At 64.6% G+C, this 230,686-nt stretch carries 179 protein-coding genes, 1 tRNA gene, 22 pseudogenes and 1 riboswitch (2 of these 203 cut by a window edge); of the genes and pseudogenes, 89 read left to right on the forward strand and 113 right to left on the reverse strand.

The features are described from left to right. Positions 1-1,283, forward strand: the 3' portion of a protein-coding gene (locus tag SHTP_RS14205; protein ID WP_231991462.1) for a mannosyltransferase. It extends 334 nt beyond the left edge of the window; 1,283 of the gene's 1,617 nt are visible here — the last part of the coding sequence; its start codon lies off the left edge, out of view; its stop codon occupies positions 1,281-1,283. On the opposite strand, the gene SHTP_RS14210 is transcribed toward SHTP_RS14205, so the two are convergent. Together SHTP_RS14210 and uvrB are read right to left on the reverse strand one after the other, a co-directional pair. Continuing rightward, positions 1,272-2,684, reverse strand: coding sequence for an MFS transporter (locus tag SHTP_RS14210; RefSeq protein ID WP_096370938.1), 1,413 nt, complete (start codon positions 2,682-2,684; stop codon positions 1,272-1,274). The genes SHTP_RS14205 and SHTP_RS14210 overlap by 12 nt on opposite strands. A gap of 36 nt (positions 2,685-2,720) precedes the next feature. After that, positions 2,721-4,901: an excinuclease ABC subunit UvrB gene (gene uvrB, locus SHTP_RS14215; protein ID WP_096370939.1), complete on the reverse strand. Its 2,181-nt coding sequence runs from the start codon at positions 4,899-4,901 to the stop codon at positions 2,721-2,723. 185 nt (positions 4,902-5,086) lie between these two features. On the opposite strand from uvrB, the gene SHTP_RS14220 reads away from it, so the two are divergent. Beyond that, positions 5,087-5,527 carry a ribonuclease FAU-1 family protein gene (locus SHTP_RS14220; RefSeq protein WP_172900673.1) on the forward strand — a complete coding sequence of 147 codons (441 nt, stop codon included), beginning with the start codon at positions 5,087-5,089 and terminating at the stop codon, positions 5,525-5,527. 62 nt (positions 5,528-5,589) lie between these two features. Beyond that, positions 5,590-6,126, forward strand: coding sequence for a DNA polymerase ligase N-terminal domain-containing protein (locus tag SHTP_RS14225; RefSeq protein ID WP_020787675.1), 537 nt, complete (start codon positions 5,590-5,592; stop codon positions 6,124-6,126). A gap of 117 nt (positions 6,127-6,243) precedes the next feature. On the opposite strand, the gene coaE is transcribed toward SHTP_RS14225, so the two are convergent. The 3 genes from coaE to polA all read right to left on the reverse strand — a co-directional run bounded on the left by coaE (position 6,244) and on the right by polA (position 11,966). Next, entirely contained in the window at positions 6,244-7,467 is a 1,224-nt protein-coding gene (gene coaE, locus SHTP_RS14230; RefSeq protein ID WP_096370941.1) for a dephospho-CoA kinase, read from the reverse strand. A gap of 12 nt (positions 7,468-7,479) precedes the next feature. Next, positions 7,480-8,925, reverse strand: a complete 1,446-nt coding sequence (gene rpsA, locus SHTP_RS14235; RefSeq protein WP_096370942.1) for a 30S ribosomal protein S1 — start codon at positions 8,923-8,925, stop codon at positions 7,480-7,482. 380 nt (positions 8,926-9,305) lie between these two features. Beyond that, positions 9,306-11,966: a DNA polymerase I gene (gene polA / locus SHTP_RS14240; RefSeq protein WP_096372472.1), complete on the reverse strand. Its 2,661-nt coding sequence runs from the start codon at positions 11,964-11,966 to the stop codon at positions 9,306-9,308. Positions 11,967-12,108: 142 nt separating this feature from the next. Between polA and SHTP_RS14245 the strand changes: the two genes are divergently transcribed. After that, complete coding sequence (locus tag SHTP_RS14245; protein WP_011739731.1) at positions 12,109-12,549, forward strand: Zn-ribbon domain-containing OB-fold protein; 441 nt, start codon at positions 12,109-12,111, stop codon at positions 12,547-12,549. After that, a complete protein-coding gene (locus tag SHTP_RS14250) occupies positions 12,549-13,751 on the forward strand; it encodes a lipid-transfer protein (RefSeq protein ID WP_096370943.1) in 1,203 nt (400 codons plus the stop codon). The genes SHTP_RS14245 and SHTP_RS14250 overlap by 1 nt, the downstream gene beginning before the upstream one ends. Before the next feature lie 44 nt (positions 13,752-13,795). Here the strand turns inward: SHTP_RS14250 and SHTP_RS14255 are convergent, their stop codons facing one another. Further along, positions 13,796-14,413, reverse strand: coding sequence for an ANTAR domain-containing response regulator (locus SHTP_RS14255; RefSeq protein ID WP_012394174.1), 618 nt, complete (start codon positions 14,411-14,413; stop codon positions 13,796-13,798). A 126-nt stretch (positions 14,414-14,539) separates the two neighbouring features. On the opposite strand from SHTP_RS14255, the gene SHTP_RS14260 reads away from it, so the two are divergent. From SHTP_RS14260 to cydC, 8 genes and pseudogenes are all read left to right on the forward strand, one after another. Continuing rightward, positions 14,540-14,616: transfer RNA gene (locus tag SHTP_RS14260), tRNA-Leu, on the forward strand. A 98-nt stretch (positions 14,617-14,714) separates the two neighbouring features. After that, a pseudogene (locus SHTP_RS30705) lies at positions 14,715-15,310 on the forward strand (adenylate/guanylate cyclase domain-containing protein); the annotation flags it as partial. A gap of 87 nt (positions 15,311-15,397) precedes the next feature. After that, complete coding sequence (locus tag SHTP_RS30710; protein WP_477497736.1) at positions 15,398-16,060, forward strand: adenylate/guanylate cyclase domain-containing protein; 663 nt, start codon at positions 15,398-15,400, stop codon at positions 16,058-16,060. A 62-nt stretch (positions 16,061-16,122) separates the two neighbouring features. Beyond that, positions 16,123-16,701 carry an HdeD family acid-resistance protein gene (locus SHTP_RS14270; RefSeq protein WP_096370944.1) on the forward strand — a complete coding sequence of 193 codons (579 nt, stop codon included), beginning with the start codon at positions 16,123-16,125 and terminating at the stop codon, positions 16,699-16,701. A gap of 103 nt (positions 16,702-16,804) precedes the next feature. Continuing rightward, on the forward strand, positions 16,805-18,262 hold the full coding sequence (locus SHTP_RS14275; protein ID WP_096370945.1) for a cytochrome ubiquinol oxidase subunit I: 1,458 nt from the start codon (positions 16,805-16,807) through the stop codon (positions 18,260-18,262). 47 nt (positions 18,263-18,309) lie between these two features. Continuing rightward, complete coding sequence (cydB, locus tag SHTP_RS14280; RefSeq protein WP_096370946.1) at positions 18,310-19,350, forward strand: cytochrome d ubiquinol oxidase subunit II; 1,041 nt, start codon at positions 18,310-18,312, stop codon at positions 19,348-19,350. A gap of 62 nt (positions 19,351-19,412) precedes the next feature. Further along, entirely contained in the window at positions 19,413-21,035 is a 1,623-nt protein-coding gene (cydD, locus tag SHTP_RS14285; protein WP_096370947.1) for a thiol reductant ABC exporter subunit CydD, read from the forward strand. Continuing rightward, entirely contained in the window at positions 21,022-22,716 is a 1,695-nt protein-coding gene (gene cydC / locus SHTP_RS14290) for a thiol reductant ABC exporter subunit CydC (RefSeq protein ID WP_096370948.1), read from the forward strand. The genes cydD and cydC overlap by 14 nt, the downstream gene beginning before the upstream one ends. Here cydC and SHTP_RS14295 read toward each other — a convergent pair. From SHTP_RS14295 to pyk, 3 genes are all read right to left on the reverse strand, one after another. Next, complete coding sequence (locus SHTP_RS14295) at positions 22,678-24,078, reverse strand: bifunctional lysylphosphatidylglycerol flippase/synthetase MprF (RefSeq protein ID WP_096370949.1); 1,401 nt, start codon at positions 24,076-24,078, stop codon at positions 22,678-22,680. The genes cydC and SHTP_RS14295 overlap by 39 nt on opposite strands. A 56-nt stretch (positions 24,079-24,134) precedes the next feature. Continuing rightward, positions 24,135-25,115: an acyl-CoA thioesterase II gene (locus tag SHTP_RS14300; protein ID WP_231991464.1), complete on the reverse strand. Its 981-nt coding sequence runs from the start codon at positions 25,113-25,115 to the stop codon at positions 24,135-24,137. 99 nt (positions 25,116-25,214) lie between these two features. Beyond that, positions 25,215-26,633 carry a pyruvate kinase gene (gene pyk / locus SHTP_RS14305; RefSeq protein WP_096372473.1) on the reverse strand — a complete coding sequence of 473 codons (1,419 nt, stop codon included), beginning with the start codon at positions 26,631-26,633 and terminating at the stop codon, positions 25,215-25,217. 424 nt (positions 26,634-27,057) lie between these two features. Between pyk and SHTP_RS14310 the strand changes: the two genes are divergently transcribed. Next, positions 27,058-27,795: a cutinase family protein gene (locus SHTP_RS14310; protein WP_096370950.1), complete on the forward strand. Its 738-nt coding sequence runs from the start codon at positions 27,058-27,060 to the stop codon at positions 27,793-27,795. A 21-nt stretch (positions 27,796-27,816) separates the two neighbouring features. Here SHTP_RS14310 and SHTP_RS14315 read toward each other — a convergent pair whose 3' ends face one another. From SHTP_RS14315 to SHTP_RS14350, 8 genes and pseudogenes are all read right to left on the reverse strand, one after another. Further along, the gene (locus SHTP_RS14315) at positions 27,817-28,257 is read right to left on the reverse strand and encodes a DUF2752 domain-containing protein (protein WP_231991613.1); all 441 of its coding nucleotides are present in this window, start codon (positions 28,255-28,257) and stop codon (positions 27,817-27,819) included. Then, on the reverse strand, positions 28,247-28,642 hold the full coding sequence (locus SHTP_RS14320) for an NINE protein (RefSeq protein WP_012394163.1): 396 nt from the start codon (positions 28,640-28,642) through the stop codon (positions 28,247-28,249). The genes SHTP_RS14315 and SHTP_RS14320 overlap by 11 nt, the downstream gene beginning before the upstream one ends. A gap of 666 nt (positions 28,643-29,308) precedes the next feature. Beyond that, positions 29,309-30,649 (reverse strand): annotated as a pseudogene (locus tag SHTP_RS14325) (prolipoprotein diacylglyceryl transferase); the annotation flags it as partial. Beyond that, entirely contained in the window at positions 30,646-31,458 is an 813-nt protein-coding gene (gene trpA, locus SHTP_RS14330; protein WP_036427377.1) for a tryptophan synthase subunit alpha, read from the reverse strand. The gene trpA and the pseudogene SHTP_RS14325, both read right to left, overlap by 4 nt. After that, entirely contained in the window at positions 31,458-32,735 is a 1,278-nt protein-coding gene (gene trpB / locus SHTP_RS14335) for a tryptophan synthase subunit beta (protein WP_096370952.1), read from the reverse strand. Before trpB ends, trpA begins: the two co-directional genes overlap by 1 nt. Before the next feature lie 35 nt (positions 32,736-32,770). Continuing rightward, the gene (trpC, locus tag SHTP_RS14340) at positions 32,771-33,589 is read right to left on the reverse strand and encodes an indole-3-glycerol phosphate synthase TrpC (RefSeq protein ID WP_011739717.1); all 819 of its coding nucleotides are present in this window, start codon (positions 33,587-33,589) and stop codon (positions 32,771-32,773) included. 89 nt (positions 33,590-33,678) lie between these two features. Beyond that, positions 33,679-34,326: a TIGR02234 family membrane protein gene (locus SHTP_RS14345; RefSeq protein ID WP_096370953.1), complete on the reverse strand. Its 648-nt coding sequence runs from the start codon at positions 34,324-34,326 to the stop codon at positions 33,679-33,681. A gap of 40 nt (positions 34,327-34,366) precedes the next feature. Continuing rightward, complete coding sequence (locus SHTP_RS14350) at positions 34,367-35,905, reverse strand: anthranilate synthase component I (protein WP_096370954.1); 1,539 nt, start codon at positions 35,903-35,905, stop codon at positions 34,367-34,369. A 50-nt stretch (positions 35,906-35,955) separates the two neighbouring features. On the opposite strand from SHTP_RS14350, the gene SHTP_RS14355 reads away from it, so the two are divergent. Then, on the forward strand, positions 35,956-36,414 hold the full coding sequence (locus SHTP_RS14355) for a peroxiredoxin (protein WP_011739714.1): 459 nt from the start codon (positions 35,956-35,958) through the stop codon (positions 36,412-36,414). A gap of 24 nt (positions 36,415-36,438) precedes the next feature. Here SHTP_RS14355 and SHTP_RS14360 read toward each other — a convergent pair whose 3' ends face one another. Continuing rightward, positions 36,439-37,530 (reverse strand): calcium:cation antiporter, encoded by a 1,092-nt coding sequence (locus SHTP_RS14360; protein WP_096370955.1) that lies wholly within the window; start codon positions 37,528-37,530, stop codon positions 36,439-36,441. Positions 37,531-37,788: 258 nt separating this feature from the next. Here SHTP_RS14360 and SHTP_RS14365 point away from each other — a divergent pair, with 258 nt between their 5' ends. Then, entirely contained in the window at positions 37,789-39,303 is a 1,515-nt protein-coding gene (locus SHTP_RS14365; protein WP_096370956.1) for a serine/threonine-protein kinase, read from the forward strand. Between the two features lie 25 nt (positions 39,304-39,328). On the opposite strand, the pseudogene SHTP_RS14370 reads toward SHTP_RS14365, so the two are convergent. Both SHTP_RS14370 and SHTP_RS14375 read right to left on the reverse strand, forming a co-directional pair. Further along, positions 39,329-39,480 (reverse strand): annotated as a pseudogene (locus tag SHTP_RS14370) (IS30 family transposase); the annotation flags it as partial. A 26-nt stretch (positions 39,481-39,506) separates the two neighbouring features. After that, positions 39,507-41,000, reverse strand: coding sequence for an amino acid permease (locus tag SHTP_RS14375; RefSeq protein WP_096372475.1), 1,494 nt, complete (start codon positions 40,998-41,000; stop codon positions 39,507-39,509). A gap of 593 nt (positions 41,001-41,593) precedes the next feature. Between SHTP_RS14375 and SHTP_RS29020 the strand changes: the two genes are divergently transcribed. Genes SHTP_RS29020 through SHTP_RS14390 form a run of 3 tightly spaced genes read left to right on the forward strand, consistent with a single transcriptional unit; the run spans position 41,594 to position 45,860 of the window. Further along, a complete protein-coding gene (locus tag SHTP_RS29020) occupies positions 41,594-42,559 on the forward strand; it encodes an acetate--CoA ligase family protein (RefSeq protein ID WP_231991641.1) in 966 nt (321 codons plus the stop codon). Then, on the forward strand, positions 42,478-44,328 hold the full coding sequence (locus SHTP_RS14385; protein ID WP_231991466.1) for a glutamate ligase domain-containing protein: 1,851 nt from the start codon (positions 42,478-42,480) through the stop codon (positions 44,326-44,328). The genes SHTP_RS29020 and SHTP_RS14385 overlap by 82 nt, the downstream gene beginning before the upstream one ends. After that, positions 44,325-45,860 (forward strand): cyanophycinase, encoded by a 1,536-nt coding sequence (locus SHTP_RS14390; protein ID WP_231991467.1) that lies wholly within the window; start codon positions 44,325-44,327, stop codon positions 45,858-45,860. Before SHTP_RS14385 ends, SHTP_RS14390 begins: the two co-directional genes overlap by 4 nt. On the opposite strand, the gene SHTP_RS14395 is transcribed toward SHTP_RS14390, so the two are convergent. Together SHTP_RS14395 and SHTP_RS29025 are read right to left on the reverse strand one after the other, a co-directional pair. Continuing rightward, a complete protein-coding gene (locus SHTP_RS14395; RefSeq protein WP_420873009.1) occupies positions 45,861-47,063 on the reverse strand; it encodes an ISAs1-like element IS2404/ISMul1 family transposase in 1,203 nt (400 codons plus the stop codon). A 119-nt stretch (positions 47,064-47,182) separates the two neighbouring features. Further along, on the reverse strand, positions 47,183-47,635 hold the full coding sequence (locus SHTP_RS29025) for a hypothetical protein (protein WP_231991642.1): 453 nt from the start codon (positions 47,633-47,635) through the stop codon (positions 47,183-47,185). 52 nt (positions 47,636-47,687) lie between these two features. Here SHTP_RS29025 and SHTP_RS29030 point away from each other — a divergent pair, with 52 nt between their 5' ends. The 3 genes from SHTP_RS29030 to SHTP_RS14410 are packed head-to-tail and all read left to right on the forward strand — an operon-like array spanning position 47,688 to position 49,365. Then, positions 47,688-47,903 (forward strand): hypothetical protein, encoded by a 216-nt coding sequence (locus tag SHTP_RS29030; RefSeq protein WP_231991643.1) that lies wholly within the window; start codon positions 47,688-47,690, stop codon positions 47,901-47,903. 21 nt (positions 47,904-47,924) lie between these two features. Continuing rightward, positions 47,925-48,269 (forward strand): hypothetical protein, encoded by a 345-nt coding sequence (locus SHTP_RS14405; protein ID WP_015355997.1) that lies wholly within the window; start codon positions 47,925-47,927, stop codon positions 48,267-48,269. 4 nt (positions 48,270-48,273) lie between these two features. Then, positions 48,274-49,365, forward strand: a complete 1,092-nt coding sequence (locus SHTP_RS14410; protein ID WP_096372476.1) for a succinylglutamate desuccinylase/aspartoacylase family protein — start codon at positions 48,274-48,276, stop codon at positions 49,363-49,365. 122 nt (positions 49,366-49,487) lie between these two features. Here SHTP_RS14410 and hisI read toward each other — a convergent pair whose 3' ends face one another. The 8 genes from hisI to hisD are packed head-to-tail and all read right to left on the reverse strand — an operon-like array spanning position 49,488 to position 55,891. Then, positions 49,488-49,823, reverse strand: a complete 336-nt coding sequence (hisI, locus tag SHTP_RS14415) for a phosphoribosyl-AMP cyclohydrolase (RefSeq protein WP_011739710.1) — start codon at positions 49,821-49,823, stop codon at positions 49,488-49,490. After that, the gene (gene hisF / locus SHTP_RS14420) at positions 49,820-50,605 is read right to left on the reverse strand and encodes an imidazole glycerol phosphate synthase subunit HisF (RefSeq protein ID WP_096370959.1); all 786 of its coding nucleotides are present in this window, start codon (positions 50,603-50,605) and stop codon (positions 49,820-49,822) included. The genes hisI and hisF overlap by 4 nt, the downstream gene beginning before the upstream one ends. Position 50,606: 1 nt before the next feature. After that, positions 50,607-51,419: an inositol monophosphatase family protein gene (locus SHTP_RS14425; RefSeq protein ID WP_012394147.1), complete on the reverse strand. Its 813-nt coding sequence runs from the start codon at positions 51,417-51,419 to the stop codon at positions 50,607-50,609. Positions 51,420-51,425: 6 nt separating this feature from the next. Then, on the reverse strand, positions 51,426-52,160 hold the full coding sequence (gene priA, locus SHTP_RS14430) for a bifunctional 1-(5-phosphoribosyl)-5-((5-phosphoribosylamino)methylideneamino)imidazole-4-carboxamide isomerase/phosphoribosylanthranilate isomerase PriA (protein ID WP_096372477.1): 735 nt from the start codon (positions 52,158-52,160) through the stop codon (positions 51,426-51,428). Between the two features lie 11 nt (positions 52,161-52,171). Continuing rightward, positions 52,172-52,804 (reverse strand): imidazole glycerol phosphate synthase subunit HisH, encoded by a 633-nt coding sequence (gene hisH / locus SHTP_RS14435; RefSeq protein ID WP_071497763.1) that lies wholly within the window; start codon positions 52,802-52,804, stop codon positions 52,172-52,174. Further along, positions 52,801-53,433, reverse strand: coding sequence for an imidazoleglycerol-phosphate dehydratase HisB (gene hisB, locus SHTP_RS14440; RefSeq protein WP_096370960.1), 633 nt, complete (start codon positions 53,431-53,433; stop codon positions 52,801-52,803). The genes hisH and hisB overlap by 4 nt, the downstream gene beginning before the upstream one ends. After that, positions 53,430-54,578, reverse strand: a complete 1,149-nt coding sequence (locus SHTP_RS14445; RefSeq protein ID WP_012394144.1) for a histidinol-phosphate transaminase — start codon at positions 54,576-54,578, stop codon at positions 53,430-53,432. The genes hisB and SHTP_RS14445 overlap by 4 nt, the downstream gene beginning before the upstream one ends. Beyond that, positions 54,575-55,891 carry a histidinol dehydrogenase gene (hisD, locus tag SHTP_RS14450; RefSeq protein WP_096372478.1) on the reverse strand — a complete coding sequence of 439 codons (1,317 nt, stop codon included), beginning with the start codon at positions 55,889-55,891 and terminating at the stop codon, positions 54,575-54,577. The genes SHTP_RS14445 and hisD overlap by 4 nt, the downstream gene beginning before the upstream one ends. Before the next feature lie 111 nt (positions 55,892-56,002). Between hisD and SHTP_RS14455 the strand changes: the two genes are divergently transcribed. After that, the gene (locus SHTP_RS14455) at positions 56,003-56,413 is read left to right on the forward strand and encodes a nitroreductase family deazaflavin-dependent oxidoreductase (RefSeq protein ID WP_096370961.1); all 411 of its coding nucleotides are present in this window, start codon (positions 56,003-56,005) and stop codon (positions 56,411-56,413) included. Between the two features lie 61 nt (positions 56,414-56,474). Here SHTP_RS14455 and nadC read toward each other — a convergent pair whose 3' ends face one another. Genes nadC through nadA form a run of 3 tightly spaced genes read right to left on the reverse strand, consistent with a single transcriptional unit; the run spans position 56,475 to position 59,961 of the window. Continuing rightward, positions 56,475-57,332 carry a carboxylating nicotinate-nucleotide diphosphorylase gene (gene nadC / locus SHTP_RS14460; RefSeq protein WP_012394141.1) on the reverse strand — a complete coding sequence of 286 codons (858 nt, stop codon included), beginning with the start codon at positions 57,330-57,332 and terminating at the stop codon, positions 56,475-56,477. Further along, a complete protein-coding gene (locus tag SHTP_RS14465; protein WP_015356005.1) occupies positions 57,332-58,906 on the reverse strand; it encodes an L-aspartate oxidase in 1,575 nt (524 codons plus the stop codon). The genes nadC and SHTP_RS14465 overlap by 1 nt, the downstream gene beginning before the upstream one ends. Further along, positions 58,903-59,961 carry a quinolinate synthase NadA gene (gene nadA / locus SHTP_RS14470; RefSeq protein WP_096372479.1) on the reverse strand — a complete coding sequence of 353 codons (1,059 nt, stop codon included), beginning with the start codon at positions 59,959-59,961 and terminating at the stop codon, positions 58,903-58,905. The genes SHTP_RS14465 and nadA overlap by 4 nt, the downstream gene beginning before the upstream one ends. A gap of 47 nt (positions 59,962-60,008) precedes the next feature. Here nadA and SHTP_RS14475 point away from each other — a divergent pair, with 47 nt between their 5' ends. Both SHTP_RS14475 and SHTP_RS14480 read left to right on the forward strand, forming a co-directional pair. Next, positions 60,009-60,716: an NUDIX hydrolase gene (locus tag SHTP_RS14475; RefSeq protein ID WP_096370962.1), complete on the forward strand. Its 708-nt coding sequence runs from the start codon at positions 60,009-60,011 to the stop codon at positions 60,714-60,716. 356 nt (positions 60,717-61,072) lie between these two features. Next, on the forward strand, positions 61,073-62,413 hold the full coding sequence (locus tag SHTP_RS14480) for a lipase family protein (RefSeq protein ID WP_096372480.1): 1,341 nt from the start codon (positions 61,073-61,075) through the stop codon (positions 62,411-62,413). 45 nt (positions 62,414-62,458) lie between these two features. Here the strand turns inward: SHTP_RS14480 and SHTP_RS14485 are convergent, their stop codons facing one another. The 7 genes and pseudogenes from SHTP_RS14485 to SHTP_RS14515 all read right to left on the reverse strand — a co-directional run bounded on the left by SHTP_RS14485 (position 62,459) and on the right by SHTP_RS14515 (position 68,275). Next, complete coding sequence (locus SHTP_RS14485; RefSeq protein WP_231991614.1) at positions 62,459-63,031, reverse strand: DUF2567 domain-containing protein; 573 nt, start codon at positions 63,029-63,031, stop codon at positions 62,459-62,461. Positions 63,032-63,153: 122 nt separating this feature from the next. Continuing rightward, complete coding sequence (bsaP, locus tag SHTP_RS14490) at positions 63,154-63,393, reverse strand: biotin synthase auxiliary protein BsaP (RefSeq protein ID WP_096370964.1); 240 nt, start codon at positions 63,391-63,393, stop codon at positions 63,154-63,156. A 3-nt stretch (positions 63,394-63,396) separates the two neighbouring features. Continuing rightward, positions 63,397-64,446: a biotin synthase BioB gene (gene bioB, locus SHTP_RS14495; RefSeq protein WP_096370965.1), complete on the reverse strand. Its 1,050-nt coding sequence runs from the start codon at positions 64,444-64,446 to the stop codon at positions 63,397-63,399. Between the two features lie 152 nt (positions 64,447-64,598). Continuing rightward, positions 64,599-65,107: pseudogene (locus tag SHTP_RS14500) on the reverse strand (2'-5' RNA ligase family protein). A 1-nt stretch (position 65,108) separates the two neighbouring features. After that, positions 65,109-65,789, reverse strand: a complete 681-nt coding sequence (gene bioD, locus SHTP_RS14505; protein ID WP_096370966.1) for a dethiobiotin synthase — start codon at positions 65,787-65,789, stop codon at positions 65,109-65,111. Beyond that, the gene (locus SHTP_RS14510) at positions 65,786-66,955 is read right to left on the reverse strand and encodes an 8-amino-7-oxononanoate synthase (RefSeq protein WP_096370967.1); all 1,170 of its coding nucleotides are present in this window, start codon (positions 66,953-66,955) and stop codon (positions 65,786-65,788) included. Before SHTP_RS14510 ends, bioD begins: the two co-directional genes overlap by 4 nt. A 6-nt stretch (positions 66,956-66,961) precedes the next feature. Further along, positions 66,962-68,275, reverse strand: a complete 1,314-nt coding sequence (locus SHTP_RS14515) for an adenosylmethionine--8-amino-7-oxononanoate transaminase (protein WP_015356014.1) — start codon at positions 68,273-68,275, stop codon at positions 66,962-66,964. Positions 68,276-68,368: 93 nt separating this feature from the next. Between SHTP_RS14515 and SHTP_RS28175 the strand changes: the two genes are divergently transcribed. The 6 genes and pseudogenes from SHTP_RS28175 (at position 68,369) to treZ (ending at position 78,548) form a co-directional block, all read left to right on the forward strand. Then, positions 68,369-68,812, forward strand: coding sequence for a hypothetical protein (locus tag SHTP_RS28175; RefSeq protein ID WP_012394130.1), 444 nt, complete (start codon positions 68,369-68,371; stop codon positions 68,810-68,812). 345 nt (positions 68,813-69,157) lie between these two features. Then, on the forward strand, positions 69,158-69,937 hold the full coding sequence (gene ripD / locus SHTP_RS14525; protein WP_096370968.1) for an NlpC/P60 family peptidoglycan-binding protein RipD: 780 nt from the start codon (positions 69,158-69,160) through the stop codon (positions 69,935-69,937). A 107-nt stretch (positions 69,938-70,044) separates the two neighbouring features. Continuing rightward, complete coding sequence (locus tag SHTP_RS14530) at positions 70,045-72,210, forward strand: acetyltransferase SucT (RefSeq protein WP_020725057.1); 2,166 nt, start codon at positions 70,045-70,047, stop codon at positions 72,208-72,210. A 99-nt stretch (positions 72,211-72,309) separates the two neighbouring features. Next, positions 72,310-74,487 carry a glycogen debranching protein GlgX gene (gene glgX / locus SHTP_RS14535; RefSeq protein WP_096370969.1) on the forward strand — a complete coding sequence of 726 codons (2,178 nt, stop codon included), beginning with the start codon at positions 72,310-72,312 and terminating at the stop codon, positions 74,485-74,487. A gap of 3 nt (positions 74,488-74,490) precedes the next feature. Beyond that, on the forward strand, positions 74,491-76,788 hold the full coding sequence (gene treY, locus SHTP_RS14540) for a malto-oligosyltrehalose synthase (RefSeq protein WP_096370970.1): 2,298 nt from the start codon (positions 74,491-74,493) through the stop codon (positions 76,786-76,788). Then, positions 76,785-78,548, forward strand: a pseudogene (gene treZ / locus SHTP_RS14545) (malto-oligosyltrehalose trehalohydrolase). The gene treY and the pseudogene treZ overlap by 4 nt, the downstream one beginning before the upstream one ends. Before the next feature lie 12 nt (positions 78,549-78,560). Here treZ and SHTP_RS14550 read toward each other — a convergent pair. Continuing rightward, entirely contained in the window at positions 78,561-79,886 is a 1,326-nt protein-coding gene (locus SHTP_RS14550; RefSeq protein WP_096370971.1) for an aminotransferase class I/II-fold pyridoxal phosphate-dependent enzyme, read from the reverse strand. Between the two features lie 41 nt (positions 79,887-79,927). On the opposite strand from SHTP_RS14550, the gene SHTP_RS14555 reads away from it, so the two are divergent. Further along, positions 79,928-80,464, forward strand: a complete 537-nt coding sequence (locus SHTP_RS14555) for a pyridoxamine 5'-phosphate oxidase family protein (RefSeq protein WP_096370972.1) — start codon at positions 79,928-79,930, stop codon at positions 80,462-80,464. A 27-nt stretch (positions 80,465-80,491) separates the two neighbouring features. Here SHTP_RS14555 and ilvA read toward each other — a convergent pair whose 3' ends face one another. Continuing rightward, the gene (ilvA, locus tag SHTP_RS14560) at positions 80,492-81,772 is read right to left on the reverse strand and encodes a threonine ammonia-lyase (RefSeq protein WP_096370973.1); all 1,281 of its coding nucleotides are present in this window, start codon (positions 81,770-81,772) and stop codon (positions 80,492-80,494) included. Between the two features lie 33 nt (positions 81,773-81,805). Continuing rightward, positions 81,806-82,243, reverse strand: coding sequence for a nitroreductase family deazaflavin-dependent oxidoreductase (locus tag SHTP_RS14565; RefSeq protein ID WP_036449830.1), 438 nt, complete (start codon positions 82,241-82,243; stop codon positions 81,806-81,808). 102 nt (positions 82,244-82,345) lie between these two features. Here SHTP_RS14565 and SHTP_RS14570 point away from each other — a divergent pair, with 102 nt between their 5' ends. Continuing rightward, positions 82,346-82,576 carry a hypothetical protein gene (locus tag SHTP_RS14570; RefSeq protein ID WP_011739679.1) on the forward strand — a complete coding sequence of 77 codons (231 nt, stop codon included), beginning with the start codon at positions 82,346-82,348 and terminating at the stop codon, positions 82,574-82,576. 7 nt (positions 82,577-82,583) lie between these two features. Here the strand turns inward: SHTP_RS14570 and SHTP_RS14575 are convergent, their stop codons facing one another. The 6 genes and pseudogenes from SHTP_RS14575 to SHTP_RS14600 all read right to left on the reverse strand — a co-directional run bounded on the left by SHTP_RS14575 (position 82,584) and on the right by SHTP_RS14600 (position 92,411). Further along, complete coding sequence (locus SHTP_RS14575; RefSeq protein WP_096372481.1) at positions 82,584-84,458, reverse strand: lysophospholipid acyltransferase; 1,875 nt, start codon at positions 84,456-84,458, stop codon at positions 82,584-82,586. 14 nt (positions 84,459-84,472) lie between these two features. Beyond that, positions 84,473-86,299: a fatty acid--CoA ligase FadD11 gene (gene fadD11 / locus SHTP_RS14580; RefSeq protein WP_096370974.1), complete on the reverse strand. Its 1,827-nt coding sequence runs from the start codon at positions 86,297-86,299 to the stop codon at positions 84,473-84,475. A gap of 126 nt (positions 86,300-86,425) precedes the next feature. Then, positions 86,426-89,968, reverse strand: coding sequence for a DNA polymerase III subunit alpha (gene dnaE / locus SHTP_RS14585; protein WP_096370975.1), 3,543 nt, complete (start codon positions 89,966-89,968; stop codon positions 86,426-86,428). A gap of 66 nt (positions 89,969-90,034) precedes the next feature. Then, positions 90,035-90,466: a type II toxin-antitoxin system Rv0910 family toxin gene (locus tag SHTP_RS14590; RefSeq protein ID WP_096370976.1), complete on the reverse strand. Its 432-nt coding sequence runs from the start codon at positions 90,464-90,466 to the stop codon at positions 90,035-90,037. 119 nt (positions 90,467-90,585) lie between these two features. Further along, positions 90,586-91,389, reverse strand: a complete 804-nt coding sequence (locus SHTP_RS14595; protein ID WP_096370977.1) for an SDR family NAD(P)-dependent oxidoreductase — start codon at positions 91,387-91,389, stop codon at positions 90,586-90,588. 4 nt (positions 91,390-91,393) lie between these two features. Continuing rightward, a pseudogene (locus tag SHTP_RS14600) lies at positions 91,394-92,411 on the reverse strand (SDR family NAD(P)-dependent oxidoreductase). A 238-nt stretch (positions 92,412-92,649) separates the two neighbouring features. Between SHTP_RS14600 and SHTP_RS14605 the strand changes: the two are divergent. From SHTP_RS14605 to SHTP_RS14615, 3 genes and pseudogenes are all read left to right on the forward strand, one after another. Continuing rightward, positions 92,650-93,061: pseudogene (locus SHTP_RS14605) on the forward strand (group I truncated hemoglobin). Between the two features lie 83 nt (positions 93,062-93,144). Then, entirely contained in the window at positions 93,145-93,780 is a 636-nt protein-coding gene (locus tag SHTP_RS14610; RefSeq protein ID WP_096370978.1) for a lysozyme inhibitor LprI family protein, read from the forward strand. A gap of 338 nt (positions 93,781-94,118) precedes the next feature. Continuing rightward, positions 94,119-94,845: pseudogene (locus SHTP_RS14615) on the forward strand (class I SAM-dependent methyltransferase). A 7-nt stretch (positions 94,846-94,852) separates the two neighbouring features. Here SHTP_RS14615 and SHTP_RS14620 read toward each other — a convergent pair. After that, on the reverse strand, positions 94,853-95,764 hold the full coding sequence (locus SHTP_RS14620) for an RluA family pseudouridine synthase (protein WP_096370979.1): 912 nt from the start codon (positions 95,762-95,764) through the stop codon (positions 94,853-94,855). A gap of 14 nt (positions 95,765-95,778) precedes the next feature. Continuing rightward, positions 95,779-96,369: a signal peptidase II gene (lspA, locus tag SHTP_RS14625; protein ID WP_012394110.1), complete on the reverse strand. Its 591-nt coding sequence runs from the start codon at positions 96,367-96,369 to the stop codon at positions 95,779-95,781. A 75-nt stretch (positions 96,370-96,444) separates the two neighbouring features. Between lspA and SHTP_RS14630 the strand changes: the two genes are divergently transcribed. Then, on the forward strand, positions 96,445-97,401 hold the full coding sequence (locus SHTP_RS14630; protein ID WP_231991615.1) for an asparaginase: 957 nt from the start codon (positions 96,445-96,447) through the stop codon (positions 97,399-97,401). Here SHTP_RS14630 and SHTP_RS14635 read toward each other — a convergent pair. Next, positions 97,366-98,778, reverse strand: a complete 1,413-nt coding sequence (locus SHTP_RS14635) for a DNA polymerase IV (RefSeq protein WP_085981859.1) — start codon at positions 98,776-98,778, stop codon at positions 97,366-97,368. The genes SHTP_RS14630 and SHTP_RS14635 overlap by 36 nt on opposite strands. 66 nt (positions 98,779-98,844) lie before the next feature. On the opposite strand from SHTP_RS14635, the gene SHTP_RS14640 reads away from it, so the two are divergent. Next, positions 98,845-99,417 (forward strand): class I SAM-dependent methyltransferase, encoded by a 573-nt coding sequence (locus SHTP_RS14640; RefSeq protein ID WP_172900549.1) that lies wholly within the window; start codon positions 98,845-98,847, stop codon positions 99,415-99,417. Between the two features lie 55 nt (positions 99,418-99,472). Continuing rightward, a pseudogene (locus tag SHTP_RS14645) lies at positions 99,473-100,524 on the forward strand (hypothetical protein). 4 nt (positions 100,525-100,528) lie between these two features. On the opposite strand, the gene ileS reads toward SHTP_RS14645, so the two are convergent. After that, entirely contained in the window at positions 100,529-103,729 is a 3,201-nt protein-coding gene (gene ileS / locus SHTP_RS14650) for an isoleucine--tRNA ligase (RefSeq protein ID WP_096370981.1), read from the reverse strand. A gap of 698 nt (positions 103,730-104,427) precedes the next feature. On the opposite strand from ileS, the gene SHTP_RS14660 reads away from it, so the two are divergent. Next, positions 104,428-105,936 (forward strand): condensation domain-containing protein, encoded by a 1,509-nt coding sequence (locus tag SHTP_RS14660; protein WP_172900550.1) that lies wholly within the window; start codon positions 104,428-104,430, stop codon positions 105,934-105,936. A gap of 443 nt (positions 105,937-106,379) precedes the next feature. Then, entirely contained in the window at positions 106,380-107,324 is a 945-nt protein-coding gene (locus tag SHTP_RS14665; protein ID WP_231991644.1) for a hypothetical protein, read from the forward strand. Between the two features lie 149 nt (positions 107,325-107,473). Here SHTP_RS14665 and SHTP_RS14670 read toward each other — a convergent pair whose 3' ends face one another. Further along, entirely contained in the window at positions 107,474-108,676 is a 1,203-nt protein-coding gene (locus SHTP_RS14670; protein ID WP_420872986.1) for an ISAs1-like element IS2404/ISMul1 family transposase, read from the reverse strand. A 144-nt stretch (positions 108,677-108,820) separates the two neighbouring features. Between SHTP_RS14670 and SHTP_RS14675 the strand changes: the two are divergent. Together SHTP_RS14675 and SHTP_RS14680 are read left to right on the forward strand one after the other, a co-directional pair. Further along, a pseudogene (locus SHTP_RS14675) lies at positions 108,821-110,008 on the forward strand (glycosyltransferase); the annotation flags it as partial. 24 nt (positions 110,009-110,032) lie between these two features. After that, a complete protein-coding gene (locus SHTP_RS14680) occupies positions 110,033-110,767 on the forward strand; it encodes a GAP family protein (RefSeq protein WP_096370984.1) in 735 nt (244 codons plus the stop codon). A gap of 117 nt (positions 110,768-110,884) precedes the next feature. Here SHTP_RS14680 and SHTP_RS14685 read toward each other — a convergent pair whose 3' ends face one another. Then, positions 110,885-111,634: a glycosyltransferase family 2 protein gene (locus SHTP_RS14685; RefSeq protein WP_231991471.1), complete on the reverse strand. Its 750-nt coding sequence runs from the start codon at positions 111,632-111,634 to the stop codon at positions 110,885-110,887. Between the two features lie 101 nt (positions 111,635-111,735). On the opposite strand from SHTP_RS14685, the gene SHTP_RS14690 reads away from it, so the two are divergent. Then, positions 111,736-112,407 carry a class I SAM-dependent methyltransferase gene (locus tag SHTP_RS14690; RefSeq protein ID WP_096370986.1) on the forward strand — a complete coding sequence of 224 codons (672 nt, stop codon included), beginning with the start codon at positions 111,736-111,738 and terminating at the stop codon, positions 112,405-112,407. A gap of 45 nt (positions 112,408-112,452) precedes the next feature. Here SHTP_RS14690 and SHTP_RS14695 read toward each other — a convergent pair. From SHTP_RS14695 to SHTP_RS14710, 4 genes and pseudogenes are all read right to left on the reverse strand, one after another. Further along, positions 112,453-113,240 (reverse strand): annotated as a pseudogene (locus tag SHTP_RS14695) (glycosyltransferase family protein). Positions 113,241-113,482: 242 nt separating this feature from the next. Then, positions 113,483-113,716, reverse strand: a complete 234-nt coding sequence (locus tag SHTP_RS14700; protein WP_011739657.1) for an Rv1535 family protein — start codon at positions 113,714-113,716, stop codon at positions 113,483-113,485. A gap of 285 nt (positions 113,717-114,001) precedes the next feature. Beyond that, positions 114,002-114,171: riboswitch (M-box (ykoK) riboswitch) on the reverse strand. A gap of 177 nt (positions 114,172-114,348) precedes the next feature. Then, a complete protein-coding gene (locus tag SHTP_RS14705) occupies positions 114,349-115,482 on the reverse strand; it encodes a nitronate monooxygenase (protein ID WP_096370987.1) in 1,134 nt (377 codons plus the stop codon). A 132-nt stretch (positions 115,483-115,614) separates the two neighbouring features. Beyond that, on the reverse strand, positions 115,615-116,178 hold the full coding sequence (locus tag SHTP_RS14710; RefSeq protein WP_096370988.1) for a carboxymuconolactone decarboxylase family protein: 564 nt from the start codon (positions 116,176-116,178) through the stop codon (positions 115,615-115,617). A 265-nt stretch (positions 116,179-116,443) separates the two neighbouring features. Here SHTP_RS14710 and pks2 point away from each other — a divergent pair. The 3 genes and pseudogenes from pks2 to SHTP_RS14730 all read left to right on the forward strand — a co-directional run bounded on the left by pks2 (position 116,444) and on the right by SHTP_RS14730 (position 125,367). Beyond that, positions 116,444-122,698, forward strand: a pseudogene (pks2, locus tag SHTP_RS14715) (sulfolipid-1 biosynthesis phthioceranic/hydroxyphthioceranic acid synthase). Between the two features lie 53 nt (positions 122,699-122,751). Beyond that, positions 122,752-123,408 (forward strand): class I SAM-dependent methyltransferase, encoded by a 657-nt coding sequence (locus tag SHTP_RS14720; RefSeq protein WP_096370989.1) that lies wholly within the window; start codon positions 122,752-122,754, stop codon positions 123,406-123,408. Between the two features lie 339 nt (positions 123,409-123,747). Continuing rightward, complete coding sequence (locus SHTP_RS14730; protein ID WP_096370990.1) at positions 123,748-125,367, forward strand: hypothetical protein; 1,620 nt, start codon at positions 123,748-123,750, stop codon at positions 125,365-125,367. Here the strand turns inward: SHTP_RS14730 and SHTP_RS14735 are convergent. From SHTP_RS14735 to rfbH, 3 genes are read right to left on the reverse strand one after another with little or no spacing between them, the layout of a single operon-like run. Then, a complete protein-coding gene (locus tag SHTP_RS14735; RefSeq protein WP_096370991.1) occupies positions 125,334-125,834 on the reverse strand; it encodes a GtrA family protein in 501 nt (166 codons plus the stop codon). The genes SHTP_RS14730 and SHTP_RS14735 overlap by 34 nt on opposite strands. Beyond that, the gene (rfbG, locus tag SHTP_RS14740; RefSeq protein ID WP_096370992.1) at positions 125,831-126,847 is read right to left on the reverse strand and encodes a CDP-glucose 4,6-dehydratase; all 1,017 of its coding nucleotides are present in this window, start codon (positions 126,845-126,847) and stop codon (positions 125,831-125,833) included. Before rfbG ends, SHTP_RS14735 begins: the two co-directional genes overlap by 4 nt. A 2-nt stretch (positions 126,848-126,849) precedes the next feature. Further along, positions 126,850-128,193 carry a lipopolysaccharide biosynthesis protein RfbH gene (rfbH, locus tag SHTP_RS14745; protein ID WP_012394085.1) on the reverse strand — a complete coding sequence of 448 codons (1,344 nt, stop codon included), beginning with the start codon at positions 128,191-128,193 and terminating at the stop codon, positions 126,850-126,852. Positions 128,194-128,370: 177 nt separating this feature from the next. Between rfbH and rfbF the strand changes: the two genes are divergently transcribed. The 7 genes and pseudogenes from rfbF to SHTP_RS14780 all read left to right on the forward strand — a co-directional run bounded on the left by rfbF (position 128,371) and on the right by SHTP_RS14780 (position 136,040). Then, positions 128,371-129,147: a glucose-1-phosphate cytidylyltransferase gene (rfbF, locus tag SHTP_RS14750; protein WP_015356050.1), complete on the forward strand. Its 777-nt coding sequence runs from the start codon at positions 128,371-128,373 to the stop codon at positions 129,145-129,147. Between the two features lie 8 nt (positions 129,148-129,155). Then, positions 129,156-130,100, forward strand: coding sequence for a glycosyltransferase (locus SHTP_RS14755; protein ID WP_096372484.1), 945 nt, complete (start codon positions 129,156-129,158; stop codon positions 130,098-130,100). After that, positions 130,097-131,917: a thiamine pyrophosphate-binding protein gene (locus SHTP_RS14760; RefSeq protein WP_096370993.1), complete on the forward strand. Its 1,821-nt coding sequence runs from the start codon at positions 130,097-130,099 to the stop codon at positions 131,915-131,917. The genes SHTP_RS14755 and SHTP_RS14760 overlap by 4 nt, the downstream gene beginning before the upstream one ends. 278 nt (positions 131,918-132,195) lie before the next feature. After that, positions 132,196-132,885 (forward strand): aldolase/citrate lyase family protein, encoded by a 690-nt coding sequence (locus SHTP_RS14765; RefSeq protein WP_231991473.1) that lies wholly within the window; start codon positions 132,196-132,198, stop codon positions 132,883-132,885. A 137-nt stretch (positions 132,886-133,022) separates the two neighbouring features. Next, a pseudogene (locus SHTP_RS14770) lies at positions 133,023-133,712 on the forward strand (SDR family NAD(P)-dependent oxidoreductase). A gap of 11 nt (positions 133,713-133,723) precedes the next feature. Next, positions 133,724-134,791, forward strand: a complete 1,068-nt coding sequence (locus tag SHTP_RS14775; protein WP_231991646.1) for a 3-dehydroquinate synthase — start codon at positions 133,724-133,726, stop codon at positions 134,789-134,791. Beyond that, a complete protein-coding gene (locus tag SHTP_RS14780) occupies positions 134,763-136,040 on the forward strand; it encodes an FGGY family carbohydrate kinase (protein WP_096370995.1) in 1,278 nt (425 codons plus the stop codon). The genes SHTP_RS14775 and SHTP_RS14780 overlap by 29 nt, the downstream gene beginning before the upstream one ends. Before the next feature lie 52 nt (positions 136,041-136,092). Here SHTP_RS14780 and SHTP_RS29035 read toward each other — a convergent pair whose 3' ends face one another. Together SHTP_RS29035 and SHTP_RS14785 are read right to left on the reverse strand one after the other, a co-directional pair. Beyond that, positions 136,093-136,569, reverse strand: coding sequence for a hypothetical protein (locus SHTP_RS29035; RefSeq protein ID WP_231991647.1), 477 nt, complete (start codon positions 136,567-136,569; stop codon positions 136,093-136,095). A 17-nt stretch (positions 136,570-136,586) separates the two neighbouring features. Next, positions 136,587-137,660, reverse strand: a complete 1,074-nt coding sequence (locus tag SHTP_RS14785; RefSeq protein ID WP_231991476.1) for a glycosyltransferase family 87 protein — start codon at positions 137,658-137,660, stop codon at positions 136,587-136,589. A 521-nt stretch (positions 137,661-138,181) separates the two neighbouring features. Between SHTP_RS14785 and SHTP_RS14790 the strand changes: the two genes are divergently transcribed. Together SHTP_RS14790 and SHTP_RS14795 are read left to right on the forward strand one after the other, a co-directional pair. Next, the gene (locus SHTP_RS14790) at positions 138,182-138,877 is read left to right on the forward strand and encodes a WbqC family protein (protein WP_096370996.1); all 696 of its coding nucleotides are present in this window, start codon (positions 138,182-138,184) and stop codon (positions 138,875-138,877) included. Between the two features lie 176 nt (positions 138,878-139,053). Beyond that, a pseudogene (locus tag SHTP_RS14795) lies at positions 139,054-140,256 on the forward strand (ISAs1-like element IS2404/ISMul1 family transposase). Between the two features lie 102 nt (positions 140,257-140,358). On the opposite strand, the gene SHTP_RS14800 reads toward SHTP_RS14795, so the two are convergent. Next, a complete protein-coding gene (locus tag SHTP_RS14800; protein ID WP_096372485.1) occupies positions 140,359-140,652 on the reverse strand; it encodes an antibiotic biosynthesis monooxygenase family protein in 294 nt (97 codons plus the stop codon). A 219-nt stretch (positions 140,653-140,871) separates the two neighbouring features. On the opposite strand from SHTP_RS14800, the gene SHTP_RS29040 reads away from it, so the two are divergent. The 4 genes and pseudogenes from SHTP_RS29040 to SHTP_RS14815 all read left to right on the forward strand — a co-directional run. Further along, entirely contained in the window at positions 140,872-141,534 is a 663-nt protein-coding gene (locus SHTP_RS29040) for a hypothetical protein (RefSeq protein WP_231991477.1), read from the forward strand. Beyond that, on the forward strand, positions 141,531-142,757 hold the full coding sequence (locus SHTP_RS14805) for a DCC1-like thiol-disulfide oxidoreductase family protein (RefSeq protein WP_231991478.1): 1,227 nt from the start codon (positions 141,531-141,533) through the stop codon (positions 142,755-142,757). The genes SHTP_RS29040 and SHTP_RS14805 overlap by 4 nt, the downstream gene beginning before the upstream one ends. 331 nt (positions 142,758-143,088) lie before the next feature. Beyond that, complete coding sequence (locus tag SHTP_RS14810; protein ID WP_231991479.1) at positions 143,089-143,727, forward strand: class I SAM-dependent methyltransferase; 639 nt, start codon at positions 143,089-143,091, stop codon at positions 143,725-143,727. Further along, positions 143,724-144,293, forward strand: a pseudogene (locus tag SHTP_RS14815) (acetyltransferase); the annotation flags it as partial. The gene SHTP_RS14810 and the pseudogene SHTP_RS14815, both read left to right, overlap by 4 nt. A gap of 15 nt (positions 144,294-144,308) precedes the next feature. On the opposite strand, the gene SHTP_RS14820 reads toward SHTP_RS14815, so the two are convergent. The 3 genes and pseudogenes from SHTP_RS14820 to SHTP_RS14830 form a co-directional block, all read right to left on the reverse strand. Then, positions 144,309-145,511 (reverse strand): ISAs1-like element IS2404/ISMul1 family transposase, encoded by a 1,203-nt coding sequence (locus tag SHTP_RS14820; RefSeq protein WP_420872943.1) that lies wholly within the window; start codon positions 145,509-145,511, stop codon positions 144,309-144,311. 197 nt (positions 145,512-145,708) lie between these two features. Further along, positions 145,709-147,001, reverse strand: a pseudogene (gene tyrS, locus SHTP_RS14825) (tyrosine--tRNA ligase). Positions 147,002-147,012: 11 nt separating this feature from the next. Continuing rightward, positions 147,013-147,624: a DNA-3-methyladenine glycosylase gene (locus SHTP_RS14830; RefSeq protein ID WP_096370541.1), complete on the reverse strand. Its 612-nt coding sequence runs from the start codon at positions 147,622-147,624 to the stop codon at positions 147,013-147,015. 59 nt (positions 147,625-147,683) lie between these two features. Between SHTP_RS14830 and SHTP_RS14835 the strand changes: the two genes are divergently transcribed. Both SHTP_RS14835 and SHTP_RS14840 read left to right on the forward strand, forming a co-directional pair. After that, the gene (locus tag SHTP_RS14835; RefSeq protein WP_096370540.1) at positions 147,684-148,451 is read left to right on the forward strand and encodes an ABC transporter ATP-binding protein; all 768 of its coding nucleotides are present in this window, start codon (positions 147,684-147,686) and stop codon (positions 148,449-148,451) included. A 203-nt stretch (positions 148,452-148,654) separates the two neighbouring features. After that, positions 148,655-149,857 (forward strand): ISAs1-like element IS2404/ISMul1 family transposase, encoded by a 1,203-nt coding sequence (locus SHTP_RS14840; RefSeq protein ID WP_420873010.1) that lies wholly within the window; start codon positions 148,655-148,657, stop codon positions 149,855-149,857. A gap of 17 nt (positions 149,858-149,874) precedes the next feature. Here SHTP_RS14840 and SHTP_RS14845 read toward each other — a convergent pair. From SHTP_RS14845 to SHTP_RS14870, 7 genes and pseudogenes are all read right to left on the reverse strand, one after another. After that, positions 149,875-150,066 (reverse strand): annotated as a pseudogene (locus SHTP_RS14845) (phytanoyl-CoA dioxygenase family protein); the annotation flags it as partial. Positions 150,067-150,133: 67 nt separating this feature from the next. Beyond that, a pseudogene (losA, locus tag SHTP_RS14850) lies at positions 150,134-151,096 on the reverse strand (glycosyltransferase LosA); the annotation flags it as partial. A 293-nt stretch (positions 151,097-151,389) separates the two neighbouring features. After that, a complete protein-coding gene (locus SHTP_RS14855) occupies positions 151,390-152,217 on the reverse strand; it encodes an NAD-dependent epimerase/dehydratase family protein (protein ID WP_338101612.1) in 828 nt (275 codons plus the stop codon). A 190-nt stretch (positions 152,218-152,407) separates the two neighbouring features. Then, a complete protein-coding gene (locus SHTP_RS14860; RefSeq protein WP_231991482.1) occupies positions 152,408-153,490 on the reverse strand; it encodes a glycosyltransferase in 1,083 nt (360 codons plus the stop codon). Positions 153,491-153,492: 2 nt separating this feature from the next. After that, positions 153,493-153,900: a class I SAM-dependent methyltransferase gene (locus tag SHTP_RS29045; protein WP_231991483.1), complete on the reverse strand. Its 408-nt coding sequence runs from the start codon at positions 153,898-153,900 to the stop codon at positions 153,493-153,495. A gap of 29 nt (positions 153,901-153,929) precedes the next feature. Further along, on the reverse strand, positions 153,930-154,949 hold the full coding sequence (locus SHTP_RS14865; protein WP_096372487.1) for an NAD-dependent epimerase/dehydratase family protein: 1,020 nt from the start codon (positions 154,947-154,949) through the stop codon (positions 153,930-153,932). Further along, positions 154,946-156,202 (reverse strand): nucleotide sugar dehydrogenase, encoded by a 1,257-nt coding sequence (locus tag SHTP_RS14870; protein WP_096370998.1) that lies wholly within the window; start codon positions 156,200-156,202, stop codon positions 154,946-154,948. Before SHTP_RS14870 ends, SHTP_RS14865 begins: the two co-directional genes overlap by 4 nt. Positions 156,203-156,492: 290 nt before the next feature. Between SHTP_RS14870 and SHTP_RS14875 the strand changes: the two genes are divergently transcribed. From SHTP_RS14875 to SHTP_RS14885, 3 genes are all read left to right on the forward strand, one after another. Beyond that, a complete protein-coding gene (locus SHTP_RS14875; RefSeq protein ID WP_015356064.1) occupies positions 156,493-157,017 on the forward strand; it encodes a GtrA family protein in 525 nt (174 codons plus the stop codon). Positions 157,018-157,203: 186 nt separating this feature from the next. Next, positions 157,204-158,943, forward strand: coding sequence for a hypothetical protein (locus tag SHTP_RS14880; protein WP_231991484.1), 1,740 nt, complete (start codon positions 157,204-157,206; stop codon positions 158,941-158,943). A 127-nt stretch (positions 158,944-159,070) separates the two neighbouring features. Next, complete coding sequence (locus SHTP_RS14885) at positions 159,071-159,283, forward strand: dodecin (RefSeq protein ID WP_096370999.1); 213 nt, start codon at positions 159,071-159,073, stop codon at positions 159,281-159,283. A 19-nt stretch (positions 159,284-159,302) separates the two neighbouring features. Here SHTP_RS14885 and lipL read toward each other — a convergent pair. The 4 genes and pseudogenes from lipL to mutA all read right to left on the reverse strand — a co-directional run bounded on the left by lipL (position 159,303) and on the right by mutA (position 165,875). Then, positions 159,303-160,583, reverse strand: a pseudogene (gene lipL / locus SHTP_RS14890) (esterase/beta-lactamase LipL). A 69-nt stretch (positions 160,584-160,652) separates the two neighbouring features. After that, positions 160,653-161,642 carry a methylmalonyl Co-A mutase-associated GTPase MeaB gene (meaB, locus tag SHTP_RS14895; RefSeq protein WP_096372488.1) on the reverse strand — a complete coding sequence of 330 codons (990 nt, stop codon included), beginning with the start codon at positions 161,640-161,642 and terminating at the stop codon, positions 160,653-160,655. 88 nt (positions 161,643-161,730) lie between these two features. Next, a complete protein-coding gene (gene scpA / locus SHTP_RS14900) occupies positions 161,731-163,992 on the reverse strand; it encodes a methylmalonyl-CoA mutase (protein ID WP_011739647.1) in 2,262 nt (753 codons plus the stop codon). 5 nt (positions 163,993-163,997) lie between these two features. Then, complete coding sequence (mutA, locus tag SHTP_RS14905; protein WP_096371000.1) at positions 163,998-165,875, reverse strand: methylmalonyl-CoA mutase small subunit; 1,878 nt, start codon at positions 165,873-165,875, stop codon at positions 163,998-164,000. Positions 165,876-166,067: 192 nt separating this feature from the next. On the opposite strand from mutA, the gene SHTP_RS14910 reads away from it, so the two are divergent. Further along, positions 166,068-166,841: a TVP38/TMEM64 family protein gene (locus SHTP_RS14910; RefSeq protein WP_231991485.1), complete on the forward strand. Its 774-nt coding sequence runs from the start codon at positions 166,068-166,070 to the stop codon at positions 166,839-166,841. 64 nt (positions 166,842-166,905) lie between these two features. Then, positions 166,906-167,880 carry a S1 family peptidase gene (locus SHTP_RS14915; protein ID WP_096371002.1) on the forward strand — a complete coding sequence of 325 codons (975 nt, stop codon included), beginning with the start codon at positions 166,906-166,908 and terminating at the stop codon, positions 167,878-167,880. Between the two features lie 4 nt (positions 167,881-167,884). Here the strand turns inward: SHTP_RS14915 and SHTP_RS14920 are convergent, their stop codons facing one another. Beyond that, positions 167,885-169,405, reverse strand: a complete 1,521-nt coding sequence (locus SHTP_RS14920) for a sensor histidine kinase (protein ID WP_172900552.1) — start codon at positions 169,403-169,405, stop codon at positions 167,885-167,887. Next, on the reverse strand, positions 169,405-170,148 hold the full coding sequence (locus tag SHTP_RS14925; protein ID WP_096371004.1) for a response regulator transcription factor: 744 nt from the start codon (positions 170,146-170,148) through the stop codon (positions 169,405-169,407). The genes SHTP_RS14920 and SHTP_RS14925 overlap by 1 nt, the downstream gene beginning before the upstream one ends. A gap of 874 nt (positions 170,149-171,022) precedes the next feature. On the opposite strand from SHTP_RS14925, the gene SHTP_RS14935 reads away from it, so the two are divergent. Both SHTP_RS14935 and SHTP_RS14940 read left to right on the forward strand, forming a co-directional pair. Then, a complete protein-coding gene (locus SHTP_RS14935) occupies positions 171,023-171,637 on the forward strand; it encodes a TetR/AcrR family transcriptional regulator (protein WP_020725002.1) in 615 nt (204 codons plus the stop codon). Positions 171,638-171,669: 32 nt separating this feature from the next. Further along, positions 171,670-172,137, forward strand: a complete 468-nt coding sequence (locus tag SHTP_RS14940; RefSeq protein WP_096372489.1) for a nitroreductase family deazaflavin-dependent oxidoreductase — start codon at positions 171,670-171,672, stop codon at positions 172,135-172,137. On the opposite strand, the gene SHTP_RS14945 is transcribed toward SHTP_RS14940, so the two are convergent. Genes SHTP_RS14945 through SHTP_RS14955 form a run of 3 tightly spaced genes read right to left on the reverse strand, consistent with a single transcriptional unit; the run spans position 172,134 to position 174,097 of the window. Further along, positions 172,134-172,490 (reverse strand): DoxX family protein, encoded by a 357-nt coding sequence (locus tag SHTP_RS14945; protein WP_096371005.1) that lies wholly within the window; start codon positions 172,488-172,490, stop codon positions 172,134-172,136. The two genes, SHTP_RS14940 and SHTP_RS14945, sit on opposite strands and share 4 nt — an antisense overlap. Next, a complete protein-coding gene (locus SHTP_RS14950) occupies positions 172,487-173,641 on the reverse strand; it encodes an SPFH domain-containing protein (protein WP_096371006.1) in 1,155 nt (384 codons plus the stop codon). Before SHTP_RS14950 ends, SHTP_RS14945 begins: the two co-directional genes overlap by 4 nt. Positions 173,642-173,662: 21 nt before the next feature. Beyond that, positions 173,663-174,097 (reverse strand): NfeD family protein, encoded by a 435-nt coding sequence (locus SHTP_RS14955; protein ID WP_096372490.1) that lies wholly within the window; start codon positions 174,095-174,097, stop codon positions 173,663-173,665. Between the two features lie 57 nt (positions 174,098-174,154). Between SHTP_RS14955 and SHTP_RS14960 the strand changes: the two genes are divergently transcribed. Further along, a complete protein-coding gene (locus tag SHTP_RS14960) occupies positions 174,155-175,096 on the forward strand; it encodes an Rv1486c family protein (RefSeq protein WP_096372491.1) in 942 nt (313 codons plus the stop codon). A gap of 15 nt (positions 175,097-175,111) precedes the next feature. On the opposite strand, the gene SHTP_RS14965 is transcribed toward SHTP_RS14960, so the two are convergent. The 9 genes from SHTP_RS14965 to SHTP_RS15005 all read right to left on the reverse strand — a co-directional run bounded on the left by SHTP_RS14965 (position 175,112) and on the right by SHTP_RS15005 (position 184,175). Continuing rightward, entirely contained in the window at positions 175,112-176,134 is a 1,023-nt protein-coding gene (locus tag SHTP_RS14965; protein ID WP_020724996.1) for a ferrochelatase, read from the reverse strand. A gap of 6 nt (positions 176,135-176,140) precedes the next feature. After that, the gene (inhA, locus tag SHTP_RS14970; RefSeq protein WP_096371007.1) at positions 176,141-176,950 is read right to left on the reverse strand and encodes an NADH-dependent enoyl-ACP reductase InhA; all 810 of its coding nucleotides are present in this window, start codon (positions 176,948-176,950) and stop codon (positions 176,141-176,143) included. Between the two features lie 78 nt (positions 176,951-177,028). Beyond that, a complete protein-coding gene (fabG1, locus tag SHTP_RS14975) occupies positions 177,029-177,796 on the reverse strand; it encodes a 3-oxoacyl-ACP reductase FabG1 (protein ID WP_011739633.1) in 768 nt (255 codons plus the stop codon). A gap of 114 nt (positions 177,797-177,910) precedes the next feature. Continuing rightward, complete coding sequence (locus SHTP_RS14980) at positions 177,911-178,918, reverse strand: VWA domain-containing protein (RefSeq protein WP_096371008.1); 1,008 nt, start codon at positions 178,916-178,918, stop codon at positions 177,911-177,913. Positions 178,919-178,952: 34 nt separating this feature from the next. Further along, positions 178,953-179,864 (reverse strand): DUF58 domain-containing protein, encoded by a 912-nt coding sequence (locus tag SHTP_RS14985; RefSeq protein WP_096372492.1) that lies wholly within the window; start codon positions 179,862-179,864, stop codon positions 178,953-178,955. Between the two features lie 59 nt (positions 179,865-179,923). After that, complete coding sequence (moxR1, locus tag SHTP_RS14990) at positions 179,924-181,039, reverse strand: chaperone MoxR1 (RefSeq protein ID WP_096371009.1); 1,116 nt, start codon at positions 181,037-181,039, stop codon at positions 179,924-179,926. Between the two features lie 198 nt (positions 181,040-181,237). After that, entirely contained in the window at positions 181,238-181,957 is a 720-nt protein-coding gene (gene ripB / locus SHTP_RS14995) for an NlpC/P60 family peptidoglycan endopeptidase RipB (RefSeq protein WP_011739629.1), read from the reverse strand. Between the two features lie 25 nt (positions 181,958-181,982). Then, positions 181,983-183,392, reverse strand: coding sequence for an NlpC/P60 family peptidoglycan endopeptidase RipA (gene ripA, locus SHTP_RS15000; RefSeq protein ID WP_096371010.1), 1,410 nt, complete (start codon positions 183,390-183,392; stop codon positions 181,983-181,985). A 231-nt stretch (positions 183,393-183,623) separates the two neighbouring features. Next, positions 183,624-184,175: an Rv1476 family membrane protein gene (locus tag SHTP_RS15005; protein WP_020728612.1), complete on the reverse strand. Its 552-nt coding sequence runs from the start codon at positions 184,173-184,175 to the stop codon at positions 183,624-183,626. A gap of 302 nt (positions 184,176-184,477) precedes the next feature. Here SHTP_RS15005 and SHTP_RS15010 point away from each other — a divergent pair, with 302 nt between their 5' ends. Further along, positions 184,478-187,297, forward strand: coding sequence for an aconitate hydratase (locus tag SHTP_RS15010; RefSeq protein ID WP_096371011.1), 2,820 nt, complete (start codon positions 184,478-184,480; stop codon positions 187,295-187,297). A 9-nt stretch (positions 187,298-187,306) separates the two neighbouring features. After that, entirely contained in the window at positions 187,307-187,870 is a 564-nt protein-coding gene (locus SHTP_RS15015) for a TetR/AcrR family transcriptional regulator (protein WP_011739625.1), read from the forward strand. A 1-nt stretch (position 187,871) separates the two neighbouring features. Here SHTP_RS15015 and SHTP_RS15020 read toward each other — a convergent pair whose 3' ends face one another. The 6 genes and pseudogenes from SHTP_RS15020 to SHTP_RS15045 all read right to left on the reverse strand — a co-directional run bounded on the left by SHTP_RS15020 (position 187,872) and on the right by SHTP_RS15045 (position 193,520). Beyond that, positions 187,872-188,063, reverse strand: a complete 192-nt coding sequence (locus SHTP_RS15020) for a helix-turn-helix domain-containing protein (RefSeq protein ID WP_011739624.1) — start codon at positions 188,061-188,063, stop codon at positions 187,872-187,874. An 84-nt stretch (positions 188,064-188,147) separates the two neighbouring features. Continuing rightward, positions 188,148-189,776, reverse strand: coding sequence for an ABC-F family ATP-binding cassette domain-containing protein (locus SHTP_RS15025; RefSeq protein ID WP_096371012.1), 1,629 nt, complete (start codon positions 189,774-189,776; stop codon positions 188,148-188,150). 24 nt (positions 189,777-189,800) lie between these two features. After that, positions 189,801-190,622 (reverse strand): annotated as a pseudogene (locus SHTP_RS15030) (enoyl-CoA hydratase); the annotation flags it as partial. A 71-nt stretch (positions 190,623-190,693) separates the two neighbouring features. After that, entirely contained in the window at positions 190,694-191,023 is a 330-nt protein-coding gene (gene trxA, locus SHTP_RS15035; protein ID WP_096372493.1) for a thioredoxin, read from the reverse strand. A gap of 66 nt (positions 191,024-191,089) precedes the next feature. Next, on the reverse strand, positions 191,090-191,446 hold the full coding sequence (locus SHTP_RS15040) for a thioredoxin family protein (RefSeq protein WP_096371014.1): 357 nt from the start codon (positions 191,444-191,446) through the stop codon (positions 191,090-191,092). A 94-nt stretch (positions 191,447-191,540) separates the two neighbouring features. Beyond that, the gene (locus SHTP_RS15045; protein ID WP_096371015.1) at positions 191,541-193,520 is read right to left on the reverse strand and encodes a heavy metal translocating P-type ATPase; all 1,980 of its coding nucleotides are present in this window, start codon (positions 193,518-193,520) and stop codon (positions 191,541-191,543) included. 347 nt (positions 193,521-193,867) lie between these two features. On the opposite strand from SHTP_RS15045, the gene SHTP_RS15050 reads away from it, so the two are divergent. Further along, positions 193,868-194,965 carry a PE family protein gene (locus tag SHTP_RS15050; protein ID WP_096371016.1) on the forward strand — a complete coding sequence of 366 codons (1,098 nt, stop codon included), beginning with the start codon at positions 193,868-193,870 and terminating at the stop codon, positions 194,963-194,965. 105 nt (positions 194,966-195,070) lie between these two features. After that, complete coding sequence (locus tag SHTP_RS15055; protein WP_096371017.1) at positions 195,071-196,900, forward strand: acyl-CoA dehydrogenase; 1,830 nt, start codon at positions 195,071-195,073, stop codon at positions 196,898-196,900. Positions 196,901-196,911: 11 nt separating this feature from the next. Here the strand turns inward: SHTP_RS15055 and SHTP_RS29820 are convergent, their stop codons facing one another. From SHTP_RS29820 to SHTP_RS15095, 8 genes are all read right to left on the reverse strand, one after another. After that, entirely contained in the window at positions 196,912-198,381 is a 1,470-nt protein-coding gene (locus SHTP_RS29820) for a PecA family PE domain-processing aspartic protease (RefSeq protein ID WP_096372494.1), read from the reverse strand. A 183-nt stretch (positions 198,382-198,564) separates the two neighbouring features. Next, on the reverse strand, positions 198,565-198,912 hold the full coding sequence (locus SHTP_RS15065; RefSeq protein WP_011739953.1) for a metal-sulfur cluster assembly factor: 348 nt from the start codon (positions 198,910-198,912) through the stop codon (positions 198,565-198,567). Then, a complete protein-coding gene (sufU, locus tag SHTP_RS15070; RefSeq protein ID WP_096371018.1) occupies positions 198,905-199,402 on the reverse strand; it encodes a Fe-S cluster assembly sulfur transfer protein SufU in 498 nt (165 codons plus the stop codon). The genes SHTP_RS15065 and sufU overlap by 8 nt, the downstream gene beginning before the upstream one ends. After that, positions 199,399-200,652: a cysteine desulfurase gene (locus SHTP_RS15075; protein ID WP_012394025.1), complete on the reverse strand. Its 1,254-nt coding sequence runs from the start codon at positions 200,650-200,652 to the stop codon at positions 199,399-199,401. The genes sufU and SHTP_RS15075 overlap by 4 nt, the downstream gene beginning before the upstream one ends. Positions 200,653-200,654: 2 nt before the next feature. Then, on the reverse strand, positions 200,655-201,437 hold the full coding sequence (gene sufC / locus SHTP_RS15080; RefSeq protein ID WP_011739950.1) for a Fe-S cluster assembly ATPase SufC: 783 nt from the start codon (positions 201,435-201,437) through the stop codon (positions 200,655-200,657). Further along, entirely contained in the window at positions 201,434-202,633 is a 1,200-nt protein-coding gene (gene sufD / locus SHTP_RS15085; RefSeq protein ID WP_096371019.1) for a Fe-S cluster assembly protein SufD, read from the reverse strand. Before sufD ends, sufC begins: the two co-directional genes overlap by 4 nt. Then, positions 202,630-204,075, reverse strand: a complete 1,446-nt coding sequence (sufB, locus tag SHTP_RS15090; RefSeq protein ID WP_012394022.1) for a Fe-S cluster assembly protein SufB — start codon at positions 204,073-204,075, stop codon at positions 202,630-202,632. Before sufB ends, sufD begins: the two co-directional genes overlap by 4 nt. Continuing rightward, complete coding sequence (locus SHTP_RS15095; RefSeq protein WP_012394021.1) at positions 204,072-204,857, reverse strand: helix-turn-helix transcriptional regulator; 786 nt, start codon at positions 204,855-204,857, stop codon at positions 204,072-204,074. Before SHTP_RS15095 ends, sufB begins: the two co-directional genes overlap by 4 nt. A gap of 80 nt (positions 204,858-204,937) precedes the next feature. On the opposite strand from SHTP_RS15095, the gene mptB reads away from it, so the two are divergent. The 4 genes from mptB to SHTP_RS15115 all read left to right on the forward strand — a co-directional run bounded on the left by mptB (position 204,938) and on the right by SHTP_RS15115 (position 209,496). Further along, entirely contained in the window at positions 204,938-206,755 is a 1,818-nt protein-coding gene (mptB, locus tag SHTP_RS15100) for a polyprenol phosphomannose-dependent alpha 1,6 mannosyltransferase MptB (protein ID WP_096372495.1), read from the forward strand. Continuing rightward, on the forward strand, positions 206,752-207,711 hold the full coding sequence (locus tag SHTP_RS15105) for an ABC transporter ATP-binding protein (protein ID WP_096371020.1): 960 nt from the start codon (positions 206,752-206,754) through the stop codon (positions 207,709-207,711). The genes mptB and SHTP_RS15105 overlap by 4 nt, the downstream gene beginning before the upstream one ends. Next, on the forward strand, positions 207,708-208,496 hold the full coding sequence (locus SHTP_RS15110) for an ABC transporter permease (RefSeq protein WP_096371021.1): 789 nt from the start codon (positions 207,708-207,710) through the stop codon (positions 208,494-208,496). The genes SHTP_RS15105 and SHTP_RS15110 overlap by 4 nt, the downstream gene beginning before the upstream one ends. 70 nt (positions 208,497-208,566) lie before the next feature. Further along, positions 208,567-209,496, forward strand: coding sequence for a COX15/CtaA family protein (locus SHTP_RS15115; protein WP_011739943.1), 930 nt, complete (start codon positions 208,567-208,569; stop codon positions 209,494-209,496). Here the strand turns inward: SHTP_RS15115 and SHTP_RS15120 are convergent. Then, complete coding sequence (locus SHTP_RS15120) at positions 209,446-210,300, reverse strand: DcsG N-terminal domain-containing protein (protein WP_096371022.1); 855 nt, start codon at positions 210,298-210,300, stop codon at positions 209,446-209,448. The two genes, SHTP_RS15115 and SHTP_RS15120, sit on opposite strands and share 51 nt — an antisense overlap. 19 nt (positions 210,301-210,319) lie before the next feature. Between SHTP_RS15120 and SHTP_RS15125 the strand changes: the two genes are divergently transcribed. Next, the gene (locus SHTP_RS15125) at positions 210,320-211,309 is read left to right on the forward strand and encodes a quinone oxidoreductase family protein (RefSeq protein WP_096372496.1); all 990 of its coding nucleotides are present in this window, start codon (positions 210,320-210,322) and stop codon (positions 211,307-211,309) included. A 53-nt stretch (positions 211,310-211,362) separates the two neighbouring features. Here SHTP_RS15125 and SHTP_RS15130 read toward each other — a convergent pair whose 3' ends face one another. From SHTP_RS15130 to SHTP_RS15145, 4 genes are all read right to left on the reverse strand, one after another. After that, positions 211,363-212,646, reverse strand: coding sequence for an Rv1453 family transcriptional regulator (locus tag SHTP_RS15130; protein ID WP_096371023.1), 1,284 nt, complete (start codon positions 212,644-212,646; stop codon positions 211,363-211,365). Between the two features lie 127 nt (positions 212,647-212,773). Beyond that, on the reverse strand, positions 212,774-216,430 hold the full coding sequence (gene otsB / locus SHTP_RS15135) for a trehalose-phosphatase (RefSeq protein WP_096371024.1): 3,657 nt from the start codon (positions 216,428-216,430) through the stop codon (positions 212,774-212,776). Between the two features lie 179 nt (positions 216,431-216,609). Beyond that, entirely contained in the window at positions 216,610-217,812 is a 1,203-nt protein-coding gene (locus tag SHTP_RS15140; RefSeq protein WP_420873011.1) for an ISAs1-like element IS2404/ISMul1 family transposase, read from the reverse strand. A gap of 61 nt (positions 217,813-217,873) precedes the next feature. Further along, positions 217,874-218,578 carry an FAD-dependent oxidoreductase gene (locus tag SHTP_RS15145; RefSeq protein ID WP_231991648.1) on the reverse strand — a complete coding sequence of 235 codons (705 nt, stop codon included), beginning with the start codon at positions 218,576-218,578 and terminating at the stop codon, positions 217,874-217,876. Between the two features lie 152 nt (positions 218,579-218,730). Between SHTP_RS15145 and SHTP_RS15150 the strand changes: the two genes are divergently transcribed. Both SHTP_RS15150 and SHTP_RS15155 read left to right on the forward strand, forming a co-directional pair. Further along, on the forward strand, positions 218,731-219,933 hold the full coding sequence (locus SHTP_RS15150; protein ID WP_420872987.1) for an ISAs1-like element IS2404/ISMul1 family transposase: 1,203 nt from the start codon (positions 218,731-218,733) through the stop codon (positions 219,931-219,933). 22 nt (positions 219,934-219,955) lie between these two features. Continuing rightward, positions 219,956-220,183, forward strand: coding sequence for a hypothetical protein (locus SHTP_RS15155; RefSeq protein WP_231991649.1), 228 nt, complete (start codon positions 219,956-219,958; stop codon positions 220,181-220,183). Positions 220,184-220,262: 79 nt separating this feature from the next. Here the strand turns inward: SHTP_RS15155 and SHTP_RS15160 are convergent, their stop codons facing one another. Next, entirely contained in the window at positions 220,263-221,237 is a 975-nt protein-coding gene (locus tag SHTP_RS15160; RefSeq protein ID WP_096371027.1) for a heme o synthase, read from the reverse strand. 287 nt (positions 221,238-221,524) lie between these two features. Between SHTP_RS15160 and tkt the strand changes: the two genes are divergently transcribed. The 8 genes and pseudogenes from tkt to SHTP_RS29830 form a co-directional block, all read left to right on the forward strand. Further along, a complete protein-coding gene (gene tkt, locus SHTP_RS15165; protein WP_096371028.1) occupies positions 221,525-223,627 on the forward strand; it encodes a transketolase in 2,103 nt (700 codons plus the stop codon). Positions 223,628-223,642: 15 nt separating this feature from the next. Next, on the forward strand, positions 223,643-224,764 hold the full coding sequence (gene tal / locus SHTP_RS15170) for a transaldolase (RefSeq protein WP_096371029.1): 1,122 nt from the start codon (positions 223,643-223,645) through the stop codon (positions 224,762-224,764). Beyond that, positions 224,761-226,314 (forward strand): annotated as a pseudogene (gene zwf / locus SHTP_RS15175) (glucose-6-phosphate dehydrogenase). The gene tal and the pseudogene zwf overlap by 4 nt, the downstream one beginning before the upstream one ends. 49 nt (positions 226,315-226,363) lie before the next feature. Further along, positions 226,364-227,275 carry a glucose-6-phosphate dehydrogenase assembly protein OpcA gene (gene opcA / locus SHTP_RS15180; RefSeq protein WP_096371030.1) on the forward strand — a complete coding sequence of 304 codons (912 nt, stop codon included), beginning with the start codon at positions 226,364-226,366 and terminating at the stop codon, positions 227,273-227,275. After that, positions 227,272-228,015: a 6-phosphogluconolactonase gene (gene pgl / locus SHTP_RS15185; protein ID WP_096371031.1), complete on the forward strand. Its 744-nt coding sequence runs from the start codon at positions 227,272-227,274 to the stop codon at positions 228,013-228,015. Before opcA ends, pgl begins: the two co-directional genes overlap by 4 nt. Positions 228,016-228,064: 49 nt before the next feature. Continuing rightward, on the forward strand, positions 228,065-228,463 hold the full coding sequence (locus SHTP_RS15190) for an ATPase (RefSeq protein WP_096371032.1): 399 nt from the start codon (positions 228,065-228,067) through the stop codon (positions 228,461-228,463). Positions 228,464-228,558: 95 nt separating this feature from the next. Further along, positions 228,559-229,908 carry a PE family protein gene (locus SHTP_RS29825; protein WP_096371033.1) on the forward strand — a complete coding sequence of 450 codons (1,350 nt, stop codon included), beginning with the start codon at positions 228,559-228,561 and terminating at the stop codon, positions 229,906-229,908. Continuing rightward, positions 229,909-230,686: pseudogene (locus tag SHTP_RS29830) on the forward strand (PE family protein) (it continues 530 nt past the right edge of the window).

The raw sequence follows: 230,686 nt of genomic DNA on the forward strand, positions 1-230,686 counted from the left end.
AATTCTGGTCGCGGGTGCCCAGCAGCTTGGCCATCGGCGGTGCCGCCGCGGGTGTAGTCGTGTTCACCAAGCAGTTCTCCGGACGCTCCACCGCGTTGTGCGCGGGTGCCGTCTTTGCCATCCTGCCGCGGGTGACGTGGGCGGGAATCGAGGCCCGCTCCTCGGCCTTGTCGGTGGCGGCCGCGGTCTGGCTGACCGTGCTGCTGGTCGCCGCGGTGCGGCGTAACCGGCCATGGCTATGGCTGCTCTACGCGCTGGTGTTGATGGTGTCGATCCTGATCAACATCAACCTGGGGTTGTTGGTGCCCGTCTATGGCGCGCTGCTACCGCTGCTGGCCCCCAAGAAATCTCGAAAATCTCCCGGCATCTGGTGGGCCGTCACCTCGGTGGTCGCGATTGGGGCAATGACGCCGTTCGTGCTGTTCGCGCACGGGCAGGTTTGGCAGGTCGGATGGATCTCGGGGCTGAACCGCAATCTGTTCCTGGACGTGGTGCATCGCCAATACTTCGACCACAGTGTCGCGTTCGCCATCCTGGCCGGCGTGCTTGTCGTCGCCGCCATCGCCGTGCGGCTGACCGGCATAGCGAGGCCGGGCGAGGGGACGCGCCCGCTACTGCTGGCCAGCATCGCTTGGGTTGTCATACCCACTGGCATCGTTCTGCTGTACTCGGCGATCGTTGAACCGATCTACTACCCCCGCTATCTGATCCTCACCGCCCCGGCGGCCGCCGTCATCCTGGCGGTGTGCATCGTCACGCTTGCCCGCAAACCCTGGCTCATCACCGGTGTCGTGGTGCTGCTGGCCGTCGCGGCGTTCCCGAACTATTTCTTCACTCAACGCGGCCCGTACGCCAAGGAGGGTTGGGACTACAGCCAAGTGGCCGATGTCATCAGCGCCCATGCCGCACCGGGAGACTGTCTGCTGGTGGACAACACCGTGCCCTGGAAGCCGGGGCCGGTCCGCGCGCTACTGGCCACCCGGCCGGCCGCGTTCCGGTCGCTGATCGACGTGGAGCGCGGCGCCTACGGGCCCAAGGTCGGCACCTTGTGGGACGGCCATGTTGCCGTGTGGCTGACCACGGAGAAGATCAACAAGTGCTCGACGTTGTGGACGATCTCCAATCGCGACAACGCACTTCCTGACCATGAAGTCGGGCCGGCGTTGTCGCCGGGGACGGCGTTCGGCAAAACCCCGGTCTACCTATTCCCCCACTACCTGGGATTCCACATCGTCGAGCGATGGCAGTTCCACTACTCGCAGGTCATCAAGTCAACCCGGTGAGCGACGATCGTGGTGGGTCGCCTGGTAGGACGCGATGAAGCCGACCGCGGCCAGCACAGTGAAGACGGTATAGAGCCACCGGGCAGCGGCCACCTCTCCACCGGTCGCGGTATTGACCACCACCCCGGCCAGTCCGGCGCCAAACGCCGCCGAGACCAACTGCACAATGTTGATCGCCGCGGCCGCCGAGCTGCTCTCGGCCGGGTCGTCGACGCAATCCATTGCGCGCACCGTGAGATGCGGCCACGCGATACCGATACCGGCCCCGGTGATCGACAGCGCAAGCGCCCAAAGCGCCACGGTCGGCAGCGACGCATCCGCGCGCTGCGTGACGGCACCCAGCGCCAGACCCGACGCCATCACCAGCGGCGCTACCGCAATGATGTAGCCAATGAGTCTGGGGTTGGTCAGTGAAGCGCTGACGATCTCGCCGGCCGTCCAACCGAATGCCAAAGCCGCACCGAGGAATCCGGCAGCCACCGGCGTCAGGTGCCCTAACCCCTGACCAAACAGCGGCACATACGTCGTGACCATCGCGGCAACCATCTGCACCGACATGGTCAGATAGATCCATCTCAATGGTCCGCTACCAAACACGCTGTGCGGCAGGACCGCGACATGCATGCGCCAGTCGACAATCACGAAGATGCCGACTAGCAAGGCGCCAGCGACAAGCAGCCCGGCGGTCGCCACCAGATACTGCGGGATTTCGGCGACGCTGACGGCCAGCGCGGCCGCGCCCATCAGCAACAGCGACCACACCGGCACCTTGTGCGCCGGGGCCACCGGTTTCTCGCCGCCCACTGCCACCCCGTTGGACAGCACGACCAGGACCAAGAGCGTCATCAACCCGGCCATCGTCGCCATCACGCCAAACGCCCACCGCCACAATCCGAACTGCGCGAACAATCCGCCCGTGGCGGGCCCGATCAAGGTCGCGACGCCCCACATCGCCGAGACCAGCGCCGACCCGCGGGTCCATAGGTTGTGCGGCAAAGCCGCATTGATGAGCGCATAACCCAGCCCTGCCAGCAATCCACCGGCCACCCCCTGCAGGGTCCGCCCGGCGACCAGCATTTCCATGTTCTGCGCGGCCGCACAGACCAGGCTGGCGAAGCCGAACACGGTCAGCCCCATCAGATACGACATGCGAGCGCCGACCTTCAGCAGCATCGCGTTGACCGTGGTGGCCGAGACGACCGAGCCAACCAGATACAGGGTCGTCACCCAGGCATAAAGCCGGCTGCCCCCGATTTCGGCGATGGTGCTTGGCAGCAGGCTGACGGTGAGAAACTCGTTGGTCGCGTACATCGCGACACCGCCGGCCAGCAGGGTGGCTGTCCCCAGATGCCCGCAAAGTAGCTCTCGCCAGCTACCGGTCTCCCTCGCGGTCTCGGTCACCTCTACACCGTAGGAGGTGAGGAATCGCCGCCTGCGCTATTTCAACCCGGCGGCATCCATACCGCGCAATTCCTTCTTGAGATCGGCGATCTCGTCGCGGAACCGGGCGGCCAACTCGAATTGGAGGTCGCGCGCCGCGACCATCATCTGCGAGGTCAGGTCTTTGATCAGGTCGGCCAGCTCGGCGCGGGGCATAGCCGAGGTATCGCGACCCTCGAATACCCCGGCGCTGACGGCCCGGCCGGGTTCACCCTGGGCCCGCCGGCCCCGGGATGAGTTGCGACCCGACCCACCGATCGGAACTGACGCCGCGGCTTCGGTGTCGTCCGCCTCCCGGTAGACCTGGTCGAGGATGTCGGCGATCTTCTTGCGCAGTGGCTGGGGGTCGATCCCGTTGGCCTCGTTGTAGGCGACCTGTTTTGCCCGCCGCCGCTCGGTTTCGTCGATCGCTTCCTTCATCGAGTCGGTGATCTTGTCGGCGTACATGTGCACTTCACCGGATACGTTGCGGGCGGCGCGGCCGATCGTCTGGATCAGGCTGCGCGCCGACCGCAGGAAGCCCTCCTTGTCGGCGTCCAAGATGGCCACCAGCGACACTTCCGGCAGGTCCAGGCCCTCACGAAGCAGGTTGATGCCGACCAGCACGTCATACTCACCAAGGCGCAGCTGGCGCAGCAGCTCGACCCGGCGCAACGTGTCGACCTCGGAGTGCAGGTAGCGAACCCGGATACCCATCTCGAGCAGGTAATCGGTGAGGTCTTCGGCCATCTTCTTGGTCAGCGTCGTCACCAGCACCCGCTGGTCGGCCTCGGCCCGCTGCCGGATCTCGCCGATGAGATCGTCAATCTGTCCCTTGGTCGGTTTGACCACCACCTTGGGATCCACCAAGCCGGTCGGACGAATCACCTGCTCGACAAATTCACCGCCGGACTGGCTCAGTTCGTAGGGCCCCGGCGTGGCCGACAGGTACACCGTCTGCCCAATCCGATCGGCGAACTCCTCCCACTGCAACGGACGATTGTCCACCGCCGAGGGCAACCGGAATCCGAACTCCACCAAGTTACGCTTGCGCGAAATGTCGCCCTCATACATGCCGCCGATCTGCGGAACGGTGACGTGTGACTCGTCGATGACCAGCAGGAAATCCTCCGGGAAGTAGTCCAACAGCGTTGCAGGAGCTGAGCCGGCGGGCCGTCCGTCGATGTGGCGCGAGTAGTTCTCGATGCCCGAGCAGAACCCGACCTGCCGCATCATCTCGATGTCGTAGTTGGTGCGCATCCGCAGCCGCTGCGCCTCCAGCAGCTTGCCGTGGCCCTCCAGTTCGGCGAGGCGCTCGGCAAGCTCCTCCTCGATCGTGGAGATCGCCTGTGCCATCCGCTCCGGCCCGGCCACATAGTGGGTGGCCGGGAAGATGCGTAGCGAATCGACCTGCCGGACCACGTCGCCGGTCAGCGGGTGAAGGTAATAGAGCGCCTCGATTTCGTCGCCGAAGAACTCGATGCGGACCGCCAGCTCCTCATAGGACGGGATGATTTCCACGGTGTCACCCCGCACCCGGAAGGAACCGCGAGTGAAAGACAGGTCGTTGCGGGTGTACTGCACGTCCACCAACAGCCGCAGCAGGCCGTCGCGTGGGACGTCGGTGCCGACCTGCAGTTCGACCGAACGATCCAGGTAGGACTGTGGGGTGCCCAGACCATAGATACAGGACACCGAGGCCACCACCACCACGTCACGCCGCGACAGCAGCGCGGAGGTCGCGGAGTGCCGCAGCCGCTCCACGTCATCGTTGATGGAACTGTCCTTTTCGATGTAGGTGTCGGTCTGGGCGATATACGCCTCGGGCTGGTAGTAGTCGTAGTACGACACGAAGTACTCGACAGCGTTGTGCGGCAGCATCTCTCGCAGCTCATTGGCCAGCTGCGCAGCCAGGGTCTTGTTCGGCGCCATCACCAGGGTGGGCCGCTGCAATCGTTCGATCAGCCACGCCGTGGTAGCCGACTTTCCGGTTCCGGTGGCGCCGAGCAGCACCACGTCACGCTCGCCGGCTCGGATTCTGCGTTCCAGTTCGTTGATCGCGGCCGGCTGATCGCCGGCTGGATCGTGCGGGCTGATTACCTCGAAACTGGCGCCGGTACGCACCACGTCATCGACGGCACGGTATTCCGAATGCGCGACCGGCACGTGGTCGGCAGGATGCTCAGTGGCAAAAGCCATGCCACCAGGGTAAAGGCAGACACCGACAAGAAGCCCGGCGAGCGTACCCGCAATGCCCGCCGGCACCCTGATGCCGGAGGGAGACAACCACGGGTCTGAGCGGTCGGTAGGGTGTCATCATTCATCCGCCCAAGCACGAATCCTTCGACGTGGCCTCCCGCACCAATACCGATCCCAAAGGCATCGTGCGGGCGGTCGATGAGTATGCGGTGCACCCGTGGGGGCTCTACCTGGCCCGGCCCACTCCGGGCCGCGCCCAGTTCCACTACCTCGAGTCGTGGCTGTTGCCGTCGTTGGGGTTGCGCGCCACGGTCTTCCACTTCAATCCGGGGCATGAGCGCGATTTCGACTATTACCTCGACGTGGGCGAATACACCGCGGGTCCCGCGAAATGGCACTCCGAGGACCACTACATCGACATCGAAGTTCGCACTGGTCAGGGGGCGAAACTGGCTGACGTCGACGAGTTGCTGGGCGCCTTCCACCACGGCCTGCTGACCCCCGAGGCGGCCGAGCAAGCGGTGCACAGGGCGGTGTCCGCTGTCGATAGGCTGGCCCACCACGATTACGACCTGGTGCGGTGGCTGGCATCCAAGGGCATGGCGCTCACATGGCGGCCCACGTGAGCGCATCACCCGACGCCCTTTCTGGGTCGTCTCCAGAATTGGCTAGTGGGTAATCCTGTCGTATGCCCCTCCGCGACAACCGCCACAACTGGCAATCCGACCAAGGCGTCCGACATCGGGGACGGCGCCGCTGGAAGAAGCGCAAACCCGACGAAGGGCCGCGTTTTGTCGTCCAGCATCACGCGGCAGGCAGCGATCACTATGACTTCCGCCTCGAGATCGGCGGTGTCCTCGTATCCTGGGCGATCCCCAGCGGTCCGTCGACCAACCCCGAGTACAAGCGGATGGCCCGTCGCACCGAGAATCACCCCGTCAAATGGGCCTCATCCAAGGGAGTGATTCCCGACGCCGCATGCGGTGCCGGCGCTGTCGTCGTCTGGGACCAGGGCACCTACGCCAACAGAACCCAACATGAAATGACCAAAGGGCTCGATCGAGGTCATCTGTCGTTTCACTTGCACGGCCAGAAGTTGAGGGGCGGCTACGCCCTCACCCGGATTCGGGAGGGCAGCGAAGAGGCCTGGCTACTGGTCAAACGCAGCGACGATCATGCCGTTGCACCCAGCCAAGCGATGGGAAACGAACCCGAATCGCCGTGACGTTACTCGCGCCCACCGACCGATCGGCACCACATGGGGCTGGGCCGCCAACCGGTGGCATGGAATCGCAACAGCGCATCCCAAACTGCGAAACCGCGCGGCGCACCACCGGACCGGCTACGGCCGCCATCCGGTCGAGTCGGCCCACTCCCATGCCCGCCGGTAGGCGTCGAGAAACCAGGGCTCCTTTGTGGTGACGTAATGCTCCACGCCGCCGCCAGCGAGCGCCGCCTGCTTTTCTGCGTCGCGCTTGATGGCCAGATAATCGGCGCGGGCCCCGGGATTGGCCCGCAGCCAGTCCACGAACAACAGGGCGAACTGCTGATTGGGCCAGCCATCCACCCGAATGTGCACATTCGTCGGTCGGCCTGGGTCCGCGCAGGCATGAAAACGCTTATGCCACAACGCAGGGTCACGACCGTGGTCGTAGTGGTCGATGAGGCTGCGCGGGTCTTCTTTGGGGTTGTCCTGGGTGATGTGCTCAAGGCGCGGATAACCGGCCGAGCGCAGCCCCTCGGCCAGTTCGTCTGCTACCGCAAGTGATTCGACGGTGACCTGGATGTCGATGACGTCCTTGGCATCGAATCCCGCGACAGCGGTCGAGCCGATGTGGTCGACCCGCGACGCCTTGTGACCGCATGTGGTCTTGAGGCGCGCAACGATGCGCTGCGCCTGCTCTGGCCAACTTGGGTCTGCCGGCACCACACGGGCAGGAAACCGCGCAATCTGACCCACGCTCAGGTTGTGGGCGAAAGGCAGGATCCTGTTGTTCCACACGTCCCGCGCACGCTCGACCAACGCATCGAGGCTGCCGGAATTGTCTAGCCAGACATCGGCGACGGCACGACGCTGCTCATCGCTAGCCTGTGCGGCAATCCTGGCGCGGGCATCGTCTTCGGACATGCCGCGCTGGTGGACCAGTCGTCGAAGCCGTACCTCCATGTCGGCATGCACGACAACCACGAGCGGGAACAGCGGAGCCATCCCCGATTCCACCAGCAGCGGAATGTCCTCTACGACAACCGCGTCATCGGATACTGCCGCGATGATCTCGGCGCGACGGCGGGCCACCAGCGGGTGCACGATGCCGTTGAGCTTCGAGCGTGACGCCTCATCCCGAAACGCCTTGGCAGCCAGCCCCGGCCGATCCAGTGCCCCATCGGGCAGCAGGATGCCAGGGCCGAAGGCATCGACCAGCGCGGCCAGTCCTTCGGTACCCGGCTCAACTACTTCGCGAGCCAGCACATCGCCGTCGACGATGATGCCGCCACATTGTGCGAATGTCGCAGACAGCGCCGACTTTCCGGCACCGATGCCACCGGTAAGCCCGATGCGCAGCATCCGTGAACGCGACTACCCGTTACCTGCGAGCTTTTCGCGCAGCGCGGCCAGTTGGGCATCACTAGCCAGCGATCCACCCGCCGACTTCTCCGAGGAGCTGCTGCTCGACGAGCCACCACCGTTGTCGCCATGTCCGGCCGCCTCCGCAGCAGCGAACTTCTCCATCTGCGTGGTGTGCATCTTGTGCCGGCGCTCGGCCTCGGCGTAGCGGGCTTCCCATTCGGCACGCTGGGTGTCGAATCCTTCCATCCATTCGTTGGTTTCGGGATCGAAGCCCTCGGGGAAGATGTAGTTGCCCTGGTCGTCGTAGCTGTCGGCCATGCCGTACTTGGCCGGGTCGAACTCGTCGGTGTAGTCCTCGTTGGCCTGCTTGAGCGACAACGAGATCCGGCGACGCTCCAGGTCGATGTCGATGACCTTGACCATCGCGTCGTCGCAGACGGCGACCACCTGGTCGGGCACCTCGACGTGGCGCTCAGCCAGCTCGGAGATGTGCACCAGACCCTCGATGCCCTCCTCGACGCGGACGAACGCACCGAAGGGCACCAGCTTGGTGACCTTGCCCGGCACGATCTGGCCGATGGCGTGGGTGCGGGCGAAGTGGCGCCACGGGTCTTCCTGAGTCGCCTTCAGCGACAACGAAACCCGCTCGCGGTCCATGTCGACGTCGAGCACCTCGACGGTGACCTCGTCGCCCACCTGAACCACCTCGGACGGGTGGTCGATGTGCTTCCAGGACAGCTCGGAGACGTGCACCAGACCGTCAACACCGCCGAGATCGACGAACGCGCCGAAGTTGACGATGGAGGAAACCACACCCTTGCGGATGGTGCCCTTCTGCAGCTGGTTGAGGAATTCGCTGCGCACCTCGGACTGGGTCTGCTCCAGCCAGGCCCGCCGCGACAAGACAACGTTGTTGCGGTTCTTGTCCAGCTCGATGATCTTGGCTTCGATCTCCTTGCCGATGTACGGCTGCAGATCACGAACCCGGCGCATCTCGACCAGCGAGGCAGGCAGGAAGCCACGAAGCCCGATGTCGAGGATCAGACCACCCTTGACCACCTCGATGACGGTGCCCTTGACGGCCTCGTCCTTCTCCTTGAGCGCCTCGACGGTGCCCCAGGCGCGCTCGTACTGTGCGCGCTTCTTGGAGAGGATGAGCCGGCCGTCTTTGTCCTCTTTGGTGAGAACCAGGGCCTCGACCTCGTCGCCCACGGTAACGACCTCATTGGGGTCGACGTCGTGTTTGATCGAGAGCTCGCGGGCGGGGATTACCCCTTCGGTCTTGTAGCCGATGTCGAGGAGCACCTCGTCCCGGTCCACTTTGACGATGGTGCCTTCGACGATGTCACCATCGTTGAAGTACTTGATCGTTTGGTCTATTGCGGCGAGAAAGTCCTCGGCGGAGCCAATGTCGTTGACGGCTACTTGCGGCGAGGTGACGGTGGGACTCGGCATATTGTTGGGTTGCTCCGGACAGGGTCGATCGTAGGGACTTAGGACAATTGTTTTTGGTGTAACCCGCCATCGAGCACCAGCGGGTATGCGTCGAGGCTACTCGACGGCGTGCATGCTGGACAAACTCGGCCTGCCCAGCCGGTGAATCGGGATCAGCCTACCCTGCGGCGCCCCGCCGGCCCAGGGCGGGTGTCCACCAAAGCAGCGCGACCGTTTCAGCAGCATCAGCGGCACCTGTACCAGCGGCGCAACCGGGTAGCCAGGCCCCGAGCATCGGTTGAAATGAACACATCATTGGCGATGACGATGCTCGACAGCGGGGCCGAACGGGCGACAAGCAGTGCGGCGTTGCAGAGCCAGCTCGGGCCGCGCGGCACCGATCAGTGCGCGGCCGAGTCCCAGCTGCGGCCGAAGCCGACCGACACCTCCAGGGGCACATCGAGCGGATAAGCGCTGCCCATCTTGTCGCGTACCAGCGCCTCGATCTGTTCGCGCTCACCGGCCGCTACTTCGAATAGCAATTCGTCGTGTACCTGCAACAACATGCGCGACTTGAGGGCGTGTTCTTTCAACGCCTTGTCGACCTCGATCATCGCCACCTTGATGATGTCGGCGGCGCTGCCCTGGATCGGTGCGTTGAGCGCGGCGCGCTCCGCCGCCTCCCGTACCTGTCGATTACTGCTGTCCAGCTCGGGAAGGTAGCGCCGACGCCCCAACACCGTGGAGGTGTAGCCGTCTTTGCGAGCCTGCTCGACGACGGCCATCAGGTAGTCACGCACCCCACCGAATCGAGAGAAGTACTGATCCATCTGGACCTTGGCGTCCTCGGTGGAGATCTTGAGCTGGCTGGACAGCCCGTAGGCGCTCAGCCCGTATGCCAACCCGTAGGACATCGCCTTCACCCGGCGGCGCAACTCACCGGTTACTTCGTCGATGGGCACACCGAAGGCCCTCGAGGCCACAAACGAGTGCAGATCCTCGCCGGTGTTGAAGGCTTCGATAAGACCCTCATCGCGCGACAGGTGAGCCATGATCCGCATCTCGATCTGGCTGTAGTCGGCGGTCATCAGCTCGCTATATCCGTCGCCGACCACGAAAGCGTCGCGGATCTGGCGGCCGGCGTCGGTACGGATCGGGATGTTCTGCAGGTTGGGCTCCGTCGACGACAACCGGCCCGTTGCGGCGATGGCCTGATTGAAGGTGGTGTGAATCCGGCCGCCGTCGGCGACCGAGTTCAACAACCCGTCCACGGTCACCTTCAGGCGGGTGACATCGCGGTGCGCCAACAAATGCTGCAGAAAAGGATGTCCGGTCTTGTCGAACAACGACTGCAGCGCGTCCGCGTCGGTGGTGTAACCCGTCTTGGTCCTCTTGGTCTTCGGCATTCCCAGCTCGTCGAACAGCACGACCTGCAGTTGCTTGGGTGAGCCCAGGTTGATCTGCTTGCCGATCACGGCGTAGGCGGCTTCAGCGGCATCGCGGATCTGGTCGGCGAAGTGGCTTTGCAGCCCGCCGAGCATCGTCAGATCGACCGCGATGCCGGCCGTTTCCATTTCCGCGAGCACGTGTTGCACCGGCAACTCCATGTCGGCCAGCAACCCGGTGGAGTCGATCCTGTCCAGCTCGGCGTCCAGCGCATCGGCGAGGTCTATGACGGCGCGCGCCCGCAGGATTGCGGTCTGGGCGGCCGCGACGTCGGTGTCGTAATCATCGAGCAGCGAAAGTTGCTGCTGCTCAGGTGTTTCTGCCCGCAATTCGCGGCGCAGGTAGCGCAGTGAGAGATCGTCGAGAGTGAAGCTGCGCTGGCCCGGACGAACCAGATAGGCGGCCAGCGCGGTGTCGGAAGTGACACCGTTGAGCGTCCAGCCTCGGCCCCGCAGATCGTGGATAGCCAGCTTCGCCTCATGCAGTGCCTTGGGTTTGGCGGGGTCGGCCAGCCACTCACCCAGCGCCGCGTCGTCATCGGGGGTCAGCGTCGCGGTGTCGATGTAGCCGCCCTCGCCGTCGGCGGCGGCGATGGCCAGTGCGGTGGCGTCGCCACCATGGGGCAGATGGGTACCCACGACCGTCAGGCCGCAGCGACGCCCGTCCACGACATGCTCGGCCAGCCACTGCGCCACTGCGCCGGGCGACACCGCACCTCCGCGAACGTCAAACCCCTGGTCGACCTCGGGTTCGACGGCGGCCAGCGTATCGAAGAGCCGGTCGCGCAACACCCGGAACTCGAGGTCGTCGAACAGCCGGTGAATCTGGTCGCGGTCCCAGGGCTGCAGCCGCAAGGCCTCTGGGGTCTGCGCCAACGGCACGTCGCGCACCAGATCGGTGAGTTCCCGGTTGCGCACCACGCTGGCCAGATTCGCCCGCAGCGAGTCGCCAACCTTGCCGCGCACCGAGTCAACCTGGTCGACCAGCCCCTGCAACGAACCGTATTCGACAATCCACTTGGACGCGGTCTTCTCCCCCACTCCGGGAATGCCGGGCAGGTTGTCGCTGGGATCACCGCGCAAGGCGGCGAAGTCGGGATACTGCACTGGGGTGAGCCCGTACTTCTCCACGACGGCCTCCGGGGTGAAGCGGGTGAGTTCGCTGACGCCCTTGCGCGGGTAGAGCACGGTCACGTCATCGCTGACCAGTTGCAGGGAGTCTCGGTCGCCGGTGACGACCAGCACCCGGTACCCCTCCCCTTCAGCCTGGGTGGCCAACGTCGCGATGATGTCGTCGGCCTCAAATCCCGGTGCGGCCAGCACCGTGATCCCCAGCGCGTTGAGAACTTCCTTGGTGATGTCGATCTGACCGTGGAACTCGTCGGGGGTCGAGCTTCGATTGGCCTTGTACTCCGGATAGCGCTCGGAGCGGAAAGTCTGCCGTGACACGTCAAATGCCGCCGCGATATGCGTGGGTGCTTCGTCGCGCAGGAGATTGATCAACATGGCGGTGAAGCCGTAGACGGCATTGGTGGTTAACCCGCCGCGGGTCTTGAAGTTCTCCGCGGGCAGCGCATAGAACGCGCGAAAGGCTAGCGAATTGCCGTCTAGCAACATCAGCGTCGGCTTTGTGGATTGCTCGGTCGCGACACTCACGGCTCACACTCTAGGCATCCGGTGCGACGCGCCGACCGAGCCCAACCACCGGCAGAACTGCAACACGTTTCAGTTTTGTGCTCGTGCTGGGTAGGCTGGCCCGGTGCCAGAGGTCACCAGTCAACAACCGGCGGTCGCGGGTTGGTTCACCACCGATGAAGCCGGAAGCCCCCATCTGATCGGCAGTAAGTGCCCCCCGTGCGGCACTTATGTTTTCCCCCCTCGCGAGAACAACTGCCCCAATCCGGCTTGCGCCAACGACAAACTAGAGTCCGTTGCTTTATCCCGTCGGGGAAAGCTGTGGAGCTACACCGAGAACCGTTACGCTCCGCCCCCGCCCTACCCGTCCCCCGACCCCTTTGAGCCGTTCGCCGTCGCCGCGGTGGAGCTCGCCGACGAGGGGCTGATCGTGCTAGGCAAAGTTGTCGAAGGCACGCTGGCCGCCGACTTGAAGATCGGCATGGAGATGGAGCTGACGACCATGCCGCTGTTCACCGACGAGGACGGCGTCGAACGCATCGTGTACGCCTGGAGGATCGCCTGATGAGTGCCCCCGAACCCCTTTACATCCTTGGCGCCGGAATGCACCCGTGGGGCAAGTGGGGCAACGACTTCACCGAATACGGGGTCGCTGCCGCCCGCGCCGCCCTGCGCGAAGCCGGTTTGGAATGGCGCCAGATCCAGCTGGTGGCCGGCGCGGACACCATCCGCAACGGGTACCCGGGCTTTGTGGCCGGCGCCACCTTCGCGCAGAAGCTCGGCTGGAACGGCGTGCCGGTCAGTTCGAGCTACGCCGCGTGCGCCAGCGGCTCCCAGGCGCTGCAAAGCGCGCGGGCCCAGATTCTGGCCGGATTCTGCGATGTTGCGTTGGTGGTCGGCGCCGACACCACCCCGAAAGGGTTTTTCGCCCCGGTCGGCGGTGAGCGCAAAAACGATCCCGATTGGCAGCGATTCCACCTGATCGGGGCTACCAACCCGGTCTACTTCGCCTTGCTCGCGCGGCGCCGGATGGACCTGTACGGGGCCACCCTCGAGGATTTCGCCCAGGTGAAAGTCAAGAACTCCCGGCACGGCCTGCAAAACCCCAACGCCCGCTACCGCAAGGAAGTCTCGGTCGAGGACGTGCTGGCCAGCCAGGTAGTGGCTGAACCGTTGCGGTTGCTGGATATCTGCGCCACCTCCGACGGCGCGGCGGCCTTGATCGTGGCCAGCGCAAAGTTCGCTCGCGAACACCTGGGCTCGCTCGACGGGGTGCCATCGGTGCGCGCGGTCAGCACCGTGACCCCGCGTTACCCACAACATCTGCCCGAATTGCCGGACATCGCAACGGATTCCACGGCGGTAGTCCCCGCATCGGAGCGAGTGTTCAAGGATCAGATCCTCGATGCGGCCTATACCGAAGCCTGCATAGGCCCCGAGGACCTGAGCCTGGCTGAGGTGTACGACCTGTCCACCGCGCTAGAACTTGACTGGTACGAGCACCTGGGTCTGTGCCCGAAAGGTGAAGCCGAGGCGCTGCTGCGCAGCGGAGCGACGACCATCGGCGGCAGGGTGCCGGTCAACCCGTCCGGTGGGCTGGCCTGCTTCGGCGAGGCAATCCCCGCTCAGGCCATTGCCCAAGTCTGCGAGTTGAACTGGCAGCTGCGCGGTCAGGCCACCGGCCGGCAAGTGGAGAACGCCAGGGTGGGCGTGACGGCGAACCAGGGCCTGTTCGGGCACGGTTCCTCGGTGATCGTGGCGCGCTAGCGGCGACGCGCTGTGTCTGGCGTGACGGGTCGGCGCGCCCGGGACTAGGCCTCGTCGGGGGTATCCAGGGTTTCCAGGACCACCTCAGCCACCCGCTTCATGGTGGTCCGCCGGTCCATGGCGGCCCGCTGGATCCACTTGAAGGCCTCTGGCTCGGTCATCCCTTGTTTGGCCTGCAGCAAGCCTTTGGCACGCTCAACGAGCTTGCGCGTTTCCAGACGGTCCGACAGTGTGGCGACTTCGTTTTCCAGCGCACTGATCTCGCTGAACCGGCTCACCGCCAGTTCAATCGCCGGAACCAGGTCACTGACGGTGAAAGGCTTCACCAGGTACGCCATCGCCCCGGCATCGCGAGCGCGTTCGACCAGATCGCGCTGACTGAACGCGGTCAGCACCACGATCGGCGCAATGCGCTTAGTGGCGATCTCCGACGCGGCGTCGATGCCGTCGCGGCGCGGCATCTTCACATCCATGATCACCAGATCGGGCTTGTGCAGCTCGGCAAGCTCCACGGCCTCCTGGCCGTCGCCGGCCTCGCCGACGATGTCGTACCCCTCCTCTCGCAGCATTTCGGCCAAGTCCATGCGGATGAGCGCTTCATCTTCCGCGATCAGGACTCGGCGTGTCTTCGCGGCATCGGCATCGGTGGTGGGGCCGGTCATGACGGACATTGTGACGTGAGCGGCTGGAATCAGGAACCTTGGGGGGCGGTGAGTCGGGACGAGGAGTCAAATCCACTATGGTTTGAGGCTCATCTAAGGTAGTAAGCCGCAACGGACAAGCGACAGGCCCTCGTATCCCAACTGGCAGAGGAAACGGATTCAAAACCCGTCCAGTGTGAGTTCGAATCTCACCGAGGGCACCAGCTCAGCAGCGAACTACCGGCGCAGCAATCAGCCAAAACGCGCCGGGACGTGGTCGTTCGACTGGATAGACAACGGGCGCACCGGTAGGCTTTGAGCCGTGCCGGCCAAGAAATCGGCTAAGAAGTGTCGTACCGCACGGCGATCGTCTGACGGCTCGCCCCGCCCGGACTCGGTCGCGGCCGTCCGCGAGCAAACCCGTGACCTCAATCAGCACTACGCCCACAGTGCGGCGCGCCGTGCCCGGGTCCTGAGCATCGCCGCCTTGTTGGCGGTGCTGATCAGCAGCAGCTTCATCCTGGTGCAATTCCTCACACAGGCGTGGATCTGGCAGATCACCCTGATCAACATCGCCGCAACGTTGGTCTTTGCGACCGTCCCGATGCTGCACCGCTTCGGGGAGCTGGTGGCGCCGCTGACGTTTGCCGGCGCAGCCTATGTCTCGGTTTCGCCAGCTGCTGGAATGTGGGCACCGGGTCGGGAGCTCAGATGTTCTTCCTGGTGGATGCCTGCCTGGTCGTGCTGGTGCTGGGCATTGAACACGTGGTGCTTGCGAGCGGCCTCGCGGCGCTCGCCGCCGCCCTGATCATCACCGTGGAATTCGTGGTTCCGCGTAACACCGGCGCCCAGTCGGCATGGCTCCAATCCCTCGGCTTCATCATCACCACCGTCTCCGCGTGCCTCCTGGTGTTCGTCACGGTGTGGTTTGCCATTCGAGACACCGCGCGTGCCGAGGCCGTCATGGAGGCGCAGTACGACCGTTCAGAGGCGCTGCTGGCCAACATGCTGCCGGTGAGTGTGGCGGACCGGCTCAAGGAGCCCGAGCGAAACATCATCGCCGACAAATACGAAGAGGCCTCCGTGCTGTTCGGCGACATCGTCGGCTTCACCGAGCGCGCGAGCTCGACCGCGCCGGCCGATCTGGTTCGATTCCTAGACCGTCTCTACAGCGCTTTCGACGCCCTGGTGGACAAATACGGGCTGGAAAAGATCAAGGTCAGCGGCGACTCCTACATGGTGGTCAGCGGAGTGCCACGGCCACGGCCACGGCCCGATCATGTGCAGGCGTTGGCAGATTTTGCGCTCGACATGGTTGATGTCGCCGCCGGCATGAAAGATCCGCACAACCACTCAGTGCCGCTACGGGTCGGCCTGGCCACCGGCCCCGTCGTCGCGGGTGTGGTGGGCTCACGCAGGTTCTTCTATGACGTTTGGGGCGACGCCGTCAACGTTGCGTCCCGGATGGAATCCACCGACTCGGTAGGCAAGATCCAGGTGCCGGATGAGGTCTACGAGCGGCTCAACAAAGACTTTGTGCTCCAGGAGCGCGGACACATCAATGTCAAAGGAAAAGGTGTGATGCGCACCTGGTATCTGATCGGCCGCAGCCCGATCGACGAACCCACCGCCGTGCCCGCCGATGAGCCGAACGCCGCGCGCGTCTAGTTTTCGGCACGTCCGGTCGGCCCACTAGACACAACCCTTTGCCCCTTTGCCAGGACCGTCACATGTGTCACACTGCGGCCATGGAAACCTCACCTGTCCCAAGCTTGTTACCGCATCTGTGGAAGTCAACGCTGACATCGGGAATCCTGTCGCTGATCCTTGGCGCGTTAATCCTGGCCTGGCCAGGAATTTCGGTCTTGGTTGCTGCCGTCGCCTTCGGCGTCTACCTCATCCTGACCGGGATCGCGCAGGTCATGTTCGCGTTCAGCCTGCATGTGTCGGCGGGCAGTCGAATCCTGCTGTTCATCAGCGGCGCGGCTTCGCTGATCCTGGCCGTGCTGGCCTTCCGCCACTTCGGCAATGCGGTCTTGCTGCTGGCCATCTGGATCGGCATCGGATTCATCTTCCGCGGCGTCGCCACCACGGTGTCGGCAATCAGCGACCCCACCCTGCCGGGTCGCGGATGGTCGATTTTCATCGGTGTCATCAGCCTGATCGCCGGCGTGGTGGTGATGGGCGCGCCGTTCGAGTCGATCATCACCCTGGCCATCGTCGTGGGCGTGTGGCTGGTGGTCATCGGCGCGTTCGAAGTCGTGTCGTCCTTCGGTATCCGCAAGGCATCTAAGTCGCCAGGGCTCTGACCCTCGGGCCGGGTGGCTCAATTGACGCTAGCGTCGGAGCCGCCCGGCCTACTACACTTCGTCGTAGCACGGTAAGACCACCCGCAGGCCCGGGAGATGGCACATGAATGTCGTCGATGTTTCGCGTTGGCAGTTCGGTATCACCACCGTCTACCACTTTATTTTCGTACCGCTCACGATCGGCCTTGCTCCCCTGCTGGCCATCATGCAGACGGCCTGGGTGATCACCGACAACCCCGCGTGGTACCGACTGACCAAGTTCTTCGGGAAGTTGTTCCTGATCAACTTCGCCATCGGCGTGGCGACGGGGATCGTCCAAGAATTCCAGTTCGGAATGAACTGGAGCGAGTACTCACGGTTCGTCGGCGACATCTTCGGCGCCCCCCTGGCCATGGAGGGCCTGATGGCCTTCTTCTTCGAATCCACCTTCATCGGATTGTGGATCTTCGGCTGGAGCAGGTTGACCCGCCTTGTCCACCTGGCCTGCATCTGGATAGTCGCGATCAGCGTGAACGTGTCCGCGTTCTTCATCATCACGGCCAATTCGTTCATGCAACACCCGGTCGGTGCGCACTACAACCCCGAAACCCACCGTGCCGAACTGAACAGCATCGTGGCCTTGCTCACCAACAACACCGGGCGAACCGCATTTGCCCACACGGTCACGGGCGCATTCCTCACCGCCGGGACGTTCGTCGCCGCCGTGAGCGCCTGGTGGCTGGTGCGTTCCAAGAATTCCCCCGTACCGCCGGGTACCCGGGCCATGTACCGTCCGGCGACCATCCTGGGGTGTTGGGTGGCGTTGATCGCCACGCTCGGCCTGTTCTTCAGCGGCGACTACCAAGGCAAGCTGATGTTTCAGCAGCAGCCGATGAAGATGGCTTCGGCAGAGTCATTGTGCGACACCCAAACCGATCCGAACTTCTCCATCCTCACGGTGGGCCGGCAGAACAACTGCGATGGCCTCACCCGAGTCATCGAGGTGCCCTACGCATTACCGATCCTGGCGCAGGGCAGGCCGACCAACGTCACCCTGCAAGGCGTGCGTGACCTGCAACGGGACTACCAACAGCGATTCGGTCCAAATGACTACCGCCCCAATCTCTTCGTCACCTACTGGTCGTTTCGCGCCATGATCGGATTCCTGGCAATCCCAGTCCTGTTCGCGTTGCTTGCGCTGTGGCTGACTCGCGGTGGACGCATCCCGGACAAGCGTTGGTTCGGATGGTTTGCGCTGCTGACGATTCCGACTCCGTTCCTGGCCAACATCTCCGGGTGGGTGTTCACCGAGATGGGCCGCCAGCCCTGGATCGTGGCCCCGAACCCAACCGGTGACCCCAACGTTCGGCTCACCGTCGCAACCGCGGTGTCCAACCTGACCACCGCCACGGTCGTCACCTCCCTGGTGACATTCACGCTTGTCTACGCGGTGCTCGCGGTCATCTGGTTTTGGCTGCTCAAACGCTACATAGTCGAGGGCCCGCTGGAACACGACGCCGAGCCTGCTCCACCACGCGCACCCGACGACGACGAGGTAGCACCTCTGTCGTTCGCCTATTGAGACCGGGCAAGGCCCAAGCCACCAACTCAAGAGAAGGGAGCTGACCGTTGGGACTCCAAGAGTTGTGGTTCGCTGTCATCGCGGTGCTGTTCCTTGGATTCTTCATCCTCGAGGGATTCGACTTCGGCGTAGGCATGCTGATGGCACCCTTCGCACATTTCGGCACGGGTGATCCGGAGATCCACCGGCGCACCGCTCTCAACACCATTGGACCGGTTTGGGACGGCAACGAGGTGTGGCTGATCACCAGCGGCGCGGCCATGTTCGCCGCATTTCCCGGCTGGTACGCCACGGTGTTCTCCACGCTGTACTTGCCGCTGCTGGCCATCTTGTTCGGCATGATCGTGCGCTCGGTGGCCATCGAGTGGCGCGGCAAGGTCGATGACCCAAAGTGGCGGGCGCTGGCCGACTTCGGCATTGCAGCCGGGTCCTGGTTGCCGGCCATACTCTGGGGCGTCGCATTCGCCATCCTGGTGCGAGGCCTGCCCGCCGATGCCAACGATCGCGTGGCCCTGTCGATCGGCGATGTGCTCAACGCGTACACCCTGTTGGGCGGATTGGCCACCGCCGGCCTGTTTCTGTTCTACGGGGCGGTGTTTGTCGCCTTGAAGACGGCGGGCCCGATTCGCGACGACGCATACCGGTTTGCCGTCGTGTTGTCGCTTCCCGTCACGGTCCTGGTCGCCGGATTTGGGGTTTGGACCCAGTTGGCTTATGGCAAGCAGTGGACCTGGGCCTTGCTGGGGGTGGCCGTGGTTGCGCAGCTGGCGGCGGTGCTGCTGGTCTGGCGACGCGTATCCGATGGCTGGGCGTTCCTCTGCATCGCGGTGGTAGTGGCGGCCGTGGTGCTCCTGCTGTTCGGTGCCCTATACCCGAATCTGGTGCCGTCGACGCTCAACGAGCGATGGAACGTAACGATCTACAACGCCTCCTCGACGCCCTACACGCTCAAGATCATGACCTGGGTTACCGCGTTGTTCGCCCCGCTGACGGTGGTCTACCAGGCCTGGACGTACTGGGTCTTCCGGCAGCGGATTTCGGCCGAGCGGATACCGCCGTCGATAGGTCTGGCTAGGCGCCCCTCCTGACCGCAAGGGCCTCGACCACCCGCGCGCCGCTGGACCCGCGGCTGTGGCGGGCGTCGGCCGCGTTGCGGTGCTATCTGATCGCCCCGGTGACCTGCGGAGTGGTCATCTCGGGCTGTGCCATTGCGTCGGCGATCGTGCTGGCGAGCATGGTCGCGCGCGTCGCCAGCGACCCCTCGGCGCGGTGTCTACGCTGCTGGCTGGGCTCGCTGTTGATGTTGTCGGCGCTGTGGGCGTTGCGCGCGGTGACGCACTGGCTGCAGGCGCGCCTGGGCCAGCGCGGGGCCAGCGCGGTGATCGCCGAGCTCAGTGGGCAGGTGCTGGAGTCGGTGACGGCCCGCCAGCCCAACGAATTGGCGGCACAACGCGATGCCGCCGCGGTGGTGGTAACCCGCGGACTGGACGGCTTGCGACCCTATTTCACCGGTTACCTGCCCACGCTGTTTCTTGCGGCGATCCTGACCCCGGCCACCGTGGTGACGATCGCGGTCTACGACGTGAAGTCGGCGCTGATCGCGGTGATCACCCTTCCGCTGATCCCGGTCTTCATGGTCTTGATCGGGTTGGCTACCGCTGAGCGGTCAGCGGCGGCTCTGGCCGCAATGGCCACCTTGCAGGCCCGATTGCTGGATCTGATCGCCGGAATCCCCACCCTGCGGGCGCTGGACCGAGCCTCCGGCCCTGAACAACGCATCGCCGAGCTCAGCGCCGCGCATCGGCGCTCGGCCCTGGCGACACTGCGAATTGCCTTCTTGTCAGCTCTGGTGCTCGAACTGCTGGCGACTCTGGGCGTGGCTGTGATTGCCGTCAGCATCGGACTGCGCTTGGTGTTCGGTGAAATGACACTGACCGCCGGTCTCACGGTGTTACTGCTGGCCCCGGACGTGTACTGGCCGCTGCGCCGCATTGGCGTGGAGTTTCACGCCGCCCAGGACGGGAAATCCGCGGCCGACCAGGCATTCACGCTCATCGGCGAAACGGCTTGCACCCCACCGGCTCGACGAGCGGTAACCGCCCGTGGGGCGACGATCCACCTCCAAAATCTCAGCGTCACCGGACGCGACGGCCGATCACCACACAACTTGACCGCCACCATCGAACCCGGCCAGGTGACGGTGCTGACCGGACAAAACGGCGCGGGCAAGAGCACCACATTGCAGCTGATCGCGGGGCTCACCACGCCGTCAAACGGGCGGTTTACCGTCGCTGGAATCGACATCAGCGAGCTGGATCCCGTCGACTGGTGGCGCCAGTTGTCCTGGTTGCCGCAGCGTTCGGTGCTGATCCCCGGAACGGTCCGTGACAACCTGGTGCTACTTGGTGAGCCGGCCGATTTGGACAGCGCCTGCGCAGCATCGGGCTTCGACGCGGTCCTGGCTGAGCTCCCGGACGGATTGGACACGGTGCTGGGCCGAGACGGCGTCGGTTTGTCGCTGGGGCAGCGACAACGTTTGGCCCTGGCCCGCGTCCTGGGATCGCCTTCCCCGGTGCTGCTACTCGACGAGCCCACCGCACACCTGGACTCGCGCACCGAGGAGCAAGTGCTGCAGGCCATCGCCGCACGGGCCCGCACCGGTGCGACCGTGGTGGTGGTCGGACATCGCGAACCGGTGGTTGCCATCGGCGACCAGGTAGTCGAGGTAACCCGCGACGGACTCGATACACAGGCCGGCTATGTCCCGGTCTGATTCCCTATCGGCCGCATACGACCTGTTGCGTCCGAGGCTGCCCCGGGTGCTCGCCGCGATCGCCCTAGGGGTGTTGTCCCTGGGCAGCGCCCTGGCACTGGCCGGCGTGTCGGCCTGGCTGATAACCCGGGCATCGCAGATGCCGCCGGTGCTTGACCTATCGATCGCCGTCGTCGCGGTGCGGACGTTCGCGATCTCGCGGGGCGTTCTGCACTATTGCGAACGACTGGCCACCCACGACATCGCGCTACGCGCGGCAGGCACCGCGCGTGCCCGGATCTATCAGCGACTAGCCGAAGGACCGGTAGCAGCGGCATTCCGGTTATCCAGCGGCGACCTGGTGGCGCGCGTCGGTAGCGACGTTGACACCTTGGCTGACGTGCTGGTGCGCGCCCTGGTTCCGGTGGGCGTGGCGGCGGTGCTGGTACCGGCTGCGATCGGGGTGGTCGCGGTCATATCACTGCCGGCAGCTGCCGTGTTGACGATGTGCTTCATCGTGGCCGGGATAATTGCGCCGTCGCTTGCCCGCAGAGCGGCGCAATCACAGGAAGCGCTGGCCCGCCAGCATCATGCCGGCCGGGATGAGTCGGCGATGGTCGCCCTCGAACATGCCCCCGAGCTCCGGGTCGGCGGCGTGCTACCTGCAGTGATCGCGAAATCACAACGGCAACAACATGCCTGGGGCGAGGCCATGGATGCGGCGGCGCGTCCCGCCGCGATCGCCGAAGCCGTACCGACAGCGGCAATCGGAACAAGCGTGCTCGGAGCGGTGGTGGCCGGAATCCTCATGGCCCCCACCGTCGCGCCCACCACCCTGGCCGTCCTGATGTTGTTGCCTCTGTCTGCCTTGGAGGCCACGAACGCTCTCCCGGCCGCTGCGGTTCAGCTGACCCGGTCCCGAATCGCGTTGCACCGGTTGATCGAACTCGCTGGGCGCGACGTCAACCCGCCGACCGATACCGCGATCGCAACGCTGGAATCCCCCACGCTCGGCCAGCTGTCAGCGGATATCTATTCCGGCCATTCACGGGCCCACGCCACCCGGACCACGATCGAGCTGTCACCGGGGGCTCGGCTGGCCGTCACGGGCCCCAGCGGCTCCGGAAAGACGACCCTACTAATGACCCTGGCCGGGCTGCTATCGCCGCTACAGGGGCAGGTGCTATTGAACGGAATCAGTCTGACCCGGTTCGATGACGCCGAATTACGCAGCACCATTGGGTTTTTCGCTGAAGACGCGCACATCTTCGCGACTACCGTGCGCGACAACTTGCTGGTTGTCCGCGGAGATTGCACCGATGACGAGCTGGTGACCACCCTGGATAAGGTCGGCCTCGGCGCGTGGCTCGCCGGTCTTCCCCACGGCCTGTCGACGGTCTTGATCGGTGGCGCGCAGGCGGTCTCCGCGGGCCAGCGCCGACGGCTCCTGCTCGCCCGCGCAGCGCTTTCGCCTGCCCAGATCGTGCTCCTCGACGAACCCACCGAGCACCTCGACGCAATCGACGCCGATCGCATTCTTCGTGACCTCCTATCCTCGGAGACCGGTCTGCTACCCGTCGCCAAGACCATCGTGGTGGCCACCCACCACGTCTCCGAAAACATTCGGTGTGACCGAATGAACATCCCTTCCCGGCAAGAGGTTTCACCGAAGGTGACGCCGGCGCGGCATGAACTCCAGTGAGAGCAGTACGACCAGCAGCGGAATGACCTGAGTCACGGTGATCAACGCATACCGCCGCTGGTCGAGCGCGTAGAACTTGCACAGGTAGCGGTACAGCGACTCGAGGGAGATCAAGGGGTCAAGCAAGTGGATCAACAGGTAGAACAGGCGCTGCGGCCGGCTACGGTGACACTCGTAGAAGATTTCCGGAAACGCCGCGAATGCCAGTGACAGTCGCTGCGCCCCCGCGTCTTTGGCAGCAATGATCATGTCGACGCTGAGCCGTTCGTCGATCCCGTTCGGGGCCCCACTCCGACGCCACGGCACATCCAGGGAGTAGTCGCTACCGCGCCCGGCCGTCGTGAACCGGTCAAATCCCTGTACCCGCCCGGAAACATCGCGAGCAATGATCAGCTGCACCCCGCGGTATGTACCTTCGAGCACGCCGTCCAGACTCATGCAGAAGCCACGGTCGTTTCGGGCCCCTTTGGGTGATGCCAGCAGCATCTCGGCCAGCTCTGCCCGCCGTGTGTCGTCGAGCTCCTGCTCGGCCACGATTTCGGTGGTGATGCCCGCGTTGCGGGTGCGCTTGACGGCCTGACGCAGGTTGCGGAACTTTCGGCCCACCATGGCGAAGCTCCGCACGTCGATGACGACATCGCAACCGATGGGAACCGCGCGCAGGGATTGGCCGACCACCGCACGGTCGGCCCATAGGTCAAGCCGCCGCTCGCTGCAAGCCAAGACCGCGATCCGCCAGCCGTGGGTGTGACACATGGCGGCGAAGTCGGCGATCAGTTGCGGAAACTGCGATTCCGCACCAATGGGGTCGCCGGCGACGACCGCAAAACCCATCCGCGTCCGATATGCCAGCGCCGCGGTGCCGGCCGCGTTGAAGTGATAACACTTGCCCGCCTGCATCGCGAACGGCGCCAACGGATCCGCACTGGTGGCGTTGATCAAGGCCCACACTCGCGGTAGTTCCTCGGGCCGCGGATGCGCCGACGTTGGCCACATCAGCACCAGTCCCGATCCGGCGATCAATAGTTCACCGGCCAGACTAAAAGACAACACATGCGCGCCCAAGCCAAGGACCAGGATCAAGGCGGCCACAATCGCATGCATCGCAGTCACCGGGCGCCCCAGGAAGATGCCTCGCGCGATCAGCGCCACCGCGGCCAGCACCGTCAACGACCAGCTCAGCCGGCCAGCGGCCTGCCAATCCTCGTGCCGGTAGTTTCGGGCCAGCAACGCAATGAGCCAGCAGACCGCGCAGAACACCGCCAGTGCCCCAACGCAGCGGGCGGTGACAGAGTCGACGTTGACGACAACGCGTTCGCGTGCCCGAACGCGCGGCACAACCTCGACCGACGATCCGTCCACACTCACCTCCCGACAGCGCGATTCTCAGCTGGGCGGTGCGCCTACTACCAGGAACGTTACGTCTGAGCAGAGCCGGACCGGCCCAAGTTCAGGTGCTTGTCGTCGCCGCTGCGCGCATCCTCGCGCGGGGTCTGTCGTCGTGCGGCGGGGAAATACTTCAGCACGCCTTCCTGCACCACCGTCGCCACCGGCTGGCCGGTGCGATTGAAGAAGTGCCCAGTGCCCAGGCCGCGTGAGTCTGCCGCCACCGGTGACGATGTGGAATACAGCACCCAATCGTTGAAGTCGACCTGCCGGTGAAACCACACCGAATGGTTGGCCGAGGCGGCGAAAATGCGGTCAAACCCCCAGGACAGGCCGTGGGTGGTGATCACCGAGTCCAGCACGGTGGTATCCGAGGAATACAGCATCGTCGCGGTGTGCAGGATCGGATCGTCGGGCAGTTTACCCAAAGCCTTTACCCAGACCCGATTGTAGTGCAGCCGCTCCCCTTTGTCACGCATCACCCAGGACGGATCGTTGGTGTAGCGCCATTCGATCGGCTGCAGCGCGTTGACGAAGTGCGGAACGGTCTCCTCGTAGCCGCGCAGCAGCTCGCCAATGGGCGGGCGAGTTTCTGGATCGGCCACCGGCGGCGGCTCGACACCATGCTCGAGCCCACGCCCGCCCGACATGTAGGAGATCATCGCCGAGGACAGCAGCGTCCCATTCTGCACCGCGTCGATCCGTCGATTGGCGAAACGACGCTCGTCGCGCAGCCGCACCACCTGGAATTCGATGTCTTTCGTCGTGTCGCCACCGTTGATGAAGTGCACCGAAAGCGCGCTGGGCGGTAGATCGTCTCGAAGCAACGTGCGGCTGTTGGCAACAAATGACTGAGCCATCAGCAGCCCACCAAATGTTCGCATCGGGTTCTTGCTGGGATGGGCCCCGATGAACCGATCATCCGCGACGCGTTTGAGGTCTAGGACCGCGAGCAGTTCCTCGAAGTCCGACTTGGCTTCGTCTCGCACGTTGGGCTCATCGCCGGCCGGCATGGGCTCGCTCTCCTCCAGATTCGGTGGCCCAGCTCAGGCGGCGCTTCGCGGTCGCGCGGATTCCTGGGTGGGACTCAATTCCCCGGCTCCTGGACCAGGTTAGACGTCGTCCTCACCGATCCGGTGCACGTGAATCAGATTGGTCGAACCCACGGTCCCCGGCGGTGCACCCGCGACGATGACCACGAGATCACCACGCTTGTAGCGGCCGAGTTCTAGCAGCGATTTGTCGACCTGCCGAATCATGCCGTCAGTCGAGTCCATCTCCGGGACGATGAAAGTCTCGGTGCCCCAGGTCATCGCGAGCTGACTGCGCACCTCGGGCCAAGCGGTGAAGGCCAGCAGCGGCAATGGGGTATGCAGCCGAGCAAGCCGTCGCACGGTATCGCCGGACTGAGTGAAGGCGACCAACGCCTTGGCGTCGAGTCGTTCACCGATGTCGCGGGCCGCATAGGAGATCACTCCCCGCTTGGTGCGCGGCACATGGGTCAACGGCGGGGCCGCCGTCGAGTTCTCTTCAACCGCGCAGACGATGCGCGACATCGTCCGGACCGCAGCAAGTGGGTACTTGCCCACCGAGGTCTCACCGGACAGCATCAGGGCATCGGCGCCGTCAAGCACGGCGTTGGCGACGTCAGAGGCCTCGGCACGGGTGGGCCGCGAGTTCTCGATCATCGAGTCGAGCATCTGGGTCGCCACGATCACCGGTTTGGCGTTCTCCCGGGCGATCTGGATGGCCCGCTTCTGTACCAGCGGGACCTCTTCCAGCGGCAGCTCTACCCCCAGGTCGCCGCGGGCCACCATGACGGCGTCGAATGCCAACACGATGGCTTCGAGATTGTCGATCGCTTCGGGCTTTTCCAGCTTCGCGATCACCGGAACTCGCCGGCCGATCCGGTCCATCACCTCATGCACGAGTTCCACGTCCGAAGGCGACCGCACGAAGGACAGCGCGACCATGTCGACACCCAGGTTGAGCGCGAACGTGAGGTCGTCGATGTCCTTCTCCGATAGCGCCGGCGCAGATACATTCATCCCCGGCAGGGAGATTCCCTTGTTGTTGCTGACCGGGCCGCCTTCTACGACTGTGCAGACCACGTCGTTGCCGTTGATGTGATCGACGATCAACCCGACCTTGCCGTCATCAACGAGCACTCGGTCACCGGCTACCGCATCCTGGGCCAGCCTCTTGTAGGTGGTGGATACCCGGTCACGGCACCCTTCACACTCCTCGACCGTGATCCGGACCGTGTCCCCGTCAGCCCAATAGGTCGGCCCATCAGCGAAGCGGCCCAACCTGATCTTCGGGCCTTGCAGATCGGCGAGCACGCCGACCGCACGCCCCGTGGCGTCAGAGGCAACACGCACGCGTTCATATGCGGCTTCGTGATCCGCGTAGTCGCCGTGGCTGAAGTTCATTCGGGCGACGTCCATTCCGGCTTCGACCAGCTCTTTGACCAAGTCGTCCTGTTGCGTAGCCGGCCCGAGGGTGCAGACGATCTTTCCGCGTCTAGTCACGCCGTCAAAGCATAGTCGTGGTTGTGAGTCGCCGGTGTTTCGCACTGATATCGGCCCGGATTGGATCCGCGGATCATCAACCGCGGCTTCGCTCACCGTTAGTGCAACGGAGTCCTCTGGCGGGGCACCAAAACCCGCGGTGACCAAGGCACATCGTCACCCGCGTCCACCGCCGCCAACCTCGGATGCGGGGCTGGATCCGGCGCTGGAAGTCTGCGCTGCCCGGGCAACTTTGGGATCCGGGCCAGCGCGGCGCGGGTCGACGCACGCGCGGGCCCGCCGCCAGCCGAACGCGAGTTTCAGCTCAACAGCCCCGCGGGCAAGGGCGTGCGCGGGTCCGGCGGAGATGCCGGACACGCCTCTTGCAAAAGGTGCCGAACAATTCCCAGTTTGAGAAACTGGTCACACGGGCAACTACAGCGGCATGAATGCATCTCACGTCGTCCGTTTCCTAGGGCCGGCGGTGATAACGGCTTGCGGCCTCAGCGCTTCCGTGTTTTCTGCCGTCGCCATTCCGTCTGCATCCGCCGAGCCATGCCCCGATGTCGAGGTGGTGTTTGCCCGCGGCACCGGCGAACCGCCCGGCCTTGGCCCCACCGGCCAGGCATTCGTCAACTCTCTGCGTTCGCACATCGGCGGGCGATCACTCGACGTGTACCCGGTCAACTATCCGGCCAGCGACAACTGGGACACCGGCCTGGACGGCATCAGAGATGCGGGCACTCATGTCGTTTCGATGGCGGGACAATGCCCCCAGACCAAGATGGTGCTGGGCGGCTACTCACAGGGCGCAGCGGTGATGGGCTTTGTCACCTCTGCTGCGGTGCCAGCCGGAGTCGATCCCGCGACCGTCCCCAAGCCGCTGCAACCGGATGTGGCTGAGCACGTCGCTGCGGTGGTCCTGTTCGGCATGCCGAATGTGCGGGCCATGGACTTTCTGGGTGAACCCGCCGTTGAAATCGGCCCTGCCTACCAGGCGAAGACCATCAAGGTCTGCGTCCCCGAGGATCCGGTTTGTTCCGACGGCCTCAATTTCGCCGCGCATAATGCCTACGCCGACGACGGGGCCGTGGTCGATCAGGGGGTGGCGTTTGCCGCCAGCCGACTCGGTGGAGACCCAGGCGGGCCGGTGCCGGCTCCGTCGTCCGGTTTCGGCAACTGAGGACAGTGCCCTCGACCGCGGTCAAAGACCATAGACGGCGGGCACCAGCGGAAATCCGGGCAGGTTGCGCAGCACCGTCCATACGATCATCGCTACCCCGACCACGATCATCGCCGCTAGCGGCAGCGATGTGCGGCCCCGGCGTCGGCGCAGCAGGGCCCACGCTCCCAGCACAGGGATCCCGACAAGCAGGAAGATGTTGTCGTTGATGCTGGCCACCAGGTCACCGTGCAACAGGTCATGCACCATCCGTAGGCCGCCGCAGGCGGGACAATCCCAACCGGTGAGCCACTTGAACGGACACGCTGGGCAGGCCGAATTCGCGCCGTGCGGGTCGACCAAACCGATGTAGCCAAGGGCCGCGGCCAACAATCCGGCCGACGCTACGGCGCCATAGCGGCCGGGGCGCTGGCTATGTACATCGCGCCGCCCCGGCTCGGCGCAGCCCTGACTAGGTTCCATCACGCAACGGGCGACCCCACGGGTCGCTGACTTTGTCGGTCAAGATCAGCACCGCGTCAATGACACCCCAGACCAAGGCGCCTAGGCCACACGTCAACCAGCCCACAAGTAATTGCGCGATACCCATCCCGGTGTGACCCATGTAGATCCGGCCGATGCCCGCGATTCCGAACAGCCCCAGTAGCTGCAGCAACCCCGCAACCGTCTTCGACTTATCTGAAAACGGCTGGCCGGTAACGGGATGCCGGCCAAAAGGCGCCGCTGGGTCGTAGTAACTGCGGGGCGCCGAGTAGTCCGGATAGTACGGCGGCGGAAATGGCGGCGGGTATCCCGGTTGCTGTCCGGGACCAGCGCCGCCGCCGGCCCACGACTGGTCAGTCACCATTTCAGCATGCCAGATCCGATGAGCTGGTGCCCGAGCCGCTCGCCGAACTTGGCGGCCTGACGGCTACCGGCCCGAACGACGCATCCGGTTCCTCAGCCGGCCACGCCAACCTTGCCGGGTTGGGCCGGTATCGCCGTCCACCGCCGCGCCCGGAGGCGGGCCCTCGCCGTCGCCAGCCGAGGTTTGGTCGGAGCCCTGCTCGATAGTTTGGCTCTGCTCCAACTCACTTTGGGTGTCGGATTCACCGGACGAAGTGTCCTCGGCCGAGTCCTCCGGTGCGGACTCGTCGGCTTCGGGCTCCTCGGAGTCTGCGGCGGGCTCGGGCGACTCATCGCCGGATTCTTCGGCTTCGGTTGCCGTGGCGTCAACGTCAGCGTCCTCGGCCGCGACAGCGTCGAGATCGTCGCTCGCCGGCTCGGCGGGCTCGCCATCACCCTCGTCGGCGTCCGTCGCTTCAGCGGCCGCCACCGCCTCCGCTTCGGGCTCTTGGGGTTCGATCTCTTCGATATCTGCTTGCTCGACCACGACCTCGGGTTCTGCCGCGGTGGAGTCGTCGTCTGGCTCAGCATCGGCCTCGCCTGCCTCGTCAACCCCCGTTTGGCCACCATCTATGGCCTGCGCTGTCTTGTCCTCGGCCTCAGACCCCTCGGCCTCAGCGACCTCTTCTGCCTCTTTTGGCTCGTCCTCGCCCGCCTCAGCCTCTTCGGCCTCAGCGGCCACTTCGACCTCACCCTCGACCGCCTCGGCAGCCTCTATCTCACCCACCTCGGGTGCCTCAGCCTCAGCCGCCTCGTCAACCGCCTCTACCTCACCCACCTCAGCCTCTTCAGCCTCAGCAGCCGCCTCAACCTCACCCTCGACCGCCTCAGCAACCTCTACCTCACCCACCTCAGCCTCAGGCGCCTCAGCCTCAGCAGCCTCGCCAACCTCACCCTCGACCGCGTCGGACGCTTCGGTATCGGCTGTCGACTCATCTCCGGCGACCGCCGAACCAACGGTTTCTGGTTCGGCGACTTCGGCCGCCTTGGCCGTTTCTGCCAGTCCGGTTGGCTCGTCGCCTTCCGTATCGTCAGCTGGCGCTGCGGCGGTCGCGACCTCGCCGGCAGGTTCGGGTTCGGGCACTTCGTCAGCAGCGGCGGCCGTACCACGCACGCTTGCCGGATCCTCGCGGCCTTTGGGCGCCAAGATGATGTAGACAACTGCGCCAATGAACACGAACGTCGACGTGAAAGAGTTGATTCGGATGCCAGCGATGTGTGTAGCGGTGTCGTCGCGCAACAACTCGACGCAGAACCGCCCGACGCAATACAAGGCCACATAGGACGCGAACAATCGACCGTGACCGATTGTGAAGCGGCGGTCCAGATAGATCAACGCGGCGAATACCAGCAGGTTCCAAATCAACTCGTAGAGGAACGTCGGTTGCACCACGACCGCGACCTGCCCGGTCGAGACGCCGTCGAGCGAATGAACGTCGACGAATCCGGAGGGATCCCGACGATAGAAAATCTCCAGGCCCCACGGCACCGTGGTCTCGCGGCCGTACAGCTCCTGGTTGAAGTAATTCCCGAGCCGACCGATCGCTTGGCCCATCACCACGCCTGGTGCGACCGCGTCCAAGAAGGCAGGTAGTGGAATTCCGCGACGACGACAGCCGATCCAGGCTCCAACGGTGCCCAGCGTCACTGCACCCCAGATACCGAGGCCGCCATCCCAGATGCGCAGCGCCGCGCCCAACCCGGCGCCGCCTTCGCCAAAGTATGTCTGCCAGTCGGTGCTCAGGTGGTACAGACGCCCGCCGATCAAACCAAACGGGACCATCCACAAAGCGATGTCGTAGATCACCCCGCGCTCACCGCCGCGTGCGGCGAAACGCCGGTCACCGATCATCAGGCCCATAACGATCCCGATGATGATGAAGAATGCGTACGCGCGAATCGGCAGTGGCCCGAGATGCCAGACGCCACGCGGCGGACTGGGGAAATACGCAAGTACGGTCGCCGTCATGGCGAGTTCCTCTGGCGAACGCCAGCGGCAAGTTCCTCCGTCAGTGAGCGCAAACTCGGCAATCCGTCGCCCAACGCCGATACCAACGCCGATCCCACGATGACACCGTCGGCGTAGCGGCCGATCTCGGCGGCCTGTTCCCGCGACCGCACCCCCAAACCAACACCGACGGGTATGTCAGACACCGCCTTGACCCTCGCCACCAGATCGGGCGCAGCGTTCGACACAGCGTCGCGCGCGCCGGTCACCCCCATGGTCGACGCGGCATATACAAACCCGCGTGACGCCGCGACGGTGTTGGCCAGGCGTTCGGGTGTTGACGACGGCGCCACCAGAAAGATGCGGTCCAGCCCGTGTTCATCGGAGGCGGCAAGCCACTGTTGGGCCTCGTCGGGGATGAGGTCGGGAGTGATCAGCCCGTGCCCGCCGGCGGCCGCCAGATCCCGTGCGAATGCATCGACCCCGTACCGCAGCACCGGGTTCCAGTACGTCATCACAACGGCACGCCCGCCGGCCTTGCTTATCGATTCGACCGCGGTCAACGCGTCCCGGACTCGCACTCCCCCGCTCAGCGCCGCCTCGGTAGCCCGCTGGATAGTCGGGCCATCCATGCCCGGATCCGAGTAGGGAACGCCGACTTCGACTATGTCGCAACCTGATTCGACGAGCTCAGTCATCGCTCGCACCGATGTGTTCACGTCGGGGTAACCGGTGGGCAGATATCCGATCAACGCCGCGCGATTTTCTGCGCGGCACGAATCGAAAAGCGGTCCCAGCCTGCTGGCTTCGCGTTGTTCAACAGTCATGATCAAACCGACTTGTTCGCGCTGCCGCCAGGCGTCAGCAGACCGAACCATTTGGCGGCCGTTTCGACATCCTTGTCGCCCCGCCCCGACAAATTCACCACAATCACCGCACCCTTTCCCAGCTCACGACCCAGCTTGAGAGCACCGGCCACCGCATGGGCGGATTCGATGGCGGGGATGATGCCTTCCATCCGGCATAGCAGGCCGAATGCCTCCATCGCCTCGGAGTCGGTAATCGGCTGGTAAGTGACGCGCCCGATGTCCTTGAGCCAGGCATGTTCGGGGCCGACCCCGGGATAGTCCAGACCCGCTGAGATCGAATGGGATTCGATGGTTTGACCGTCTTCGTCCTGCAGCAAGTAGGAGCAGGAGCCCTGGAACGCTCCGGGCGAACCGCCGGCAAACGTCGCCGCGTGCCGACCCGTCTCGACGCCGTCGCCTGCCGCCTCAAATCCCACCAATCGAACATCGGGATCGTCGAGAAATGCATGAAAGATCCCGATTGCATTGGATCCTCCACCGACGCATGCCACGACCGCATCAGGCAGCTTGCCCGCCTGACCTTGGATCTGCACACGAGCCTCCATGCCGATGATCCGCTGAAAATCGCGAACCATGGTCGGGAAGGGATGGGGCCCAGCCGCGGTACCAAAGCAGTAGTAGGTGCGATCGGCGTTGGTGACCCAATCCCGGAATGCCTCATTGATGGCGTCTTTGAGGGTTTTTGAACCGGTTTCCACGGCGACGACCTCAGCGCCGAGCAACCGCATCCTGGCTACGTTGAGCGCCTGACGCGCGGTGTCAACGGCCCCCATGTAGATGACACATTCCAGGCCCAGCAGCGCACACGCGGTGGCCGTAGCCACACCATGCTGTCCGGCGCCGGTCTCGGCGATCACCCGGGTCTTCCCCATCCGGCGGGCCAGCAATGCCTGACCGAGCACATTGTTGATTTTGTGAGAGCCGGTGTGGTTTAGGTCTTCTCGCTTCAGGAAGATTCGAGCTGAGCCAGCGTGCTCGCTGAGCCTGGTGGCTTCGTACAGCGGCGACGGCCGACCGGCGTAGTGCGTTTGCAGCCGATCGAGCGTGTCCAGGAAGTCCTGGTTTACCCGCTCTTTCTCGTACGCGACGGTGACCTCTTCGATCACCGCCATGAGCGCCTCTGGGACGTAACGGCCACCGTAGGCGCCGAAATGCCCGCCTGAATCGGGATCGTGGGAGGTCCGTTCTGCAATCGCGGAACTGGTCCGCGGCAGGTCTGGGCGAGATAGGTCAGCCATCACCGAAGCTCAACGGGCACGGTTGTCATCCCCGGTTAGCGGGCTGGTTTTGGGCAGGACGGATGGGTGCCTGCGGTGACCAGATCAGCAACCGCCGCCCGTGGGTCACCACTCTTGACCAGCCCTTCGCCGACCAACACGGCGTCTGCGCCAGCACCGGCATACGCCAGCAGATCATTGGTGCCGCGCACGCCGGACTCGGCAATCCTGATCACGTTGCTGGGTAATCCCGAAGCGATTCGCGCGAAGCAGTCCCGGTCCACCTCCAAGGTGGTGAGATCGCGCGCATTGACGCCGATGACCTTGGCCCCAGCCTTCAATGCCCGGTCCGCCTCCTGCTCGGTGTGCACCTCGACAAGCGCGGTCATCCCCAGCGATTCGGTCCGGTCCAGCATGGACACCAGCGCTGACTGGTCCAATGCGGCGACAATGAGCAGCAACATGTCCGCACCGTGCGCCCGCGCCTCATGGATCTGATAGGGCTGAACCACAAAGTCTTTGCGCAATAGCGGAATAGAGACTGCCGCGCGCACCGCATCGAGATCGTCGAGCGAACCCTGAAAACGTCGGCCCTCGGTCAACACACTGATGATGCGCGCGCCGCCATCCTCATAGGCACGCGCCAGCTTGGCGGGGTCGGTGATGGGCGCCAACGAGCCAGCAGATGGGCTGGCACGCTTCACCTCGGCGATGACACCAATACCCGGCTGACGCAGGGCGGCCATCACGTCCAGTGGCGGCGGCGCCGCCGCGGCGGCGGCCTTGATCTCGGTCATGCCGACAAGCGCCTCGCGCGCGGCAACGTCGGCCCGGACTCCCTCGAGAATGGAGTCAAGCACTGTTGCCGGACTCATGCCTGTCGTTTCCTTCCGATTTAAACCAGGCTCTACAGCCGATTTACGACGACGTCCATGAAGGGTAGCGACCGTCGGCGCACCCTTGTTCACCGACCCTCGGTGTCTGGCTCAGGCGGCCGATCGGTAGGGTCCCGGCCCTCGTCCAGAGCATCCCAGATCGTGCGCTCCGACATGTCCAATTCCGCGCTCTTCGACGCCTTTTCCGTGGCTATAGCCGCGTCCTGGGCACGCGCCACGGAACGACGGGAAGCGGGCGACGCGTACTTTGTGGCGTTGTCGCCGAGTGATTCGACGATCGATGCCAAGCGCATCAACAACGCCGCGGCGGCCAGCGTGCACACGACAGCGCCCACCGCGAGTCCCGCCCCCACGTAGTGCCTCCCGCTACCCACCAACGTGATCACCGAGACTTGAGCGAGCTCGGCCCCACGCAGTGCGACATCGGGAATCACCCACAGACTGACACCGAGATATCCGACCGCGAGGCTCACCATCGCCAGCAAGGCCGCTAGCCCCCGCAGTGGCCAGCCACGCACTGCCAGCGCCGCGACCGCGGCGGCCAACATCAGAAGCGCCATGGGCAGCAGCGCGGTGGACCACGTCGCGCCCGACAGGGTCACCTCCTTGGGCGGGCCGAGTCCGTCGAATGACCGGATGACAACCCACCCCAACCGCGAAGCAATCCACAGCACGCCGGCCGAGATCACCAGCAACAACTGGGCGATCCCGATCATTAGTCGACTGTTCCGCCGCGCCCGGCGGTCATTCCCGGTATCAGTCACTGCACGCCGCATCCGGACGGGCCAGGGTCTCAGCGGCCGCAATCGCATTCAGTACCGCCCGCGCTTTGTTTCGCGCTTCGTTGTATTCGTAGGGCCCGTTGGAGTCGGCTACGACACCACCACCGGCTTGGACGTACGCCGTGCCGTTACGCATCAGCGCGGTGCGGATAGCGATTGCGAAATCAGCATTCCCGGCGAAATCGAGGTAGCCGACCACACCGCCGTACAAACCACGGCGAGTTTTCTCCATCTCTTCGATCAGCTCCATGGCCCGGACTTTGGGAGCACCAGACAGCGTCCCGGCCGGGAAGCACGCGGTCACCGCATCCAAAGCGCTGTGGCCCGCGTCGAGCAGACCTGTCACGGTGGAGACCAGGTGCATGACGTGGCTATAACGCTCGATGTGGCTGTAGTCCTCAACGCGAACCGTGCCCGGTATACACACCCGTCCAAGGTCGTTGCGCCCCAGATCGACCAGCATCAGGTGCTCAGCCAGTTCTTTCTGGTCGGCCAGCAACTCCTTCTCCAGGAGCTGATCCTCTTCGTCGGTCTCACCACGCCAGCGGGTTCCGGCGATCGGGTGAGTCGTTGCGCAGCCGTCATGAACGGTGACCAACGCCTCCGGGCTTGACCCAACAATCGAAAACTCAACCGAGCCATGGTCATTCGGAACCTGAATCAAGTACATGTAGGGACTCGGATTGGTGACCCGCAGGATTCGGTAGACGTCGATCGGGTCCACCATGGTGTCCATCTCAAAACGCTGCGACGGCACCACCTGAAAAGCTTCGCCGGCAGCAATCTCTTCCACCAGGTGCTCGACGATCGCGCCGTACTCCTCGACGGTGCGCTGAGCACGGTAGTGGGGCTCCGGTCGGCTAAAAGTGGCCACCGACGACGGCAAAGGCTGACTCAGGGCAGCGGTCATCACATCCAGCCGGGCGATGGCATCGTCATAGGCCCAATCGACTCGCTCGTCGGTGCCATCCCAATTCACCGCATTGGCGATCAGGGTGATCGTGCCTTCGTGGTGGTCGACCGCCGCCAAATCTGTGGCCAGCAACAACAGCATCTCGGGAAGATGCAAATCGTCCACGGCCAGGTTCGGCAGACGCTCGAGCCGGCGCACCATGTCGTAGGCGAAGAAGCCGACCATGCCGCCGGACAGCGGCGGAAGCCCCGGCATCACGCCCGTGGCAAGCACCTCCAAGGTGGACTGCAAGGCGCGCAGCGGGTCCCCACCGGTCGGAGCGCCCTCGGGCGCGGTACCCAGCCACACCGCTTCGCCGTCCCGCACGGTCAATGCTGTTGGCGCCCCGGCACCGATGAACGACCACCGCGACCACGACCGGCCATTCTCCGCCGACTCGAGTAAGAAAGTTCCCGGCCGGCCGTCAGCCAGCTTCCGGTACGCCGACAGCGGAGTTTCACTGTCGGCCAACACCTTGCGCGTGACGGGAACCACCCGATGTTCCGCGGCCAATGAGCGGAAATTTTCACGAGTAATCGTGGTTGCAAGGTCTGCGCGCATCGGCCTATCCAATCAGACGCGCAGTCCGGCCCGAGCGTAGCCTGACGGCCATGAAAATTGGTGACACCGTGGCCGACTTCGAGCTTCCCGATCAGACGGGAAAACAACGCAAGCTCAGCGCTCTACTTTCCGACGGGCCGGTGGTTCTATTCTTCTACCCCGCGGCGATGACCCCGGGGTGCACTAAGGAAGCCTGTCATTTCCGCGATTTGGCCGCCGAATTCACCGCAGTCGGCGCGAGCCGCGTCGGTATCAGCGCTGACTCCGTGCAAAAGCAGGCCAAGTTCGCCGACATGCAGCATTTCGACTATCCCCTGCTGTCAGATGCCGAAGGCACCGTCGCCGGCCAGTTCGGCGTCAAGCGCGGACTGCTCGGCAAATTGATGCCGGTCAAACGCACGACGTTTGTCATCGACACCGATCGCAAAGTTCTCAACGTGATCTCCAGCGAATTCAGCATGGACACCCACGCGGACAAGGCTCTAGAGACCCTCCGCGCCCGCGCATAACGCCCCGGCGACGCGCCCACGCTCTCAGGGGCTGACCGCAAGAAAGATGTATGCGACCAACACCACCAGATGCAGTTCGCCCTGTAGCCGCGCCGCCCGACCAGGCAAGACGGTGAGCGCACTGACGACAACGGTCAGCACCAACAGCACCAGCTGCAGAGCTCCCAGGCCCAGCAAGAGCGGGCCGCTAAGCCAGATGGAAGCCAGCGCGATGGTCGGAATGGTGAGACCGATGCTGGCCATTGCAGAGCCGTACGCCAGGTTCAGGCTGGACTGGAGCCTCCCCTGCCGCGCCGCGCGCCCGGCGGCAAGCGTCTCCGGCAGCAGCACCAGCGTTGCGATGATCACGCCGACGAAGGACTGCGGAAAACCAGCCGCCACCACCATCCGCTCGATGATGGGCGACTCCATTTTGGCCAGTCCGACCACGGCGACCAAGGCAACCAACAAAAGCGCAAGACTCGTCATCGCCGCCCGGGTACTCGGCGGATCGGCGTGCCGGTCATCGTCGACGGTGCCTTTTTGCGCCACCGGCAGGAAGAAGTCCCTATGGCGGACGGTTTGGGTGAAAACAAACAGCAGATAAAGGGCCAGCGAGGCGACCGCGGCAAAACCGAGCTGGCCAGGTGAAAACTCGGGACCCGGCTGACTAGTGGTGAACGTGGGCAGCACCAGGCTCAGGGTCGCCAAGGTAGTCACCGTGGCGAGCGCGGTGCCGCTGCCATGGGCGTTGAACGACGTCACGCCGTACCGCTGCGAACCAAGCAGCAATGACAGCCCAGCAATCCCATTAGTAGTGATCATCACCGCAGCAAACACGGTGTCGCGTGCCAGCGTGGCCGCCTGGTGCCCGCCAGAAGCCATCAGGGTGACAATCAGAGCCACTTCAATGACCGTTACCGCGACCGCGAGCACCAGTGAACCGAATGGCTCACCGACCCGGTGCGCGACAACCTCGGCGTGATGCACGGCGGCCAGCACCGCCCCTGCGAGCAGCACTGCTTCCAGCAGACCCACCACGGGGCCGATGTGCTGGCCCCAGGAAAGTACCAACGCGACAAGCGCAAGCAGCGGGGCCACCACGGTCCACGACAGGCGTTCCACATCAACTGCCATTGTCGCTGAGGGCTCCAAACAGCCGAGCCCCCCCCCCCCCCCCCCCCCCCCGCCGCCCCCAAGGCCGCTGGTCAACTCCGCAGCCTGTGTATTGTGCTGCGACGCGACACCCCCCGAGCATCGGGGCACCAACGTGATTGGTGAACTTCGAGATTGCTATCCGGCTTCTGTCCGGCAGCCACAGCCCCGGCCTGGGAGTCACCACTGCTCTGGGTAGTTTCCCGATGGCCCCCTCGGCGCGATCAGTAGCATGCTCACATGCCGACAAGCGCTGGCCACAGCGAAGGCCTCCAAGAAGGTGAGCTGTTCGCCGGGTACACCATCGTGCGCCGGTTAGGTGCGGGCGGAATGGGTGAGGTGTACCTGGCGCAGCACCCCCGACTGCCCCGGCGCGACGCACTCAAGATCCTGCCCGCCGAGTTCACCTCCAGCCAGGAGTTCCGTCAGCGCTTAAACCGTGAGGCCGACCTCGCCGCAACCTTGTACAACCAGCACATAGTCGGCATCCACGATCGCGGCGAATTCCACGGACAACTCTGGATCTCCATGGACTACGTGGAGGGAACCGACGCCGCTCGACTACTGAACACCCAGTACCCGACCGGAATGCCATATGCCGAGGTGGTGGAAATCATCGCGGCGGTGGCCGACGCGCTTGATTACGCCCATTCACAGGGCTTGCTCCACCGCGACGTAAAGCCGGCCAACATTCTGCTGGGCGAAGCCAATCACCGACGCCGAATCGTGCTTGCCGATTTTGGGATCGCTCGCGAAGTCGGCGCGATCAGTGGGCTGACCGCGACCAATATGTTGATGGGAACCACCGCATACTGCGCCCCCGAACAATTGCAGGGCGCGCCTCTGGATGGACGCGCCGATCAGTATGCACTCGGCTGCACCGCGTTTCACCTGCTGGCCGGTTCTGCCCCATTCCAACACACCAATCCGGCGGTGATCATCACCCAGCATCTGTCCGCACCACCGCCACTAATCAGTGCGCGCCGCCCCGAATTGGCGCATCTCGATGGCGTCATTGCCAGAGCTCTGGCCAAGAACCCCGCAGAGCGTTATCCCACGTGCTCGGATTTCGCGGCCGCGCTGGCGGGTCAGCACCCTTTAGCCCCACCAATCGCGCCGAACCCCGTCGCATTCGGGTCCGCGCCGACACAGGTGATCGCGACACCATCTGCAGCGGCACCGACCGCACACGGGAGGCGAATCAAGCCCGCGACCCTGATTGCCGGGCTGGTCGCCGTCGCATTGGTCGCGGTCGCGGCGGTACTCGGTATTCAGCTGTTGAGCGACCGATCCAGCAGTGCGGATCGCGGTGCCGCATCCTCATCGGCACCCCCGGGCGTCGGCGCGACACCGCCGTCAAAGCCAACCCTTCAGTTGTCTGACCACGTCACCGACCAGTCGGCGGTATTGACTCCGGCCGAGCGCGTGGTCATCGCGCGAGCGGTCACCAAGCTCTACAACCAGCGCGGCATCGGCCTCTGGGTGGTCTACGTCAAGGATTTCGGCGGCCTCACGCCGGCGAAGTGGGTCGAGAACACCATGCGCGCCAACGGCTTTGCCGACACTGAGGCGATGCTCGCGGTGGCCACCGAGACGCCGGAATTCTCCTTCCGGGTCCCGGCCGCGGTCAGTTCCGGACGGGTGGTTGCTATCGAGGTGATCCGCCGTCAGCGCATCGAACCGGCCGTGTCCCAGCGCGAATGGACTCGCGCGGCGCTGGCCGCAGCCGAAGGCCACGCCAACCTTTCCCCCTAGCTACTTCAGCCGAAAAAGCGCGCGCGTGTGGGTTGCGGGCTTCGGCCGACGTTTTCCAGCCGAGTGTCTTTCTGGGCCTGATGTTGTGGGCGTGAGCGACTGCTTCGATGTCTTCAGCGGACCATCGGGATAGATCGGAGCCTTCGGGAAGTACTGGCGCAGTGCGCCATTGGTGTTCGGTTAGCGCCACACCCTCACCGTCGTCAGTGATCCCGCTGCGCCAGAACGTCACTGTCGCCGGCATCGGCTGGCATGGCACCGATCACGCCGTCACCGCCATCGTTCAACGCACTTTGATGGCGGCCCCACACGAAGTAGAACACCAGCACCACCGAGACCCATATGGAGAACGCCAACCAGGTGTACCAGGGCAGGTTGAACAGGATGTACCCACACGCCAGGACCGACAACACCGGTGTCACGGGGTAGAGGGGCACCTTGAATCCACGCGGGAGATCGGGTTCACGCACCCGCAGGATGACGACGCCGACGGACACGACGATGAACGCGACCAGGGTGCCGATGGACACCACGTCCGCCAGATAGCTCAGCGGGACGAAGCCGGCAAGAATGCAGATCACCACCGCGACGATGATGGTGTTGTACACCGGTGTCATGTTGGGTGGGCGAACCTTGGCGAACACTGAGGGCAGAAGACCGTCTCGGCCCATGGCGAACAGGATTCGAGTCTGGCCGTACAGGACCACAAGTGTGACCGAGAATATGGAGATCACTGCGCCGGCCGCCAAGACCGAGCCCCAGTAGTGGCCTGAGACGACTCTGTCGAGGACGGTGGCCAGGCCAGCTTGCTGGCCCTCGAAATCCCGCCAGGGCTGCGCGCCCAGTGCGGCCACGGTAACCACCACGTAGACCGTTGTCACGGTCACCAACGCGGCCATGATCGCCAAAGGCATGGTCTTCTGCGGATTCTTGACTTCGTCACCGGCGGTGGACACCGCATCCAGGCCGATGTACGAGAAGAAGATCGTGCCTGCCGCCGCGCCGATTCCGGCGACACCGAAGGGCGCGAACTCAGCGAACCGATCGGCGTCGAAGGCCGTTAAGGCGATGACGGCGAACATCACCAGAACGCTCAGCTTGATCAGTACCATGATGGTGTTGACCTTCGCCGACTCGCTGGCTCCGCGGATGAGAAGGACGGCGCACAACCCGACCAATACGACAGCGGGAAGGTTGATGATTCCCGGGGATGCGTCACCCCACGGCGCAGCGGAAAGCGCCTGGGGCAGATGATGGCCGAAGAAATTGTCAAGCAGCTTGTTGACGTACTGGCTCCAACCCGCCGCAACCGCGGCGGTGGACACGCCGTATTCGAACAGCAGGCAGGCCGCCACACCCATTGCGACCAGCTCGCCGAGAGTGGTGTCGGCGTAGGAGTAGGTTGACCCCGAAACCGTTACGGCTGAGGCGAGTTCGGCATAACAGACCGCGGCAAGTCCTGCCGCGATTCCGGCGATCACAAATGAGGCAACAACCCCAGGACCGGCTTCTGGAACCGCCTCGGACAGCACGAAGAAGATGCCTGTGCCGACGGTGGCACCTACCCCGAACAGCGTGAGTTGGAACGTGCCGATACTGCGTTTCAGTTGATCGGAGGCGCCGTGAGCCACGGGCGCCCCGATCACGGGCCGTCGGCGCAGCATCTGCTGGATCAGGCCGATTGTCGGGGCCGCCATGCGCTCCTCCTTGATTGGGTCCAAGCTGATTGTCGGCCCTAACCGCTACGCTTGCCTGTCGAACGATTGCGCTCAACCCACCCGCGAAGGCCCGACTAATTGAAACAGTCGAATGGAATGGTTCGTGGGCTAACCCAGTTAAGCCGCGCAGCAGGACCGGCGGTTCCTGCGATGAAATCTGCCGCCGCCATGCCGATGGCAAGACTCGCGCAGGCAATACACAAGAATGCGCGGGGGCCACGATGTCGGGATTTCCGAGCGAAAACTAGCGAGCACGTTTGATCGGCGTTATCGATCCAGATACCGCAATAATCGCTGTAGCGGCCTGCCAGTGGTAGCGCGGGAATACCGCCACACTGTGCCCCAGACTCTCCGGGCGGCGACCACCGGGCCAACACTCGGCCCCGGTGCGGTCGGGTTGCCGGCGTTGGCCGGTCACCCTCTCCCCTCACCCATAAGGAGCCAGGTTCCTCGTGATGCTCCGGTTCTGCGGATGAGCGTTCCGCATGTTGGACTATGCTCCACTGCGTTGCGCGGCTCTGTCTGACCGCGTTCTCGTGTGCAGACACCCGACGCTTGATGAGGATGCCCCATTGAATATCGATTCCATTTCGGTCTATGTCGGTCCGAACGTTCATGCGCTGGAGGCGGTAATCCGGCTTCAAGTGGACGTCAAGCCGAGCTATGCGGAGACCCTCAGGGGCCTGGGGGCGGGCGTGATCGACAGACTGGCAGCGGTGTTGCCGGGGCTTGCGCTCGAACATGCCGAGTGGGTTGCCGCATTGCACGCCGGCGCGGGGCTTTCCATCGGCGATCTGGTCGCAAGGCTGGCTTTGGCGCTCGAGCATGCCGCTGGCATTGACGGCACACTGGCGTGGTCGAGATCGACGGACGATCCCGATATCGTCGAGGTGTTCTACAGCTATGGCAATGAAGACATCGGTATCGAGGCCGGCGAGGTTGCCTGCGACATGCTCGCGGCCATTGCCCGCGCCGACTCCGATGATCAAGAGGCTCCCGACCTCGACAAGAACGTCGAGGATTTCCTGACCTATGCCGACAGGCGTTCGCTGGGGCCCTCGGCCATGGAATTGGTGCGTACGGCCCAGGCCCGCGACATTCCGGTCTACCGGCTCAACGACGCCAGCCTGATCCAGATCGGCCAGGGCAAGTACCAGCAGCGGATTGAGGCGGCGCTGACGTCGAAAACCTCGCATATCGCCGTCGAAATCGCCTCTGACAAGAATCTCGCCAATAACCTCCTTGCCGATCTCGGTCTGCCCGCCCCGAGGCAGAAGCTGGTCTACAGCGTGGACGAGGCAGTGGGGGCGGCCGAACGCATCGGCTATCCCGTGGTTATCAAGCCGCTCGACGGCAATCATGGCCGGGGCGTCACCGTCAACATCACGTCCGAGGACGGCATCGCCGAGGCCTTCGAGACCGCCGATGCCGAGGGATCGGCGGTGTTGGTGGGACCATGCTGCGCGGCGACGACCACCGGCTTCTGGTGGTCAATGGCCAGCTCGCCGCCGCCGCGCGCCGGGTGCCGGGTCATGTGAAGGGCGACGGGCGCCACACCATTGCCGAGCTGGTGAATATCGTCAATCAGGACCCTCGCCGTGGCGTCGGGCATGAAAACGTGCTGACCCGGCTCGAACTCGATGACCAGGCGACGCGCTTGCTCGAGGAAAAGGGCTACACCGCAGAGACGGTCCCCGCCGAGGGCGAGGAAGTGTATCTGCGCAAGACCGCAAATATTTCGACGGGCGGCACGGCGGTGGATGTCACCGACACGATCCATCCCGACAACAAGCTGATGGCCGAGCGGGCGATCCGGGCGATCGGGCTCGATGTCGGCGCCGTAGATTTCCTGACCACCGATATCACTAAGAGCTATCGCGAGACCGGCGGCGGCATCTGCGAGATCAATGCGGGACCAGGCCTGCGCATGCACATCGCGCCCTCCGAGGGCACGCCGCGCGACGTGGGCGGAGCGATCATGGACATGCTCTTCCCGCCCGGAACCCAGGCGCGCGTTCCCATCGCCGCCTTGACCGGAACGAACGGCAAGACCACGTGCTCGCGCATGCTGGCGCACATCCTGAAAATGGCGGGTCATGTCGTGGGGCAGACCTCGACCGACGCCGTGCTGATCGACGGCAACGTGACCGTCAAAGGCGACATGACCGGGCCCGTCTCCGCCAAGATGGTGCTGCGGGATCCCTCGGTCGACATCGCAGTCCTGGAGACGGCGCGCGGCGGCATCGTCCGCTCCGGCCTGGGCTACAACTTTTGCGATGTAGGCGCGGTGCTGAACGTCGCGTCCGATCATCTGGGGCTTGGCGGCGTCGACACGCTGGATGACCTTGCCCGGGTGAAACGCGTCGTCGCCGAAGTCACGCGCGGCACGGTGGTGCGGAACGCCGACGACGAGCAGACACTGAAAATGGCGGCCTTCTCGCCCGCCAGGCAGGTCATGTATGTGACGCGCAACCCGGAACATGAACTGGTGCGCGAACATATCCGGCTCGGCAAGCTTGCGGTCGTACTCGAGCAGGGCGTGAACGGCGACCAGATCGTGATCTACGACAACGGCACCCAAATGCCACTGATGTGGACCCAGCTCATCCCGGCGACTCTGGAGGGCAAGGCACTACACAACGTCGAAAACGCCATGTTCGCCACCGGCATGGCCTATGCGCTCGGCAAGACACTGGATCAGATCAGCGCCGGATTGCGCACCTTCGACAACAGCTTCTTCCAGAGTCCAGGCCGGATGAATGTCTTCGATGAACACGGATTCCGGGTGATCCTCGACTACGGGCACAACGAGGCGGCGGTGGGGGCCATGGTCGACCTGGTCGACCGGCTCAAGCCGCGCGGGCGCCGGATCGTCGGCCTCACCTGCCCGGGCGACCGGCGCGACGAGGACGCGACGGCGATTGCGGCGAAGGTCGCCGGCCATTTCGACACCTATATCTGCCACCGCGACGACAATCTGCGCGATCGCGAGCCAGACGAAGTGCCCGAGCTGTTGCGCGACGCCCTGATCGCCGAGGGCGTCGCGCCCGACGCGATCAGCATCATCGGAGAGGAAGAAAAGGCCCTCGACGCGGCGCTCGAGCAGGCGCAGCCCGACGATTTGGTGCTGTACTTCTGCGAGGCGATAACGCGCTGTTGGAAGCAGATCATCCACTTCACCCCGAAATTCACCGCGCCCGAACCGGAGTCCGTCGCAAAGCGTCTGGCAACGTCCATATTCGACGTTCCCGATGGCTTCGCTCTCACGTCGGATGATCGAGGTGTGCTGATCGTTCCGGCGAAATGACACGGCAGCTCAGCAGAATCTCACTCACTGACCGTGGGAGCGCCACCCCGAAACTGGCGATCATCGGCGGCCGACTGGAGGACGACAATGCCGCCGTCTATCACGAGATGCACCGTCTGGCAGGCGGAAGGATCGTCGTCTTCCCGACGGCTTCGTCGGTGCCTGATGAGGTCGGAGCCGAAGCGGTCGGTGTGTTTCGCGCCTATGGTTTCGATGCCGCCCTGGCCGGGGTTTACGGCGCCGGGGCGGCGGCGGCCGCGCAGGACACGGCGATCACCGATCTCGTCGAGGACTATGGCAGCGTCTATTTCACCGGCGGCGACCAGGCCCTGATCACCGGGGCGCTGGCGCCGAAGGGCACGGAAAGCCGGGTGCTGAAGGCGATCCGCACAGCGCAGCTCAACGGTGCGATGGTCGCCGGGTCGAGTGCTGGGGCCGCCATGATGTCCGATGTGATGATTTCCGGCGGCACATCGCTGGAAGCTGCGACCTACGGTGTCGTCGATGACCCGGACGAGCCCGGAATGCTGCTGGAGCCGGGGCTCGGCTTCTTTCCCTGGGGCATGGTCGACCAGCATTTCATCAAACGCGGCCGATTCGGCCGGTTGGTCGTCGGCATGCAGGCGTCCGGCGCCAAGCGCGGCTTCGGCATAGACGAAAACACCGCGTTGTTCATCGAGGGCACGAGTGCGCGGGTGATCGGCGAATATGGCGTCTTCGTGCTCCATCTCCAGGAGGCGAAAGTCGATCGCCGCCGCAAGCTGATCGAAAACATCGGTTTCAGCTATGCCGACGACGGTGACAGCTATGACCTGGAAACGGGTGAGGTCCTCCCCGGTCCGAGCAAGCGGCCGGTGCCCCAGCGCGACATCACCTACCGGGCCCCCGCCCGCTCGCTTCGCAACGTCTTCGCCACCTATACCCTCTACGACCTCACGGCGCGGCTGGTGTTGGGGGACCCCGAGGCCTATCCGGCGGATCGGGCGCGCGCGATAGAGCCCAAGGCGGGTGCCGCCACCAGCGTCGAAATATCCCGCCAGGGCGGCCGTGCGGCCGCCTACATTCCCGGAGCCGGGCGTGATTTCCGCATGACGGCGGTGGATTTTCGGGCCAGCATGCGCACCCGCCAGCTCAATGCGGCGCAACTGGCGGAGAACCGGTGGGCGGCGCTGTCCCGCGACTACGGTATGAAGTCGGGGCAGCAGGCGCGCATGATGATGCTGGGCTCGGCGCCACTCGACCGCGGCAGTCCGCTGCTTGCGGAACTGGCGGCGCAGTGTGAGGGGCCGGTCGGTGTGCTTGCCGCCGCGTCCGCCGAGCCCAACGCGGCCGCGCGCGAGTACATCGGCGCCTTGCGCGGCCACGGCGTCGAGGCCACCGATCTGCGCGTCACCATCGACAATGTTGATCGCCGGATGCGCGAGGAAGCGTTGGTCGAGCAGATCGCCGCCCTGCGCACCATCATCCTGACCGGCGGTAACCAGATCAGGCTGGTGGAATCCTTGCTCTACCCAGGGCTCCGGCGTTGTTGATTAGCAGGCTTGTGAGCTGGGGAATTGTGGATTGAGGAGGTCTAGGCGGCGGTTGGCGGTCAAAGCGGTGATCCGGCAGGCTTCGGCGATGTTGTCGGCGCCGTTGAGGCGGTGCAGATTGATCGCGGTGTTGCGTAGCGTTGCTAGGACCTGTGCGCCGTTTCCGGTATGTGCCCTTTGACGGTCTTCGTCGAAGGTGACGTCGCGTATCCAGTGCAGGCTGTTCTCGATTCCCCAGTGTTGACGCATCCAGGTCATGATCGCGGTAGGGCGGGCGTGCTCGAACGGCAGGCTGCAGATGGCATAGACCACCTCCACGCTGCGCTGGTCGGTGGCGGTGATCAAGCGTTCACGAGTGATCCGGATGATTTGTTTTGCGTAGGGGAAGCCGATTCCTCGTGCAGCGGTGATGATTTGCAGGGTGCGGGTCTCGACACGGCCGTGGCCGCGGGAGTCGTCGGTAGCGGCTGCGGGCACCTCGGCCCAGGGCAGCGCGGTGATACGCGCAAGTATTTTGGCTTGGTTGGACTTGACGATCAACAGGTAGTGCGACTTCAAGGTGGCGCAGATCAACTTCGCGGTGACGACCTGGGTATGCATCGCATCCACGGTGACCAGCCACCGCAAGCTACCCGGCAGCAGCGTGAGCAGGGCACGTACGCAGGGAATTTCATTGCTTTTCTCGGCGACAGCGAGTTGACCGAGCACCAATCGGGCACGGTGGGCGAACACCGACACGAGATGCGTGGCTGTCGCTTTGGCGCGTAAAGCACCACGCAGCATCTTGCCGTCCAACGCGATCGGCACCAATCCGCTGGGGTCGCTGCTGGCCACGTGTGCAGTGAAGTAACTGCCCATCCTGGCGTTGAGGTCGGCGGGGTCTAGCCGAGACAAAACAGCGCGGAAGGTCTTCTCACTGGGCCGCCGGAACCGGACCCCTAATTGGGCCAACACATCATCGGGAGCGGTGGCCGCCCATGTGGCAAAACCAGCATAGCCGCGCATCCCCGCGGCAGTGGCCAGAACCGCGATCGCCAACAAAGCCATCAGCGAATACCTCCGACCGCGTGGGTCCCTCGGGTCTGGCACCGAGGCCAACACATCGAAAAACTCCGATCCGATGAGCTCGCTGCGCTCACCAGGACTCCAGCGGTCGAACACCTCTGGAACCGACGACACAGGCAATACTGAAACGGTAGGCACGGGCAACTCCAGACCAACGACGAACAGTAACCAACTCGATCGTTCTCCAGATAGCCCGTGCCTACACTCCGGCCCCAATAGCGCGGCACCAAAGATCATCAACCCAGCTCACAAGCCTGCTAATCAACAACGCCGGAGCCCTGTTGCTCTACCGTGGCGATGTCACGCCGCTGCTGACCGCCATTGCGCGGGCGCGGGCCGCCGGCGCCATGATCGTCGGGGTCGGCGGTGCCGCCTCGGCGCTGTCCGGTTTCCTGATCGGAGGCGGCACGTCCTACGAGGCGCTGCGCTTCGGCATCGCCTCGGATATGGGACGGCACGGATTGGTGATCCAGGAAGGGTTGGGGTTTTTCGGCGCCGCCATCGTCGACCAGAAACTGTCGTCCTCGCTTCGTCTCGGCCGCCTCGCCGTCGCCTGCGCCGAGGAAAGCGTGCGCTTCGGACTCGGTCTTCTCGAAGACAGCGGGGTCATCGCCAACCACGACAACACCCAACTCACCGCGATCGGCGCGCGGCGCCGTCCTGGTCGAGCTCGATCCGCTCAAGACCGAGCTGGCTGGGGACGATTTCATCGCACCCGACACCAAGCTGTGTTTTGCCGGTCCAGGGGATGTCATCGATATGGTGACCGGGACCGTCACCCGGGCGGCGCCGGCCACCGCGTCCGCCGCCGCGCTGGACACGCTGGTGGACGCACTGATCAAGGATTGCGTTGGCGATGCCGGCCCGGTAACCGCGCCCGGTGCCACACACGAAGCGCATATTGCCTTGCGCTATCGCTCACACGATGATGGCACCGGCCATCTCGATATCGAAAGCATCCGTGATCGGCACGGATGAAAATCAATAGAAAGGACAGACATGTATTTCGATGGGACCACCCTGACCACACTGCTTTCCGATACGGAGAAAGCGGCTGCAAACGCCCCCGTCATTGCCGCCGCAGGGCCGCGCTACACCTCGGCGCTCGCCGTCATCGAGGCCGCCATGGAGCTGCCGGAATTGGGTGAGGCCGGCGTGACGAACTTTCTCGATGTGCAGGGAATCGAACTGCGCGACATGCCCCCCGGTCATCGTTTGATCGCAGGGGCGCTGGCGACGGAAGGCAAGCTGAACGATCGCCTGCATGCCGCCTGCGCGGCCTATTTCGAGACAGAGGTGTTCGTGCTTCCGACCGGTGAGCCGGCTGCTCCGCCGACGGAGTGAGAACGTGCTGCGCCAGACCCACGAACTGCCGGGCTCGCCACATCGACTCACTGTGCTCAGCTTCGGTGCGGCGGGTACGGGCAGGAAAGCCTATTTGCAGGCCGGCCTGCATGCCGACGAGTTGCCCGGCATGCTGGTCTTGCGCATTCTGGCCGGGCATCTGGCCGAAGCGGAAGCTCGCGGCGCGGTCCATGGTGAAATCCTGCTGGTGCCGCAGGCAAACCCGATCGGCCTGACACAGACCGAAACCAGCTTCCTGTTCGGTCGGCTCGAAAGCGGCACCGGGGAAAACTTCAACCGGAACTATGCCGATCTGTCAGACCTTCCAAGCCTGTCGCTGGGACCGGACGCGGCGGCGAACGTCGAAACGATCCGGGCCGCGATGTCCGCGCGGCTTGCGGCGATGCCCCCGGATGGAGCCTTGGCGCAGCTGCGCCACAGATTGCTGACGCTCGCCCATGACGCCGACCTCGTGCTCGATCTTCACGCCGACAACGAGGCTGAGCCGCACATGTATGTCGGCCCGGCGCTATGGCCGGCGGCCAAGGACATCGCCGCCGCGATCGATGCGCGAGCAGTGCTTCTGGCAGAGGTGTCGGGCGGTCGCCCCTTCGATGAGGCCTGCGCCGGTCCGTGGTGGGCGCTGGCCGCGAACCATCCCGGTCTGCCCATTCCGCCGGCCTGCCTGGCCGCCACGCTGGAAATGGGCCGCAATGACGATGTCGATCCCGAACGTGCCGCCGATCAAGCCATGGCGCTGCTGCGCATGTTGGCCGGACGCGGCTTTGTCGATGGGCCGGGCGGGCAGCCGGCTTTGTCCTGCCGCGCCACGGCGTTGACGGCCATGGCGCAGCTGCGCTCGCCGGTCACGGGGCTCGTCGCCTATCGCCGCCGGCTGGGAGATCTGGTCCGCAAGGGCGATCTCGTCGCCACGGTGATCGATCCGCTTGGCGAGGAGACGGAATTGCGGGCCGAGACCGACGGGCGGCTCTTTGCTCGCCATAGCCAGCCTTATGCCTGGCCGGGACGGGTGATCGGCAAGATCGCGGGCGAGATTCCGCTGGAGGGTAGAAAGGGCAATTTACTTTCGGATTGATGCAGGTCGCGCGGAATGTGTCGCGGCAGCCCGATCCGGCGGGCCTTCACTTCCCGTGCGTCACTTCACTGTTCGTCGGAAGGCTGGCCGCTGCTGTTTCGGCTCGGCGGCACCTTCCCCGTTCAAAGCAGCACGGTGGCGTCGAAGCAGGTGTGGTCACCCGTGTGGCAGGCCCCACCCACCTGATCGACGGTGAGCAGCACCGTGTCACCGTCGCAGTCCAGCCGCACGGAGTGCACATACTGGGTGTGTCCAGAGGTCGCTCCCTTGACCCACTGTTCGCCGCGAGATCTCGAATAGTAGGTTGCTTCACGGGTTTTCAAGGTTCGATCCAAAGCATCGTCATCCATCCAGGCGACCATCAACACGTCCCCGCTGCCACGCTCCTGGACCACGGCGGTGAACAATCCGTCGGCGTTGCGCTTCAGGCGGGCGGCGACGTTTGGGTCAAGAGTCATCGCACGGTGATCCCTTCTGCGGCCATCGCGGCCTTGACCTGGCCGATCGTCAGCTCCCGGAAGTGAAAGACACTGGCCGCCAATACCGCGTCAGCGCCGGCGGCAACAGCGGGAGCAAAATGGTCCACGTTCCCGGCGCCGCCGCTGGCGATCACCGGAACCGTGACCGCCGCGCGAACCGCGCGCAACATTGCCAGGTCGAATCCCGCCTTGGTGCCGTCAGCATCCATGGAATTCAACAAGATCTCCCCTACTCCAAGGTCGGCGCCGCGGGCGGCCCATTCCACGGCATCCATACCGGTGCCGCGGCGGCCGCCGTGAGTAGTGACCTCCCAGCCCGAAGGTGTCGGGGCTGAGCCAACCGGCACCTTGCGCGCATCCACGGACAACACGATGCATTGGGACCCGAATTGCGTTGCCATGTCGGCCAGCAGGTCAGGGCGAGCGATCGCGGCCGTGTTCACCGAAACCTTGTCGGCCCCCGCACGTAGCAATAGATCGACATCAGCCACGGTACGCACCCCGCCGCCAACCGTGAGCGGAATGAACACTTGCTCCGCGGTGTGGCGCACCACTTCCAACATGGTGGCCCTGCCCGACGACGACGCGGTGACGTCGAGAAAGGTAAGTTCGTCGGCTCCCTCGGCGTCATATGCGGCCGCAAGCTCCACAGGATCGCCCGCATCCCGCAGATTCTCGAAATTGACCCCCTTGACCACCCGTCCGGCGTCAACATCCAGGCACGGGATGACGCGCACCGCAAGGCCGGTATCCGTGTACATATCAGTAGTCCTCCGGGTCGCCTGTCTTACGCACGATCTCAAGGATCTCTTCGTGGACTCCCGGCGCCGCGGCCAGCACCGAACGCGAGGTTGGGGTCCACGGATCACCGGTCAAGGTCGTGACGGTGCCTCCCGCGGCCCGCACCTGCGCGACTCCCGCAGCATGATCCCAAACCTGACCACCGAAACTAATTGCACCGCCTAGGATCCCGTCGGCTACATAAACAAGGTCGATGCCGGTGGACCCATGGATACGCAACCGCGACGACACCCGGCTGAGGTTCTCCAGCACCGCAAGCCGATAACGCCCCGGAAAACGGCCCCGGGAGTCGGCGCTGAATGTGCCTACACCCATGAGGCTCTCCGACAACTTCGCGGGAGCCAGCGATGCCTGCGGGAGGCCATTTCTCAGCAACGGGCCACCTGCCACCGCGGTGTAGCGCTCGCCGATGAACGGTAACCAGGTCAGGCCGGCCACCGGTTCACCCTCGTGCAGCAGGCCCAGCAATATGGCGGCCATCGGCGAGCCGGCGGCATAGTTGAAAGTGCCGTCGACCGGGTCGAGCACCCAAACCCAGGGCGAATCCACATCGGTACCACCGAATTCTTCGCCGTGTACCCCGATTCCGGTAGCAGCTTCCAGCGCCGCAACGACTTGTCGCTCAATCGCGAGATCCACCTCTGTGGCAAAGTCGTTGCCCTTCTTGGGAACTGCCGAATCGGCACGGTGGCCGCCGAGGAACCTCGGCACCGCGGCATCCAAAATTGCCGACGCCTGCTCAACCAAGGTGACCAACCGTGCAGCCAAATCCATTGCGGTCTACTCCCGTACCGCGGTCAGCGCCTGCGGCAAGGTGAACCTTCCGGCGTAGAGCGCTTTACCCACGATGGCACCCTCGACCCCCTGGCCCGTCAGGGTTGCGATCGCACGTAAGTCATCCAGGCTGGAAACACCGCCGGATGCGATCACCGGCGCCTCGGTACGACCGGCCACACCTGCCAGCAGTTCGAGATTGGGGCCTGCCAACGTGCCATCTTTGGTCACGTCGGTGACGACGTAGCGTGAACATCCTTCGCTATTCAGGCGCTGCAGCACCTCCCACAGATCACCGCCGTCGGTTTCCCACCCCCGGCCGCGCAGTCGATGCTTGCCGTCCACGATTTGGACGTCGAGTCCGACCGCCACCTTCTCACCATGCTCGGCGATCATCCGGGCGCACCATTGTGGGTTTTCCAGCGCCGCGGTACCCAGGTTCACCCTGGCGCAACCGGTTGCCAGTGCCGCGGCCAGCGAGTCGTCGTCGCGAATACCCCCGGATAGCTCTACCGCAACGTCGAGTTTGCCCACCACCTCCGCGAGTAGTTCGCGGTTGCTCCCTCTGCCGAATGCGGCGTCGAGGTCGACCAGGTGAATCCACTCCGCACCGTCGCGCTGCCAACCCAGCGCGGCATCCAGCGCCGAACCGTATTCCGTTTCACTGCCGGCCTTGCCTTGGACCAATCGCACGGCGCGACCCTCGACCACGTCGACAGCGGGCAACAATATCAATGGCACAGTCTCTTCCTTCACAAGTTTTCTACCCAGTTGCTCAGTACGGCCGCACCGGCGTCCCCGCTCTTCTCCGGGTGGAACTGGGTTGCGGCCAGCGGGCCATCCTCGACCGCGGCAAGGAAAGACACCTGATGGGTGGCCCATGTCAATCGGGCTCCGGACGACCCTTCCCAGCGCTGCGCGGCATAGGAGTGCACGAAATAAAACCGGGCCTTGGGCTCCAGGCCTTTGAACAGCACACTGTCCGCGGGAGCGGTCACGACGTTCCAGCCCATGTGCGGGATCACCGGGGCGTCCAGCCGGGTAACGGCACCCGGCCACAGGCCACACCCCTGAGTTTCCACCCCGAACTCCACCCCGCGGGCGAACAGAATCTGCATGCCGACGCAGACTCCGAGCACCGGGCGCCCCGCGGCAACCCGCGCGGCGATGATGCGTTCACCGCCGATCTTGCGCAGACCGGTCATACAAGCCTCGAACGCGCCAACCCCCGGCACCACCAGTCCGTCCGCGGCCATCGCAGCCTTCTCGTCGGCGGTCACGACGGTGTCGGCACCAACCCGCTGCAAGGCGCGCTGCGCCGACCGCAGATTGCCGGAACCGTAGTCGAGCACGACCACCGATTTTGGCCGCGGCGTGCCACTCATAGAACGCCTTTGGTGGACGGCACGCCCGATACCCGAGGATCCGGCTCGACGGCTTGGCGCAACGCCCGGGCAACAGCCTTGTACTGCGCTTCAGTGATGTGGTGTGGATCGCGACCGTAGAGCACCCGAACGTGCAGCGCGATCCGGGCATTCATGGCCAGCGACTCGAACACGTGCCGGTTGATCACGGTGTGGTAAGGCACCGAATTCCCGGCAATAGTGGTGTGCTGCAGGTGATCCGGCTCTCCGGTGTGCACACAGTACGGGCGCCCGGACACGTCCACCGCGGCGTGGGCCAGTGTCTCGTCCATCGGAATGAAGGCGTCTCCGAACCGCCGGATGCCTTTCTTGTCACCCAGGGCCTGCCCGAGCGCCTGGCCCAGCGCAATCGCGGTGTCCTCGACGGTGTGATGCGCCTCGATCTCAACATCGCCCTTGGTACGCACCGTCAGATCAAAGCTGGCGTGACTGCCCAGCGCCGTGAGCATGTGGTCGAAGAACGGCACACCGGTGTCGACGTCGACTTGTCCGGTGCCATCCAGATCCAGGTCGATGACGATGTCGGATTCGCGGGTGCGCCGCTCGATGCGCGCCCGACGGACGGCGGTGCCTGTTTCGGTGGCTATCATGGTGCTCCTACGGGGCTTGCTGCAGCTGGGGCCAGGTCGGTGGCAGCGATCCGCGCACTCGCCCGCAGAAACGCATCGTTTTCGTCGGCCAGCCCGGTAGTTGCCCGCAAGTAGCCGGGTATCCCAACGTCACGGATCAAGACACCCTGGTCGAGGTATCGCTGCCAGGCGGCCGGCGCATCGGCGAATTCGCCGAACAACACAAAGTTGGCATCGCTTGGTATCACCCTAAAGCCCATGCCGGCCAACTTTTTTGACACACGCTCACGCTCGGCGATCAACGTCGCGACACTGCCCAGGGTGTCCTGGGCGTGCCGTAGCGCGGCTCGCGCTGCCACCTGAGTTACCGACGACAAGTGGTAAGGCAGCCTCACCAGTAGTAAGGCATCAATCAATGCCGGCGTAGCCACCAGGTAGCCGAGCCGCCCGCCGGCGAACGCGAACGCCTTGCTCATGGTGCGGGTGACGACCAGCCGGGTCGGGTACTCCTCGATCAATCCCACCGCGCTGGGCTGCGAGGAAAACTCGCCGTAGGCCTCGTCGACAATCAGAATGCCCGGGACCACGTCGAGCAGCCTGCGCAGTTCCGTCAGCGAAACGCTCTGTCCAGTGGGGTTGTTGGGACTGGTAATGAATACGACATCCGGTCTGCGGTCGGACACGACGGCGATGGCAGCGTCGATGTCAAGGCCAAAGCCATCGGCCCTGGCTGTCTCGACCCATTCCGTGTGAGTGCCGTCGGAGATGATCGGGTGCATCGAGTACGAGGGGACGAAACCGATGGCGGTGCGGCCCGGCCCGCCGAATGCCTGCAGAAGTTGCTGCAGAATCTCGTTGGAACCGTTTGCGGCCCAGACGTTCTCGAAGCCGATGCGGGTACCGGTCTGGGCGGTCAGGTAATTAGCGAGGTCGGTACGCAGGGCCACGGCGTCGCGGTCGGGATAACGGTGCAAGTCGACCGCCGCCTCCCCCACCGAACGCACCACATCGTCAACGAGCGCCTGAGTGGGCGGGTGCGGGTTCTCGTTGGTGTTCAGACGTACCGGAACCGCCAGTTGTGGCGCTCCGTAAGGCGATTTGCCACGCAGATCCTCACGCAAGGGCAGATCGTCCAGGGTGGGCCGTGGCCGGGGCGCGCTGGTCATCGTTCGAACCTCCGCCTTACCGCTTCCCCGTGCGCCGGCAGATCTTCGGCCTTGGCGAGGGTAAGCACATGCCCCGACACGTCTTTGAGAGCCGCCTCGGTGTAGTCGACAACGTGGATGCCGCGCAGGAAGGTCTGCACCGACAGGCCGCTGGAATGCCGCGCAAATCCCGCGGTCGGCAACACATGGTTGGACCCCGCGCAGTAGTCACCGAGGCTCACCGGCGTCCACGGCCCAACGAAGATGGCGCCAGCCGAACGTATCCTGCTGGCGACTTGTGGCGCGTCTGCGGTCTGGATCTCGAGGTGCTCAGCCGCATAGGCATTCACCACCTTGACGCCGGCATCGAGATCGTCGACCAAGATGATCGCCGACTGGCGACCCCCCAACGCGGTTGTCACTCGCTCGTGATGCACCGTCGTCGCCAACTGAGCAGCCAGTTCGGCATCGGTGGCATCGGCGAGGTGCTCACTCGGGGTAACCAGCACACTGGCAGCCATCTCATCGTGCTCGGCCTGACTGATCAGATCCGCGGCAACGTGTGCGGGGTCGGCTGTGTGGTCGGCCAGGATCACGATTTCGGTCGGCCCCGCTTCGGCGTCAATGCCTACCTGCGAACGGCACAGCCGCTTTGCGGCCGTGACGTAGATGTTGCCCGGCCCGGTGATCATGTCGACCGGCGCCAACTCGTGACCGTCGACGTCGGTGCCGCCATAGGCCAGCAAGGCAACCGCCTGTGCCCCTCCGACCGCCCATACCTCGTCGACTCCCAACAGGCGGGCCGCGGCCAGAATGGTCGGATGCGGCAGCCCGCCATGGCTGGCCTGGGGCGGGCTGGCGACCACGAGCGAATCCACCCCCGCCGCCTGCGCGGGCACCACGTTCATCACCACACTGGACGGGTAGACCGCGTTGCCCCCCGGCACGTACAAACCGACTCGCTCGACGGGGATCCAACGCTCGGTCACGGTAGCTCCCGGGCCGAGCGTCGTGACGACATCGGTTCGGCGCTGATCGGCGTGCACCGCCCGGGTCCGCTCGATCATCACCTGCAGCGCGTCGCGAACGTCTGGGCTGAGCTCGTCCAGCGCCGCTGCCAGCGCGGCCTGGGGCACCCGGACGGCCGCGGGCCGCACCCCGTCGAACGACTCACAGAATTCCAGCGCGGCCTGCGCCCCGCGTTCGGCCACCGCCGCCACAATCGGCCGGACCTTCGGCAAGACCGCCTCCACGTCGGCTCCGCCACGCGGTAGAGCGGCCCGCAACCCGGCGGCAGTCAACTCTGCTCCCCGTAGGTCAACACGGGCCAACAGTGAACGCGGTGTACTCACGCCAACCATTGTCCCAGAGCAACTCAAGTCGAATTCCGACCGGTACAGTGCCGGTAGAGCCGCCCAGGTACGCACTTGCGAAAGGGAGCCAACATGTCGGCAAAGGACCACCCGAATAACGCTCCCGGCGTGCCGATGGTGTTCCCGCCCTGGTTCGAGCGTTTCCAGATCAAATACATCAATCCCGCACTCAAACCCATTGCGCGCTGCCTTCTGGGTACGGCCACCATCACCCACCAGGGCCGCAAATCCGGCAAACCGTACAAGACAATCGTGGCGGTGTACCGCAAGGGCAATGTGTTGGCCATTGCGCTGGGTCACGGAAAAACCGACTGGGTGAAAAACGTTCTGGCCGCGGGCGAAGCCGATGTTTTCTTTGCCCGCCGTCAGGTGCACATCGTCAATCCGCGAATTCTGCCGGCCGGCTCCCAAAGCGATGAGCTGCCGATGATGGCGCGTGTGCAATTGCGCCGCATCGGAGTATTCGTCGCGGATATCGCCTGAGGCCCGCACGCTGCCACAGCAACGGCAGCGTCGGCGCGCGGATGATCCCGTCAGCCAGGGCTCACATGTCCAAACCGATGTCGAGCACCCGCACCGAATGGGTCAGCGCACCGACTGCGAGGTAGTCCACACCTGTCGCCGCATAGGTCGCCGCGGTGTCAAGGCTGAGCCCGCCCGAGGACTCGAGCAAGACGGTGGGTGCTCGCGAATCCCGCCGCTGCACCGCCGTCTGGGTCTGCCAAACCGGGAAATTGTCCAGCAGGATCAGTTCGGGCTTCTCGGGCAGTACCTCGTCAAGCTGTTCGAGGGAGTCAACCTCGACTTCACAGGGCAGATCGGGCGCCGCAGCCCGCACGGCCCGCAATGCTTCAAGCACCGATCCGGCGGCGGCGACATGATTGTCTTTGATCAGCGCGGCATCGCCGAGACCGAGCCGGTGGTTGACTCCGCCGCCAACACGAACCGCGTACTTCTGCAAGGCCCGTAGGCCGGGCAGGGTTTTGCGGGTGTCGCGAATCTTGGCCTTCGTTCCGTGCACCGCCTCTACCCAGGCTGCCGTTGCCGTCGCGATCCCCGACAAGTGGCAGACCAGGTTCAACATGGTGCGTTCGGCGGTCAGCAGACCTCGCGTTTGCGCCCGGATCGTCAGCACCGGCTCGCCGGTCTGCAACCGGGCGCCATCGTCGACACGGCCGAGCACCTGATAGCCGTCTTTACCGATGACCTCATCGAGTACCATCAGCGCGACGTCCACCCCGGCGATCACTCCGGCCTCCCGGGGAACCATTGACGCCGTCGCGGTCGCATCAGCCGGCACCGTCGCGATCGTGGTGACATCGGGCCCGTAGCGGAGGTCCTCGTCGAGGCCGCGCCGAATGGTCTCGCGCGCCGCGTCGCGTTCTTGATCGGTAAGCGTCATCAACCCACCGCCGCCAACGCCTCCACACAAACCGTGTCCTGGTCGCCAGCCAATCGGACCACGATGCCGCGTCCCTGCTCGGGCACCACGTCCGGGTACTCGGCGCGGTGGTGGCAACCGCGACTTTCGTTGCGCGCCAGGGCGCCAGCACCCACGACGCGGGCGGCGAGCGCCAGGGCCACGTCTTCGAAATCATTGCGGTCGGCAATGCCACGAGTCGGCCCGTCCAGCATCTCGGCCAGCCGGTGCAACCCCGCCGCATCGCGAACCACCGACGCGTCGCGACTCATCGCCCGCTGCAGGTCATCACGGCGGGGCGCGGTATGCGCAATCGGCTCGGGCATCGTCGCGTGCGCAAGCCCGGCGGCCGCCGCATGCGCGGCCGCGCCCTTGCCGGCCCGGCCACCGACCACCAGCCCTTCGAGCAAGCTGTTGGACGCCAGCCGGTTGGCACCGTGCATGCCGGTGCGGGCCACCTCACCTGCCGCGAACAAGCCTGGCAGCTCGGTGTTTCCGTACACATCGGTAATGACGCCGCCGCAGCTGTAATGGGCTCCCGGGACCACCGGTATCGGCTGCCGAACGGGATCGATGCCAGCCGCCCGACACGATGCGGTGACGGTCGGGAACCGCGACTCGAAACCCTTGATGCTGCGCGCGTCCAGGTAGGCGCATGGATCTCCGTTGGCCTTCATCCGCGCGTCAATGGCCGCCGCCACCACATCACGAGGCGCCAAGTCTCCCAGCGGGTGAACACCGGCGGTAATCGACCGGCCCTGCCGGTCAAGCAATATCGCGCCTTCGCCTCGAATTGCCTCGGTGATCAGCGGACGACGGCCACCACTGCTCCCGTCGAACAGCATGGTCGGGTGGAATTGGATGAATTCGAGATCGCTGACCGTGACGCCGGCCCATAGCGCCAGCGCGATTCCGTCACCGGTGGCGCCATCGGGGTTGGTGGTCGCGCTGTACAACTGCCCCAGCCCACCGGTGGCCAAGATCACCGACGGCGCGCTGATGATGCCCACACCGTTCGGGTTGAGCACCAACACTCCCGTTACCGCGGTGTCGTCGTGCAGTATTCGCAGCGCCACGTGGCTGGCGCGGATGTCCAGCAAACCAGCGGCTTGATCGAGTGCGCGCTGGACTTCGGCGCCGGTCGCGTCGCCTCCGGCATGCACGATGCGTCGCCGCGAGTGCCCACCTTCACGCGTGAGAGCCCAACGACCGGTTGATGTTTCGTCGAACTTCGCACCATCGCCGACCAGGTCGGTCACCGCGCGGAACCCGTCAGCGACGATCGAGTACACGGCTTCGAGATCGCACAGCCCGGCACCCGCGGTCACGGTGTCGGCCACGTGCGCATCGACCGAATCGTCGCCGCCCGGCAGTACCACCGCTATGCCGCCCTGCGCGTAGTGGGTTGCGGTGGCTCCAACGGTGTCGGCGGCCTTGTTGAGCAGGACGACGCTGCGGCCAGCACGATGAGCGGACAGTGCGGCGGCCAGACCGGCCACACCGGTGCCGATTACGACGACGTCGGCCGCATCCCGCCAAGTGGGACTCGTCCTCATTCGCCACCACCGGGCTGGCCGATTTCGATCATCCGCTGGACACTGAGCCGGCCCGCTGCCGCCACGTCAGGATCGACATGAACTTCGTCGGCCCCTTCGACCAGGCAACGCAGCAGGGCTGCGGGAGTGATCATCTTCATGTACTTGCATGACGCCCGGTCGTTAACCGCTTGGAAGTCGACCTGCGGTGCGGCCCGGCGCAGTTGATGGAGCATCCCGACCTCGGTGGCCACCAGCACCTTGCGCGCGCGGGTCTCGTGCGCCGCGTCGAGCATCCCGCCGGTGGACAGGATCTTTACCCGCTCCGCGGGGACGGCACCTTCTCCGGCCAGGTAGAGCGCAGAGGTGGCGCACCCACACTCGGGGTGCACAAAGAGTTCAGCATCGGGGTTGGCGCGAGCTTGCTCACTGAGTTCATCGCCGTTGATCCCGACGTGCACATGACATTCACCGGCCCAGACGTGCAGGTTTTCGCGGCCGGTCTCGCGACGCACGTGGGCGCCCAGGAACTGGTCGGGGCAGAACAGCACCTCGCGGTCCGGATCGATAGACGCGACCACGTCGACGGCGTTCGACGAGGTGCAGCAAATGTCGGTGAGCGCTTTCACTTCCGCGGTGGTATTGACGTAAGAGACAACGACAGCACCCGGGTGCTCGGCTTTCCAGGCCCGCAATTCGTCGGGACTAATGGAGTCGGCCAATGAACAGCCGGCTCGTTGATCGGGAATCAATACCGTCTTGTTCGGGCTCAGGATTTTCGCGGTCTCGGCCATGAAGTGCACCCCGCAGAACACGATGGTGCCTTCGGGCACCTCGGCGGCGATGCGCGACAGCGCCAGCGAGTCCCCCACATGGTCGGCTACGTCTTGGATGGCCGGCAGCTGGTAGTTGTGCGCCAGCAGCGTAGCTCCTCGTAACCGCGCCAACCGGCGAACTTCTGCGGCCCACTGTTGGTCACCGTCGACCCCGACGTAGCCCAGCGGCGAATCGCTGATGCGGTCGGTCATACCACTCGCGTCACAAGCGAGCGTGTCCATGCGATTCAAGACCGTCACGGCGGCTCCTTTCACGCCCAGGAGGTTTTCGACTTACAATCGAAAACATGCCCAATAGTAACACCGCTCATGAAGTTCTGGCTGCGGTCTTTCAGGTTCGCCAGATCACAGCGGCATCTCGAGGGGGGAAACCGCAGCTTAACGTGCTGCTATGGCAACGTGCGCAAGATCCACAGAAAGGCGCCTGGTCACTACCTGGCGGGCGGTTGCGCAGCGACGAGGACTTGACCACCTCGGTGCGTCGCCAGCTCGCGGAGAAAGTTGACCTGCGCGAATTGTCCCACCTAGAGCAACTCGCGGTGTTCTCGGATCCGCACCGGGTGCCGGGCGACACCCGCGTCATCGCGTCGACATTCCTCGGCCTGGTCCCCTCCCCGGCCGCCCCCGAGCTGCCGGCCGACACGCGCTGGCATCCGGTGAATGCACTGCCCCCGATGGCATTCGACCACGGCCCGATGGTGACCCACGCCCACGCTCGACTGGTGGCGAAAATGTCGTATACCAATATCGGATTTGCCTTGACACCTAAAGAATTCGCACTCTCCACGTTGCGCGACATCTACGGCGCGACACTGGGCTATCAGGTCGATACGACGAATCTGCAACGAGTCTTGGCCCGCCGAAAGGTGATCACCCAGACCGGTACCTTCGCGCAGTCCGGCCGCAACGGCGGCCGCCCCGCAGCGATGTACAGGTTTACCGATTCCCAGCTCAGAGTCACCGACGAGTTCGCGGCGCTGCGCCCTCCAGGCTGAGGCCGGCCGGCTTGAGACCGCGATCAACAACCATTTTTTCGCCACCGCCAAATACCCGAGCCCGATTCCAAATACCCAGCCTGTAGTGGCATTTTGGCGGGCCCCAGGGTGCCGTTACGAAACAACCGACATTGCCGATCCAAGCCCGGTGCAAATTGTGACCGGGACCACGCCATGTCAATGTCAATTTCGCGGTTGAATCCTGTAGCTTGTATGAGACTACTAAGAGCTCGTTAAGAGATGCTGGCGCCGTTCGGCTGCCGGCACAGAACCGTAACTGGCTTACTGCGCTGCCATCCCATCTGGTTCGGGATGGATCGTGCGCGAGAATGCCGAAGGCCATGAAGGGAGCCTTAATGGTGAAGCTCGGCAGTCTGGCAGACGCGCGCGCCGCCGAATGGATCGGCCGGCCGCCGCATGAGGAACTGCAGCGCAAGGTACGTCCCCTGCTGCCGAGTGACGATCCGTTTTATGACCCGCCCGCCGGCTACCACCATGCCGAACCGGGTACCGTGCTGCGCTCGCGCGAGGTCGAGCTGGCGTTTCTGGGCTTGATCCCGCAGTCCATCACCGCCACTCAACTGCTGTACCGGACCACGGACATGTACGGCAATCCCGAGGCCACCGTGACCACGGTGATTCTTCCCGCCGAAGTTGCGCCCGGACAGACCTACCCGCTGCTCTCCTACCAGTGCGCGATCGACGCCATGTCCTCGCGCTGCTTTCCCTCCTACGCGCTGCGCCGCGGAGCCAAAGCGATCGGCTCATTGACCCAGTTGGAGCTGCTGCTGATCACCGCCGCCGTTGCCGAGGGGTGGGCGGTCTCAGTACCTGACCACGAGGGTGTCCGGGGGCTTTGGGGAACGCCCTACGAGCCGGGCTACCGGGTCCTGGACGGTATCCGGGCGGCCCTGAGCGCCGAACGTCTGGCGCTGCCGCAATCGGCGCCGATCGGATTGTGGGGCTACTCGGGCGGGGGCCTGGCCAGCGCATGGGCTGCCGAAATGTGCGGCGAGTACGCGCCTGATCTCAACATCGTCGGAGCCGTGCTGGGTTCGCCGGTCGGCGACCTGGGTAATACCTTCCGTCGGCTCAACGGAACCCTGCTTGCGGGCCTGCCCGCAATGGTGGTGGCCGCCCTCGGACACGCCTACCCGGGGCTGGACCGGGTGATCAAACAACATGCCAACGAAGATGGGATCGAGTTGCTCGAGCGGCTCGAGCAGATGACCACCGCCGAAGCGGTCATCCGGATGGCCAACAACGACTTGGGCCACTACCTGGACGAGCCGCTCGAAGATGTTCTGTCCACACCAGAAGTTGTGCACGTCTTCGACGACATCAAACTGGGCGCCGCCGTGCCGGCACCCCCGGTGTTGATCGTGCAGGCCGTCCACGACTATCTCATCTCGGTCGATGACATCGACACGCTGGCCGAGTCCTATTCGACGGGTGGTGCCAGGGTTACCTACCACCGGGATGCCTTCAACGAGCACATGATGTTGCACCCGCTGTCCGCCCCGATGACGCTGCGCTGGCTCACCGACCGATTCGCAGGCCTGCCGCTGACCGAACACGTCATTCGAACCACGTGGCCGACGATGTTCAACCCGATGTCCTATGCGGGCATGGCACGATTGGCCGTCATCGCCGCCAAGATGATCACCGGACGCAAGATTCATCGCCGCCCGCTGTAAGGCCGCCCACCGTGGATTGTCCACTTTGAGCGGCACCGAAATCCGTTACGACACGGGCGCTTCGGGGGCTTTTGCGGGTGCGGCCGGCCGGGGCTCGACCGGCGGGTAACCGCCCAGATCATCACGCACGGTTCCGGCCGCCATCAGTGCGTACACCAGTGACCCGACGGCCGCGGGCAACAACAGGGTGGCCGCTACCAAAGACGCGTGGCGGGCGAAAAACACCGGCGGCGCCTCGATCACGTATGTCAACGAGTGATCGCCGCTGGCCAGCGGCACCGTGTCGAAATCCAACGCGCCATAGCGCCAGTACACCAGCAACGCACCGACGGCGGTTGCCGCCGCCGCGGCGCCCACCAGCCCGGCCGCAAAGGCGGCCACCATCGCGGGCCCTCTGTGTTCACGCCACTGCCAGATCAGCACCGCCGCCACCACGGCCACCACACCCAACAGGCCGAGCATCAAGAACGGTGCGACAAAGAAATTCTCTGACTCGCTACCCAAGTAATCGTGCACACGCTCGCCCGTCCGGGTGACGGCGACCACGGCATGAACGGCCGGCGCCACCCAGGCCCAAAGTCCGCCAACCAAGAGGCCAACCGCGGTAAGACCGAGCATCACGGTGGTGATTGCGCGGGTTCGCGACGTTCGAGGGCCACCGGAATCCGGCAGCCCCACCGCGTCGACGGGCGGCTGCGGCTCGTGGGACGTGGTGGGAACAGCAGGCACCGATTCCTCGGTCACCGACGCGTCTCCAACTCCGAAGAGTCCACCTGCCCGTGCCGCGAGCATCGTGCCCACCAACCATCGGGACGAATCTGCACGATCATCCGCCGTCCGCATTCGGCACAGAACCGCGGCAGCTCCAGACCTAACTGGGCCGCTGTGGGCGTGGTCGTACCCGCCAGTTCGCCGGTGTAGACGTTGTAGACGCCGGCAGTGACCGGAGCACCGAGACTTCCCACCACAATGTCCTTGATTTCCTACAAACTTGCGTTGAGCGCCTTCAACGGCATCTGTAAGTCTTCCAACAGTTCCAGGTCAGCTTCGGCCGGACGGCCGAGCGTGGTCAGGTAGTTTCCGACGATCACCGCGTTGATGCCGCCCAGGATCCCACGCTTGGCGCCCACGTCGCCGAGGGTGATCTCGCGGCCACCGGCAAAGCGCAGCATCGTGCGCGGTAGCGCCAATCGGAACGCACCAACCGCCTTGAGCGCTTCGCCGGCCGGCAGCACCTCGAGGTGACCGAAGGGGGTGCCGGGGCGGGGGTTGAGGAAGTTCAACGGGACCTCGTCGGGGTCCAGCTCGGCCAGGTTGGCGGCGAATTCGGCGCGCTGCTCCAGCGTCTCCCCCATACCGAGGATGCCGCCGCAGCACACCTCCATGCCGGCGTCGCGCACCATCGTGAGCGTCTGCCAGCGCTCCTCCCACGTGTGCGTCGTAACGACGTTGGTGAAGTACGAGCGAGCGGTCTCCAGGTTGTGGTTGTAGCGATGCACACCCATCGCCGCGAGCTGTTCCACCTGCTCGGCGGTCAGCATGCCCAGCGAGCAGGCGACGTTGATTTCGACTTCGTTTCGAATCGCCTCGATGCCCGCGGCGACCTGGGACAGCAGCCTGGCATCGGGACCGCGGACCGCCGCCACGATGCAAAATTCGGTAGCGCCGGACTTGGCCGTCTGCTTGGCCGCCTCGACCAGGCTGGGGATGTCCAACCAGGCGCTGCGTACCGGCGAGCTGAACAGGCCCGATTGCGAACAGAAGTGGCAATCCTCCGGGCAGCCACCGGTCTTTAGGCTGATGATGCCCTCGACCTCGACCTCGGGGCCGCACCAGCGCATCCGGACGTCATGGGCCAGCACCAGCAGTTCTTCCAGGCGGTCCTCCGATAGCTGCAGGACCTGCAGGACCTGCTCCTGATTCAAGCCCTCCCCACGCTCCAGCACCTGCTGCCGCGCCACGGCCAGAATGTCTGGTTCGGTCACGCCATCCTGGCCGGCGTCATTGCTGGGTCGAGTAGCCGCCTGAGTCACCAAGTACTCCCCTGGTCTTCGTCAAAATCTGTGGTCTGGCCCGAGCCTGTCGAGCACAGAACTGCCAACTTAGGGTAGCCGTGCACGGCTGCACAAACCTGACGCGGTAGCCCACCGCGCGCTGTGCTGTGATTTCACCGTGCTGAGCACCGTCATGTGATCGGTTGCTCAGCGCGTTTGTTCCCGTCCCAGCGGCGCAGGCCGGCGAAACTGCCATTGATTTGTGCGGGGCGGCCGGCAATCCGCAATGCCCGCCCCAGCTGGGCCCCACCGACCCGCCGGGCCAGGGTGACATGGCCGGTCCAATGCCCGGGCAGGCTATTCGGCATCGGCGCCGGGTCCAGATAGGGCGCACACAACCGGTGTACCTCGGAGTGCAGTGCCAACAGCTCGACTGTTGGCACTGCAGGCGTGCGAAGACCACACTTGCCCGGCCGAACAAGACCGGCGCACCGATCGCACAACTCAGGGGAAGTGTTGCGGCAACCGGGCTCAGCAGCTCGTCCACCTCGGAGCTGATCCGATCGGCGACGGCCATTGTCACGTGCGGACGGCTCGCCGGCGCCTGGCTGGGGATCCCGGCACCGGCCAGCTCCTCCCAGATGCGGCGGACCGCGGCCTCGGTGTCGCGGTCAAAGACCAGCTCGATCGAATGCACCATCTCAACCGACCAACGTGGCTACCCATTCGCGGTCGAACGCGCCCGCACTCATGACCGCGAAGTCCGCAACGCTGAGCTGCGCGGCTCCGGCGGAAAGCACGGCCCGCATGGGAGCCAAGCGAGCCAGGGCGTCCCGATTCGAGGATTCCACCAATCCGGGATGCGCCGGCCAACTGCCGAGCACCAGACCGGAGCATGAAACCTTCTGCGCCGCAAGCGCTTCCAGGGTCAATGCAGTGTGATTGAGCGTGCCCAGTCCCGCGGCGACCACCACCAACATGGCGGCACCCAGATCGACGGCGAGGTCCCGCAGCGTGCCGCCGGAGTCGGCGAGCTCGACGAGCAATCCGCCTGCACCTTCGACGAGCGTCAACCGGCCCGGACGGTCCAGACCCCGAATGTGCTGCACCAACTGATCGCGGCTGGGCAGCGGCTGCCCGGACTGCTCCGCCGCCGCGACAGGCGCCATCGGCAACGGGTAACGCGCCAAGCCGACCAGCTCGGTTACCCCGGATAGCCGACCTATCTCGGCCAGATCGTCGTCGCCGTTGCCGGTGCCAGTCTGAACGGGTTTGCACACAACCACGTCGATACCCGCTTGGTTCGCCTGGGACGCCAGCGCCGCGGTGACGACCGTCTTGCCGACCCCGGTGCAGGTGCCGGTGACGCACAGGACGGTCAACGGCGTGCCGCGGCAGGGCCGAGAAGAACGTCGGTCAGCACCCGCCGGGCCAGCTCCATCTCGTCAGGACTCAACGACGCGCGCGCCGTCAGTCTCAGCCGTGATGTCCCGGCGGGCACCGTCGGGGGCCGGAAGCACCCCACCTTGACACCGGCGTCCAGACAGGCCGCCGCGGCGGCCAGCGCCACCTCCGGGTCGCCCAGCAACACCGACACCACCGCGGACTGCGGCGTCTCGGGCACGTCGCAGATGTCGGCGAGTTCACGGGCGTTCTGCAACACCGCGCCGGGCCGCCACTGCTCGGACTTGAGCACACCCAGCGCGGCCCGCGCCGCGCCCACTGCGGCCGGCGCCAAACCGGTGTCGAAGATGAACGGCCGGGCCGCATCGATGAGGTGCGCACGCACCGCGGCCGGCCCCAGAACGGCACCGCCCTGGCTGCCGAGAGCTTTCGACAGCGTCGTGGTCAGCACCACATCGGGCGCACCCGCCAGCCCCAGCTCGTGCAACAGCCCGCGCCCGCCACCGCGAACGCCCAGTCCGTGCGCCTCGTCGATGACGAGCAGGGCCCGGTGCCGGCGGCAGGCGGCGAGCAACTCACGAAGCGGGGCCAAGGTGCCGTCGGCGCTGAACACCGAGTCGGTGATGACCATGGCCCGTTGCTCGTCGCGCGAGGCCAGCGCCGCGTCCACCGCAGCAACGTCGCGGTGCGGCGTCACGACCACCCGAGCGCGCGAAAGGCGGCAGGCGTCCACCAGGGACGCGTGCGAGTACGCATCGGAGACCAAAAGCGAACCCGGCCCGGACAGACCGACGACGGCTCCCAAGTTCGCCGTGTAGCCCGACGAAAACAACAGGCCCGCGGCAGCGCCGACGTATTCGGCGAGTTCGGCTTCCAACTGCTGGTGCAGCTCGGTGTCGCCGGTGACCAGGCGCGAACCGGTGGCGCCTGCGCCCCAGATGCGCAGTGCCTGGACACCGCCTTCAATCACGTCGGGGTGCTGGGACAGCCCCAGGTAATCGTTGGACGCAAGGTCCAACTCGGTACCGACGGGAGGACGCGGGCGCAGCGAGCGACGCAGCCCAGCATCGCGGCGCTGCCGTTCGACAGCGTCCAGCCAGGCCAGTGGCGACGTCTCAATCGGAATCTGTGTGGGGGCGCCCATGAGCCTTCAGCCTACGAGACGCGCGACCTCGACCATCGCGGAGCTGATCTGCGCGATCTCATCCGGGGCGCAGATGTATGGCGGCATCGCGTAGACCAGGTTGCGAAACGGACGCAGCCAGACACCGTGCTCTAGGGCAACTGGGGTGGCGACAGACAAATTGACCGGTCGGTCGCATTCGATCACGCCGATCGCGCCGCGTACCCGCACGTCGGTCACCCCTGGCAATGCCCGAGCGGGTTCGAGTCCGGTGGTCAAACCGGAAGCGATCCCGGCGACCGTGCCTCGCCAGTCCTGTTCGAGCAGCAGCTCGACGCTGGCCACCGACACCGCGCAGGCCAGCGGATTCGCCATGAAGGTCGGTCCGTGCATCAGCGCGCCGGCCGCACCGGCGCTGATGGTGTGCGCGATGTCCGTCGTGCACAACGTGGCGGCCAGACTGAGATAACCACCGGTGAGCGCCTTGCCGACGCACATGATGTCCGGGCTCACCCCGGCATGGTCGGCAGCGAAGAGTTCGCCGGTGCGGCCGAAGCCGGTGGCGATCTCGTCGAAGATCAAGAGCACCTCATGGCGCCGACAGAAATCTCGCAGGTCAGCCAGATAGCGCGGGTCGTGGAAGCGCATCCCGCCCGCTCCTTGCACCACCGGTTCGACGACGACGGCCGCCAATTCGGCGGCATGCTGTGCCAGTTGCGCTTCGAACGCCGCGCTGTAGGCGGGGTCGTAATCGTGAGGCACGTGCGGCGCGAACACTTGCCGGGCCAGGATGTCGGTCCATAGCGAGTGCATCCCGCCCTCGGGGTCGCAGACGCTCATCGGCGTGAAAGTGTCGCCGTGGTAGCCGCCGCGCCAGGTCATCAGGCGGTGCTTTCCCGGCCGGCCACGACTGCGCCAATACTGCAACGCCATCTTCACCGCGACTTCTACCGCCACCGATCCGGAGTCACTGAAAAAGACCGTTTCCAAACCGGCCGGGGTGATATCGACGAGCAGTTTGGCCAGCCTGGCCGCCGGTTCGTGGGTCAACCCACCGAACATGACGTGGCTCATCGTGCCCACCTGGGCGCTCACGGCCGCGTCCAGCACTGGGTGCCCATGCCCGTGGACCGAGGTCCACCAGGAGCTCATCGCGTCGAGCACCTCGATCGGCTGGCCGTCGTGGATCAAGGTCAGCCAGGCGCCGCGAGCCGAGACCACTACCAGGTTGGGTGCGGCCGTGGTGCCAATGGTGCTGTAGGGGTGCCACACGTTGGCGGCATCGATCGCACCGATTTGCTCGGGCGTCAAACCGCCCCTCGATGTGTCGGCGGCAGACATGGAATCCGAGGGTAACCGAGCCGAACGCGGCCGCACCTGGGCCCACGCGGCTGCGGGTCGCACAAAGCCCGGACATCGGGAAGCATGCATGACATGGCTTTGCCGAACCAGCACGACCACACGACCGGTTCAGATACCGACGCAACGCCGATCCCCGACCACACCGAGGATCGGCCACCGCAGATCCTCACGCTGCGCATTGCTCCACTGGATGTGATCCTCACGGTCGCGTTCTTGGGCGCGCTACTGGTTGTGGTGACCACGACCAGTTGGCCGTCGCAGCTATTCGCCTTCTCCCAGAACGTGTGCATTTCCGAGGACTGCCCCCCTGTGCCATTCGCCGTCAACTACTACATCTATCCGGTCATGTGGGGCGGCATCGGCGCGGCCGTGGCCGCAGCCGTGATCGGCCCGCTGGTTTCCATGGTGAAGGGCTGGTACATGTCCTTCTGGCCGATCATCGCCATCGCCGTCATCACGGTCACTTCGGTGATCGGGTACGCGCTGACCGGCTTCAGTGAAACCTACTGGCACTGACCGACACGGTTCCCCGAGCGCGGCCAGCAAGGCTGCTGAGACCGAAATCACAACCGCCGATAGGCCGCTGACCAGCACAGTCACCGTCCGGTCACGTTAAGACAAAAAATGACCTGGGGACCTGGCGAGCGAACACATCCGTTGTCAAAGTGGCTGTAGTGACTGATGTGAATACAGCGACCTAACCGACTGGTTCACGTTTCCAACTGTCATGCAACGGCGTTAGGTCTCGACGTAGCGGCCATCGCGTGAGTCATGGAACAGCGGCGGACGCGCGAAGTCACCGCGCTGAGGCACAGGAGGCCCACCAGAGGGCCTGGGAGAGCCTAGGAGATTGGAATCCCGATGAAACGCATCTACGCCTTCGCGATCGGTTTGGTGATGATGGCGGCCCCGATGGCGGCCGCCCCGGGCATCGCGGCCGCCGACCCCAGTGTCCGGCCGGTGGACTACCAGCAGGCAACCGACGTCGTGGTCGCGCGCGGACTTTCGCAGCGCGGCGTGCCGTTCTCCTGGGCCGGCGGCGGTATCACGGGTCCGTCCCGCGGCAAGGGGACGGGCATCTACACCGTCGGATTCGACGCATCGGGGTTGATCCAATACGCCTACGCCGGCGCTGGGATCAAGCTGCCGCGCTCCTCCGGTGAGATGTACAAAGTCGGCCAGAAGGTCCTGCCGCAGCAGGCCCGCAAGGCCGACCTGCTCTTCTACGGCCCCGAGGGCACCCAGAGCGTGGCGATGTACCTCGGAAACGGGCAGATGTTGGAGGTGGGCGACGTCGTGCAGGTCTCGCCGGTACGCACCACCGACATGATGCCTTACCTAGTCCGGATCATCGGCGCTTCGCAAGCGCCGATGCAGCAGACACCGCTGCCGCAGACCCCGCTTCGACAGGCACCGCTGCAGCAGGTGCCGACTCAGCAGGTGCCGACTCAGCAGGCACCACTGCAACAGGCACCCGCCCAACAGTTGCCGACTCAGCAGGCACCGCTGCAGGCACCGACCCGCCAGGCGCCGACCCAACAAGTCCCCCTGCAACAGCTGCCGACCCAGCAATCCCCAGTTCAGCAGGCACCGACACAGTTGGTGCCGCTGCAGCCGGCTCCGGCCACCACCGCGCGGTAACCGACCGTCAACCTGAGTAGTTCCCAACCCACGCCACCTGCATCTCTCGCTGACATCGCTGCTCAGCGAGGGAAGCAGGTGGCTTTTCGGTAAATTGTCAGTCGACCATGCAGACGCTGACACCGCCCACATCACCGACCGCCGCCGCGGCGCCGGTCGCTATGGGGACCCGAAAAACCGGCTTTTACCGCCATGATCTGGACGGTTTGCGCGGTATCGCGATCGCCCTCGTAGCCATATTCCACGTTTGGTTCGGCCGGGTTTCCGGCGGAGTGGACGTCTTCTTGGCGCTATCGGGGTTCTTTTTCGGCGGCAAGATTCTGCGCACCGCCCTGAATCCGAGTCTGAAGCTCTCACCGATAACTGAGCTGATCCGGCTGATCCGCCGGCTGCTGCCGGCCATGGTCGTGGTCCTAGCCGCCTGTGCGTTGCTCACCATCCTGGTTCAACCGCAGACCCGATGGGAAGCGTTCGCCGACCAGAGCCTGGCCAGTCTGGGCTACTACCAGAACTGGGAACTGGCCAACTCTGCCGCGGACTACCTGCGCGCCGGCGAAGCGGTCAGCCCGCTACAGCACATCTGGTCGATGTCGGTGCAGGGCCAGTTCTATCTGGCCTTCCTGCTTTTGATCGCCGGGTGCACCTTTTTGTTCCGGCGTCTGCTCGGCACCCATCTGCGGACCATGTTCGTGGTGCTGCTCAGCGCGCTCACGATCGCGTCCTTTGTTTATGCGATCATCGCCCACCAGGCCTACCAGCCGACCGCGTACTACAACAGCTTTGCGCGGGCCTGGGAGCTGCTCCTGGGGGCGCTGGTGGGTGCGCTGGTGCCCTACATTCGCTGGCCGATGTGGCTGCGCACCATCGCGGCCACCGTGGGGTTGGCGATAGTCCTGTCGTGCGGCGCCCTGATCAACGGCGTCAAAGAATTTCCTGGCCCATGGGCGTTGGTACCAGTCGGCGCCGCGATGCTGATGATCATGGCTGGGGCCAACCGGCAGGCCCATCCGAGCACCCGCGACCGTCTTCCGCTACCCAATCGACTGCTGGCCGCCGGGCCACTGGTGACGCTCGGCGCGATGGCCTACTCGCTGTACCTATGGCACTGGCCGCTGCTGATCTTCTGGCTCTCCTACACCGGCCACCGGCACGCAAATTTCATCGAGGGTGCAGCGATACTGCTGGTATCGGGAGTATTGGCATTTCTGACCACTCGCCACGTCGAAGACCCATTGCGGTATCGCGCGCCGTCGGGCACCGCCGCCGCAGTCAAGACGCAAGCGATTCCCTGGCAGCTCCGGTTGCGCCGGCCGACCATCGCGATGGGGTCGGTCGTGGTGTTGCTGGGCGTCACCCTGACCGCTACGTCGTTCACCTGGCGAGAGCACGTGATCGTCGAACGCGCCTCCGGCAAAGAGCTCCGGGGACTCAGCGCCAACGACTATCCCGGAGCACGTGCCCTGACCGACCATGTCCGGGTGCCCAAACTGCGGATGCGCCCCACCGTGTTCGAAGCCAAAGGCGACTTTCCCGCTTCCACTCGAGACGGCTGCATCAGTGACTTCGTCAATCCGGCGCTGGTTAATTGCACCTACGGCGATGTGGACGCTTCCCGGACCATCGCGCTCGCCGGAGGTTCGCACGCCGAACATTGGCTTCCGGCACTGGATCTACTCGGGCGTCTGCATCACTTCAAGGTGGTGACGTACCTCAAGATGGGCTGCCCGCTGTCCACCGAAGAAGTCCCGCTGATCATGGGCAACAACGCCCCGTACCCGCAGTGCCGCGAGTGGGTGCAGAAGACGATGGAGAAACTGGTCACCGACCGTCCCGACTATGTGTTCACCACGTCGACACGGCCGTGGAACATCAAGCCGGGCGACGTCATGCCGGCCACCTACATCGGTATCTGGCAAACATTTGCCGACAACAACATTCCCGTCCTCGCGGTTCGGGACACCCCCTGGATGGTCAAGGACGGCCAGCCGTTCAAACCGGCGGACTGCCTGGCCAAGGGGGGCGATGCGCAGTCCTGCGGAATCAAGCGCTCTGAACTGCTGTCGGACTACAACACCACGTTGGATTTCGTAGACCGGTTCCCGAACCTCAAACCGATCGACATGTCAGACGCGATATGTCGGCCCGACTACTGTCGCGCGGTCGAGGGAAATGTGCTGATCTACCGTGACGCTCACCACATGACACCCACCTATGCCCGCACCATGGCCCCCGAACTCGGGCGGCAGATCGCAGCAATCACCGGCTGGTGGTGAGATCCGCCCTCGCCTGTCCGGCCGCGCCGGCCCGACAGGGCGCCGGGCTTGTCAGCGCGAAATACGCGGACCAACCCCCAACGCGGATAAGGTCATACGATGTCGCCGAACAACGCCGTGGACTCTGGCGTAACGCCACCTCCGCTGCCCACCGTATGGCCGGGCAGCGCGTATCCACTGGGAGCCACCTATGACGGCGCCGGCACCAACTTTTCGCTCTTTTCCGAAATCGCCGACCGGGTCGAGCTCTGCCTGATCGCCGACGACGATAGCGAATCGCGGATCTCTCTCGAGGAGGTCGACGGATACGTCTGGCACGCCTATCTCCCCAACATCAGCCCCGGCCAGCGCTACGGCTTTCGGGTCTACGGGCCATTCGACCCCGCGGCCGGGCACCGCTGTGACCCGAGCAAGCTGCTGCTCGACCCGTACGGGAAGGCGTTCGACGGCGATTTCACCTTCGGGCAGGCGCTGTTCTCCTATGACATGAAGACTGTCGACCTGGGCTCGGCCGACCCCGGTATCCCTCCCATGGTCGACTCCCTGGGCTCCACCATGACAAGTGTGGTGATCAACCCGTTCTTCGACTGGGGTTATGACCGGGCTCCGATGATTCCCTACCACGAGACCGTCATCTACGAAGCCCACGTCAAAGGCATGAACCAGACCCATCCGGACATCCCCGAGGAACTTCGCGGCACCTACGCTGGGCTGGCCCACCCGGCGATCATCGACCACCTGAAGTCCCTCAATGTCACCACCATCGAACTGATGCCGGTGCACCAATTCATGCACGACTCGCGACTGCTGGACCTAGGCCTACGGAACTACTGGGGCTACAACACCTTTGGATTCTTCGCCCCGCACAACCAATACGCAGCCAACCGCCAAGCCGGCAGCGCGGTGGGAGAGTTCAAGTCCATGGTGCGCAGCCTGCACGAAGCAGGCATCGAGGTCATCCTCGACGTCGTGTACAACCACACCGCCGAAGGCAATCGCCTCGGCCCAACGATCAACTTCCGCGGTATCGACAACTCCGCGTACTACCGGCTGGTTGACTCCGACCTGCGCTGGTACAAGGACTACACCGGCACCGGCAACAGCCTCAACGCCCGCCACCCCCACGTGCTGCAGCTGATCATGGACTCGCTGCGCTACTGGGTAATCGAGATGCACGTCGACGGATTCCGTTTCGACCTGGCCGCGACTTTGGCCCGCGAGTTGCACGACGTGGACCGACTGAGCGCGTTTTTCGACCTGGTGCAGCAGGATCCGGTGGTCAGCCAGGTCAAGTTGATCGCCGAGCCGTGGGACGTCGGCGAAGGTGGCTACCAGGTCGGCAACTTTCCCGGTTTGTGGACGGAGTGGAACGGGAAATACCGCGATACTGTGCGTGACTACTGGCGGGGCGAGCCCGCAACCCTTGGCGAATTCGCTTCCCGGCTGACCGGGTCGTCGGATCTCTATGAGGCGACCGGTCGACGGCCGAGCGCCAGCATCAACTTCGTCACCGCTCATGATGGGTTCACCCTCAACGACCTGGTCTCTTACAACGAAAAGCACAACAGCGCCAACGGCGAAGACAATCGTGACGGGGAAAGTCACAACCGCTCCTGGAACTGCGGCATCGAGGGCCCCACCGACGATCCCGACATCGTGGCGCTGCGCTACCGCCAAATGCGCAACTTCTGGGCCACCTTGATGGTCAGCCAGGGCACACCGATGATTGCCCATGGCGACGAAATCGGGCGCACCCAACAGGGCAACAACAATGTCTACTGCCAGGACTCCGAAATATCGTGGATGGACTGGTCATTGGTTGAAGCGAATGCCGACCTGCTGGCATTCGCCCGAAAGGTGACCACGTTGCGCAGAAACCATCCGGTCTTTCGTCGGCGACGGTTTTTCGAGGGTGAGCCGATCCGAACCGGCGACGAGGTGCGAGACATCGCCTGGCTGACCCCGAGCGGCCAGGAGATGTTGCACGACGATTGGAACCGCAGCTTCCACAAGTGCGTTGCGGTGTTCCTCAACGGTGAGGCGATCACCGCACCCAACGCCCGCGGTGAACGAGTCGTTGACGACTCATTTCTGTTGTGCTTCAACGCCCATGACGAAACGGTGGAGTTCGTCATGCCGCACGATGACTATGCCAACGAATGGACGGTGGAGCTGGACACCAACCATCCAGCCGGCGATGCCGACGCGGTGGTGAAGGCCGAAGACACCGTATCTGTGCCCGGCCGTTCGCTGATCTTGCTGCGTAAGACCGCGTAGCCCATGGGCTTTCCCGTCCTGTCCACCTACCGACTACAGCTGCGCGGCCCATCAAGCGGATTCGGATTTACTTTCGCAGACGCCGAGAATGTGCTGGATTACCTCAGCGAGCTTGGTGTTTCCCATCTTTACCTGTCCCCTATCCTGACCGCCGTAGCGGGGTCCTCCCACGGCTATGACGTCACCGACCCGACCACGGTGTCAGCCGAGCTCGGCGGCCTCGACGGCTTGGCGCGGCTATCCGCGGCGGCGCGGGCTCGCGGCATGGGCCTGATTGTGGACATCGTGCCCAACCACGTGGGTGTCGATCGGCCGCAACAGAACATGTGGTGGTGGGATGTGCTGCGCCACGGCCGCAACTCCGAGTATGCGGGGTATTTCGACATCGACTGGGATCTCGACGAGCACGGTCGAATCGTGCTGCCGGTGCTGGGTTCTGACGCAGACGTGGCCGACCTGTTGGTCGACGGGGACCTGCTGCGGCTGGGCTCGCTGGCATTCCCCATCGCTGCGGGTACCGGTACCGGCACCGGAGCCGAGGTGCATGAGCGCCAGCACTACCGATTGGTGGGCTGGCGACGCGGCCTGTGCGGTTATCGCCGGTTTTTCTCGATCACCTCGTTGGCCGGGCTACGCCAAGAGGATCGCGCGGTTTTCGATGCCAGCCATGTCGAGATCGCACGTTGGTTCGCCGACGAACTCGTCGATGGTCTTCGTATCGACCACCCCGATGGGCTGTCCGATCCCTGCGGCTATCTGCAATGGCTGCGCGAACTGGTCGGCCAGCAGGCCTGGATTGTGATCGAGAAGATCCTGGCCGCCGACGAGGCGTTGGAGCCCACGCTGCCGGTGGACGGCACAACGGGCTATGACGCGCTACGAGAACTCGGCGGACTCTTCGCCGACCCGGCCGGAGCGGCAGAGCTCACCGCGCTGGTCGAGTCCGCCGACGTGGACTACCAGGCCATGGCGGCACTGTTGGCCGATCTCAAGATCCGGGCGACAACCGACACCCTGTCCAGCGAATTGAGCCGGTTGAGACGAAGCATTGCCGCAACGGCCGGCCGGGATCATCCGCTGCTGGGTGAGGCGGTGGCCGCGTTGCTTACCCATATCGGCGTCTACCGCTGCGACTACCCCGGGCTGGCCTCGATCATGCCGACCGCGATCGCCGAAACCTGTATTGCGGCACCCGAATTAGGCCCGCCGCTGCAGCTGGTGGCGATGGCTTTGGCCCACGGCGGCGAACCCGCCAACCGGCTGCAGCAACTGTGCGGCGCGGTGACCGCCAAGGCCGTCGAGGACTGCTTGTTCTACCGAGACGCCCGGCTGGTGTCACTCAACGAGGTGGGTGGCGAGCCGCACCGGTTTGGAGTCAGCGCCGCAGAGTTTCATCACAATGCGGCCACCCGCACCCGGATGTGGCCGCAGACCATGACGACGTTGACCACCCACGACACCAAACGCGGCGAAGACGTGCGAGCGAGAATCAGCGTGTTGTCCCAGGTTCCGTCACTATGGGCCGAATTCGTCGCCCGCGCCGAAAGCCAAGCCCCCTCCCCTGACCGAGCAACGGGACAGTTCCTGTGGCAGAACATCTTCGGCGTCTGGCCGGTCACCGGGGAAGTCAGCGAGCAGCTGCGCGACCGGCTGCACAGCTACGCGGAGAAAGCGATTCGGGAAGCGGCTTGGCACACCAGCTGGAACGACCCGGACTCCACTTTCGAAGACGCGGTACACCGGTGGCTGGACGCTGTCCTGGATGGTCCGGTGGCCGGGCAGCTGACCCAACTCGTGAATCACCTCAATCCCCATGCCGCCAGTGACGCGCTGGGCCAGAAGCTGCTCGCACTGACCGTGCCCGGGATACCCGACGTTTATCAAGGCACCGAGCTGTGGGAGGACAGCCTGGTCGATCCGGACAACCGGCGCCCCGTCGACTACGCCGCCCGCCGAGCCGCGCTGCGAGAGTTGCGGCATCCCAAGATCCGGGTCGTAAGCACGGCCCTTCGAATGCGGCGTTCCCACCCGGAGTGCTTCCTGCGCGGCGCCTACATTCCGGTGCTTGCCAGTGGCACCGCCGAAGATCACATCGTGGCGTTTCGCCGTGGCGAGGACATCCTGGTCGCGGTGACCCGCTGGACGGTAGGACTGCAAGAAAATGGCTGGGATGACACGGTATTGCCGTTGCCCGAGGGGTCCTGGACCGACACTCTCACCGGCGCCTTGGCAAGCGGGCCGGCACCTGCCGCCGAACTGTTCTCTGAGCTGCCCGTCGTCCTGTTGGAGCGCCAAGCATGACTGAATTCCGGGTGTGGGCGCCCAAGCCCGAATTGGTGCGGCTAGATGTCGAGGGCGGCGTGTACCCGATGAGGCGCACCGACGACGGCTGGTGGCACACCGCGATCGAGACTGCGCCAGCTGCCCGCTACGGATTTCTGCTCGACGATGACCCCAAGGTGCTGCCCGACCCCAGATCTGCCCGCCAGCCCGATGGGGTGCACGCCCGCTCCCAGCTGTGGAACCCCGCCGCGGCCACCTGGACCGACGGCGCCTGGGCCGGTCGCTCCGTGACCGGCGCGGTGATCTACGAGCTGCATGTCGGCACCTTCACCGCCGCGGGCACATTTGACTCCGCCATCGAGAAGCTGGACTACCTAGTCGATCTCGGGATCGACTTCGTCGAGCTGATGCCGGTGAACTCCTTTGCCGGCACTCACGGCTGGGGATATGACGGTGTGCTCTGGTACAGCGTCCACGAGCCCTACGGCGGCCCCGCCGGACTGGTCCGGTTCGTCGACGCTTGCCATGCGCGCGGTCTGGGAGTGCTGATCGATGCGGTGTTCAACCATCTCGGGCCTTCGGGAAACTATCTGCCCCGATTCGGGCCTTACCTGTCCTCGGCGAGCAACCCGTGGGGGGGAAGGCATCAATATCGCCGACGCCGACTCGGACGAGGTTCGCCGCTACATCATCGGCGTCGCGCTGCGCTGGATGCGCGAATTCCATGCCGACGGTCTGCGGCTGGACGCCGTCCACGCGTTGGTGGACACCACCGCAGTACCCATCCTCGAAGAACTGCCACCGAGACCGACTGGCTGTCAAAGCAAGTCGGTCGCCCGCTGTCGCTGGTCGCCGAGAGCGACCTCAACGATCCGCGGCTGATCACCCCGCGCGATGGTGGTGGCTACGGGATCACCGCGCAATGGGACGACGACATCCATCACGCGATTCACACAGCGGTTTCCGGGGAACGCCAGGGTTACTATGCGGACTTCGGCGCCAATTCCGATTCGATGGCCACGCTGGCACACACACTTCGTCGGGGCTTCTTCCACGCCGGTACCTATTCGTCGTTCCGGCGCCGCCGCCACGGACGTCCGCTGGACACGGCCACGATTCCGGCCACCCGTCTGCTCGCCTACACCTGCACCCATGATCAGATCGGCAATCGTGCGCTTGGCGACCGCCCTTCACAAAACCTGACCAGCGGCCAGCTGGCCATCAAAGCCGCATTGGTACTCGGTTCGCCCTACACGGCGATGCTGTTCATGGGCGAGGAATGGGGGGCCAGCAGTCCTTTTCAGTTCTTCAGCTCGCACCCCGAGCCCGAGTTGGCGGTTGCCACCGCGCAGGGACGCAACGCGGAGTTCGCCGAGCACGGATGGGATGCCGACGAAATCCCCGATCCCCAAGATCCGCAGACTTTTCTGCGCTCCAAACTGGTTTGGGGCGAAGGCGATTCAGGCGAGCATGCCCAGCTACTGCGCTTCTACCGCGATCTGATCGCGTTGCGACACCACGAGACCGACCTGGCCGATCCGTGGCTGGACCACCCGGTGATCGACTATGACGACCAGCAGAGCTGGATCATCATGCGCCGCGGCCGGTTTGGCATTGCGCGCAATCTCGGTACCGAGGCGACGACGGTGCCGCTATCCGGTGCGCTGGTGCTGGGTTGGGGTGAGCCGAACACCAGCGACTCCGGCACCGAACTAGCCGGGCATTCGGTTGCGGTGCTGCGCTGTGACCAATCGACGGCGCCCGCCGAGCCCGCCTGAGCGTCGTCGCCGCTAGACGGTGGGGCGCCCGGTGCGCTGTATCGCCTCGGCAATCGCATCGGCAAGAGGCTCGATCTCTTCGGCGCTTAGACCCGCAATGGTGACCCGTATCCCCGGCGCGCTACGGATCCGGAACCGCGCGCCCGGCGCAGCGGCCCAACCCCGGTTCAGCAGGCGGGTAATCGCCGCGGTTTCGTCGGGGACGGGAATCCAGACATTGAGCCCAGACCGGCCATGTGCGGCGACACCGCGGACGGACAGCGCGGCGCACAACCGGCCGCGGGCGTCTGCGTAGCGCTCCTGCGCCTGGCGAACCAGCCCGGTAGCGGCATCGTCAGCGAAGAGCCGCACGGCGAGATCCTGCAGAATGTGGCTCACCCAGCCCGGCCCTAGGCGCAGCCGCCCGTGCACCCGCTCGACCGTGCGCTGGTCCCCGGCCAACACGGCAAGCCGTAGATCCGGCCCATAGGCCTTGGCCGCCGACCGGACGAAGGCCCAGTGCTGCGTCGCCCCGGCCAGGGTGTGCAGGGGTACGCCGGCGATGCCGGCGCAATGATCGTCCTCAACCAGCAGCACCTCCTCAGCACCCTGGCTCAACACCTCACGCAGCTCCTCGGCCCGGGCCGCCGACAGCGCCGCTCCGGTTGGGTTTTGCGCGCGACTGGTGACCACGACCGCCCTCACCCCGCGGCCCAGCGCCCGCTGCAGGTCAGCAACCAGCGGACCGTCGTCGTCGACGCCCATCGGCTCAACGGGAAGCCCAAGTGCGGCAAGGAGATCCAGGAGGTTTGCCCAGCCCGGGTCCTCGACGGCAACCCGGTCCCCCGGGCGCAGATTCGCGCTCAGCGCTCGCTCGATACCGTCCAGCGCACCGTTGGTCACCGCGAGATGGTCGGCCGCTACACCGTCGGCCGCCAAAGCGGCTCGAGCGTAGTCGACCAGCTCCGCTGACATTGCCGGAGCACCGTAGAGCAACGGCAGCACCGAACCGTCCGGCCATCCGACGGCGGCCAGCGGCAATAGCTCGGGGGCCGGGTTGCCGGTCGAGAGATCTCGCGCGCCGGCAGGCACCCCAAGGTCAAGCGAGGACCGGGGCGTGGATGCCGGCCGGTCGCGCACCCTGGTCCCGCGCCGTCCCGCGGTTTCGACCGTCCCGCGATCACGCAACAGGCGGTAGGCCGCGGCCACGGTGTTGGGATTCACACCCAGCTGACCGGCGACTTCGCGGATCGACGGCAGAGCGTCGCCGGGCGCCAAGCCGCCCTGGGAGATGGCCGATTCAATGCTGGCCGCTATGGACTCGGCGCCACCACCCGCTATCCTATATTGTACTGGCATAGTTACTAGTATGCACTAGTACATATTGAACGGGCAACCACATGACCACTTCCTACGGCCCGACGGCACGCACCACTCCCACCCGCTACCGGGAGCGAGCACGCTACGACAGCGAGACCGTCCATCGAATCCTCGATGAGGCCTTGATCTGCCACTTGGGATACATCCGGGACGGCGAGCCGGTGGTCTTGCCAACCACCCACACACGCCGCGGCGAAACGCTCTACATCCATGGGTCCACCGGCAGCGGCCCAATGCTCGCGGCAAGGGTCGCCGAACTGCCCCTCTGCATCACCGTCACCCTCGTGGACGGGCTGGTGCTGGCCCGCTCGGCAATGCACCATTCCCTGAACTACCGCTCGGTGATGGTGTTGGGCACCGCGCGTGTGGTGAAAGACCCGGACGAGAAGCTGCTGGCCTTGCATGCGCTACTCGACCACATCCAAGCCGGGCGCGCCGCGGACTGCCGGGGCCCGAACCCGCGTGAACTAGCCGCCACCACAGCGCTCAGGGCCGGAACCCCGGAGCCCGCCGCGGATCTAGACCCCGCTACCCCACTGCCGGCCTATCTGCGGTGACCGCGCCGCCCCCGCGCCGGGCTGCGGTTACAGGAGGTACCGGTATGCCGGCGAACCCGGGGCAAGGGGTTCCACGTGAACTTCGGTCTCACGCATCCGAGCCAGCAGGCCATCGAGATTCGCCGCAGACCCCAGCTCGACACCGACCAGCGCCTCACCGGTTTCCCGGTTGTTGCGCTTGACGTACTCGAACAAGGTGATGTCGTCGTTGGGACCAAGCACCTCGTCGAGGAATCGTCGCAACGCGCCGGGTTCTTGTGGGAAGTCCACCAAGAAGTAGTGCTTGAGGCCCAGGTGCACCAGCGAACGCTCCAGGATCTCCCCGTAGCGGGAGACGTCGTTGTTGCCCCCCGAGATCAGGCACACCACGGTCGATCCGGGTTCGATATCGGCTTCCAGCAATCCCGCGACCGACAATGCTCCCGCGGGTTCGGCGATGATGCCCTCGTGCTGATAGAGGTCAAGCATCGCCGTGCAGACCGCACCTTCGTCAACGGTGGTGATCGACACCATGTCGCCGGCCGCGGACAATGCCGCATAGGGCAGCGCCCCCGCCCGATTCACCGCCGCGCCGTCGACGAATTGGTCAACATGGTCCAGCGTGACCGGTTCACCCGCTGCCAGCGCAGCCATCATTGCGGCGGCCCCAGCGGGCTCGATGCCCAGCACCGCCGTCTTGGTCGTCCGCTCCGCCAGGTAGGAGGTGATGCCGGCGATGCAGCCGCCACCACCGACCGGGACCACCACCAGGTCGGGCTCCGCATCGAGTTCGGCGAGCAGTTCGACGGCGATGGTGCCCTGTCCGGCCATCGTGCGCAGGTCATCGTAGGGCGGCACGAGAGTCGCACCGGTACGTTCGACATCCTCACGAGCCGCGACGGCGGCAAGATCGTAGGTCTCCCCACCAACGATCAGGTCGATGAACTCTCCACCGTGGTAGCGGATGCGATCCCGCTTCTGTTTGGGCGTCTTGGCCGGTACATAAACCCGACCGCGCACACCCAGGGTTTTGCAGGCGAAAGCGAAGCCTTGTGCGTGGTTGCCCGCCGAAGAGCACACCACGCCCGCGGCCAGCTCCTCGGCCGTTAGCTGAACCAGCAGGTTATAGGCGCCGCGCAACTTGTAGGACCGTACGATCTGCAAGTCCTCGCGCTTGAGGTAGACCGTCGCGCCGGTGATGTCGGACAACCGCTCGCACAGCTGCAGCGGGGTGGGGGTAATGACGGGGGCGATCCGCTCAGCAGCGTTGTCGATATCAGCCGCAGACAGCGGCGACCTGCTTGGAGTCTGACTCAGTTCGGCGGACACCGGTCAATGGTGCCATGCCGACCAATAAGCAACTCAGCTCACCGGCGTCAGCACAAAAACTGGAATCTGACGGTCGGTCTTTTTCTGGTATTCGGCGTAGTCCGGCCACACCCCTACAGCCCGTTCCCACCAAATCGACTTCTCGTGATCGAACACCTCACGAGCGTCATAGTCGCGGATGACAGTGCCGTCCTGAAGCTCGACTCGAGGATTCTGCACGACGTTGTAGTACCAAACCGGGTTTTTGGGGGCCCCACCCAGCGATGCGACGATCGCATACTCCCCGTTGTGCTCGACGCGCATCAGCGGGGTCTTGCGCAGTTTGCCGCTCTTGGCCCCGACGGTGGTCAGTAGCACTACCGGTTTCCCTTGTAACTGTGTGCCCTCGGTACCACCCGATTCCAAGTATTTGTCGGCCTGTTCACGAGACCAGTCGAGTGGGCTGGGTGCGTATTCACCTTCTAGCGGCATACGCACCACTCTAGGCCGTGCGCCCCCGCACCCCGCCGCGATCAGCGCCGCCGACACCAAATCTTCGGTGACCCGAAAATCAGAGTGGGGTAGGCTGAATCCATGACCACGGCAGAACGATTCTCGACGTTCGCCGCCGCGAACCGAGGCGATGTGCTGATCGCGGGCGTGCCCTGGCCTCGGCACAAGCTGTTTGCCGTGATAGCCGGGCTGGTCACCGTCGTGCTTGTCGGCGCGATCACCAGCAGCGCGGCACCGTCCGTTCTGGGTGCGACCGCCGTCGGGGTCGTCGTTGCGGTGGCGCTCAAGATGATCGCCAAGAACATCGACTAGTCGCGGTTCAGCGCGTCCTGGCCAACTCGGCGATCGTGTTAACCCGTCGTGTCGCCGTAGCGACCTCGTCCGCGAACTGTCGCCGGCGCCGAGAAATGTCCGCAAAATCGGCCCCATCCACCAGCTCGCGATGGCGAGCAAGCCGCAGCGCGGTCTTGAAAAGTTCCATCGACCTCGACTCGGCGTTGGCGATGCGGCGCTGCAACTCCCACTGCTTACCGACATCCAGACATTCGGCCAGGAAGGCCTCTTCGTCGAACGACTCATCCTCGAGGGCGGCCAGTCGATCGGCGACGATGTGATAGGCGTCCAGGAACGGACGCAACACCAAATGCGCCAGCAGCAAGTCGGCCGATTCCAGCAGTTCGCGGACATCGGCCGTGTTGACGGCCTTGGTGATGTCTTCCACCGGCCCGATCAGGCGCACCTCGTCGGCCAGGTCCTTCTCGAACTGCGCGCGCGCCGAGAATAAGAACTCGAACTTCAGCAACTCACGCAGCCGCAACGCCTCGTCGCGCACCGTCGCCGGTGCAACCGAGCTATCCGCCGACATCACCGATATCTCGGCGGCGGCAAGCAACGCCATCTCAGCGATGGCGCGATCAACCAGAATGTGGATCGCGGTGTTGCGATAGAACGCGGCGACGAGGTGTTGATCTTCGCCGATACCCCACACGGCTTCGGTACCAGCGTCATAAACCCGCACGACCCCGGAGGCCACCATCTGGTGCAAGGTCCATCGGATCGTCGAACGGTTGGTCAGGTCGGCCGCACCGGCCACCGCCCAGTTGCGGGCGGCGATGTAGCTCGCCAGCGGGCGCACCGTGGCCAGCACTTCGCTGATCGACAATGACCGATCCGCGCCCAACAGCGCGAGACTTACCACCGCGGTGGGTGTCACCGGGGTGGCCCGGTTGATCCGGTGCTCCACATCCAGGGCAATGCGTTCTATTTCGGTCCCGGTCCCCGATTCGTCGGTACGCAGTTCTTCCAGCCGCTTGCGCAGCGGCAATGGCTCACCGAAGTCCAGGTACGCACGTCCGAGGCGCTCCCCCTGCTGGCGAGCCAACCGGACCAGGAATCGCAGGTCTTCGGGCCGCTTCACCGCACCGTAGGCCTCGGTCGTCATGGCCTCAACCTCGTGCAACTGGTCGTACACGATGGACGTGGGCACCAAATACACCTCGGGACCGTCGATTTCATCGACCGCGTCGGCGATGTAGCGCAGGATGCCGCATACCGGCGGCCGCAACTTGCCCGTCCTGGTCCGCCCACCCTCGATCGACCAGGTCAGATTCGCATGGTTCTGCACCAACTGTGCGGCGTAGGCCCGCAGCACAAAGCGATAAACCGGAATGTCTTTGGTCTGGCGCCGGATGAAAATCGCACCGGTCCGCTTGGCCCAGGCACCCATTGGAAAGAAGTTCAGATTCGCACCACCGAACGTCAGCGCCGGCGAGAGCCGATTGGCCTGAATCACTTCCGGAAGCAGCATGCCGTCCAGGTAGGAGCGATGCGAGAAGGCGAACGCCAACGTCGCCTTGCGGTCCAGCTTGCGCAGCTGGGCGATCTGATCTTCGTCGACCAGCACGTCGTAGGCCCGCATCAGCCAACGACTGAAACCGCGCCAGGCCTGCACTGCGCGCTCATCGAGCGTGGCCGCCATCTCGCGGAGATACCCCGCGGCCTCCGCACGCACCCCGTCGGGATCGCGCCCGAGTTCGGCGGCCAGCTTGGCAAGCCGCTCGTCATACCATGGGGCACTCATCAGCTCAGCGACCTCGGCCGCGTCAGTCGACAGCGGCGATATCGATTCATCGATAATCCCACTGCGCTGCAACAGCTTTCGCGCTCCGACCCGACCAACCTCGCGCGCAGTCATCAGTGGCCCCTTCATCACGCCGGTTGTACCGTTGCCGCGGACGCGGGTTCGTGGACGTGAGGTCCCGGCTTGGCCGCATAGAGTTCTTCGATCTCGGCCGCGTATTTCGTCACGATCGGCCGGCGCTTGAGCTTCATGGTCAGCGTTATCTCGTCTCCCCCGGGTTCCCACAGTGTCGGCAATATGCGGAAGCGCTTGATCTGTTCCACCCGCGATAGTTTGGCGTTGCCTTCGACCACGCCCGCGGCGATCCGGGCAATCACTGCTGGGTCAGCGGCAAGCGCGGCCGGCGACGCATCCGAAATCCCGTGCTGGGCCGCGTAGGGCCCCACCGAGTCGGCATCGAAGACCAGCAGCGCAGTGTTGTACGGACGACCGTCACCGATCGCGATCAGCACGCCCACCATCGGACAGGCCGCCAAGATGGTGTTCTCAATGTTTGCCGGCGACATGTAGTTTCCGGCCGCGTTGATGATCAGCTCCTTCTTGCGATCCACCACCCGCAGGTAGCCGTCCGCATCGACATCGAAGATGTCACCGGTGTGCAACCAGCCATCCTCGTCGATGGCCTCCGCGGTCTTGGCGGCTTCTTTGCGGTAGCCCTTCATCACTAGCGGACCGCGAACCAGGTACTCGCCGTCATCGGCGATCTTGCCTTCCAATCCGGGCAGCAGCTTGCCGACGCTACCCAGTCGCGCATCGCGCGGATGGCTGGCGGTGGCAACGCAACTCAGCTCGGACATTCCCCAGATCTCCGTTATCGGAATGCCGATACCGCAGAAGAATCCCAAAGTCTCCTTGGGGATCGGCGCCGCTCCTGAGACCGCCCACCGGAGTTCGCCGAATCCCAGCCGTTCGCGCAACTTCGACAGCACCAACTCGTCGGCCTTGGTCCATTCGTCGACCACCTCGGCTGACATCGGTTCATCCGCAAGCATGGCCTCTGCGCGCTTGGCGGCCACTGACATCGCCCAGATCAGGGCCTGTTTCTTCATCTCATCGGTCTCGTGGCTGATCGTGAATTCGATGCCGGCCTTGAGCTTCTCCCAGACCCGCGGCACCGCGCCCCACACGGTGGGTCGCACATCGGGCAGGGCGAAGACGATCGCCCGTCCGTCGGCCACCGCGGTGACCTGGGTGCCGAACATCTCCTGCAGATACAGGCCGGTCATCCGGTCGGCGATGTGCGCGGTCGGGAGGAAGGAGGTAACCCGGTCACCGAACTGAATGCCGAACACCTCCTCGATGGCGAACCCCTCGAACAGCAGGTTGACGTGGGTCATCTCGACCCCTTTGGGGTTCCCGGTGGTACCGGACGTGTAGATCAGGGTCACCACGTCATCGGGCTGCACTGCTGCCCATGTCGCCTCGAAATCGAAGTCGTCCGGTGCGGCCGCGTACAGCTCCTGCACCGACATGGTGCCCTCCGGCGCGCCGTCGATGCAGACGATGTGCTCGATGGGTGCGCCGCTAGCACGGATGCGGTCGACGTATTGCTCCTCGCAGATCACGACCTTGGTGCCAGCGTTGTCGAACACATAGGTCAACTGTTCGGCGGGCAACGTGTTGTACACCGAGAACGAAGTGGCGCCAACGTGTTGCGCGCCGACTTCGAGTGGGTAGAACTCGACCCGGTTGGCCATCATCAGCGAAACGGTGTCCCCGCGTCCCACCCCCAGCCCCGCGAGGCCGCCGGCTACCTGCCGCACCTGGTCGGCATACTCTCTCCAGGTCAGCGTCTGGGCGCCCCCCGGCGTCCGGAGTGCGATGGCATCCGGATCGATCGCGGCGCTGCGCTGGAACGCCTCGCACATGGTGGTCGGACGCTCGGTTGGGGTCATTCCCGTCCTCCTTGATCGACCGGCGCTCCATCGCTGAGCCTACGTCCGCGACACACCAAGCGTCACGCTGGTGTTGCGCCCAAAAACGAGCGTCACGCTAGCCTGACGCTGGGCGCCAGCCCGCCGTCAGCTGCCCAGGCAGCCGGGACCGAGCAGCTCTTTCAGATCGCCCATCAACGCCGGCGATGGCGTGACCCGTAGTGACTGGTCGAGCTCCAGCGTGGTGATCCGATCCCCACTGATCAGCCGCAGATGCACCTGAGACGTACCCGGGTGCCGAGCCAGCACCTGTTTGAGTGCGGTGACCTTGTCGATGGTGCACTGCCGGGTGGGCAGGCTCACGGCCAGCGGCCGATCCGCCTCGGCATTGGAAAAGTCGGGCACCACGAGCTCGTTGGCGATCAAGCTGATGCGGTCGTCGCGAATCGCGACCTTGGCGTTGACCAGCACCACGGCGTCGTCGGCGATATCGGCGCCATAGTTGGAGTAGGTGTGCGGGAAGAACATCACCTCGATACCACCGGTGAGATCTTCCAATTGAGCTGATGCCCAAGGCATCCCGTTCTTGTTGACCCGCCGGTTCACGGCCGCCAGGATGCCACCCACCCGCACCTGGGCATCGTTGGAGACATCACCATCCAGGATTGCCGGGATCGCGGTATCAACCTGGGCGGCCAACAGATGTGCCACCCCGTTGAGTGGATGCCCCGACACGTACAGGCCCAGCATCTCGCGTTCCAGTGCGAGTTTCTGTTTGTCTTCCCACTCGTCCTCGGGAACCTTGATGGTGAACACCGCGTCGGCACCCGAGTCGCTGCCGCCGAAGAGATCGAACTGTCCCATCGCCTCGGCCTTCTTGGTACCCAGCACCGAGTCCACGGCGTCGGTGTGCACCAGGAAGAGGCCTTTGCGCGGGTGCCCGAGCGAGTCGAACGCCCCCGCCTTGATCAGCGACTCGGTGACTTTCTTGTTACAGGCCGAGATGTCGATCTTGTTCAGGTAGTCGGAGAAGTCGGTGAATTTGCCTTTGCCGCTGCGGGTACCGATCAACGAACCGACGACGTTGGCCCCGACATTGCGCACCGCACCCAACCCGAAGCGGATGTCCTGCCCGACCGAGGCGAAGTTCACCAATGACTCGTTGACATCGGGCGGTAGCACGGTGATGCCGAGCTTGCGGCAATCGGCCAGGTAGACCGCGGCCTTGTCCTTGTCGTCACCGACCGAGGTCAGCAACCCTGCCATGTACTCGGCCGGGTAGTTGGCCTTCAGATAGGCGGTCCAATACGAGACCAGACCGTAGCCCGCGGCGTGCGACTTGTTGAAGGCGTATCCGGCGAACGGCAGGATGGTGTCCCACAGCGCCTTGACCGCTTTTTCGGAGAATCCGTTGGCGGTCATGCCTTCGTAAAAGCCCTTGTATTCCGCCTCGAGCACCTCGAGCTTCTTCTTGCCCATCGCCTTGCGCAGCGCGTCGGCCTTACCCATCGTGTAGGAGGCGACCTTTTGGGCGATGAACATGATCTGCTCTTGATAGACGATCAGACCGTAGGTCTCCGAGAGGATTTCGCGCAGCGGCTCCTCCAGCTCGGGGTGGATCGGCTTGACCGCCTGGCGATTGTTCTTCCGGTCGGCATAGTCGTTGTGGGCGTTCATGCCCATCGGGCCTGGCCGGTACAGCGCCAGGACAGCGACGATGTCATTGAACTCGGTGGGTTGCATGCGACGCAGCAGGTCGCGCATCGGCCCGCCGTCGAGCTGGAAAACGCCCAGCGTCTCACCGCGTCCCAACAGCTCGTAGGTGGGCTTGTCGTCGAGCGGCAGCGATTCCAGGTCGAGGTCGATTCCCCGGTTGGCCTTGATGTTCTCGATCGCGTCGCCGATGATCGTCAGGTTTCGCAGGCCCAAGAAGTCCATCTTCAACAGGCCGATCGCCTCACACGACGGGTAGTCCCAGCCGGTGATGATGGCCCCGTCTTGAGGCCGCTTCCACAGCGGAATGGCCTCCGTCAGGGGTTCGCTGCTCATGATCACCGCACACGCGTGCACGCCCGCATTACGGATCAGGCCTTCCAGCCCGCGCGCGGTCTGGTAGATGGTGCGGACGTCGGGGTCGGTCTCGATGAGGCCGCGAACCTCCGCGGCCTCCTTGAACCGCTCGTGGGCCGGGTCGGTGATGCCGGACAGCGGAATGTCCTTGGCCATGATCGGCGGCGGCAACGATTTGGTGATTCGGTCGGCGATCGCGAACCCGGGCTGGCCATAGTGGATACGCGCGGAATCCTTCAGCGCCGCCTTGGTCTTAATGGTGCCGAAGGTGATGACCTGGGCGACTCGATCCTGGCCCCACTTGTCGGCGGCGTAGCGCACCATCTCGCCGCGACGGCGGTCGTCGAAGTCGATATCGATATCGGGCGCTGACGGGCGCTCCGGGTTGAGGAACCGCTCAAACAGCAGACCGTGCGGTATCGGGTCGATGTTGGTGATGCCCATCGCGTAGGCCACCAGAGAGCCGGCCGCCGAACCACGCCCCGGTCCCACTCGAATGTCGACCGACCGCGCATAGTTGATCAGGTCGGCCACGATCAGGAAGTACGACGGGAAACCCTTGTCGCAGATCACCTTGATCTCGTACTCAGCCCGGTCGATGTAGTCCTGGCCGAGACCGGACGGGAAACGTCGCCGCAGGCCCGCCATCACCTCGTGATGCAGCCACGACGCCGGATCGTGCCCCTCGGGCACCGGGAAGATCGGCATCCGGTCACGCGGGGTCCATACGTCGGCATAGGACTGCACTCGCTCCGCGATCAGCAGGGTGGAGTCGCAGGCGCCCGGGATGTCGTCGTCCCAGAGTTGGCGCATCTCGGCGGCGGACTTGAGGTAGTACCCGTCACCGTCGAACTTGAACCGGTTGGGGTCCGAGAGCGTCTTGCCGGTCTGAACACACAGCAGCGCCTCGTGGTTGTGCGCGGCGTCGCGAGTGACGTAATGGCAGTCGTTGGTGGCCAGCGGCGGAATGTCGAGCTTGCGGCCTATCTCGATCAGACCCTCACGGACGCGGCGTTCGATGGACAGTCCGTGATCCATCAACTCGAGGAAGTAGTTGTCGGCGCCGAAAATCTCCCGCCACTTGGCGGCCGATTCCAGCGCTTCGCGGTCATGGCCCAGCCGCAGCCGGGTCTGCACCTCACCGGAGGGGCAGCCGGTGGTGGCGATGATGCCCTCGGCGTGCTCGGCGACAAGTTCGGCATCCATGCGCGACCACTTACCGAGCTGACCCTCGAACGAGGCCAGTGACGACAGCTTGAACAGGTTGCGCAGGCCGGTCGCGTTCTCGGCCACCATCGTCAGGTGGGTGTAAGAGCCGCTACCGGATACGTCGTCGCCCTTCTGGCTGGGATCACCCCAGGTGATGCGACGGGTATCGAAACGAGAGCCGGGAGCTACATACGCCTCGACGCCGATGATCGGCTTCACCCCGGCCTTGGTTGCCGAGTTGTAGAACTCGCTGGCGCCGAACATGTTTCCGTGGTCGGTCATCCCGATCGCAGGCATGTCCAGCCGTTCCACTTCGGCCAGCATGGGGGTGATCTTCGCCGCACCATCCAGCATCGAGTACTCGGTGTGGTTGTGCAGGTGCACAAAGGACCGCGAAGAAGAACCGCTCATAGGCACGCCAGTCTAGGACCGACCACCGACAGCGTTCGGGCGTGTCGCCAACGTGTCGTGTGGCAGCTATCCATACAGCTCGACAAACTGCTTCAGCGACTGCTCGACATCCCCCTTGACGGCGCGCGCCGCAGCCGACCCGAGCGGACCGAACAACGCGCCCCCGCCCAGCTCGAGGCGCAACCCGAGGGTGGACCCGTCTGCGTTTGGCTCGACGGTGAGGCTTACGCCGTACTTGGCTCCGCCCTTGCCCGATCCTGACATCGTGACCTCGCGCGGCGGATCCCACTTCGTCACCGTCCACGTCACCCGGTTGCGCATGCCCTTGGCACGGGCCACACCCTCGATCTCGACGCCCTCACTGAGCTGCTCGGGTAGCTCGCTGCGCCACCCCTCGTGGATCACGAGCCATTCGCCCAACTCCGACAGATCCGAAACATGGTCCCAGGTGTCCTGCGGAGGGATCGGGACATCGGCGGTCATCTCAACGGAAGCCATCGCATGAGCCTAGCCGTGCGGCAAGGCACGGCCGCGCGAAGCACCACCCGCGCAAAGCACGCCGGCGCCCCGGGCATTGGCGTGCCGCAACCAACACCGCGGGGCGGTCGACACGGCGGTCAGTGGCTGGGACCGCCGCGCAGTTTGTTCCCGATCCGGATCGCGGGCAGCAGCACGCTGCGTGGTAGGTACCTGCCGCTGGTGCTGACGAACTTGGGCACCACGCCGGGCACGACGGTGCGCTTGCCGGTCAGCATCCCCTCGATCGCGGCTTCGGCGACGTCGTGCGGAGACACCTGCGCCAAGGGAATGCTGAACCGCTCGGCACTGGCGATCTCGGCCCACTCGGTGGGCACCGGTCCCGGGCACAGCGCGGTGACCGAAACTCCCGTACCGTGCAACTCCTCCTGAACGGCTTCGGAGAAGGTGAGCACGAAGGCCTTGGAGGCCGAGTACACCGCCATGAAGGGAATGGGCTGGAAGCCGGCAATGGATGCGATGTTGAGCACCGCACCGGCACCGCGCTCCACCATGCCGGGTAACGCCGCGCGGGTGAACTCCATGAGGGCCAGCGCGTTGAGCGTGACCTGCTCGCTTTCGCGTTCGGGTGGCAGCTCGCAGAAACGGCCGCTGGTGCCGAAGCCGGCGCTGTTACACAAACCGGCGATCGAATCGCTGCGGAGCCGGTCAGCGAGCTGAGTTCTGGCTTGCGCATCGGACAGATCGAGGGGCAACACCTCAACGGCGATCGAGAACTTGTCCCGTAGATCGTCGGCCAGTTCCTCGAGGCGCTCACGGCGCCGCGCGACCAGCATTAGCGGAGGGCCCCGGCCGGCAAGGCCGCGGGCCAACTCGACACCGATGCCGGATGAGGCGCCGGTTATTACGACAGTGGCCTGTTTGTTTGGTTTCGGAAGGCTCATAGTCTCACCAATGTATCCCTCGGGTCGCCTGGACGAATGTTTCGCTTCTCTTATCGAGTTCTGTTGTACCAGACTGCGATTCACTGCCCTTGGCGGCAGAGGAGTCACTGAACATGCCGAACGCGCGGTTGCGCACCCGGTCCATGACGGCCGGGTTGACGGCGTCTGCCACGGCCGCGAATTGCCCGAACGGCGAGCTGGCCCGCCGCGGCCGATGCACGATCGCGTCGGTGATGACCCCGGCGGCCTGCTCGGGCGTCAGGGTCGGGAATTTGTCGTAGATCGTCGTCGGGCTGATCATCGGCGTCCGCACCAGCGCCATGTGCACGGTGGTGAGGCGAACCCCTTCATTGATGGTCTCGGCCTGCAGCGCGGTCGCAGAGGCTGTCCAATGCCGCCTTGCTCGCGATGTAGGCGCCAAAGCGCGGTGCGCGGGTCTGCACACCGATCGAGAAGACGTTGATGATGTGCCCAAACCCGCGTTCCCGCATCCCGGGGATGAACTTGAGGATGAGCTGCACCGCACCGAGGTAGTTCAGCTGCATGGTCCGCTGATAGTCGTGAATCCGGTCGTAGGACAGCTCCAGCGAGCGTCGAATCGAGCGGCCCGCGTTGTTGATCAGGATGTCTACACCGCCCAGATCGGCCAGCACCTGATCGGCCATCGCCGCGATGGCGTCCATGTCGGACAGATCGCACCGGTAGACATGCGCCGCACCGCCACCGGCCCGAACGTCATCGGCCACCTTTTCCAGGTTTTCCCTGGTGCGCGCGACCAGCACCACCGTGCCGCCCGCTTCGGCGATCTTGTGCGCGGCCGCCTCGCCGATCCCCGATGACCCACCGGTGATGAGCACGACCTTGCCCTCTACCGCGTCGCTGAGTTTGCGGCCCTGGACGACGTCGAGCAAATTCCTTAAATAGAAGGGCCGATAGCGCCCCGCCGAGTTGGGCGTGTTGACGATGTTCGACATCGCCGCGAACGGCTTCTCGACCAGGTTGGTGAGGTCACCTAGCTTCATGTGAAGTTGCTCCTGAGGGCGGTGTGGATAGTGTGACGTGGGTCATAAAGCAAACCTAGGACATCCATCCTCGAATAGATACGACTTGCCGTGACGCGAGCGCCGCCACGGGCCGGCCGGCCGAGACCCAGCAAACGCCTGGATCCGCGGTCGATGAGCAATCTGCTTGTTACCCGAAGCAATGCGCGCGTGACGGCACTCTAATCGATGCGCAACTGCCCCATGCTGCCCTTGCAACATGGGACTACTGTCACGCTTTCGTAAACGTGCGCCGGTCAGCATCTACGACAAGATCGGCGGGTATGAGGCGATCGAAGCCGTCGTCGAAGACTTCTATGTACGTGTGCTCGCCGACGATCAACTCGGCGGCTTCTTCACCGGAACGAATATGAACCGCCTCAAAGACAAACAGGCCGAGTTCTTTGTGGCAGCCCTCGGCGGACCCGAGCCCTACACCGGCGCACCGATGAAACAGGTCCACCAGGGCCGGCGGAATCACCATGGCGCACTTCAGCTTGGTAGCCGGGCATCTGGGCGACTCACTGACCGCAGCAGGGGTCCCTTCTGAGACCGTCACCAACATTCTCAAGCTCGTGGCACCGTTGGCCACAGACATCGCCTCGGGCGAGACCACGACCGCGGGAGTCTGATCCCCCGCCGGAGCCCGCAGGAATTGCGCCCGGTCTGGCGTGTCGCGCTTTGCACGCCCTCCGCAAGCCGGTAGTCAGCACATATGAGACTTATCGCCCTCATCGGGGCCGCCTTGGCGTTGAGCGCCTGCAGTTCAGCAACAACGCATTCGACTCCCGATTCGCCGGCCGGCACCACGAGCGGCTCGCAGCCGACATCGACGGCCGCACCGCTGCTCGACTGCACCAACCCCGAAGATGACACCCAGCGACTGGTCTGCAACGACCCCCAGTTGACCGAACTCGATCGCCGGCTCGACACCGCCTACCAGCAGGCGCTGGACCGTCCCTGCACCGACAAAGCGGCGCTGACGCTGGCCCAAGGTCACTGGGCGGAGACGCGTGACCAATGTGCGCAGAACCCTGACATGCGCACCTGTCTGCAGGAGTCCTACCAGACCCGGTTGGCGCAGTTGGCCATCGCGGACCCGGCCACCGCGGCTCCGCCCGTGATCAGCTACCGGTGCCCCGCGGAGGACGGCCCATTGACTGCACAGTTCTACAACGAACTCGATCCCAAGACGGCGGTGCTGACCTGGCGAGGCGACCAGTACATCCTGTTCGTGCAGCTATCGGGCAGTGGTGCCCGGTACGGCCGTCAAGGCGTCGAGTACTGGGAGCACCAGGGCGAAGTGCAGCTCGATTTCCACGGCACCAAATTTGTCTGCACCACGACCTGAGGCCCCTCACGCCCGGCGCTAGGCCGCGGGCGGGCCGGGCGCCCGATCCGGATCACCGCTCGTGGTCGACGGCACGGGTTGCTTGCGGCGAAAATGCCGAGCATGCGCCGTGCATTCAAAGTCCCGGCGGCAGAGGCCGGGCGGGCCCCCGTGCCCGAGCGGGATTTCTCCCGCCCGCACGGACGCCCGTGCGCCGCCGTCGAATCGTGGCCACCGCATGCCGCGCTGGCATCCAGACGCTGGCATCCGCGCGGCACGCTCGTCGAGGCCCGCATGCCGCAACGGCGGCCCCGGTGACGGCCGCCCAACGCTCATTTGAGGAACTCGTGGCCGAAGCCATGGCGGCGCCGGTCGTGGGATGGGATTTCTCCTGGCTAGAAGGCCGAACGACAGAAGAACGACCGTCGTGGGGGTACCAGCCGGCTGATGAGCCAGCGATTGGCCCGCGCGTCGGCCGCCCTGGACATCCATACCGGTGGCGGCGAGGTGCTGTCCGGCGCGCCGAAGTTTCCACCGACCATGGCCGCGACCGAATCGTGGCCGCCGAATGCGGCGCTAGCCACCCAGCGGTTGCGCCCGCGCGGCGTGGTGGTGGTCGCAACGCGCGATGAGCCGCCGCTGCCGTTCGCCGATAAAGCGTTCGACCTGGTGATCAGTCGCCATCCCATCACCGTGTGGTGGAGTGAGATTGCCCGGGTGTTGCGTCCCGGCGGCACCTACCTCGCGCAGCACCCCGGGCCGGCGACGGTAGCCGAACTCGTGGGACACGTCATCGGACCGCAGCCCCAGCTGTGGGAGCGGCTAGAGCCCGCGGCTCAGCGTGCCCAGGCCCAGGCGGCCGGGTTACAGATCGTGGAGCTGCGCATGGAGCGGCTCAGGGCTGAATTCTTCGACATCGGCGCGGTGGTGTACTTCCTGCGCAAGCTGATTTGGGCGGTGCCGGATTTCACGGCAGAGCCGTACTTTCAGCGACTGGTCGAGTTGCATGAACGCATCCAGGTCGACGGACGCTTCGTCACCCACCCGACGCGGGTGTTGGTGGAAGCGCGAAAGCCGACCGAGTGAGCATCGCTCACCCCTCGTCGCGGAGCACATCCAGGGCGTGCTGCAGATCTGGCGGATACGGACTGACAATCTCCACGCGCCGGCCATCGGCGGGATGCGCGAAGGCCAGCGATCTCGCATGCAGCCATTGACGTTGCAGACCCAACCGTTTGGCCAGTTTCGGGTCGGCCCCATAAACGAGGTCACCACAGCACGGATGATGCAATGCCGCGAAATGCACCCGGATCTGATGAGTGCGCCCGGTTTCCAAATGCACGTCAAGCAGGCTGGCCGCCACGAAGGCCTCGACGGTGTCGTAGTGGGTGAGGCTATGCCGGCCGTTCTTGGTGACCGCAAACTTCCACTCGCCGCCGGGATGCCGACCGATCGGTGCGTCGATGGTTCCGCTGGATGGATCTGGATGTCCTTGCACCAGAGCGTGATAGCGCTTGTCGACGGTGCGTTGTTTGAAGGCCCGCTTGAGAACCGTGTAGGCGCGTTCGGACAGCGCGACCACCATCACCCCGGACGTCCCGACGTCGAGGCGATGGACAATGCCCTGCCGCTCATGTACGCCGGACGTGCTGATCCGGTAGCCGGCCGCCGCCAGGCCACCGAGCACCGTGGGCCCCGTCCAGCCCACCGACGCATGTGCTGCCACCGCGGCCGGCTTGTCGACGGCGACAACGTCGTCGTCGGAGTACAGGATCGTCATGCCCTCGATCTCGACGGGGGTGTTCTCCGGCGGCGGCGGCGCCTCCGGCAGCTGGACGTGCAGCCAGGCCCCCGCGGTCAGCCGATCGGATTTGCCCGCCGGCACACCGTCGAGTTCGACACCACCGTTCTCGGCGATGACGGCCACCGCACTGCGGGACAGACCCAGCAGACGGGCCAGCCCCGCATCAACACGCATTCCTGCCAATCCCTCCGGAACCGGCATCGAGCGATCGCCCGTCAACGCTCATCGGCCTTTCGCCGGCCCACGGTGTCGAAGTCGAAGCCGAAGATCGACAGGATTACCAGCAGGATGGCGCCACCGACCACCGACGGATCAGCGACGTTGAACACCGGCCACCAACCGACCGAAAAGAAATCGACGACGTGCCCGCGCAGCGGCCCGGGTGCCCGGAAGAAGCGGTCGACCAGGTTGCCCATTGCGCCGCCCAGGATCATCCCGAGCCCCACGGCCCACCAGGGCGACACCAGCCGCCGGCCCATCCAGAAGATTCCGACCACCACGCCCGTCGCGATCAAGGTCAAAACCCAGGTGTAGCCGGTCGCCATCGAGAAAGCGGCACCCGAATTGCGCACCAATGTCCAGGTCACCGTGTCACCGATGATCGATACCGGTTGGCCGGGAGGCAGCAGCTTGACGGCCAGCACCTTCGTCACAACGTCCAGCGCCAGCACCACCGCCGCGACCGACAGCAATAGCCGCAGCCGCCGTGGCGGCGGCTCCGGCGCGGAAACCTTGGGTTCCTCAGTCACCCCGGTCTCTCCCGCTGTCGTCAGTGGATCGGCTGATCCGGTTGGTTCGTCAGACACTCCCCCATCATCCCTCAGCTTTGTACCGGTACCCACATGCGGATGCCGATGACATGGGTGCGAGATGATCCCACCATGGCTCGCCTCACCGTTATCACCACCGGAGGAACGATCTCGACCAGCACGGGCACCGACGGAGTGCGCCGACCGTCTCGTAACGGTGCGCAGCTCACCGCTGCCGTGAGCGGCGATCTGGATGTCGAAATCGTCGACTTGATGGCGCTGGACAGCTCGCAGCTGGTGCCGGCGGACTGGGATCGCATCCGCGCCGCCCTGCACGCCATCACCGGGCGCGGCGCCGACCGCCCCAATGGGCCCGATGGGGTGGTTATCACCCACGGCACAGACACGCTTGAAGAGACCGCGCTGTGGTTGGACCTCACCTATTCCGGCAGCACCCCGGTGGTGTTGACCGGGGCCATGCGCAGCTCCGATGCCGCCGATGCCGATGGTCCAGCCAACCTGCGTGACGCGCTTATCGTGGCCGGCGATCCCGCGGTACGCGACTGTGGGGTATTGGTGTGTTTTGCACGTCGGGTGCTCGAGCCGCTAGGACTTCGCAAGGCGGCAACCGATGACCTGAGCGGATTCGCCGGCGAACTTCTGGGCACCGTCACCGACGAGGTGGCGCTGCGGCGCGCGAAATCGCGGCCATATCTCGGCGACGTTCTGGCCGCCGATGCACCCCGGGTCGATATCGTCGCGGTCTACCCCGGAAGCGACGCTGTAGCACTGGACGCATGTGTGGCCGCCGGCGCGCGCGCCATCGTGCTGGAGGCCCTGGGGTCGGGCAATGCCGGCGCGGCCGTGATCGACGGGGTGCGGCGGCATTGCGGCAACGGGGTGGTGATAGCGGTCTCCACCCGTGTTGCCGGCGCTCGGGTCGGCGCCGGCTACGGCCCTGGCCATGATCTGGTGGCCGCGGGCGCGGTGATGGTGCCACGGCTGCCGCCGTCGCAGGCGCGGGTGCTGCTGATGGCAGCGCTGACAGCCGAGCTACCCATCGTCGAGGTCATCGACCGCTGGGGTTGAGGTGTCAGCGGCATTCTCGACCCGCAACTGGCCGACAAAATCCGGCCAATCCAGGCTGTCCACCGGGTTGGCGGCGGTGATGTCGCTGGTCTCGATGGGAAAGGTCCGCGCTGGCCCGGGGCCTGAACCACGAGTCTCGAACCTCACGGTGACCACTCCGTGACCCGCTCCTTGTACCCAGCCGTGACCAAGCTCCCGGTGGGTGACGTCGTCGCCGATTCGCCACACGGCACCGGCTGGGGTGCTCGACAACGCACCATGCGAGGGGTGAAAGTCCTGATGGGCTTCTTCTGACGTCTCCGCCGCCAGGTCCAGATCCGGGAACAGCGATTCCTGGCGTACCTCGCTCAGCCCCGAGAAACCCACGCCCAGCAGGCGAATGGGCCCGATCTGGACCGGATCCAGCAGCAGCCGGCGGGCCAGCGCCAACAGTGCTCCCACATCGGTTGTCGCATAGGGCAAGGTCGCCGAGCGAGTCAACGTGCTCATGTCGGCCTTCTTCAGCTTCACCGTGACGGTGCGAGACCCGCGACCGTCGCGCAGCAACCGCTGATGAGCGTGCTCGGCAATCGGATCAAGCGCGTCGCGGAGCTGATCGAGGGTGGTCAGATCGATGGCAAAGGTCGACTCCGCGCTGATCTGCTTGGCTTCCGCGCGCTCGGCAACCGGCCGGTCGTCGATGCCGCGCGCCAGCCGGTGCAGCGCGGGCCCGACGGTCGCGCCAAGGATGTTGGCCACTTCAGCGTCGGCCAGCGCCGCCAACTGTCCGACCGTCTCGATCCCGAGGCGATGCAGCTTCTCCTCGGCAACTGGACCGATGCCCCACAACCGGCGCACCGGCAAGCCGCCCAGCAGCAGCTGTTCTTCCTTACGGGCGACGACCCGGATGCCGTCGGGCTTGGCCAGTCCAGAGGCGATCTTGGCAATTTGCTTACCCGAGCCGGCACCCACCGAGGCGATCAGGCCGGTTTCGTCGCGCACCCGTCGCCGCAGGTCTTCGCAGAACTGTTCCACCTCCGCCGTAGCGGCCCCACCGAGTTGTGGTGGTTCCCCGAAGGCCTCGTCGAACGACAGCTGCTCGACGACGGGAACCAGGCCTCGCACGGTGTCGAACACCCGGCGACTGGCCACCCCGTACACGGCGCCGCGCGGCGGCAACACCACTGCGGTCACACCGATCAACCGCCGAGCCTGGTGCATCGGCATGGCCGAACGGGCCCCGAAAACGCGCGCCTCATAGCTGGCGCCGGCGACCACACCGCGCCCACCCATACCACCCACCAGCACCGGCCGGCCCATCAAGGTTGGTCGGGTGAGCTGCTCAACCGAGGCGAAGAACGCGTCCATGTCCAGGTGCAGCACCCAACGGGACTCCACAACCGGCAATACTATTCGGGACTAGTCGGGGCCCGCCGGAGGCGATCTCGACTAACGTCGGTCAGTATGGCAATGAACCTTGTGCATAGGTTGTGCTGCGACTCTGACCGCTGGGCAAATGAGGTCAAGGGCCAGGTATTGCCCTGGGTTCTCGCCGATGTGGACCTCGGTGACAACGCCCTCGAGATCGGGCCGGGCTACGGAGCCTTTCTTCGGGTGCTGGTGGACAAGACGCCAAAGCTCACAGCGGTCGAAATCGACCCAGCCATGGCGCGGCGTCTACAAGAGCGCTATGGGGAGCAGGCACGCATCATCAACGGCGACGGCACCGACACCGGGCTGCCCGCCGAAGAGTTCAGCTCGGTGGTGTCTTTCACCATGCTCCATCACGTCCCTACCACTGAACTGCAGGATGAACTGTTCGCCGAGGCCTATCGTGTGCTGCGCCCCGGTGGTGTCTTCGCCGGGAGCGACGGGATTCCTTCATTACTGTTCAGCATCTTGCACTTTCGCGACACCTGCAATCCGATTCCACCGACGGACCTCCCGAATCGCCTGCGCGCAGCGGGATTTCACGATGTCGAAGTTGAGGTTCAGGCCGGCAGGCAACGCTGGCGTGCACAGAAACCCAAAGCCTGACTTATATCGAAAAGCTATGTCAAATAAGGGTATTGAGAAACGGTAAGGAACCACGGTGTGTCCGTCCGATAGCGAGTCAACTACCTTCGGCCGGTCCGGCGATGACTTCGTGGCAGGAATCTGTCAGCAGGTCCAGGCCTGGAGCACTCAGCCCGCTCTGACGGAATTGGTCGAAATGTTCGGCGGCTCCCCACCCGCCGGCGACCTCCCGACTCGACTTGCGCTGCTCGACGAATTCAGCAAGGTGTGGGACTACCGGGGGCGGGCCCGGGCCTCCGCCACCGGCCGGTTACACAGTCAGGACGCGGCCGGCGCGGTCAGATGGCTGATCCCGCGCCTGGACCTGCCCGCCACCCAACTGGCACAGATCACGGCGTTGGCCAGCGAACTGGGTCTGGTCACAGCCACCACGCCCGAGGGCGCGGACTTCGATCACCTCTTGGTGATCGGCGGTGGACGCTATACCAACCAGCTGCGGGTGGGCTACGCACGAGAGATGGCTACCGGCCGGCGCATCGGCCAGGTGTGCTGGCGGCAGCATCACGCAAGCTACTGGAATCCGAACTGGATGCCGTAGCCGTCTGCGCGCCGGGGGCACGCACGGAGTTCGAGCTCCTGGTGGCAGCAGCAAAGGACGTACTGGGGCTGGACACCGGTGAGGTGACCGCGCACATACGACAACGGGTGGATAACCCGCAACGCGACCGGGCGGTGTGGAGTTTTCCACCGGAGGGCAACGGCCTCGGCGTGCCGGTCATGTTGTTGGAAACCCCGTCGCCCGACCCGGACAACCGTCGAGCCAACTCCGCCGATACCTACACCTTCGCCGCCCAGACGGCGCGCATGCACCAGTCGACCTGCCTGCTGGTGACCGGCCAGCCGGTGGTGCCCTACCTGCACTTCGAGGGGCTCCGCACGCTGGGTCTACCGTTGCGGATTCACCTGGAGTCAGCGGGGTTCGGCATCGACCGCTACAACCGGCTCAGCAACCTGGACCAACAGCATCCGGCCAAACTGCTGCAGGAGGTCCGCTCGACGATCCGGTCCGCCCGCGCCCTGATGGATCGGGTAGCGATCACAGGGCGCGACCCAACCAGCGCCGGCTGACGTCTTAGGCCTGCTCGCGCCCGGACACCCCTGCTCCGCCAGATTTCGCGATTGCCACCCGCACCCCGTCTCCGATCTCGACGCCATCGTCGGGTTCACCGAATTCGAAAGTGGTGGCCAGGATTTCGCCGGCAATCAGATCGCGGTGAGTGCGCGCCCACTCGGCGCGCTCCCCCGGTACCGAGATCAGCACCTGGATGCGGTCGGAAACGTCGAGCCCGGTGGACTTGCGCAGCTCCTGCAATTCCCGGATGCGGTCCTTGGCCCAGCCCTCGGCCTCGAGTTCGGGTGTGACGGTTCCGTCCAGCACCACTAGGCCCGCACCGCCCGGCAAGGCCGCCGTGAATTCCGGGTCGGCGGCCACCAGCCGGGAGCTGTACTCCTCGGGCCGCAACACCGCCGGACCCGCCGTCAGGATGCCGTCGGAGTTGACAACCCCTTCGCCGGCTTTGACCGCCTTGATGGCAGCTTGCACGTCCTTGCCCAGCCGGGGACCGGCAACCCGAGCGTTGACGGTCAGTTCGAACCGGCCGTAGGTGCCGATCGCATCTGTCAACTCGATCTGCTTGACGTTGAGTTCGTCGGCGATCAGGTCGGTGAACGGCTTTAGCGCTTGTGGACTCTCGACTGCCACGGTCAATTTCGGCAGCGGCAAACGTACCCGCAGCTTCTTGGCCTTGCGCAGCGAAGACGCGGCCGAGCACACTTCACGGACCTGGTCCATCGCGGCCACCAGTTCTGCGTCCGCGGGGACCTCGCCAGCCTGCGGCCAGTCCGTCAAATGCACTGAGCGCTCGCCGGTTAGCCCACGCCAGATCACCTCGGTGACCAGCGGCAGCAGTGGTGCCGCCAACCTCGCGGTGATCTCCAGCACGGTGTGCAGTGTGTCGATGGCATCGACATCTTCCTGCCAGAACCGCGAACGCGACCTTCGGACATACCAATTCGTCAAAGCCTCGGTGAACTGGCGCAGCTGTTCACAAGCCCCCGAAATATCGCAGACCTCCATGGCCTGGGTGAGGTCATCGCGCAGCACCGCGAGCTTGGCCAGGATGTAGCGATCCAGCACATGATCCGAATCGGTGCGCCAGGTACCGACTTTCGGTGCGTACAGAGCCAAGAAGCTATAGGCATTCCAGAATGGCAGCAGCACTTGCCGTACGCCCTCGCGGATGCCCTGTTCGGTGACGATCAGATTGCCGCCGCGCAGAATCGGCGATGCCATCAGGAACCACCGCATGGCGTCGGAACCATCCCGGTGGAACACTTCGGCGACGTCCGGGTAGTTGCGCAACGACTTGCTCATCTTTTGGCCGTCAGAACCCAGCACAATGCCATGCGCTACACAGGTTTTGAACGCCGGTCGATCAAACAACGCGGTGGCCAGCACGTGCAGGGTGTAGAACCAGCCGCGCGTCTGTCCGATGTACTCGACGATGAAATCGCCCGGGTAGTGGGCGCCGGCGTCGCCGGCCGCCCCGCCCAAGAACCAGTCCCCATTCTCGAACGGGTAGTGCACCTGTGCGTACGGCATCGATCCCGAGTCGAACCACACGTCGAGCACGTCAGGAATGCGTCGCATCGTGCTCTGCCCGGTGGGATCGTCGGGATTGGGACGGGTGAGTTCGTCGATGTAGGGCCGGTGCAAGTTGGTGGGCCGGACGCCGAAGTCGCGCTCCAACTCATCCAAGCTGCCGTATATATCGATCCTTGGATACGCGGGATCATCGGACTTCCAGACCGGGATCGGAGTGCCCCAATACCGGTTTCGTGAAATGGACCAGTCCCGGGCACCCTGCAACCACTTACCGAACTGACCGTCTTTGACGTGCTCGGGGTACCAGGTGATCTGCTGGTTGAGTTCAACCATCCGCTCCCGGAATTTAGTCACTGTGACGAACCACGAGGACACGGCGCGATAGATCAGCGGGTTGCGACACCGCCAGCAATGCGGATACGGGTGCTCGTAGGTCTCATGGCGGATCAGCACCGCACCGTTGACCGCCGCCGGACCGCTCTGATTCTTCAGGTCACGGATGATCTGGGCGTTGGCATCAAAAACGTGTTGCCCTTGGTAGTCGGGCACTGAGGAGTCGAAGCGGCCCTTGGCATCCACAGGTGTCACCGGCTCGATGCCGACCGGGCTGGTAACCGCCATGTCGTCCTCACCATAGGCGGGTGCCATGTGCACGATGCCCGTACCGTCTTCGATGGTCACGAATTCGCCCGCCAACACCGCAAACGCGTTTGGCGAATCCATGAAATACGCAAACGGCGGCAGATAGCGTATGCCCAAGAGGTCGGCGCCACGATAGCTGCCAATCACCTCCGGCTCTTCGCCGAGTTCGCGCGTGTAGGCCGCTAGACGCGCCTCGGCCAGCACAAGGCGGCGATCCCCCACGCGTACCTGCACATACGTCACATCCGGGTGCACGGCCACGGCGAGGTTCGACGGCAGAGTCCACGGCGTGGTCGTCCACACCAGCAGGTAGGCCCCGGCCAGCTCCCCCTGCGGTTCGCCGTCAACCACCTTGAATCCAACCGTAAGCGCCGGATCCTGGCGGCTTTGGTAGACGTCGTCATCCATCCGGAGCTCGTGATTGGACAACGGGGTTTCGTCACGCCAGCAGTAGGGCAACACCCGGTAGCCCTCGTAGGCCAGCCCCTTGTCCCAAAGTTGCCGGAACGCCCAGATCACCGACTCCATGTAGCCGAGATCGAGCGTTTTGTAGTCGTTGTCGAAGTCGACCCACCGAGCCTGGCGAGTAACGTACTGCTGCCATTCGTCGGTATAGCGCAAAACCGACGCGCGGCAGGCACCGTTGAACGCGGCAATCCCCATCGCGTCGATCTGGGATTTGTCGGTAATTCCCAGCTGACGCTCGACCTCGAGTTCGGCCGGCAGCCCGTGGGTGTCCCAGCCGAAACGGCGCTCCACTTTGAATCCACGCATGGTTCGGTACCTCGGAACGATGTCCTTGACGTAACCGGTGAGCAGGTGACCGTAATGGGGCAGGCCGTTAGCAAATGGGGGCCCGTCGTAGAAGACATACTCGGGCGCGCCGTCGCGGCGCTCGATACTGGCCCGGAAAGTTTCGTCACGTGCCCAGTAATCAAGCACCTGGGTTTCCAGTTCCGGAAAGTCCGGAGAGCCGCCACGGTGGTCGGCGCCCAGGTTGCTGCGCGGATAAGTGCTGTCAGTCATCGGTCTCCTGTGCCAGAAATCACACGGCACGGGGACGACGACGCGCTCAGTGCGCGAGCGCCGCGGTACCACCCCGCTTGCCGCACCTGAGTGCGGCCGCTCAATTTGGGCTGTAACGGACCCAACCGTTCGGTTCTACTGGGCTTTTAGGCTGTTCTTCCGAAAGCTAACCGGTGATAGCCGGATCAACACTGTTGCGGCAATACTACCTGGTCGCAGGCGCGCCGATGCTGGGCCCGACGCATAAATCCCCGCACTTAGCACCCAGTTCAATCCCAATGCAGCGAAAACCGAAATCTAACGCCCGCCTATCAACTAGGCTCTGCTCTACCAGCGTTTAACAAGTAAATACCCAGATGAAGGGTCCTCACAGCGTCGGCGTAGTTATACCGACGGCAGAGTGGTCGTGCCTTTGCAAAGGCGCAGCCAACTAAGAGGGGGCATGTGAACACCACATTACCTGGCACGTCGAGTGCCGTCACCACCCCAGTCGGTTGGCCGGTATTGGGGGCCGGCCAAACCGACACGTCGCGGGTGATGTTGCAGCGTGGCAACACCGACTCGAGCCCAAGCGACCAAAGCCGCTATCTGAAGCCCGGCTCAACGGGGCCCCTGCAAACATCACAACCGTTTCAGGTTTTGTGGACCACCTGCAGCTCTCCGGTGCACCGCAACCTGCTGGGCGACTTGGAGGAGAAATGGTCAGAGTAGGGAAGGTCGAAGCTGGGACAATCAGCGACTGGCATCCTGAGCCGGGCACGTTGGTGTCGTGGCAGCCATCGCGTGGCTCGCTCGCCAAGGCCGCCAAAGCGCCGATAAGCCCGGTGCCGCCCAGCTACATGCAGGCCCATCACCTTCGCAACTTCCGGTCCTACCGCGAGCGCGGACTGGAAATGTCGCGGTTGCTCATTTCCTCCTGGGACATCCCCGGAATTTGCGACATCCGCACCATGACGCACGTCGTCAACGCACACATGCGCCGTCACGACACCTTCCGCAGCTGGTTCGAGCACACCGAGGGCGATCACTTCGTGCGCCGGACCCTCGAGCGGCCCAACGACATTCAGTTCGTCGCCGTCGAACACGGTGAGCTGACCACCCAGAGTCAATGGCGCGAGCATCTGTTGGCCACCCCGAGTCCGCTGGAGTGGGGGTGCGTGCGCTTCTCGATCATTCAGCGTGCGGACCACTTCACCTTCTGCGTGGCCATTGACCACCTTCACTGTGACGCGATGTTCGTCGGCGTGGTGTTTGCCGAGATTCACCTGATGTACCTGGCCCTCGTCAGCGGCGGAGCTCCGCTGCGGTTGGCCAAACCGGGCAGCTACGACAACTACTGCAACCGGCAGCGTGAGCACATCTCCGGTCTCACCCTGGATTCCCCGGTCATGAGCAAGTGGACCGAATTCTTCGACAACAACGACGGCTCCCTTCCCAAATTCCCACTGCCGCTTGGCGATACCTCCGCGCAGTGCGAAATGATGGGCGTCCGTCTAATGGACGAGCGCCAGACCCTGGCTTTCGAAGCCGTCTGCATGTCGGCGGGGGCCCGGTTCTGCGGGGGCGTGTTCGCAATCTCGGCCGTGGTCCAACACGAATTGACCGGAGCCGACGAGTACTACGCGATTGTCCCAATCGACATCCGCCGCACCGAAGAAGACTTCATGACGACCGGATGGTTCACCGGCTTCGTGCCGATCACCGTTCCGACCGTGGGATCGTCGTTCGGCGAGATTGTCAAGGCAGCCCAGGGATCCTTCGACTCCGGTCGCGACCTGGCGGAGGTGCCCTTGGACTGCGTGATGGAGCTGGTGCCGTGGCTGCGTGAGGGGCAGTGGGGAGCACCCTTGCTGTTCTACTTGGACGCCGGCATTCCGCCGCTGTCCGCTATGGCGAACTCCCATGTGGAAGGTTTGCGCGCCCGCCTCTGCCACGATGGCGGCATGATGGGTCAGATTGACATCCGGGTGAACCGGCTCGAGAAAGAGACCCAGCTGACGGTGTTGTTCCCGAACAACCCGGTGGCCCGTGAATCGGTTACCCGCTACGTCGAGGCGCTGAAGTCCGCGTTTGTTCGGGTGGCCGAAGGACGCGACGTGATGCCGGCGCCCTCGCGCACCGGCAGTCAGCTGCACCTCGCCTACAGCCGGCATACCTACGAACCCCCTGCGACGGTGTCTCCTTTGACGTCATGGCGTACCGGCTAGGCGGAAAACAAGGGGTGCTCAACGAGTCTCGGACCCGCAGCTCGTCGGCCATGACGGATAACAGGATCGCCTTTCTCGACCAGGCGGCTTTCCTGAGGCTGCGGGCTACCGGTTTCGAAACGGTCGGTCAGACTTTGTGGATTTATGACCGCGAAGCGGACATGGACGGGTTGCGGCGGTTCAACGAGAACCTTGGCTATGGGCTACTGGGGCGCCGGATCGAGCGCTCTCCGTTGCCTTTCGGTCGTCCTCGATGGGTCGCCTACCACGAAGCGCCTGACATCGACGTCGCCGCGACGCCCCGGCCGCGAAGCGAAATTACGGCGTGGTTGGACGAACGCGCACAGATTCCAGTTGACCCCGCGTATGGGCCCTGCTGGCATTTGGGGGTCCTTCCGCTGCAGGACGGCGGCACGGCGGTCAGCGTGGTCATCACCCACTCGGTGGTGGACGGTGTCGCCGGTGGCCTCGCCGTCTTCGAGGCCATCAACGGCATCACCCGGGACTTCGGATATCCGCCGCCGGGATCGCGCGGCCGGATGGAAGGCCTGCTCGTCGATCTATGGGATGCCCTTCGTGGATTGCCAGAGGTCTTCCGGGCCCTGCTCGCGTTGATCCTCATCGTGCTCAGACGCGATACCGGAGCAGCAGGCCAAACCGGCAAGCCGCCGACCGTGTCGGACGGCGCCGATGAACCGATCGTGACTCCATCGGTGACGGCGTTCTGCGATCTGGAGACCTGGGATTCCTGTGCTCTCGATCTGAGCGGGTCCAGTGGTTCGCTGTTCGTGTCCTTTGCTACCCGACTTGCCCAACTCATGGGCCGGGTGCGGGCGACAGATGGCGCCGTCACGATAATCATGCCGGTCAGCGAACGCACCAACGATGACACTCGGGCGAATGCTGTCACGGCGATCACCTTCGATCTCGACCTCGATCGCGCGCGAACCGATTTGCAGTTCATCCGCAACGAGACGAAACAAAGCCTGTCCGCGCTGAAAGACACCCCTAACGAGCTGCTCAAGCCTCTTCCACTGGTGCCCTACACACCGAAATGGTTGGCCCGGAAAATGGAAGTGCTGGCCATGGGAACGTCGGATCTGCCGGTGGGTTGTTCCAATCTTGGCGAGCTCAGTCAGGCTCTGACCCGGGTCGACGGAACCGGGGCCCGGTATTCCTCCGCGCGCATGTTCAACCGGGGAGCCACCAGACAACGCTTTGAACGGGAAAGCGGCGAGCTATATCTGTTTTCCGGGCGGCTCGAAAACTCGGTATTCATCAGCGTATCGGCTTACCAACCCGGCGCCGAGAACTCGAACCAGTACCTCAGAGGACTGGTGGAGCAAACACTTGCCGACTATTCGCTCAAGGCGGAGTTACTCGGATGACTGGGGCCGGGTAGCTGGGTCGATTGGGGTTTTAAGGACGGAAGAAGTGGTTGGGGGCCGCTGATGAAATTTGCACTGGCGATAAACGGCACGCGAGGCGATGTCGAACCGTGCACTGCACTCGGGCGGCAGGGCTCCGGCGTTGTTGATTAGCAGGCTTGTGAGCTGGGGAATTGTGGATTGAGGAGGTCTAGGCGGCGGTTGGCGGTCAAAGCGGTGATCCGGCAGGCTTCGGCGATGTTGTCGGCGCCGTTGAGGCGGTGCAGATTGATCGCGGTGTTGCGTAGCGTTGCTAGGACCTGTGCGCCGTTTCCGGTATGTGCCCTTTGACGGTCTTCGTCGAAGGTGACGTCGCGTATCCAGTGCAGGCTGTTCTCGATTCCCCAGTGTTGACGCATCCAGGTCATGATCGCGGTAGGGCGGGCGTGCTCGAACGGCAGGCTGCAGATGGCATAGACCACCTCCACGCTGCGCTGGTCGGTGGCGGTGATCAAGCGTTCACGAGTGATCCGAATGATTTGTTTTGCGTAGGGGAAGCCGATTCCTCGTGCAGCGGTGATGATTTGCAGGGTGCGGGTCTCGACACGGCCGTGGCCGCGGGAGTCGTCGGTAGCGGCTGCGGGCACCTCGGCCCAGGGCAGCGCGGTGATACGCGCAAGTATTTTGGCTTGGTTGGACTTGACGATCATCAGGTAGTGCGACTTCAAGGTGGCGCAGATCAACTTCGCGGTGACGACCTGGGTATGCATCGCATCCACGGTGACCAGCCACCGCAAGCTACCCGGCAGCAGCGTGAGCAGGGCACGTACGCAGGGAATTTCATTGCTTTTCTCGGCGACAGCGAGTTGACCGAGCACCAATCGGGCACGGTGGGCGAACACCGACACGAGATGCGTGGCTGTCGCTTTGGCGCGTAAAGCACCACGCAGCATCTTGCCGTCCAACGCGATCGGCACCAATCCACTGGGGTCGCTGCTGGCCACGTGTGCAGTGAAGTAACTGCCCATCCTGGCGTTGAGGTCGGCGGGGTCTAGCCGAGACAAAACAGCACGGAAGGTCTTCTCACTGGGCCGCCGGAACCGGACCCCTAATTGGGCCAACACATCATCGGGAGCGGTGGCCGCCCATGTGGCAAAACCAGCATAGCCGCGCATCCCCGCGGCAGTGGCCAGAACCGCGATCGCCAACAAAGCCATCAGCGAATACCTCCGACCGCGTGGGTCCCTCGGGTCTGGCACCGAGGCCAACACATCGAAAAACTCCGATCCGATGAGCTCGCTGCGCCCACCAGGACTCCAGCGGTCGAACACCTCTGGAACCGACGACACAGGCAATACTGAAACGGTAGGCACGGGCAACTCCAGACCAACGACGAACAGTAACCAACTCGATCGTTCTCCAGATAGCCCGTGCCTACACTCCGGCCCCAATAGCGCGGCACCAAAGATCATCAACCCAGCTCACAAGCCTGCTAATCAACAACGCCGGAGCCCTGACTCGGGCGGGAACTATCGCGCCGAGGCCACGAAGTACGCGTCGCAGTACCCCCCAACCTGACCGGCGTGGCCGCGGCAGCGGGCTTGGAGGCGGTGCCCTACGGCCCCGACACCGACGAGCTGCTCAACGACGAGGACAACCTCCAGGAATTCTGGAAGCCGCAAACTTCGATCAAGTTGGTGCGCGAGGGCATATCGGATCTGCGCCAGGCCTGGTCCGACATGGCGGGAACCCTGAAAACGCTGGCAGACGGCGCCGACCTGGTCCTGACCGGCATGATCCACCAGGGCATCGCCTTGAACGCCGCGGAGTATTACGGGATTCCGCTAGCAACGATGCCCTTCCTCCCGTCGCGGGTGAACAGCCGGGTCATTCCGATCTTGTCGCCGCGCTTGAACCGCTCGGTCATCTCAGCGCTGTGGTGGGTGCATTGGCGCGTAACCAAAAATCCCGAGGAAGCGCAACGACGCGAGCTTGGTATGGCCAAGGCGTCCTCATCCTCGACTTCGCGAATTCTGAAAGGCCGCTCACTCGAGATCCAAGCCTATGACGAGCTTTGCTTTCCCGGGCTGGCCGCCGAGTGGGCGGAATGGGGCGATCGCCGACCGTTTGTCGGTGCCCTGACCCTGGAAATGCCGACAGAATCCGACAACGAGGTGCTGTCGTGGATCGCTTCCGGAACGCCGCCGATCTACTTCGGCTTCGGCAGCATGCCGGTGGAATCGCCCGCCGCAATAATCGCCATGATCAGCGCGGCGTGTGCGGAGTTGGGCGAACGTGCATTGATTTGCACCGGTTCGAATGATCTGGGCGGCTTGCAGGCCCCCGAAAACGTGAAGTTGGTCTCCGGGGTATCGCACGCCGCGGTATTTCAGGCGTGTCGCGCAGTCGTGCACCACGGCGGGGCCGGAACAACCGCCGCGGGTATGCGGGCTGGCCTCCCGACCCTGATCCTTTGGATCTGGATAGAACAACCGATCTGGTTGGCGCAGATCAAACGGCTAAAAATTGGCTCTGGACGTCGTTTGGTGTCGACCACAAAAGAGACATTGGTCAGCGATCTCCGCTGCATTTTGGGTCCCGATTACGTCGCCCGCGCCCGCACGATTGCAAATGAGATGAGCAAACCTGGCGAAAGCGCCACGCGGGCAGCAGATCTTCTGGAAAATGAGGTGTCGGTTAGCTGAGTCGGCGAGGGGAAGGAGGGGAAGATGTGGACCACGGTACTGATCCTGGCGGTGATGACGGCGACCGAGCCGGTGCGTCTCGGGGTTGCCATCTTCCTGGTCTCCAAGCCGCGCCCGATGGTGAACCTGCTCGCATTCTGGTTCGGCGGTATGGCGACCGGGATCGGCGTCGCGCTGGCCGTTCTACTGCTGCTGGGTGACCTCGCCAACGCCATTGTCGACAACGTCTCGTCGCTGGCGGCAACGTCGGTTGTCGGGCACCTACAAGTCGGCTTGGGCGTCGTCGCGCTGCTGGTCGCTGCCCTGGTCGCGACGGGGTTCTCGGTGCGCTCACCGGCGCTGGTCGCTTCCGGCGCCGGAGACTCGTCGACGCTGATGGTCGCGGAGACCCCGACCCGCTTCTCCCGGTTGATGGCGAGCGCTCAGGGCGCTCTCGAAGGTGGGTTTCCCTGGGCCGCCTTCGTGGTTGGCCTCAGCTCGGCCGGCCCACCGCCGGTCGAATACCTGGTGGCGCTCACGGCCATCGGGGCCTCAGGGGCCGCAATGGGCACGCAGCTCAGCGCGATCTTCGTCTATCTGCTGGTAATGCTTGCGATCATCGAGATCCCGCTGATCAGCTACCTGGTGCACCCCGGCCGCACCGAGGCAACCATGCTGTGGCTGCGCAACTGGTTGCGAGCCCACCGGCGCCAGATCATCGCCGTTGCTGTCGGCTTGGCAGGTATTGCCCTGGTCACAAACGGTATGGGCACCATCTGAGCACGGCCCGCACGGCGTGGTTCCATTCAGGATGCTTTCGGACCCGATGGTCGACTAACAGTCCAAGACTGTGCCGCCGGCGTCCGGGCGGCCAATACTCCCCGGTAGGAAAGCGATCTATCGGATGACTTTGTAGCCAGGGCGCTTTTGTAGCCGCCGCGGCAATATTTCGAACGAGGCCCACTGGAAATAGAGCCGCCAGTACCCGACGGTGTCGAACCGGCGGGTCGAGGTATAGACCGTGTCCGTTGGCACATAGAAGAACTTGCCGAGCTTGCGGGCCTGCTTGATCAGCAGCAGGTCCTCCCCCATGATGAGATGCTCGTCGAATCTGAGCTCCGGAAACAGCGAACGCTTGGCTATCTGGATGGCATATGAGCCACCCAACCGGTGCAGTAGGTCATAACAGGCGAACCAGGCGCGCGCGTGCCGGCCGCCACCGAGCGGCAGAATCTTCGTGGTACCCACGGAGAGCGTCTTGCGTGATGCCCGCAACTGCGCATCGAGATCGAGGAGGAAATTGGGCTTCAGGATCGTGTCCGCATCCAAGAAGACCACCCAGTCGCTGTGCGGTGACAGCCGGTCGATACCGAAGTTCTTTGCTGCCGATACTCCGGCCGTGTCGCTGGTGAAGACGCGGACGTTGCGGCCCTCGAACTGTCTTGCGACATCGAGGGTGCGGTCCGAGGAGCCGTTCTCCACCACGATTACTTCAAAGGACTCGGTGGGATATGAAAGGCTACTGGCGTGTTCGAGGGTGGAAGCGATGTATTCCTCTTCATTGTGTGCGGGAATGACGATAGAGAAACGCAGCTCCCGAGAGCTGGCCATATCGGTATTCCCCCCGGTTGAGGCCTCACCCAACACGAAGCGATCCTAGCAGGATCTGGTTGCTGGAACCCCGATAACGACCGGCGCGACGGGGCTATGCTCGGGGGCGCTTCGCTTTACAGGACGGAATAGCAGCCATGCACATCGCCAGAGAATCGAAAAGTGTTACTGAGTATTACCGCCCGACGCAGACGGAGATATTGCGGTTCGTTCCAACAACCGCACAACGGATCCTTGACCTCCACTGCGGGCAGGGCACGCTCGGGGCAACGCTCAAGGAGCGTACTGGCGCAGAGGTCTGGGGCATCGAGTCCGACTCACAAGCGGCCCAACAGGCCAGCGCGGCTATCGACCGGGTACTCGTCGGCGCCGTAGCCGAGCGGATCGCGGAGCTGCCGGACAACCACTATGACGTGATCGTCTGTAACGACGTCTTGGAGCGCCTGGTCGACCCGACTGCGACGCTGAAACAGCTTCGGTGCAAGCTCACGTCCGATGGCGTCGTCGTCGCGGCGGTCCCTAACATCCGTTTCCTACCGGCTCTGAGCAAGGTGCTGTTTCGAAAGGATTTCCCGCAGGAGGATTTTGGCACCTTCGACCGCACCTACATTCGCTTCTTTACCCGCAGGAGCCTGGTGCGGTTGTTCAAGACGTCAGGCTTCGGGGTACGCCGGATCGCGGGAATCAACGCCTGGAACGGGACCATTGGCGTAGCGCTGGCCGTACTGACCCTCGGATACTTCGCCGATGGCCGATACCTGCAATACGCCTGCATCGCGTCACCATCAGCTTCAAAGCCCACCTCCTGAGAGTTATCCCGAGAGGTTGTCGTCAGATTGAGGAAGCGGCCGAAGTCACTGCTCGAGCTGGTGGGTCGTGTACGCGATCGGGCTTCCCGGCGCCGCTTGCGGCAGCGTCCCGGGGGGAAATAGCTTGCGCCACTTCCGGCCATGAACACGCCGCATTGCCCGCTCCATGGCGGAGTTGGCGCCGATCAAGTACCGAAACTTCCCGAAATGCTTGTTGGCCGTTCCGCGGCCGAAATGGTTGATGTACGCCATCTCGGTTGTGTACAAACCGAACTCAGCATCGCGAGCACGCAGGGCTAGATCAAGGTCCACGCCCCACCCGTAGCGGCCGAAGGTGCGCAGGTCCATGCCTCCGACCGACCGCCAGCATTCTCGAGACAACGCATGTGCGGTTCCCTCGACCGCACTTACCGCCCGATATCGCGGTCGGGGAATGTAGTTCGCGGCCTCGGGTTTCTGGTCATCTTCCGCGCACGGGAACCCGTGATCGATCATCGGCCCAACGATTCCGGTATCGGCGGGCAGGCGCGGATCGAGCAGGCCGGCGACGAATCCCTTTGAGATCCGGGTGTCGTTGTTGAGTGTCATCGCGTAGGAGTGCCCTTCCGAGAACGCAATTCGGAATCCGAGATCACTCCCCCCCTCCCCGCCCAGCCCAGGTTTTCACGCGGCGTGACAACGCGTTCATTGCCGATCTTGGGGTAGTCGCCCCGGTTGTCGACGATCAGATACTCCGCGCTCTCGCGCTCCAAGTCACCGACCAATGCATGCGTGTACTCATGCTGCCCAAACACCGGGACAATAATCAGTACGGACATGAGTTGACCGTACACTGACCGGGTCGGCGCCCAAGTCCATTCCGGAACCAACGCCGCAGTCGACGCCAAGGGCGGGGCCGCCGCCCAACGCCGACTGCATCAACCCGGCGCGCGGACGCGGTTGTTGCGCGCCAATAGTTCCAAGGGGTTGCCAAGCCACAGAACACAGACGCCTACGTCTGTGGCGTGGCAACCCCTTGGAACCGTGCGTCAGCTACGGACTCGCTCGTAAGGCTGCGATGCTCGCAATCCATGGCTCACGCCTGGACTTCGAGCAATCCAACGCGCCAGAGTGCGGCGTAGACGTGGCGCACCGGAACGCTCAGCAACCGAGCCGCGCCGGCGACCAGCGGGTCGCCCCCGACGAAGTCGCTGCGGTTGGCCGACTTCTTCTTGGCAGCCGGAGCCGGAGGTGGCGTTCCATCGCGTACTACCGTCAGCCGCGGCGCGGGCGATACGGTTACCACTTCGTCGAAAACAGCTACGGTCATGATGCCCTCCCGGACAGGTTCGAAACGAGAATGAATTGGACTGATATGTCCCGTCCCTTAGCGATTCCGATCCAAGAGCGTTTGGTCCGCAGACCATCTGCGTGGGCAGATTCAGCTGAGGACGTCGCGCTTGGGGCCGGATCGGGACGAAACATAGCCCGGATATCGATCCGGACTGCCACTGGAACTCATGCGTCCCTCACCTCCTCACAACCACGACGCGTGCGGATAACCGCACGATTTCCATGCGCAAAGGAGTACAGATGCCCGACGAACGTCGGAGAATCCGCACCCCACTCGTCAAAGCTTTGGCACCACACGACGTGTCCGGTAAACCGGAAGCCACCTGGGCTCAACCCTTAAGCCGGGAGGAGCTGTCCTGACCCGGGGCGTCTTTCGACGTTCGGGGTCAGTGGCCTATGTTCGTGTAGCCGCCTCACCTAACGAGGTGCTTGCCTGACCGATCATGCATGACCGGGCTGCGCGGGTCAACGTGAACCGGTGCCCGTGTCCGATTCTTTACGTTTTCCCCCGGCACGCTGACAGCTTTTCGCCAGGTTAGACGCTTCTGACCTGGGCTTTTGATACCGAAGTCGATGTATTTGAGATGGCTTTGAATCAGGTGTCGACGATCAATCGGCGAGTCGCTCCAGCCGCCCGATGGTGTCGATGAACTCCTCGACCATCTCCAGCACCACCGACCGAGTCGGCCGCACACGGTCAAGCGAACCGACAACCTGACCCACGAAATAGGTGGCCAGTTCTCGTGCCTTGGCTCCGGGTTGGACAGCAGCCTGGTTGATTCGGATCTGCGAATCGGTGATCAGCGCGGTCTGCAGCGGCATACCAAGGGGTTCGGGGGTATCGGGGCGGGCCCATTCGTCGGTCCAGGCAGTGCGCAGCATCCGTGCCGGTTTGCCCGTCATCGACCGCGAACGCACGGTATCCGAGGAGGTCGCCGCCAAGAACTTGTCCTTGACCGCCGGGACCGTCTCGGCTTCCTCGGTGGTCAACCAAACCGACCCGCACCACACGCCTTCGGCTCCAAGGGCCAGTGCGGCGGCGATCTGGCGGCCGCGGGCGATGCCGCCGGCGGCCAGTACGGGTGTCGGCGCAACCGCATCCACCACCTCGGGAACCAGCACCATCGTGGCCACCTCGCCGGTATGACCGCCGGCCTCGGTGCCCTGCGCGACGATCAGGTCGACACCGGCCGCCGCGTGTCGTCGCGCGTGTTGGGTGGTCCCGGCCAGGGCCGCTACCAGCACTTCCTTCTTGTGAGCCCGCTCGACGAGATCGCTCGGCGGCGGCCCCAGCGCACTGGCAATCAGGCGGATGTCGTGGCTGAAGACCACGTCCAACAGCGGCTCGTAGCCTTTCGGCGAGATGTTGAGCCCTCCCCCGGATCGCGAAATCCGCTCCGCTCCGGCTTCCGGAGACGGTGCGATGCCGTAGCGGGCCAGCAGTTCCTCGACGAACGCCCGATGCGCTTCGGGCACCAACTCGCGAGCCTGCACCGGGTCGATTCCTCCCTGCTCCGCCCCGACGTATTTGGGCGGCAACAACAGGTCAACTCCGTAGGGCTTTCCGCGCGTTTGCTCCTCGATCCAGGTCAGCTCGCTCTCCAGCCGTTTCGGGCTGTGAGCGGTGGCACCCAGAATCCCGAAACCGCCCGCGTTGGTCACCGCGGCGACCACGTCTCGGCAGTGGCTAAAAGCGCAGATGGGAAACTCGACGCCGAGCATTTCGGCCACTCTGGTTCGCATTTCCCGACGCTAAGAATCCCAGACCGATATGTCAATCGAATCGCATGACACTCAACGCGTTACGTGTTCAGCCTTCGCGAACTCGGCCGAAGAATTCACCCGTGCTGTTCCGCAACTGCGGCGACGTTGCCGCTAGGGCGAACAGCCATCGGGCGGCCAGTTCGCCACGCCATCCTCCAACGGAACCTTGAGGCTGTGCAGGATCGAAGCAACCATGCGCCACGCACTGATCGCGGTGACGAGTTCGGTAAGAACCGTTACGTCCCCATGCAATTCGCGCTCACACTCCGCCCAGCTCGAGGCACTCACCGCGCCGTCGCGCACGATGTCGTCGGTCGCTGCCAACACAGCACGCTCGGCCGGACCGAATCCGTTGTATTGGCGCCAATCACGCACCCCGAGTAGGTCCTGGGCGGAGACCCCCAGGCCGGAGGCAACGCGCCAGTGCTGGGTCCATTCGTAGTCGCACGCGGTAAGCCACCCGATCCGCATGACAACCAATTCGCGCAGCCGAGGGTCGAGGGCGCCATGCCAGAGCATGGTCGCGAGCAGGTCGTTGAAGGTCCGGGCCAGCCGCGGATGGTTCAGTAACGCCTGAAAGATGCTGAGCTCAGCCATGTAGTTGGGCACGCCCGCTTCGTCGGCGGCGGCCTTGGCCTCGTTGACCGGCAGTAGTGGCACGCGGGGAATAGCCATAGTCTGTCACTCCGTTGGGCTCGCCGACTACCAGCACACTATGAACTATCAACTCGCGAGTCAATTGCAGACTCGTTGCGGCGCAGCACAAAACGGCCATCACATGACAAACTGCGCGCTGCCGCGGCATTGGACAGGTCCCGCGACACGCATTTCCCAAGACGCTCGCTTTGCGTGGCTGGGCGGCCGAACCGGCTACGCTGCGAATGCTGCCAACTCCAATAGACGTCAAGAGACTTACTTCAATAGATGTAGAGATCGGTCTGTGGCTAAATCACATGTCACCCCCGTAGCGGTGATCGGAATGGGGTGCCGGCCCCCCAAGGGCATCGACTCTCCGGAGAAGTTCTGGACGGCGTTGCTGCGCGGGGACGACCTGATCACCGAGATTCCCGCCGACCGCTGGGACGCCGATGAGTACTACGACCCCGAACCGGGCGTGCCGGACCACTCGGTGTCGCGCTGGGGCGGATTCCTCGACGATGTGGCCGGTTTTGATCCGGAGTTCTTCGGGATCAGCGAGCGTGAAGCCATCGCGATAGATCCCCAGCACCGCTTGCTGTTGCAGACGTCATGGGAAGCCGTCGAGCATGCCGGCATGCCACCGATGTCGCTGAGCGGCTCGCTGACCGGGGTGTTCGTCGGGATGTGTCATGACGACTACGCATTTGTCACCGACGATGCCGGCGCGCTGGGTGATGCCTACGCGTTCACGGGAACCGCGTTCAGCATGGCTTCCGGTCGGGTGTCCTATGCCCTGGGCCTGCGCGGTCCAGCCATGACGGTGGATACGGCCTGTTCGTCGAGTTTGCTTGCGGTGCATATGGCCTGTCGCAGTCTGGACGGGGGTGAGAGTGACCTTGCTCTGGCGGGTGGCTGCATGCTCATGCTCGAACCGGATGTGTTCAGCTCGGCATCCGCGCAAGGCATGCTCTCTCCGACCGGCCGTTGCCGCACCTTCGATGCCTCCGCCGATGGGTTTGTCCGCTCCGAGGGCTGCGCAGTGTTGGTGCTCAAGCGGCTTCCCGATGCCGTGCGCGACGGCGATCGAGTCCTTGCCGTGCTGCGCGGCACGGCAACCAACCAAGACGGACGCACCGACAACATCTCGACCCCCTCGCCCGACGCCCAGGTCGCGGCCTACCGAGCGGCGCTGGCTGTCGCCGGCGTCGACGCCGATACCGTTGGCATGGTCGAGGCGCATGGCACCGGAACGCCGGTTGGTGATCCGATCGAATTCAGCAGCCTGGCACAGGTCTACGGCAGCAACGGGAACCCGTGCGCGGTCGGATCGGCCAAGAGCAGTGTGGGCCACACCGAGGCCGCCGCCGGGGCGGTGGGGATCATCAAGGCCGTCCTTTCCCTCCAACATGGCCTGGTACCGCCGATGGTGCATCACACCCGGCTCCCCGATGAGCTAGCCGAAATCGACAGCGCACTGTTTGTGCCACAAGCGATTACGCCTTGGCCGGAAGGCAACGGCCGGACCCCTCGGCGGGCGGCGGTGTCGTCGTATGGCATGTCGGGCAGCAACGTTCATGTCATCCTCGAGCAAGCCCCCGAGCCGGCCGTTTACCGCAACGGCGCAGCCGGGTTGGGCGATGCGTTGCTGTTCACGGTGTCCGCCAGCTCGACAGAGGCGTTGCGGCAGACCGCCGACCGGCTCGCCGACTGGATCGACAATCACGAAATATCGCCGTCGGATTTGGCCTACACCCTGGCACACCGACGGTCCCATCAACCGGTGCGAGCCGGACTCATCGCCGGCGACCGAACCGAGTTGGCCCACCGATTACGCGAGGCAGCCGCCGGCGATACCCCCTATCCGGCCGTCGTCGGCCGCGACGATCTCGGCCCGGTGTGGGTGTTCTCCGGGCAGGGTTCGCAGTGGGCGACCATGGGTGCGAACTTGCTGGCCAATGAACCGGTTTTCGCCGCTACCGTGGCCGAGCTCGAGCCGCTGATCGCCGCCGAGTCCGGCTTTTCGGTGACCGAGGCGATGACGGCGATGGAGACGGTGACCGGCATCGACCGGGTGCAACCAACGCTATTTGCCATACAGGTAGCGCTGGCACAGGCAATGAGGTCATACGGGGTCCATCCCGGGGCGGCCATCGGCCACTCCCTCGGCGAGGTGGCGGCTGCCGTCGTGGCCGGGGCGTTATCGCTGGCAGATGGGGTGAAGGTCATTTGTCGCCGCTCCCGGCTGTGCACCCGGCTCGCGGGTAGCGGCGCGATGGCGTCGGTGGAGCTGCCCGCCGCACGAGTACGCGAAGACCTGGTCCGTCATCGGGCCAAGGACGTTGTGGTTGCGGTGGTGGCTTCGCCGCAGTCCACCGTGATCGGCGGGGCCACCGACACCGTGCGCGAGCTGGTCGCAGCCTGGGAAGAGCGCGAGGTGATGGCTCGTGAGGTGGCCGTCGACGTGGCATCTCACACCCCGCAGGTCGAGCCGATCCTCGGCGAACTTTCCGAACTACTGGCGGATGTCGAGCCGCTGGCGCCGCAGGTCCCGTACTACTCGGCGACCTCCTTCGACCCGCGCGAACGGCCGCGCTGCGACGCCCGCTACTGGGTCGACAACCTGCGTCATGCGGTGCGTTTTTCGGCAGCGGTGCGCGCGGCACTTGACGACGGCTACCGGGTTTTCGGCGAGTTGTCACCGCACCCGCTGCTGACCCGCGCTGTCGAGCAGACCGCGGCAAGCCTGGATATCCCCGCCGCAGCCCTGCCGGCGATGCGACGCAACCAGCCGCTGCCCCACGGGTTGCGTGGCTTGGTGGCCGACCTGCACAGCGCGGGCGCCGCGGTGGACTTCGCAACGCTATGCCCCGACGGGCAATTGGTGGATGCTCCGCTACCCGTGTGGGCGAATCGTCGTCTCCTGCTCACAGCGGCGGATACCAGGCGACACGGATGCGCCAACAGCGTTGCAGCGCACCCTCTTTTAGGGGCGCACGTCGATCTGCTGGAGGAACCGGAGCGGCACGCGTGGCAGTCCGAAATCGGCACCGCCACGCTCCCCTGGTTGGGCGATCACCAGGTGAACAGTGTGGCCGCGCTGCCGGGGGCCGCATACTGCGAAATGGCGCTCACGGCTGCCAATACGGCATTCGGCGATCTGTCGGAGGTCGGCGACATCGGCTTCCACGAGATGCTGCTACTCGACGATGAAACCGCGGCAGGCGCTGTCGCTTTGCTCGAGGCACCCGGGATCGCCAGCTTCGCTGTGGACACAGTTCGCGGCGGCGAAAAGGTGCGCCGCAGTACCGCACTACTGCGTGCGGTCGAGCGCGACTCGCAACCGGCGGGCTATGACATCGAGGCGCTGCTAGCCGCCCATGCCTGCCGTCTGGACGGAGACGAACTGCGGGAATGGTTCGGCAAGACCGGAATTCACTATGGCCCCGCGTTCACGGGCCTGGTCACGGCGCATGTCTGTGAACGCGGCAGCGATGCGGTGCTCGCCGAGATCAGCTTGCCGGGTTCGATGCGCACCCAACAGGCCGGCTATCTGGTCCACCCGGCATTGTTGGACGCCTGCTTCCAGTCGGTTCTCGCGCACCCGGTTGTGCGGGAAATGGGCAACGGCGGCTTGCTGTTGCCGTTGGGTGTGCGTCGGCTGCGTTCCCATGCATCGACCCGCGACGCACGCTTCTGCTACACGCGAGTGACCGCCTGCGGCCATGACGCCGAAGCCGACATCGACGTCTTGGACGAGCATGGGACCGTGCTACTGGCGGTGCGCGGCCTGCTGATGGGTACCGGGCTATCGGAGCTGGCCGACCAGGATCGCTTGATGAGTCGGCACCTGCTGGGCACGGAATGGCAGCAGCGCGAGCTGCCCCAGCCCCAAGCGCCAAACCCCGAAAGCTGGCTGCTGGTCGGGATTTCAGAAACCGCCGATCGACTCACGACGCGGCTCGCCGAGGCGCTGAAGTCGCTTGGCACCGACTGCATCACGACGAGCTGGCACCTGCAGGCCGACCACATCACCGACGCTGAGCGGTTCCGCGATCAGCTGCGCGACCACCGGTTCGCGGGCGTGGTCGTCATGACCGGGACGGGCTGCAGCAGCCCCGTGACCAGCGATTACGTTCGGCATGTGGTGCGTGTTGTTCGGGAGTTGCCCGAGATTATGGGTGAGGCGCCGCGGTTGTTTGTGGTGACGCGGGGTGCGCAGACGGTGTTGGGTGGTGAAAGTGCCAATTTGGAGCAGGCTGGGTTGCGTGGTTTGTTGCGGGTGATTGGTGCTGAGTATCCGCATTTGCATACCACTCATGTTGATGTTGATGAGCACAGTGGTTCTGAGGTGGTTGCGCGTCAGTTGTTGTCGAGCTCTGAGGAAGACGAGACGGCGTGGCGTTGTGGCCAGTGGTATACGGCGCGGTTGTCGCCGATGCCGTTGCGTCCCGAAGAGCGCAAGACCACGGTGGTGGAGCATGACACTGAGGGGATGCGGTTGCAGATCCGCACGCCTGGGGATTTGCAGACGATGGAGTTTGTGGCTTTTGATCGGGTCGCGCCGGGGCCGGGTCAGATCGAGGTCGCGGTCAGCACCTCCAATATCAACTTCGCGGATGTGTTGGTCAGTTTCGGTCGGTATAACTCCCCCGATGGGCAGATGCCGCAGTTGGGTACCGATTTCGCCGGTGTGGTCACCGCGGTGGGTCCCGATGTCACCGATCATCAGGTTGGTGATCGAGTCGGTGGGATGTCCCCGCATGGTTGTTGGGCCACTTTTGTCACCTGTGATGGCGCGCTGGCTACCCCGATCCCGGCGGGTCTGACCGACGCGCAAGCGGCCGCGGTGACCACCGCGCACGCGACCGCCTGGTATGGCTTGCATGATCTGGGCCGTATCCGTGCTGGTGACAAGGTGCTCATCCATTCCGGAACCGGTGGGGTGGGCCAGGCCGCGATCGCGATCGCGCGCGCGGCCGGAGCCGAAATCTATGCCACCGCGGGCAGCCCCAAGCGTCGCCAAGTGTTACGCGACATGGGCATTGAGCATGTCTATGACTCACGCAGTATCGAGTTCGCCGAGGCCATCCGCGCCGACACCGACGGCTACGGGGTCGATATCGTGCTCAACTCGCTGACCGGCGTCGCCCAGCGCGCCGGGCTGGAGTTGCTGGCCTGGGGCGGGCGGTTCGTCGAGATCGGCAAACGCGACATCTACGGCGACACCAAGATGGGCCTGTTCCCGTTCCGGCGCAACCTGTCGTTTTACGGTGTCGATCTGGGGATGCTCTCGATCACCCATCCCCGACTGATCCGCGAGCTGTTGACCACGGTCTAGCAGCACACCGCCGAGGGCGTGTTACCCATGCCCCAAGACACCCACTACCCGCTGGCCGAGGCGGCCACCGCGATCCGGGTGATGGGCGCCGCCGACCACACCGGCAAACTGCTGCTCGACATCCCCAGCAGCGGACGCAGTGCGGTGGTCCTGCCTCCCGAACAGGTACCGGTCTTGCGCGCCGATGGCTCCTACATCATCACCGGCGGCCTGGGCGGGCTGGGACTGTTCCTGGCCGAAAAAATGGCCACCGCCGGGGCCGGACGCATCGTGCTCAGTTCCCGCTCAGCACCGAGCCAAAAAGCCCTCAAAACCATCGAACTGATCCGCTCGATCGGCTCCGATGTCGTGGTCGAATGCGGCGACATCGCCCAACCCGCCACCGCAGCACGGCTGGTCGCCAACGCCACCGCCACCAACCTGCCCCTACGCGGAGTGCTCCACGCCGCCGCGGTCGTCGAAGACGCCACCTTGTCCAACATCACCGACGAACTCCTCGACCGCGACTGGGCCCCCAAGGTCTACGGCGCCTGGCACCTCCACCAAGCCACCACCGACCAACCCCTGGACTGGTTCTGCTCCTTCTCCTCCGCAGCAGCCATGCTCGGCTCACCAGGCCAAGGCGCCTACGCCGCCGCCAACAGCTGGCTCGACGCCTTCACCCACTGGCGCCACAACCAAAACCAGCCCGCCACCGCCATCGCCTGGGGCCCCTGGGCCGAAATCGGCCGCGCCATCGCCCTGGCCGAAAGCAGCGACGCCGCCATCGCCCCCGACGAAGGCGCCTACGCCTTCCAAACCCTGCTCCGCCACAACCGCACCTACACCGGATACGCTCCGATCATTGGTGCACCGTGGGTGACCGCCTTTGCCGAACGCAGCAAGTTCGCCGAAGCGTTCAAGGCCTTGGAGCAAGGCCGTTCGGGGTCCAGCAAATTCCGTAGCGAGTTGGACGCGCTGCCGTTGGATGAGTGGCCCGGGCAGCTGCGGCGAATGGTGGCTGAGCAGGTCAGCCTGATCCTGCGCCGCACCATCGATCCGGACCGTCAGCTCTCCGAGTACGGGCTCGACTCCCTGGGCAACCTCGAGCTGCGCACCCGCATCGAAACCGAGACCGGGATACAAATCAGCTCCACCGACATCACCACCGTACGAGGCCTAGCGGACCACCTGTTTGCCCAGTTGGCGCCGGAAGAAGCCGCAGCATCGTCACAATGAGCACTGAAAGTAGATGCGAATCAGGGCTATTCGCCCTTCGGGACGGATAAGTCATGCGTATCTTGCCGGAGACAACGAGCGTCACCGAGTACTACGGTCACAAGCGGCCGGAGATGTTGCGATTCCTACCGGCCGACGCGCAATGCGTGCTCGAACTCGGTTGTGGTGAGGGCGTGTTCGGTGCCATCGTGAAGCAGAGCACCGGCGCGGAAGTATGGGGCCTCGAGTACAACGAAGGGGCAGCCCAGCGTGCCGGCGAACTGCTCGACCATGTCCTTGCCGGCGACGCCAGCACCCGAATTGCCGAGCTACCCGACAACTACTTTGACGCGGTCGTCTGTAACGACGTGTTGGAGCACCTGGTGGATCCGCTGGACACGCTCAAGCGGCTCAGACCCAAACTCAAGCCCGATGGCGTCGTTGTCGCCTCGATCCCGAACATCCGCTACTTGCCCGCGCTGGGCAAAGTAGTTTTCCGAAGGGACTTCCCGCAGAAGGATTTTGGCATCTTCGACCGCACGCACCTGCGCTTCTTCACCCGCAGCAGCATGGTGCGAATGTTTGAGGACGCTGGGTTTTCGATGCAACGCATCAAAGGCATCAATCCTTTCCTGGGGCCTTTTGGTGCATTGTTCGTCGCTTTGAGTCTGGGGCACTTCGCCGATGGGGTCTTTCTGCAGTACGCGTGTGTGGCTACTCCAGCCTCTTGAGTGTGGATGAGATTTTCGACTGGGCCGATGTGTACGCGCCGGACGTTGTTGTCCGGGAGATGGTTTGCTCCAAGCACAGCAAGGTCGCATCCGACTCCGCGCTCAAAAACGTATGCTCGGACCATGAATCACGCTGTGCCGCCCAGCGACGACACAGATGAACCGATGAACTCGTTCGGTACGCACGTCATCGGGCCGGCGTAGCGGCATGACCAGCTCCCGGTTCAGGCGCACCGAATCCGTCGGTGTCGAGCCGGTTTTGCCGGCGCTGTCAGAGTTCCTAGCGAAGCATTTCGCGTGACCGTGGTCTAGGCGCAACGTCGCTGCGGATCCGACGCCATGGCAGGCACCGACGACCACATCCCGAAGGAGCAGATCATCAGCAGCGTCCGCGTACGGTCAGCCCTCTTGTACATCACCATTGCGGTGGGGTTCGTACTAGCCACAGCGGTCCTGCGTGGCCAGCAGATCAGCGAATGGAATTACCTCAACCCCGATGAGGCCGAGCTGTTGGTTCAGGCGCGCGCAGCACGTCACTCACCAGTTCCGTTCAGTACCTGGATAACCGGGACCACCGGCCCGTATTGGACGTTGTTCCTCACCGGTCTTGCTGTCTTCGGTGCACCGTTGACCCTCACCTTCGCCCATTTCTTGGCCGCAGCATTGCTGGGGCTCACCGCCGCCGCCCTTCTCGTCGCCGCTTCCCGCGTCATCGGATTCGGTCCCGCGTGGGTGGTCACTGCCTTGTGGTGGTTTCCCTTCGCCGTGATTTTCCCGGTGGGCGACCCATTGGACTTCGGCGCGCTCGCCACCGAATACCTACCGACATCGCTCGTCGTGACATCGGCACTGGTGAGACGCGAACAATTAGCGGCGCGGCCCTGGCTGTTCGCCGTTGTCGGCGCGCTAGCCGGCGTCGCGGTCGGCTCAAAGTTCCAGGTCGCGCCCTTAGCCGTCGCATTCGCCGCGGCACAAATGATGGTGCTGCACACCCACACCAAGCGCACGGTCGTATCGATGGTTTGGTGGGCGGCGGGCGCGGTGTTGCCACTTGCGGCGATCGTACTGACGATCGTGGTTTCTCCCGCGACCAATTGGGTCCTCGTCGATCAGACCCTGTCCTTTTTGGGGTCCTATGCGGGCGGCCCCACCGCGATGCAGAAACTTCTGCACACCTGGGACACGTTCACCTGGCCGGCGGGCTACATGCTGGTGCTGCTCGCCGTAGTGATCTGGCTGGGCCGGCACAGCGACAGGCGGTCGAAACTGGCCCGCGTCGTCGTGATCGGGGGCGGACTGGTGTGCACTCTGATCGGCGGCATGGGCTTCCCCCACTACCTGATTCTGCTTTTCGGAGCCCTCGGCCTGGCCACAACAATGCCAATCAAGCCTGGCGCACAACTGGTTCCCCAGCGTTTGTCACCAGCTCTAGTGGCCAGCGCGGTGGCCGTGGTCACGATCGTCATGCTCGTGGTCGGCTATGCCATGAATCGGTGGCGACCGCTGTCGCCGCAACAGGCGGCCGCCGCGTTCTCCGCGAATTCGGTCCACCGCAATTCCAGCATGGCCCGTGCCTGCCCGCCCGGCTCGTCCGCCCTGGTTTGGGGCTGGGCGCCCGAGATTTTCGTCGAACAGGACTGGCAGAACACCGTCCCCTATCCCAACGTGCTCGGGATGGCGATCAACCCCGCCATTCGCGAGTCCGCCGAGCCGATCATGCGCGCCGGAATCGACCAGGCAAGTTGCGTCGTCGACGCCACCAACGTCAAACGCGCCCAATGCCCACCCCTGCGCTCCGAGCACCCGCTGGGTTACTGCCTTCCGCCGACGGTGACGCTGGCGCGAATCTATCCGCAACTATCCGAACTGGTGCGCCAACAGTTTCACACCGTCCCCATCATCGATGGCTGTGACGGGTGCACGTTCTATGTGCGCTCCGCATTCGAGGCGTCGTCCTGAGTGTCGGCGACACTGCGGCGAAACGAGAAGTGCCGGTGGCCGAAATAGCTGAGGAAGGTGCTCACCGCGATGATGACTGCCTGCGCCGTGATGCGTGGGATGCCCATCTCGACCAGCACCGGTAGGGCCACAGCGTTCATGCCCAGCGACGTGAGATACACGCTTTCGAAACGCGCCAGATCGCGCAGCACATGTCCGCGCACGTGGAACACGAATCGCCGATGCATCACGAAGGCGAACAGCACGCTCAAGACATGCGTAATGCCAAGTGTCACCAACGAGCCCGCGACCTTGCCGAACCTGTGGTCGACGAATTGGCCCACGCTCTCCGAGCAGGCGACGAAGATCGCAAATCCGACGACCGTGTTGATTCCGCCCACCACCAGGAAGGCCACTCGCTGGTCGCGGAAGAGCCGGATCAGCGGCCCGGGCGGCGCCGGTTCCGGTGGCAGGTCGAATTCGGTCATTCCAGGCTTTCGAATGCGGCGATCTGGTCTCGGGTGACGGCGAGCGGATCGGCACCGCCATGCACCTGGCGCTCCCAATCGATTGTCCAGGCCACCGCATCGCGGAAACCTAGCCGATTGCGCCAGCCCAGCTCCGCCTGCGCCTTGGCGGCATCGAGGGCCAGCAGATTCGCCTCGTGTGGGTGACCTCCGTCGTCGAGATCCCAGTGTGCGCCGCCGCCCCATAGTTCGACAGCCAACGAGGCCACCTGGCCTACCTCTACGAAGCTGTCGCGGCCCGGCCCAAAATTCCATTGGCCCAGACCGGATCCGGCCAGCAGCGCGTCGGCGAGGGTCAGGTAGCCATTGAGGCAGTCGAGTACGTGCTGCCATGGCCGCACGGCGCGGGGGAATCTCAGGCGCGGAGCCTGGCCCCGCGCGTAAGCGTCCACCAGGTCTGGGAACAGGCGGTCGCGACTGATGTCGCCCCCACCGATCACATTGCCGGCACGCGCAATGGCTGTGGGGCAATTGGGGAAACTACGAACCCAAGACTGGGTCAGCAGATCCGCCATGGCTTTCGACGCGCTGTAGGGATCGTCTCCACCCAGAGGGTCGGTTTCGCCATAGCCGGCCTCCTGGTTGACGTTGCGGTAGACCTTGTCGGTGGTGATGACGACATGCGCACGCACCGAAGGGGTGGCGCCCACGGCCTCGAGCACGTTGAGAGTGCCCATGGCGTTGGTCTCATAGGTGTAGCGCGGGTTGCGGTAGGACTCACGGACCAGCGACTGGGCAGCCAGGTGGATCACGACGTCCGGCGCGACCGCCTGCAACGCTGCCGTGGTGGCCTCCGACTCGCGAATGTCCACCCGCAAATCGGAGACAAGCTGGTCGGCAAGGCCCGCGCGCTTGAACAGGCCGGCCTGCTCGGAATCGAGTGCCAGACCGGACACCTGGTGGCCGCGACTCAGAAGGAGCAACGCCAGCCAGGGTCCCTTGAACCCGGTATGGCCAGTAATCAGGTAATGCACGGCTATCGCGCGGCCTCGGCCATGTACTCGCGGATCGAGTCCGCCACAAAATCCAGCATCGGCTTGGTCAGACCCGGGAAAGTGCCCACCCAGAAGGTCCGATTCATCACGATGTCGGTGTTGGTCAGGTCGCCGACGATCCTGAAGTCAACATTGCGATACGCCGGCTGCTTCACGAGGTTGCCGGCGAACAGCTGACGGAAACCGATCTTGCGCTCATCGAGGAAGCGCATGAACTTGGTGCGTTCCACCGGGTGCGCGGGATCGAGAGTAATCGGGAAACCGAACCACGACGGATCCGAATTCGGCGTGGCCACTGGCAGGATCAGACCTTCGACGCCGGACAGTCGCGCGCTCAGGTAATCGAAGTTCTCCTTACGCGCCTGCACGAATCCGTCGAGCTTTGCTAGCTGAGACAGCCCCAGCGCGGCCTGCATGTCGGTGGCTTTCAGGTTGTACCCGATATGGCTGTAGATGTATTTGTGGTCGTAGCCCTTGGGCAGATCGCCAAGCTGCCATTCGAACCGCTTCTGGCAGGTGTTGTCGTTTCCCGGCGCGCAGTAACAGTCGCGCCCCCAGTCGCGGAAGGACTCGACCTGCTTGCGGACCAACGCCGACTTGACGAACACCGCACCGCCCTCGCCGGTGGTGATGTGGTGTGCGGGATAGAAGCTCACGGTCGCCGTGTCGCCGAAGCTTCCGGTGCGTTTGCCGTCATAGGTCGAGCCGAGCGCGTCGCAGGAATCCTCGACCAGCCACAGACCGTGCTTGTCGCACAGCTCTTGGACGGTGTCCAGATCGAACGGATTACCCAGCGTGTGGGCCATCATGATCGCCCGAGTCTTCGGCCCGACCGCTTCGCGCAGGCGCTCCGGGATAGCGTCGTAGGTGCCCAGCTCAATGTCGACAACAACGGGCCGCAGCCCGTTCTGGATGATCGGGTTGACCGTGGTGGGAAATCCGGAGGCCACCGTCAGCACCTCGTCGCCGGGCTCCAGCGGCCGCTTTCCGAACCGCTTCTTGTTCTTCCCCAGCTTTGGGCTGGTCAGGGCGCTCAGGGCACACAGGTTGGCGCTTGAGCCACTATTGACGAAGACGGCGTCACGGGCGCCGACGTAGCGGGACAGCGCCCGTTCGAAGAGCGGATGGAACCGGCCCGCGGTCAGCCAGCCGTCCAGGGACGCGTCAACAAGTGCAGCGAAGTCCTCGGGGTCGAGCACCTTGCCCGACACGGGGACCGGCGTGGTCCCTGCCACGAACTCCGACGTCGCGAGCTTGCGCTTTGCGTAGCCACGAACGGCCGCGAGGATATCGGCACGATCCTCCTCGAGCCCGTTGTCCCCCAACGCATCGGTATCGAGTCTTGAAATGAGATCTCCTCAAGCGTTTGGAATTCATACCGTACGTCGCGACCTCGAAACGCCACCCTGCGTCTCGCGACATTGCTAGTGTGTCACCTGCGCGACGCTGCGTCAGCGAAACCGCTTCGGGGGAATGCTTACTTTGAGATTGGAAGATCCATCATGAAAGCCGTACTCCTCGCGGGTGGTCTCGGAACTCGTATGCGTGAGGAGACCGAGTTCCGGCCCAAGCCCATGGTCGAGGTAGGTGGCCGGCCAGTGCTGTGGCACATCATGAAAGTCCTGGGGCACCACGGAATCTCCGACTTTGTTGTCTGCACCGGCTACAAGAGCGAGTACATCAAGGACTACTTCTCCAACTATGGGGTGTCCAATCTGGACTTCACCATCACCCTCGGCGACCAGTCGAGCATCAAGTATCACGGCTCGCACGACGAATTCAACTGGCGCGTGACGGTGGCCGACACCGGCTTGAGCACGATGACCGGCGGCCGAATCAAACGGATACACAAGTACGTTGGCGATGAGCCGTTCCTGTGCACCTACGGAGACGGTATCGCCGACGTCGACATCCCCGCACTGCTGAAGTTCCACCGCTCACACGGCAAGATCGCCACGGTGACAGCCACCCAGCCGATGAGTCGGTTCGGGGTCATCGACCTGGAACAGGACGGCGCGGTGGCCAAGTTCCGGGAGAAGCCCAAGACCGAAGACTGGATCAATATCGGCTACTTCATTTTCGAGCGCGGAGTCTTCGACTACCTCGAAGGCGACGAAACCGTACTCGAGGACCAGCCGTTGCGGCGCCTGGCCGAAGACCGCCAGATCGCCGCGTTCCCGCACCACGGCTTCTGGCAGCCGATGGATACCTTTAGGGAGTCACAACTGCTGAACAACCTCTGGAACAGCGGGAATCCGCCGTGGAAAGTATGGGAGTGAGCGTGGGAGTGGGTGCGGGAACGAAGAAAAAGATCGCCGTCATAGCCCCTGCTTACAACGAGAGCGAATGCGTCGAGGAGCTGGCGCTCCAACTGGCCGCCGTGTTCGATTCCGAGCCCGCATACGATTTCGAGGCGATCATCGTCGAAAACGGCTCGACCGACGACACGATGGAAAAGCTGCTCGCCATCAACGCGGCCGACCCTCGGTTCAAGATCCTGCAACTGGCGCGCAACTTCCGGATGGACGGCGGATTGACCGCTGGCCTCAACGTGGTTGACGCCGACGCGGTTGTCCTGATGACCGCCGACCTGCAGGACCCACCCGACTTCATCCCGGACATGATCCGGGCGTGGGAGCAGGGTTACGAGAACGTCTACGGCGTGGTCACCGAGCGCGGTGGTGTCGGCCCCATCCGCCGGATGAACTCCCAGTTGTTCTACTGGCTGGCCGGCAGACTCACCGACGATCGAATTACCAGTAACGCCAGCGATTTTCGCCTCGTTGACCGGAAAGTGTACGAGGCGGTCCGGTTAATGGACGAGCGCAACCGGTTCGTCCGGGGGCTTTTCTCGTGGGTCGGCTTCAAATCGATTGGGCTGCCGATGAAGCGGGCGCCCCGCTTCGCCGGCGAGTCCAAGGCCTACACCTTCAAAGTGATGGACCTGGCCGGCAAGGGAATTCTCGCGCACTCCTACGTGCCGCTGAGACTCATCACCCTTACCGGTTTCCTCTTGAGTGCCGTTGCCGCTATCGCGGTGTTCGTGCTCGCGGTGCGCTTCGTCTTCTACGGCGTCCCCTTCCCCGGCTTCGGTTCGCTGGTAAGTCTGATGCTGGTCGGCTTCGGGGTGATTACCCTGCTCTTAGGGGTTGTCGGCGAGTACCTCGCGCTCATCTACGAGGAGGTCAAGCAGCGCCCCAACTTCGTCGTCACTCGAAAGGTGGGCATGTGAGCACAGCCCCCGCGGAACCCGCCAAGTATTCCGACCAGCTGGTCGACTGGCTGGTGGGTGCCGGCTACACGCACTGCTTCTTTGTCGCGGGCGGCAACATCATGCACCTACTGAACTCGGTACGCACCCGAATGATGTGCGTACCGTTCGTGCACGAGGTGGCCGCCGCGATCGCCGTGGAGTACTTCAACGCCTCTCGCGACGAGGGAAGCGGCCGCGCCCTGGCCCTGGTGACGGCTGGCCCCGGCCTCACCAATGCAGTGACCGGCATTGCCGGTGCCTGGCAGGAGAGTCGCGAGCTGTTGGTGTTGGGCGGGCAGGTCAAGAGCAGCGACCTGAGCCGTGGCGCGGTGCGCCAGCGCGGCATCCAGGAAATCGACGGCGTGGAACTGGTTAGCAGCGTCACCAAGCGTGCGCTGCGGATCGAGCGCCCGGTTGGCCGCGATGTCATCTTGGACGCCGTGCTCGACGGGCGCACGCCGCGACAGGGCCCGGTCTTCCTCGAAGTCTGCCTGGACACCCAGGCGGCGCTCCCCTTGGCTGGGCAGGATCCGATTGCCGTCCCGGAGGCGGACGCCGTACCAGAGGTTCCCGCGACCGACGTCGAACACGTCGTCGAGTTGGTGCGCGAGTCGCAGCGCCCCGTCGTCTTGGTCGGCGGCGGCGTGAGCCGTGATGCGGTCCGCACACTGGGTGAACGCACGGCGGCCGCCGGCATCCCCATCATGACCACATGGCATGGGGCGGACCGGGTTCCCAGCGAACACGCCAGGTATTCCGGACGCCCGAACACCTGGGGACAGCGCGCCGCCAATCTTCTCGTGCAGCAAGCCGATCTGGTGATCGCCATCGGCACCCGATTGGGGCTACAGCAGACCGGATTCGCCTGGGAAGAATTCGTGCCGATCGGGCGGCTGGTGCAGGTTGACATCGACGCCGCCGAACTGGCCAAAGGACATCCACGAGTCGACCTTGCGTTGCATGGCGACGCCGACCGGTTCCTGGACGCCCTGTACTCCGCCGATCTGGGTGATCCCGACCGGTGGCAGCCGTGGCGGGAATTCATCGCGTCGGTGCGCGCCCAGTTGCCGCTGAACGACCCGCAGAACGTCACGGCACCCGGATACGTCAAGCCCTACGAATTCGCGATGCGGCTCGCCGAAGTCGCCGAACCGGATGCCATCGTGCTGCCCTGCAGTAGTGGCGGCTCGTTCACCGTCGCCATGCAGGCGCTACAGCAGCGGGCCAACCAAAAGCTGGTCTCGAACAAGTCGATAGCGGCCATGGGCTACGGGCTGTCCGGGGCGCTCGGGGCGGCCCTGGCCAACCCGGGCCGCCAGGTGTTGTTGACCGAGGGAGACGGCGGGTTCGCGCAGAACCTCCAAGAACTGGGCACGCTTGCGGCAACGGGCGCCAAGGTCAAGGTCTTCGTACTCAACAACAACGGGTACGCGTCGATCCGGATGACGCAACGGAACTACTTCGGCGGCGCCTGGATCGGCTGCGATGGGCAAACCGGGTTGGGCCTGCCGGACTGGGCGGACCTGGCGCGGGCATACCGGATTCCGTTCGCACGAGTCGATGCCGCCGGCGGACTCGATGATCCGCCCATCCGATCGCTGCTGGACGCGGACGGTCCGGCGCTCATCGAAGTTCCGATCGACCCCGATCAGACCTACTATCCCAAGATCAGTTCGGCCGTGCAGGCGGACGGCTCGATGAAGTCGAACCCACTGCACCGGATGAGCCCGGACCTTCCCACTGGCGTCGAGGAGCGGGTAACCGTGTACCTGGGCGCGGTGCTACCGCAAACCTGAACCACCACCGCATGCGACCGAAGGGTAAATACTTGTATCCGCCGCCGCACAAAACTGAGCTCAATTGCCCGCTCCGAGGCGGGTTTTCCTGCGCAAATGCCCACGAGGCTGCGTGACCGGCAGTTATACTCTGCACACTCAACGCGAGGCTTTACCAGGGGAGGCATGGTGAACAAGACCGAACGGCAGATGGCCGAAATTCTGCGCGTGGGTTAGGAAAAACACGGCGTAGTGAGCGTCAGGCGGAGTTCGAGGCCGAAGGCACTCGCATCGACGAGTTGCTTCGTCTGGTCGACATCGCCCGCTCGGCGGGTCTGCCGCTGACGGTCAAGGTCGGCGGTTGCGAAGCCATGCGTGACCTGTTGGAGGCCAAGCAGATCGGTGTGCGCAACATCGTCGCGCCCATGGTGGAGTCCGCCTATGCGCTGTCGAAATACATCGCCGCCAAGAACGCCGTCTATGACGAGGACGAGGAACTCGACACCGACTTCTTGTTCAACCTGGAGACGATCACGGGTTACAACAACCTCGACGAGATGCTTGCGCTGGCCAACAAGGGCCGTGGCGTGCATGGCATCGTCTTCGGCCGGGTGGACTTCACCGGATCGCTCGGACAGACCCGCGAGACCATCAACTCACCCGAGATCACCAAGTATGTGACCACCGTTGCCGAGAAGGCGAAGCAGGCGGGTCTGGACCTGGTCCTGGGCGGCGCGATATCCAGCGACACCCTGGACACCATCCGCGAGGTCGCCAACGTGCACCTGACCCGGTTCGAAACCCGCAAGGTCGTGTTCGACGGCTCGGCCGGCACGCTCGCATCGATATCCGACGGCCTGCTCAACGCGGTCCACTTCGAGTTGCTGTGGCTGCTCAACAAGCGCGACTACTACGGTCACATCACCGATGAGGACGCCAAGCGCATCGAGATGCTCGACGCACGCTGGAAGGTCCTCAATCACCACTGAGGCACCCTTGCAGCGACCACGATTGGCAGGCAACGGGCGGCCAACGGTTTTGGGCGCGTGCCAGAAGGGGAAAGCGAGCGTGACCGAGTCCGGCCCGGCTGCGCTTTCCTTTTCGTGCCCGCGGATTGCGACAACGCATGATTTCTAGGTCCTCTGCCGGGGGTCCGTCCAGGGCCCTGGTTACCGGCGCCGCGCGGGGAATCGGCCGCAGCGTTGCCGACACCCTCGAGTCCAAAGGAATCACGGTCCTCAGGCCTGGCCGTCAGGAACTCGATCTGTCGATACCGGAATCGGTTGCCGACTACCTCACCGGCCTGGACCAAGTGGTCGACATCCTGGTGCTCAACGCCGGCATCAACAATCCCGAACCATTGCAGACCCTGTCGGCCGACAACTGGTCGAGCACGCAGCAGGTCAACGTCACCGCCAATCTGCTGCTCCTGCAGGGGCTGCTCCCCCGGATGACGGCCGCCGGGTTCGGCAGAGTCGTCGCCGTGTCGAGCGTCTATGCACATCGGGCCCGCACCGGCCGGGTCGCCTACAGCGCCTCCAAGGCCGCGATCGAGGAAGTGGTGCGGTCGGTTGCGGTCGAGTACGGCCCCTACGGAGTGCTGGCCAACTGTGTCGCTCCGGGCTTCGTGCTCACCGACCTCACCTACCAGAACAACGACGCCAAACAACTCTAAGCCCTGGCCGAACGTGTTCCGGTGGGCCGGTTAGCCGAACCCGAGGAGATTGCTGTTTTCATTTCCTGGCTGGTGTCCGCGGAGAACTCCTACATCACTGGCCAGTCGATACCGATTGACGGAGGTTTCTTGTGCGTGTGACCCAGGATCGGATGATCATCAAGTCCGAGCAGGGTGATTATCCTGTGGATTTCGTCGGGGAAGTCAAGCTGGTTCCCGAGCTCATCGATGTCGGCCCGGAAACCCTGGTGATCATCGACGAAGCGCTGGTGGACCTCTACGGCGACGCTTTGGGGCCGTTGTCGGAACGCCCGACCTATCGAGTGGCAGCCGACGAGGAGAGCAAAACCCTTTCTGGCGTAAGCCTTTTCGTCGACTGGCTGCTGGAGAACAAGGCAACCCGATCCGCCCACGTCGTCGCGATCGGTGGTGGCGTCATCCAGGACATCGCTACCTTCGCCTGCCACATCTACTACCGCGGTGTGGGATGGACATTCGTTCCGACCACCCTGCTCAGCCAGGCGGACAGTTGCATCGGAGCCAAATCCAGCATCAACGTGCTCCCCCTGAAGAACCAGCTCGGGGTGTTCCACTCCCCCAGCCACGTGATTGTTTGCTCAGAGTTCTTGACGAGCCTGCCGCAGATCGAGGTCGACTCCGGCTACGGAGAGATCTACAAGCTCGCGCTCACCAATGAGGGCGCCTTCTTCGACCAGCTCGCCGAGGCCCTGACCCATGGCGGCCACCGCAACCCGCGGGTGCTGGAAATGATCCGCAACGCCCTGGAAAGCAAGCGGCTCGTCATCGAACAGGACGAGCACGAGTCCGATCTGCGACGGGTGCTCAACTACGGCCACAGCTTCGGCCATGCACTCGAAGCGCTCACCCACAACGAGGTTCCGCACGGACTCGCGGTGATGTGGGGCATGGATCTGATCAAATTTCTCGGAGTGAAATGGGGATTGACCAGTCCCGCGACTGCAGCCCGGGTGCGCACTGTCCTTGACGCCAACACCGACTACGCGATTGGCGCCATCCCGTCGGCCCGCGAGTTGGTCGACACGCTCAAACGCGACAAGAAGGTGCGCAAGGGCGTCATGTATTTCGCCGTGTTGCACGACGAGGGCGATCTGCGGATCGTGCCGAAGCCGCTCGACGAGGCACTTGTCGCCGAGGTCGCGGAATACCTGGATGGCGACCCCCTTTTCGCTGCTCGTTGACCTCGGCGCCACCTACGTCAAGGTCGCGGTGCTGCGCCCCGACGAGGGCGTCGTCGCGGAGCGCAGGTACCCGTTTCCCCCGTTCACGTCGCTCGACGGGCCGTACCGCACCGTCGACCCCGCAGAGGTCCTTGCCGCGGTCGAGGCGGCGATCGCCTCAGGGTTGCCGCCGGCCGCCACCCCGCAACGGATCCTGCTAAGCGGCCAGATGCACGGTTGGACGTTGACTGATGAACACAACGTCCCACACCTTCCGCTGATCACCTGGCAGGACAACCGAGCACTACGTGTCCACAACGGGATTGCGCAGCTGGATCGGTTGCGGCAAAGCTTTGCGCCGGACGTCTGGCATGCGGTCGGCAACGAACTACGCTCCGGCCTGCCCGTGGCGGGCATTTTCGCAACCGATCTTTCGGCTTTCGACGGTCGTGTCCGCGTGCATAGCCTGCTGTCCTGGGTGGCCGCAGCGCTGACCAAGAAGCCGGACTTCGTAGCGCATGTCACCGATGCCGCCGCGTCCGGAATGTTCGACCTGACCACCGGATCGTGGTCGGAGCGGCTCACTACGTCCGTCGGCGGCTCACGCATGCTCTTACCTCGCGTGTCATCGTCATTGGCAGCGGTCGGCGTCCACGAACGTTCGGGTGCCACCGTCTACACCCCGGTGGGTGACCAGCAGGCCGCGTTCCTGGGGGCAGGACTGCGCGCCGGCGTCACAGCCTGCAATATTGCGACTGGGGGGCAGGTCGCCCGGCTTGCCTGCGCACATGCCGGTGACCGGTGCCAGACCAGGCCCTACTTCGGCAGAATGTTGCTGCACACGAGGACACATCTGCCGGCCGGGCGTGCGTTGACCCACGGTATTGCGTTGCTGTCACGCGGTCGTGCGGACGACGAGGCCTGGCGTTGGGCCGCCAACGCCGCCGCCGCGCCGGCCCGAACCGAACTTCCCCGCGCTCACCCCTCGTTCCATACCGTCGCCGGGGGCGGCTGGTCGGGTATCACTGACGCAACCAGCCCCGAGGACCTGGTCCGGGCACTCGTCGCCGCGGTCGCCTCGCCATACGTCGAGGGGGCAGTCGATGTCGGATTCCAACCGACTGATGAGCTTCTGTTCTGCGGCGGAGTAGCGCAACGTTTCGCTCCCCTGCGCACGGCAATTCATACGTCCCTGCAACTGCCGGCGCGGGTTGCCCCCGAAGGTGACATGGCCCTGCGTGGGTTGGCCGTACTTGCCGGTCGAATCTAGGGATCCGGAAATATCGGCACGCCCGGCAAACGCCCCGGCGCGCCCACGGTAGCTACCGCAGTTGCCTAGCCTCCGAAGCGGATTGAAGATTTCTGGCGATGGCAGAAAGCTTTTGAGCGTCGCTCACAGTCTCATTCGCATTTTCCGCCGCTTCTCGGGCCGATACCACCGGCCCGATTTCCTCCGATACCGATACGGGGGACGGATCTTCGGAGACGTCGCGAACCGGTCTGCGCGCGTACGACACAATGATCACCGCGCACGCGAGCAACCACAAAGCCGGCGTGACCACCGCCGTGGTCGTGATGACCGGACTTGTGCCAAACGCCGTGAGCACTCCGGGCTCGCCCGCAACCGGCACTGGGAAAGATGGGCCGGGGACGGCGATGTGGGCAATGCTGAAGGCCGTAGCGACGCTGACGCTGACACCGACGGCCCGACGACCGTGGCCGATGCGATCGAAAATTCCCGCCCCAGGCGGCCCCTCGGGGTCCCGGACGATCAGCGCTGCGACCGCCAAGACGAACACCAGGTAGTAGCGGTACGTCACGGCTGGGAAAAGTGAGGGGCAACCAACAGCACGATGCCCACCATGACCGGCGGAATGCGTCGCCCGAGGACCATCACCGCCCCGACGACCAGCGCCAGAACGCCATACCCGATCAGGCCACGCAGACCGCCAAGGTAGCCATCCGGCAAGGTGCCGCCGGTCTCGAGAACCTTCAACCCGTCGGGGATCCACAACAGGGCCTTGCCGAAGGACACATTTCCGACGCTGATTGCCTCGCTAAAGGCGCCGTAGCCCAGGGCATTGTGGATCGACTGTGTGATCGTCCCCGGGAAGTTACTCGGCCACAGCAGATACGCGCTCAGGTTCGCTACCACGGCACCGACCACCGCGATCCCACCCAACCGCCACTTTCGTGCCGCGAACAGCACGACGGCGAGCACAACGAGCTGCGGTTTGAGCAGGGCGGCCAGAATCACCATCCCAGTGACCAGGCCCCAGCGCTGGCGGCATAGCGCCACCAGGAAAACCAGTGCGATCGGCGCCAGGAACCCGGTGGAGTTGCCCCGATCGACGGCGACCCATGCCGGGATCGCGGCCACACCCAACGCCAAGAACGTCAGCAGGCGCTCGAGACCACGCGCGCCCCGGACGGCCCACAGGGCTGGGGTGAGAACCGCGACCACCAAAGTCATCAGGTAGCAGAACAGTCCCAGCTGCGGCCAGTGCAACCACTTACCGAGGAGCCCGAAAATCAGGAATGGCACCATGGCCGCTGGCGGGTAGGGGTTGCCCGGCCAGTTCGGTGGCCCCAGATGTTCCCAAGGGTCCGGCCGGAGCGCAGCGGTCGCTTGCCACGCATAATCACTGAAGCAGTGCCGGCCGACGTTCATGTCCCAATCAAGCCAGCAGTCCTGCGGAACATAGAGCAGCGAGCTGAACACGTCGATAGAGAAGTACTGGACGTAGATGAACCCCGTCACCAGCGACACCACCGATGTCCACAGCACGATGCCGAGCAGGAGCGTGCGCTCAGACTGCTCCGTCAGTCCGTGGATCTGCTGCCGGAACGCCGTGATCAGGTCCCGCGGAACCTCCACAGGTCGACTCACGTGTGCTCTCCATTCGGATCCGAAAACTCCGCAAGAGCGGGTGCCCAACGCACCCCCCTAATCGGTAGGCTAGTGCGCACGTTGTGCTGCCGCGGAGGATTGGGCAAATCTTGTTGCGCTGTAGCAGCCATGTTGGCAGTCACCGCTCCGACGATGTCGTGCACGTCGACGGTGCAATCGGCGTGCAACGCCGGTGCAATGCCGCCGCAATGGCGATGCGATACCGCCCCAAACAGCGCACCCCGAGGAACACGACGCACCGCCACCGGTGGGCGCCGAGCCGCCCACCGCGGAAAATCCAGGAAAATTCGATCCGGAACCCGGGTATACAGCACTTCCCAAATGGGTGCAGAAAAGTGGCGAATGACGTAACACAAAGCTTCATCGTCGGGCGCCGAAAAGACGAACCACATCACCACGTTTCGCACCCCGCATTGTAGAAGGCATGATTCGGTGGTATACTTTTTCCGAAATTTTCGGAGTCGGTAGCCTTTCCCCTGTTTCACCTTGGAGATACTTCGTTGAAGAAAGTCGCGATTGTTCAGTCGAATTATGTTCCGTGGCGAGGATATTTTGACATGATCGCATTCGTAGATGAGTTCATCATCTACGACGATATGCAATATACGAAGCGGGACTGGCGGAACAGGAACCGAATCAAGACGAGCCAGGGCCTGCAGTGGATAACGGTACCCGTGCAGGTCAAGGGACGTTTTCACCAGAAGATTCGGGAAACGCTGATCGATGGCACCGACTGGGCGAAGGCACACTGGCGGGCTCTGGAGTTCAATTATGGCGCGGCCCCCCATTACGCAGAGATCGCCGACTGGCTTGCGCCAATTTATCTCGATGAACGGTATGAGAACCTCTCGTCACTCAACCGACGTCTCTTGGAGTCGATTTGCGGTTATCTCGGGATCGTGACACGTTTGACGAATTCGTGGGACTACACATTGGCCGAGGGTAAGACGGAAAGGTTGGCCGACCTCTGCCAACAAGCCGAAGCGACAGAATACGTATCAGGGCCTGCAGCCCGCTCTTATGTCGATGAGCACGTTTTCGACGAGCTTGGCATTCAACTCACATGGTTCGACTACGAAGGCTACCGCGACTACACGCAATTGTGGGGCGCGTTCGAGCCGGCCGTAACGATTCTGGATCTACTCTTCAACATGGGGCCCGAGGCTCCCGACTATCTGCGGTATTGCCGCAGGTGAACCGCCCATCGTCGGCGCGCTCACGAGCACGGCCAGGGCTCCGGCGTTGTTGATTAGCAGGCTTGTGAGCTGGGTTGATGATCTTTGGTGCCGCGCTATTGGGGCCGGAGTGTAGGCACGGACTATCTGGAGAACGATCGAGTTGGTTACTGTTCGTCGTTGGTCTGGAGTTGCCCGTGCCTACCGTTTCAGTATTGCCTGTGTCGTCGGTTCCAGAGGTGTTCGACCGCTGGAGTCCTGGTGAGCGCAGCGAACTCATCGGATCGGAGTTTCTCGATGTGTTGGCCTCGGTGCCAGACCCGAGGGACCCACGCGGTCGGAGGTATTCGCTGATGGCTTTGTTGGCGATCGCGGTTCTGGCCACTGCCGCGGGGATGCGCGGCTATGCTGGTTTTGCCACATAGGCGGCCACCGCTCCCGATGATGTGTTGGCCCAATTAGGGGTCCGGTTCCGGCGGCCCAGTGAGAAGACCTTCCGCGCTGTTTTGTCTCGGCTAGACCCCGCCGACCTCAACGCCAGGATGGGCAGTTACTTCACTGCACACGTGGCCAGCAGCGACCCCAGTGGATTGGTGCCGATCGCGTTGGACGGCAAGATGCTGCGTGGTGCTTTACGCGCCAAAGCGACAGCCACGCATCTCGTGTCGGTGTTCGCCCACCGTGCCCGATTGGTGCTCGGTCAACTCGCTGTCGCCGAGAAAAGCAATGAAATTCCCTGCGTACGTGCCCTGCTCACGCTGCTGCCGGGTAGCTTGCGGTGGCTGGTCACCGTGGATGCGATGCATACCCAGGTCGTCACCGCGAAGTTGATCTGCGCCACCTTGAAGTCGCACTACCTGATGATCGTCAAGTCCAACCAAGCCAAAATACTTGCGCGTATCACCGCGCTGCCCTGGGCCGAGGTGCCCGCAGCCGCTACCGACGACTCCCGCGGCCACGGCCGTGTCGAGACCCGCACCCTGCAAATCATCACCGCTGCACGAGGAATCGGCTTCCCCTACGCAAAACAAATCATCCGGATCACTCGTGAACGCTTGATCACCGCCATCGACCAGCGCAGCGTGAAGGTGGTCTATGCCATCTGCAGCCTGCCGTTCGAGCACGCCCGCCCTACCGCGATCATGGCCTGGATGCGTCAACACTGGGGAATCGAGAACAACCTGCACTGGATACGCGACGTCACCTTCGACGAAGACCGTCAAAGGGCACATACCGGAAACGGCGCACAGGTCCTAGCAACGCTACGCAACACCGCGATCAATCTGCACCGCCTCAACGGCGCCGACAACATCGCCGAAGCCTGCCGGATCACCGCTTTGACCGCCAACCGCCGCCTAGACCTCCTCAATCCACAATTCCCCAGCTCACAAGCCTGCTAATCAACAACGCCGGAGCCCTGCGAGCACGGCGAACCCAGTTGCGGTCAGCAGAAAGCAGAAAGCACTGAGAAACAACGGCTTACGCGCCGAGCACTGCTCGGCTTATGCCGTATCGATCTGCTCGTAGTGCTCCACGGCGGGAAACGGGTCATAGAAGCCATGCAGCATCGAGCGCCACTGCGCGTACTCAGCCGATTTCCGGAACCCCTCGGTGTGGTCTTCCAGCGTGTCCCACTGCACCAGCAGTAGATATCTGCCCCGATGCTCCACACAGCGCGACAGGCTGAGCTGTTGGAATCCCGGCATCCGAGAAATGACCGACTTGGCTGACCCAAATGCCGACTCGAACTCCGCTTCGTGGCCAGGTATTACGTTCAGCACCGCATGCTCCAACATCACCGACACAGTCTCACCCACGCCGTCAATCCCAATGGGACCGTAGCTGAACTGCGGATCAGACGATGGTCGTCTCGAGGCGCGATCGGTCATCGGCACCCACACGCCGACAGAGCAACCCGCGCTCGGCCGCACCCGGCTCTGGCTCGGCTGGACTCGCCAATGGCGATTCGCCAGTACTGAAGAACCACATATGAGAATCGAGTAAAACTCTTATCCATGACTCCCTACGTCTACGCGCTCTTCTTCCTCACGCTGATCGGCGCTTTCCTGCTGGTGCGGTTCTGCCGACCGGTGGCAGTACCGCTCGATGCCTGGATCACAAGGGTCGGGCGCAAAGCACTTCCGTCGAGCGCGGGAGAGGAACCGAAGTTCGCGATGATTCGGGTAGGTTTCGGGGTCGTTCTGTCCTGGCACGCAACCGAAGTGTTGTTACATCTGGCCCCGGCTGACTACCGCGATCCGCAGATTCTGCTGTTCGCCATCCTGAATCTCGCCGCGGGCATCGCCGTCCTGCTAGGCGTCCTATGCCAATACACTCTGATCTTCCTCGTGGTCATTCAATGGCACCACGGTGAACTTGTGCTCAGTACCAGCACGCTGGGAAACGACGTCGCAGCGATCCTCGCCGTGCTGTTACTGCTGGTCAACAGCGGTCGGGCCTTCTCGGTAGACGGGTGGATCATCAAGCGCTTCCCAAGACTGCGCGCTGCATTGCTCTACTACGCCAGCCGACCAACGCCTGCGAGCATCACGACCGCAAAATGGCTGGCGCTCTTCTCCTTCTGGCTCGTCTGCCTCTATACGCTTGCGGTGCACCTAAATGAACCCGCCTGGAAGACGGCACCGCTGGTCCCCTGCTGTTCACCAACAATATCATGACCGGCCCGCACGAACTCATGGTCCATCTCTTCGCCGACAACCAGTGGGCCGTGTTCTTCGCGCGGATGGCTTTGTGGTCGATGTTGCCGTGGTATGCCCTGCTGGTACCGTGCGTGCTGATCGGGTCCCTCGCCCGCGTCTATGCAATCGTCTGGGGCTTATCGTTTTTCATCTTCAGCCTGGTATTGCTGAAACTCGGTTGGCTCCCCCAGATCGAGCTTCTGCTTTGGGCGGGGATCTTCTGGTCACGAGCGGGAATCACCGCACCGGGACAACTCTCGGTGGTCTTCGATGACAAGAGCAAGCTGTGTGACCGAACGGTTCAGGCGGTACGGGCGGTCGACATCTTCGACCGCGTCAAGCTGGTGAACGCCAGTGAGAACCTGGAACTGCTTCAGTCGCACGGCATCAGCGATGAGCGGGCGCTGGCAGATCCGCACGGTATCGATGAAGTCACCGGCGGCGTGGTCTCGGGGTACGACTGCTGCACCAGGGTGACCCGAAACGTGGTTCTGCTTTGGCCGGCGTACCCCATTCTGCTCTTCGGCAAGTGGTTTCGCCTCGGAACCACCACGTACGGCTGCATCGCCGGGCGTCGACACACGCTGTTGGGTGCCTACACGAAGCCATCCGGTAAACGGCCCGCGCGTTCACTCGACGTTGCCAGCGATGACTTTTCGCAGCTGACCGTCACACGCACCATGCTGCTGCACGCCAGTTTTCTGGCCGTGTTCTTTGTGGTTGCCATCCCCGCTCCCTACATCGGACATCAGGGCCGACCCAACCCGCTGGCCGAGGGCGCACACATCTACGGCATGGCACCCATCAACGTGTTCAACGAAAATGATCTGCGCTTGGCCGAGAACTGGTTTACTTTGTCGCTGCTGACCGACCACGGCGAGACGCTGATCCCCGTCTTGGCCGAGGATGGATCGCGACTGGGCTACCACGCGTCAGATCGTGTCTATTTTGGGAAGACCGCGCAATGGCGTCGACGCCATATCGGCCAGTCGGGCTGCTTCTTCACGGAAGATCAGGCCGAGATGCGTTATCTGGTAAGTATCTATCTACGCAAACAGGATCTCCCGGCGGGCGAGTACCGGGTGCGCTATCGGCAGTACTTCGAGCCCCTGCCGGCTCCCGCCTTGATCACCCGAAACGAGTACGCGCGCCAGCCGCGCGAGATGCGTTGCACTGAAGTCTTTTCGGTGAAGTGGCCCTAAGCGGCCTGGCTCCGGCACGCCAGCAACCAGCACACCTGCCGCGCAAGTTGCCCGCTGCGTGATGACGCGGACAGCTCGGCGAGGTGTGTTCGTCCGCTCGAGGTCACATTGTCGGTGGTGAAAGTTGGCCGCACCGGAGTGGACATCTACCACCTTCGCGTCAATCGGTGAGCTCGATCGCACCGGTTCAGGGCAGCGAGCAACCGGTGAGCTCCATCCGGCTGGTTTGCGGGATGGTCATTTTCTTCGCCGGAGTCGTCATCACCGCGTATCTGTCGAAGGTATATTCCGAAACCAAGCAGCGAACCCTACGCACTCGTGAGGGAGGTTCATGGCGGAAGACGCAACGACCATGCTCGGCGATGTGGCTCGCTACTACGCATCCAAGCTCGAAGAACATGGCACCACGGCGCGCGGCGTCGATTGGAACGGCGAGGCAAGTCAGACTCTGCGCTTCGACCAACTGTTGCGCATAGTCGATGTGGCAGGCCGATTCTCGATCATTGATCTGGGTTGTGGCTATGGGGCACTGCTGGACTACCTCGACGCGCGTGGCCTCGAAGCGGACTACACCGGCATCGACGTCTACCCTGAAATGGCACGCGCAGGGGCAAGACGCTTCCAAGGCCGGACGGATGCAGACTTCATCTGCACCACTAGCGTCGACCGGGAAGCGGACTACAGCGTCGCGAGTGGGATCTTCAATGTGCGACTCGAACGCTCGGACGCCGAATGGCGCGACTACCTCGAGGCGACGCTGGACCTGCTGGATGCGGCCAGCCGCCGCGGCTTCGCCTTCAACTGCCTGACATCCTATTCCGACGCGTCGAAAATGCGTGACGACCTCTACTATGCCGATCCCTGCGCCCTATTCGATCTTTGCAAGCGTCACCACTATTCGAAGAACGTCGCGCTTCTTCACGACTATGGGCTCTATGAATTCACAATTCTGGTTAGGAAGGCACCATGAAGAAACCATTGGTGATTTTCGGGAGTGGTGATATCGCCCAGCTCGCCCACTACTATTTCACGAGAGACTCCGAATACGAGGTCGTAGCCTTCACCGTCGACCAGGACTACGCGAGCGAGTCCGAGTTCTGCGGCCTACCCTTGGTGGCCTTTGACGAGGTCACCCAACGCTTCCCGCCGGAATCTCACGCCATGTTCGTGGCGCTGGCCTATGCCAAACTCAACGGCGTGCGCAAGGAAAAATATCTTGCCGCCAAGGCTCTGGGCTACGAACTCGCCAGCTACATCAGCTCCCACGCCACCGTGTTGAACGACGGGCGGATCGGCGATAACGTCTTCCTACTCGAAGACAACACCATTCAGCCATTCGTGACCATCGGAAACAATGTCACGTTGTGGAGCGGTAATCACATCGGCCATCATTCGACGATTCGCGATCACAGTTTTCTGGCTTCGCATATCCTCGTATCCGGCGGGGTGACAATTGAGGAGCAGTGCTTCATCGGCGTCAATGCAACGCTGCGTGACCACATCACCGTTGGTTCGCAGTGCGTGATCGGAGCAGGGCTCCGGCGTTGTTGATTAGCAGGCTTGTGAGCTGGGGAATTGTGGATTGAGGAGGTCTAGGCGGCGGTTGGCGGTCAAAGCGGTGATCCGGCAGGCTTCGGCGATGTTGTCGGCGCCGTTGAGGCGGTGCAGATTGATCGCGGTGTTGCGTAGCGTTGCTAGGACCTGTGCGCCGTTTCCGGTATGTGCCCTTTGACGGTCTTCGTCGAAGGTGACGTCGCGTATCCAGTGCAGGCTGTTCTCGATTCCCCAGTGTTGACGCATCCAGGTCATGATCGCGGTAGGGCGGGCGTGCTCGAACGGCAGGCTGCAGATGGCATAGACCACCTCCACGCTGCGCTGGTCGGTGGCGGTGATCAAGCGTTCACGAGTGATCCGGATGATTTGTTTTGCGTAGGGGAAGCCGATTCCTCGTGCAGCGGTGATGATTTGCAGGGTGCGGGTCTCGACACGGCCGTGGCCGCGGGAGTCGTCGGTAGCGGCTGCGGGCACCTCGGCCCAGGGCGGCGCGGTGATACGCGCAAGTATTTTGGCTTGGTTGGACTTGACGATCATCAGGTAGTGCGACTTCAAGGTGGCGCAGATCAACTTCGCGGTGACGACCTGGGTATGCATCGCATCCACGGTGACCAGCCACCGCAAGCTACCCGGCAGCAGCGTGAGCAGGGCACGTACGCAGGGAATTTCATTGCTTTTCTCGGCGACAGCGAGTTGACCGAGCACCAATCGGGCACGGTGGGCGAACACCGACACGAGATGCGTGGCTGTCGCTTTGGCGCGTAAAGCACCACGCAGCATCTTGCCGTCCAACGCGATCGGCACCAATCCACTGGGGTCGCTGCTGGCCACGTGTGCAGTGAAGTAACTGCCCATCCTGGCGTTGAGGTCGGCGGGGTCTAGCCGAGACAAAACAGCGCGGAAGGTCTTCTCACTGGGCCGCCGGAACCGGACCCCTAATTGGGCCAACACATCATCGGGAGCGGTGGCCGCCCATGTGGCAAAACCAGCATAGCCGCGCATCCCCGCGGCAGTGGCCAGAACCGCGATCGCCAACAAAGCCATCAGCGAATACCTCCGACCGCGTGGGTCCCTCGGGTCTGGCACCGAGGCCAACACATCGAGAAACTCCGATCCGATGAGCTCGCTGCGCTCACCAGGACTCCAGCGGTCGAACACCTCTGGAACCGACGACACAGGCAATACTGAAACGGTAGGCACGGGCAACTCCAGACCAACGACGAACAGTAACCAACTCGATCGTTCTCCAGATAGCCCGTGCCTACACTCCGGCCCCAATAGCGCGGCACCAAAGATCATCAACCCAGCTCACAAGCCTGCTAATCAACAACGCCGGAGCCCTGCCAGTGCTTTGAGAAATGCTGGACTATGCATTTCACTCACCGGGAAAGAGCGGCTCAGCCGACGCGTTCCACTCCGGCGATGTTCCGCTTGCCACGGCGCAGCACCAGCCAGCGGCCGTGCAGGAAGTCCTATGTCTGCGGTACCCACTCATCGGTCTCGACCCGAATGTTGTTGACCGACACCCCACCTTCGCCGATGGTGCGCCGCGCCGCGCCCTTGCTGGCCGAAAGCCCGGTGGCCACCAGCAAATCCACGATGCCGTCCGGGGTGCCCGGCTCGAGTTCGGCGATGCTCGTCTCGCGCAGTGCCGCGCGCAGAGTCGCCTCGTCGAGCCGGCTCAACTCGCCATGGCCGAAAAGCGCTCGGCTGGCGTGCTCGACGGCCTCGGTGGCCGCCTCCCCATGCACCAGGGTGGTGAGTTCGGCCGCCAGCCGGCGTTGGGCGGCGCGCTGGTGGGCCCGCTCGGCGGTGGCCTGCTCCAGCTCGGTCAGTTCCTCGGCAACCAGGAACGTGAACCACCGCAGGTAGCGGATCACATCCGCGTCGGCGGTGTTTACGAAGTACTGGTACCAGGCGTACGGGCTGGTCATCTCGGGGTCCAGCCAAAGGCTGCCGCCGCCGGTCGATTTGCCGAACTTGGTGCCATCGGCGGCGGTCACCAGCGGGACCGTGAGGGCGTGCACCGCCGCACCCGACTTTTGGCGCACCAGGCGGACTCCGGCGATGATGTTGCCCCACTGATCCGATCCGCCGATCTGCAGCGTGCAGCCGTGGCGCCGGTGCAGTTCGACGTAGTCGTTGGCCTGCAGCAGCATGTAGCTGAACTCGGTGTAGGAGATCCCCTCGCCCTCCAGCCGCCGCCGGATCGTGTCCCGATCCAGCATCACGTTCACCGAGAAGTGTTTGCCGACGTCACGCAGAAACTCGACGGTCGACATGGCGGCGGTCCATTCGAGGTTGTTCTCGACGATCGCGCCGGTGGGAGATCCGTCGAAGTCGACGAAGCGTTCCAGCTGGCCGCGGATCCGCTCGGTCCAGTTGCCCACGGTATCGGCGTCGTTGAGACTGCGCTCACCGATGTCGCGAGGGTCGCCGATCATCCCGGTGGCCCCACCCGCCAACACGATGGGACGATGGCCCGCTCGCTGAAATCGCCGCAACGTCAATAGCGGCACCAGGTGTCCGGCGTGAAGGCTTGCCGCGGTGGGGTCGAAACCGGCATAAACCGTCAGCGGCGGGCGCTGTGCGTTGGCGGCCAGCGCGTCAAGGTCGGTGGACTGGGCGATCAAGCCGCGCCAGCCCAGCTCGTCGAGGATCCCAGCTGACCCAGAAGAGTTTGAAGACATCGCGCAAGACTCTAGTCGCTGGCCCCGAGGGCGGGTGCTCGTGGACTTCGTCGATACGCCGACACCTCCGGACGGTCGGCCGACCGCAACCGCCAGGGCCGGTCGGCGGCGCGGCTGACTCCCACCCGCGGCCCCGAGACCGCCGCGATCGGTTCGTGCAGCTGGAGCGTCACCGGACTGGCCGGGTCAAACAAATCAATCCCGTTGTCATCCATGGTGATCCCTAGCGCCGAACACAGGTTTCCCGGACCACGCCCGAGCGCGGCGGTGGCAACCAGCCCACCCCGGCGGGACCGGGCGACATCGGTACCGCGACCAATGGCGCACGCCCTGAGCAGCACCGCCGCGGCCGTACCGTCGGGACCACACGCGACGTTGGCGCATACGTGGATTCCGTGGCTGCGGTAAGTGTAGAGCCGACCGGGTGGACCGAACATGACGCGGTTGCGCGCACTGGGTCCGCGATAGGAATGGGCCGCCGCGTCGGGCCACGGGCCGTCGGGAACCCCGCCGTAGGCCTCGACCTCGACGATGACGCCGCACACCCCCCGCGCGGCGATGGTCGCCCCGAGCAGTCGATGTGCGGCAGATACCGGGTCGACCAGCAGTTGCTCAGCGCTCATCGCAGCGATTGTGCCCTTCCTGTTGACAAACCCCCACTTCTAGGTCGACTATTCATCGCATGGTGACTTCAACAAGCGTTGAATCGCTAACAGGTGGGTCACAGCCGGCTGTCAGCATCAAGCACCTACGGGTCATCCGCGGCAAACACTCCGCGCTGCACGACTTCTCGGTCGACATTGCGCGCGGCACCATCACCGGCCTGCTCGGGGCATCCGGGTGCGGTAAGACCACCCTGATGCGCAGCATCGTCGGCACCCAGATCGTGACGTCGGGAACCGTCACCGTGCTGGGTCATCCGGCCGGTTCTGCCGTGCTGCGCCGCCAGGTCGGATATCTGCCACAAGATCCAGCGATCTACCACGACCTGCGAATCATTGACAACGTCCGTTACTTCGCCGCCCTCTACGGCTACAACAGGCAAGCCGCCGATGATGCGATCGCGCGAGTGGGCCTGACCGATCACCGCACCGACTACTGCGCCAACCTGTCCGGCGGACAGCGAACCCGGGTGTCGCTGGCGTGCGCGCTGGTGTGCCACCCCACCTTGCTTGTCCTCGACGAACCTACGGTGGGCCTGGATCCCGTTTTGCGCGTAGATCTTTGGCAGCAGTTTGCCGAGCTAGCCCGCGCCCGAACGACATTGCTGATTTCCAGTCATGTCATGAATGAAGCCGAGCACTGCGGCGATCTGCTGCTGATGCGTGCCGGCCGCCTAGTGGCGCAGACCACCCCGACCCAACTACGGAAGGACACCGGATGCATGTCGCTGGAGGAGGCGTTTCTCTCCATGATCCGCCGCCACACCACCACGCACCAGGCCGAATAGGCCTGCGCGCCTACACCGCTACCACCACGCGAATCCTGCGTCAGCTCGCCGCCGATCACCCAGGGCTCCGGCGTTGTTGATTAGCAGGCTTGTGAGCTGGGTTGATGATCTTTGGTGCCGCGCTATTGGGGCCGGAATGTAGGCACGGGCTATCTGGAGAACGATCGAGTTGGTTACTGTTCGTCGTTGGTCTGGAGTTGCCCGTGCCTACCGTTTCAGTATTGCCTGTGTCGTCGGTTCCAGAGGTGTTCGACCGCTGGAGTCCTGGTGGGCGCAGCGAGCTCATCGGATCGGAGTTTCTCGATGTGTTGGCCTCGGTGCCAGACCCGAGGGACCCACGCGGTCGGAGGTATTCGCTGATGGCTTTGTTGGCGATCGCGGTTCTGGCCACTGCCGCGGGGATGCGCGGCTATGCTGGTTTTGCCACATGGGCGGCCACCGCTCCCGATGATGTGTTGGCCCAATTAGGGGTCGGGTTCCGGCGGCCCAGTGAGAAGACCTTCCGCGCTGTTTTGTCTCGGCTAGACCCCGCCGACCTCAACGCCAGGATGGGCAGTTACTTCACTGCACACGTGGCCAGCAGCGACCCCAGCGGATTGGTGCCGATCGCGTTGGACGGCAAGATGCTGCGTGGTGCTTTACGCGCCAAAGCGACAGCCACGCATCTCGTGTCGGTGTTCGCCCACCGTGCCCGATTGGTGCTCGGTCAACTCGCTGTCGCCGAGAAAAGCAATGAAATTCCCTGCGTACGTGCCCTGCTCACGCTGCTGCCGGGTAGCTTGCGGTGGCTGGTCACCGTGGATGCGATGCATACCCAGGTCGTCACCGCGAAGTTGATCTGCGCCACCTTGAAGTCGCACTACCTGATGATCGTCAAGTCCAACCAAGCCAAAATACTTGCGCGTATCACCGCGCTGCCCTGGGCCGAGGTGCCCGCAGCCGCTACCGACGACTCCCGCGGCCACGGCCGTGTCGAGACCCGCACCCTGCAAATCATCACCACTGCACGAGGAATCGGCTTCCCCTACGCAAAACAAATCATCCGGATCACTCGTGAACGCTTGATCACCACCACCGACCAGCGCAGCGTGGAGGTGGTCTATGCCATCTGCAGCCTGCCGTTCGAGCACGCCCGCCCTACCGCGATCATGACCTGGATGCGTCAACACTGGGGAATCGAGAACAGCCTGCACTGGATACGCGACGTCACCTTCGACGAAGACCGTCAAAGGGCACATACCGGAAACGGCGCACAGGTCCTAGCAACGCTAGGCAACACCGCGATCAATCTGCACCGCCTCAACGGCGCCGACAACATCGCCGAAGCCTGCCGGATCACCGCTTTGACCGCCAACCGCCGCCTAGACCTCCTCAATCCACAATTCCCCAGCTCACAAGCCTGCTAATCAACAACGCCGGAGCCCTGACCGGCTATCGAGAGCCGCTCCTGGCCGATCTCGCTGAGAATTCGCTCCTGCACCAGGTACATACGATCGCGGGTTGTGGCGAGAAACCCCGCATCAAGCACATCTTCGACAACTGCGTAACCTACGCAGTGCAGCGCGTCCTGCAGCTGGACCAGCCATGGACTGGCATCACACTCGACGGCTGTCATAGCCCTCGATCGCCCCGCGGCGAACGAACCGGATCCGCGCCGAAGCGTTCCCAGCTCGCCGGGGCATGGCGCGGAAAGCGGCCTCAAGCGACGCCGGCCCCTGGGACGTGAAGTTCGGCCCGTAGATTCTTCGGATTATCGTGTACGGCCGCTGCTTGGTTTCGGTGAAGATCTTCGAAATATAGATTCCAATCAGCCCCAGGCAGAAAATCGTCAGCCCACCCAGCATCCAGATGGAAACAATCAATGACGGCCAACCACCGAGCAAGACCCGGAAGAAAAGCCGATCGATGATCAAGTATCCCGCGGGCAAGCTGGAAATCATGAAAATTACAGCACCGAGATAGAAAATGAAGACCAGGGGTTTGTTACTAAATGATGTGACATTGTCGACCAACGCCTTGACCTTGTGCGCGCAGGTATATGTGGTTGTTCCCTTCGACGCCTTGTGCACAGACATCGGAATCTGATTGAAACCCGTAATCTGCCACAGGCCGGCGATCGAGAGTTCTCGCTCCTGGTGCTGGACCAGACAGCGCACATAATCGGCTCTCATCAACCGGACGGTGAGGACGTTTTCGTGCAGCGGTGGGTTGCACAGCATCGCGGACGCGCGATAGTGCATCTTGGGGCCAAAGTTCTTCCACCAGCTGCCAGGGCGCTGCGCCTGGCAACCAAATACCACGTCAGCGTCGGTCGCTATCAGCTTCTCGTAGAACTGTTCGAGGAGGGCGGGATCCTCCTCCAGGTCTGAGTCGATCAGAAAAACGAGATCACCGGTGGCGTGCGCCAAGCCGGTCATCATCGCCTTGTGATGACCGAAGTTTCGTGACAGCTGAATCACCCGCACGCTGGGATCTTTACCGAGCAACGAAACCGCCTGATCAAGCGATCCGTCCGGCGAGCCGTCATCGACGAAGATCATCTCGACGTCGCTCGTAATCTTCTCCGCCGCCGCGCGAACTCGCCGGTAGAACTCGAGCACATACGGCTCGGACATGTACAGGGTCGTTACGATCGAGAGACGCATTGCCAATCCAATCCACCGCTGCAGAGCATCTTTCCCGGGGATCATACCGAGGGCACACGGGCATGGCGGCGGTTTTGGACTCGTTGGATTCGCCGATCGAGAACTCGATGATCACTTTGACTGTTCGCATTTGCCGGTCTCGATATCGACCATTGGCGGATTACCCGAAAAACGCCCCCGCTGAAGATATTTCAGCTCCTCGCCGCCGGTTCAGGCAATCGAACACGCCACACATTGCATAATCGAAAAAGTGACCATCCCCGGCAATCTCGCCAACTCTGCGCCGAAACTGCTTAGGCCATACCAAGCACTCCGCGGGCGGTGATCTCGATCTGACGATCAAGGGGTGCGCTAGCCAAATCCCACTTCTGGCACAGCCGCTGCCAATCCCGGCCGTCAGAATGGTATTGATCCGGATTGCGAGGATCGATCTCGTCGCGGCTGATCACCGCATCGGGGCGCACCACCGCGGCGACCCGCGCGGCAAGCTCGGCCATCTCCACCAGCTCGCCGCCGCTGTCGATGGTGACCGGGCCAATCCCGCCCTCGGCGATCGCCACCACCAGCAGCTCTTCAGCTAGGGAATACCGACGGAATACCGGGCGGCGGGCGGTGATCCGGATCGCCCCCGAACTGGCTGCCCGGATCATCGACCCCAGCGCGCAGGCCTCCGACTTCTGCACGTGAGCACCCGAGATACTCCAGGCCCGCACGACCGCGGGCACCGTCCCGGCCTCGGCAGCGGCCTGCGCCAGGCGCTGCTCGGCCTCACGCTTGAGGTAGCCATACGGGTTGTCCTCGATCGGGTCCATCAGCGCGTCCCGCGGATAGACCGCCGCACCGCTGGAGACCGTGAGCGCGAGCCGGACGTCGGGTAGCTGTGTCGCGTAGACCAGGCGCTCGGTGAGGGCACGGTTGGCGCCAACATATTCGCCCAGCGGCATGCCGGCGACTCGGTCGCGCGTAAGAAACGCACAGTCCAGAACGACCGTGGGCGCAAAGGAGGCCACTTCCCGCTCGTCCCATACCCGGCAATCGATGTCGCGATCCCCGACCCGAATGGTCCGGGCCCGGCTGGCCAGGGCCAGCGTGGGCAGGCCCAGCGGGGCCAGCAGATCCAGTGCGGTGCGCCCGAGTCAGCCCGATGCGCCGGTGACAAGCACTCGGTCCTCGCCAAGCGCCCGCGCCGCCAGTGCGCGCGCGCTCGCATTCACCAATGTCGTCACGGAGCAAGTCCACCCGTGGAGCAGTTCAGGTGCGCACGGCCAGGAGCCTGCGGCCGCGCGGGCCGGCATTCCTGCGTACTCCGATTCACTTCGACGGCAATGTCTTTCGGCTCTGCTGAGCATCAACACAGCGACGCCGGCGCGCGAGCCACATGGCCCCGAGCGCGGCCAGCGAGCCGGTGGTCCCGCGCAACACCGGACCCCGCATCGCCAACCCGTACCAGTGCAGATACGAGGGCAACCAGCCGACCAGGTCGAACTTGCTGGTGCCGGCGGTCCGGTCTTCCCAGCTGCTGGGCACCTCATCGACGCGAAAGCCCATCAAGTGCGCCTTCGTGGCGAGTTCCAAACCCACCTCAAACCCCTTGATGCTCTCCACTGGAACTTCATCGAGGAAACGCCGGCTGTATCCGCGGAAGTTGGTCGTCGCATCATGGGTGGGCACCCTGCCCACGTAATGCAGGCTGAGCCCGGCCGTCCTCGACATCAGCGTCTTCAACCGGGGCCCGCCGGTCTGCGAGCCGCCGGGCATGTACCGCGAACCGCTGACGATGTCGGCTCCCTCGTCGCGAATCTTGGCTGCCATCAACGGAATCACCGACGGCGGATCAGACAGGTCGGCCATGCTGGTCACGACGACGTCCCCACGGGCCGCCGCAAAGCCGGCGATCAGGGCATTGGCCACGCCCTTGCCGATGGAGTTGCGAACCAACCGCAGCGTCCCCGGCTTGTCTGGCATCGCCGCGAGCGCCGGTAACGTCGTGTCCTCGTCGAAGTCGTAGCAGACGAGTAATTCGTGGGGCACGTCCGACAACGCCTCGGTCAATCTGCGGACGCAGACTTGAATGTTCTCGCCCTCGTTGTAGACCGGGATCACCACGCTGATCAGGCGCTCGTCGTCGAGGTCGGTTCGTTCTTTGCGGGCACGAATCACGAACTGCTTGCCGAAAATCGGCCACGCCGCCCGGGAACGCAGGTACTGCCGCACCAAGATTGGCGCCTGCGGCCAGGGCGACCTCGTCGTATAGGGCAAGAACCGGTCGTAGTCGTCGACGATCCTCAGATGCTGGGATTCGAGCACCTCAATGAGCGAACGGTCGCTGATCGGCACCGTGTGGTCCCAGAAATCCCAATAGTCGCCACTGAGAAAGCGAATATTGGGCCCCATCGCTATGAGGTGCCCCCGGGCTTGAGCACACGGTGTGCCTCGGCGATGGTGCGCTCCACCTCGACCTTGCTCTGCAGGTGCTCGAGCAGGTTGCTGGTGAAAACCACATCCACCGACTCGTCGGCCAAGAAGCTGAGATCATCGGCCCGCCCACCGTGGAACTCGATGCCGGGCTCGAGCATGTCGGCGCTGTCGGGATTCAGATCGACACCGATCCGACGTGCGGCGCAGACATGATTGAGGAACTCGCCGTAACCACAGCCGAGATCGAGCACCGTGTCGCTGCGCCTGACCCACGCTTGAAAGAAATCGCGAACTAGTACGGCCCAAATGGCGGCACGCGATTCGCGGGCGTGGCCAAAGCGATTGCGATAGAGCTGCTGCAGGTCGGGTTCACCTGCGATGCGCATGGCGTCCTCGTGGATAGTACCAATACACGTCAGATCGTCCCGGCCTCAACCGCGTTCACGATCCACGGGATGACTTCGTCGAGCATGGCGTCAAGCGTAGTCGTCGCCTCGAAGCCGAGTACCTGGGTAGCTTTGTGAACGTCGGGAGAGCGCAGCTGCACGTCGTGCTCGAATGGCGGATCACTTTCGTAACGGAAGGGAGTGTCAGGGCGCATCTTGCGCCAGATCACTTCTGCCAGTTCCAGCACGGTGGTGGCTTCCGGGGTCGACAGGTTGAAGTCGCCGTTGAGTGCCGCGGGGTGCTCCATGCAGGTGCGAATCCCCCGGGCCAGGTCCCCACCGTAGGTGTAGTGGCGTACCTGCCTACCGTCCCCCAGGATGTGCAGCGGATCTTGGCCCTTGACGACCTTCTGGACCAGGTCTGGCACGACGTGGCTCATCGCGAGTTTGACATTTCCGCTTGGGATTTCACGGCCACCAAGCGCGCGTTGTTCACCGGTTCCGACACAGTTGAAGGGCCGAATGATGGTGTACGGCAGCCCGTACTGCTCGTAGGCACCATGGGCGAAGTACTCGCAGACCAGCTTCTGGAAGCCGTAAGTGCTTGTTGGAGGCGGGCATTCGGTGATGTGCTTTTCCGGCGTCGGGAAAATGCTGGCGTTCTCGAACACCATGGAAGAACTGATCACGTTGATCTTCTTCAGCCAACCCTTGCGGTATGCATAGATCGCCGTGTCAAAGTGGGCAGCCGCAATTCGCTCGTTCTCGGCCAGCAAGTCGTAGGCGTACTCGTGAAAATAGGTGATGCCACCGATGCGGGCGGCGCTGGCCACCATCTGCTCGCAACCCTCGACCAGCTCGAACATCAGGTCAACGTCTTTGACGTCGCCCTCGACGAAGTGGTAGTTGGGGTGGTCGTCGTAGCTCTTCGTTACCTTGCCGTACTTGGAATAGTTGTCGATGCCGACCACTTCGTGCCCAGCCTGCAACAGCTCTTGGATGACGTACCCGTTGATGAATCCTGCACTGCCGGTTACCAGTATCTTCACCGGGCCGCCGCCGTCCCCAGCTCCGCCAGGTTCGCCCCGTTGCACGGGTCAACGTCGAACTCGGTGACGTCCAGACACCCCCAGACATCCTCAACCACTTTGCCGCGCGGGACCCGAAGGCCCCGATAGGCGGAGTGGGGCACGCCTACAACAATGACGTCGGACCGGTCCACCACGGTCTGCAGCGGGTGGTAATCCTTGCCCTCGAGGAATGGGTCGTGCAAGATCACTTCCTTTGCTTCCAGCATCAGCAGGTGCCTGAGTTTAAAGCTGAGCGAGTCGCGCGTGTCGTCGCAGTCGGCCTTGAACGTCATACCGAGTATGCCAACCGTCTTGTCACGCAGATTAACCCGGCGCTTGAGCATGTTGACGATGAACTGCGGCTGGCCTTCGTTGATCAGCATGGCCGAATGCCCGAGCATGAAGTTGTTGTTGCTGAACGCGGCGAGCTGCATGGTCTCCTTGAGCAAGCACGGGCCGGCCGCGAGTCCGGCCCTCGGCAGGCTGTCGACGCGGCTGTTCTTGTAGGTCGCGGCATGGTGAACTCGGTCGAAATCGAGCCCCGCCTCGCGACTGAGCAGGTAAAACTGGTTGGCGACCGCGAACTGGATATAGCGGTAGCTGTTGCAGAAGAGCTTGGCCAGCTCAGCTTCTTGCGGCTCGACCTCGATGATCTCACTGGCTATCCCGGAGAAGAGCTCGCGGACCACCCGAAGTCCCTCGGCGTCGAATCCGCTGATGATCTGCGGGATGATCCGCAATTCCCGGATCGAATGTCCTTGGGCGATGCGCTCCGGACAGAAGGTGACGTGAACGCCAATCCCACGTTCGGAGAACATGTCGTGGACCCGCTGGCTCAGTCCCGGGTAGACGGTGCTTCGCAGGATCAGGGTCTGCCCATCGTGGAAGTACGGGCTGATCTCATCGATCACCCGAAAGAACGTGTGCGCCTGAGGCGTTAGGTATTCGTCGACCGGAGTCCCCACCACACAGATCACGATGTCGGAGTTGCGGACCACCTGCGAATCGGTGCTACCGCTGATTCGCCCGGTTGGCAGCAGCGGCTTGAGGAGATCCTCGGCTCCGGTCTCGATGAAGGGCATCCGCCCGGCCATGATGGTTTCCAAGGCTTCGGCGTTGGTGTCGAGGATGTCAACGTTGTACCCCTCGTCGGCAAGCACCAGCGCCAGCGGAAGCCCGACGTGGCCGGCGCCCCCGACAATACAGATCCGTTCGGACGGTTGAGTTGTCACGCGAACCGCCGCCTCCCCTTCACGCTCTCGGCCTCGTTAAGGGGTTGGACCATAACAAGGGCCGGTCGTTTGTCTAGATAGGTCTATATGGATGGTGTTGGAGCCTACGAGATCACCGCCAGAGCCTGCGGCATTTCTCGCGAACCAACAAGGCCGGTCCTCCCCGCGGCTCCGTTGACGACGGCAGCCTTTCGCTACAGCATTTCACGCGCGCCGCGAGCTTGTCTTTTGAATGGTGAAGATCCGGATTCCGGCCGCGCCGGCCCGCCCGGATTCTCGAGTTCTGGCCCGTGCCTACTTGGTTGCAGGTAACTTGGCTGACCATGGGGCCGGCGGGGGGCTGGATCATGCACACCAGCAGCGAAGCAGCGCGCAGAAAGCTGCGTTATGGCGCGGTAGCGCTGGTGTTTCTGCCCATCGGACAGGGCCTCATCCAGGTGCTGGGCCCGTGGCTGCACAACTACACCATCGCCTCGCTGCTGGCCGCGGGCGTGGCCACCATTCCCAACTTCTTCGCCAACAAGCACTTCGTTTGGCGGGCAACGTCGGGGGGCGATCTGCACAAGCAGGTGCTGTTGTTCTGGACGATGGTGATGCTTGCCGTCGTTCTGGCCACCAGCTTCACCTACCTCGTCGACCGCGCGATGGCCGCTGAGCCAACGCCGGTGCATGGCCTCGCCGTATTCTTCGCCCAGGTGCTTGGCTTCGGTGTCGTATGGGTCGGCCGCTTCTTACTCCTGGACAGGTGGCTCTTCAGGCTCGACCAACGTCCGGCCGGACACACCCACCTGGTCTTCAGCGAGATGCGGGCCTGATCCGGGATAACTTGCACGCATGCTTTCAACGCAGTCGGAGCGCGCCAGCTCCTGGTTTTCGGAGACGACATGGGGCTCCGCACGCTGGCAGCGTTGCCTGGCCGCACTTGTTGCCGTGGTCTTTTTCTGGCCTCAGGTACCCGTCGAAGCCCCAACCGGGGTAGACCCGTCCTGGCGCAGGCCGCGGTGGCGCTGGGCCAAATCCGCCACCTCGCGTGGGGACCCCAAATCGTCTTCACCTACGGACCGCTGGCCTTTCTGCAGGACAGTTCCTACTACTCACCGCTTCAGGCCGTGCTGTCGACGATCTATCAGGTAATCGTCGTGGCAGCGCTGTTCCTGGGTATCGCCGCGGCGCTGCGCCAACGACACCCACCGATGACATCGCTCGCATTGGCGTTCATGACCACCGGCGTCACCGCCATCGCGATGGGGACCATGTACCCCGAAATGGTCGTGCTGGCGGCCTTGGCGTGGGCCAGTGTTCCCCTGTTGCGGTCCGACCCGCAACGGTCGACGGTCTTCATCACCGCCACCGCGCTCGGAGTGGTGGCGGGATTTGAGCTGCTGGTCAAGTTCAACACCGGCCCAGTGGTCTTGGCCATCGCCCTGGGCATGTCGCTGCTGCTGGATTGGAAAGCACGGTGGCGGCACTGCACTACTGTCGCCGCGTTCGCCGCCACCGTTCCGGTCTGCTGGCCGCTCATGGGGCAACCACTGGGCAACCTGCCAACGTGGCTGCGGCTCAGCTCCGAGATCGTGTCCGGATACATCGATGCGCAGTCAGTGCCGATCCCCTTGGATGCCGGCGGCGCCGTCACCTTGACCCTAGTCTGGTTCGTTGCGCTTTTCGTCATGTTCTTTCGCGGCAGCCCGCAGATCCCACGCAAGTATGTGGTGCTGGTCGGGGTGACAACCGTGCTTGTCGCCAAGAGTGCGTTCGGACGCTACGACACGATTCACTTCGCCGCCCTGCTCGGACTGATGGTCGTTGCGATGGCGGTGGGGGGTGTGTTCGAAATACTTCCTCGGGCAGCCAAGTTCGTCGTCGTCGCCGTCGTCGTGATCTTTGGCGCCGGCGTGGTGGCGATCGAACTGCGCCCCCTCAGGGTGATACAGGCACCAGTGCGCGCACTCGACCGATTGGCAACCGTCGCCGTACCAGGTCACGCCCGCAGCCATATCGAGGAGGCCAAGGCACGCCAGCGTCGGCTCTATGACATTCCCAGCCGCTTCGTCAAGACGATCGGGCCGGATCCGGTTCACATCGACCCGGATGAAACCTCAGCCGTGTGGGCCTACGACTTCGCCTGGCACCCGGCGCCGATATTCCAGACCTACTCGGTCTACACACCGACGCTGGACAAGCTAAACCGCGACACCCTCGCGGCCGGGCCGGAGTTCGTCCTGTCGCTGCGATCGGCGACCTCGCCCGCCACCGGTATCAACGGACGGCTCGGCGTGCAGGAGAACCCGCTGTATTCGCGCGCACTGCTGTGCGATTTCCGCCGCAGCGCGGTGGAAGACCATTGGGCGCTGTTCACCCATACCCAGCCCCGGTGCGGACCGCTCACCCCGATCTCAGAAGTCGTTGTCCACGACGGCAAGCCCGTCCCGGTGCCCAAACCAAGCGGACCGGACGTGGCCGTCCTGGTCGGCGTTGATCTGGAGCCAACCTTCATCGACCGGCTTTTCATGGGATCGCTCGTTCCCCTGACCTCTTTCACGGTGAACCTGGACGGCGTCAGCTATCGCCTCATCGCCGGCAACTCCGCGGAGCCGTTTCTGATCAAGACGCCCGATTCCGTCAGCGCCACCAATCTCGAGATCGACTCCCGCACAATCGGTGTTGACCGGAGCCGGTCGCTGGGCCAGGGCAAGCCCACGGCGCGGCTGCGCTTTTACGAGATGCACGTCAGCCCCTGACGCTGGACGCGCTTGGTCATTTGCACCGAGCCAGCTGCGTGTCGGGCCTCATCCGGCGCCGACCACCGGCGCAAGATGATTCTTCGGACCCTCTTGGGACGTCAACACTCAAAGATAAGGGGACGAAATGAGCGATCACACCTACCGGGTAATCGAGATCGTCGAAAGCTCGGCCGACGGAGTCGACGCGGCAATCCGCAACGGTTTGACCCGGGCCGCCCAGACTATGCGCGCCCTGGACTGGTTCGAAGTCGAATCAGTGCGCGGCCATCTGGTTGACGGCGCCGTCGGCCACTTTCAGGTGACCATGAAGGTGGGCTTCCGGCTCGAAGATTCTTAGCGCTAGAACGCCCCTGGGCTCAGCCCGCGACGGCTCCCGGCTCCGAGTACGGCGCCCCGATGCCCGTGACCGGCTGGTAGCCACGCTCGCGGGCCTTGGCGGCCGCCTGCCGGATCAGGGCATAGATGGCGACGAAACCGGCGTGGTCGGTGGCCACCAGCGGAGTCAACAGCCGATTGTGCACCAGCGCAAACGCCACGCCGGTCTCCGGATCTGTCTATCCGACGGACCCGCCCATCCCGACGTGACCGAACCCCGGCATCACGTTGCCGATGGGCAGACTGTGGTAGCCCAGGTGAAAAGCCATCGGCATGAAGAGATTGCGATCCGGCTGCAGCCGCCGCTCGCCGGTCAGCCCCGCCACCAGCTCCCGCGACAGGAACTGGGTGCCGTCAATCTCGCCGCCGTTGGCGATCGCGCCGTACATCCGCGACAGCGCGCGGGCGGTGACGACTCCGTTGGCGGCCGGAATCTCGGCGTCCAGCATGGGGGTTTCGCCCTGAACCGTCGCGATGACGCCCGGAAAGTACATCGAACGGAATCCGCTGGAGAACTGGTTGGCGATCTTATGCGCCGCAAAGGTGACCAGCGGGTTGGCGGCGATGTCCTGCGGCATGATGATCTGGGCGACCTGCGTGGGCGAGCCCGCCGGCGGCCGGCCCAGATGAAAACCGTCGGTGTCCAGTGGCTCGGCGAGCTCCTCGCGGAACAGGACGCGCATGTCCTTGCCGGTCACGGCCCTGGCCAGGCCGGACATCAACCAACCGAAGGTAAGCGCGTGATAGGCCGGTTTGCCGAGCAGCCTTCCCGGAGCCGCCGCCGCCACCCGCTCCTCCATCACGACGTGATCCAGCAGGTCTTCCTGGCTGGCACCGCGCAGTCCCGACAAGCCCGCCGCGTGCCGCATCACCTCGCGGACGGTGAGCTTCTCCTTGCCGTTGGCCGCGAACTCCGGCCAGTACTGCGCGACCGGCGCCTCGTAATCGATCAGCCCCCGATCGGCGAGCCGGTGGATCACGGTGGCGGCCATGCCCTTGGTGGCCGAGAACACCATCGGGGCCGAGTCCGCTGACCACGGGACCTCGCCCTTGCGGTCCGCCCACCCTTTCCACACGTCCACGACAGGCTGGCCGTCCAGGTAGACCGCCAACGCTCCCCCACCAAACCGGCGAGCGGGAAACATGCTGGAGAACATTCGAACGACGCACGCAAATTGAGAGTCCGCAGCGCCGGATACACGATGGCCTGCGTCAGGGTCACCGTGGGAAGAAACCGCGCGGCGATTGACTCCGATGTTCATCGTCACATCTTGAATTTACTTGGATTTCATAGAGCCCAGTGTCAAACCCGGAATTAATTTACCATTCCGTTAGGACTGCGCGGTATCCAAAATTTGCTGGGCGGCCAGAGCGGGAGTCAGCTCCCCCGCCCGAACCCGGCGCTCGACGTCGGCTCGGATCTTGCGCACGTCCGGGTTGGACAGCACTCGGTCCAGCACCGCATCTCGCACCATCTGCCATGTCCAGTCCACTTGCTGTTCGCGTCGGCGCGCTTCGAACTCACCGGCCTCGGTGAGCACTTGGCGATGGCGCTCGACAGCTTCCCACAGCTGTGTCAGACCGGTTCCCTCCACCGCGCTCATCGTGAGAACCGGTGGCCGCCAGATTGTTTCGCGTGGGTAGATCAGCCTGATAGCGCCGGACAGCCCCCTGGCGGCCAAACGTGCATCGCGCAGATGTTCCCCATCGGCCTTGTTCACGACCACGATGTCGGCCAGCTCCAGCACACCTTTCTTGATGCCCTGTAGTTGGTCGCCGGTGCGCGCCAAAGTCAGCAAGACGAAGGTGTCGACCATGTTTGCGACGGCCACTTCGGACTGGCCGACGCCGACCGTTTCGATCAGAACCACGTCGAAGCCGGCGGCTTCCAAGAGCACTACCGATTCCCGCGTTGCCTTTGCTACGCCGCCCAGAGTTCCCGACGTCGGAGAGGGCCGGACGTAGGCATCCGGGTGCATTGCCAACCGCGCCATCCGCGTCTTGTCGCCCAGAATCGATCCGCCGGTACGCGTCGACGAGGGGTCAACCGCCAGCACGGCCACCTTGTGGCCCTGCTCGATGAGGTACATGCCCAGGGCCTCGATCGTGGTGGACTTCCCCACTCCCGGGACGCCGGTAATACCCACCCGATGGGCCTTCCCGGATTCGGGGAGCAGTGCCAGCAACAGCTCTTGGGCCTGCCACCGATGGTCGGCGCGGGTGGACTCCAGCAGCGTGATCGCCCGTGGCAGCGCGGCACGGTCGCCATTGCGCACGGCGGCGGCCAGTTGCTCGACCTTGGCGTCGTCCGGGGAGGTCACCGGCCCCACCTCATCGGACACGCCCTGGTGCAGATGCGCGGCGGAATGCGCGATGGCGTCACACTCACGCGAGTAGTTTTACCGGCCACTAGTCCAGCGGGTATCCCAGCCGCTCGGCCAGCTTGTGCAACAGGCCGATGGCGGCGTCGGCGATCACGGTGCCGGGCGGATAGATGGCCGTGGCCCCGGCGGCGTACAACTCGTCGAAGTCGCCCGGTGGGATGACACCACCGACCACGATCATGATGTCCGGCCGTCCCACCTTGGCCAGCGCGTCCCGCAAGGCCGGCACCAACGTCAGGTGGCCAGCGGCCAGCGACGACACGCCCACGACGTGCACGTCGTTGTCGGCGGCCTCGCGGGCCACCTCCTCGGGCGTGGAGAACAGTGAGCCGACGTCCACGTCGAACCCGATGTCGGCAAACGCCGTCGCGATCACCTTCTGGCCGCGGTCGTGGCCGTCCTGGCCCATTTTGGCGACCAGGATGCGGGGGCGACGGCCGTCCGCCTCGGCGAACTTCTCGACAAGCTCGGTCGCTTTGGAAAGCGGGGTGATGTTGCCGCCTCCTTGAACTTCGTCCCGGTAGACGCCGGCGATGGTGCGGATCTCCGCCTGATGGCGGCCATACACCTGTTCCAGCGCATCGGAGATCTCTCCGACGGTGGCCTTGGCGCGGGCCGCGTCGATGGCCAGCGCCAGCAGATTATTACCCAACCCGTCATCGCCGGCCCGACCGTGGGCGGCGGCGGCGCGGGTGAGCTCGGCCAGGGCGGCATCGACCGCCGCCTGGTCGCGGCCGGCTCGCAGTTCTTGCAGTTTGGCCAGCTGCTCGGCACGTACCCGGCTGTTTTCGACCTTGAGTACCTCGATCTGCTGGTCCTCGTCGACTTGGTACTTGTTCACCCCGATGACCGGCTGCTGGCCGGAGTCGATGCGCGCCTGGGTGCGCGCGGCCGCCTCTTCGATGCGCAGCTTGGGAATCCCCTCGCCGATGGCCGCCGCCATGCCGCCGAGTTCGGCAACCTCGTTGATGTGAGCACGTGCCCGCTGCGCAAGCTGGTGCGTCAGCCACTCCACGTAGTACGAGCCCGCCCAGGGGTCAATCGGACGCGTGGTACCCGACTCCTGCTGCAGCAGCAGCTGAGTGTTGCGCGCGATGCGTGCGGAGAAGTCGGTGGGCAGCGCCAGCGCCTCGTCAAGTGCGTTGGTGTGCAACGACTGGGTGTGCCCCTGGGTGGCGGCCATCGCCTCGATACAAGTGCGGGCGACGTTGTTGAAGACGTCCTGCGCCGTCAGCGACCAGCCTGAGGTCTGCGAATGGGTACGCAGCGACCGCGATTTGGAGTTCTTCGGCTCGAACTTCGCCACCAGCTCACTCCACAACAACCGGCCGGCACGCAGTTTGGCGACCTCCATGAAGAAGTTCATCCCGATGCCCCAGAAGAAGGACAGCCGGGGCGCGAACTTATCGATGTCCAGGCCCGCATCCAGGCCCGCTTTGATGTAATCGACACCGTCGGCAAGGGTATATGCCAGCTCCAAATCCGCTGTGGCTCCGGCTTCTTGGATGTGATAGCCGGAGATCGAGATGGAGTTGAACTTGGGCATTTTCACGCTGGTGTAGGCGAAGATGTCGGAGATGATCCGCATGGACGGCTTGGGCGGATAGATGTAGGTGTTGCGCACCATGAACTCTTTGAGGATGTCGTTTTGGATGGTGCCGGCCAGTTTCTCCGGCGGCACGCCCTGTTCCTCGGCCGCGACCACGTACAACGCCAAGATCGGCAGCACGGCGCCGTTCATGGTCATCGACACCGAGACCGACGATAGGTCGATACCGTCGAATAATTGCCTCATGTCGAGAATGGAATCGATTGCTACGCCCGCCATTCCAACGTCGCCCTGAACACGGGGGTGATCGGAGTCGTAGCCGCGGTGGGTCGCCAGATCAAAGGCGACGGACAGCCCCTTCTGGCCAGCGGCCAGATTGCGACGGTAGAACGCATTGGAGTCGGCAGCGGTGGAGAAGCCGGCGTACTGGCGAATGGTCCATGGCTGGTTGACGTACATCGTCGGATACGGGCCCCGCACATAGGGCGGCTCCCCAGGAAAGCTGTTCACCGGATAGCCGTCGGCCTGCGCTGCCCTGCGGTCGGCACCGATGTAAACGGGTTTGACCTCAATACCTTCCGGCGTCTGCCATCGAAGTTGATCGGTTGCGTACCCGTGCGCAGCAGCGGTCGCTGCTACTTGTTTCTCCACCGACGCTTCGGTGGCCGACGCCACAGCGCGCTCGCCATGAAGTGGTACGTCAGCGAAACTGCCGATGGCCGATGCAGTGGTAGTCATCGTGGCTACGCTCCCAACCGCGTGAGCAGATCGGACAGGGCTTGCACCGCATTGATTTTCGCGGTCAAGAATTCGTCGGGCCGACTCGCGACGTCAACCGCCTCGTCCAGTGCGCCCGGCGGTCCGGCCAGGTAGACCCGGGAGATGCCGGCCGATCTTGCCGCCTCGACCACGGCGGGCGCCTCGTCCCGATAACGGCGGTCGGTGCCGCAGATGACCGCGACCGTCGGCGAACCCGCCTCAGCTACCGCCGTTGCGACGCCTTGCGCGTCGACGGTTCCCGGATTGAGCGCCTCGACGCCACCCGAGGCCAAGAGATTCGATGCGAAAGTCGCCCGAATGTTGTGTTCAGCCAGCGGACCCAGTGGCAGCAACAGCACCCGCTGTCGCGCTCCGGTGTCGGACAAGTAGGCATCCGATCGATCGCGCAATGTCTCGAATTCGGCGCCGTAGCGCAACAGCTTTCCGCAGCCGTCGGGCGAGAAACCGCGATCCGGTTGCGGCAGAGCAGATTCGTCGAGGTTGGGAAATTCGTTGACCCCGGTGATCGCGATCCGCCGATGCGCGATGTCGTCGGCGCGGCGTGCGGCGAGCTCGGCGATCTGCCCGGCGACGTAGTCATGGGCGTTGGCAAATCCGCCACGCGCCTCGATGGCCTGGAAATGCTGCCAGGCGTGTTGGGCCAGTTCTTCGGTGAGGTCCTCGACGAACCACGACCCACCGGCCGGGTCCAACACGCGCCCCACGTGGGACTCCTCCAACAGCAACAGTTGGGTATTGCGGGCGATCCGGCGCGCAAAGCTGGTGGCCGTACCCGGAAAGCCACCCGCAATCGCGACATCGAAGGGATGAACCAGTACGGTGTCCGCACCGCCGACACCCGCGCCGAAGGCGGCCAGGGTACAACGCAGCATGTTCACCCACGGGTCGCGTTGGGTCATCATCGGCAGCGAAGTCTCCGCGTGCAACGTCGCCGCCCCGCCATCCGGGTCACCGGCGACCTCGGCGACCCGGGCCCACAACCGGCGCGCGGCTCGCATCTTGGCCAGTGTCATGAACTGGTCGTCATCGGCGGCCAGCCGGAGGCCGATCTGTGCCAGCGCGTCGCCGATCGAGAGACCGGATTCGGTGAGCAGCCGGAGATAGGCCACCGCCGCGCCAATGGTGGCCGCGAGTTCCCAGGCCGCAGTCGCGCCCAGATTGTGAAACGCCGGCCCGTCGACGGTGATCGTGCGCACGCCTCGATCACCGGCCACCCGTCCCGCGATCGCGAGTACATCGTCAATCGAGGGGGCGGGACGTCCGCTCAGCGTCGCGGTCAACGGATCGGCGCCCAGATCGATCGACATCGTCGCGCGCTGGTCGGTATCCAGCCCAGCCGCCAACCGCAGCATCGCCTCGCTGGCCGCCCGGTACTGGGCACCGGCATCCACAATCACCGGCGCCAGGTTCAGATACACACCCGCGAGCAGCCCTTCGAGCTGGTCAGGCGCCACGCCGTGGTCCCCCACCCGGACCAGCAGCGCGCTGACGCCGTCACCCAACATGCCCAGCAGCGCCTGGTTGGCGTCCACCACGGACGCATCCGGCTGCGGTACCGCCTCGACGACCTTCCAGCCCGAGTTGACGTCGCGCAACGCGTCGCCGCCCCGGACGTAGGGCCACTCGCCCGGCAGCGGTGGTTCCGGCAACTCGTCGAAGGCACTGTAGAGCGCCCGGATGGCGATTCCGTCGTAGGTGGGAGTGTTCAGCAGCCGTTCGGGTTGATCGCCGAACCCGGCAGAATCCGGCCGCACGGTCTTGGAAAGAACACCGGCGACCGCACTGCGCCAACGCTCGCGAACCTGTTCTAGCTCGGCGAGCTCGGGTACATCAATGGACACCGACTGCTCCTATTTACGCAGCAATTGACAACTTTGTTTCCGGTTGCTCTTGGCCTGCCACTAAACTAATAAGGCTAGTTGATTGGAGCCGGGGGCTAGGTGACCAGGTGCAGCCTTGCCGCTCACAGTGTGACCAGAAACGCCAGCCGGGAGAAACGATATATTCACCTTCGCCCCGTACTCTGGGTGATTGTGACAGCCTCTGTCCTGTGCAAAACTACCGATACGGTGCGCGGCATCGCTCTCGCGCTCCGGACGGCCGCACGGCAGATGTCACGACTGCGCAAGGTCAGCACCGTGGCAGGAATCACACTACTGGTAGCGGTGGCATTGCTGGTTCCGCTGCCTACCGCGGTGCAGATGCGGGACTGGGCATCATCGGTGGGGCCATGGTTACCCCTGGTGTTTCTGCTGGTCCACATCGTCGTCACGGTGCCACCCTTTCCCCGTACCGCATTCACGGTTGCCGGCGGCCTGCTGTTCGGACCGGTCTTGGGCATCGTGATTGCGGTGACGGCCAGTACGGCGAGCGCGGTGATTGCGCTGCTGCTGGTGCGCGCGGCCGGGTGGCGGCTGAACCGGCTGGTGCCGCACGGTGCGGTCGACCGGCTCGATGAGCGTCTGCGGGAACGGGGCTGGCTGGCGATCTTGTCGCTGCGGCTGATCCCCGCCGTGCCGTTTGCGGCGCTCAACTCTGGCGCCGGCGCATCGGCGGTGCGGGTGGTCCCCTACACGCTGTCCACGCTGGCGGGCTTGCTCCCCGGCACCGTCGCGGTGGTGATTCTGGGCAGTGCGTTCGCCGGTGACGGCAGCCCATTCCTGGTTCTGGTGTCGGTATGCACGGCGGCCCTGGGCATGAGCGGGCTGGTCTTCGAGGTACGCCAATATCGACGGCACCATCGCCACCAGGCGCCATCGGACCACGGACCCGTTCTCGAGCCGGCTTGCGAGCCGCTGGGCGTCTGACCGTCAGCTGCCGGTCGTAGACCGGTATTGAATCTCAAACCGTTTTGCCTGAAAGATCTACCCAATGGTCGGCGTCAGTGCGCACGCGCTCGCGAATCTGGGCTCGCCGTCGTCCCTGGCTCGCACCGCGTTGTTGTTGGCCGGAGCGCTGCTGTGCCTGTCGGTGGCAGCCTGGCCGGTGCTGAGCCAGCGCCGCAGGCAGCACCCCGAGACACAAGAGCAGATGTTCGCCGGCACGAATGTGCCCTACGCCGCGCCACCGCAGCGGCGGCAGTCCGACGGTGGGCGACTGACGTTTGCCGCGCTGATCTGCGCGGCCGGATTCGTCGCGGCTATCTGGCTGCCAAGCAAGAGCACGATGCCGGCGCGACCCCTGGTTGCCCTGCCAGGCGCCAGTGCCATTGCCCCGGGCACCGGCATCGCCGTCACCTACGCCGACGGGTCAGGAGGAATGGGCTGCACCGCTGGGTTCTTGGTGCGCACCAACGCCGGCCGGACCGGGATACTCACCGCCGGCCACTGCAACAAAGAAGGCGAAGCGAGCAAGGTCAGCATCAACTACTCCGCGGGCGGCGGATACGTGAACATCGGTACCTTCAGCCAGTCGGTCAGCGAGGGCCTCAACGGGGAAGCCCACGACATCGGACTGATCACGCTGGATTCCGGAAAGATCCCGCAGTCCCCGGCGATCAAGGCGGCTGTTCCGGTCACCGGCATAGCCACCGATCTGAAGGTGGGGCAACTGCTCTGCAAGTTCGGGATGAAGACGGGCCGAGCGGAATGTGGGCAAGTCACCGATATCAGTGCGAGCAAGGTGGCATTTCTGGCGGCCAGCGAATGCGGCGATTCCGGGGGCCCGGTCTACCGCCTGGACGACGATGGCACCGCGGTGGCGGTCGGCATTCTCATTCGGGCCGGCCATGCCAACGACCCACATCCCGGATGCTCGACACCGGCCACATTCTCAATCGCCGAGCTGGTGCGCCCCTGGCTGGGCCGGTGGAGCCTGACCGCCATTACCGAACCGGGTTCCCCCTGAGCGTTCACTCAACGCCACCGGCCACCGCCAGCGGCAAAGTGAGCCGGAATCGTGCACCACCCTGGTGCGGTAGACAAACCAGCTCGCCCCCGTGTGCCCGGGCCAGCGCCCGCGCGATCGGCAAACCCAGGCCCGCACCACCATGGTCGCGGGTGCGCGCGGCATCGAGTCGCACCAAGCGCTCGAAGATGCGGTTGCGCTCGTCGTCGGGGATGCCGGGGCCGGTGTCGGTGACGGTAACCGTGGCCACTCCTTGGCCGGCCCGCAGATCGATGGCGATGGCTCCCCCGGCCGGGGTGTATCTGCGCGCGTTGTCGAGCAAGTTGGACAGGATCTGCGCCACCCGAGTCGGGTCGGCCGCAACGGTAAGCGTGCCAAGCCCGGACCGGGTCACGGTGATCTGCGGCGCCAGCATCGTGGTTCGCTGGCTTTCGGCGTCGACGATCTCGGCCAGGTCGGTGTCGTGGCGATCCAGCGGCAGCCCCGCGTCGATACGGCTCAGATCCAGCATGTCGGCGACGAGCCGTCCCGCGCGACGCGCATCAGAGAGCAGCAGGCTGGCGCGGCGGTACTGGCCGCGCGCTGCGGTATCTTCCTGCTGCTGCCCGGCGCTGCTGGCGAGTTGTTCGGCGGCGACCTGCATCCCCGCGATCGGAGTGCGCAGTTCGTGGGCGGCATCCACGAGAAACTGCCGCGTCGCGTTCTCGGCGCGCTGCGCGGCCGTAGCGGCCTGCTGGGCACGCAGCTCTGAGTCTTCCAGCGCATCCAGCATTCCGTCGAAAGCGCTCGCGGCCCGGCCGAGTTCGGTATCGCCGCGGCTGGGGCGCAGCCGGCGACCGCGATCTCCGGTGGTGATGTCCTTGGCCAACGCCGCGAGCCGATCCAGCGGCGCCAATGCCGCCCGGCTGACCAGTACCAGTAGCAGTGCCGCCACTACCAGGGTCACCAGCCCGGCACCGATCATCAGCTGGCGCAGCTGGCGGGTCACTTGAGTGGTCTGCGTGGTGTCGGCGACCAGGATCAGTCGCGAACCATCCGGCAAGGTGTGTACCGCCGCCGTGGCGGTCGCATCCGGCGGCGGTCCGGGCGGCGGTCCCCCAGGTGGAGGGGGAGGCGGCGGCGGGGGGCCATGAGGACCCTGGTGCCCCCCGGGCGGAATCAGGGGCGGAGGGCCGGGCAGCGCCGGGACGGCGGGGCCCGCGGTGGTGTCCGGGCTGATGTTGGGGTCCCCGTAGGTAGCACCGTCGGCTGTCACCAGCAGCGCGCGCACGCTGCCGCCGTTGATCTCGGCGGCGATCAGTTCCGGAGAGGTGCCCACCGACGCCAGCGCGTCGGCGCGCGAGGTGGCCGCCAGCAGCAGATCGTGCAGATTCCGCCGAGCCTGCAAGCCCAGGCTGACGTCGATGGTCACACCCAGCACCACCAATAGCACCGCCAGCAAGGCCACCACCAGCAGAATCACCCGTCGCTGCAGCGACGGTGTGGGGGTTTCGGGATCGCCCGGGGATTCGAGCTCCTCGGCCATCATGACCTCGGCGGCTGCAACCGGTAGCCGATGCCTCGGACGGTCTGCACAATTCGTGGGCCATGCGCTTCGAGCTTGCGGCGCAAGCTGCTGACATGCACCTGCACCAGGTTGGCGTCGTAGGCGTCGTAGCCCCACACGGCATTGAGGATCTGCGTGGCGCTCACGATGCGGCCGCGTTGTTGTACCAGGAAGTCGAGCAGTCGGAGTTCGGTGGCGGTCAGGTCCAGCTGGTGGCCGTCGCGTGCAGCAACCCCAGCCTCGCTGTCCAGCATCAGATCGCCGACCTGAACCACCCGGGGCAGCCGACCCCGGCGGCGCAGAACCGCGCCCACCCGCGACACGAGTTCGGCGAGCTCGAACGGTTTGACCACATAGTCGTCGGCACCTCCGTCGAGACCGCGCAGCCGGTCGGGCAGACCGTCGCGGACGGTGATCAAGACGATGCCGATATCGCCCCACTCGCGGATGACGTCGATGAGGGCAAATCCGTCCCGACCCGGCAGCATCACGTCGAGTACCACCAGGTCGGGCCGTAGGCCCTGCAGAACTTCTTCCAGTCCTTCTCCATCGGAGCGGGTGTCGGTGTGGTAGCCGACGTCGGCCAGGGCCTCGTTGACCATTTCGCGGATGGTCTCGGAATCCTCGACCACCAGCACTCTCGGCGCGCCGACACTGAATTGGTCCGTGCGGCTCGCAACCTGGCGATTGCCGGTGTGGTCGGTTCGCGAACGATCGGTCATGGCCCCATTGTTAACGCGTGGTCCTGAGATCAATCTGAAGCGCCGCACGTTTCTTGCGATAACCGACAATCTGGGCGCCGATCCGACCGTCGCAACCACCCGGTCCGGTCTCGGCGGTGCGGCGCGCTCGGCATTCTTCAGTTCCACTTCAAGTTCGGAAATTAGCGTCGCGATCACCGACAACGACGGAGTGGAGATCGCCATGAGTGCACAAGACAGCAACACGACCCCAAACATCGGCGCCCAGGCGCCAGGCCAGGGCGCCGCCCCGCCACCCGCACCGCCCGCCCCGGCCGCGCCGGTGCCACCCGCCCCGCCCGGACATCAGCAGCGCCGCTTCTCGACGGGGATGCTGGTGGGCTCGGGCCTGCTGGGCCTACTCGTTGGTGCGATGGGAACCGCGGGCGCGGCGCTGTTTCTTTGGGCGTTTGCCTTCGGACCTCCCCCGCCTCCGGGGCCAGGCGGCGGGAGCCCGTCCATGAGATGGCACCAAGCGCCTCCGCCCGGACCGGGCGCGCTGCGGGGTCCGATGCCCGGGGGACCGCCCCCGATGCCGGTGCCGCCGGCGGGCCACGCCTTCCGGGGCGGTCCGCCGCCGGGGGCACCGGGGCCCGGGCAACTCCCCGGGGCACCAAAACCACCCGCGCCCGGGCAGTTGCCGGGCGGCCCGCAATCGCCTGCGCCGACACCAGCACCCGCAACACCAGGTGCGCATGCCTGAGGGTGGCGGGACAACGACGTCCTAGCGGGTGATCATTGGCCGCAAACCGGTGTCCCCGCCCCGGTCGCGATGCACGACATCTGCGACCGGGGCGGGGTTCGTCGTAGTACCCCCGGCGCACCAACTGATGAACAATTGTTTACAATTGTAAACGTGCATTTAGCGACCGATGATCGAACCGCGCGGGCAAGGATCCGCGACGAGGCACTGCGACTATTCGCCGAGCGCGGCCCCGACGCGGTCACCATGCGAGACATCGCGACCGCCGCGGGGGTCTCGCCCGCTTTGCTCATCCGCCACTACGGCTCCAAAGACGGGCTGATCGAGGCCGTCGACAACCACGTCATCGCCATATTTGAAGTGCTGCTGACCGAAGCCACCCGAGAAACCGAGGCCGTCGGGCTCGGCCAGGCCGCCGTGGGAGGCCTGCTCGACGGCCTCGCCACGCACCTACCGCCCGACTCAGCGGTCCCGGCATACCTGAGCCGAATGTTGATTAGCGGCGGTACGGCCGGACCAGGGTTGTTCGCGCGGCTGTTCCGGCTCAGCCAAGACACGCTGAACGCGATGGTTGCCGCGGGAACTGCCAGTCCTGGTGCCGATCCGGCGGTGCGGGCGGCGTTCTTGCTGGTCAACGATCTAGCGGTGCTGACACTGCGGCCACGGCTCATCGAAGTCCTCGGTGTCGATCCGCTCACCGACGCCGGAATGCGGCGCTGGGCCGGCGAGGTGTTCGCCGTCTATCGCGACGGCCTGGTCAGCGATTGACGCAGCAAGAAGAAGAGGAAATGGAGGCAAGGATGTTACTAGTAGCCAAGACCGGTGCACGGCTGATGCGCTCCCGCACGCTCATGCGCGCGCCCATCTGGATTTATCGGGCGCGGGCAGGCGCCGTTTTCGGGTCGCGGATGCTGATGCTCGAACACATCGGCCGCAAATCCGGCACGCCGCGCAATGCCGTGCTGGAGGTCGTCGATCACCCGGCGCCGGACACCTACGTCATCGCTTCCGGGTTCGGGAAGAACTCCCAGTGGTACCGCAATATCGTGGCCAACCCCCGGGTTCGGGTCTACGTCGGCAGCCACCGCGCCGCACCCGCCACCGCACGCGTTCTCGAACAAGCCGAAGCCGACCAGGCGCTGGCCTCCTACCGCAGCCACCACCCGGCGGCGTGGGAGAACCTCAAGCAGGTGATCGAGGAAACGCTCGGCAGCCCGATCACCGACACCGACACGGCACTGCCGATGGTGGAACTGCGCCTCGACTAAGCCTGGTCGGGCCCTTTGACCGTCATTACCGCGAAGGTGGCCAGAAACGAGGCCGCGGGGATGATGTTGACGATCTTGTCCCGCACCCGAACGTGGGCCGCCACAGCCAGCACGAAATATAGGGTCAACATCGCTGTGGTCAGCCTGGCCAAGGCGGGAAATCGGGTGACCGAGAACAGACCGACCGCCGCGGCGGCCTTGACTAGCGGAAAAACCGGGCGCACCGCTTCGGGAACGCCCAGGTCATCGAGGATCTTGGCGATCGGGGGCAACGGAATCGCGCACGCCACGGCATCTCCGGCCTGGAACGCGCCCAGCACCGCATAGGCCTTCGGTGACGTCACGACGCTCATCGGTTGTATGGCCCCAGTTCGGGCGGCGAGCCCACTGGGCCCTCCACGGGCTTGCGCGCTATGGCCTCGGCCTTGGCGACCGCTTGCGCGATCGCCGGGTCGGTTTCGGTGGAGAACCAATCCGAGACTTCGTCGTCGTCGCCGTCTGTCGCATGCTTGGGCAGGTCCTCGACCGGGGAGGCCTCGAAGCGGAACACCCCGTCCTCCCCCGGCTTACCCAACATTCTGGTGAAACCTTGCAGCGCCGCGTTGAAGTCGCTGGGCACCACCCAGACCTTGTTGGCGTCGCCGCGCGCCATCTCCGGCAGCGTCTGCAGATACTGGTAGGCCAGCATCTCCGGGGTGGGCCGCCCTGCCTTGATCGCGGCGAATGTCTTCTGGATGGCCTTGGCCTCACCCTGCGCCCGCAAGTAGGCCGCGGCGCGTTCACCCTGAGCACGCAGCATCCGTGATTGCCGGTCTGCCTCAGCTGCCAGGATCGCGGCCTGCTTGGCGCCCTCGGCCGCCAGGATCTGGGACTGCTTCTGCCCTTCGGCTTGTTTGATGGCCGCCTCCCGGGTGCCTTCGGCGGTCAGGATCATCGCGCGCTTCTCCCGGTCGGCCTTCATCTGCTTTTCCATCGACGCTTGAATGGACGGCGGTGGGTCGATGCTGCGCAGTTCGACGCGCGCCACCCGCAGGCCCCAACGGCCGGTCGCCTCGTCGAGCACCCCGCGCAACTGGCCATTGATCTGGCCACGAGAGGTCAGCGTCTGCTCGAGCGTCATCCCGCCGACGACGTTACGCAGAGTCGTCGTGGCGAGCTGTTCGACGCCCACGATGTAGTTGCTGATCTCATACACCGCGGCCTGCGGAACCGTCACCTGAAAATACACCACGGTGTCGATGTTGAGCGTCAGGTTGTCCTCGGTGATCACCGGCTGCGGCGGAAAGGACACCACCCGCTCGCGCAGATCCACGCGGGCGCGGACGCGATCAATGAATGGCACCAGCAACGTCAGCTGACCACTGGCCGTGCGGCTGTATCGACCCAGCCGTTCGATCACGGCGGCCTCAGCCTGAGGGATCAGCGCAACCGACTTGGCGACCACGATGATGGCGAATATCACCAGAACAGCTAAAAACACCAGGCCAACAACCGCATCGCCCATTGGCATACCTCTCTCGAGTCGCTATACGTCCCTGAAGACCACCGCGGTAGCACCCTCGATGTGCACTACCGTCACCGAATCACCCGGCTCAAACACATCGCCGTCGTTCAGCGGGCGCGCCGCCCACACCTCGCCCTCAATTTTCACCTGCCCGTTGTCGCGAGCAACCCGATCCAGCACCAGCGCGTTCTTGCCCTCGAGCGCCTTGATCCCCAGCTGCAGGGCTTTGGCGGGAGCCAGCTTACGCCGCAGCGCGGGCCGAACCAGGGCAAGCAGCAAAACCGAAACGATGAGGAAAACCGCCCCATCGGCCCACAGCGGCCAGTCCGTCAGCCAGCTGATTCCCGAAGCAGCCAAAGCGCCACCACTGAGCATCAGCAAAAACATGTCGCCGGTCAACGCCTCGGCTCCGGCGAGCACCAACGCTGCAATCAGCCAGATCAGCGCGACAGGCATGGCCACAGGATACGCGTGATCCGCCTTAGCCGCGGCGAACAACTACACTGCGAGACCATGTGGTGTCCGAGTGTTTCGCTGTCGATGTGGGCCAATGCCTGGCTCGCGGGCAAGGCCGCGCCCGACGATCTTTTGGACGCGTTATCACTCTGGGCGCCAACACAATCGGTTACCGCGTATGATGCCGTCGCGGCGGGCCATACCGGATTGCCGTGGCCGGACGTGCACAATGTGGGTACGGTGTCGCTGCTGCAGACACTGCGTGCCGCGGTGGGCAGGTCGACGGCGGCGGCGCCGCCGACGCCCGACGGGTTGTTCGGGACCATCAACGTGGTGCTGCCGGTACCGGGTGATGTACGGGGACTTTCGGCTGGAACGCAATTCGCACGTGGCGCGCTGGCCTCCGGCGAAGCGCTGATCGTCAGCAATCCCGATGATCCCGGCACCGCTATCGGACTGGTCCCTGAGTTCTCTTACAGCGATGCGGATGAAGCCGCAGATGACGAGACGGGGACACCCGAATTGTCTGCACTGGCCTGGACGGTGTACTCGCTACCGGGAGCCCCGGCCTTCGATCACTACGAACTCGCCGACGCCGAATATGCACTGCGTTCGGCTGTGCGTTCAGCTGCCGACGCATTGAGTGCCATCGGATTGGGATCGGCAGCCAGCGACGTGGCCAATCCACGCGGTTTGGTTGAGCAGATGCTGGAATCATCACGGCAACACCGCATCCCCGACCACGCACCGTCGAGAGCGCTCCGGGTGCTGGAGAACGCCGCCCATGTCGACGCGATCATCGCAGTCAGTTCCGGGCTCAGCCGACTGCCCGACTCCGCCCCGGAACACATGGCACACCGGATGGTGGCCGGGCTGGAGCCGGTGGGAACGCAATCGTCGTCGGAGGTTCAGATCGCCACCGACGCGCTGCGGCCGCTCAACGCCGTGGTGCGTTCGGCACGGATGGCCGCGATCAGCGCGATCCTGCACTCAGCCTGATCTGACTGACCGCAATCAGGCCCCCTGAGGTGCTGTTTCCCGCGCGGCGCAATGTGGTGGGCGGCACGGCTCGCCGTTGACGCCGGCCAGACATCCGGACACGGGATCCGGGCCGCCGACTCGCGCCGGCTCACCACCGCTGCGAAGTTCCTCGATCAAGCCCCGGGCCAGCCGCGCGAATCGGCGATCGGCATTCGGCGTGGCGGCCCGGGCAAGTGCGATCCCGGCATCCTGCGCCTGAGCCCGCAACTCAGCGTCGAGATCCCACACCACTTCGATGTGATCGGCGACAAATCCAATGGGACAGACGATCACGGCTTTGACCCCGCCGGCGCGCAGCATCTCGAGATGGTCAGCGACATCGGGCTCGAGCCACGGAACCTGGGGCGGTCCTGATCTCGACTGCCAGGCCAGATCGTAGTCGTCATATCCCGCCGCCGCGGCGACCAGGCTTGCGGCATAGGCAACTTGGCGACTGTAGAGCCCGGGCCCACAGCGCCGATCCGCGGCCACCGGAATCGAGTGCGCGGTAAACACCAAGCGGGCGCCTTTCGGCACCGTTGCCGCAGCAGCCGCAATGGCATCGGCGAACATCTCGACAAACAACGGATGATCGAAATAGCTTCTGAGCTTCACCAGTTCGGGTGCATCCGGCCCGGCGGCCCGACGCGCTCGGGCAATGTCCTCGACGTACTGAGTGCAGCCGGAATACCCGCTCCAGGCCGAGGTGGCGAAAACCGCCGCTCGTTTAACACCGTTGTCACGCATCGCCATAACGGTGTCCTCGACGTAGGGCTCCCAGTTGCGGTTGCCGAAATACACTGGCAGGCCAACTTCGGCGCGCAGCTCGGTGACTAGCGCCCGGTTGATGCCGTTGATCGGCGACACCCCGCCGAAATGCATATAGTGCTCCGCCACCGCGTCGAGCCGCTCGGGCGGCACTCCGCGGCCGCGGGTCACGTTCTCCAGGAACGGCCGCACCTGCTCCGGACCTTCCGGCCCGCCGAAGGACAGCAGCAGGACGGCATCAAATTCCATTGCCCGCTACAGCAATTGAGTGTGTGCGCCACCATCGGCGAAGATGATGTCGCCCGTGGTCGCCGGGAGCCATTCGGACAGCACCGCACACACCGTCTTGGCGACCGGCGTGGGGTCCTTCATGTTCCATCCGACCGGAGCTCGTTGATCCCAGCCATCTTCGAGCAGCTGAATCTGTGCGCCGGCTTCCTCGCCGAGCGCACCGCCGACGATCGCGCTCATTGCCAGGGTCCGGATCGGTCCTGCTGCAACCAGATTCGAACGAACGCCATACTTGCCAGCCTCGCGCGCGACAAAGCGGTTGACCGACTCCAGCGCACTCTTGGCAACCGTCATCCAGTTATAGGCCGGCATCGCCCGAGTGGGATCGAAGTCCATACCGACGATGGAGCCGCCGGGATTCATGATCGGCAGCAGCGCCTTGGCCAGCGAAGCATAGGAATACGCGGAGATGTGGATGCCCTTGGAGACGTCCTCGTAGGGCGCATCAAAGAACGGGTTGATGCCCATTCCGCTTTGCGGCATGAAGCCGATCGAGTGCACCACGCCGTCGAGGTTGTTGCCCTCCCCGATCACCTCGGTGACCCGACCCGCCAGGCTGGCCAGATGCTCTTCGTTTTGCACGTCGAGTTCGATCAGCGGATCCTTCTGCGGCAACCGGTCCACGATGCGCTGGATCAGCCGCATCCGGTCGAAACCGGTCAACACCAGTTGGGCACCCTGTTCCTGGGCCACCCGGGCGATGTGAAACGCGATCGAGGAGTCGGTGATGATCCCGGAGACCAGGATCCGTTTGCCTTCCAGCAGTCCTGCCATGTCCGTCCTTCGTGTTGTGGTTCGGTTAGGTCGTGATTCCTTCAGGTCGTGGCCGAAGCCTTCGCCTCATGGGTGGACTCAGTGGCCCATACCCATGCCGCCATCGACGGGGATGACCGCACCGGAGATGTAGCTCGCATCCTCGGAGGCCAGAAAGCTGACCACCCCGGCGACCTCGGCGGCGGTGCCGACCCGCTTGGCCGGGATGAACTGCAGCGCCCCCTCCTGAATCCGCTCATCTAGCGCGCGGGTCATATCGGTGTCGATGTAGCCCGGCGCCACCACATTGGCGGTCACATTGACCTTCGACAGCTCGCGGGCGATCGAGCGCGCCATCCCGATCACGCCTGCCTTGGAGGCGGCGTAATTGGCCTGGTTGCCAATCCCCCAGCTACCGGAGACCGAACCGATGAAGATCAGCCGGCCGAACTTCTTGCGCTGCATGCTGCGAGATGCGCGCTGAGCCACCCGGAATGCCCCGGTGAGGTTGGCATCGATAACCTTTTCGAACCTCTCCTCGGTCATCCGAATGAGAAAGGCGTCCGCGGACAGGCCGGCGTTGGACACCAGCACCTCGACCGGGCCCTGGTGCTCCTCGACCTCTTTGAACGCACGGTCGACGGCGTCGTTGTCGGTGACGTCACACTCGACGCCGAACAGCCCCTCGGGAGCCCCGGATCCGCGGTGCGTGACGGCCACCCTGTGACCATCGGTGGCCAGTCGCTGCGCGATCGCCAGACCTATCCCCCGGTTTCCGCCCGTCACCAGGACTGAGCGGGATACGAATGCGGGTTTGCCGCCGTCGGCGGCACTTTCGGTGTTTTGCTCGGTGGCCGTATCAGTCACCCCGCCAACCTAGCGCCTCACCACCGCAAGCCTGTAACCGGCTGGTCGCCAACGAGACGCCCCGGCGCATTTTCTGCCCCGGATTGTGCCCTGCGCTACGTTCGCGCGCCAGAGCTAGGTCGGCAACCGGCGGTTGATGAGCAGCGCGGCCAGCGCCGCTGCCACCAGGACGAGCGCGCCCAGACGCAGCCAACCCATGCTGGCGTCGCCTCTGATCGTCTCGTACCCGATCTGCTGCTGCAGCGAAGCGTAGACCGAGTTCAACTCGGCCAGGGTCGCGGCGTTGTAGGAGTTTCCGCCGGAGAGCTGGGCGACTTTCTTCATCGTCTCGTCGTCGACGGGCACCGGCTGGCGCTGATCGTTGATCTCGACAAAGCCGTAGGGGGTGCCGAAGGAGATCGTCGAGATCGGAACACCCTGGTCCTTGGCCGTGCGTGCGGCGGTATAGGCGCCCTTGGGGTTGTCCGGATTGGTCGGCATCGTCTCCTTGCCGTCGGAGAACAGCACGATGCGAGCCGGCGGTGGTGTGTCGCCACCACCGATCACCGCTCCGACGGTGGCGATGGCCTGCAGGGCCGTGAAGATCGCTTCCCCGGTGGCGGTGCGGTCGGCGAACTGCAGCTTGTCGAGCGCGGCCTTGGTCGCCTCCCGATTGGTCGTCGGCGAGACCAGGACCGTCGCGGTGCCGGCGTATGCGATCAGCCCAAGGTTGATCCCGGGGGTCAGCTCGTCGGCGAACTGTTTGGCGGCCTCTTGGGCCGCGACCATGCGGTTGGGCTCGACGTCGGTGGCCCGCATCGACTGCGATACGTCGATCACCAGCATGACCACCGCGCGGTTGCGTGGAATCCGGACGTCGTGCGTCGGCCCGGCCATGGCGACGGTGAACAGCACCAACGATAGGGCCAGCAGCATCGCCGGAATGTGACGGTAGCGCGAGGGCCGCTGGGGGGCCACGCTCTCCAGCAGCTCCATGTTGGCGAACCGCAGCATCCGCTTCTGGCGCGCCAGTTGCAGCACGACGTAGACCGCGATCAACCCGGCGACGACCAAGAGGAATAGGAAGAACCAAGAGTGTGCAAAGCCGCACAGCGTCATCGGCCCCAGCAACGGCAATGTCATAACAGACCTGTCTCAACGTGCATGAGCGTTGGTGTCACCGGCGCCCCGCGATTGCCCTACGCCGGCGGGAGGTGACGAAACGGACGATGTCGGCGATCCAATCGCGGTCGGTGCGAAGCGACATGACCGGTGCCCCGCAACCGCGGATGGTGCGGACCACGTCGGCCCGGTGCGCCACGGCCGCCCGGGCGAAGTCGTTCTGCAGCTGGGCATCGATGGTGAACTCACGGGTCACCCCGGTTTCGGCGTCTTGCAGCACCACGTCGCCGATGTCGGGCAGTTCGACATCGCGTGGATCGAGCACTTCGATGGCCAGCACCTCGTGCCGAGCTGAAATCGCCCGCAGCGGGCGCATCCAATTGATCGGCCCCAGGAAGTCGCTGATGATCACCGCCATCCCGCGACGGCGCTCCGGACGGCGCAGCGCATCGATGGCGACGGCCAAGTCGCCGCGCACCCCGACCGGCGCCTTGGGTGTGGTCGCGATGGTGCGCAACATCGTCTGCAGATGCTGGCGCCCGGATCGCGCCGGCACCCGAGTGAGCGTGGCGCCGTTGGAAATCAGGGCGCCAAGCCGGTTGCCGCCACCGCTGTTGAGGAACGAGATGGCCGCGGCCGCCGCTACCGCAAGGTCACGCTTCTCGCACACGGCGGTACCGAAGTCCAGGCTGGCCGACATGTCGACCACCAACCAGGTCTCCAACTCCCGGTCGGCAATCATCTGCCGTACGTGCGGTGTGGTGGTACGGGCGGTAGCCGACCAGTCCATCCGCCGTACGTCGTCGCCGGGCTGGTAGATGCGGGATTCGCCCGGCTCGCTCCCCGGCCCCGGGAGCAGGCCCAGGTAGTCGCCATGCAGCACGCCGTCCAGCTTGTGGCGGACGGCCAGCTCGAGCGTTTTCAGCGCCGCCGCCAGCTTGGGGTCATTGATGTCCCCGCGCTGCATCGACGGCGGGTTGACGACACGTGGCCCAACCGCCTCTTGAGCCACCGGGACCGAATCGCTCACCGACCGCCAGCCGCCGCGGCGGCCTGCATCACCGGCGGCACCGAATGACCTTGCTGCGGTACCGCATTCACCTGCGGCAGGGCAACCGTCTGCAGGACCCGGTTGATCACGATCTCAGGCGAAATCTCGTCGGCCAGTGCGTCGTAGGTCAGCACCAGGCGGTGCCGCAGCACGTCGGGAACCACCTCGATAATGTCTTGCGGGATCACGTAATCGCGGCCCCGGACCAACGCCAGCGCCCGGGACGCGGCGATGATGCCCAGCGACGCGCGCGGTGAAGCACCGAACGCGATCCAGGTCTTGACATCGTTCATGCCCAGCTGCTCGGGCTGGCGCGTTGCCATCACCACGCGGACGACGTAGTCGACCAAAGCGTGGTGTACGAAGTTGTTGGCGGCGATGTCCTGGAGCCGCAATAGGTCACCGGTGCCCAGGATTTGCTTGGGCTGCGGCGGGGTGACGCCCATCCGGTAAATGATCTCCCGCTCTTCCTCGGGTGTCGGGTAACCGACGTTGATCTTGAACAGGAAGCGGTCGCGCTGCGCCTCGGGCAGCGGGTAGACACCCTCCTGCTCGATCGGGTTCTGGGTCGCCATCACCAGGAAAGGGTTGGGCATCGGGAAGGTCTTCCCGCCGATCGACACGTGCCGCTCGGCCATGACCTCCAGCAGAGCCGACTGGACCTTCGCCGGCGCCCGGTTGATCTCGTCGGCAAGCAGGAAGTTGGCCACCACGGGGCCCAGTTCGGTGTCGAACTCCTCCTTGCCCTGCCGGTAGATACGGGTACCGACGATGTCGGTCGGCACCAGGTCGGGCGTGAACTGGATACGCGCGAACGACCCGCCGACCACTCGGGCGAAGGTCTCCACCGCCAGCGTCTTGGCTACCCCGGGAACACCCTCGAGCAGCACATGCCCTTTGGCCAGCAGGCCGACCAGCATCCGCTCCACCAGCTGGTCCTGGCCGACGATGATCCGCTTGACCTCGAAAATTGCCCGCTCGAGGGTGTGTACCTCGGCGGCCAGCCCGTCCGGGCCACCCGAAGGCGCCTCATGGGCCGGTGGGGCCGAATGCCCACCCGGACCCAAGTAACCGCCACCTGCTGATGTCATCAACAACCCTCCACCGCTCGATCAGACACGACTGCTGACACGACTAAATTCGCGGGGCAGCGACGTGCCCGCGTTCAACTATTCCAGGCCTCCTGGATTCCGTCGACGCCGCGGTTGCCGACCGGCAACCGTAACCGGCGCACCACGCCCCGCTCCGCCTCAGGCGCCCGGGCCCGCTAACCGGGCGGCACACCTGACTCAGTACTCGATGATCCTAGTCACGAAGGGGGTCATGCCGGCCTTGCGCACCGGGCTCACCGTGACTTTGCCCGCGCTTCCGGATGCCTCCAGCATTTGGCCGTTGCCCAGATACATGGTCACGTGCTGGCTGCCCCCCGGGCCGTAGAAGATCAGGTCGCCGCGCCGCGCCTGATCAGGAGAAATATGCCGGCCGGCGTTGTACTGGTCACCGGAATAGCGTGGGATCAGCACGCCCACCCCGGCGAAGGCGTAACGCATCAACCCCGAGCAGTCGAAACCGACGGTGTTGGCACCGGAGTCGACGCCCTTGCTGGGGCCCTGCAGGCTGCCGCCGCCCCAGGAATACGGGACCCCCATCTGCGATCCGCCCCGACGGATCACGTACTCGAGCGCCTGCCGGCCGTAAACCCGCGGGATCCGGTTTGCTCCGGTATTGGCCGCACTGGGCGCGGGACTACCGCCCAGATTGATCCCGAGCCCGCCGAGAAACTGCCGGCCCAAGTCCAAAGTGGTCTGGGTGGCCTGGGCGGTGGCCTGCAGCGAAGCATTTGCCATGGCAAGCGCGTCCCCGGGTGCACCCGCGCTGGCGGTTGCCGGCAAGGTGGGATCCCATCCGCCCGGATCGGCGTCAGCCGGCGCTGACACCACGACCATCAGGGCTGCCACCGCCAGGGTTATCCAGGCCAGACCGAGTAGGCGAAATCGCTTGTATCGCATGGGACCTCGATAACTACTCATCGTGCTAGTACTCGATGTAGCGGACCACGAAGGGCGTCATGCCGCTGGTGCGCACCGGCGCAACCCGTACTTTCAACCCGATGTCGGGGGCTTCGAGCATCTGACCGTTGCCCAGATAAAGGGTGACGTGCTGGCTGCCGCCGGGTCCGTAGAAGATGACGTCGCCGCGGCGCATCTGCGAGGTTGGGATCTTGCGGCCCAGGTTGTACTGCGAACCCGAGTAGTGCGGCAGCTTGATTCCCACCCCGGCGAACGAGTAGAGCACCAGGCCCGAACAGTCGAAGCCGGTGATACCCGCCCCGGAGTCGATTCCTTTACTGGGTCCCGCAGCATTACCGCCGCCCCAGGAGTAGGGCACTCCGATCTGCGCCATTCCGCGACGGATCACGTATTCGGAGGCCTGTCGCCCATAGACCCGCGGAATCCGGGTAGCGCCCGTTGCGGCGTTGGTGATTCCGGTGTCGGTGGGCTTGAGGATGCCCAACTGCTGCAGGAAATTTTGCCCCATGTTGGCCGTGACCTGCGCAGATGTTGCCGAAATGCCCAACACCTGGTTAACCACGGCGATCGGGTCGCCGGGGATGTTGGCACTGGGTATCTGAGGCAGCGTGGGGTCCCAGCCGTCCCACCGGCGCCCGTTGCCCGGTCTCGCCCCGGGATCCCACATCGCCCCCGGCGACGGACCTTCTGCACCAGCCGAGGACCAGGCAACCAGCCTGGCGGCCTGCAGCTTGGCTTCCGCTTCATCGCGTTCGGCGGCCAGGCGCTTGACTTCCTCGCGCTGTTGGTCGAACTTGCGTTGGGTATCGGTGAGCGCCGTCACGGCCGCGTCCTGGCTGGTCTTGGCGTCTTCGGCGGCCTTGTCGGCCTTCTGCTTGGCCAGCCGCGAGGCCGATTCCTTGTTGACCTGCCGGGTCCGCGCCCGCTCCAGATTCGCCATGACGGTCTGCGCATTCGCGGCCAGGGTCTTGGCGGCGGTCGCCGCCGCGATGATCTCGTCGGGACTGGTCGCGGTCAGGTAGCTGTCCGACGGGCCATTCATATAGGTGGCGGCCGCGAACGTATCGAACCGGTGTTGGGCCGCGGCGATGGCCGCATTGGCATCTTTGACCGCTTGCTGGCTGGCCTCGAGTTCGTGCTCGGCGGCGGCGGCCTCATCCCGGGCCGTCTCCACGGCGACCATCGCCTTGTTGACGCCCTCCTGCTCGAGCTCAACGGCGGCGCTCAGCTCGTCCAGCCGCTGGTTCGCCCGTGCGACGTCGGCGATCAGCGCGGCGATGGAGTCGGTTCGGGAATCAGCATTGGCCACCGCTGGAACCGTTACCAGCAGGGCAACACTGACCACCGAGAGAATGGCCGGTCGGACAAGTCTTGCTGCCGATCTCGAAGCTGAGCTACGGCGGGTCCGTCTCATTGGTCAGGTCTCCTATGGCTTAAACCGGACGGACGGCGCCTGTTGGTACGGAAAGCGCCAAAAACATCACAATCACCATTCGCACCGTACGTCACACTTGACGCAAAGGAAACGTATGTCACAAAGTGCGCCCGCTACGTGCGTTTAATGTGACCGAACGGTTATCTAGCGCGTTTGCCACCGGCAGACGGAGTAGATCCGCGCAAATGCCAGAAATGCCATTCTAGCTGGCTAAACCCCTGGGTCAGCCGGCTCGGCCACCGCCTGGGCAACCTCGGGAGAGGTTGCTGATCGCCTGGCGCGCAGCTGCATGAACCGGGTTCCGACCGCTGCCGCGAGCACCCCAATCAACAAAAAGATTGTCAACCCGGTCCAGGGAAACTCGGGTGTATCGAGCTCGTTCAAAAAGTTCTGTGCGGACTGGACGGCGTTGCCCGTCTTGGAATGGTCCTCCCCCGCCTCCAGGGTGACGCGTGGGAACTCCTTGCTGTAGCTGCCGACATAGCTCGGGCTCAGCGCTAGCACCGTCACATCCGGGTAGTCGGCGCCGACGACGGTCGCGATGTCCCGCAGGGGGGTGTCGTTGGGAGGGTTGTGGTCGATCAGCACGATCTTGAGATTGATTCCATCGTGCTGCGCTTGGCTGACCACCTCTACCAGTCCGGGCAGTGCCTCGGGTGGAGCGCTGACGCCGATCGCGGCGACCTCGGCCTTGACCGCCGCCATGTCGACGTCCTGCGGGATGTAGGCCGGCAGGAACGGGATAGTTTCTGGTCCGCTCATGACGTCCTTTCTGCCGCGTTGGCCCACGGGTTCGGCTCGCGCGCCGGACGGCCGGATGATGCCGTCCCACCCGGGTGAATTCCGGCTACCGCGGCCACCCTAGCCTGACAGTAGGCAGGTCGTGGGGCCACCTCCCGCGGTCGAGTCGAAAAATGGGGTTCCACCACGCGCCCCGCGCGACAAGACTGACAGTGCGAGTGCCAACGCAATGCAGGACAAGCGTACTGTTAATGTTGCTTTGCGCATTTGAAGCCCCGTCGACACGGCCCGTTGGCGGGAGAATTTAATCCTTGGGAGTTGATGTGACCAGCAAAGATTCTGTGAACTCGTTCGGAGCCCGCAACACCCTCGAGGTCGGCGACAAGAGTTACCAGATCTATCGTCTCGACGCCGTCCCAAACACCAAGAAGCTTCCCTACAGCCTCAAAGTGCTCGCCGAGAACCTGCTGCGCAACGAGGACGGCAGCAACATCACCAAGGATCACATCGAGGCCATTGCGAACTGGGACCCGCAAGCGGAACCCAGCATCGAAATCCAGTACACCCCCGCCCGCGTTGTGATGCAGGACTTCACCGGGGTGCCGTGCATCGTCGACCTGGCAACCATGCGTGAAGCCATCGGAGATCTCGGCGGCCAGCCCGACAAGGTCAACCCGCTGGCCCCCGCCGACCTGGTGATCGACCACTCGGTGATCGCCGACCTGTTCGGTCGGGCCGACGCCTTCGAGCGCAACGTCGAGATCGAATACCAGCGCAACGGTGAGCGCTACCAGTTCTTGCGCTGGGGGCAAGGCGCTTTCGACGACTTCAAAGTGGTGCCTCCCGGCACCGGCATCGTGCACCAGGTCAACATCGAATACTTGGCCAGCGTGGTGATGGACCGTGACGGCGTGGCATATCCCGACACCTGCGTGGGCACCGACTCGCACACCACCATGGTCAACGGCCTCGGCGTGCTGGGCTGGGGCGTGGGCGGCATCGAAGCCGAGGCGGCGATGCTCGGCCAGCCGGTGTCGATGCTGATCCCGCGGGTGGTCGGGTTCAAGCTGACCGGCGAGATCCAACCCGGCGTCACGGCCACCGACGTGGTGCTCACCGTCACCGAAATGCTGCGCAAGCACGGCGTCGTCGGCAAGTTCGTCGAGTTCTACGGCGAGGGCGTGGCCGAGGTGCCATTGGCCAACCGCGCCACGCTGGGCAACATGAGCCCCGAATTCGGTTCCACCGCAGCAATTTTCCCGATCGACGAGGAGACCATCAAGTACCTCGAGTTGACCGGTCGCTCCGCTGAGCAGGTGGCGCTGGTTGCGGCCTATGCCAAGGAACAGGGCATGTGGCACGACCCCAAGCACGAGCCGGTGTTCTCCGAGTACCTCGAACTCAACCTGTCCGACGTGGTGCCGTCCATCGCCGGGCCCAAGCGCCCGCAGGACCGAATCGTCTTGGCCGAGGCCAAAGGCACCTTCCGCGAACAGATCACCCACTACGTCAGCGACGACTCCTCCGCACACGACCAGCACTCGAAACTGGACGAGGTAGTGGAGGAAACCTTCCCGGCCAGCGACCCCGGGCAACTGACCTTCGCCAATGACGATGTCGCCGCCGTCCACTCCGCGGCCGCGCACGCCGATGGCCGGGTGAGCAAGCCCGTGCGGGTGCGCTCCGATGAACTCGGCGAGTTCGTGCTCGACCACGGCGCGGTGGTGATCGCCGCGATCACCTCCTGCACCAACACCTCCAATCCCGAGGTGATGCTGGGCGCCGCGCTGCTGGCCCGCAACGCCGTCGACAAGGGGCTGACCTCCAAGCCATGGGTGAAGACCACCATGGCGCCCGGGTCTCAGGTGGTCAACGACTACTACGACAAGGCCGGGTTGTGGCCGTACCTGGAGAAGTTGGGCTTCTTCCTGGTCGGCTACGGCTGCACCACGTGCATCGGCAACTCCGGGCCGCTGCCCGAAGAGATCTCGAAGGCCGTCAACGACAACGACCTCTCGGTGGCCGCGGTGCTGTCGGGCAACCGGAACTTCGAGGGCCGGATCAACCCCGACGTCAAGATGAACTACCTGGCCTCGCCGCCGTTGGTCGTCGCCTATGCGCTGGCCGGCACCATGGACTTCGACTTCGAGAACCAGCCGCTGGGCACCGACAAGGAAGGCAAAGACGTCTTCTTGCGTGACATCTGGCCGTCGCAGCAAGACGTCGCCGACACCATCGCCTCGGCGATCAACCAGGAGATGTTCACCAAGAACTACGCCGACGTGTTCAAGGGTGACGAGCGCTGGCGCAACCTGCCCACCCCCAGCGGCAACACCTTTGACTGGGACCAGAGCTCGACCTACGTGCGCAAGCCACCGTACTTCGAGGGGATGGCCGCTGCCCCCGCTCCGGTCAGTGACATCACCGGCGCGCGCGTGCTCGCGCTGCTTGGCGACTCGGTGACCACCGACCACATTTCCCCCGCCGGCGCAATCAAGCCGGGCACCCCGGCCGCCCAGTACCTCGACGAGCACGGCGTGGCACGCAAGGACTACAACTCCTTCGGGTCGCGACGCGGAAACCACGAGGTGATGATTCGCGGCACGTTCGCCAACATCCGGTTGCGCAACCAGTTGCTCGACGATGTCTCCGGCGGCTACACCCGCGACTTCACTCAGGATGGCGCGCCGCAGGCCTTCATCTACGACGCGGCGCAAAACTATGCGGCACAGAACATTCCTCTGGTGGTGCTGGGCGGCAAGGAATATGGTTCCGGTTCGTCTCGCGACTGGGCGGCCAAGGGAACGCTGCTGCTGGGCGTGCGGGTGGTGATCGCCGAGTCGTTCGAGCGTATCCACCGCTCCAACTTGATCGGCATGGGCGTCATTCCGCTGCAGTTCCCCACGGGGCAGTCGGCATCGTCACTCGGCCTGGATGGCACCGAGACCTTCGACGTCACCGGTATTGAAGAGCTCAACTCCGGCAAGACTCCCAAGACGGTGCATGTGAAGGCCACCAAGGACGGTGCCGACCCGATCGAGTTCGACGCGGTGGTGCGCATTGACACTCCGGGTGAGGCCGACTACTACCGCAACGGCGGCATCCTGCAGTACGTGCTGCGCAACATGCTGAAGTCGGGCTAGCCCCGAACCGTGCCCAAGGTCAGCGAGGACCATCTGGCGGCCCGCCGCCGCCAGATCCTCGACGGCGCTCGCCGTTGCTTTGCCGAGTACGGCTACGACAAGGCCACGGTCCGGCGTCTGGAACAGGCGATCGGCATGTCGCGCGGTGCGATCTTCCACCACTTCCGGGACAAGGACGCACTGTTTTTCGCGCTGGCACATGAGGATGCCGAGCGGATGGCCGATGTCGCATCCCGCGAAGGCCTCATCCAGGTGATGCGTGACATGCTGGCCGCGCCAGAGCAGTTCGACTGGCTGGCCACCCGGCTAGAGATCGCCCGCAAGCTGCGCAACGACCCGGAATTCAGCCGCGGGTGGGCGGAGCGCTCCGCCGAGCTGGCGGCCGCGACCACCGATCGGCTACGTCGCCAGAAGCAGGCCAACAGGGTGCGCGACGACGTTCCCAACGAAGTGTTGCAGTGCTACCTGGACCTGGTTCTTGACGGGCTGGTTGCACGACTGGCATCCGGGGAGGATCCGCAACGGCTCACCGACGTTCTCGACCTGGTGGAGAACTCGTTGCGCCGCAGCTGATTTAGCGCGGCCGGGAACGGTGATTGGGCCCGCCGCGGCTACGCATCGTGGTACCGGATTCCCGCAGCATGCTGTGAACGGATCCGTACGAGCGGCCGGTGTTGGCAGCCAGATTGCGAATGCTGGCACCGGCTTCGTAGGCGTGGCGCAACTCATCCAGCAGCTGATCGCGCGTCTTCTTTGACTTTCGCATGGGCACCTCCATCGCTCCCCGGCACCTAGCGTAGAAACCCGCTGCCGCCAAAGGGCCACTTTGGACGAAATCGCCTGGCGCTATTCAGGCCAGCTCGATGAGGTCCCGGTACTCGTCGGACCAGTAGTCCTCGGTCGCGTCGGGCAGCAGCACCACGCGCTGGGGGTCGAGCGCCTCGGCCGCACCAGGGTCGTGTGTCACCAGCACCACCGCGCCCTGATAGCTGCGCAGCGCATCGAGGACCTGCTCGCGCGAGGCGGGATCGAGATTGTTGGTCGGTTCGTCGAGCAGCAGGACGTTCGCGGTGGAGGCCACCAGGCCGGCCAGCGCCAACCGGGTCTTTTCCCCACCGGAGAGCGTGCCGGCCGGTTGGTCGAGCTGCGGACCGGTAAACATGAACGCACCCAATAGCCCGCGCAACTCCTGCTCGCCGGATTCGGGTGCGGCGTGGCGAATGTTCTCCCAAACGGTCGCGTCGTTGTCGAGCGTGTCATGCTCCTGCGCGAAATAGCCGATCCGCAAACCGTGTCCAGGTTCCAGCCCGCCGGTATCGGGGTGCTCCACACCGGCCAACAAACGCAGCAGCGTGGTCTTACCGGCACCGTTGAGACCGAGAACGACCACCCGCGACCCCCGGTCGATCGCCAAGTCGACGCCGGTGAACACTTCCAGCGACCCGTAGGTCTTGCTCAGCCCCTTGACTACCAGCGGCACCCGGCCGCAGGCGGCCGGAGTGGGGAACTTGATTCGGGCCACCTTGTCGGCCACACGTTCCTCATCGAGCGCGGCCATCATCCGGTCCGCCCGGCGCAACATGTTCTGGGCGGCAACAGCTTTGGTCGCCTTAGCGCCCATCTTGGCAGCCTGGGTCCGCAGCGCGGTGGCCTTACGTTCGGCGTTAGCGCGTTCCCGGCGGCGACGTTGCTCGGCGGTAGCCCGGGCATCGAGGTACTTGTGCCAGCCCATGTTGTAGACGTCGACCTCGCCCCGAACGGCGTCCAGGAACCACACCCGGTTGACGACATCGGCGAGCAGCTCCACATTGTGGCTGATGATGATCAGCCCACCGGTATGCGCTCGCAGGAAATCGCGGAGCCAGCCAACCGAATCCGCGTCGAGATGGTTGGTCGGCTCATCGAGCAGCAAAACGGTGGACGAACCCGCGCCGGTGTCCGATGCCGCGAACAGGATGCGGGCCAGCTCCACCCGGCGGCGCTGGCCCCCGGACAAGGTACGTAGCTGCTGGGTGAGCACCCGTTCGGGCAGGCCGAGACTGGCGCAGATGCGGCTGGCTTCGCTTTCGGCGCCGTAACCGCCCAGCGCCACGAACCGCTCCTCGAGCTGGCCGTAGCGGCGGATGGCGCGGTCGCGGGCAGCGTCATCGGCCACCTCGGCCATCAGTGCCTGCTGTTTCTCCAGGTCGGTGAGCAACACGTCCAGGCCGCGGGCCGACAGCACCCGATCGCGAGCCGGCACTTCGAGGTCGCCCTCTTTCGGATCCTGTGGCAGGTATCCGATTTCACCGGCTCGGGTGACCGAACCGGCGTACGGTTCGCTCTCCCCCGCCAGGATGCGCAAGGTTGTCGTCTTGCCCGCTCCGTTGCGGCCGACCAGACCGATCCGATCGCCAGGTTGCACCCGCAAGTCCGGGCCGTCAGGCGAGAGCAGGATACGCGCGCCAACGCGGACCTCCAGGTCCGTGGCCGTGATCACGATCTCTCTCCCTGCGTTGTGGTGTTACTTGTCATCGGTGAAAACCGCCGGCCGCTTCTCGGCGCGTGCGGCCACCGCTTCTTCGAAGTTTGCGGTCAGCAGGCGGACGAAGAGCTGGCCCAGCCCCTCGGCCTGCATGTGCCCCTCCAGGCTAGCGGCGTCTAGTCCACTCCACAGTGTGCGTTTGGTCAACTCAATTCCCGGCCTGGAGAAGGCCGCCATTCGTGCCGCGATCGCGTAACAGGTGTCCAGTAGCTGACCATCGGGCACCCGGCAGGACACCAGACCAATCCGCTCGGCTTCCTCCGCGGTGACATCGCGGCCGGTCAACATGATCTCGAAGGCGCGCGAGGACCCGATGGCCCTGGGCAACAGGTAACTCAGGCCCAGCTCGCTGGCGGTCAGCCCATTGTTGATGCCGGCGGCCCGGAAGTACGCGCTGGCCGCGGCCACCCGGACATCGGCGGCCAACGCCAGGCATAGTCCCCCACCGATGGCCGGCCCGTTGACCGCGGCGATCACCGGCTGATGCAAACGCCGCAGCATCAGGATCACTTCGTCGAGCAGCTCCATCGAACGCAGCGCGTATGTCGGCCGGGTCGATCCCCCAACGTTCGGAACGGCGCCAGCTGACTTGTGATCAGCGCCAGACGAGAAGCCCCGGCCAGCCCCGGTCAGCACCACCACCCGCACCGAGTTGTCGTAGCTAACCTCCTCGAGCACCTCCTTGAGCGGCACCATGACGTCGAAGGCCATGGAGTTCATCCGCTCGGGCCGGTTGAGGGTGACCAGCGCAATGTCTGGACGCGGGTGCTCTAACAGGACCAAAGACACCCGTGAACGGTATCGCGTAGGGCCACAGCACCGCGCGTAATGCCACCATCAGCGCACCGGGGCTGCTGGCACGCTGCCAGCCGTCAGACGACTTCGTAGGACTTGAGCTGTTGCACCAGGTCCTCGAGAGCCGCCGCGGGCAGCGCGCCGGGTTGGTTGAACAGCAGCTTGCCCTTCTTGAAGGCCATCAGCGTAGGAATGGACCGGATCTGGGCGGCCGCAGCCAGCTCCTGCCCGGCCTCGGTGTCAACCTTGGCATACACGACGTCGGGGTGAGCCTCCGAGGACGCCTGGAACGTAGGCGCGAACGCGCGACACGGGCCGCACCAGGAGGCCCAGAAGTCGACCAGCACCATGTCGTTGTCGTTGACGGTTTCGCTGAACTTTGCAGCTGTTAAGTCTTGGGTAGCCATGTCAGCCATAACGCCGCGGCGGGGCGGGTTTGTTCCGGTCGAGCCTGCGGCGAACGCAAGCGGGGGCTAGAGCAGGCCCTTCTGGGCTACCGCCGGCTCGATCCGGTACTCCCGTAGGTGCCGCACCAGATCGTCCATGACCGCGGGGTTGGCGATGCCGGCTTGTTTGAACACCAGCTTGCCCTTCTTGAACGCCATCAATGTGGGCAGGTGTTTGACCGCCGCGGCGGAGACCAGCTCCTGCTCGGCCTCAAAGTCGACCTTGCCGTGCACGATGTCGGGGTGCTTGTCCGAGGACCCCTCGTAGGTGGGAGCGAAAACGTCACACGGTGCGCACAACGGCGCCCACACGTAGACCAACACACTGTCGTTTCCGTGGACGGTTTGCTTGAAGTTCGCTGCCGTCAGATCTTCGGTGGCCAATGGTTTCCTCACCCATCGCGCGTCGGTCCGGCATCGAGCCTACGTCGAGGGCAACCGCAGAGTTGTCCGCTTTGACCGCTTGGCTCACCAGCGCCTAGCGCACCGGCGATGCCGCGGCTCGCCAGGACCGGTTGGTCAGCAGCCGCATGCCGTTCAGCGCCACCAGCACGGTGGACCCTTCGTGACCCGCTACCCCCAGCGGTAGCGGCAACTGCCCGAACAGATCCCACAACACCAGCACGCTGATGAAGGTTCCCGCGATGAACAGATTGGCGGTGACCACACGACGGGCCTGACGAGCCAGTCCGATCAGGGTCGGAATGGTGTGCAGTTCGTCGCGCACCGTGACGCCGTCGGCCGTCTGCAACGTCAGATCCGCGCCGGCACCCATGGCGACCGATGTGTGCACCGCAGCCATGGCGGGCGCGTCGTTGACACCGTCGCCGACAACGAGCACCCGATGACCGCTGGCCTGCAGCGCCTGAACGGCTTCCACCTTCTGCTCGGGCAGCAGTGCGGCGTGTACGTCGGTGATCCCGGCGTGCTGTGCGACTCGTTGGGCCGCGCACGGGTTGTCGCCGGTGAGTAGCACCGGCGGGGCTGAGGTCAAGGCGGTCAGGGCCGCAACCGACGGTACCGCATCCGCACGAACCTGGTCGGTGAGTCCGAGCACCCCGATGGTGACGCCGTTACGCAAGACGATGGCCGCGGTGGCACCGGCCTCCAGGATCGGGGCTAGTTCGGGCAGCGGGGCGCCCCGATAGCTGTGCGGGCTGCACACCTCGACAAACTCACGGCCGACGCTGGCCCGGACTCCGCGACCGGGCAGGGCGCGGAAGTCCTCGGCCCCCGGGATGGTGATACCACGCCGACGCACCTCCTCCACGATCGCCCGGCCCAACGGGTGCTCGCTGGATTGTTCTGCGGCAGCAGCTAATTGAAGCAATTTCTTGATACCGACATCGGCACTAAGCGGCTCGACGATGGCCAATTGCGGTAGCCCGAATGTCAATGTTCCGGTCTTGTCCAAAGCGACCACGCCGGTGTCGGCAAGGTGCTCCACGACAATCGCGGATTTGACCAGTACTCCGTGCCGGCCGACATTAGCAATCGCCGAAAGCAACGGCGGCATGGTCGCCAGTACAACTGCGCACGGGGAGGCAACGATCATAAATGTCATCGCGCGCAACAAAACCACCTGCACCGGGGTACCCAACATCAGCGGAATGGCGATCAACGCAAGCGTGGCGATGACTACACCGATGGAGTAGCGCTGTTCGATCTTTTCAATGAACAGTTGAGTTTTGGCCTTGGTCGCCGACGCTTCGGAAACCAGCTCGACGATGCGGGCCACTACCGTTTGCGACGGGTCGCGGGTGACCAGCAACTGCAAGACCCCTGAGCCGTTGACGGTGCCGGCGAACACCTCATCACCACGGCCCTTGGCAGCCGGCATGGACTCGCCGGTGATAGAGCATTGGTCGACTTCGGAGCATCCCGACAGCACCGCACCGTCGGCCGGTATGCGCTCGCCCGAGCGCACCACGACCCGATCGCCGACCACCAGCTCACTGGCCGCCACCACCTGCTCGTTGCCATCGACATCGAAGACCGTCGCCTGCTCCGGCGCCAGGTCTAATAACCCTTTGACCGAGTCAGCGGTGTGCTTGGTCGCGACATCATCGAGTGCGCCGGAGGTCGCAAAGATCACGATCAACAGCGCCCCATCGAAGATCTGCCCGATTGCCACGGCTCCGATTGCGGCCACGATCATCAGCAGATCCACGTCCAGGGCCCGATTCCGCAGCGCCTGGGCGCCGGCCCAGGCCGAACCCCATCCACCGGCCAGATAGCAGGCCAGATACAGCGTCCACCACACCGGCTCCGCAGCGCCGTTGAGCTGGGCCACCAGCCCGGTCAAGAACAGCGCCAGCGCGATTCCCGCCCAACGCACCGACATGACCGACCACAGCGCGGCACGCCAAGTCAACGGTCGAACGCTGGTGCTTGGAATGCGATCCGACCGATCTGACGAAGCCTCGGCAGCACTCACTTCAAACGCGGTCAAAGTCATTCCGGCGGCCTCACAGAGGGGTGGGAGTTCGTCAGGATGAACCGAGTCTAGGGACGCCAAGAACCCGGGAAAATCTCGATTGCATTGCGGTATGCGATTGAATTGGTCACTGCGACAAGGCAAGCCGCAATGTAAACGAAGCCGGCTTATGTCCGGCATCCTTCGTGAGCCCTAAACCGGGGACTCAGGGCAACCTCCCGCACCCATCTTCTTGGCCTCAGATGCCGCCTGAATTGCATCCTTGTTCATGCAATTTCAGCCGGGAAAGGATGCGCAATGGGCAAACAGATCCGGCAGAACTGCGGTAAAATTCTTCGGCCGCTGACGCTTCATACTGGAGGTGCGCGATGTCATTCGTGATTGCAGATACGCAGTGGGTGTCGGAGGCAGCCGGGAGCCTGGCTCGCATCGGATCACTGATCAAGACGGCGAACTCGGCGGCGGCGACTCAGACCACCGCCGTGACGGCCTCGGCGGCCGATGAGATCTCAGCCGCGGTCGCGTCTTTGTTCGGTTCGCACGGCCAGAGCTTCCAGGCCGTGAGCCTGCAAGCTGCGGCGTTTCATGAGCGATTCGTGCAAACACTGTTCGGCGGCGCGGCGGCGTACACCGCCGCGGAGGCTGCCAGCGTCAATCCGCTGCAGCCGCTGCTCGATGTGATCAACGCACCCACCCAGTTGCTGTTGAACCGCCCCCTGATCGGTAACGGCACCGATGGGACAGCGGCCAACCCGAACGGCGGGGCCGGCGGACTGCTCATCGGCGATGGGGGCAAGGGCTTCTCATCAGCTACCGCCGGGGTGGCCGGTGGATCCGGTGGATCCGCGGGCCTGTTCGGCAGTGGTGGCGCCGGCGGAACCGGCGGAGGGGGCGCGCTCGGCGGCAACGGCGGCACGGGAGGGCTGCTGCTCGGCAACGGCGGGGCCGGCGGTATGGGCGGCACCGGTAGTACCGCCGGAGCCGGCGGCTCTGCCCTGGTGATCGGTATGGGCGGCGCCGGCGGTACCAGCGGTCTGGCTGGGATCGGTGGCCTCGGCGGCAATGGCGGGCTGCTGTTCGGCAACGCCGGTGATGGCGGCAGCGGCGTCTTCGGCGGTGGTAACGGTGGCAGGGCCTGGCTGCTGGGCAACGAGGGCGCGGGCGGGGACTCGAGTTCCATGGGCAACTCCGGCAATGGCGGCAACGCCGGCTTCTTCGTCGGCAACGGCGGTATTGGCGGCACCGGCGGCTCGAACGCCAACGGCGGGGTGGGCGGCCAGGCCGGGCTCATCGGCAACGGCGGGGCCGGTGGCGATGGCGGCGGAGTCAGCGGCAGCGGCGGCAACGGTGGCAACGCGCTGCTGATCGGCAATGGCGGCGACGGTGGCACCGGCGGTGGCACCGGCACCGACGGTCTCGGCGGAACCCGTGGGTTGCTGTTCGGCCAGGACGGCACCAACGGCTAGTGGCAGGTCAGTCCGCCCGCGGCTGGTTACGGTTGCGTACGTTTTGCCCGCTCGGAGAGACTAAGCCCCGGAAAGCGCCGATCAGCCGAGTCGAAGGGAACTGCATTGGGGCACTACATCGCCAACGTCCGTGATCTCGAGTTCAACCTATTCGAGGTTCTCGATGTCGGCGCCGTCCTCGGCACCGGAAAGTACAGCGAACTCGATGCCGACACCGTTCGTACGATCCTGTCCGAAGCGGCGCGCTTGGCCGAGGGCCCGGTCGCCGAAACCTTTGCCGCCGCGGACCGCAACCCACCGGTATTTGACCCGGGCACCCACTCCATCAGCGTGCCCGATGAGCTAGTCAAGACCGTCCAGGCCATCAAAGACGCCGAGTGGTGGCGCCTGGGCTTGGCCGAGGAGATCGGCGGAATGCCCGCCCCTCCGCCACTGACCTGGGCCGTCAACGAAATGATCTTCTGCGCCAACCCGTCTGCGGGCTTCTTCATCCTGGGCCCGACGATGGCGCAATCGCTCTACGCCGAGGGCAACGAGGAGCAACGGCGATGGGCGGCAATGGGAATCGAGCGCGGGTGGCAGGCCACCATGGTGCTCACCGAGCCCGATGCGGGCTCTGACGTCGGCGCCGGCCGCGCCAAGGCCATCGAACAACCCGATGGCACCTGGCACATCGAAGGCGTCAAGCGGTTCATTTCCGGTGGCGACGTAGGCGACACGAGCGAGAACATCTTCCATCTGGTGTTGGCCCGTCCCGAAGGCGCCGGTCCAGGCACCAAAGGGCTGAGTCTGTTCTACGTCCCGAACTACTTGTTCGACCCCGACACCGGGGAACTCGGGCCGCGCAACGGCGTCTACGTGACCGGCCTGGAGCACAAGATGGGCCTGAAGTCCTCCCCGACCTGCGAGGTGACGTTCGGCGCCACCGACGTACCCGCGGTGGGTTACCTGGTCGGCGGGGTGCACAACGGGATCGCTCAGATGTTCACCGTGATCGAGCACGCGCGAATGACGATCGGGGTGAAGTCCTCCGGGACGCTGTCCACCGGCTACCTCAACGCACTCGCCTATGCCAAGGAGCGGGTGCAGGGCGCGGATCTGACCCAGATGACCGATAAGACCGCGCCACGGGTCACGATCATGCATCACCCCGATGTGCGCCGTAGCCTGATGACCCAGAAGGCCTACGCCGAGGGGCTGCGGGCGCTGTATCTGTATGCCGCAGCGCACCAGGACGACGCTGTTGCGCAACGGGTTTCGGGCGCGGACCACGACATGGCGCACCGCGTCGACGATCTGCTGCTGCCGGTGGTCAAGGGTGTCGGGTCGGAACGGGCCTACGAAATCCTCACCGAGTCGCTGCAGACCCTGGGCGGTTCCGGCTTCCTGTCCGACTATCCGATCGAGCAGTACATCCGCGACGCCAAGATCGATTCCCTCTACGAAGGCACCACCGCCATCCAGTCACTGGACTTCTTCTTCCGCAAGATCGTCCGTGACCACGGTCAGGCGCTGCAGTTCGTGACGGCTCAGATCACGCAGACCATCGACAACGTCGATCCGTCGCTGAAACCGCAAGCCGAGCTGCTACAGACCGCGCTCGACGACGTCACCGCGATGACGGGCACACTGACCACCTACCTGATGTCGGCCGCCCAGCATCCGACCGACATCTACAAGGTGGGGCTCGGGTCGGTGCGCTACCTGCTCGCGGTCGGAGACTTGATCATCGGTTGGCGGCTGCTGGTGCAGGCCGGCGTCGCACACGCTGCGCTGGCCGACTCCCCCAGCAAGGACGACGAGGCCTTCTACAAAGGCAAGATCGCCGTGGCGACCTTTTTCGCCAAGAACATGCTGCCGAAGCTGACCGGAGTGCGGGCCGTCATCGAATCCATCGACGACGAGATCATGCGCATTTCCGAAGAAGCCTTCTGAGGCCCCTGACGTCAGAAGTCAAAAATTGTCTGCCCACCCCCGGTTGGGCCGTTCGAGATGTATATCGGCCCCAGCAGGAAGGGATAATTGCCGGTATTGAATGGGTTGTTCGACGGCACAACTAATGGCGCGTTGGTGCTACCAGTAACCGTCTGGGAGTACAACTGCACACCGTCGGTGGTATAGACCGTAATGGTGGTTCCCACCGGCACCGAATAGCCAACCGGAACGCCGGGAATGAGGCTTGAAGGAATGGTGCCGTATAACCCGCCCGAATCGATGAACGAGCCGGTAGCGGGCTGCAGTGGGCCGTTGTTGATCTGTATCTGCAGGTCAGTGACCGGCGAGCCGGTGACCGATGCGACCGGGGTCAGCGGGTTGGCACCAAACTGCAGGTAACCCAGATTCGTGTTTATCAGCACACCTTGATTGAGGTCACCCGGCAGCGCGGCGGTCACCTGGTCAGGCAGCGGGAAATCGTTGTTTGGCCCAATTCCCAAATATAGGGGCAGCGACGAGAGCGGAATAGAAGTGGTGACGCCATTGATTGTCTGGGTTGCCGACGTAGCGACCGCAACATTGGTCGGATTGGTGACGATGCCATTCCCGAAATTCACCGTTGTCTGATATGTCTGATATTGCACGGTGTTGAACGCGTAGCTGCTATTGCCGTAGGTGACGGCGCCCGAACCGGTGGGGGTGCCCAGAGACTGCAGATTGACGTCTTGAGGCCGGACCAACAGGCCACTGGCTCCGGTATCGACCGTCACGGCGATGCCGGGGCCCCCGCCGACCGAGATGGTCACCACTGGGTTGCCGTATTGGTCCACCCGCATCAGGATTTCGTTCGCGGGTAGCGGGGTGCCGGTGCCCGCGGCCCCGGCTTGGCCCCACAGCCAGCCCCCCAGGCCACCGGTGCCACCATCCCCGCCGCGCAGGCCGGCCCCGCCCATTCCGCCGTTGCCGATCAGACCTGCGTTTCCGCCCGCGCCCCCAGCCACGCCGGCATGCGTGCTGTTGCCACCGCTTCCGCCGTTGCCATACAACCACCCACCGGCTCCGCCGGGTCTCCCTATGCCTTGGGCGTTGGTATAGCCGTTGGCCCCGTTGCCGATCAGCGGACGTCCAGTCAACTCCAGAAATGGCCCGTTGACCAGGGCGGTCGATGCGTTGACCGCGTTCGAGAGCACCTGATTTGCGTTGGCGGACTCGGCACCGAGATATGCAGCCGCGTCGGCCGCCAGCTTGCTGGCCAACTGGTCATAGGCGGTTGCCAACTGACCTGCCAGCGCTTGGTACTGCTGACCGAAGCCTCCCAGCAGTGTTGCCGCGGCCGCAGAGACCTCATCGGCGGCCGCGGCGGTAAGTTCGGTGGTCGAAATCGCCGCCGCCGCGTTTGCCGCGTTGACCGAAGAACCGATGCCCTGCAAGTCGGCCGCCGCCGAAGTCACCAGCTCGGGCGCCACCACCAGAAGAGACACATAAGCCCCCTCACTCGCCAGCGACGGATGCCACACCTAGCCGGTAAGTCGACTTGGAACAGTGTGGTCGAAGTCACAGTCTAGATGTTGGCCACGGCCGAGCATAGGCCTGAAACAATACAGGTCAATGACCAACTGTATGGCGACAGATTGTCGGCCGGCGCGGGCCGACGGAGCGTCGAGTCAGACGGTAAAACCAAGGGCGCGCAGCTGCTCCCGCCCGTCCTCGGTGATCTTGTCCGGCCCCCACGGCGGGTTCCACACCCAGTTGATCTGCATCTCGTTGACCAGGCCGCTGCCGACCAACGCGCTGCGCGACTGATCCTCGATGACATCGGTCAGCGGACAGGCCGGCGAGGTCAACGTCATGTCGATCAGCGCGACGGTACCGTCCTCTCCTTCGGCCAGGTTCAGTCCGTAGACCAGCCCCAGATCGACGACATTGATGCCCAGTTCGGGGTCGACGACGTCGCGCATCGCCTCCTCGATGTCGGCGAGCATCTCTTCATTGGGAGCGGTGGTTTCACTCATCGCTGACCTCCTCCACGTGTTCGCCGCCTTCGGCTAGCGCATTTGCGGTAATAGCCTGGGCCAGTGCGTCTTTGAAGGCCATCCAGCCAAGCAAGGCACACTTCACCCGAGCCGGATACTTCGCGACGCCGGCAAACGCAACTCCGTCGCCCAGGACATCCTCGTCGCCCTGCACGGTTCCGCGCGAGGACACCATTTGGCTGAAGGCGTCGACGGTCTCGAGCGCCTCTGGCACCGTTTGCCCGATCACCTGCTGGGTCAGCACCGAGGTAGCGGCTTGGCTGATGGAACAACCTTGCGCGTCATAGGAAACGTCTGCAATCGTCGCCCCGTCATTGGACAGTGTGACCCGCAGGGTGACTTCGTCGCCGCAGACCGGGTTGACGTGGCTGACCTGGGTGGCGAACGGCTCCCGCAATCCACGATGCTGCGGGTGCTTGTAGTGATCGAGGATCACGTCTTGATACATCTGCTCCAGTCGCAACTTCAGCCTCTCCCAAAGAAATTCAGCGACCGCTGCACACCGGCCAACAGCCGGTTCACCTCGTCGCGGGTGTTGTACACCGCGAACGACGCGCGCGCGGTTGCGGCTACGCCGAACTTGCGGTGCAGCGGCAATGCGCAGTGATGCCCGACCCGGACCGCGACGCCTTCGTCATCGAGCACCTGACCGACATCGTGGGCGTGCACCCCATCAACGACGAACGACACCGGCGACCCGCGGTTCTCCATCGACGTGGGTCCGATGATACGGACGCCCTCGATGGCCGAGAGCCCCTCGATGGCCGCGGCAACCAGGTCACGCTCGTGGGCTTCGATGACATCCATACCGATGGCGTCCAGATAGCGCGACGCTGCCGCCAATCCGACCACCTGGGAGGTCATCGGGGTGCCCGCCTCGAAGCGCTGGGGCGCGGGCGCGTACGTGCTGGCCTCCATGGTCACCGTTTCGATCATCGAACCGCCGGTGAGGAACGGCGGCATAGCCGCCAACAGCTCACGACGGCCATAGAGCACACCGATTCCGTTGGGACCCAGCATTTTGTGTCCCGAGAAGGCGGCGAAATCCACATCAAGTTTGTGAAAGTCGACCGGCTGATGCGGCACCGACTGGCAGGCATCCAAAACCGTCAGCGCCCCCACCGCTTTGGCGCGAGACACCAATTCGGCCACCGGCGCCAACGCACCGGTCACGTTCGAATGATGGGTGAAAGTAACAACTTTGACGCGCTCATCGAGCTGCAGTGAATCGAGGTCGATACGCCCCTCGTCGGTCACCGAGTACCAACGCAACGTTGCCCCGGTGCGCCGGGCGAGTTCCTGCCACGGAATCAGGTTGGCGTGGTGTTCGAGTTCAGTGGTGACGATGACGTCGCCCGGGCCGATGGCTCGGTCGAACCGGCTGTCCCCCAGCACGTATGACACCAGATTGAGTGATTCGGTGGCGTTCTTGGTGAACACCAGTTCGTCGGGCTCGGCACCGACGAAGGCCGCGATGTCGGCTCGGCCCTGCTCGTAGGCGTCGGTGGCCTCTTCCATCAGCTGATGGGCACCGCGATGCACCGCGCCGTTGCACGTGGTGAGAAATTCCCGCTCGGCATCGAGCACCTGCAGCGGGCGCTGCGATGTGGCACCGGAATCCAGGTAGGCCAACTGATTTCCGCTACGCATGACGCGCTGCAGGATCGGGAAGTCGGCCCGGATCGCCGCGAGGTCCAGACGCGCCACCGAGACAGTCATTTTCAGGCCCCTGCGGCCGCCGCTTGGGTAAAGCGGACGTACCCGTTCTGCTCGAGTTCGTCGGCCAGCTCGGGCCCACCGGACTCGGCGATGCGGCCGCCGACGAACACGTGGACAAACTCTGGACGGATGTAACGCAGAATGCGGGTGTAGTGGGTGATCAACAAGATGCCGCCGTGTTCTGCCTCCGCGTAGCGGTTTATCCCCTCGCTGACCACGCGCAACGCGTCGACGTCGAGGCCGGAGTCGGTCTCGTCGAGAATGGCGATCTTGGGCTTGAGTAGTTCCAGCTGCAGAATCTCATGGCGCTTCTTCTCGCCGCCGGAAAAGCCCTCGTTGACGCTGCGCTCGGCGAACACGGGGTCGATCTCGAGGGCGGCCATCGCGGCCTTGACCTCTTTGACCCAGTGCCGCAGCTTCGGCGCCTCGCCGCGGATGGCCGTCGCGGCCGAACGCAGGAAGTTCGACACCGAGACACCGGGCACCTCGACGGGGTACTGCATGGCCAGAAACAGTCCGGCTCGGGCGCGCTCGTCGACACTCATCTCCAGCACGTCGGCGCCGTCTAGCGTGATGGAACCCGATGTCACCTGGTACTTGGGGTGACCGGCGATGGCGTAGGACAACGTGGACTTGCCGGAGCCGTTGGAGCCCATCAAAGCGTGTGTCTCACCGGATTTCACGGTGAGATCGACGCCCTTGAGGATGGGAATCTCGCGCTCGCCCTCGGCGGCGTTGGGATTCTCGACGCTGACGTGCAGGTCCTTGATAATCAATGTGGTCATGAGGCTGCTGTATTTTCCGTCTTCTCTGTTGCCTGTGATTCGGTGGTTTCCAGTTCGTGTTCAATGGCGCCGGTCAAGCGTTCCCGCACCTCGGGAACCGCGATTTTGGAGATGATCTCGCCGAAGAAACCACGGATCACCAACCGGCGGGCCTGCTCTTCGGGGATGCCCCGAGAGCGCAGGTAGAACAGTTGCTCATCGTCGAAACGCCCGGTCGCACTGGCGTGGCCGGCGCCGGCAATCTCGCCGGTCTCGATCTCCAGATTGGGCACCGAGTCCGCACGAGCCCCGTCGGTGAGCACCAGGTTGCGGTTCACTTCGAAGGTGTCGGTGCCGGTGGCGGCGGCACGGATCAGCACGTCACCCACCCACACGGTGTGCGCGTCCGGCAGGGCCGACCCCGGATCGCCTTGCAGTGCACCCTTGTACAGCACGTTGGACTTGCAGTCCGGCTGAGCGTGATCGACCAGCAGCCGCGACTCCAGGTGCTGGCCGTCGTCAGCGAAGTACAGGCCCAGCAGGTCGGCATCGCCCCCGGGTGCGGTGAAGCGCACGTTGGCCGACATCCGCACCACTTCGCCGCCCAATGTCACGGTCACGTGGCGCAATACCGCGTCCTTGCCCAGCTTGGCGTGATGTGCGCTCAGGTGAACGGTGTCATCAGCCCAGTCCGCGATCCACACCACGGTGAGCCGGGCACAGTCGCCGACCACGAACTCGACGTTGTCGGCGTAGGTTCCACTGCCGCGGTGGTCGACCACCACGACGGCTTCACCCAGCTCCTCGACCCTGATCTGCAGGTGCCCGTAGGCAACCGCGCCTTCACCGGGGCCGGTGATGGTGATGTTTACCGGCTCGCCCAGCTGGGTGTCCCGCCCGACGGTGACCAACGTTGCCGAGTTGAACGATGAGAAAGCCTGGGCGGCAACACGATCGGCGGGAACACCGCCCTGGCCCAACCGCTCGTCGCCGCGGCGTACCGTCTCTACCCGCAGACCGGCCTGTTCACCGACGGTGAGCTGGGCACTGCCCGAGGCAGCTGCGGAGCCGTCGTGCAGACCGCGCAACCGCTTCAGCGGAGTGAACCGCCAAAGCTCGTCGCGGCCGTGCGGAACCTCGAAGGCGTCGACGTCGAAAGATGCGAAGAGCTCACCTTTGTTCAGTGCGGCGGCCGTCGTCAGATTGTCAACGGTCATCCGACCGCACCCTCCATCTGCAGCTCGATTAGCCGGTTGAGCTCGAGCGCGTACTCCATCGGCAGTTCCTTGGCGATCGGCTCGACAAAGCCGCGCACCACCATCGCCATCGCCTCGTCTTCGGTCAACCCACGGCTCATCAGGTAGAACAGCTGGTTTTCACTGACCTTGGACACGGTGGCCTCGTGGCCCATCGTGACGTCGTCCTCGCGGATGTCAACGTAGGGGTAGGTGTCACTGCGGCTGATCGTATCGACCAGCAGCGCATCACATTTCACACTGGACCGCGACCCGTGTGCACCCTTGTTGACCTGAACCAGGCCCCGGTAGGAGGTGCGGCCGCCACCGCGCGCGACCGACTTGGACACGATGTTGCTCGACGTGTTGGGCGCCAGGTGCAGCATCTTGGCGCCGGTGTCCTGGTGCTGGTCCTCGCCCGCGAACGCCACCGACAGCACTTCGCCCTTGGCGTGTTCGCCGGTCATCCACACCGCCGGGTACTTCATGGTGACCTTGGATCCGATGTTGCCGTCGATCCACTCCATGGTGGCGCCGGCCTCGGCGCGGGCCCGCTTGGTGACCAGGTTGTAGACGTTGTTCGACCAGTTCTGAATGGTGGTGTAGCGCACCCGCGCATGCGGTTTCACGATGATCTCGACGACGGCCGAGTGCAGCGAGTCCGACTTGTAGATCGGCGCGGTGCAGCCCTCGACGTAGTGCACGTAGGAACCCTCGTCGGCGATGATCAGCGTCCGCTCGAACTGACCCATGTTCTCGGTGTTGATCCGGAAGTAGGCCTGCAGCGGGATGTCGACGTGCACGCCCGGCGGGACGTAGATGAAACTTCCGCCCGACCACACCGCGGTATTCAGCGCGGAGAACTTGTTGTCCCCGGCCGGGATCACGGTGCCGAAGTACTGCTTGAAGATCTCCGGGTGTTCGCGCAGACCGGTGTCGGTGTCCAAGAAGATGACGCCCTGGGCCTCCAGATCCTCGCGGATCTGGTGGTAGACCACCTCTGACTCATACTGGGCCGCCACACCGGCGACCAGGCGCTGCTTCTCGGCTTCCGGAATGCCCAGGCGATCGTAGGTGTTGCGGATGTCTTCGGGCAGATCGTCCCAGCTGGCAGCCTGCTTCTCGGTGGAGCGCACGAAGTACTTGATGTTGTCGAAGTCGATGCCCGCGAGGTTGGAGCCCCAATTCGGCATGGGCTTGCGCTCGAAGATGCGCAGCGCCTTGAGCCGAGTTTGCAGCATCCATTCGGGCTCGTTCTTCTTGGCGGAGATATCGCGGACCACGGCCTCGGACAACCCGCGCTGCGCGGCCGCGCCGGCCGCGTCGGAGTCCGACCAGCCGTAGCCATAGTTGCCCAGTGAGGCGATGGCCTCATCCTGGGTCAGCGGTTCGGCCGCGGTCTTGGCTTCTGGTGTGAGTGTCATGCGGACGCTCCTCCGGTGCTCGTCAGGTGTTGGCGCGGGCTGGGCGCCGGGGTTAGGGGCACGTGGGTGGTGCAGGCACAGTCTCCGTTGACGATGGTCGCCAACCGCTGTACGTGAGTGCCGAGCACCTCCGCGATGGCCTGCTGCTCGGCTTCACACAACTCCGGGAATTCCTCGGCCACATGGGACACCGGGCAGTGGTGCTGGCAGATTTGCACACCGTGGATCGGCCCACCCACCCGGGTGGTTGTGGCGACGTAGCCCGCCTTGGTCAGTGCACTGGCGACACGCTCGGCCGCCGCTTCGACCGCGGCGTCGTCAGGGCTGGCAGCGGCCGGCACACCGGCCAGGATGGCATCGATCCGGCGCCGGGCGAACGTGCGCACCGCGTCATCACCACCGATTTCACGGAGTTGGCGCATCGCCGCCGCCGCCAGGTCATCGTAGGAGTGCTCGAGCTTGGCCCGGCCTCCCGGCGTCAGTCGGTAGCGCTTGGCGGGCCGTCCACGTCCCGCCTGCTGCCACGGGGCGGCAGGCGCGGATTCGGCGTCGCCCGCGTCGATCAAGGCATCGAGATGGCGACGTACACCGGCAGCCGAGAGCCCGAGCCGGTCCCCGATCTCGCCGGCGGTGATGGATCCGGATTCCAGGAGCAACCGCACGATGGCCCTGCGGGTGTGGCCATCCGACCCGGCCACCAGAGCTGCACTGTGGGCAGCACTGAACTCCGGTTGGATTTTCACAACACCAGTGTGACGCAATTCCGGGCATCGGTCTAGCAAGGATGCCCTGGCTAGGGGGTTGCGCTGGTCACACCCGAGCGACGCGACGGCACCGCGTGGTGTGCCGCTACGCTGCTCTGATGGCAGCCCGCCACCACACGCTGAGCTCATCGATCGCCAGCTTGCACGGCGACGAGCAGGCGGTGGGCTCGCCGCTGAACGCCGCCGAACTCACCGCACTGGCACGAACTCGCCTGTTCGGGGCCACCGGAACCGTCCTGATGAGCATCGGCGCGCTGGGTGCCGGCGCCAGGCCAGTAGTCCAGGACCCCACGTTCGGAGTGCGGTTACTCAACCTTCCGTCGCGAATACAGACGGTGTCATTGACCATGACGACCACCGGTGCGGTCATGATGGCGCTGGCTTGGCTGATGCTCGGCCGGTTCGCGCTGGGCAAGCGGCGGATGTCGCGCGGGGAACTGGACCGCACGCTGGTGTTGTGGATGCTGCCGCTGCTGATCGCACCACCGATGTACAGCAAGGACGTCTACTCCTACCTGGCCCAAAGCCAGATCTCGAGGGACGGGCTGGACCCCTACCGGGTGGGACCGGCATCGGGTCTGGGACTGGACCACGTCTTCACGCTGTCGGTCCCCAGCTTGTGGCGGGAAACGCCGGCACCCTACGGCCCCCTGTTCTTGTGGATCGGCCGCGGAATCTCGGATTTGACCGGCGAGAACATCGTCGCCGCGGTGCTCTTCCACCGACTGGTGGTGTTGATCGGCGTGGCGTTGATCGTGTGGGCAACCCCACGCCTGGCCCAACGCTGCGGGGTGGCCGAGGTCAGCGCGCTATGGCTGGGCGCGGCCAATCCGCTGCTGTTCATGCACCTGGTTGCCGGCATCCACAACGAGGCACTGATGCTCGGACTGATGCTGACCGGCGCCGAGTTCGCGCTGCGAGGTCTTGACGCGCCGCGGCTCATACCGCTTTCCGGGCGGCCCCGTCCGGCGCCCAGGCGCGCCAGTAGCGCGGAGCGCAGCCGAGCAATCAAGGCTCGTGCCGCCGCCTGGGAACCGCTGGGCATGCTGGCGGGCGGGGCGATCCTGATCGCGCTGTCGTCGCAGGTGAAGTTGCCGTCGCTGCTGGCGCTGGGCTTTATCACGATGGCATTGGCGTACCGCTATGGCGGCACGATCAAGGCGCTGCTGGTGTGCGGCAGCGCGATGTCCGCGCTGGCGCTGTCGGTGATGGCCGTGGTCGGCTGGGCCAGCGGGCTGGGGTTCGGCTGGATGTTCACCCTGGGAACCGCCAACGTGGTGCGCAGCTGGATGTCGCCGCCAACGCTGCTGGCGCTGGGCACCGGGCAGGTCGGGATCCTGCTGCGCCTGGGTGATCACACCACCGCGGTGCTGTCGCTGACCCGCGCCATGGGCGTCTTGATCATCATGGTGATGGTCAGCTGGCTGCTGCTCGCCGTGTTCCGCGGCCGCCTGCACCCGATCGGAGGGCTTGGCGTCGCGCTGGGCCTCACGGTGCTGTTGTTTCCGGTTGTGCAGCCCTGGTATCTGCTCTGGGCGATCATTCCGATGGCCGCCTGGGCCACCCGCACCGGATTCCGGGTGGCAACCATCATCATCACCCTCATCGCCGGCATCTTCGGCCCTACCGCCAATGGCGATCGGTTCGCGCTATTCCAAATCGTTGATGCCACCCTGGCCAGCGCGATCATCGTGTTGGTGCTGATGGCCCTCACCTACCACCGGTTGCCTTGGAGGGCGCTGCCGGTCGAGTCGCCCCCTCCGGCCGAGGTGACCCAACCGGCGGAAGCGAGTCAGCAGGCCGAACCAAACCAACAGGGCGAATCGAATCAGCCGGAGACCGCGGACCCGGCCGCCAAGCCTCCGGCGACCCGGCGACCGACGTCGACAACCGACGCCTACGCTGACTCGACGTGAGCTCGGACCCCAAATACCCCGCAGCAGGCCGGGGCACCGAAATCGTGGTGAGGCTGCGCGGGGTCGGCAAACAGTACGGCTCTGTGACGGCGGTCTCCAACCTCGATTTGGAGGTGCGCACCGCAGAGGTGATGGCCCTGCTGGGGCCTAACGGAGCCGGGAAGACCACAACCGTCGAGATGTGTGAGGGCTTCGTGCGCCCGGACGCCGGCAGCATCGAGGTGCTGGGGCTGGACCCGATCGCCGATAACGCACGCCTGCGGCCCCGCATCGGTGTGATGCTGCAGGGCGGGGGCGGCTATCCGGCAGCACGCGCCGGCGAGATGCTCGACCTGGTCGCTTCCTACGCCGCCGACACGCTAGACCCACGCTGGTTGTTGGACACCCTCGGACTGACCGATGCGGCACGGACCACCTACCGGCGCCTGTCCGGGGGACAACAGCAGCGCCTCGCCCTGGCCTGCGCCCTGGTGGGGCGTCCCGAGCTGGTGTTTCTGGACGAGCCCACCGCAGGGATGGACGCTCATGCCCGCCTGTTGGTGTGGGAATTGATCGACGCCCTGCGCCGCGACGGGGTGACGGTGGTGCTGACCACCCACCAACTCAAGGAGGCCGAGGAGCTCGCCGACCGGCTGGTCATCATCGATCATGGCGTCACGGTGGCTGAGGGAACCCCGAGCGAATTGATGCGCAGCGGCGCCAAAGACCAATTGAGATTCACCGCGCCACCGCGGCTTGACCTGTCGTTGTTGGTGTCGGCGCTGCCGGAGGATTACCGGGTCACCGAGGTGACTCCGGGCGAATACCTGGTCGAAGGCAGCGTCGATCCGCAGGTGCTGGCGGCGGTCACGGCGTGGTGCGCGCGCATCGACGTCCTGGCCACCGACATGCGGGTCGAGCAACGCAGCCTCGAGGACGTGTTCCTCGATCTCACCGGTAGGAAGTTGCGATCGTGACGCAGACCAACGGCGAAGGCACCTTTCCCGTAGGCACCTTCACCCCGGACCCGCGGCCGAGTGCCGTGCCCCGGATGCTGGCCGCTCAGTTCGGTCTGGAGCTGAAGCTGCTGCTGCGCAACGGTGAGCAGCTGCTACTGACCATGTTCATCCCGATCACCCTGCTGATTGGTCTGACACTGCTGCCCCTCGGCTCTTTCGGCCAGCACCGAGCCGCCACCTTTGTGCCGGTGATCATGGCGCTGGCCGTGATCTCCACCGCATTCACCGGGCAGGCCATCGCGGTGGCATTCGACCGCCGATACGGGGCACTCAAACGGCTCGGAGCAACCCCGCTGCCCGTCTGGGGGATCATCGCCGGCAAGTCGCTGGCCGTCGTCGCCGTGGTGTTCCTGCAGGCAATCGCGCTGGGCGCCATCGGCTTCGCCCTGGGCTGGCGCCCGGCGCTGGCCGCGCTGGCGCTGGGTGGCGCGGTGATTGCCCTGGGTACCGCCGGTTTCGCGGCTCTCGGCCTGCTGCTCGGCGGCACGTTACGGGCCGAGATCGTGCTGGCGGTCGCCAACCTGATGTGGTTCGTGTTCGCCGGCTTCGGCGCGCTGACGGTCGAAACCGATGTGATTCCCACCGCGGTCAAGTGGGCGGCGCGGCTCACTCCGTCGGGTGCGCTCACCGAGGCGCTGTCGCGGGCGATGGTCCTGTCGGTGGACTGGTTCGGCGTGGTTGTGCTGGCCGTGTGGGGAACGCTGGCGGCGCTGGCGGCGCGGCGCTGGTTCCGCTTCACCTGATACCCGTTCTACTGCGTGACGTAGTTGTCGCTACGATCGGGCGGTGGCCCTCGGACGAGTCTTGCTACGGTTGGTTGACCTGCTCCCCGACCCGAGCCTGCGCGTTCAGCGGATCATCGCCGCGGCCGTCATCCTGACCCAGGGCGGCATCGCCGTCACCGGCGCAATCGTCCGCGTCACGGCCTCGGGCCTGGGTTGTCCGACCTGGCCACAGTGTTTTCCCGGCAGCTTCACCCCGGTGGCGGTCGCCGAGGTGCCCCGAATCCATCAGGCCGTCGAGTTCGGGAATCGGATGATCACCTTCGCGGTGGTCATCACCGCGGCGCTGGCCGTGTTGGCCGTCACCCGGGCACGGCGGCGCACCGAGGTGCTGGTCTATGCGTGGCTGATGCCGGCCTCCACGGTGGTGCAGGCCGTGATCGGTGGCATCACGGTGCGCACCGGGCTGCTGTGGTGGACGGTAGCCATCCATCTGCTGGCATCGATGACGATGGTCTGGTTGTCGGTGTTGCTCTATGCCAAAGTCGGCCAGCCCGACGAAGGCGTTGCGCACGAACTGGTGGTCAGGCCGCTGCGCGCCCTCGCCGTGCTCAGCGCGGTGAATCTGGCCGCGGTCCTGGTAACGGGCACGTTGGTGACGGCGGCCGGCCCGCATGCGGGCGACAAGAGCCCCAGCCGGACGGTGCCGCGACTGAAAATCGAGATCACCGATCTGGTGCACCTGCACTCATCGCTGCTGGTTTCCTACCTCGCGTTGCTGGTCGGGCTGGGGTTCGGGCTCCTGGCCGTCGGCGCCACCCACGCGATCCTGCGGCGGCTGACCGTCCTGGTGGTGTTGGTTTTCGCCCAAGCCGGTGTGGGCACCGTGCAGTACTACACGGGAGTGCCCGCCGCTCTGGTTGCCGTCCACGTGGCGGGGGCCGCGGCCTGTACCGCAGCGACCGCGGCGCTATGGGCGTCGATGCGAGAACGGACCCAGGCCGAGGCCTCCCAGGGCTGACTGGACGCTCAGCGCGAGCTCACGCTGGGCCCGGTCTCGGGTGGCTGTGTCCAAGCGCCGCCAGCCCAACGACGGGTCGATCAATTGCAGTTCCAGTAGCCGAGTACCGACCAGGTGGGCCCGGACGCAGAGCAGCTCCCCCGCCTGCACGCCGGCCGCGGCGGCCGCGGCCCGCAACGCCGCAGCACCGATATCCCAGATCTCGAAGTCCGGCTCGCCCTGACGTAGCGCGTTTTCCTGGGTGGTGAACGCGTGCGAGGGCCGCCCACCCACAAAAATCAGCACCGCCTCGGGAACCGGATCACCGACGTGCACCAGCGCCGATTGTCCTGCCGCGTGGAGTTCATCGACATATTCCGCGGCCTTGGCGTGATCACTGAAACGCCGCGTGCCGGTGCCTACGCCGGGGCCGATGAACACCTGAGGTGCTGGCAGCGACCGCAACCGCTCCCCCGGCCGGCACATCTGGCTGGGTAGCGTCGGCACGCCCCTGTTCGCCAGGTCGTCCAAGTAGCGCCGGTGTGCATTCCAGGCCACCACCGCGGGCGGGTTGAGCAGATTGCGGACGCCGCCGGTCCAGGCCACAAACTCGTCGAGCCGACGGGCGTAGTCGCGGGTGGCCCGCAGGATCACCAGGTCCGCGCCACTGATGTCGGGATCGTCCCACGACAACCAATGCGCGTGCAGACCGCGGCGGCGCAGGGCCGCAACCAGCCCGGCGTCGTCGCCATCACCGGCTGGTTGGTGCGGCCAACCCGCCAAGACGACGCGCGGATGGAAGACGTCCGGCCGGGCCAACTTCATGGTCGGGCATGATAGCGGCGTGCACGCAATTGAAGTCAGCCAAACAGGCGGTCCCGAAGTCCTCAGCTACGTCGAGCGGCCGCAACCCGAGCCCGGTCATGGCGAGCTGGTGATCAAGGCCGAGGCGATCGGTGTCAACTTCATCGACACCTACTTCCGGTCGGGAAGTTATCCACGGGAGCTCCCGTTCGTCATCGGCTCGGAGGTATGCGGAACCGTGGTAGCCCTCGGCCCGGGCGCCACGGCGGCCGATGCCGGCGGGATTGCTGTGGGCGACCGCGTGGTCAGCGCCTCCGCGAACGGCGGCTACGCCGAATTCTGCACTGCACCGGCGGCTCTGACCGCCAAGGTGCCCGACGGTGTCAGCGCCGAAGTGGCCGCATCGGCACTGCTGAAGGGCCTCACCGCGCACTATCTCCTGAAGTCGGTGTACCCGGTTGCCGACGGCGACGCCATCTTGGTGCATGCCGGCGCCGGCGGCGTCGGGCTGATTCTGACGCAATGGGCTACTCACCTGGGGGCACGGGTGATCAGCACCGTCTCAACTCCGGAAAAGGCCAAGCTCTCCAGGGATGCCGGCGCGGCCGAAGTGCTGGACTACCCTACCGACGCTTGGCAGTTCGGCGGACAGGTGCGCGCCCTGACTGATGGTGCCGGTGTGGCCGCCGTCTACGACGGAGTCGGGGCAACGACGTTCGACGCCAGCCTGGCCAGCCTGGCCGTACGCGGGACGCTCGCATTGTTCGGCGCCGCCAGTGGTCCCGTTCCTCCAGTCGAACCGCAACGGCTCAATGCGGCCGGCTCGGTGTATCTCACCCGTCCGTCGCTGTTCCACTTCATCCGCACCGCCGAGGAATTCAGCTGGCGGGCCAGCGAACTTTTCGACGCGATCAGCAGCGGGGTAATCACCATCGAGGTTGGCGGGCGGTATCGGCTGGCCGATGCGATGAAGGCCCATCAAGATCTGGAAGCCCGCAAGACTATTGGGTCGGTCGTGTTGTTGCCCTAGCCATTTCGGGGCAACTCGGGCAGCAACTGCCGAAGCGCCGGACGCCCCCAGACTCAGGGCCGCTGTTCCGGCGGGGTGCGGTCGTCTGGTTTGCCTGCCCCACTCGCGGCGGGATTGCCGGGTTGCTTGCTGCGCCACTGCAAAACCTCGAGAGCGACGGCAACGCGAACCGTGGTGTCCTCGAGAGGCTTGGGAAGCAGGCGCTGCGCGGTTTCGAGTCGGTGCATCAACGTGTTGCGATGGGTGTACAGCAGCCGCGCGGCACGAGATGCATTGCACTGTTGGCTGATAAAGGTCAGCAGGGTGTGTTGCAGAGCCGGGGAGGCTTCCTCGAAGTCGCCGAGCGTGTTCTTGATGAATTCATCCGCACCGTCCGGGTTCTCGGTGAGCAGGGCAATCATCTCGACGTCGCCGAAGAAGGCAACTTGCTGGGGTGAGCGCAGCCGGATCAACATGCGTGCGGCGGTAGGCGCATCGCGGCGGCTACGACGGAACCCGTCAACTCCCGGTTCGGTGGTTCCGATGGCGATGCGCACGTGCGGCAATTCGCGCATCACCTGACGAATCTGACTGCAGTCGAAGACATCTACGTCACGCACCCAGACCCAGCGTGTCGTGGCGGCAGACATGATGGCCAGCGAGCTTGCGCACCCGACGGCATTGCAGAACGCGTCCACGGCTCGGTCCAGGTCGCGGTGGTCACCGTTGGGGCGGTCACTCCAAATGATGGCGGCGGTATGCGACCGATCCAGGGGGTAACCCAACCAGGATTCGGCGGAATCGCGGCTGATGGGTGCGCCATTGAGAAGCAGCTCGACAATGCGGCGGCGCTCGGCGCAGATATTGCGCGACAGCTCGTGGTGCTCGAGCTCCATTTGCGCGGCGATGCCCGCAAGCGTGGTGTCGATGAACGCCGCCGCCGACCGAAACGGCACATCGAGCAGTTCGCGCAGCTCCTGGGGGTCGGTGGTGAGGCCGAACACAATGTCGGTCCACCGCTGCCAAGCCACGTTTTGCCCGACGCGGTAGACATCGAGAGCCAGCGTGTCAAGGCCGAGGCGTACCAAATCCCTGGCCATCCGCAGCGGCTCGGCACCCAGGTTCGCCGGTACCGGGTCGCCCGGATTTCGCAGGTTGGACGCCGCGAAGTGGCGTAGGTTGGCGCGATTCGCCCGGCTGATGACGGTCGCCAAATCCGGGTTCTCGGCGATTGGCGGCGCTGCGGCCAGCATCGCACGGTCGAATTCTTCGAGCCATTGTTGACTGGGGTTGAGCGCAACCCGCGCCGCTTCACGGATCAGGTCACGCACCCGCGGCGATAACTCGCGTGACTTCACAGGACGATATTAAGTCACTTGGGCCAAATTCATCGGCTCTTTGTACTGCATAGAGCAGCTCGCGGGACACCGGCGCGACGGCGCCAGTGGAACAACGAGTTACGGCGCTGCCGGGGTTGACGGCCCGCTAGCTGAATCGAACGGTGCTTCCCGGCAACAGCCGCTCCACCCGTCCATGGCATTCCACTTCGACCGGCGGCACATCACGCGGCTCGACGCTGATCTCCGCACCCTTCCCACTTACCCTCAGATGTAGGTGGTTACCACGGTAGTGAATCGGAAATCCAAGTGCACCAAAGTATTCCGGCCAGTGCGGGGACAACACAATGCGATCGGCACGGATCTCCAGTCCGGTGAAGCAGCGTTGCACGAAGTCCACGCTGCCGGCCATCGCGGCCAGGTGGACGCCCTCCGCGGTGGTGCCGCCCTGGATGTCGGCAACGTCGGACTCGAGCACCTGCTGAAAGAACTCTAGGGCGCGATCCCGATTGGCGCGGGCCAGCACCCATCCGTGAACCGCGGCGCTCAGCGTCGACCCATGGGAAGTACGCGCCATGTAATAGTCCACCATCTCCGGGATCTGGTCCCGTTCCATGTGGTAGCCGAGCCGGTCCAGCAACTCCCCCAGTTCGTCCGCGGACAACAGATAGAGCAGCATCAGCGCGTCGGCCTGCTTGGACGCCCGATAGCGATTGACATCGTCGTCCTCGGCTTCAAGGATGCGGTCGAGCCGCTGGATGTTGCCGTATCGCTGCCGGTAGGCGTCCCAATCCAGTTCCGCCAACTGCTCATATCCGTCAAACTGGCTGATCACGCCGTCGTGGAACGGGACGAACATGCGCCGGCTCACGTGGTCCCACTGCGCCAGCTCCTCTTCGGTCAGTGCCAGCTTTTCGTACAAATCCAACCGGTTCGGCAGCGGCATCAACAGCAGCGCGTCGATCGCCCGCAGGATCACCCAGGCCGCCATCACATTGGTGTACGCGTTGTCGTCCACGCCGTCGTAGGGCCGGTCGGGGTAACCGGAATGGAATTCATCGGGTCCGATGACGCCCTTGATGTGGTACCGATCGCGCTCGGCGTCATAGGTCGCCCTACTCACCCAGAATCGGGCTATCTCGGCCATCATCTCGGTCCCGTAATCGATCATGAACGCGAGATCGCCGGTGACTTGGTAGAACTGCCAGACGTTGTATGCGACGGCGATGCCGATATGGTGCGCACGGTGGCTGGCATCGGGTATCCATCGGCCCGACCGCGGGTTCAGGTGCTGCTCGGGGCTTTCCTCTCGCCCGTCGCTGCCGGACTGCCACGGATACATCGCACCGCGGTAGCCGGCCAGTTTGGCCGCGCGCTGGGCCTCGAGCAGGCGCCGATAGCGATACAGCAGCAGCGATCGGGTCACCGCGGGAAGGCGCAGGTTCAGCACCGGGAAGATGAACAGCTCGTCCCAGAAAATGTGTCCCCGGTAGGCCTCACCGTGCAGCCCGCGGGCTGGGACTCCGACATCGAGATCCGCACTGTTGTAGGACACCGTCTGCAGCAGGTGCAGCAGGTGCAGGCGCAATACGCGCAGTTCTTCGGTGTGGTTGGAGAATTCGATCGACAACCGTTCCCATAGATGCGACCAGGCAATCCGGTGGGCGTCACAAATCTCGGCAAACCGTCCCTGGCGACCGAGTCGGCGCTCGGCTCCGATGGCCGGGTGTGAGGTGGCCACATCAAGCCCGCTCACCAAGGTGACGATCTTCTCCACGGTCAACGGCTGGCCCAGTTTGGCCTCGGTGAAGATCTCGTGGCCGATTTCGAATTCCTCGTCGAGCAACCGGTACGTTGCCGCGACCGGCTCGTCCGCGCGCCACAGGCTGGTCCTGGCCGCCACCGCGACCGGGATCTTCGACTGCGTGGTCTCCACGGCCATCGACACCGAATTCTCAGACAGCACAGCCTTTTGCAGACCCTGCAGATGATTGCTGGCCAGATTTCGGTACCGCTCCACCCCGGAATTGCGGACGTTGCCGTCGATGGTGGACCGGATTTCGATCGTCCCCGACCAGTCGTGGCCGACGATGGTGGTTTGCAGCGCCGCCACATGCGCCTGGTTCATCGAAACGAAGCGGTGCTGGGTTACCGAACTGGTGCGCCCGGCGTCGTCACGGAAGGTCAACTCCCGGGTCAGCACCGCACCGCGCAGGTCAAGCGTCTGACGGTAGGACAACAACGTCACCGCGTCGACGTCAAACCAGTCGCCGCCGTCGATCCGGAAGGTCAGTGGCAGCCAGTTGGGCAGGTTCACCAGGCTTTCGTGAGCTGTCCTGGTACCCCCGATCAGGTCGTCCAGCCGGTTGAACACGCCGCCGGCATATGTTCCCGGATAGTGGACCTGCCCCGCCTTCGATTCGGGTGCGGCACCGCGGGTGGCGAAGTAACCGTTGCCGACGGTGCACAGCGCTTCGCGCAGCTTCTCGTTGGGCGGATCGTAGCCTTCGAATGTGAAAGTCCAACCGCGCGACTGCGTCTCGTGCGCATGCGCCAGCCACCCGGCGCCGCGTCGAACGAAGTCACGGACTTCGTTTGGGTTGCGCAGCGTGAAGTTGGCGGCGGTGGGTCGGTCACCGTCCTCGTCGTGACGGACCACGATCCCCACGCCGCTGAACCGCAGCGCATCGAACGCGTCCTCATCGGTGAGGTCATCACCCACGTACATCGGCAGCACCCGCGAGTCTTCGAAGATGAGCGAGCGAATCCAGGCCAGCGCGGCACCCTTGTCCCAGTCGATGTCGGGTCGCAGCTCGACGACCTTGCGGCCACTGGTCACCCGAAGGCCATATCCGCGGCGGTATCGGTGGGTGGTCGCGATCACCTGGGCCACGTGCTCACGGGCGACATTGCGATAGTGCACCGCGACGCCAAAACGCTTGTGTTCGACACTCACGCCCGGGATCTGGGCCAGCTCGTGACGAAGGTCCTTGGCCGCACTCGCCAGCACGTCAACCGCGGCGGCGGCCGCCTCATGCTGGTGGTGAGTACCGTCAGGCGCGATCAGCTCGAAGCCGTGGCTGCCCGCGTACCAGATGCCCGGTACCCCTACCCGGTCGCGGATGTCGGTCAAATCGCGGCCGGACAGAATCGCGACCGGGCATTGGGTCGACAAGTGCGCCAGCGCCTCGGCGGCGCCATCGACCAGGGTGGCGGCATCGGGCTCCGACACGATTTCGGACAGCGTGCCGTCGTAGTCCATACAGACGAACAATTGCCGACCGGCGACCATCCCGATCACCTGACCGTAGGAATCCAGCGCGTTGGGGCACTGAGATAGGCGTTCGTCGCCGGTACGCACGGTGACTTCGGCAAGATCGGCAGCGACGACGTCCGCGCCGCGGCGCAGGAGTTCCTCGGCCCGCCCGTCCCGGTCAAATCCGATGACGAAGGCGAAGCCGCACTCGCGGGCAGCCTCCACCCCGCCATCCATGCCGGCCACGACTGCCAACCGTTGGACAGCGGCCCCCAACTTGGCGGCGGCAGCCGAGAGGCCGACGCAGTAGGGCTTCGCCCGCGAGGCTTGTGGCGGTGCACTGACTTGCCCTGGCTCGGACAACCCTGCCGCATCGAGCACTCGCACGCTCTCATCCGCGGGCGAATAGACGGCGGTTCCCACTCCGACCTGCCAGAGCTTTCGGGCCAGTGCGACGGTCGGCTCCCAGATCGACTGTTCGTGTCCGTCCCCGTCGAGGACGAAGATCACTCCATCGTGGCGACGCGGATCGATCGTGAACGACTTCATCTTGGCGATCCCCTAGCCCAAATGTGTTGTCGCCCCATGGTCGCGCGCACCCGCAGCGAAATGAACGTCTTCGCACCCATCGGAGCACTTCGGCCAAGGATTGGTGACAAAAGTCCCGGCCGCTGACCCCATCCTGCTGGGCGCACAGCGCTACCCGACCAGGGCTCCGGCGTTGTTGATTAGCAGGCTTGTGAGCTGGGGAATTGTGGATTGAGGAGGTCTAGGCGGCGGTTGGCGGTCAAAGCGGTGATCCGGCAGGCTTCGGCGATGTTGTCGGCGCCGTTGAGGCGGTGCAGATTGATCGCGGTGTTGCGTAGCGTTGCTAGGACCTGTGCGCCGTTTCCGGTATGTGCCCTTTGACGGTCTTCGTCGAAGGTGACGTCGCGTATCCAGTGCAGGCTGTTCTCGATTCCCCAGTGTTGACGCATCCAGGTCATGATCGCGGTAGGGCGGGCGTGCTCGAACGGCAGGCTGCAGATGGCATAGACCACCTCCACGCTGCGCTGGTCGGTGGCGGTGATCAAGCGTTCACGAGTGATCCGGATGATTTGTTTTGCGTAGGGGAAGCCGATTCCTCGTGCAGCGGTGATGATTTGCAGGGTGCGGGTCTCGACACGGCCGTGGCCGCGGGAGTCGTCGGTAGCGGCTGCGGGCACCTCGGCCCAGGGCAGCGCGGTGATACGCGCAAGTATTTTGGCTTGGTTGGACTTGACGATCATCAGGTAGTGCGACTTCAAGGTGGCGCAGATCAACTTCGCGGTGACGACCTGGGTATGCATCGCATCCACGGTGACCAGCCACCGCAAGCTACCCGGCAGCAGCGTGAGCAGGGCACGTACGCAGGGAATTTCATTGCTTTTCTCGGCGACAGCGAGTTGACCGAGCACCAATCGGGCACGGTGGGCGAACACCGACACGAGATGCGTGGCTGTCGCTTTGGCGCGTAAAGCACCACGCAGCATCTTGCCGTCCAACGCGATCGGCACCAATCCGCTGGGGTCGCTGCTGGCCACGTGTGCAGTGAAGTAACTGCCCATCCTGGCGTTGAGGTCGGCGGGGTCTAGCCGAGACAAAACAGCGCGGAAGGTCTTCTCACTGGGCCGCCGGAACCGGACCCCTAATTGGGCCAACACATCATCGGGAGCGGTGGCCGCCCATGTGGCAAAACCAGCATAGCCGCGCATCCCCGCGGCAGTGGCCAGAACCGCGATCGCCAACAAAGCCATCAGCGAATACCTCCGACCGCGTGGGCCCCTCGGGTCTGGCACCGAGGCCAACACATCGAGAAACTCCGATCCGATGAGCTCGCTGCGCCCACCAGGACTCCAGCGGTCGAACACCTCTGGAACCGACGACACAGGCAATACTGAAACGGTAGGCACGGGCAACTCCAGACCAACGACGAACAGTAACCAACTCGATCGTTCTCCAGATAGCCCGTGCCTACACTCCGGCCCCAATAGCGCGGCACCAAAGATCATCAACCCAGCTCACAAGCCTGCTAATCAACAACGCCGGAGCCCTGAGCGTCACACCAACTTTTTTGAGTTGGGTATGTAATTCACCCAGGGCCGCTTCTTGGCATCCCGGCTGTTCAGGTGACCCGTAGTAATAAAACACCCACCATGGGCTCTGCGGCCAGGGGCGCAACCCGATGTGTCCACCCGCAAGGCCAAGGTGTTGAGAGCCGAGCGACACGTAACCGGACGCGTCGGGAAGACCATCGCCGTCAGCGATTGTCGCGTAGTAGTCGGCGTAGCGGATCTCGCGCTTGACCTGTGCACCGGTGTTCGTGATCGCGTTGTTGAGGGCACTGCTTGCGCCGCTCGCATCGAGCAGATCGAACGCGTCATCCAACGGGGTTGCCAGCAGGACCGCATCGAAAGTCCCGAGTTCGCGCCCGTCGCCGGCGTAGATCCAGAGTCCGTCCTGCTTGCGCGCGACCCGGCTGACCGGAACTTCAGTGCGGACATGGCAATCCTTGGCCATCGCGGTCGCCAGCGACTGGGCGCCCAGAGTGAAACTCAGCCGCTCGGCGCCGCCCTGCAATTTCTGCATGAGAAGGGAGCGAATGCCGTGGCGGGGAGTGCACAACCGAAAATAAATAAAATAGAGTGCAGCAACTTCGCTATATGGCCCGTATCCCATATCTACAACCAGGGCTCCGGCGTTGTTGATTAGCAGGCTTGTGAGCTGGGTTGATGATCTTTGGTGCCGCGCTATTGGGGCCGGAGTGTAGGCACGGGCTATCTGGAGAACGATCGAGTTGGTTACTGTTCGTCGTTGGTCTGGAGTTGCTCGTGCCTACCGTTTCAGTATTGCCTGTGTCGTCGGTTCCAGAGGTGTTCGACCGCTGGAGTCCTGGTGAGCGCAGCGAGCTCATCGGATCGGAGTTTCTCGATGTGTTGGCCTCGGTGCCAGACCCGAGGGACCCACGCGGTCGGAGGTATTCGCTGATGGCTTTGTTGGCGATCGCGGTTCTGGCCACTGCCGCGGGGATGCGCGGCTATGCTGGTTTTGCCACATGGGCGGCCACCGCTCCCGATGATGTGTTGGCCCAATTAGGGGTCGGGTTCCGGCGGCCCAGTGAGAAGACCTTCCGCGCTGTTTTGTCTCGGCTAGACCCCGCCGACCTCAACGCCAGGATGGGCAGTTACTTCACTGCACACGTGGCCAGCAGCGACCCCAGTGGATTGGTGCCGATCGCGTTGGACGGCAAGATGCTGCGTGGTGCTTTACGCGCCAAAGCGACAGCCACGCATCTCGTGTCGGTGTTCGCCCACCGTGCCCGATTGGTGCTCGGTCAACTCGCTGTCGCCGAGAAAAGCAATGAAATTCCCTGCGTACGTGCCCTGCTCACGCTGCTGCCGGGTAGCTTGCGGTGGCTGGTCACCGTGGATGCGATGCATACCCAGGTCGTCACCGCGAAGTTGATCTGCGCCACCTTGAAGTCGCACTACCTGATGATCGTCAAGTCCAACCAAGCCAAAATACTTGCGCGTATCACCGCGCTGCCCTGGGCCGAGGTGCCCGCAGCCGCTACCGACGACTCCCGCGGCCACGGCCGTGTCGAGACCCGCACCCTGCAAATCATCACCGCTGCACGAGGAATCGGCTTCCCCTACGCAAAACAAATCATCCGGATCACTCGTGAACGCTTGATCACCGCCACCGACCAGCGCAGCGTGGAGGTGGTCTATGCCATCTGCAGCCTGCCGTTCGAGCACGCCCGCCCTACCGCGATCATGACCTGGATGCGTCAACACTGGGGAATCGAGAACAGCCTGCACTGGATACGCGACGTCACCTTCGACGAAGACCGTCAAAGGGCACATACCGGAAACGGCGCACAGGTCCTAGCAACGCTACGCAACACCGCGATCAATCTGCACCGCCTCAACGGCGCCGACAACATCGCCGAAGCCTGCCGGATCACCGCTTTGACCGCCAACCGCCGCCTAGACCTCCTCAATCCACAATTCCCCAGCTCACAAGCCTGCTAATCAACAACGCCGGAGCCCTGGTGTGACGCTGAAGACCACCGTTCTGACGAAGGCATGGCCGAAGTTTTTCCCCCATGTGTCGCAAACCGCGATCGCGAACGGCTTCTACGACGATCTGGAGTCGCTGCAAGGCCAGGGTGACATTTTCTACCTCGGCGGCGCCCTGGGTTTCGAGAGTCTCGAGCACACGATCACCTATAGCTACGGGCTGGTCGACCAGCATTTCCCGGCAATCCGCTCGGGCAGCTAGCGATCGATCACCGAAAGGCAGCGGGAAATACCGGTTGAGATTAACCACGCCGGGCCGGTGCCACCGGTGCGCTGCACGGTTAGCCGAGCAGCGTCGGCAGCCCGATCGCCGAGTCGACGGCCAGCGCGCAGAACACCAACGCCAGGTAGTTGTTGGATTGCAGGAACAACCGCAGCGGCTTGACCGCCTCGCCGGCGCGCACTCCGGCGTAGAGCTGATGCGCCATGGCCAAGAACCACGCCCCCGCCACCGCGGCAACCGCCGCGTAAAGCCACCCAGCCGCCGGCGTCAGCGCCAACGTTGCCAACACGGTCAACCAGGTATAGATCAGGATCTGCTTGGTTACCTGACGTTCGGTCGCCACGGCCGGCAGCATCGGCACGCCGGCCTCTTTGTAGTCGTCCTTGTACCGCATCGCCAACGCCCAGGTATGCGGCGGCGTCCAGAAGAAGATGATCGCGAACATCGCCAGCGCCGGCCAGGCGAGGGTGCCCGTGACCGCGGACCAACCGATCATCACCGGCATGCACCCGGCGGCCCCGCCCCACACCACGTTTTGCGACGTGCGGCGCTTGAGCAACAGCGTGTAGATGAACACGTAGAACGCCACGGTGGCCAGGGCCAACAGCCCGGACAACAGATTGGCACTCAACCACAGCCAGAAGAACGAAATCACGGTCAGCGCCAAACCGAAGATCAGCGCGCTTCTGGTCGGCACCGCGGCTCGTGCGAGCGGGCGGCGCGCCGTGCGCTTCATCACCTTGTCGATATCGGCGTCGGCCACACAGTTGAGCGTGTTGGCGCCGGCGGCAGCCATCATGCCGCCGATCAGCGTGTTCGCGATGATCAACGGATGAACGGCACCGCGGTCGGCCAGCAGCATCGCCGGGATCGCGGTAACCAACAACAGTTCGATGACCCGCGACTTGGTCAACGCCAGATAGGCCAGCACCGTACCGAGCACGCGGCTCCTCCACGTGCCGGTACCCGGCTCGCTACGCTGCCGGGCGGTGCCAGCTACCTGGCCCGGCGCGACGCGCCCGTGAACGCTCACGCAATAACTCCTCGAGGATTCGCAGCCGCGCACAGCTTCTACTACGCACGATGGTAGACGGCACCACCACAGCAGCACTGCCGCAGGGTCGATTCACAGTAATTTCCCCGCCAGAACGGCACTGTCTGTAACGCCGGTGTGGCCGGCAGGATATTTTCACTGTGCTTATCCGAGCTTTTCCCGACAGGACCGATGGGTACTCCAGATCGAGGCCTGCAACCACCTGCAATCCCACACTAGGGTGGGGTTGATCAGTTTGATGACCCTGAGAACTGAGGACTGTATTTGTGACCACTCTCGAAGAGATCTCTGCGCTCACCCAACCGCGCCATCCCGACGACTGGACCGAGATCGATTCGGCTGCGGTTGACACGGCCCGAGTGCTGGCAGCCGACGCCGTGCAAAAGGCCGGCAATGGACACCCGGGAACGGCGATGAGCCTGGCCCCGCTGGCCTACACGTTGTTTCAGCGCGCGATGCGCCACGACCCCAGCGACACCACTTGGTTGGGCCGGGACCGGTTCGTCCTGTCCTGCGGACACAGCAGCCTGACCCTCTACATACAGCTCTACCTGGGCGGCTTCGGGCTTGAATTGTCCGACATCGAGTCGCTGCGCACCTGGGGGTCCAAGACTCCCGGGCATCCCGAGTTCCGCCACACCGCCGGGGTGGAGATCACCACGGGTCCGCTGGGCCAGGGCCTGGCTTCAGCGGTGGGCATGGCTATGGCGGCACGCTATGAGCGTGGCCTGTTCGACCCCGACGCCGAACCCGGAACCAGCCCCTTCGACCATCACATTTACGTGATCGCCTCCGACGGTGACATCGAAGAGGGAGTCACCTCCGAGGCGTCGTCTCTTGCGGCCGTTCAACAGCTGGGCAACCTCATCGTCTTCTACGACCACAACAAGATCTCGATCGAGGACGACACCAACATCGCGCTGTGCGAAGACACCGCTGCTCGCTACCGCGCCTACGGCTGGCACGTGCAAGAGGTGGAGGGCGGCGAGAACGTCACCGGCATCGAGGAGGCGATCGCCAACGCGAAGGCGGTCACCGATCGGCCCTCGTTCGTCTCGCTGCGCACCATCATCGGCTACCCGGCGCCGAACATGATGAACACGGGCAAGGTGCATGGTGCGGCGCTTGGTGACGAGGAAGTGGCGGCCGTCAAGACAGTCCTCGGATTCGATCCCAACAAGGCGTTCGAAGTGCGCGAAGACGTCATCACGCACACCCGCGGGTTGGTGGCGCGCGGCAAGGAGGCGCACGAAAGCTGGCAGGCCGACTTTGAGGCCTGGGCGCAGCGGGAACCGCAGCGCAAGGCCTTGCTGGACCGTCTGGCGGCCCAGCAGCTGCCCGACGGCTGGGATGCCGACATGCCGCGCTGGGAGCCCGGTTCCAAAGCACTGGCCACGCGGGCAGCGTCCGGACAGGTGCTGGCCGCGATCGGCCCCAAACTCCCCGAGTTGTGGGGCGGTTCGGCTGACCTTGCCGGCAGCAACAACACCACCATCAAGGGCGCGGACTCATTCGGCCCGCCAGCGATCTCTACCGATAACTACACCGCGCACTGGTACGGCCGCACGCTGCACTTCGGTGTTCGCGAGCACGCGATGGGCGCCATCCTCTCCGGGATCGCGCTGCACGGACCCACCCGCGCCTACGGTGGCACGTTCCTGCAGTTCTCCGATTACATGCGCCCGGCAGTGCGGCTGGCGGCACTGATGGACATCGACCCCATTTACGTCTGGACCCACGATTCGATCGGACTGGGTGAAGACGGCCCGACCCACCAGCCGATCGAGCACCTTTCGGCGTTGCGCGCGATCCCCCGGCTCGCGGTGGTGCGCCCGGCCGACGCCAATGAGACGGCGTACGCCTGGAGCACGATCCTGGCCCGGGGCGCCACCAGCGGTCCGGTCGGGCTGATCCTGACCCGGCAGGGAGTGCCGGTGCTAGCGGGCACCAACGCCGAGGGCGTTGCCCGCGGTGGCTACGTGCTCAGCGATGGCGCCGATGGTGACTCGTCCGAAGACCCCGACGTCGTTTTGATCGCCACCGGTTCCGAGGTGCAGCTTGCGGTCGAAGCACGGAAGTTGTTGGCGGATAACGACATCATCGCGCGAGTGGTATCGATGCCGTGCGTGGAGTGGTTTGAGTCCCAGCCTGAGGAATACCGCGACAGTGTGTTGCCGCCGTCGGTTTCGGCCCGGGTGGCCGTCGAGGCCGGCATCGCACAGTGCTGGCACAAGCTGGTCGGTGACACCGGCAAGATCGTTTCGATCGAGCACTACGGAGAGTCCGCCGACTACAAGACATTGTTCCGCGAGTACAGCTTTACCGCCGAAGCTGTTGCCGCTGCCGCGGAACGAGCATTGGAAAATTGAGAAAGGGTGGTTCAGATGGCCAGTCAGAACCCAAACCTCGCCGCACTCAGTGCCGCGGGCGTATCAGTGTGGCTCGATGACTTGTCCCGCGACCGGTTGCGCTCAGGCAACCTGCAAGAGCTGATCGACACCAAGAGTGTCGTCGGCGTGACCACCAACCCGTCCATCTTCCAGAAGGCGTTGTCGGAAGGCCACGACTACGGCGCCCAGGTTGCCGAGCTCGCCGAACGCGGCGCCGATGTCGACGCCACCATCCGCACCGTCACCACCGACGACGTGCGCAACGCCTGCGATGTGCTGGCCCCCCGGTGGGAGGCCTCCGGGGGGGTCGACGGGCGGGTGTCGATCGAGGTCGACCCGCGGCTGGCGCATGAGACCGACAAGACAATCCAGCAGGCTGTCGAGCTGTGGAAGATTGTCGACCGGCCCAACTTGCTCATCAAGATCCCGGCGACCAAGGCCGGCTTGCCGGCTATTGCCGCCGTTCTGGCCGAAGGTATCTCGGTCAACGTCACGCTCATCTTCTCCGTCGACCGCCACCGCGGGGTGATGGATGCCTACTTGACCGGTATGGAGAAGGCCGCCCAAGCCGGACACGATCTATCCAAGATTCATTCGGTGGCATCGTTTTTCGTCTCCCGCGTGGATACCGAAATCGATAACCGACTGGAACAGATCGGCTCCGCGGAGGCTCTCGCGTTGCGCGGTCAGGCCGGTGTCGCCAACGCCCGACTCGCCTACGCGGCCTATCAAGAGGTGTTCGAAGGCGATGCGCGCTACCAAGCGCTCAAGGAACCTGGTGCCCGGGTGCAGCGCCCCCTGTGGGCGTCCACGGGCGTGAAGAACCCCGACTACTCCGACACCCTCTACGTCACCGAGTTGGTTGCACCGCACACGGTCAACACGATGCCGGAGAAGACCCTCGACGCTGTCGCCGATCACGGTGTGGTCAAGGGAGACTCGATCACTGGCACTTCCGGCGATGCCCAACAGGTATTCGACAAGCTCGAGGCGATCGGCATCGATCTGTCCGACGTGTTTGACGTGCTGGAGAGCGAAGGCGTGGAGAAGTTCGAGGCGTCGTGGAAAGAGCTGCTTGATGCAACGCAGGCGCAGCTCGACGCGCTCGCCAAATGAGCCCGCCTCACTCTGAGTCCGGGGTCGCGCAGTGGCAGAACCCATTGCGCGACAAGCTGGATAAGCGTCTGCCTCGCATCGCCGGTTCTTGCGGCATGGTGATTTTCGGTGTTACCGGCGACCTGGCCCGCAAGAAGGTGATGCCGGCCATCTACGATCTGGCCAACCGCGGGCTGCTACCACCCACGTTTGCACTGGTCGGCTTCGCCCGCCGGGACTGGGATACCGAAGATTTCGGCCAGGTGGTCTACCAAGCGGTCAAGGAGCACTGCCGAACCCCGTTCCGGCAGGCGAACTGGGACCGGCTGGCCGAGGGATTCCGTTTCGTCTCGGGATCTTTCGACGACGACGAAGCGTTCGGCCGGTTGGCCGAGACATTGGAGAAGCTCGACACCGAGCGCGGCACCGGCGGCAATCATGCCTTTTACCTCGCGATTCCGCCCAAGTCCTTTCCCGTGGTCTGCGGCCAACTGCACAAATCCGGGCTGGCGCGCCCGCAGGGCGACAGGTGGAGCCGGGTCGTCATCGAAAAGCCGTTCGGCCACGATCTGCAAAGCGCGCGCGACCTGAACAGGGCGGTCAATGCGGTGTTCCCGGAGGAATCGGTCTTCCGCATCGACCACTACCTGGGCAAGGAGACGGTTCAGAACATCTTGGCGCTGCGGTTCGCCAACCAGCTGTTTGATCCGATCTAGAACGCGCACTACGTCGACCACGTGCAAATCACCATGGCCGAGGACATCGGACTGGGCGGACGCGCCGGTTATTACGACGGCATCGGCGCGGCCCGCGATGTCATTCAGAACCACCTGATGCAGTTGTTGGCGCTGACCGCAATGGAAGAACCGGTCAGCTTCAATCCGACCGCCCTGCAGACCGAGAAAATCAAGGTGCTCTCCGCCACTCAACTTGCCGAGCCGCTCGACGAGACCACCAGCCGCGGCCAGTACACGGCCGGTTGGCAGGGCGGCGAGAAAGTGGTCGGGTTGCTCGACGAGGAGGGGTTTTCCAAGACCTCGACCACCGAGACCTTCGCGGCCATCACGCTCGAGGTGAACAGTCGCCGCTGGGCCGGCGTTCCGTTCTATCTTCGCACCGGAAAACGGCTGGGCCGCAGGGTAACCGAGATCGCACTGGTGTTCAAGCAGGCTCCGCACCTTCCGTTCGATGCCACCATGACCGATGAGTTGGGCACCAACGCGCTGGTGATCCGCGTTCAGCCGGATGAGGGAATGACGCTGCGGTTCGGTTCGAAGGTGCCGGGCAGCGCGATGGAAGTCCGCGACGTCAACATGGACTTCTCGTATGGCTCAGCGTTCGCCGAGGACTCGCCGGAGGCCTATGAACGGTTGATCCTTGATGTGCTGCTCGGCGAACCGTCCCTTTTCCCGGTCAACGCGGAAGTCGAATTGGCTTGGGAGATCCTGGATCCGGCGCTGGATAATTGGGCGTCCAGCGGCAAGCCCGACCCCTACGAAGCCGGCACCTGGGGCCCGGAATCGGCATTCGAGATGCTGCGACGCACCGGCCGGGAATGGCGACGGCCGTGATCCCCGCCAGCGACGATGCAGAGCGAAGCGATGAGAAGGAGCGGCGCAGATGATCGTCGACCTGCCCGACACCACCACCACCGCGGTCAACAAGAAGCTCGATGAGCTTCGCGAAAAGATCGGTGCCGTCACGATGGGGCGGGTCTTGACGCTGATCATCGTGCCGGACAGCGAGACCATGGTCGAGGAGTCCATCGACGCGGCCAACGATGCCAGCCATGAACATCCCAGTCGCATCATCGTGACGATGAGGGGCGACCCATACGCCGACGAACCGCGTCTGGACGCACAATTGCGCGCGGGTGGGGACGCCGGGTCCGGCGAGGTCGTGGTGCTGCGGCTATCCGGGCCGCTGGCCGGCCATGCCGAAAGCGTCGTCACCCCGTTCCTGCTGCCCGACATCCCGGTGGTTGCCTGGTGGCCTGACATCGCCCCGGCCGTGCCCGCGCAAGATCCACTGGGCAAGTTGGCGATTCGGCGCATCACCGATGCGACCAACGGGATCGACCCACTGTCGCCGATCAAGAGCCGGTTGCCCGGATACACCGCGGGCGACACCGATCTGGCCTGGAGTCGGATCACCTATTGGCGGGCGCTGTTGACCTCGGCCGTCGATCAGCCGCCGCACGAGCCGATCGTGTCCGCGCTGGTTTCCGGATTGCGGACCGAGCCGGCGCTCGACATCCTGGCCGGCTGGCTGGCCAGCCGGATCGACGGTCCGGTGCGCCGCGCGGTGGGCGAGCTCCGAGTGGAGTTGGAGCGCCCCAGCGAAAACATCGTGCTCGGCCGGCCGCAAGAAGGGATCACCGCAACCCTGAGCCGCACCGCCAAGCCCGATGCCCTGGTTCCGTTGGCGCGCAGGGTCGTCGGGGAATGTCTGGCCGAAGATCTGCGCCGGCTCGACGCCGACGAGATCTACTTCGCCGCCCTGGAGGGCATCAAGAAAGTGCAATACGTGTGAGCCTGGACGTCGAGATCTTCCCTGACAGCGACATGCTGATCGGAGCCGCTGGACAACGCCTGATCCAGACCATCGGCAGCGCGGTGGCCGAGCGTGGACAAGCCCTGATCGTGCTGACCGGCGGCGGCAACGGTATTGGGCTGCTGCGGTATCTGGGCAGTCAAGGCCCGCAGATCGACTGGTCCAAGGTTCATCTGTTCTGGGGCGACGACCGCTACGTTCCCGAGGATGACGACGAGCGCAACGACAAGCAGGCGCGCGAGGCATTGCTCGATCACGTTGACATACCGGCGAGCCAGGTGCACCCGATGGCCGCCAGCGACGGCGAGTTCGGCGCCGACCTGGACGCCGCGGCCCTGGCCTACGAACAGGTACTGGCGGCCAGTGCAGTCCCCGGAAACCGGGCGCCGGACTTCGATGTGCACCTTTTGGGCATGGGGCCAGAGGGCCATATCAATTCGCTTTTCCCGGGCACTCAGGCCGTGCGTGAGACCACCCGTCTGGTGGTCCCGGTCGGCGACTCCCCCAAACCACCGCCACAACGAATCACCCTGACGCTTCCGGCAATTCAGCGTTCACGCGAAGTCTGGTTGATGGTTTCCGGTGGGACCAAAGCGGAGGCGATGGCCGCTGCCATCGGCGGTGCGGACCCGGTGTTGTTGCCGGCGGCGGGTGCCATCGGGCGCGAAAGCACGCGCTGGCTGCTGGACCGCGATGCCGCGGCCAGGCTGCCTGGCTGACATCAGGGCTGTCGCCGCACGGTGAGTTATCCCTTGTCAAGGGGTGATAATGACCGTTATGGCAGATAGAGGCGGCCGCCCGACGCCAGCTCGACAGCGGATGAAGACCCTGACCCAGGCGGCGTTGAACGCCGACAAGACGGTGGAACAGGTCGAAGACGTACTCGACGGATTGGGTAAGACCATGAACGAGCTGAACAGCGCGTTGTCGGCCCTCAACGCCACGGTCGAACGCCTGGAGGGCGGCCTGGATCACCTGGAGGGCACGCTGTCCAGCCTGGACGAGCTGGCCAAGCGCCTCATCGTGCTGGTGGAACCGGTGGAGGCCATCGTCGATCGGATCGACTACATCGTCAGCCTGGGGGAAACGGTGATGTCCCCGCTGTCGATCACCGAGCACACCGTTCGTGGATTCCTGGACAAGCTGCGGAATAGAACAGCGTACTAGAACGCCCGTCCAGGTTTGGGCCGTTCCGGCAAATTAGTGCGGACCGGTCACGCCAATTCGGCATTTGGCCGGGAAAAACTGCATACACTGCGGCGATGTCGGCAGTACTAGTGGTGGCCCCGGAGGCGTTGAGCGCGGCGGCAGCGAACATAGCGGGAATCGGTTCGTCACTGGGTGCGGCCAATGCGGCCGCGGTGACCCCGACCACCACGGTGCTGGCCGCTGGCACCGACGAGGTCTCGGGGGCCATCGCAACCCTGTTCTGCGGCTACGCCCGCGACTACCAAAACCTCAGCACCCAGCTGGCCGACTTTCACCAGCAGTTCCTGCAGGCCCTCACCGGCAGCGCAAACTCCTACACGGCCGCCGAAGCCGCCAACACCAACCCACTACAAGCCCTCGAACAGCAACTACTCGCCGCGATCAACGCACCCACCCAAACCCTGCTGGGCCGCCCCCTGATCGCCAACGGCGCCAACGGGGCGCCCGGCCAAAACGGCGCCGACGGCGGACTGCTGTGGGGCACCGGCGGCACCGGCGACGCCACCCACCCGGCCGGCGGCAACGGCGGCAACGCCGGACTGATCGGCAACGGCGGCGCCGGCGGCACCGGCTACAGCCCGGCCACCGGCACCGGCGCCGGCGGCGGAGCGGGCGGCAGCGGCGGACGCGGCGGCTTCTTTTTCGGCGATGGCGGCGCCGGCGGTTCGGGCGGCTTCGGGGGTAGCGGCGCTGCGGCACCCGGGACTGGCACCGCCGGCACGGGGGGCGCGGGCGGCGACGGCGGAGCCGGCGGCTCCGCGGGCATGTGGGGCACCGGTGGCGCCGGCGGACAGGGCGGATACGGCGGCGACGGCGGAGCCGGCAAAGACGGTCCACTCCAAAGCAACGGCGGTAACGCCGGCCACGGTGGCGACGGGGCGGCGGGTGGAGAGGGCGGTTGGTTCTCCGGCGACGGTGGTGCGGGTGGCAGCGGCGGCCACGGCGGTCATGGCGGCAAAGGCGGTGCTGAAGGATCCGGATTCGGTAGCGGAGGTAGCGGCGGCGACGGCGGCGATGGCGGGGTCGCGGCCATGGGCGGGTCGGGCGGTTGGTTCTCCGGCAATGGCGGGGCCGGGGGCTCCGGCGGTAGCGGAGGCGACGCCGGCAACGGCGGCAACGGCAGTGGCCCCAGCACCGGCGGGGACGGAGGCGACGGGGGCAACGGCGCAGCGGGCGGTGTGGGCGCGACGCTGATCGGCAAGGGCGCAGCGGGCGGTGCCGGTGGCGGCGGCGGCACTGGCGGTGCCGGCGGCCATGGTGGCGACGGCGCCATGGGCGGCGCCGCGCAGCTGATCGGGGACGGCGGCAACGGCGGGGCCGGTGGCAGCGGGACACCCGACGGGTCCGGGGGCGCCGGTGGCACGGCCGGACGTCTGGCCGGTGCGGCCGGAACACACGGGTAGGTGTCGGTCGTGCTAGTGGTGGCCCCGGAGGCGTTGAGCGCGGCGGCAGCGAACATAGCGGGAATCGGTTCGTGACTGGGTGCGGCCAACGCGGCCGCGGCGACCCCGACCACCACGGTGCCGGCCGCCGGCACCGATGAGATCTCGACGACCATCGCAACCCTGTGATGCGGCTACGCCCGCGACTACCAAAACCTCAGCACCCAGCTGGCCAGCTTTCACCACCAGTTCCTGCAGGCCCTCACCGGCAGCGCAAACTCCTACACGGCCGCCGAAGCCGCCAACGCCAACCCACTACAAGCCCTCGAACAGCAACTACTCGCCGCGATCAACGCACCCACCCAAACCCTGCTGGGCCGCCCCCTGATCGGCAACGGCGCCAACGGGGCGCCCGGCCAAAACGGCGCCGACGGCGGACTGCTGTGGGGCACCGGCGGCACCGGCGACGCCACCCACCCGGCCGGCGGCAACGGCGGCAACGCCGGACTGATCGGCAACGGCGGCGTCGGCGGCACCGGCTACAGCCCGGCCACCGGCACCGGCGCCGGCGGCGGAGCGGGCGGCAGCGGCGGACGCGGCGGCTTCTTTTTCGGCAGTGGCGGCGCCGGCGGGGACGGCGGTGCCGGCGCTGGCGGCACCAGCCCTGGGGGCCAAAGCGCCGGCGCGGGTGGCAACGGCGGCAGCGGCGGTGCAACGGGGCTGTGCGGCACTGGCGGCGCCGGCGGCTCCGGTGGCGTCGGCGGCAAAGGCGGGTCGTCAGGCGCTACCGCTAGCCTCG

Origin of the sequence: Mycobacterium ulcerans subsp. shinshuense (genome assembly GCF_002355775.1) — a bacterium.
Taxonomy (GTDB): domain Bacteria; phylum Actinomycetota; class Actinomycetes; order Mycobacteriales; family Mycobacteriaceae; genus Mycobacterium; species Mycobacterium marinum.

Bases quoted from the DNA above. Each gene is read 5' to 3' on its own strand.
- SHTP_RS15145 (WP_231991648.1), bottom strand. From the start codon at position 218,578: ATGGGATACGGGCCATATAGCGAAGTTGCTGCACTCTATTTTATTTAT.
- SHTP_RS15190 (WP_096371032.1), top strand. From the start codon at position 228,065: ATGACCGTTATGGCAGATAGAGGCGGCCGCCCGACGCCAGCTCGACAG.
- ripA (WP_096371010.1), bottom strand. From the start codon at position 183,392: ATGAGACGGACCCGCCGTAGCTCAGCTTCGAGATCGGCAGCAAGACTT.
- SHTP_RS14555 (WP_096370972.1), top strand. From the start codon at position 79,928: ATGACCACTTCCTACGGCCCGACGGCACGCACCACTCCCACCCGCTAC.
- SHTP_RS15050 (WP_096371016.1), top strand. From the start codon at position 193,868: ATGTCATTCGTGATTGCAGATACGCAGTGGGTGTCGGAGGCAGCCGGG.
- SHTP_RS14830 (WP_096370541.1), bottom strand. From the start codon at position 147,624: ATGAGCGCTGAGCAACTGCTGGTCGACCCGGTATCTGCCGCACATCGA.
- SHTP_RS14360 (WP_096370955.1), bottom strand. From the start codon at position 37,530: ATGGCAGTTGATGTGGAACGCCTGTCGTGGACCGTGGTGGCCCCGCTG.
- nadC (WP_012394141.1), bottom strand. From the start codon at position 57,332: ATGACGCTTACCGATCAAGAACGCGACGCGGCGCGCGAGACCATTCGG.
- SHTP_RS29025 (WP_231991642.1), bottom strand. From the start codon at position 47,635: ATGAAATCGTCCCCAGCCAGCTCGGTCTTGAGCGGATCGAGCTCGACC.
- SHTP_RS15075 (WP_012394025.1), bottom strand. From the start codon at position 200,652: ATGACTGTCTCGGTGGCGCGTCTGGACCTCGCGGCGATCCGGGCCGAC.
- SHTP_RS14515 (WP_015356014.1), bottom strand. From the start codon at position 68,275: ATGTCTGCCGCCGACACATCGAGGGGCGGTTTGACGCCCGAGCAAATC.
- SHTP_RS15045 (WP_096371015.1), bottom strand. From the start codon at position 193,520: ATGACTTTGACCGCGTTTGAAGTGAGTGCTGCCGAGGCTTCGTCAGAT.
- trpC (WP_011739717.1), bottom strand. From the start codon at position 33,589: ATGAGTCCGGCAACAGTGCTTGACTCCATTCTCGAGGGAGTCCGGGCC.
- SHTP_RS14510 (WP_096370967.1), bottom strand. From the start codon at position 66,955: ATGGGCGCCCCCACACAGATTCCGATTGAGACGTCGCCACTGGCCTGG.
- SHTP_RS14720 (WP_096370989.1), top strand. From the start codon at position 122,752: ATGCGTATCTTGCCGGAGACAACGAGCGTCACCGAGTACTACGGTCAC.
- ripB (WP_011739629.1), bottom strand. From the start codon at position 181,957: ATGCGATACAAGCGATTTCGCCTACTCGGTCTGGCCTGGATAACCCTG.
- SHTP_RS14705 (WP_096370987.1), bottom strand. From the start codon at position 115,482: ATGCGAACCAGAGTGGCCGAAATGCTCGGCGTCGAGTTTCCCATCTGC.
- SHTP_RS14575 (WP_096372481.1), bottom strand. From the start codon at position 84,458: ATGACTGCGCGCGAGGTTGGTCGGGTCGGAGCGCGAAAGCTGTTGCAG.
- SHTP_RS14660 (WP_172900550.1), top strand. From the start codon at position 104,428: ATGGTCAGAGTAGGGAAGGTCGAAGCTGGGACAATCAGCGACTGGCAT.
- scpA (WP_011739647.1), bottom strand. From the start codon at position 163,992: ATGACTACCACTGCATCGGCCATCGGCAGTTTCGCTGACGTACCACTT.
- treY (WP_096370970.1), top strand. From the start codon at position 74,491: ATGGGCTTTCCCGTCCTGTCCACCTACCGACTACAGCTGCGCGGCCCA.
- uvrB (WP_096370939.1), bottom strand. From the start codon at position 4,901: ATGGCTTTTGCCACTGAGCATCCTGCCGACCACGTGCCGGTCGCGCAT.
- SHTP_RS29045 (WP_231991483.1), bottom strand. From the start codon at position 153,900: ATGCGCATCGCAGGTGAACCCGACCTGCAGCAGCTCTATCGCAATCGC.
- SHTP_RS14385 (WP_231991466.1), top strand. From the start codon at position 42,478: ATGCTGCGCGGCGACGACCACCGGCTTCTGGTGGTCAATGGCCAGCTC.
- SHTP_RS14225 (WP_020787675.1), top strand. From the start codon at position 5,590: ATGCCCCTCCGCGACAACCGCCACAACTGGCAATCCGACCAAGGCGTC.
- SHTP_RS14960 (WP_096372491.1), top strand. From the start codon at position 174,155: ATGTGGTGTCCGAGTGTTTCGCTGTCGATGTGGGCCAATGCCTGGCTC.
- SHTP_RS14320 (WP_012394163.1), bottom strand. From the start codon at position 28,642: ATGGTGACTGACCAGTCGTGGGCCGGCGGCGGCGCTGGTCCCGGACAG.
- SHTP_RS14315 (WP_231991613.1), bottom strand. From the start codon at position 28,257: ATGGAACCTAGTCAGGGCTGCGCCGAGCCGGGGCGGCGCGATGTACAT.
- ileS (WP_096370981.1), bottom strand. From the start codon at position 103,729: ATGACTGACAGCACTTATCCGCGCAGCAACCTGGGCGCCGACCACCGT.
- SHTP_RS15020 (WP_011739624.1), bottom strand. From the start codon at position 188,063: ATGCGAAAGTCAAAGAAGACGCGCGATCAGCTGCTGGATGAGTTGCGC.
- SHTP_RS30710 (WP_477497736.1), top strand. From the start codon at position 15,398: ATGCTGCCGGTGAGTGTGGCGGACCGGCTCAAGGAGCCCGAGCGAAAC.
- fadD11 (WP_096370974.1), bottom strand. From the start codon at position 86,299: ATGACCCCAACCGAGCGTCCGACCACCATGTGCGAGGCGTTCCAGCGC.
- hisI (WP_011739710.1), bottom strand. From the start codon at position 49,823: ATGACTCTTGACCCAAACGTCGCCGCCCGCCTGAAGCGCAACGCCGAC.
- SHTP_RS14445 (WP_012394144.1), bottom strand. From the start codon at position 54,578: ATGACCAGCGCGCCCCGGCCACGGCCCACCCTGGACGATCTGCCCTTG.
- polA (WP_096372472.1), bottom strand. From the start codon at position 11,966: ATGTTGCTAGACGGCAATTCGCTAGCCTTTCGCGCGTTCTATGCGCTG.
- otsB (WP_096371024.1), bottom strand. From the start codon at position 216,430: ATGAAGTCGTTCACGATCGATCCGCGTCGCCACGATGGAGTGATCTTC.
- opcA (WP_096371030.1), top strand. From the start codon at position 226,364: ATGATCGTCGACCTGCCCGACACCACCACCACCGCGGTCAACAAGAAG.
- SHTP_RS14980 (WP_096371008.1), bottom strand. From the start codon at position 178,918: ATGACATTGCCGTTGCTGGGGCCGATGACGCTGTGCGGCTTTGCACAC.
- SHTP_RS14800 (WP_096372485.1), bottom strand. From the start codon at position 140,652: ATGTTGGAGCATGCGGTGCTGAACGTAATACCTGGCCACGAAGCGGAG.
- ripD (WP_096370968.1), top strand. From the start codon at position 69,158: ATGAAACGCATCTACGCCTTCGCGATCGGTTTGGTGATGATGGCGGCC.
- tal (WP_096371029.1), top strand. From the start codon at position 223,643: ATGGCCAGTCAGAACCCAAACCTCGCCGCACTCAGTGCCGCGGGCGTA.
- SHTP_RS14365 (WP_096370956.1), top strand. From the start codon at position 37,789: ATGCCGACAAGCGCTGGCCACAGCGAAGGCCTCCAAGAAGGTGAGCTG.
- SHTP_RS14405 (WP_015355997.1), top strand. From the start codon at position 47,925: ATGTATTTCGATGGGACCACCCTGACCACACTGCTTTCCGATACGGAG.
- rpsA (WP_096370942.1), bottom strand. From the start codon at position 8,925: ATGCCGAGTCCCACCGTCACCTCGCCGCAAGTAGCCGTCAACGACATT.
- mptB (WP_096372495.1), top strand. From the start codon at position 204,938: ATGGCAGCCCGCCACCACACGCTGAGCTCATCGATCGCCAGCTTGCAC.
- SHTP_RS14710 (WP_096370988.1), bottom strand. From the start codon at position 116,178: ATGGCTATTCCCCGCGTGCCACTACTGCCGGTCAACGAGGCCAAGGCC.
- SHTP_RS14345 (WP_096370953.1), bottom strand. From the start codon at position 34,326: ATGATCGGGATCGCCCAGTTGTTGCTGGTGATCTCGGCCGGCGTGCTG.
- SHTP_RS14885 (WP_096370999.1), top strand. From the start codon at position 159,071: ATGAGCGATCACACCTACCGGGTAATCGAGATCGTCGAAAGCTCGGCC.
- SHTP_RS14480 (WP_096372480.1), top strand. From the start codon at position 61,073: ATGGTGAAGCTCGGCAGTCTGGCAGACGCGCGCGCCGCCGAATGGATC.
- moxR1 (WP_096371009.1), bottom strand. From the start codon at position 181,039: ATGACATCAGCAGGTGGCGGTTACTTGGGTCCGGGTGGGCATTCGGCC.
- SHTP_RS14835 (WP_096370540.1), top strand. From the start codon at position 147,684: ATGGTGACTTCAACAAGCGTTGAATCGCTAACAGGTGGGTCACAGCCG.
- SHTP_RS14310 (WP_096370950.1), top strand. From the start codon at position 27,058: ATGAATGCATCTCACGTCGTCCGTTTCCTAGGGCCGGCGGTGATAACG.
- SHTP_RS14550 (WP_096370971.1), bottom strand. From the start codon at position 79,886: ATGCCAGTACAATATAGGATAGCGGGTGGTGGCGCCGAGTCCATAGCG.
- SHTP_RS15120 (WP_096371022.1), bottom strand. From the start codon at position 210,300: ATGAAGTTGGCCCGGCCGGACGTCTTCCATCCGCGCGTCGTCTTGGCG.
- SHTP_RS14590 (WP_096370976.1), bottom strand. From the start codon at position 90,466: ATGGCTTCCGTTGAGATGACCGCCGATGTCCCGATCCCTCCGCAGGAC.
- SHTP_RS14860 (WP_231991482.1), bottom strand. From the start codon at position 153,490: ATGGGGCCCAATATTCGCTTTCTCAGTGGCGACTATTGGGATTTCTGG.
- SHTP_RS14620 (WP_096370979.1), bottom strand. From the start codon at position 95,764: ATGCCGGTTCCGGAGGGATTGGCAGGAATGCGTGTTGATGCGGGGCTG.
- SHTP_RS14950 (WP_096371006.1), bottom strand. From the start codon at position 173,641: ATGGGCGATGCGGTTGTTGGCCTGGTGTTTTTAGCTGTTCTGGTGATA.
- sufD (WP_096371019.1), bottom strand. From the start codon at position 202,633: ATGACCGTTGACAATCTGACGACGGCCGCCGCACTGAACAAAGGTGAG.
- SHTP_RS15065 (WP_011739953.1), bottom strand. From the start codon at position 198,912: ATGAGTGAAACCACCGCTCCCAATGAAGAGATGCTCGCCGACATCGAG.
- SHTP_RS14945 (WP_096371005.1), bottom strand. From the start codon at position 172,490: ATGAGCGTCGTGACGTCACCGAAGGCCTATGCGGTGCTGGGCGCGTTC.
- SHTP_RS14925 (WP_096371004.1), bottom strand. From the start codon at position 170,148: ATGACCGATCGTTCGCGAACCGACCACACCGGCAATCGCCAGGTTGCG.
- sufC (WP_011739950.1), bottom strand. From the start codon at position 201,437: ATGACCACATTGATTATCAAGGACCTGCACGTCAGCGTCGAGAATCCC.
- SHTP_RS14690 (WP_096370986.1), top strand. From the start codon at position 111,736: ATGCACATCGCCAGAGAATCGAAAAGTGTTACTGAGTATTACCGCCCG.
- rfbF (WP_015356050.1), top strand. From the start codon at position 128,371: ATGAAAGCCGTACTCCTCGCGGGTGGTCTCGGAACTCGTATGCGTGAG.
- SHTP_RS14375 (WP_096372475.1), bottom strand. From the start codon at position 41,000: ATGGCGGCCCCGACAATCGGCCTGATCCAGCAGATGCTGCGCCGACGG.
- SHTP_RS14775 (WP_231991646.1), top strand. From the start codon at position 133,724: ATGATCATCAAGTCCGAGCAGGGTGATTATCCTGTGGATTTCGTCGGG.
- SHTP_RS14780 (WP_096370995.1), top strand. From the start codon at position 134,763: ATGGCGACCCCCTTTTCGCTGCTCGTTGACCTCGGCGCCACCTACGTC.
- SHTP_RS14530 (WP_020725057.1), top strand. From the start codon at position 70,045: ATGCAGACGCTGACACCGCCCACATCACCGACCGCCGCCGCGGCGCCG.
- SHTP_RS14985 (WP_096372492.1), bottom strand. From the start codon at position 179,864: ATGCAGCGCGGGGACATCAATGACCCCAAGCTGGCGGCGGCGCTGAAA.
- SHTP_RS14475 (WP_096370962.1), top strand. From the start codon at position 60,009: ATGCCCAATAGTAACACCGCTCATGAAGTTCTGGCTGCGGTCTTTCAG.
- SHTP_RS14465 (WP_015356005.1), bottom strand. From the start codon at position 58,906: ATGAGGACGAGTCCCACTTGGCGGGATGCGGCCGACGTCGTCGTAATC.
- hisF (WP_096370959.1), bottom strand. From the start codon at position 50,605: ATGTACACGGATACCGGCCTTGCGGTGCGCGTCATCCCGTGCCTGGAT.
- SHTP_RS14300 (WP_231991464.1), bottom strand. From the start codon at position 25,115: ATGCCGGCCGGCGATGAGCCCAACGTGCGAGACGAAGCCAAGTCGGAC.
- SHTP_RS14680 (WP_096370984.1), top strand. From the start codon at position 110,033: ATGTGGACCACGGTACTGATCCTGGCGGTGATGACGGCGACCGAGCCG.
- SHTP_RS14915 (WP_096371002.1), top strand. From the start codon at position 166,906: ATGGTCGGCGTCAGTGCGCACGCGCTCGCGAATCTGGGCTCGCCGTCG.
- SHTP_RS14735 (WP_096370991.1), bottom strand. From the start codon at position 125,834: ATGACCGAATTCGACCTGCCACCGGAACCGGCGCCGCCCGGGCCGCTG.
- SHTP_RS28175 (WP_012394130.1), top strand. From the start codon at position 68,369: ATGGCTTTGCCGAACCAGCACGACCACACGACCGGTTCAGATACCGAC.
- trxA (WP_096372493.1), bottom strand. From the start codon at position 191,023: ATGGCTACCCAAGACTTAACAGCTGCAAAGTTCAGCGAAACCGTCAAC.
- glgX (WP_096370969.1), top strand. From the start codon at position 72,310: ATGTCGCCGAACAACGCCGTGGACTCTGGCGTAACGCCACCTCCGCTG.
- SHTP_RS14630 (WP_231991615.1), top strand. From the start codon at position 96,445: ATGGCTCGCCTCACCGTTATCACCACCGGAGGAACGATCTCGACCAGC.
- SHTP_RS29040 (WP_231991477.1), top strand. From the start codon at position 140,872: ATGACTCCCTACGTCTACGCGCTCTTCTTCCTCACGCTGATCGGCGCT.
- SHTP_RS14390 (WP_231991467.1), top strand. From the start codon at position 44,325: ATGACACGGCAGCTCAGCAGAATCTCACTCACTGACCGTGGGAGCGCC.
- SHTP_RS29825 (WP_096371033.1), top strand. From the start codon at position 228,559: ATGTCGGCAGTACTAGTGGTGGCCCCGGAGGCGTTGAGCGCGGCGGCA.
- SHTP_RS14270 (WP_096370944.1), top strand. From the start codon at position 16,123: ATGTGTCACACTGCGGCCATGGAAACCTCACCTGTCCCAAGCTTGTTA.
- hisH (WP_071497763.1), bottom strand. From the start codon at position 52,804: ATGAGTGGCACGCCGCGGCCAAAATCGGTGGTCGTGCTCGACTACGGT.
- SHTP_RS14595 (WP_096370977.1), bottom strand. From the start codon at position 91,389: ATGAGCCTTCCGAAACCAAACAAACAGGCCACTGTCGTAATAACCGGC.
- SHTP_RS14700 (WP_011739657.1), bottom strand. From the start codon at position 113,716: ATGACCGTAGCTGTTTTCGACGAAGTGGTAACCGTATCGCCCGCGCCG.
- SHTP_RS14485 (WP_231991614.1), bottom strand. From the start codon at position 63,031: ATGCTCGGTCTTACCGCGGTTGGCCTCTTGGTTGGCGGACTTTGGGCC.
- SHTP_RS14565 (WP_036449830.1), bottom strand. From the start codon at position 82,243: ATGCCGCTAGAAGGTGAATACGCACCCAGCCCACTCGACTGGTCTCGT.
- inhA (WP_096371007.1), bottom strand. From the start codon at position 176,950: ATGGCAGGACTGCTGGAAGGCAAACGGATCCTGGTCTCCGGGATCATC.
- SHTP_RS14955 (WP_096372490.1), bottom strand. From the start codon at position 174,097: ATGCCTGTCGCGCTGATCTGGCTGATTGCAGCGTTGGTGCTCGCCGGA.
- SHTP_RS14810 (WP_231991479.1), top strand. From the start codon at position 143,089: ATGGCGGAAGACGCAACGACCATGCTCGGCGATGTGGCTCGCTACTAC.
- sufB (WP_012394022.1), bottom strand. From the start codon at position 204,075: ATGACACTCACACCAGAAGCCAAGACCGCGGCCGAACCGCTGACCCAG.
- SHTP_RS14255 (WP_012394174.1), bottom strand. From the start codon at position 14,413: ATGACCGGCCCCACCACCGATGCCGATGCCGCGAAGACACGCCGAGTC.
- SHTP_RS14350 (WP_096370954.1), bottom strand. From the start codon at position 35,905: ATGCGCGCAGACCTTGCAACCACGATTACTCGTGAAAATTTCCGCTCA.
- hisB (WP_096370960.1), bottom strand. From the start codon at position 53,433: ATGATAGCCACCGAAACAGGCACCGCCGTCCGTCGGGCGCGCATCGAG.
- SHTP_RS15005 (WP_020728612.1), bottom strand. From the start codon at position 184,175: ATGAGCGGACCAGAAACTATCCCGTTCCTGCCGGCCTACATCCCGCAG.
- SHTP_RS14965 (WP_020724996.1), bottom strand. From the start codon at position 176,134: ATGGAATTTGATGCCGTCCTGCTGCTGTCCTTCGGCGGGCCGGAAGGT.
- SHTP_RS14730 (WP_096370990.1), top strand. From the start codon at position 123,748: ATGGCAGGCACCGACGACCACATCCCGAAGGAGCAGATCATCAGCAGC.
- trpB (WP_096370952.1), bottom strand. From the start codon at position 32,735: ATGGCTGACCTATCTCGCCCAGACCTGCCGCGGACCAGTTCCGCGATT.
- coaE (WP_096370941.1), bottom strand. From the start codon at position 7,467: ATGCTGCGCATCGGGCTTACCGGTGGCATCGGTGCCGGAAAGTCGGCG.
- SHTP_RS14920 (WP_172900552.1), bottom strand. From the start codon at position 169,405: ATGGCCGAGGAGCTCGAATCCCCGGGCGATCCCGAAACCCCCACACCG.
- SHTP_RS14455 (WP_096370961.1), top strand. From the start codon at position 56,003: ATGTCGGCAAAGGACCACCCGAATAACGCTCCCGGCGTGCCGATGGTG.
- SHTP_RS14610 (WP_096370978.1), top strand. From the start codon at position 93,145: ATGAGACTTATCGCCCTCATCGGGGCCGCCTTGGCGTTGAGCGCCTGC.
- cydC (WP_096370948.1), top strand. From the start codon at position 21,022: ATGTCCCGGTCTGATTCCCTATCGGCCGCATACGACCTGTTGCGTCCG.
- SHTP_RS14805 (WP_231991478.1), top strand. From the start codon at position 141,531: ATGACCGGCCCGCACGAACTCATGGTCCATCTCTTCGCCGACAACCAG.
- SHTP_RS14275 (WP_096370945.1), top strand. From the start codon at position 16,805: ATGAATGTCGTCGATGTTTCGCGTTGGCAGTTCGGTATCACCACCGTC.
- SHTP_RS14250 (WP_096370943.1), top strand. From the start codon at position 12,549: ATGAGTGCCCCCGAACCCCTTTACATCCTTGGCGCCGGAATGCACCCG.
- SHTP_RS14425 (WP_012394147.1), bottom strand. From the start codon at position 51,419: ATGGATTTGGCTGCACGGTTGGTCACCTTGGTTGAGCAGGCGTCGGCA.
- dnaE (WP_096370975.1), bottom strand. From the start codon at position 89,968: ATGAGCGGTTCTTCTTCGCGGTCCTTTGTGCACCTGCACAACCACACC.
- SHTP_RS14570 (WP_011739679.1), top strand. From the start codon at position 82,346: ATGACCACGGCAGAACGATTCTCGACGTTCGCCGCCGCGAACCGAGGC.
- SHTP_RS14940 (WP_096372489.1), top strand. From the start codon at position 171,670: ATGTTACTAGTAGCCAAGACCGGTGCACGGCTGATGCGCTCCCGCACG.
- SHTP_RS14355 (WP_011739714.1), top strand. From the start codon at position 35,956: ATGAAAATTGGTGACACCGTGGCCGACTTCGAGCTTCCCGATCAGACG.
- SHTP_RS14640 (WP_172900549.1), top strand. From the start codon at position 98,845: ATGGCAATGAACCTTGTGCATAGGTTGTGCTGCGACTCTGACCGCTGG.